This is a genomic window from Paludisphaera borealis (genome assembly GCF_001956985.1).
GTDB lineage: Bacteria > Planctomycetota > Planctomycetia > Isosphaerales > Isosphaeraceae > Paludisphaera > Paludisphaera borealis.
This window is the reverse complement of the sequence record NZ_CP019082.1, coordinates 2,133,458-2,364,143: the sequence shown is the minus strand read 5'-3', so window position 1 is coordinate 2,364,143 and position 230,686 is coordinate 2,133,458. Positions and strand designations below refer to the sequence as shown.

The 230,686-nt window shown below is 66.1% G+C and carries 149 protein-coding genes (2 of these 149 cut by a window edge); 88 read left to right on the top strand and 61 right to left on the bottom strand.

Going from position 1 to position 230,686, the window contains the following annotated elements:
- Together BSF38_RS09155 and msrB are read left to right on the top strand one after the other, a co-directional pair.
- Positions 1 to 1,416, top strand: partial view of a hypothetical protein gene (locus BSF38_RS09155; protein ID WP_076344950.1) — the 3' portion only. It extends 93 nt beyond the left edge of the window; only the last 1,416 of its 1,509 coding nucleotides appear in the window; the start codon falls outside the window, past its left edge; the stop codon is at positions 1,414 to 1,416.
- Between the two features lie 56 nt (positions 1,417 to 1,472).
- The gene (gene msrB, locus BSF38_RS09150) at positions 1,473 to 2,222 is read left to right on the top strand and encodes a peptide-methionine (R)-S-oxide reductase MsrB (protein WP_237170814.1); all 750 of its coding nucleotides are present in this window, start codon (positions 1,473 to 1,475) and stop codon (positions 2,220 to 2,222) included.
- 4 nt (positions 2,223 to 2,226) lie between these two features.
- Here the strand turns inward: msrB and BSF38_RS09145 are convergent, their stop codons facing one another.
- Together BSF38_RS09145 and BSF38_RS09140 are read right to left on the bottom strand one after the other, a co-directional pair.
- Complete coding sequence (locus BSF38_RS09145; RefSeq protein ID WP_076344948.1) at positions 2,227 to 3,090, bottom strand: alpha/beta fold hydrolase; 864 nt, start codon at positions 3,088 to 3,090, stop codon at positions 2,227 to 2,229.
- Positions 3,083 to 4,324, bottom strand: a complete 1,242-nt coding sequence (locus tag BSF38_RS09140; protein ID WP_076350711.1) for an enolase C-terminal domain-like protein — start codon at positions 4,322 to 4,324, stop codon at positions 3,083 to 3,085. The genes BSF38_RS09145 and BSF38_RS09140 overlap by 8 nt, the downstream gene beginning before the upstream one ends.
- A gap of 249 nt (positions 4,325 to 4,573) precedes the next feature.
- Between BSF38_RS09140 and BSF38_RS09135 the strand changes: the two genes are divergently transcribed.
- The 10 genes from BSF38_RS09135 to BSF38_RS09090 all read left to right on the top strand — a co-directional run bounded on the left by BSF38_RS09135 (position 4,574) and on the right by BSF38_RS09090 (position 18,216).
- Positions 4,574 to 5,152: an NfeD family protein gene (locus BSF38_RS09135; protein ID WP_076344946.1), complete on the top strand. Its 579-nt coding sequence runs from the start codon at positions 4,574 to 4,576 to the stop codon at positions 5,150 to 5,152.
- On the top strand, positions 5,149 to 6,222 hold the full coding sequence (gene floA, locus BSF38_RS09130) for a flotillin-like protein FloA (protein WP_083712814.1): 1,074 nt from the start codon (positions 5,149 to 5,151) through the stop codon (positions 6,220 to 6,222). The genes BSF38_RS09135 and floA overlap by 4 nt, the downstream gene beginning before the upstream one ends.
- Before the next feature lie 60 nt (positions 6,223 to 6,282).
- Entirely contained in the window at positions 6,283 to 7,047 is a 765-nt protein-coding gene (locus BSF38_RS09125; RefSeq protein WP_076344944.1) for a hypothetical protein, read from the top strand.
- Between the two features lie 319 nt (positions 7,048 to 7,366).
- Positions 7,367 to 8,434: a thioredoxin family protein gene (locus BSF38_RS09120; protein WP_076344942.1), complete on the top strand. Its 1,068-nt coding sequence runs from the start codon at positions 7,367 to 7,369 to the stop codon at positions 8,432 to 8,434.
- Positions 8,435 to 8,548: 114 nt separating this feature from the next.
- Positions 8,549 to 9,592 carry a YihY/virulence factor BrkB family protein gene (locus BSF38_RS09115; protein ID WP_168189351.1) on the top strand — a complete coding sequence of 348 codons (1,044 nt, stop codon included), beginning with the start codon at positions 8,549 to 8,551 and terminating at the stop codon, positions 9,590 to 9,592.
- 130 nt (positions 9,593 to 9,722) lie between these two features.
- Positions 9,723 to 11,084 carry an NTP/NDP exchange transporter gene (locus BSF38_RS09110; protein WP_083712811.1) on the top strand — a complete coding sequence of 454 codons (1,362 nt, stop codon included), beginning with the start codon at positions 9,723 to 9,725 and terminating at the stop codon, positions 11,082 to 11,084.
- 306 nt (positions 11,085 to 11,390) lie between these two features.
- Positions 11,391 to 16,040, top strand: coding sequence for a tetratricopeptide repeat protein (locus BSF38_RS09105; protein WP_076344938.1), 4,650 nt, complete (start codon positions 11,391 to 11,393; stop codon positions 16,038 to 16,040).
- Positions 16,041 to 16,236: 196 nt separating this feature from the next.
- Positions 16,237 to 16,986, top strand: a complete 750-nt coding sequence (locus BSF38_RS09100) for a class I SAM-dependent methyltransferase (RefSeq protein ID WP_076344936.1) — start codon at positions 16,237 to 16,239, stop codon at positions 16,984 to 16,986.
- A gap of 181 nt (positions 16,987 to 17,167) precedes the next feature.
- A complete protein-coding gene (locus BSF38_RS09095) occupies positions 17,168 to 17,752 on the top strand; it encodes a peptidylprolyl isomerase (protein ID WP_076344934.1) in 585 nt (194 codons plus the stop codon).
- A 158-nt stretch (positions 17,753 to 17,910) separates the two neighbouring features.
- Positions 17,911 to 18,216, top strand: a complete 306-nt coding sequence (locus tag BSF38_RS09090; protein WP_076344932.1) for a ferredoxin family protein — start codon at positions 17,911 to 17,913, stop codon at positions 18,214 to 18,216.
- Between the two features lie 117 nt (positions 18,217 to 18,333).
- Here BSF38_RS09090 and BSF38_RS09085 read toward each other — a convergent pair whose 3' ends face one another.
- Positions 18,334 to 19,680: an MFS transporter gene (locus tag BSF38_RS09085; protein WP_076344930.1), complete on the bottom strand. Its 1,347-nt coding sequence runs from the start codon at positions 19,678 to 19,680 to the stop codon at positions 18,334 to 18,336.
- Complete coding sequence (locus BSF38_RS30630; protein ID WP_076344928.1) at positions 19,680 to 21,152, bottom strand: hypothetical protein; 1,473 nt, start codon at positions 21,150 to 21,152, stop codon at positions 19,680 to 19,682. The genes BSF38_RS09085 and BSF38_RS30630 overlap by 1 nt, the downstream gene beginning before the upstream one ends.
- Before the next feature lie 536 nt (positions 21,153 to 21,688).
- Here BSF38_RS30630 and BSF38_RS32595 point away from each other — a divergent pair.
- Both BSF38_RS32595 and BSF38_RS09070 read left to right on the top strand, forming a co-directional pair.
- On the top strand, positions 21,689 to 22,390 hold the full coding sequence (locus tag BSF38_RS32595; RefSeq protein WP_076350708.1) for a VIT1/CCC1 transporter family protein: 702 nt from the start codon (positions 21,689 to 21,691) through the stop codon (positions 22,388 to 22,390).
- Between the two features lie 138 nt (positions 22,391 to 22,528).
- A complete protein-coding gene (locus BSF38_RS09070; RefSeq protein WP_076344926.1) occupies positions 22,529 to 23,905 on the top strand; it encodes a purine-cytosine permease family protein in 1,377 nt (458 codons plus the stop codon).
- 65 nt (positions 23,906 to 23,970) lie between these two features.
- On the opposite strand, the gene BSF38_RS09065 is transcribed toward BSF38_RS09070, so the two are convergent.
- Entirely contained in the window at positions 23,971 to 24,717 is a 747-nt protein-coding gene (locus BSF38_RS09065) for a polysaccharide biosynthesis/export family protein (RefSeq protein ID WP_076344924.1), read from the bottom strand.
- Positions 24,718 to 24,994: 277 nt separating this feature from the next.
- Here BSF38_RS09065 and BSF38_RS09060 point away from each other — a divergent pair, with 277 nt between their 5' ends.
- A complete protein-coding gene (locus BSF38_RS09060; RefSeq protein ID WP_076344922.1) occupies positions 24,995 to 26,575 on the top strand; it encodes an alkaline phosphatase family protein in 1,581 nt (526 codons plus the stop codon).
- Between the two features lie 57 nt (positions 26,576 to 26,632).
- A complete protein-coding gene (locus BSF38_RS09055; protein ID WP_076344920.1) occupies positions 26,633 to 26,884 on the top strand; it encodes an ornithine lipid biosynthesis acyl carrier protein in 252 nt (83 codons plus the stop codon).
- 26 nt (positions 26,885 to 26,910) lie between these two features.
- On the opposite strand, the gene olsH is transcribed toward BSF38_RS09055, so the two are convergent.
- The 3 genes from olsH to olsI form a co-directional block, all read right to left on the bottom strand.
- The gene (olsH, locus tag BSF38_RS09050) at positions 26,911 to 28,539 is read right to left on the bottom strand and encodes a lyso-ornithine lipid synthetase OlsH (RefSeq protein ID WP_076344918.1); all 1,629 of its coding nucleotides are present in this window, start codon (positions 28,537 to 28,539) and stop codon (positions 26,911 to 26,913) included.
- 107 nt (positions 28,540 to 28,646) lie between these two features.
- Positions 28,647 to 29,222, bottom strand: a complete 576-nt coding sequence (olsG, locus tag BSF38_RS09045) for an ornithine lipid N-methyltransferase (RefSeq protein WP_076344916.1) — start codon at positions 29,220 to 29,222, stop codon at positions 28,647 to 28,649.
- Between the two features lie 43 nt (positions 29,223 to 29,265).
- Complete coding sequence (gene olsI / locus BSF38_RS09040; RefSeq protein WP_083712810.1) at positions 29,266 to 30,165, bottom strand: ornithine lipid biosynthesis O-acyltransferase OlsI; 900 nt, start codon at positions 30,163 to 30,165, stop codon at positions 29,266 to 29,268.
- Positions 30,166 to 30,432: 267 nt separating this feature from the next.
- Here olsI and BSF38_RS09035 point away from each other — a divergent pair, with 267 nt between their 5' ends.
- Positions 30,433 to 31,452 carry a TIGR01777 family oxidoreductase gene (locus BSF38_RS09035; RefSeq protein ID WP_076344914.1) on the top strand — a complete coding sequence of 340 codons (1,020 nt, stop codon included), beginning with the start codon at positions 30,433 to 30,435 and terminating at the stop codon, positions 31,450 to 31,452.
- Positions 31,453 to 31,561: 109 nt separating this feature from the next.
- Here the strand turns inward: BSF38_RS09035 and BSF38_RS09030 are convergent, their stop codons facing one another.
- On the bottom strand, positions 31,562 to 32,860 hold the full coding sequence (locus tag BSF38_RS09030; protein ID WP_076344912.1) for a serine/threonine-protein kinase: 1,299 nt from the start codon (positions 32,858 to 32,860) through the stop codon (positions 31,562 to 31,564).
- A 314-nt stretch (positions 32,861 to 33,174) separates the two neighbouring features.
- Here BSF38_RS09030 and BSF38_RS09025 point away from each other — a divergent pair, with 314 nt between their 5' ends.
- A complete protein-coding gene (locus BSF38_RS09025) occupies positions 33,175 to 34,080 on the top strand; it encodes an HAD family hydrolase (protein WP_076344910.1) in 906 nt (301 codons plus the stop codon).
- 67 nt (positions 34,081 to 34,147) lie between these two features.
- On the opposite strand, the gene BSF38_RS09020 is transcribed toward BSF38_RS09025, so the two are convergent.
- A complete protein-coding gene (locus BSF38_RS09020) occupies positions 34,148 to 36,508 on the bottom strand; it encodes a M56 family metallopeptidase (RefSeq protein ID WP_168189350.1) in 2,361 nt (786 codons plus the stop codon).
- A gap of 32 nt (positions 36,509 to 36,540) precedes the next feature.
- Complete coding sequence (locus tag BSF38_RS09015; RefSeq protein WP_076344906.1) at positions 36,541 to 36,924, bottom strand: BlaI/MecI/CopY family transcriptional regulator; 384 nt, start codon at positions 36,922 to 36,924, stop codon at positions 36,541 to 36,543.
- 280 nt (positions 36,925 to 37,204) lie between these two features.
- Between BSF38_RS09015 and BSF38_RS09010 the strand changes: the two genes are divergently transcribed.
- From BSF38_RS09010 to BSF38_RS08990, 3 genes are all read left to right on the top strand, one after another.
- Positions 37,205 to 38,503: a diphosphate--fructose-6-phosphate 1-phosphotransferase gene (locus BSF38_RS09010; RefSeq protein WP_076344904.1), complete on the top strand. Its 1,299-nt coding sequence runs from the start codon at positions 37,205 to 37,207 to the stop codon at positions 38,501 to 38,503.
- Positions 38,504 to 39,488: 985 nt separating this feature from the next.
- Positions 39,489 to 40,445, top strand: a complete 957-nt coding sequence (locus BSF38_RS08995) for a hypothetical protein (RefSeq protein ID WP_145952035.1) — start codon at positions 39,489 to 39,491, stop codon at positions 40,443 to 40,445.
- A gap of 184 nt (positions 40,446 to 40,629) precedes the next feature.
- Positions 40,630 to 41,541 carry a transposase gene (locus BSF38_RS08990; RefSeq protein ID WP_145952034.1) on the top strand — a complete coding sequence of 304 codons (912 nt, stop codon included), beginning with the start codon at positions 40,630 to 40,632 and terminating at the stop codon, positions 41,539 to 41,541.
- A 5-nt stretch (positions 41,542 to 41,546) separates the two neighbouring features.
- Here BSF38_RS08990 and BSF38_RS08985 read toward each other — a convergent pair whose 3' ends face one another.
- Positions 41,547 to 42,203 carry an REP-associated tyrosine transposase gene (locus tag BSF38_RS08985; protein WP_076344894.1) on the bottom strand — a complete coding sequence of 219 codons (657 nt, stop codon included), beginning with the start codon at positions 42,201 to 42,203 and terminating at the stop codon, positions 41,547 to 41,549.
- Between the two features lie 276 nt (positions 42,204 to 42,479).
- On the opposite strand from BSF38_RS08985, the gene BSF38_RS08980 reads away from it, so the two are divergent.
- Entirely contained in the window at positions 42,480 to 43,406 is a 927-nt protein-coding gene (locus tag BSF38_RS08980) for a DUF2806 domain-containing protein (RefSeq protein WP_076344892.1), read from the top strand.
- Here BSF38_RS08980 and BSF38_RS08975 read toward each other — a convergent pair.
- Positions 43,316 to 44,161: an IS5 family transposase gene (locus BSF38_RS08975; RefSeq protein WP_076344890.1), complete on the bottom strand. Its 846-nt coding sequence runs from the start codon at positions 44,159 to 44,161 to the stop codon at positions 43,316 to 43,318. The two genes, BSF38_RS08980 and BSF38_RS08975, sit on opposite strands and share 91 nt — an antisense overlap.
- A gap of 1,007 nt (positions 44,162 to 45,168) precedes the next feature.
- On the opposite strand from BSF38_RS08975, the gene gnd reads away from it, so the two are divergent.
- From gnd to BSF38_RS08960, 3 genes are all read left to right on the top strand, one after another.
- Positions 45,169 to 46,635 (top strand): decarboxylating NADP(+)-dependent phosphogluconate dehydrogenase, encoded by a 1,467-nt coding sequence (gene gnd, locus BSF38_RS08970; RefSeq protein ID WP_076344888.1) that lies wholly within the window; start codon positions 45,169 to 45,171, stop codon positions 46,633 to 46,635.
- Between the two features lie 293 nt (positions 46,636 to 46,928).
- A complete protein-coding gene (locus BSF38_RS08965) occupies positions 46,929 to 48,323 on the top strand; it encodes a serine/threonine-protein kinase (RefSeq protein ID WP_076344886.1) in 1,395 nt (464 codons plus the stop codon).
- A gap of 91 nt (positions 48,324 to 48,414) precedes the next feature.
- On the top strand, positions 48,415 to 48,882 hold the full coding sequence (locus tag BSF38_RS08960; RefSeq protein WP_076344884.1) for a hypothetical protein: 468 nt from the start codon (positions 48,415 to 48,417) through the stop codon (positions 48,880 to 48,882).
- Between the two features lie 21 nt (positions 48,883 to 48,903).
- On the opposite strand, the gene BSF38_RS08955 is transcribed toward BSF38_RS08960, so the two are convergent.
- A complete protein-coding gene (locus tag BSF38_RS08955) occupies positions 48,904 to 50,367 on the bottom strand; it encodes a DUF1501 domain-containing protein (protein WP_237170812.1) in 1,464 nt (487 codons plus the stop codon).
- A gap of 425 nt (positions 50,368 to 50,792) precedes the next feature.
- On the opposite strand from BSF38_RS08955, the gene BSF38_RS08950 reads away from it, so the two are divergent.
- The 5 genes from BSF38_RS08950 (at position 50,793) to BSF38_RS08930 (ending at position 68,818) form a co-directional block, all read left to right on the top strand.
- Positions 50,793 to 52,688, top strand: coding sequence for a SpoIVB peptidase S55 domain-containing protein (locus BSF38_RS08950; protein WP_076344882.1), 1,896 nt, complete (start codon positions 50,793 to 50,795; stop codon positions 52,686 to 52,688).
- A 50-nt stretch (positions 52,689 to 52,738) separates the two neighbouring features.
- A complete protein-coding gene (locus BSF38_RS31290; protein WP_076350706.1) occupies positions 52,739 to 54,940 on the top strand; it encodes an Ig-like domain-containing protein in 2,202 nt (733 codons plus the stop codon).
- A 33-nt stretch (positions 54,941 to 54,973) separates the two neighbouring features.
- Positions 54,974 to 55,954 (top strand): type II secretion system protein, encoded by a 981-nt coding sequence (locus BSF38_RS08940; protein WP_076344880.1) that lies wholly within the window; start codon positions 54,974 to 54,976, stop codon positions 55,952 to 55,954.
- A gap of 40 nt (positions 55,955 to 55,994) precedes the next feature.
- Entirely contained in the window at positions 55,995 to 56,633 is a 639-nt protein-coding gene (locus BSF38_RS08935) for an HAD family hydrolase (protein ID WP_076344878.1), read from the top strand.
- A gap of 830 nt (positions 56,634 to 57,463) precedes the next feature.
- Positions 57,464 to 68,818 carry a S8 family peptidase gene (locus tag BSF38_RS08930; RefSeq protein WP_145952033.1) on the top strand — a complete coding sequence of 3,785 codons (11,355 nt, stop codon included), beginning with the start codon at positions 57,464 to 57,466 and terminating at the stop codon, positions 68,816 to 68,818.
- Between the two features lie 101 nt (positions 68,819 to 68,919).
- Here the strand turns inward: BSF38_RS08930 and BSF38_RS08925 are convergent, their stop codons facing one another.
- From BSF38_RS08925 to BSF38_RS08890, 8 genes are all read right to left on the bottom strand, one after another.
- Complete coding sequence (locus tag BSF38_RS08925; protein WP_076344874.1) at positions 68,920 to 70,236, bottom strand: type II secretion system F family protein; 1,317 nt, start codon at positions 70,234 to 70,236, stop codon at positions 68,920 to 68,922.
- Between the two features lie 58 nt (positions 70,237 to 70,294).
- The gene (gene gcvPB, locus BSF38_RS08920) at positions 70,295 to 71,755 is read right to left on the bottom strand and encodes an aminomethyl-transferring glycine dehydrogenase subunit GcvPB (protein ID WP_076344872.1); all 1,461 of its coding nucleotides are present in this window, start codon (positions 71,753 to 71,755) and stop codon (positions 70,295 to 70,297) included.
- A 57-nt stretch (positions 71,756 to 71,812) separates the two neighbouring features.
- Positions 71,813 to 73,165 (bottom strand): aminomethyl-transferring glycine dehydrogenase subunit GcvPA, encoded by a 1,353-nt coding sequence (gene gcvPA / locus BSF38_RS08915; protein WP_076344870.1) that lies wholly within the window; start codon positions 73,163 to 73,165, stop codon positions 71,813 to 71,815.
- 162 nt (positions 73,166 to 73,327) lie between these two features.
- Entirely contained in the window at positions 73,328 to 73,714 is a 387-nt protein-coding gene (gene gcvH, locus BSF38_RS08910; RefSeq protein ID WP_076344868.1) for a glycine cleavage system protein GcvH, read from the bottom strand.
- Positions 73,715 to 73,766: 52 nt separating this feature from the next.
- The gene (gcvT, locus tag BSF38_RS08905; RefSeq protein ID WP_076344866.1) at positions 73,767 to 74,897 is read right to left on the bottom strand and encodes a glycine cleavage system aminomethyltransferase GcvT; all 1,131 of its coding nucleotides are present in this window, start codon (positions 74,895 to 74,897) and stop codon (positions 73,767 to 73,769) included.
- 120 nt (positions 74,898 to 75,017) lie between these two features.
- Positions 75,018 to 79,004 (bottom strand): FtsK/SpoIIIE domain-containing protein, encoded by a 3,987-nt coding sequence (locus tag BSF38_RS08900; RefSeq protein ID WP_076344864.1) that lies wholly within the window; start codon positions 79,002 to 79,004, stop codon positions 75,018 to 75,020.
- Positions 79,001 to 79,240, bottom strand: a complete 240-nt coding sequence (locus tag BSF38_RS08895; protein WP_076344862.1) for a hypothetical protein — start codon at positions 79,238 to 79,240, stop codon at positions 79,001 to 79,003. The genes BSF38_RS08900 and BSF38_RS08895 overlap by 4 nt, the downstream gene beginning before the upstream one ends.
- Before the next feature lies 1 nt (position 79,241).
- On the bottom strand, positions 79,242 to 79,865 hold the full coding sequence (locus BSF38_RS08890; protein ID WP_076344860.1) for a hypothetical protein: 624 nt from the start codon (positions 79,863 to 79,865) through the stop codon (positions 79,242 to 79,244).
- A gap of 277 nt (positions 79,866 to 80,142) precedes the next feature.
- Here BSF38_RS08890 and BSF38_RS08885 point away from each other — a divergent pair, with 277 nt between their 5' ends.
- Both BSF38_RS08885 and BSF38_RS08880 read left to right on the top strand, forming a co-directional pair.
- A complete protein-coding gene (locus BSF38_RS08885; protein ID WP_083712807.1) occupies positions 80,143 to 81,957 on the top strand; it encodes a MutS-related protein in 1,815 nt (604 codons plus the stop codon).
- A gap of 84 nt (positions 81,958 to 82,041) precedes the next feature.
- A complete protein-coding gene (locus tag BSF38_RS08880) occupies positions 82,042 to 83,070 on the top strand; it encodes a prenyltransferase/squalene oxidase repeat-containing protein (protein WP_083712806.1) in 1,029 nt (342 codons plus the stop codon).
- Between the two features lie 28 nt (positions 83,071 to 83,098).
- On the opposite strand, the gene BSF38_RS08875 is transcribed toward BSF38_RS08880, so the two are convergent.
- Together BSF38_RS08875 and BSF38_RS08870 are read right to left on the bottom strand one after the other, a co-directional pair.
- Positions 83,099 to 84,448: a DUF1552 domain-containing protein gene (locus BSF38_RS08875; RefSeq protein WP_076344856.1), complete on the bottom strand. Its 1,350-nt coding sequence runs from the start codon at positions 84,446 to 84,448 to the stop codon at positions 83,099 to 83,101.
- A 10-nt stretch (positions 84,449 to 84,458) separates the two neighbouring features.
- Positions 84,459 to 86,825: a DUF1592 domain-containing protein gene (locus tag BSF38_RS08870; protein WP_076344854.1), complete on the bottom strand. Its 2,367-nt coding sequence runs from the start codon at positions 86,823 to 86,825 to the stop codon at positions 84,459 to 84,461.
- Positions 86,826 to 87,074: 249 nt separating this feature from the next.
- Here BSF38_RS08870 and BSF38_RS08865 point away from each other — a divergent pair, with 249 nt between their 5' ends.
- The 4 genes from BSF38_RS08865 (at position 87,075) to BSF38_RS31645 (ending at position 91,051) form a co-directional block, all read left to right on the top strand.
- A complete protein-coding gene (locus BSF38_RS08865) occupies positions 87,075 to 88,400 on the top strand; it encodes a Gfo/Idh/MocA family protein (RefSeq protein WP_076344852.1) in 1,326 nt (441 codons plus the stop codon).
- A gap of 142 nt (positions 88,401 to 88,542) precedes the next feature.
- The gene (locus BSF38_RS08860; RefSeq protein WP_076344850.1) at positions 88,543 to 89,424 is read left to right on the top strand and encodes a leucine-rich repeat domain-containing protein; all 882 of its coding nucleotides are present in this window, start codon (positions 88,543 to 88,545) and stop codon (positions 89,422 to 89,424) included.
- Between the two features lie 165 nt (positions 89,425 to 89,589).
- Entirely contained in the window at positions 89,590 to 90,630 is a 1,041-nt protein-coding gene (locus tag BSF38_RS08855; RefSeq protein ID WP_237170811.1) for a hypothetical protein, read from the top strand.
- Between the two features lie 82 nt (positions 90,631 to 90,712).
- Positions 90,713 to 91,051, top strand: a complete 339-nt coding sequence (locus BSF38_RS31645; RefSeq protein WP_210405694.1) for a hypothetical protein — start codon at positions 90,713 to 90,715, stop codon at positions 91,049 to 91,051.
- 530 nt (positions 91,052 to 91,581) lie between these two features.
- On the opposite strand, the gene BSF38_RS08845 is transcribed toward BSF38_RS31645, so the two are convergent.
- Together BSF38_RS08845 and BSF38_RS08840 are read right to left on the bottom strand one after the other, a co-directional pair.
- Complete coding sequence (locus BSF38_RS08845) at positions 91,582 to 92,364, bottom strand: MBL fold metallo-hydrolase (protein WP_076344848.1); 783 nt, start codon at positions 92,362 to 92,364, stop codon at positions 91,582 to 91,584.
- Positions 92,365 to 92,741: 377 nt separating this feature from the next.
- The gene (locus BSF38_RS08840) at positions 92,742 to 94,169 is read right to left on the bottom strand and encodes a DUF1254 domain-containing protein (RefSeq protein ID WP_210405693.1); all 1,428 of its coding nucleotides are present in this window, start codon (positions 94,167 to 94,169) and stop codon (positions 92,742 to 92,744) included.
- A 1,200-nt stretch (positions 94,170 to 95,369) separates the two neighbouring features.
- Between BSF38_RS08840 and BSF38_RS08825 the strand changes: the two genes are divergently transcribed.
- The 5 genes from BSF38_RS08825 (at position 95,370) to recJ (ending at position 101,183) form a co-directional block, all read left to right on the top strand.
- Positions 95,370 to 96,977, top strand: coding sequence for a hypothetical protein (locus BSF38_RS08825; RefSeq protein ID WP_076344842.1), 1,608 nt, complete (start codon positions 95,370 to 95,372; stop codon positions 96,975 to 96,977).
- A complete protein-coding gene (locus BSF38_RS08820) occupies positions 96,974 to 97,546 on the top strand; it encodes a GltB/FmdC/FwdC-like GXGXG domain-containing protein (protein WP_076344840.1) in 573 nt (190 codons plus the stop codon). Before BSF38_RS08825 ends, BSF38_RS08820 begins: the two co-directional genes overlap by 4 nt.
- 11 nt (positions 97,547 to 97,557) lie before the next feature.
- Entirely contained in the window at positions 97,558 to 98,013 is a 456-nt protein-coding gene (locus tag BSF38_RS08815; protein ID WP_076344838.1) for a hypothetical protein, read from the top strand.
- Positions 98,010 to 99,065 carry a magnesium/cobalt transporter CorA gene (gene corA, locus BSF38_RS08810; protein ID WP_076344836.1) on the top strand — a complete coding sequence of 352 codons (1,056 nt, stop codon included), beginning with the start codon at positions 98,010 to 98,012 and terminating at the stop codon, positions 99,063 to 99,065. Before BSF38_RS08815 ends, corA begins: the two co-directional genes overlap by 4 nt.
- Before the next feature lie 282 nt (positions 99,066 to 99,347).
- The gene (gene recJ, locus BSF38_RS08805; RefSeq protein WP_237170810.1) at positions 99,348 to 101,183 is read left to right on the top strand and encodes a single-stranded-DNA-specific exonuclease RecJ; all 1,836 of its coding nucleotides are present in this window, start codon (positions 99,348 to 99,350) and stop codon (positions 101,181 to 101,183) included.
- A 12-nt stretch (positions 101,184 to 101,195) separates the two neighbouring features.
- Here the strand turns inward: recJ and BSF38_RS08800 are convergent, their stop codons facing one another.
- Entirely contained in the window at positions 101,196 to 102,179 is a 984-nt protein-coding gene (locus tag BSF38_RS08800; RefSeq protein WP_076344834.1) for an ROK family protein, read from the bottom strand.
- 119 nt (positions 102,180 to 102,298) lie between these two features.
- Positions 102,299 to 105,271 carry a sigma-70 family RNA polymerase sigma factor gene (locus BSF38_RS08795; protein ID WP_076344832.1) on the bottom strand — a complete coding sequence of 991 codons (2,973 nt, stop codon included), beginning with the start codon at positions 105,269 to 105,271 and terminating at the stop codon, positions 102,299 to 102,301.
- Positions 105,272 to 105,551: 280 nt separating this feature from the next.
- Here BSF38_RS08795 and BSF38_RS08790 point away from each other — a divergent pair, with 280 nt between their 5' ends.
- Positions 105,552 to 106,712 (top strand): alginate O-acetyltransferase AlgX-related protein, encoded by a 1,161-nt coding sequence (locus BSF38_RS08790; RefSeq protein WP_168189347.1) that lies wholly within the window; start codon positions 105,552 to 105,554, stop codon positions 106,710 to 106,712.
- 7 nt (positions 106,713 to 106,719) lie between these two features.
- Here the strand turns inward: BSF38_RS08790 and BSF38_RS08785 are convergent, their stop codons facing one another.
- A complete protein-coding gene (locus BSF38_RS08785) occupies positions 106,720 to 107,658 on the bottom strand; it encodes an NAD-dependent epimerase/dehydratase family protein (RefSeq protein ID WP_168189346.1) in 939 nt (312 codons plus the stop codon).
- A gap of 242 nt (positions 107,659 to 107,900) precedes the next feature.
- On the opposite strand from BSF38_RS08785, the gene BSF38_RS08780 reads away from it, so the two are divergent.
- The gene (locus tag BSF38_RS08780; RefSeq protein ID WP_076344826.1) at positions 107,901 to 108,890 is read left to right on the top strand and encodes a DUF1570 domain-containing protein; all 990 of its coding nucleotides are present in this window, start codon (positions 107,901 to 107,903) and stop codon (positions 108,888 to 108,890) included.
- Between the two features lie 92 nt (positions 108,891 to 108,982).
- Here BSF38_RS08780 and BSF38_RS08775 read toward each other — a convergent pair whose 3' ends face one another.
- The 4 genes from BSF38_RS08775 to BSF38_RS08760 form a co-directional block, all read right to left on the bottom strand.
- A complete protein-coding gene (locus tag BSF38_RS08775; RefSeq protein WP_076344824.1) occupies positions 108,983 to 110,932 on the bottom strand; it encodes a preprotein translocase subunit SecA in 1,950 nt (649 codons plus the stop codon).
- A 165-nt stretch (positions 110,933 to 111,097) separates the two neighbouring features.
- Positions 111,098 to 112,111: a hypothetical protein gene (locus BSF38_RS08770; protein ID WP_076344822.1), complete on the bottom strand. Its 1,014-nt coding sequence runs from the start codon at positions 112,109 to 112,111 to the stop codon at positions 111,098 to 111,100.
- Positions 112,112 to 112,259: 148 nt separating this feature from the next.
- Positions 112,260 to 113,144 carry a UDP-N-acetylmuramate dehydrogenase gene (murB, locus tag BSF38_RS08765; RefSeq protein ID WP_076344820.1) on the bottom strand — a complete coding sequence of 295 codons (885 nt, stop codon included), beginning with the start codon at positions 113,142 to 113,144 and terminating at the stop codon, positions 112,260 to 112,262.
- Positions 113,145 to 113,295: 151 nt separating this feature from the next.
- The gene (locus BSF38_RS08760) at positions 113,296 to 114,045 is read right to left on the bottom strand and encodes a zinc ribbon domain-containing protein (RefSeq protein WP_076344818.1); all 750 of its coding nucleotides are present in this window, start codon (positions 114,043 to 114,045) and stop codon (positions 113,296 to 113,298) included.
- 200 nt (positions 114,046 to 114,245) lie between these two features.
- On the opposite strand from BSF38_RS08760, the gene BSF38_RS30620 reads away from it, so the two are divergent.
- Both BSF38_RS30620 and BSF38_RS31285 read left to right on the top strand, forming a co-directional pair.
- Positions 114,246 to 116,516 carry a glycosyltransferase family protein gene (locus BSF38_RS30620; protein WP_168189345.1) on the top strand — a complete coding sequence of 757 codons (2,271 nt, stop codon included), beginning with the start codon at positions 114,246 to 114,248 and terminating at the stop codon, positions 116,514 to 116,516.
- Positions 116,516 to 119,077: a M14 family metallopeptidase gene (locus BSF38_RS31285; protein ID WP_076344814.1), complete on the top strand. Its 2,562-nt coding sequence runs from the start codon at positions 116,516 to 116,518 to the stop codon at positions 119,075 to 119,077. The genes BSF38_RS30620 and BSF38_RS31285 overlap by 1 nt, the downstream gene beginning before the upstream one ends.
- 56 nt (positions 119,078 to 119,133) lie before the next feature.
- Here BSF38_RS31285 and BSF38_RS08745 read toward each other — a convergent pair whose 3' ends face one another.
- Entirely contained in the window at positions 119,134 to 121,788 is a 2,655-nt protein-coding gene (locus BSF38_RS08745; protein WP_237170902.1) for a serine/threonine-protein kinase, read from the bottom strand.
- Positions 121,789 to 121,850: 62 nt separating this feature from the next.
- Positions 121,851 to 122,906 (bottom strand): Gfo/Idh/MocA family oxidoreductase, encoded by a 1,056-nt coding sequence (locus BSF38_RS08740; RefSeq protein ID WP_076344810.1) that lies wholly within the window; start codon positions 122,904 to 122,906, stop codon positions 121,851 to 121,853.
- A 247-nt stretch (positions 122,907 to 123,153) separates the two neighbouring features.
- Between BSF38_RS08740 and BSF38_RS08735 the strand changes: the two genes are divergently transcribed.
- The 7 genes from BSF38_RS08735 (at position 123,154) to BSF38_RS08705 (ending at position 132,822) form a co-directional block, all read left to right on the top strand.
- On the top strand, positions 123,154 to 123,702 hold the full coding sequence (locus BSF38_RS08735; protein WP_145952031.1) for a hypothetical protein: 549 nt from the start codon (positions 123,154 to 123,156) through the stop codon (positions 123,700 to 123,702).
- Between the two features lie 194 nt (positions 123,703 to 123,896).
- Positions 123,897 to 125,213 (top strand): acetyl ornithine aminotransferase family protein, encoded by a 1,317-nt coding sequence (locus BSF38_RS08730; RefSeq protein WP_076344806.1) that lies wholly within the window; start codon positions 123,897 to 123,899, stop codon positions 125,211 to 125,213.
- A 28-nt stretch (positions 125,214 to 125,241) separates the two neighbouring features.
- The gene (locus tag BSF38_RS08725) at positions 125,242 to 126,654 is read left to right on the top strand and encodes a hypothetical protein (RefSeq protein WP_076344804.1); all 1,413 of its coding nucleotides are present in this window, start codon (positions 125,242 to 125,244) and stop codon (positions 126,652 to 126,654) included.
- A 205-nt stretch (positions 126,655 to 126,859) separates the two neighbouring features.
- The gene (locus tag BSF38_RS08720) at positions 126,860 to 128,506 is read left to right on the top strand and encodes an acyl-CoA carboxylase subunit beta (protein WP_076344802.1); all 1,647 of its coding nucleotides are present in this window, start codon (positions 126,860 to 126,862) and stop codon (positions 128,504 to 128,506) included.
- 34 nt (positions 128,507 to 128,540) lie between these two features.
- Positions 128,541 to 129,953, top strand: coding sequence for an acyclic terpene utilization AtuA family protein (locus BSF38_RS08715; RefSeq protein ID WP_076344800.1), 1,413 nt, complete (start codon positions 128,541 to 128,543; stop codon positions 129,951 to 129,953).
- The gene (locus tag BSF38_RS08710; protein ID WP_237170808.1) at positions 129,943 to 131,097 is read left to right on the top strand and encodes an enoyl-CoA hydratase/isomerase family protein; all 1,155 of its coding nucleotides are present in this window, start codon (positions 129,943 to 129,945) and stop codon (positions 131,095 to 131,097) included. Before BSF38_RS08715 ends, BSF38_RS08710 begins: the two co-directional genes overlap by 11 nt.
- Positions 131,098 to 131,133: 36 nt before the next feature.
- Positions 131,134 to 132,822 carry an AMP-binding protein gene (locus BSF38_RS08705; protein ID WP_076344798.1) on the top strand — a complete coding sequence of 563 codons (1,689 nt, stop codon included), beginning with the start codon at positions 131,134 to 131,136 and terminating at the stop codon, positions 132,820 to 132,822.
- Positions 132,823 to 133,394: 572 nt separating this feature from the next.
- Here BSF38_RS08705 and BSF38_RS32440 read toward each other — a convergent pair.
- From BSF38_RS32440 to BSF38_RS08685, 4 genes are all read right to left on the bottom strand, one after another.
- Entirely contained in the window at positions 133,395 to 135,773 is a 2,379-nt protein-coding gene (locus BSF38_RS32440) for a c-type cytochrome domain-containing protein (RefSeq protein ID WP_076344796.1), read from the bottom strand.
- Between the two features lie 61 nt (positions 135,774 to 135,834).
- Complete coding sequence (locus BSF38_RS08695; protein WP_083713824.1) at positions 135,835 to 138,243, bottom strand: DUF1549 and DUF1553 domain-containing protein; 2,409 nt, start codon at positions 138,241 to 138,243, stop codon at positions 135,835 to 135,837.
- Between the two features lie 332 nt (positions 138,244 to 138,575).
- Positions 138,576 to 141,047 carry a peptidase gene (locus tag BSF38_RS08690; RefSeq protein WP_237170806.1) on the bottom strand — a complete coding sequence of 824 codons (2,472 nt, stop codon included), beginning with the start codon at positions 141,045 to 141,047 and terminating at the stop codon, positions 138,576 to 138,578.
- A gap of 131 nt (positions 141,048 to 141,178) precedes the next feature.
- Entirely contained in the window at positions 141,179 to 142,486 is a 1,308-nt protein-coding gene (locus tag BSF38_RS08685; RefSeq protein ID WP_076350699.1) for a DUF1501 domain-containing protein, read from the bottom strand.
- Between the two features lie 334 nt (positions 142,487 to 142,820).
- On the opposite strand from BSF38_RS08685, the gene BSF38_RS30610 reads away from it, so the two are divergent.
- Positions 142,821 to 143,012, top strand: coding sequence for a hypothetical protein (locus BSF38_RS30610; protein ID WP_210405692.1), 192 nt, complete (start codon positions 142,821 to 142,823; stop codon positions 143,010 to 143,012).
- Positions 143,013 to 143,028: 16 nt separating this feature from the next.
- Here the strand turns inward: BSF38_RS30610 and BSF38_RS08680 are convergent, their stop codons facing one another.
- Positions 143,029 to 144,585 carry a glucoamylase family protein gene (locus BSF38_RS08680; RefSeq protein WP_083712801.1) on the bottom strand — a complete coding sequence of 519 codons (1,557 nt, stop codon included), beginning with the start codon at positions 144,583 to 144,585 and terminating at the stop codon, positions 143,029 to 143,031.
- A 380-nt stretch (positions 144,586 to 144,965) separates the two neighbouring features.
- On the opposite strand from BSF38_RS08680, the gene BSF38_RS08675 reads away from it, so the two are divergent.
- From BSF38_RS08675 to BSF38_RS08660, 4 genes are all read left to right on the top strand, one after another.
- Positions 144,966 to 145,994, top strand: a complete 1,029-nt coding sequence (locus BSF38_RS08675) for a cobalamin-independent methionine synthase II family protein (RefSeq protein WP_076344792.1) — start codon at positions 144,966 to 144,968, stop codon at positions 145,992 to 145,994.
- Positions 145,995 to 146,175: 181 nt separating this feature from the next.
- Positions 146,176 to 147,021, top strand: a complete 846-nt coding sequence (locus BSF38_RS08670) for an MBL fold metallo-hydrolase (RefSeq protein ID WP_076344790.1) — start codon at positions 146,176 to 146,178, stop codon at positions 147,019 to 147,021.
- Positions 147,018 to 148,559 (top strand): xylulokinase, encoded by a 1,542-nt coding sequence (gene xylB / locus BSF38_RS08665; protein ID WP_076344788.1) that lies wholly within the window; start codon positions 147,018 to 147,020, stop codon positions 148,557 to 148,559. Before BSF38_RS08670 ends, xylB begins: the two co-directional genes overlap by 4 nt.
- Before the next feature lie 86 nt (positions 148,560 to 148,645).
- Positions 148,646 to 150,817 (top strand): ArnT family glycosyltransferase, encoded by a 2,172-nt coding sequence (locus BSF38_RS08660; RefSeq protein WP_076344786.1) that lies wholly within the window; start codon positions 148,646 to 148,648, stop codon positions 150,815 to 150,817.
- Positions 150,818 to 150,904: 87 nt separating this feature from the next.
- On the opposite strand, the gene BSF38_RS08655 is transcribed toward BSF38_RS08660, so the two are convergent.
- Entirely contained in the window at positions 150,905 to 151,786 is an 882-nt protein-coding gene (locus BSF38_RS08655; protein ID WP_237170805.1) for a class I SAM-dependent methyltransferase, read from the bottom strand.
- A 141-nt stretch (positions 151,787 to 151,927) separates the two neighbouring features.
- On the opposite strand from BSF38_RS08655, the gene ispG reads away from it, so the two are divergent.
- The gene (gene ispG / locus BSF38_RS08650) at positions 151,928 to 153,097 is read left to right on the top strand and encodes a flavodoxin-dependent (E)-4-hydroxy-3-methylbut-2-enyl-diphosphate synthase (RefSeq protein ID WP_076344784.1); all 1,170 of its coding nucleotides are present in this window, start codon (positions 151,928 to 151,930) and stop codon (positions 153,095 to 153,097) included.
- A 926-nt stretch (positions 153,098 to 154,023) separates the two neighbouring features.
- Here the strand turns inward: ispG and BSF38_RS08640 are convergent.
- Positions 154,024 to 155,502 carry an NAD-dependent succinate-semialdehyde dehydrogenase gene (locus tag BSF38_RS08640; protein ID WP_076344780.1) on the bottom strand — a complete coding sequence of 493 codons (1,479 nt, stop codon included), beginning with the start codon at positions 155,500 to 155,502 and terminating at the stop codon, positions 154,024 to 154,026.
- A gap of 324 nt (positions 155,503 to 155,826) precedes the next feature.
- Here BSF38_RS08640 and BSF38_RS08635 point away from each other — a divergent pair, with 324 nt between their 5' ends.
- The 3 genes from BSF38_RS08635 (at position 155,827) to BSF38_RS08625 (ending at position 159,868) form a co-directional block, all read left to right on the top strand.
- The gene (locus BSF38_RS08635) at positions 155,827 to 156,417 is read left to right on the top strand and encodes a PEP-CTERM sorting domain-containing protein (protein WP_076344778.1); all 591 of its coding nucleotides are present in this window, start codon (positions 155,827 to 155,829) and stop codon (positions 156,415 to 156,417) included.
- Positions 156,418 to 156,566: 149 nt separating this feature from the next.
- Positions 156,567 to 158,153: a methionine--tRNA ligase gene (gene metG, locus BSF38_RS08630; protein ID WP_076344776.1), complete on the top strand. Its 1,587-nt coding sequence runs from the start codon at positions 156,567 to 156,569 to the stop codon at positions 158,151 to 158,153.
- Positions 158,154 to 158,305: 152 nt separating this feature from the next.
- Positions 158,306 to 159,868: a hypothetical protein gene (locus BSF38_RS08625; RefSeq protein WP_145952029.1), complete on the top strand. Its 1,563-nt coding sequence runs from the start codon at positions 158,306 to 158,308 to the stop codon at positions 159,866 to 159,868.
- Between the two features lie 60 nt (positions 159,869 to 159,928).
- Here BSF38_RS08625 and wecB read toward each other — a convergent pair whose 3' ends face one another.
- Positions 159,929 to 161,068 carry a non-hydrolyzing UDP-N-acetylglucosamine 2-epimerase gene (wecB, locus tag BSF38_RS08620; RefSeq protein WP_076344772.1) on the bottom strand — a complete coding sequence of 380 codons (1,140 nt, stop codon included), beginning with the start codon at positions 161,066 to 161,068 and terminating at the stop codon, positions 159,929 to 159,931.
- Positions 161,069 to 161,118: 50 nt separating this feature from the next.
- The gene (locus BSF38_RS08615; RefSeq protein WP_076344770.1) at positions 161,119 to 162,303 is read right to left on the bottom strand and encodes a glycosyltransferase family protein; all 1,185 of its coding nucleotides are present in this window, start codon (positions 162,301 to 162,303) and stop codon (positions 161,119 to 161,121) included.
- 872 nt (positions 162,304 to 163,175) lie between these two features.
- Between BSF38_RS08615 and BSF38_RS08610 the strand changes: the two genes are divergently transcribed.
- Complete coding sequence (locus BSF38_RS08610; protein ID WP_076344768.1) at positions 163,176 to 167,915, top strand: glycosyltransferase; 4,740 nt, start codon at positions 163,176 to 163,178, stop codon at positions 167,913 to 167,915.
- A gap of 317 nt (positions 167,916 to 168,232) precedes the next feature.
- Here the strand turns inward: BSF38_RS08610 and BSF38_RS29890 are convergent, their stop codons facing one another.
- The 3 genes from BSF38_RS29890 to BSF38_RS08590 form a co-directional block, all read right to left on the bottom strand.
- Positions 168,233 to 170,038 carry a methyltransferase domain-containing protein gene (locus tag BSF38_RS29890; RefSeq protein WP_083712800.1) on the bottom strand — a complete coding sequence of 602 codons (1,806 nt, stop codon included), beginning with the start codon at positions 170,036 to 170,038 and terminating at the stop codon, positions 168,233 to 168,235.
- Between the two features lie 230 nt (positions 170,039 to 170,268).
- Complete coding sequence (locus BSF38_RS08595) at positions 170,269 to 171,519, bottom strand: alginate O-acetyltransferase AlgX-related protein (RefSeq protein WP_076344766.1); 1,251 nt, start codon at positions 171,517 to 171,519, stop codon at positions 170,269 to 170,271.
- A 3-nt stretch (positions 171,520 to 171,522) separates the two neighbouring features.
- Positions 171,523 to 172,974 carry an MBOAT family O-acyltransferase gene (locus BSF38_RS08590; protein WP_076344764.1) on the bottom strand — a complete coding sequence of 484 codons (1,452 nt, stop codon included), beginning with the start codon at positions 172,972 to 172,974 and terminating at the stop codon, positions 171,523 to 171,525.
- Positions 172,975 to 173,286: 312 nt separating this feature from the next.
- On the opposite strand from BSF38_RS08590, the gene BSF38_RS08585 reads away from it, so the two are divergent.
- Positions 173,287 to 175,347 carry a glycosyltransferase gene (locus tag BSF38_RS08585; protein ID WP_076344762.1) on the top strand — a complete coding sequence of 687 codons (2,061 nt, stop codon included), beginning with the start codon at positions 173,287 to 173,289 and terminating at the stop codon, positions 175,345 to 175,347.
- A gap of 126 nt (positions 175,348 to 175,473) precedes the next feature.
- Here BSF38_RS08585 and BSF38_RS08580 read toward each other — a convergent pair whose 3' ends face one another.
- Together BSF38_RS08580 and BSF38_RS08575 are read right to left on the bottom strand one after the other, a co-directional pair.
- Complete coding sequence (locus tag BSF38_RS08580) at positions 175,474 to 176,409, bottom strand: methyltransferase domain-containing protein (RefSeq protein ID WP_076344760.1); 936 nt, start codon at positions 176,407 to 176,409, stop codon at positions 175,474 to 175,476.
- Between the two features lie 38 nt (positions 176,410 to 176,447).
- Complete coding sequence (locus tag BSF38_RS08575) at positions 176,448 to 177,428, bottom strand: DNA polymerase Y subunit UmuC family protein (protein WP_076344758.1); 981 nt, start codon at positions 177,426 to 177,428, stop codon at positions 176,448 to 176,450.
- Positions 177,429 to 177,781: 353 nt separating this feature from the next.
- Between BSF38_RS08575 and BSF38_RS08570 the strand changes: the two genes are divergently transcribed.
- The 4 genes from BSF38_RS08570 (at position 177,782) to BSF38_RS08555 (ending at position 184,844) form a co-directional block, all read left to right on the top strand.
- A complete protein-coding gene (locus BSF38_RS08570) occupies positions 177,782 to 178,558 on the top strand; it encodes a glycosyltransferase family 2 protein (protein WP_076344756.1) in 777 nt (258 codons plus the stop codon).
- Positions 178,559 to 178,583: 25 nt separating this feature from the next.
- The gene (locus tag BSF38_RS08565) at positions 178,584 to 179,705 is read left to right on the top strand and encodes a hypothetical protein (RefSeq protein ID WP_076344754.1); all 1,122 of its coding nucleotides are present in this window, start codon (positions 178,584 to 178,586) and stop codon (positions 179,703 to 179,705) included.
- A 360-nt stretch (positions 179,706 to 180,065) separates the two neighbouring features.
- Complete coding sequence (locus BSF38_RS08560; protein WP_145952028.1) at positions 180,066 to 181,547, top strand: NosD domain-containing protein; 1,482 nt, start codon at positions 180,066 to 180,068, stop codon at positions 181,545 to 181,547.
- 117 nt (positions 181,548 to 181,664) lie between these two features.
- The gene (locus tag BSF38_RS08555) at positions 181,665 to 184,844 is read left to right on the top strand and encodes a glycosyltransferase (RefSeq protein ID WP_145952027.1); all 3,180 of its coding nucleotides are present in this window, start codon (positions 181,665 to 181,667) and stop codon (positions 184,842 to 184,844) included.
- On the opposite strand, the gene BSF38_RS08550 is transcribed toward BSF38_RS08555, so the two are convergent.
- Both BSF38_RS08550 and BSF38_RS08545 read right to left on the bottom strand, forming a co-directional pair.
- A complete protein-coding gene (locus tag BSF38_RS08550) occupies positions 184,825 to 185,604 on the bottom strand; it encodes a class I SAM-dependent methyltransferase (protein ID WP_076344748.1) in 780 nt (259 codons plus the stop codon). The genes BSF38_RS08555 and BSF38_RS08550 overlap by 20 nt on opposite strands.
- 16 nt (positions 185,605 to 185,620) lie before the next feature.
- Complete coding sequence (locus BSF38_RS08545) at positions 185,621 to 188,017, bottom strand: CehA/McbA family metallohydrolase (RefSeq protein ID WP_168189344.1); 2,397 nt, start codon at positions 188,015 to 188,017, stop codon at positions 185,621 to 185,623.
- 148 nt (positions 188,018 to 188,165) lie between these two features.
- Between BSF38_RS08545 and BSF38_RS08540 the strand changes: the two genes are divergently transcribed.
- The 4 genes from BSF38_RS08540 (at position 188,166) to BSF38_RS08525 (ending at position 194,008) form a co-directional block, all read left to right on the top strand.
- The gene (locus BSF38_RS08540) at positions 188,166 to 188,864 is read left to right on the top strand and encodes a cysteine dioxygenase (RefSeq protein ID WP_168189343.1); all 699 of its coding nucleotides are present in this window, start codon (positions 188,166 to 188,168) and stop codon (positions 188,862 to 188,864) included.
- Positions 188,865 to 189,125: 261 nt separating this feature from the next.
- Entirely contained in the window at positions 189,126 to 190,412 is a 1,287-nt protein-coding gene (locus BSF38_RS08535; protein WP_168189342.1) for an AsmA family protein, read from the top strand.
- Positions 190,413 to 190,685: 273 nt separating this feature from the next.
- Positions 190,686 to 191,210: a tetratricopeptide repeat protein gene (locus BSF38_RS08530; protein ID WP_076350695.1), complete on the top strand. Its 525-nt coding sequence runs from the start codon at positions 190,686 to 190,688 to the stop codon at positions 191,208 to 191,210.
- A 296-nt stretch (positions 191,211 to 191,506) separates the two neighbouring features.
- Positions 191,507 to 194,008, top strand: a complete 2,502-nt coding sequence (locus BSF38_RS08525) for an ATP-dependent Clp protease ATP-binding subunit (protein WP_076344742.1) — start codon at positions 191,507 to 191,509, stop codon at positions 194,006 to 194,008.
- A gap of 458 nt (positions 194,009 to 194,466) precedes the next feature.
- Here BSF38_RS08525 and BSF38_RS08520 read toward each other — a convergent pair whose 3' ends face one another.
- Complete coding sequence (locus tag BSF38_RS08520) at positions 194,467 to 196,923, bottom strand: MMPL family transporter (protein ID WP_076344740.1); 2,457 nt, start codon at positions 196,921 to 196,923, stop codon at positions 194,467 to 194,469.
- 339 nt (positions 196,924 to 197,262) lie between these two features.
- Here BSF38_RS08520 and BSF38_RS08515 point away from each other — a divergent pair, with 339 nt between their 5' ends.
- A complete protein-coding gene (locus BSF38_RS08515; RefSeq protein ID WP_237170804.1) occupies positions 197,263 to 197,652 on the top strand; it encodes a hypothetical protein in 390 nt (129 codons plus the stop codon).
- Positions 197,653 to 197,826: 174 nt separating this feature from the next.
- Positions 197,827 to 198,528 (top strand): 3-keto-disaccharide hydrolase, encoded by a 702-nt coding sequence (locus BSF38_RS08510; RefSeq protein WP_076344738.1) that lies wholly within the window; start codon positions 197,827 to 197,829, stop codon positions 198,526 to 198,528.
- Here BSF38_RS08510 and rlmN read toward each other — a convergent pair.
- Complete coding sequence (gene rlmN / locus BSF38_RS08505) at positions 198,521 to 199,558, bottom strand: 23S rRNA (adenine(2503)-C(2))-methyltransferase RlmN (RefSeq protein WP_076344736.1); 1,038 nt, start codon at positions 199,556 to 199,558, stop codon at positions 198,521 to 198,523. The genes BSF38_RS08510 and rlmN overlap by 8 nt on opposite strands.
- A gap of 53 nt (positions 199,559 to 199,611) precedes the next feature.
- Entirely contained in the window at positions 199,612 to 200,892 is a 1,281-nt protein-coding gene (locus BSF38_RS08500; protein WP_076344734.1) for a hypothetical protein, read from the bottom strand.
- A 687-nt stretch (positions 200,893 to 201,579) separates the two neighbouring features.
- On the opposite strand from BSF38_RS08500, the gene BSF38_RS08495 reads away from it, so the two are divergent.
- From BSF38_RS08495 to BSF38_RS08485, 3 genes are all read left to right on the top strand, one after another.
- Positions 201,580 to 203,175, top strand: a complete 1,596-nt coding sequence (locus BSF38_RS08495) for a trypsin-like peptidase domain-containing protein (RefSeq protein ID WP_076344732.1) — start codon at positions 201,580 to 201,582, stop codon at positions 203,173 to 203,175.
- Positions 203,176 to 203,705: 530 nt separating this feature from the next.
- Entirely contained in the window at positions 203,706 to 204,956 is a 1,251-nt protein-coding gene (locus BSF38_RS08490; protein WP_076344730.1) for an aminotransferase class I/II-fold pyridoxal phosphate-dependent enzyme, read from the top strand.
- A gap of 171 nt (positions 204,957 to 205,127) precedes the next feature.
- Entirely contained in the window at positions 205,128 to 206,537 is a 1,410-nt protein-coding gene (locus BSF38_RS08485) for an RNA polymerase sigma factor (RefSeq protein ID WP_076344728.1), read from the top strand.
- Positions 206,538 to 206,693: 156 nt separating this feature from the next.
- On the opposite strand, the gene BSF38_RS08480 is transcribed toward BSF38_RS08485, so the two are convergent.
- The 3 genes from BSF38_RS08480 to BSF38_RS08470 form a co-directional block, all read right to left on the bottom strand.
- Positions 206,694 to 207,818 carry a PIN/TRAM domain-containing protein gene (locus tag BSF38_RS08480; protein WP_145952026.1) on the bottom strand — a complete coding sequence of 375 codons (1,125 nt, stop codon included), beginning with the start codon at positions 207,816 to 207,818 and terminating at the stop codon, positions 206,694 to 206,696.
- Between the two features lie 56 nt (positions 207,819 to 207,874).
- The gene (locus BSF38_RS08475) at positions 207,875 to 208,435 is read right to left on the bottom strand and encodes an HIT family protein (protein ID WP_076344726.1); all 561 of its coding nucleotides are present in this window, start codon (positions 208,433 to 208,435) and stop codon (positions 207,875 to 207,877) included.
- 235 nt (positions 208,436 to 208,670) lie between these two features.
- Positions 208,671 to 209,450, bottom strand: a complete 780-nt coding sequence (locus tag BSF38_RS08470; RefSeq protein WP_076344724.1) for a hypothetical protein — start codon at positions 209,448 to 209,450, stop codon at positions 208,671 to 208,673.
- Between the two features lie 656 nt (positions 209,451 to 210,106).
- On the opposite strand from BSF38_RS08470, the gene fusA reads away from it, so the two are divergent.
- The gene (gene fusA / locus BSF38_RS08465) at positions 210,107 to 212,191 is read left to right on the top strand and encodes an elongation factor G (protein ID WP_076344723.1); all 2,085 of its coding nucleotides are present in this window, start codon (positions 210,107 to 210,109) and stop codon (positions 212,189 to 212,191) included.
- Positions 212,192 to 212,307: 116 nt separating this feature from the next.
- On the opposite strand, the gene BSF38_RS08460 is transcribed toward fusA, so the two are convergent.
- The gene (locus tag BSF38_RS08460; RefSeq protein WP_076344722.1) at positions 212,308 to 213,021 is read right to left on the bottom strand and encodes a class I SAM-dependent methyltransferase; all 714 of its coding nucleotides are present in this window, start codon (positions 213,019 to 213,021) and stop codon (positions 212,308 to 212,310) included.
- 263 nt (positions 213,022 to 213,284) lie between these two features.
- Between BSF38_RS08460 and BSF38_RS08455 the strand changes: the two genes are divergently transcribed.
- Both BSF38_RS08455 and ppdK read left to right on the top strand, forming a co-directional pair.
- Complete coding sequence (locus BSF38_RS08455) at positions 213,285 to 214,178, top strand: DUF3179 domain-containing (seleno)protein (protein ID WP_076344721.1); 894 nt, start codon at positions 213,285 to 213,287, stop codon at positions 214,176 to 214,178.
- 385 nt (positions 214,179 to 214,563) lie between these two features.
- Positions 214,564 to 217,233: a pyruvate, phosphate dikinase gene (gene ppdK / locus BSF38_RS08450; protein ID WP_076344719.1), complete on the top strand. Its 2,670-nt coding sequence runs from the start codon at positions 214,564 to 214,566 to the stop codon at positions 217,231 to 217,233.
- A gap of 166 nt (positions 217,234 to 217,399) precedes the next feature.
- On the opposite strand, the gene BSF38_RS08445 is transcribed toward ppdK, so the two are convergent.
- Positions 217,400 to 219,367 carry a hypothetical protein gene (locus BSF38_RS08445; RefSeq protein WP_145952025.1) on the bottom strand — a complete coding sequence of 656 codons (1,968 nt, stop codon included), beginning with the start codon at positions 219,365 to 219,367 and terminating at the stop codon, positions 217,400 to 217,402.
- 584 nt (positions 219,368 to 219,951) lie between these two features.
- On the opposite strand from BSF38_RS08445, the gene BSF38_RS08440 reads away from it, so the two are divergent.
- The 4 genes from BSF38_RS08440 to BSF38_RS08425 all read left to right on the top strand — a co-directional run bounded on the left by BSF38_RS08440 (position 219,952) and on the right by BSF38_RS08425 (position 224,466).
- A complete protein-coding gene (locus BSF38_RS08440) occupies positions 219,952 to 221,289 on the top strand; it encodes a PQQ-dependent sugar dehydrogenase (RefSeq protein WP_076344715.1) in 1,338 nt (445 codons plus the stop codon).
- Complete coding sequence (locus BSF38_RS08435) at positions 221,273 to 222,310, top strand: DUF1559 domain-containing protein (RefSeq protein WP_076344713.1); 1,038 nt, start codon at positions 221,273 to 221,275, stop codon at positions 222,308 to 222,310. The genes BSF38_RS08440 and BSF38_RS08435 overlap by 17 nt, the downstream gene beginning before the upstream one ends.
- A 9-nt stretch (positions 222,311 to 222,319) precedes the next feature.
- Complete coding sequence (locus BSF38_RS08430; RefSeq protein ID WP_083712796.1) at positions 222,320 to 223,093, top strand: heparin lyase I family protein; 774 nt, start codon at positions 222,320 to 222,322, stop codon at positions 223,091 to 223,093.
- A 74-nt stretch (positions 223,094 to 223,167) separates the two neighbouring features.
- Entirely contained in the window at positions 223,168 to 224,466 is a 1,299-nt protein-coding gene (locus BSF38_RS08425) for an MFS transporter (RefSeq protein WP_168189341.1), read from the top strand.
- A 189-nt stretch (positions 224,467 to 224,655) separates the two neighbouring features.
- Here the strand turns inward: BSF38_RS08425 and glpK are convergent, their stop codons facing one another.
- Positions 224,656 to 226,161, bottom strand: a complete 1,506-nt coding sequence (gene glpK / locus BSF38_RS08420) for a glycerol kinase GlpK (protein WP_076344707.1) — start codon at positions 226,159 to 226,161, stop codon at positions 224,656 to 224,658.
- 113 nt (positions 226,162 to 226,274) lie between these two features.
- Between glpK and BSF38_RS08415 the strand changes: the two genes are divergently transcribed.
- Complete coding sequence (locus BSF38_RS08415; protein ID WP_076344705.1) at positions 226,275 to 226,748, top strand: hypothetical protein; 474 nt, start codon at positions 226,275 to 226,277, stop codon at positions 226,746 to 226,748.
- Here the strand turns inward: BSF38_RS08415 and BSF38_RS08410 are convergent.
- Positions 226,692 to 228,074, bottom strand: coding sequence for a glycosyltransferase family 39 protein (locus BSF38_RS08410; protein ID WP_145952024.1), 1,383 nt, complete (start codon positions 228,072 to 228,074; stop codon positions 226,692 to 226,694). The genes BSF38_RS08415 and BSF38_RS08410 overlap by 57 nt on opposite strands.
- Before the next feature lie 289 nt (positions 228,075 to 228,363).
- Here BSF38_RS08410 and BSF38_RS08405 point away from each other — a divergent pair, with 289 nt between their 5' ends.
- From BSF38_RS08405 to BSF38_RS08390, 4 genes are all read left to right on the top strand, one after another.
- Entirely contained in the window at positions 228,364 to 229,050 is a 687-nt protein-coding gene (locus tag BSF38_RS08405) for an MBL fold metallo-hydrolase (RefSeq protein WP_076344701.1), read from the top strand.
- Between the two features lie 108 nt (positions 229,051 to 229,158).
- Complete coding sequence (locus tag BSF38_RS31960) at positions 229,159 to 229,947, top strand: protein-tyrosine phosphatase family protein (RefSeq protein ID WP_237170802.1); 789 nt, start codon at positions 229,159 to 229,161, stop codon at positions 229,945 to 229,947.
- Entirely contained in the window at positions 229,913 to 230,500 is a 588-nt protein-coding gene (locus BSF38_RS08395; RefSeq protein ID WP_237170801.1) for a phosphatase domain-containing putative toxin, read from the top strand. The genes BSF38_RS31960 and BSF38_RS08395 overlap by 35 nt, the downstream gene beginning before the upstream one ends.
- 37 nt (positions 230,501 to 230,537) lie before the next feature.
- A protein-coding gene (locus tag BSF38_RS08390; RefSeq protein ID WP_076344695.1) for an acyl-CoA thioesterase crosses the window boundary here: on the top strand, positions 230,538 to 230,686 show its beginning. 238 nt of this gene lie beyond the right edge of the window; the window shows 149 of its 387 coding nt (coding positions 1–149); the start codon lies at positions 230,538 to 230,540; its stop codon lies off the right edge, out of view.

The window sequence follows — 230,686 nt, the reverse complement described above, 5'->3', positions numbered from 1 at the left end:
AAGGCGGGGACCGAACTGTTGAAAACGGGCGACCGTCTGGCCGACGAGGGCAAGGCCGGCGATGCGCAGATTCAGTACAAGACCGCCTTCGAGAAGATCCTTCCCGGACTCCGGCGAATCCCGTTCAAGCATGAAGTCAAGCGCGACGTCACCAAGCGCGAGAACCTGAAGGCGATGCTTCTCAAGGACTTCGATGAGGACATGACTCCCGCCGAGTTCGAGGCGAATGAGAAAGCGCTCAAGGCGTTCGGGATGGTCGCCCCCGCTGTCGACTTGAAGGCGCTTTTGGTTCAGGTCTATTCCGAGGAGATCGCCGCGTACTACGATCCTCGGACCAAGACGATGTACATGATCGAGGAGCCGGAAGCCAAGAAGAAGGAGCCGCCGACGTTCTTCGACCGGCTGTTCGGCAAGACCCAGGGGTTCGATAAGGACGAGAACAAGACCGTCATCGCCCACGAGATGACGCACGCCCTGGCCGACCAGCATTTCGACCTCGAAGGGCTCCATCACGACTCCAAGAACAACGACGACCGGTCGCTGGCCGTCTCGGCCTTGATCGAGGGGGAGGCGACGCTCGCCATGATGGGCGTGGGCATGGACGACTGGGACGGCACCGAGATCGTGAAAATGCCGGCCGACGGCCTCGATCGCGGGATCAGCATGATGACCCCGTTCCTCCCCATGCTGGGAGGCGGCAAATCGCTCCGCGACGCTCCTCCGGTCATCGTCGAATCGATGATGTTCCCGTACCTCCGCGGCATGGTCTTCTGCGCCCACCTGGCGAACAGCGGCGGCTGGGAGGCGATCGACGACGCGTACAAGAACCCGCCGCTGTCGACCGAGCAGATCCTCCACCCTTCGAAGTTCCGCAAGCACCCCGACCTGCCGACCGAGATCGACCTGGGCGCGCTCAAGCCTGGCGACGGCTGGAAGGAGCTGGGCCGCAACGTGCTTGGCGAGCTGCAAACAGCGATCCTGCTTCGCAAACAGAAGGGCTCGGCGGCGGCCGCCGGCTGGGACGGCGACCGCTACGCGGTGTTCGAGGGGCCGGGCAAGAAGCTCGGCCTCGTCTGGTTCACCACCTGGGACGCCGACGACGAGGCCCGCGAGTTCGCCCAATCGTACGTTCGCTACCAGACGGCCCGGATGGGTAAGGATTCGTTCCAGCCGAGCCGCATCCCCGACTCGCTCTGGCGGTGCGTGGACGACGTTTGCCGCGTGGTCGAGCGCCGGGGACCCGACGTCGTCGTAGTTGAAGGTTTCCCCGGCGGCGCCACGGCCGCGCTGGTCGAGGCGGCCTTCGCAGCCAAGAAAACCGAAATCCAGCCTTCGCCTCGCAAGATCAAGCCGAGCGACGCCCCCAAGACGTCGGCTCGTGAATCGACCCTCGAAGACGCTTCCCGGCCTGGCTAAGCCTTGGCCGCGAGGCGTTCCAGCCTCTCCCTCCTCCAGCCACGGGTGCCATGACCATGAATCTGAACATGACCATGTCCCGATCCATGAGGTTCGCCCTCGTCGCCCTCGCCTGCGGGCTCGCGACGTGGTTCCATCCCGCCCTCGCCGTCGCCCAGGACGCTGAACCGACCGACAAGCCGAAAGCCTCCGCGAACGACGACAAAGGCCGTTCCGACTCCAAGAAAGCGGACTCCAAGTCGTCGGACGCCAAGGAGTCGGCCGAGGCGGAGCCTGAGCACGTTTACAAGACCGACGAGGAATGGCGCAAGCTTCTGACGTATGAGCAATACATGGTGACCCGGATGAAGGCGACCGAGCCGGCCTTCTCGGGCAAGTACGCGCACGGCCACCCCAAGGGGACGTTCCTTTGCGTCTGCTGCGGGGCCAAGCTGTTCGACTCCCGCCACAAGTTCGAGTCCGGGACCGGCTGGCCCAGCTTCTGGCGGCCGATCACGGCCAAGGCGCTCGACGAGACCCTGGACCAGAGCGAGATCGAGCCCCGGGTCGAAGTGACATGTGCTCGCTGTGGGGCGCATATCGGGCACGTGTTTCAAGACGGCCCGCCGCCGACCGGTCTCCGATACTGCACCAACTCGCTCTCGCTCAAGCTCGACTCGGAGCCCGTGAAACCCACGACCTCGAACAAGACCTCGTCGCGAGGCGTTCGCAAGCGCACGACCCCGTCCACGAAGTCGGCTTCCAAGAACTCCAAACCGTCCGCCGAGCACGGGCCGGGCTCCACGTCCGGCGGCGGCGCTTCCTGACGAGTCAGGTGTTACGCTTCGGCTTCATTCGCTCATCGAGCCAGGTGATCAGGTCGCGGGCGTAGCGGGTCGGGTCGGGGTCGAATTCCAGGGTGTGGCAGCCGTCGGGGTAGTCGATGACCCGGCGGTCGGTCGACGCCAGTCTCTTGAAGTAGGTGAGCGTCCGGGCGTTGTCGACGATCCGGTCCCGACCGGCCAGCATCAAAAGCGCCGGTTGATGAAGCCGGCGCGGGGCTCGCTTGATCATCCGATCGATAAAGAAGCTCGCCGCCATCAGCCCTGCCGTCCCCTCGCGCAGGCTCAGCGGGTCGTTGCGGATGAACTCCTGCTTCTCGACGTTGTCAGTGAAGAGGGCCGGATCGGCGAGTGGGATCGGGAAGGTCTTGCGACGGTTGAAGATCGCGGCCCCGGCGATCCGCAGCTTGACGGCCAAGGACACGCCGACCTGGGGTTCGAGCCCCGGGCAGACCAGCGCGAGCGCATCGACCAGTTCCGGCCGGCGAACCGACGTCAGCACGGCGACCTTGCCCCCCCAACTGATCCCCGCGAGCGCGACGGGCAGGTCAGGGCTCTCGGTCTTGAGGCGGTCGATCCATTCGGCGATGTCGTTCACGAGTCGGCCGCCCGATGGGGCGTGGCCGCGATCCTGCTGGTTCGGGCCCGAGCCCCGGCGGTTGGGGAACGAGGCGGTGTATCCGGCCCTGGCGAGCGTCTGGCCGAGTTGGTGATACCAGCCTGAATGGCTCTGGACGCCGTGCAACACGACGACCTGCCCCTTGACTTCGCCGACGGCCCGCCAGACGGCGACGTGCAGCTCGTAACCGTCGGACACTCGGAAGCGAACGTCGTCGTGTGGAAGCTCAGTCATACGTGATCACTCGCCTCTCGCGCGTCATGGCGGCCAGCAGCTCGGGGTCGACTTCGACGCCCAGGCCAGGGCCCTTGAGCGGCCCCGCGCGGCCGCCGTAGCCGAACGTGATATCGTCGCGCGTGAGGTTCGCCCGGAGGATGTGGCGGTCGTACGAACCTTCGAGATAGCAAATGCCGTCGACCCGGCTCGCGACGTGCCGGCCCGCCGCCGACAAGATCGCGGTCTCGCCGGGATGGCAGCCGAGCTGGACCCCCAGCCCGCTGCGATGGGCCAACGCCATGATCCGGAGCGACGGCAGAATCCCGCCGCACTTGGAGAGCCGGACGTTGAGCACGTCGGCCGTCTTCCGTTCGACGGCGGCGACTGCGTCGGGCCAGCCGCAGAGCGACTCGTCGAGCATCACCGGCACCCCCAACCGGGGCCGGAGATCGGTCAGCGCGTCGACCTCGGCGTGAGCCACGGGCTGTTCGAGCACGGACGGACGGAACCGGAGCAGGGGGGCGACCTTGGCGAGCAAGTCGGCCGCCGGCCAGGCCTCGTTGGCGTCGAGCCTGACGTCCATCCGCCGTCCCAGGATGCGCCGGAGCGTTTCGAGTCGCTTCGGGTCGTCCTGGCCGACGACGCCCACCTTCGTTTTCACGTCACGGAAGCCGTATACGCGAAACTTGATTGCCGAGACGATCTCCTTGCGACGCGATTCGGCCGTGATCGCCGCGCTGTAGCGAGCCCCGCGCGGGGCGTCGAAACGCCTCAGGCCGTCGACGTCCGCCAGCTCGACCGCCCGGCCGATCGATTCGCCGAAAGTCCGGCCGTAGGCGTCCAGAACGGCCAACTCCAGGGCGCATCGGGCCGCGTTGCCGGCCATCCCGCGCGGGTCGGCGTCGATCTCGGGCAGGCTGAGCCGTTCGAGCCGGCCGACGACCTCGGCGAAGCTCGACGGTTTGCCGATCGTCCGCGCCCAGTCCGAGCCGCTGAGCGCCTTGAACGTCGAGTCGATCGTTTCGCCGGTGACGTACGACCGCGGAACGCCTTCGCCGTAGCCCGCCTGGCCGGTCGTCAGCTCGACCCGAACCACGAGGTTCTCGCTCGACGTCCGCTCATACGAGGCGTGCTTGATCGGCTTCTTCAATGGCACGTCGATCCGGAACAATTCCAGCTTCCGGATCGCGACGCCTCCCCGCCCCGGGGCCGCCGCCTCGGGTTCTCTCGCCGCGGTCGACCGATCAGCCAAGACCCTCTCCTTCACCGCTTTCAAGGACCGCCCGTCGCTCGCGATCGGAACATACCGTCCTGCCGAGCCGGCCGCCATGAATAAGGAGAAGCCTAACACATCGCGGCCGTTCGGTGCTCGATCGCCTCGATTTCAAGAGCATTGGCCACTGGCGGCTCGGATCGAGTAGACTAGCGATCTGGTGCATCGAGGCAAGCTTTGACGGTTGAGTCGACGGCGGATTCAAGCCGATCGCGGGGAGGGGGCGTCATGACCATGTTGTTCTGGCCGATCGCCTTCCTCGTCATCGGGCTGTTGCTCTTGATCGTCGAAGTTTTCGTGCCGTCGGGCGGTTTCATCGGCTTCAGCGCGCTGTTCTGCGTGGGCCTCAGCCTGTGGCACGCATTCCAGTACTCGACGCGTCTCGGCGCCGTCTTCCTGGTCGTCGATTGCGCGGCGGTCCCGATGACGGCGATGCTGGCGTTCTGGCTCTGGACGCACTCGCCGATGTCGCGCAAGTTCTTTCTCAAGCCCCCCGCGCCTGACGAGATCGGCGTCTCCCATCCTGAATTGAACCTTCCGCTCGTCGTCGGCTGCGAGGGCCGGGCGCTGTCGCCCTTGCGCCCGAGCGGACACGTCGAGATCGAAGGCCGGCGCTACGACGGGTTGGCCGAAGAAGGCTTCATCCCGGAAGGCGCGCTGGTGCGGGTCGTGCGATCACGCTCCGGGCAACTGGTCGTCCGGGCTTTACGACGACCGGCCGACGTCGACTCGTCCCAGCTCGGGACGCGTGCGTCGGCCGCTGCTCCCACCGAACACATCGCTTCTCTCATTGAGGATTCTCCATGATTTTCACGCTTATAGCGCAGGCGCCTCCCCCCCAGATTCCGATGTCGACGCTGTTCTGGCTGGGGATCATCACGGTCGGCGTGATCGCGCTGCTGGGCGGAATTTTCATAACCAAATATTTCAACCTCTGGATTCAGGCGTTCCTGACCCACGCCAACGTCAGCATCATGGATCTGGTGGGGATGTCGTTCAGGAAGGTAAATCCGAATATCATCGTCCGGTCGAAGATCATGGCGTACCAGGCGGGTCTCTCGGAGAAGGACGGTCTTACGACGCGGTCGCTCGAAGCGCACTATCTGGCCGGCGGCAACGTGCCCAACGTGGTCCGGGCGTTGATCGCGGCCAACCGGGCCGACATCCCGCTCTCGTACAAGCGCGCCGCCGCGATCGACCTGGCCGGTCGTAACGTGCTCGAAGCTGTGCAGACGAGCGTCAATCCCAAGGTCATTCCCTGTCCCGACCCGGCCCAGGGGCGGCCGACGATCGACGGCGTCGCCCGCAACGGCATTCAGTTGAAGGTGAAGGCGAAGGTCACGGTGCGGACCAACCTCGACCGGTTGGTCGGCGGCGCCACCGACGAGACCATCATCGCCCGCGTCGGCGAGGGCATCGTCAACGCCATCGGCTCGGCGGAGACTCACCTGCAGGTGCTCGGCAAGCCCGACTCGATCTCCAAGCGCGTACTGGAAAAGGGTCTCGACGCCGGAACCGCGTACGAGATCCTCTCGATCGACATCGCCGACATCGACGTGGGCGACAACATCGGCGCCAACCTTCAGGCCCTCCAGGCCGAGGCCGACACCCGCGTCGCCCGGGCGAAGGCCGAGGAGCGGCGGGCGTTCGCGGTGGCCCAGGAGCAAGAGCAGATGGCCGCAGTGCAAGAGAACCGGGCCAAGGTCGTCGCGGCCGAGGCCGAGATTCCGCTGGCCATCGCCGAGGCCTTCCGGAAGGGCAACCTCGGGATCAACGAGTATTACAATCTGCGCAACATCCAGGCGGACACGGAGATGCGGAACTCGATCGCCGACGCCGGCAACGTCCGCCGCGAGGCCTCCGGCGCCCAGCAGTAACCGTCGACGGCCCGCCGACCGCCTCGCCTCGCCCCGGCTTGCATCCAGGGATCAACGCTCATGAGACTTGAAATCCTGTTCCAGTTCATCGTGCCGCTGACGTTCCTGGCGATCTGGGCGCTCACGTCGCTGCTGAATCGCGAAACCCAGCCCTTGCCCCCACGACCGGTGCGCCCGGGTGCCCGGCCCGGCCCAGGACAGGGGCCGGGGGGCGAACGAGGGCTGGCGGAAGGGACGCTTCAGGGGGCGGCCTCGCGCGATCTGGCCTTCCGGACGCCGGGCGCTCCTCCGGAAAGCGAGCCGCGACTCGCGGCGAACCTCAACGACGCCAACGTCTACGTCATGGACGACGAGGTCGTCTTCGTCGATCCGGTCACCAATCGCCGGATCATGTCGGCGCCGATTCGCAACGCGGCGGCCGCGGCCGTCGCCGCCCGTGGCGGGCCGAAGCCCCAGCGCGGTACGCAATCGCGGAAGGCCGGTCGCGGGCGTCGCACCGCGGCGCCGGCTCGCCCGACTCAGGCCGAGCCCGAAACGCGTCGCGCGCTTTCCGACCAGGTGGGCCGGTCGATGTCGCTGAGCCGCGGCCGACCGCTCGACACCGCGCCGCTGACGTCGAATTTGACGCCCCTGTCCGCGTCCATGATCAGCAGCAGCGCGCCCGCTCGCGACCTGGGGCTTGAGCGCTCGTCGGCAGGGCCGCTGCTCCAGGCGCGCGATATCAAGGAGATGCTCGGCACTCCGACTAAACTGCGCGAAACCATCGTGCTCGCCGAGATCCTCCAGCCGCCGGTCAGCGTGCGGCGGCGGCTGCGCAGCCGTTGAGCCGCGACCGCCGCGACGACTCGGCGTCGGCCGATTCTCGTCGTTCTCGCGGTCGTCGGGATTCGCGCGCCTTCAACGAGTCTGAGCGATTCACGGCCCCTCTCGTCTCCGACCGAGGATCTTCGGCCGAATCGCCTGAAGTCGGCTCACGGGGACGTCGATACCCTGCGTGGACGGGAAATCGTCCAAGCTCAACGCCAATGGCATGGCACCGCTCGATACGCCAGGGTGGCATCTCCACGGATGGAGTGTGTCCGATTCTCGGACGAACACTCGATCACGACATCAAGCGAACCCCCGATTGATGAGGAGATGCACGATGACGCTCCATCGTCGCCGGATGCGCCGGGTGGTCCCCGGCGTATTCGCAGCGCTCGCCGCGTTGAGCTTGCTGGCGAGCGCGCCGGCCGCTTCTGAACCGACCGACGACGCCATCGCCTGGCGCGACGACTACGGCTCGGCCCTGGCGGAAGCCAAGGAACGCGATCAACTGCTCTGGATTCAGTTCACCGGCCCCTGGTGTCCGAACTGCGCCCGCATGGAGCAAGACTCGTTCACGCAGCCGACGATTCGCGAACAGGCTCGAACCGGCTTCGTGTCGGTCAAGCTCCAGTCCGACGTCAACGCGGAGCTGGCGGTCGGCTTCGGGCTCTCGGGACTCCCCGCCAGCGTGATCGTCGACCCGTCGCGCCAGGTTCTCGAAGTCCACCAGGGGTATCTCGGCCCCGAGGAACTCAACGGGTTCCTTCGCCACGCGATCTCGCTCCGCGAGCCCAAGCCCGCGAACAATCCGACGCTCCTGGCTTCTCGCCCCAAGATCCCGGACCGCGACTCGTCGAAACCCGCCGACGCGGCGGCCGATTACGGGCCGCCCAGGCCGATCAAGAAGGAGACCAAAGCGGCGCTCTCGGGTTACTGCCCGGTCAGCCTCGTCGCCGACAAGCGGTTGATCCACGGCCAGGCCGAGTATACCGTGACGCATCAAGGCCGGTTGTACCAGTTCGCCAATCTGGTCACGTTCAATCGGTTCCGCCGCGACCCCGAGCGTTACGTCCCCGTCAACGACGGCCTCTGTCCCGTGAAGCAGCTTGACGAGAACAAGTCGGCGGCGGGCGATCCTCGCTTCGGCGTTCTCTTTCAGGGACGGCTCTACCTGTGCGCGTCGAAGGCCGAGCGCCAGCGGTTCCTTCAAGAACCCGCTCGCTACGCCGCGGTGGGGGTGGCCGAGAAGGGCTTCTGCCCGCACTGCCTCGTCGAGAGCGGCGAGTTCGTCCGCGGCGACCCCCGATACAGTCTGACTCAAGAGGGCCGCCGCTACTGGTTCCCCGACACGAGCCACCGCGACGCCTACCTGGCCTTGGCCCCGTCGAATTCCACCCGCCGTTGAGGCTCGTCGGCCGGCTGGAGCATGGTTCGCGTCCGCTCCGGCATCCGATTTGCACCGTCGACTCGCTTCGGCGGCGAGGTCGGGCACGATCCACGAGAGGCGGTCAGCCACGTTATGGATGCATCGAGACGACGGCTGTTCTCGGCGATGAACCTCGGCGGGCTGACGCTCAGAGAAGCGTTGCGGCGAACGTGGGTCAAGATCAATGAACACGAGATCATGACCCGCGCCGCGGCGATCACGTTTTACGCGATCGCCGCCCTCGTGCCGTTTCTGGCTCTGGTTTTCCTGCTCGCCGCGTACCTCTTGCCCTGGCTCACTCACGGACAGGCGATCGACCCGGTTCAGCCGCTCGGCATGCTCTTGCCGGCCGAGGCGGCCGAGATGCTGGCGACCGAGCTTCAGAACATCCGCCAGCGGCCGTCGACCGGTCTGCTCTCGTTCGGCACGATCGCCTTGCTCTGGTTGAATTCCAGCCTGTTCGTCGCGGTGATGGATTCAATGAACCGGATCATGGGGGTCGAGGAGACCCGACCCTACTGGAAGCAGCGGCTGATCGCGGTCGTCATGACGCTCGCCGAGGCCGTGATCCTGATCGCGGTGCTCGCCAGCACGCTGCTCTGGCCGCAGATTCTGGGCTGGTTGAAGCTCGACGTCATGACGGCGTTTCTCGTCACCGCGATCCACGCGTTCACCGTGTTCGTCATGGTGCTGATCAGCTTCGCCGCCGCGATGTACTTCGCTCCTGACGCCGACCAGCGGTGGGAGTGGATCACGCCCGGCAGCCTCCTCGGCGCACTCGTTCTGGTGTGCGTGAGCTTCCTATTCCGGTTTTACGTCCAGCGCTGGGGCAACTACGGCGCGACGTACGGCTCGCTGGCCGGCGTCGTCGTGCTGACGAGCTGGATGTGGCTGTGCAGCGTCGAGCTGCTGGCGGTCGCCGAGTTCAACAAGGTCATCGAAGACGCATCGCCGTTCGGCAAAGACTACGGCCAACGCCGCGAGAGCGCCGGGACGCGCGCCCGGGCCGTCCGGGGAACGTCCGACGCACCGCGTTCGAGCCGGCCTCGGTCGACATTCTGGCTGCCCGCCTTCTTCCAGGCCCGCGCCGACCGCCGTCGCGACCAGAAGACCGACGACAAGACGGCCGGCGACTGACGACCGTTGCTCGCCATCCGCCCGCCTTTGAGACGCAACGCGTCGGGACGCTCGTTCGCCACCGGTCCTTTGCGGTAAGATGACGACGTCTGGACTGCGAGATCGAGGGAAAGGAGCGCGCGGCGAAGTCGTGAATTTAGACCCGGAAGCCGACCGCGCATGGGATGAGGCGACCCGAGAATCGAACCGCGACGACTGGACTCGACCCAACTCGCGGCGGCCTCTCGGGGGGTTGCGGGCGATCGCCAACGTGCGCGACGACGAGCTTGAGACTCTCGGGCGGGCGGGGCTGTTCGTCTTCAGCCTGCTGGCGGCCAATTACCTGATCCGGCCGATCCGCGACGAGATGGGGGTCGCCGGCGGGCCGAAGCATCTTCCCGCGTTGTTCGCGGGCACGCTGGCCGCGATGCTGCTGGTCTGGCCCTTGCTCTCGGCATGGCTCGGCCGGCGCGCCGGGAGGAGCAGTTTGGGACCGATCCTGCGGGCGCAGCAGGTCATGTTGCTGGCGTTCTTCGGGGCCTTTCAGCTCGTCCCCGCCGAGGGTTTCGCCTGGACGGCCCGACTGTTCTTCGTCTGGGCGAGCGTCACGAACTTGCTGATCGTCTCCCTGGCCTGGGGCTCGCTCGCGGGGCGATTCACCAGCGACCAGGCGCACCGGCTCTTCGGCCTGATCGCGGCGGGGGGCACGCTCGGCGCGATCGCCGGTTCAGCCTTGGCGGGCGTGCTCGGCCGGTATGCGGGGCCGTCCCCCTTGATGCTGCCGGCCGTCGTGTTCCTGGATATCGGCCTCCGCGCGGGGCGTCGCACGACGGCGACGACGCGTCTCTCCCGACCGGACGTCGATCCCGAGACGGAAGCGTCGTCTTCGCGGCCGCAGGTTCGCGGAGGGCTTTACCTCGCCTGCCTCGGGCTCTGGACGCTCCTGTTCACCACGACGTCGGCATTCGTTTATCTGGAGCAGGCGCGGATCGTGGAAGCATCGATCCACGATCCGGCCGTCCGCACGGCGCTCTTCGCCCGGATCGATCTGCTGGTCAACGTCCTCGGCCTCGTCATGCAGGTCGTGCTCACGGCCTGGATCTTGAAGAAGCTCGGCGTCGGCGGCGCGGCGGCGATGCTGCCGGCTGTGACCCTGGTGGGAATGATCGCGCTGAGCCAGCGGCCGACGGTCGCGACGGTTCAGTGGTTCCAGGTGGCGAGGCGGGCGATGGACTACGCCGTGGCGCGCCCCAGTCGCGAGGTCTTTTACACGGTCGTCCCGTCCAGGGAGTTGATGCGGGCCAAGGGGCTGATCGACACGGCGGTCTACCGCGCCGGCGACGCCGCGGGCGCGTGGGCGTACGGTTTGCTGGCCGCCGCGCCGGGGATGTCGCGGGCCGCGCCGACGGCGGTCGTCGCGCTCTCGATCGTCTGGATCGCGCTGAGCCTCGGTCTGGGGAGGGCCATGAAGCGTCGCGTCGCATGCAATCGCGAGCGGAATTATTCGGCTTGATCTCGGAGCGAATAAGCCCTATTTTGTGCGGTGCCGAGATGCACGGATTCAGCAGCAAGGGATTGCGACCTCGAAGAGGTATCAGGCGGACGGCATCGCCTTCCCCACTCCAACAGCCTCGCACCTTGCTTGCCACCTTGTCCTTTTGGCTGTTCCCGCGTCGTCGAACGCACAGTGACTTCGATCTCCTCTGACAATCATCATCGCCGTTCAGCGCGAGGCCATGTCGCGAACCGGGAAGGTTCGCCGTCGTGGACGACTCCTCGGTGTTCGGCCCGGTATTTCGAGCTGAAGGAGAATAGCCCGATGACCGTTCGTTGGAAGCCCCTGTTGATTCTTTCGGGACTCTTCCTCGTGGTCGCCCTCGTCGGGGTGGTCGCGATCACGTTCACGCTGTCGCCTCGGTCGTCCCAGAGCGTGCTCAAGCAAGCTCGGACCGCCCGCGACGCGGGTCGGCTCGCCGACGCCGAGATCTATTTCCAGCAGGCCCTTCAGCTCGAACCCAAGAGCGCCCCGATCCACGAGGAGTTCGCCGAGCTGTACGAGGCGATGGCCGAAACGGCCACGGCCGACCGGCGCGATTTCTGCCGGACGCAGCGGCTCGACCATCTGGTCAAGGCGGTCAATCACGACAAGACCGCCAAGTCGCCGCGGATGCGGCTCCTCGGACTCGCCATGGCCGAGGACGGCTCGCAAGACGCGGTCTACTGGGCTCGCGAGGTCGTCAAGCTCGACCCGACCAACCTCGACTCGAACTTCGTGCTGGCCTTCGAGGCCCTCGAATCGCGGTCGCCGAACATCCCCGAGGTCAAGCGGCAGCTCAAGACGCTTGAAGAGGGCAAGGCTCCGGAAGTGCGCCGGCTCTTGGTTCAGGCCCGTCTCGCCGAAGCGACCGGCGATGAAGCGGGGCGCAACGCCGCGCTGGCCGCCGGCCGCAAGCTCGAACTGCCGGCCGACGCCGAACCGACCGACCTGATGGCCAAGCTCCGCCTCACGGCCCTCGACGTCCAGACCCGGACCGTCCCCGCAGAACGCGCTGAGCAGGTCAAGAGCATGCTCGCGATCTCCGACCGCATCCTCGCCGCGGCCGAGGTCGGCTCGCAGCGGGTCACGCGGCTGAGCTTCCTGCTTGAACAGGCCCAGCGCGACCTGATCCGCCAGGCTCGCGCCGCCGGCAAGGGCGAAGCGGTCGACCCGCTGGTCGAGACCATCGAGACGCAGCTCGCGTCGATCTTCCAGAAGAGCCGACAGGCGGGCGACCACGTGGACTTCCAGATGTTCTTGACCTACGCCGACCACCTGCGGTTCCGGCAGCAGCGCGACCGCTGCCTCCAGGTCGTCGACGAGGCCTTGGCCCTGCCGATGGCCTCGCGCCCCAGCTCAACGCAGATCGCCATGGGCTTGCACGTCGTCGCGTCCGAAATGGCGCTGGTCAAGGCCGACGACCCGTCGCGGTTCGATAAGGCCGCCCCGCATCTTCAGGCCCTGATCGCCTCGACCGAGCCGCGTTATCAGGGGCTCGGCCACCTGTTCCAGGGAGCCGTCGACCTCGATCGCTCGGGCCTGGTCCGCACGATCACGAAGACCGGCGAGAAGAACGAAGCCGAAGCCACGGTCCAGCACAAGCTGCGAGCCAGCGCGCTCGGCCACCTGAAAGCGGCCGCGAGCCAGCTTCCAGACCTCGCCGAAGCCCAGGCGCGATACGGCGTCGCCCTGGTCCTCAACCAGGAGCAAGCGCTCGGCCGACAGTACCTCCAGAGCGCGTTGCGGATGGCGAACCTCGACCCCCAGTACCAGTTCTGGGCCGCCTGGACGATCCTTCAGGCCGGCTACCCCGAGGAAGCCGCTCCGATCATTGAATCCCTCTTCAGCCAGCTCGCCCAGGGCACGATCCCGGCCGACATGAAGGTGGTGCTGCACCAGCTCAGCGGCGAGCTGTACCAGGCTCGTCGCGGCCCCGGCGACCTCGAACGGGCGGCCAAGGAATTCGAGAAGGTCACGGCGATGGGCAAGAACGCCGACTCCGGCGCGGCGCTCCGCCTGGCCCAGATCGACGTCCAGCTCGGCAAGTTCGACGACGCCATGGCGAAGATCGAACAGGTCCGCAAGCAGGGCAAGGGCGACCCCGCCGCCGAGAACCTCGCCGTGCTCGTCCTCGAACAGCAGGGCAAGAAGGACGAGGCTCGCAAGCTGGTCGTCGACGCGCGGGCCAAGTTCCCCGAGTCGGCCGAGCTGGTCGGCCTCGACGCCGCGCTCAAGGCGAAGGACGGCAAGGCGGACGACGCCGAGAAGACCCTGGCTGACTACCTGACCAAGCACCCCGACAACATCAACCTCGGCATGATGCGGGCCCAGTTGCTCGCCGCCGAGCCGTTGAAGCGTCCCGAAGATGCCCGCAAGCTCCTCACCGAACTCGCCGAGCGGACTGACAGCTCGTCGCCGATGGTGCAGCTCGCTCTTCTTGAAATGGACCGCGACCTCGACGCCGCGGCCGCCGTGGTCGCCAAAGTCAAGGCGCGGTGGAAGGAAGGGGCGACGGGCGACGTCCTGGAAGGGCAGCTCTCGCTGAAGCGGGGCGACGTCACTGGAGCGATCGGGCATTTCAACGAGGCCCTCAAGAAGGACCCCGAAAACAAGATCGTCCAGTTCTGGAAGGCCCAGCTCGACGGCAGCACCGGATCGGTGGCCGAAGCCTCCAAGGCGCTTGAGAACATCGTCCGCGACCGCCCGAGCAAGGAGGTCGATTCCGGCGTCACCCTGCTGACCGCCGCGCAGTCGGCCCTGGCGAGCCTGTCGCTCAAAAACGGCAACGTCGACGACGCGATCCGCCGCTACGAGGAACTGAAGAAGAGCAGCGAGACCGGCACCCTGACCCGGGGCGACCGCTGGCAGTTGATCACCGCCTACGTCGCCAAGGGGCAATGGCCGATCGCCAAGCGCGAGCTGGCCCTGATTCTCAACGACACGAAGCAGCTCGCCTCGGACGAGGAGCGGGTTCGCGGCGCCAACCTCTACCGCCAGCACAAGGAAGACGAAGCCGCGCTCGCCCAGCTCGACTACGTGCTCAAGGTCAACCCGGCCCACCCGGCGGCGGTCGTCACCCGGGCGTTCATCCACCTCAAAGCGAAGCAGTACGACCTGTCGTCGACCGTGCTCCGGAGGGCGATCGACCTCTCGAACACGCCCGAGCAAAAGGCGCCGGAAGTCCTCTACCTGATGCTGTCGGCCGTCGTCAACGAGACGCCTCCTGAAGGGACCGCCTCGGAGCGCGCCCTCAAGATCATCGACGAAGGGCTCGCCACGCAGCCCAATTCGTTGCAGCTCGTGCAGGCCAAGTACCTGGTGCTCTCGAAGGCCGGCGACTCCAAGCAAGCCCTCGCGTTCGTCGAGTCGAAGGCCAAGGACGAGCCCAAGGGGCCGTATCGGCGCATGCTGATCGACGTCTACCGCGACCAGAAGAACTTCGAGGGCGCCGAGAAGCTGCTCCGCGAACTGGCCACGGAATTCCCCGACGACGTCAACGTGTCGGCGGCCCTGGTCGAGGTCGCGTCGCTGTCCGCGGCACACGCCGCGGCCTCGGGCGACGCCGACCGGACCCGCGCGGCCGAGGAGAAGTCGGCGAACCTGATCCGCGAGTTCCGAGCCAAGTACCCGTTGAACCTCACGTTTCTCCAGGCCGAGTGCGACCAGGCCGCGCGGGGCGGCGACTACACCCGGGCCCTCGGAGTCACCGAGGAGATCGACAAGGCGGCCAAGAACTCGTCGATGGGGCCGCTCTTGCGAGGCCGGTTGTTCTCCATGATGAATCGTCCTCGCGACGTCGCCAAGGCGTACGCCGAAGCGGTCGAGCGGGAGCCCCGACGGCTCGACGTCCGGGTCTGGCTGGGCAAGACCTCGCTCAAGCTCGGCGACGTCGACCAGGCTCTCCAGCAGGCGGAATACGTCATCAACGCCAAGAAGGACCAGCTCGACGCCGACGCGCTTCAGGCTCGGCTGCTCCAGGCCCGGGCGCTCGACGCCTCCGGCTCCAGCGACGCCCAGCGGGAGGCCGCGCGGGCCAAGGCCGTGACCCAGCTCGAAGCCGTCATCGCCATCGAGCCTCGGTTCCTCGAAGCGTACCAGACGATCGCCGAGATCGAGATGAAGCGGAATCGACGCCCCGCCGCGATCGCCATCCTCAAGCGGGACCTGACCGCGAACCCGAACGACGGCGCCGCCCTGGCCCAGTACGTCCAGCTCCTGTCCGAGCCCGACCCGGCGAGCCCCGGGGCCCGGTCGGTGGGACTCGACGAGGCCAAAAAGTTGGCCGCCGAGATCGGCGAGCGCGACAAGAAGGGGTCGCTGATCCTGGCCGTCGGAGTCGGCTATCACAAGGCCCGCCGCCTCGAACTGGCGCTGCCGTGGTCGGAGAAGGCCGCGACCATGCTCGATTCGCCCGTCGCGCACCTGAACCTCGGCGACTTGCTCCTCTCGCTCGCCGAGAGCCAGCCCGAGCCGGCCAAGGCACGTCCCTACTTCGAGCGCGCCGTGCAGCAGTACGACCTGGTGCTCAAGGCGCAGCCGAACTCGATCGAGGCCGTCAACAACAAGGCGTGGGTCATGCACAGCTCGCTCGGCCAGAGCCAGCAGGCCCTTGAACTGGCCCAGGCGCTCTTGAAGCGGGTCAATCCCACCGCGTTGCCCGGCGAGTTCTACGACACGATGGGTGCCATCCAGGAAGCCGTCGGCCGGACCACCGACGCCGAGCAGTCGTACCAGGAAGGGCTGAAGCGGTCGCCCGACCTCGCCGTGCTCCACTACCACTACGGCAAGCTGATCGCCGCCGACAAAACCCGCACCGGCCGCGCCAAGGACCACCTGGCCAAGGCCATCGCCGGCCGCGAACAGCTCAGCCCGGTCATGGCCGACGACGCCGTTCGCTTGGTGCAGCAGATCAGCGACGCCGGTTCGCGGTAACAAGGCGAGCCGGACGGCCGGCTCTGGATACGATCAAACGGGGCGGCGCTGCGATCTTCGCGGCGCCGCCCCGCTCTCATTCCGGGCTGGACGCAAAGGCGCGTTTCGCTATCGTGGCTCCCGATCTCGTGGATTCGACTCGCGCCGCGGCGTCCGTTCGCGGCGTTCCTCTGAACCAGGATCAGGAGCGCTCAGGATGAGTCTCGTCGCCGAAAACAAGCTGATCGAAACCCTCTCTCCGCACGAGCGGATGGATTTCGCCGGCCTTCAGCATTACTTCCGCGTCGGCCAATCGGCGCTTGACTGCGTTCACGAAGGGCTTCGCGCCGCGGGCAAGACGACCATCGCTGCGGCGCCGTTCGACGTGAAGACGATTCTCGACCTCCCTTGCGGTCAGGGGCGGGTGATCCGCTACCTTCGGCAGGGCTTCCCCGACGCCGAGATCACCGCGTGCGACACCAGCCGCGAGGGAGTCGACTTCTGCGCCGAGACGTTCGACGCCGTGCCGGTCTACTCGCGCGACGAGCCCGAGGAGATCCCGGTCCGGCGCGACTACTACGACCTCGTCTGGGTCGGCTCATTGTTTACGCATCTCGACGCCGACATGTGGAACCGGTTCTTGACCGCATTCCGGTCGGCCCTCAAGCCGGGCGGCGTGCTGATCTTCACGACCCACGGCCGCCTCGCCTACGAGTACATGTCGACCAAGGCGTTCCACTACGGGCACGACGAGCGCGGGCTCGAAGAGTTGGCCCGCCTCTACGAGCAGGCGGGGTTCGGCCACGTCCACTACACGGGCCACAACAGCTACTACGGCACGTCGATCTCCCGGGCCGACTGGGTCGTCGACCGGATTCGAGCGGTCGACGGCCTCCGTCTCGTCCAGCACGCCGAGCACGCCTGGGACAATCACCAGGACGCCTTCACCTGCCAGCGCGACCACTGATAGCGGGCGGCCGGCGGGTTGGTGACGCGAGCGCTCGACCTTTCTCGACAGCGACGATCGGTCGTGCTACGTTGTCTGAATGGATTTCAATGACGCCGGGCGAAGAACCGATGCGTTCCCGCCTCGGCGTCGTCATCAGAATGTCTCTGGAGCTTGAGACGCCATGTCATCAGGACGCGCCATGATTTCGACCAGGAAGTTTTGCGGGCTGATTCTGGGATTCGGAGCCTGCCTGGCCTTCGGCACGCCGACCTTCGCCGAGGCCGCCGACAAGCCGCAAGTGGTCCTCGAGACCACACTCGGCAAGATCACTCTGGAGCTCGATCCGGAGAAGGCGCCGATCACGGTCGAGAACTTCCTCAAGTATGTTGACGACGGGTTCTACGACAACCTGGTCTTCCACCGCGTAATCCCCGGTTTCATGATCCAGACCGGCGGCATGTCCGACAAGATCGTGGAGAAGCACGAGGGCCAGCGAGCGCCGATCAAGAACGAGTCCGGCAACGGCCTCTCCAACAAGCGCGGGACCATCGCCATGGCGCGCACCAACAATCCCAATTCGGCCACCAGCCAGTTCTTCATCAATCACGCCGACAACGCGAACCTCGACAGAGCGGGCGGCGGCTACGCGGTCTTCGGCAAGGTGATCGACGGCTTGGACGTGGTCGACGCCATCGCCAAGGTCGAGACGACGACCAAAGGCCCTCACGGTGACGTGCCGGTCAAGCCGATCTACATCAAGAGTGCGACCCGCGTGAAGAAGTGACATTCGCCGCGGCAGGCTGGGCAAAGGGCGTGCCGGCGTCTTGACCCCGGCTGAAATCGCATCTAAGATTGCGATTTGCCGGGTTACGCCCTTCAGGCCGGTTCCTCCCTGATTTGCGCAAGCCTTTCCCAGCCTTGTTCCGTCTTTAGGAGTCACGTATGGCTCACGTCGTCGCCGAGCCTTGCTTCGACTGCAAGTACACGGATTGCGTGGTCGTCTGCCCCGTCGACTGCTTCTACGAAGGCGCGCAGATGCTCTACATCAGTCCTGATGAGTGCATCGACTGCGAAGCATGCGTTCCCGAATGCCCCGTCGAGGCGATCTTCCACGAAGACAACTTGCCCGACGAATGGAAGGATTTCACGGCTCTCAACGCCGAGATGACCCCGACCTGCCCGGTCATCAACGAGAAGAAAGACGCCCTCGAGACCGAGTCGTGCGACCAGAGCCGCAAGAAGGGCTGAGCGCAGCGCGAGCGTCTTGATCGAATTGGGCCGGCACCAGGCCGACCGTCATCAACCCCGGAGCTCTTTCCGGGGTTTTTTTGTTGGCGTTCGGCTCCCGCCGGGGGCGGCCGGGGCTCAATCGCTGGCAGTCGGCGTGCTCGACGGCTCGGTCTCCGCGCGTGCCGCCTGCTTCGGCGCTTCGGCCAGGACGCCCGACCATCGGAGAAAAAGGCCGACCGCGATGCAGACGACGGCCGAGACGCTCATCACGCGCGTGACTCCCCAGATGCTCGCCGCACGCCCCGTCCAGAGCGCCCCGATCGGCACCGTGCCCGAGAAGATCACCATCCAGACCCCCATGATCCGGCCGCGCAGATGGTCGGGGATCGTGAGCTGGATCAGCGTCTGGGTCGACGCGTAGAACATTGCCGCGCCGAAGCCCGCGCCCAGCAGGCAGCAGGCGGCGGCCGCGATCCGGCCGTAGTGCGGCCAGGTCGGCGGCACCCAGTACGGGTAAAGCGATGCGGCCAGCAGAAACGTCGAGAAGATCAAGAGCCCGACGACGACCAGGCGGTCCTTGTGCCGCCGATGTCCAAGTCGGGCGACGGTGAGCGCGCCGACGGTGGCACCGGCGCCGCCGCAGGCGAGAATCAGGCTGTAGCCGCCGACCTCGGCGCCGACGACCCGCCGGGCGTAGGCGGGCGTCATCGACTCGTACCCCATGCCCATCAGCCCGAAGAAGCCCATGAGTGCCAGGTGTCGGACCAATCGCGGTTCGCCGCGAAGGTAGGCCAGTCCCGCCAGCACGTCGTGGAAAGCCGCCCCCTTGCCGCCTCGGGCCCGGTCCGGCCGAACCGTCGGCTGGATCGCGAAGACCGCGGCGATCGCCGCGAGGTAGCTCACCGCGTTGACCGTGAAACAGCCCGCCGCGCCCAGGACCGATATCCCCAGCCCAGCCAGCGCCGGGCCGATCACCCGCGTCGCGTTGAACAGCCCCGCGTTGAGCGCGATCGCGTTGCTCAGGTTTTCGGTTCCAACCAGGTCGTAAAGGAACACCTGCCGGCTGGGCAGCTCGAATGAGACGCAGATCCGCGCGAGCGCCAGAATCACCACCATCTGCCAGAACTGCACGATCCCCAGACCGACCAACGCCGCCAGCAGGAAGGCGCAGGCCATCTGGCCGAACTCCATCGTCACGATCATCGCCCGGGGCGCGACGCGGTCGGAGACGGCGCCGGAGAACAGCCCGATCAGCAGCCCGGGCATCAGGTTGGCCACCTCGACGACGCCCAGCAAAAACTCCGATCGAGTCTGCTCGTAGACCAACCAGCGCACGGCCGCGGCCTGGAGCCAGGTGCCGATCAGGCTCACGCCCTGTCCCATGAAGTAGAGGCGATAATCCCGTTGTGCAAGCGAGGCGAACATGCTGGGGCGACGCGGTCGCGACGGAACCACCCGGGGCGAAGATTCGGCGGCGGTCATCAAGCGTCCCCGGACCTCTCGGCGCGAGCGATCGCGACGGCAGGGGCGTTCGGCCCGAGAAGGCTCGCCGCTCCGTAAACGATCGCGGCCGCCAGATAGGCGTACAGCGCGGCGGGTTGAATCGATCCCAGCCGCGTCGAACCAGTCAGACCTTCCATCACGGGTGCGAGTCCGATCAAGACCCCCAGCGACCACGCCGAAACCCCCGGCAGTCGCCAGCCGGCCCGAACTCCGGTCCATCGTCCGCGACTCAAGAGCGACTCGGCCGTCATCACACCGGCCACGGGTGCGAAGAGGGCGCCGCTGATCGTGAAGATCGTTTCCAGCCGAGCCGCCAGAGCGGTCGCGGCCAGCACAAAGATCAATCCGCAGCCCAGACAGACGCCGGCCCGTTTCTGCAACACCGGCCAATGAGCCCGGAACCGCGACGTGTAGATCGCCGATCCGTAGCAGGCGGGCGCCAGGGCGGCGACGCCGAACAGGAGCAGCAGCAAGCCCGCCGCCTTGCCCCCGGCCGTTGCGCCGATGCCTCGAAACAGGGCTCCTTGAAACGAGCCCCGCGCCGGGATCCAATCCAGGCCTCCAGCCATTTTCGAGACGCCCGGATCGCTCGCGCCGAGAACCAGGGCCGAAAGCACCGTCACCGCCCCGGCCGCCAGGATTCCCAGCCAGCCGCCGATCCGGACGTCGCGGCGCTCGCGAACCGCCGCCCCCCATTCCACGCCTATCAGGCCGGCGAACGCGAAGTATCCGAACACGAGCTGGAAGATCCTCGGCTCGATCAGCGCGGCGGTGGCCGGCCGGCTCGTCAGCGTCCCGTCGGGGACTACGTGCGCCCAGGCCCAGGCGGCGGCGAGAATCAGCAGCAAGGCCGCGACGGGGGCGTAGACTTTCAACAGGGCCGCGATCACGCTCACCAGTCGCAGCCCGTTGGCCGCCGTGATGATGAACGTCCAGAAGGCCACGCAGACGAGGAACAACGGACTTTCGAGGGGCAAGCCGCCGAAGTTCCCGCGCAGGACGCCGGCGGCGTCGATCAGGTTCCACGAGATCAGGCCGAGCAGGATCAGCTTGACCGAGAAGTAGATCGACACGGCGCACCAGACGAGGCCGAACAGACCGAAGAGCACTCCGGCGATCCACTCCGCTCCCTCGGTTCCCAGCGACGCCGAAGCGACCACCGGCAGCCGCTCGCCGCTCGACCAGCCGAGCCGCGCGGGCCTGTCGTACAGCAAGAGATAGCCCGCGATCAGGGCGAGCAGCGCGCTAAGGAACGGGCTCAGCAGGCCGGCCGAGCCCTGGTCGACGGTCCCCAGCGGGTCGAGGAACGGAACCCAGACGAAGACGCCGAGGTACGCGGGAGCGATCGTCGTCAGCCATGACCGTCTATGGACGATCGGTCGATCGATCTGCGACTGGACGACCGGTGGAAACGCGGCGGAAAGCGGCTCGATGATTGGGGAGGAAGTCACGATGATCAGGAATCCAACGATGGCATGGTCTTGGACGACGCACGTAAGGGCGTTAGTTTACCATGATTGGCGGTGGGGCCGGAGATCACAGAATGAAAAGGCCGGATAGCATGGCGTCGCGAATCGCACGATACGCATGGGCCGCGCCGACGACGCTGGTCGGGCTCGCGGCTGGCTTGCTGACGCTCGTCACGGGCGGGCGCGGGCAGGTCCGCAGCGGCGCGCTGGAGTTCTACGGCGGTTTCGCCACCTGGCTCGCCCGCGCGGTCGGGTTCGGGGCGATGACCCTCGGCCACGTGATCCTCGGCCGCGACGCCCTTTGCCTCGACCTGTTTCGCGACCACGAGCAGGCTCACGTCCGGCAGGTGGAACGGTGGGGGATCGCCTTCATCCCGGCGTACCTCGCGGCGAGCTACATCGCCTGGAAGAAGGGCCTCCACTACTACCACGACAATTGGTTCGAGCGCGACGCCCGGATCGCCAGCGGTGAAGTCGAGGGACCGGGACTCGACGTATCGGAGGCGGACGTGTCCAGCCTGTTCGAACCGCCGCCGGTTCACAAGGAGCGGCATTTCACGGCGAGCGCCCTGGTGCATGACATCGTGATCGGCGTGTCCGACGGCTTGACCGTCCCATTCGCCCTGGCGGCCGGTCTGTCGGGAACCTCGCTCGCCAACAACCTGATCGTCACCGCGGGGCTGGCCGAGGTCGCCGCCGGCTCGATCGCCATGGGCCTTGGCGGCTACCTCGCGGCGCGGAGCGACGCCGAGCACTTCGCTAGCGAGAAGATCCGCGAGCAGCGCGAGATCGAGAACGTCCCCGACATGGAGGAACGCGAGGTCGCCGAGATCTTCGAGGCGTACGGTCTGAACACGTACCAGATCGAGCCGATCCTCGACGCCTTTCGCGAGCACCCGGCGGCCTGGGTCGATTTCATGATGCGGTTCGAGCTGGGCCTGGAAGAACCCGATCCCCGCCGCGCGTTTTCGAGCGCCTTCACGATCGCGACGGCCTACATCGTCGGCGGCCTGATCCCGCTCTCGCCTTACATGCTGCTGCACGTCACGAGGCAGGCGCTTCTGGCCTCGATCACGGTGACGTTGCTGGCGCTCTTCGTCTTCGGATTCGTCAAGGGGCGGTACACCGGGACTCGGCCGTTGCGGAGCGCCTTGCAGACGACCCTGATCGGCGGCCTCGCGGCCGGCGCGGCGTTTTTGATCGCGCGGGTCTTTTCCTGATTCGCCGCCTCGAAACCGCGCCCTCGGGGCCGACGTCCGGACGCGGGTAGCCCCTTGACACTGCCCGGCTTACGTTGTCTATTTCACGATCGTTCCTTCCGCAAACGCCTCTCCACGATCCACGACCAGAAGAACGCCATGAGCACACAAACGACTGCGGCCCCGAGCCAACTCCCGGACTATCTCGCGAGCGCCACGCCCAACCCGTCGGCCAACCGCGCCCCCTGGTATACGAACACGGCACCCACGTTCGCCGGAGTGTTCCTCTGGTTCATCTTCTGGAACTCGGTCTCGTCGAGCGGTCTAAGCACCGGCGGTCTCTGGCCGAGCATCATCGGAATCGTCGTGGCGGCGTTGATCTGCCACTTCCTGTTCTACCTCGCGCCGGGCCTGCTCGGCATGAAGACCGGTCTCCCGTTGTACGTCGTGGGGACGTCCACCTTCGGCTCGCTCGGCGGCCTCATCATGCCCGGCTTCTTGATGGGGGCCTTGCAGTTCGGCTGGCTCGGCGTCAACTCGTGGGGATCGGCCACGTTCTTGAAGGAGAGTTTCGGCGGCGGAGACGGGATGTTTTATGCCCTCTGCGTCATATGGGCCGTGGGCGCGGCGTTCGTTGGGCTGAAGGGCATCCAGTACGTCGCCAAGGTCGCGACGTTCTTGCCGATCATCCCGCTCGCCGTCCTGATCATCGGGCTTGTGTTGTTCGGGGGCTCGGCGTTCAGCTACAAGCCCACAGCCGAGCCTGCTGCGTCCGGTGGCGCGATGACGACCATCCTGCTGATCGTCACTTACATCGTCGGCTTCTTCGCCACGGCCGGTGCGGCGGGGGTCGACTTCGGCACCAACAGCCGCGACGGGGACGATGTGAAGAAGGGTGGATACGTCGGCATCCTTGCGGCCATCGTCCTGACGGCCGTGATCTCGGTGCTCGTCGTCGCGGGGGCGCGGGCGTCGGGAGCGATCGACGGTACGGTCGTCAACATGACGGACGCGCTGGCCACGAAGCTTTCGCCCGGGTTCTTCAAGGCCGTCATGATCGGCCTGACGCTGGCCTCATTCCCCGGTGCCTGCTTCTCGTCGTTCATCGCCGCGAACAGCTTTAAGACGGTCATGCCGAAGGTCAACCCTTTGGTCTCAGTGGGCATCGGGACGATCGTCAGCATCGCGCTTGCCGTGACGGGTTACGCGGGCGACCTGCCGAGCGTCTTCGGCATCATCGGCGCGTCGTTCGGCCCGATCTGCGGGGCGATGACGGCCGACTACCTGCTCAACGGCCGCCGTTGGAGCGGGCCCCGCGCGGGCTTCAACCCGGCCGGCTGGGTCGCCTGGGCGCTCGGTTTCTTCGTCGGCGTCATGCCGAACCTGCACAAGGTCGAGAGCCTGGCCAACGCCATCCCCGACGTGCCCGCCGCCCCGGTCGTCGCCTACGTGGTGGGCTTCGTGGTCTACGCCGTCTGCTTCAAGATCGGCGTCAAGACCCCGGTGCTCGACATGCCCAAGCGGATCGACGCCTGATCGACCAGAGCGAGATTAGAGCCAAAACGACGGGCCGGGCGAATCAATCGTCCGGCCCGTTCGCGTTAACGGCCCAGCAGGGTCGCGATCAGGCTGGGGGGCTTGGTGCCGGGGACGACGACGCGGTCGCCGGGGAAGAGCTGGTAGTTCGTGACGGTGTCGCCGCGTTCCTTGATGGCGCAGTAGTCGATCCGCAAGACCTGGTCGGGACCGCCGACCGCATGGGGGCGGACGAGATACGCCTTCTCGGGCAGGCTGTTCGACTTGAGGCCCGCCAGGAGGATCGCGTCGAGCGCCGTCTCGTTCCCCTTGATCGGGAACCGGCCCTGGGTGGTGACGGTCCCCAGCACGTAGTAGAACTTGCTCTGCGAGGTGCTCAGCTTGGCCGAGACGCGGAACGGCTCGGTGACCTTTTGACCCCGTTGGGCGGCCTCGACGGCGAGCTGCTGGGCGATCCGCTGCTCGACCTGTTCGAGGGTCAAGCCCACGACGTAGACGTCGCCGTAAAGGCCGAGGTCGAGGATGCCGTCTTGCTGCACGACGAAAGTCTGCATGCCCCAGTCGGCCGGCGACGGCTTGACCGTCACGTCCAGCTCGTCGGGGGGCTCGACCACGTAGCGCGGCATCGTCGTCTTGTCGAGCTCGCGGGCCTGCTCGATGTCGACCACCCCACGCGTCGGCACGCGTTCCACCTCGCGCCGCTGCCGGCCCGAGGCGCACCCCGGTCCCGTGAGCGTCATGGCGAGCGACAGCCCGGCGAGCAGCGCGTTGCGGCACCGGCGAGCCTCGACTGTCGGCATCCGTGCAGTCATGAGCCAGAGACCTCAGAGGATCGAGAACGGGAACCAGCCGCGCCGCACCGGGGCGCACGAGGGATCTCGGTTGCGAGAGACGAGCGGCGTTACTTCCCGGAATCGGCAGAAAACGACCGGGGCTGAATGAAAAGTCGAGATTGACCAAAGATTGGACAAAAGCTAGTGTCCGCCCGGCTCGAAGATCGGTTTCGTCCCTCGAATCGACACGGACGACCGCCGCGGAGGAATCCACCGAATCGAAACCGAGCCGGAGAGGGCCGCAAGGCGGTTGCCCATGTCATCGCTCGCATCGCGGGTTCTCTTTATCGGGCTGGACGGCGGCACGCAGACCGTGCTCCGACCCATCTTCGAGCGCGGATGGATGCCGAATCTCGCGGGCTTCTGGCGACGCGCGGCCTCGGGCGCGCTGCGGTCGACCGAGCCGATGGTCACACCGGTCGCCTGGACCTCGTTCTCGACCGGCTGCACGCCGCTGGTTCACGGCATCCACGACTTCAACTACCTGGAGGCCTTGGACGGAACGATCCGCGACCACCACGCCGGCACCGTCCGCGTGCCGACGCTCTGGGAGATAGTCAGCGAGCTTGGCGGATCGGTCGTCAGCCTGGGTCTGCCGCTGACCTACCCCGCGCCGCGGTTCCGCGGCCTCTGCGTCGCGGGGGCCGACGCCCCCGACCGGGCTCACGCCTTCGCGCAGTGCCCCGAGTTCGAGGCGATGCTTCGGGCCGAAGTTCCCGACTACACGCACAAGCTCGTCTGGAAGCGGCGGGCGGCGACCGCCGACGAGGCCCGGCGCGAGGCCGATCGCTGCTGCGCGATCTTCCGCGCCCAGGCCGAGGCCGCCGAACGGGCCGACCGGCTGGTCGACTGGACCACCTTGATGGTCCACTTCCACAACCTCGACAGCCTTCAGCATCGTATGTGGCCGTACTTCGACGTGGATGAGACGGGCCTTCGCGAGCCCGGCCTGAACGAGGCCGTCGAGCGCTGCATGCGGGCCCTCGACGACGGCATCGGCCGCCTGCTGGAGCTGGCGTCGGCGCGAGACGCCGCGATCGTCGTGGCTTCGGATCACGGCTTCGGGCCGTGCCGATCGCTGGTCAACATGAACGGCATGCTCCGCGCCGCCGGTTTGCAGCGGAGCCATGTCTACGGCACTCGGCTCCGTTACCGGGCGATCCGCCTGGCCGAGCGGTTCCGTCGCTGGCGCGCGCTCAGGCAGCCGGGCGGGACCACGCCGGCGAAGGCCCGGCCGGTCGATGGGCAGATCTCCTGCGACTGGAAGCGGACGGTCGCGTTCGCCCCGTACGGCCAGCTCTGCGGCAACATCTTCCTGAACCCCGACGCCGTCCAGGGGGCCGAGGCCGAGCGGGCCGCGACCGAACTGGTTGAGCTGCTGGCCGACGCCCGCGACCCGGAGACCGGCGACCGGCTGTTCGCCGACGTCTTCGCGGCGGCCGAACGGTTCGGAGTCGACCCGGCCGAGCACGCCATGCCAGACATCTTCGCGCTCTCGGCCGACGGCTACCAGGCTCAGGCGAAATGGTCCGAACGCCATCGCAACACCCTCCTCCGCCCCGACCACGAGCTGCCTGCCACCCACTGGGCCGAAGGGGTCGTCGCCATCGACGGCCCCGGCGTCGTCCCCGGCGCGCGGATCGCCGCCGAGCTGCACGACCTGGCCCCGACCACCCTGGCCCTGCTCGGATGCGACGCGCCCCGTCACATGGAAGGGCGCGTCCTCCACGAAGCCTTCGCCGTCTCCTCGCCCGTCGATGGCGGGCTGGCGCCGTCGGCCCCGATGGACGGCGACCCGTGCCTTGACGTCGTGGGCTCGAGCGCCGACTTCGTCTGAATCATGTACGCGGACTGTTTGGTTATTCTGATTCGTATAAACTGATTCGAGGTTGATATGGAAGCGATCGAGAAAGACGTCCACAGCTTCATCCTGAACGAATTCCTCCCCGGCGAAGATCCGGCCGAGCTGACCGCGAGCACCCCGCTCATCACCGGCGGAATCCTCGATTCGATCACGACCCTGAAGCTGGTCGTGTTCCTTGAGGAGCACTTCGGGATCACCGTCGAGGCCCACGAAGCGGGCGTCGAACACCTCGACTCGATCCGCCAGATCGCCGAACTCGTCGCCGAGAAGAAGGCCGCGTAGACTTTTTGTGATCTCAACCAGCGGTACTATGAGTCGGACGTCTCGCCCGGGCTCGCCTCGGCTTCGACCAGGTCCGCCTCGCGGATGAAGGCGACGAGGTCGCGGGTCAGGGCTCCCGATCCGTCCATCCTCGGGACCTTGTTCTGGCCGCCGAGCTTGCCGCGCCGGCGCATCCAGGCTTCGAACGCCCCCGGGCGCGTGAGGATCAGTCCCGGGGCCGGCATGCCGACCCCCGCGACCCGGTGGGCCGCATAGTCGGCGTTTCGCCGAAGCAGATCCTGGTCGAGCAGGTCTCGAAACCGGGCGGGTTCCTCGGCGCGGCTGTTGAATTCCATTACGTATTGATGATGCCCGAGCGAGCCCGTGAACACAGGGCCGACGTGCCAGTCGCGCACCGAGGTTCGGGTCTCGGACGCGGCGGCGGCGATCGCGGCCTCGATCTCCTCGTTGATCAGGTGTTCGCCGAAGGCCGACAGCGTGTACTTGGTCCGGCCGGTGAACCGGATCAGCGGCGGGTCCAGCGACTCGAACCGGATCGTATCGCCGATCACATGCGCCCACATCCCCGCGCATGTCGAAACGACGATGACATAGTCGACGCCCGTCTCCACGTCGCCCAGCCAGCGTCGGGCCTTCGGCGCGGCGGTTGGGTTGTACTCGGATACGGGGACGAACTCGTAGAAGATCCCGTGATCGACGAGCAAACGGAGGAGCCCGGTCTGGGGGTCGCCATAGGCGATGAAGCCCTCGGAGCAGGGGTACGTCTCCTGAAGCCGGACGTCCGAACGGCCCACGACGTCGCGGAACGCCTGCACGTAGGGGTCGAACTTAACGCCGCCGTGGACGACCATTTCGAGCATCGGCCAGACCTCGCCGATCGTCGACTTGCCGCTGAGTTCGAGCACCCGCTGGAACAGCATAAGCAGCCAGCTCGGCACGCCGCTGACCAGTGTGATCGGCTCGCTCAGGCTCCGTTCGGCCAGCAGGGCGAGCTTGCGGTCCCAGTCCGATTCGAGCGCCAGGTCAAGGGGAGGGAAGGTGTAGGGGCGGAGCAGCGATGACAGCTCGATCGCCGCGATCCCGCTGAGGTCCCCCTGCCGCACGCCCGGGGCGGGGTCTTCGAGCTGGGTAGTTCCGCCGAGGAAGAACATTCGCCCCTCGAACAGCCGCGAGTCGGGCCTGGCCGTCAGGTGGGCCGCCACCATCGTCTGCGCCGCCTTGCGGTTCGACCGGACCATCTCGCGCGAGACCGGGATGTACTTGGTGGCGCCCTGGGTCGTGCCGCTGGTCAGAGCCAGGTAGGGGATGCGCCCCGGCCAGGTCAGGTCGTCGAAGACCGGGTAGCTCGATCGAAGGTAGTCGTCCCAGAGCGTCTCGTAGGTTCGCACAGGCACGCGCCGCTGAAAGTCGTCGACTGTCGCGATCTCGGCGAAACCATGATCCCGTCCAAACCGGGTCTGGCACGCCCGGGCTACAAGGTTGCGCAGCGTCCGTTCTTGCACCTCGACGGCGTCCATCGCCGCGAGCCGATTCATGCGGTGCCTCGCATGCACATGAAACCCCGCGTTCACCAGCCGCCGCGTCGCGCGCGCGCCGGCGACGCGCGTGGTCCAGGCGACGGGCTCCGGATCGGTGGTGGCGGCGGCGAGGTTCATGTGCTCTCGGCATCTGTTTGGAATATATGTTCGAAGCGCCAGCGAGTGAATTTCCGATCGGCCGTCCGGATCATTCACTCGCTGGCGCTTCGAGCTTGTAATCGGACTCAAGCATCTTTCACGCCTCGGCAGAAGTACGCGCCGGCGGGGGGGAAGTTGCGGGGCTCGAAGACGAATCGCACGTCGTCGAAGAACCGGCGATAGAAGTTCCAGTAGACCAGCGGCATCTCGGTGATCTGGTTGTACGTCCCATCGGGCTTGAGGACGTCGCGGACGTTGCGAAACAGACTCTGCTGAAGGTCCTTGGTGAACGACGGCACGGGCAATCCCGACACGATATGGTCGACCTGGGCGATCTTCCGGTCGGCGAGCATGCCGGCCAGGTCGCGGACGTCTCCCTCGATCACCTCCAGGTTCGGTCGGCCGCTGTACCGTTGGCGGAGGATCTTCACGAAATCGGGGTCGCGCTCGACGACCAGCAGTTGGGTCTGCTCGCCTGCGCGGGCCGCCAGCTCGCGGGTGATCGGTCCGGTCCCGGCGCCCAGCTCGACGACGACGCCGGGACGGCTCCAGTCGATGTTGCCGACCGTGGCGCGCGACAGCCATCGGCTGCTCGGCGCCAGGCTGGCGATGGCCGTGCCGTGCTTGAGGAACTTGCTCAGAAACAGGGTGAAATCGCTCATGGTCGATCCAGGTGGAATCCGTCGTCGGCGATGGGTTCGAAGCTCAGGAAAACGCGCGGAGCAGGGGGGAAGGCAGGGCGAACTTGGTCCGAAGTCGGGGCGGGTTGCGGTTTTCGAGGAACCATTCGGGGTCGAGGTCCGGGGGGATGTTCTTGAGCTTGTCGCGGAGGTAGCGGCTGACCAGTTGGTTGACCAATCGGGCTTTCTCGATCTGAGGGGCGTGGCCGCATCGCGGGATCACGACTTGGCGGACGTCGGCCATCTGCCTCGCCGCACGGATCGAGCCGGCGACGTCGGAAAGCACCTGGTCGTCCGCGCCCCAGATCACGAGCGACGGCGGGGTGACGCGGGGCAGGAGGTGGTTCACCGAGTGGCCCACAGTTCCGCGCAGAGTTCGCAGCACCCCCTTCTTCCACTTGCGGTTCTGGAACTTCCGCTCGAACGCCTTGACCAGGCCGTCGCTGGCGAACCGGCCCTGATGGAAGACCGACTTGACCAGAGTGTCGTACTGGCTTCGCTTCACGCCTTCCATCGTCGGCAGGCTCTCGTCGCCGTAGAAGCCGGACGGGCAGATCAGCGCGAGCTTGGCGACCTTCTCGGGATTCCGCACCGCGTACGTCAAGACGACCTGGCAGCCGAGGCTCGACGCGACGAGATGGTAGGGCGCCCGCTGGACGAACTGGTCGAGAAACACCGCCAGCCGGTCGGCCAGATAGTCGACCGTCACGTCCTCGCCCGACTCGATCCGCTCGTGGAGTGCATCGCCGTCGTAGACCAGGATCTCGGGGACCTTGACGTCGAAATGGCGCGCCAGCGGCGCTCGGTTCGCAAACCAGCTTTCCGGCTGCTCCGCCAGGCCGTTGACCAGGATCAGCGGCTCGCGTCGCTTGTAGCTGGGAAGCAGGCGAGGCAAATCCATCCATCTGGGAACGCTGGGAGGCATGGTTCGCGGCGACTCCTCGAGCATCGTGCGCCGGGGCGAAAAAGCTGATCCGGCGTGGTGATCGCTTGAGCGATCTCTGACCCTTCGAAGCCTAACAAGATCTCCTTCCTCGGCCAACACGTGGTGACAAGCGTTCACGTCGAATTCACCGCTCCAACACGACTTCGAAACACGACGGCGGGCCGGCTGGCTCCTTGACGCGCCGGGACTCGCCTTAAAAGATGGTTGATACAAGACAACGGTCGACGCAACCAACGGGGGACGGTCATGCGGGTATTGATCACGGGCGGCTCCGGGCTCATCGGTCGTCACCTGGTCCAGCGCGTTCTGAAAGCGGGCGGTCGTCCGGTCGTGGTCTCTCGCCATTCCGACCTGCTGCGGCGGAAGCGCGAGTCGCGCGAGTACGAGGTCGTCCAGGGGGACGTCGGCGTTCCCGGGCGCTGGCAGGAGGCCGTCGACGGCTGCGACGCGGTGGTCAATCTGGCCGGCCACAACCTGTTCGCCGAGCGCTGGAGCGCGCAGGTGAAGCGGAAGATCCGCGACAGCCGGGTCTACGGCTCGGAGCACGTGGCGGCGGCCATCGCGTCGGCCCGCAGCCGACCCCAGGTGCTCGTCCAGGGATCGGCCATCGGCTTCTATGGGCCGCACGGCGACGAGGAGCTCGACGAGACGTCGCCCTCGGGGTCGGACTTCCTGGCCTCCGTCTGCCGCGAGTGGGAAGAAGCCTCGGCTTCCGTCGAGGCCCTCGGCGTGCGTCGGGCGATCATCCGGACGGGCGTCGTCCTCGCCCCCGGCGAGGGGGCCCTGAAGGTCATGACTCCGATCTTCAAGTTCGCTGGAGCACCGGTCGGCGGCGGCGGCGGGATGGGCCCGGCCACCGGCCAGCAGTGGATGAGCTGGATCCACATCGACGACATCGCCGGGATCTTTCAACTCGCCCTCGACAACCCCGCCGCCACCGGCCCGATCAACGGCACCGCCCCCGACCCCGCCCGCAACGCCGACTTCTCCCGGGCGCTCTCCAAGACGCTCCGCAAGCCCTACACCCCCTGGCGGTTCTTCGTCCCGATCGGCCCTCCCGACCCGCTCTTGCGCCTGATGCTCGGAGAGGTCGCCGACGTGATCGCCAAGGGCCAGAAGGTCCTCCCCACGAAGGCGCTCGCCCTGGGCTACCACTTCCAGCACCCCGACTTGGCCGAGGCGCTCCAGGACGTCTTCAAGCCCCGCCCGGTGCCGCAACCGATCCCCCCCGCGCCGACCGCGTCGCGCGCCGGTTCGCATCACTGAGAACCCGGTCCGCGAGTCCATTTTCATGAGGTCGGGTGTCTCCACCGCGTCATGACGGTTCGTATTCGGACCTATTTGACGGTGGGCAGGGGCGCCGGCCGCGGTTTGGTCACTTCAGAAGGTAGCCGACCCCGACGCCGGCCGCGAAGGCGAGGGCCAGAGCCGCCACGGCGCTCGCGAGGGCGACGGCGGGTCGCCGGGCGACCGGGGCGAGCCAGCGAGGGGGGATCGTCTCCGGGACCGACACGAGGGGCAGAGGGTGGGCCTTCGCCTGCTCAACGGCGACGCTCATCGCCGAGTCGGGCTCGTCGGCCGGGGGCGACGGTGGAGGGGAAGGGGCCGGCGGGGGCACCGGCTTTCGGGTCTTGGGACGGATGAGCGCCTGGAGGGCGTCGGCCGCTTCGAGGGCCGAATCATAGCGGTCCTGCGGTTTGTACGCCATCATCTTCTCGATGACGCGCACGGCGCTCGACGGGAAATCAGGGATGTGATCGGTGATCGGGACGGGGCTCTTGTTGATCCGTCGGCCCAGGCGGTCGATGGGGGTTTCGCCGGGGTAGGCGAGCTTGCCGGTGATCAGATGGAACATGGCGCAGCCGAGGCTGAAGATGTCGCTGCGGCCGTCGACGTCGCGGCCGAGGGCCTGCTCGGGCGACATGTAGTCGACGGTTCCCACCGCGACCCCGTCGGCCGTGGCGAACGTCGCCGCGTCGTCGGCCTGCATCAAGACCCCCAGGCCGAGGTCGAGGATCTTGATCTTCCGATCCTCGGTCAGCAGCATGTTCGAGGGCTTGACGTCGCGATGAACCATCCCCTGACCATGCGCGTGGGCCAGGCCGTGGGCCGCCTGCGCGGCGTAGTCGATCATCTCCGGTGCGGGGATCGGCCCGCGTTTCAGCCGCTCGCCCAGGCTCTCGCCGGGAACGTACTCCATCACGAGAAACAGGATCCGGTTCACCTGATCGGCGTCATAGGCGCGGACGACGTTGGGGTGGTCGAGCCGTCCCACCAGCTTCATCTCCCGCTGAAATCGCGCGACGACCCGTTCGTTGGCCGCGATCTCGGGCGCGATCACCTTGAGGGCGACGACCCGGTCCATCATCTGGTGGTGGGCCTTGTACACCCGTCCCATCGAACCCGAGCCGATTCGATCGAGGATGATGTAGCGGCCGACGACCAGCCCGTACGGCTTGTTGCCCAGGAGCCGCCTGGCCTGGTAGTGCGTGACCAACTGGTCGCGGATCAGCCGCTCGGCCAGGGCCGTCGGGTCGGAGGGGTATTCGCCGCGGATCATCCGGTTGCGGATCTCGTCGACCTGGCGGTCGCTGAGGATCTTCGAGCCGCGAAGCACCGGGAGCAGGTCGGTGAGCGGCTTGTCGCTCGATTTCGATCGTTCGAAGGTCGCCATCGCGGCATTCCACTCCTCGGCCCGACGCCTCTCCGACGCAGCCTAGCACCGGCTGTTCGTTCGGCCGTTCGACAACCCGCGACGGCGACGCCCCGTCAGTGCAACATAGGATAACAGAAGACCTAACGCCCCTCAATCATTCGCGCGTCCACTCCGCCCGCCCGGGTGCGACGGACGTCGGATCGTCGAGCTTCGTGGTTTCCGATCGGAATCGCTCACTGGACAGTCGTTCCCACACGGGCTACGATCCGAAGAACCGTTTTCCGTGAACCGATGCGAGTATCATCGCCCCCGAGGGCGGAAGGAATTGGGATATGGCGGCGCCGAGCGACCCCCAGCTTGCCTTGCGCCAGTTCGTCAAGCGGCACGATTTCTTCGTGGGGATCGACAGCGACGGCTGTGCGTTCGACACGATGGAGGTGAAGCACAAGGAGTGCTTCATCCCGAATATCGTCAAGTCGTACGATCTGGCGGCGATCTCGAAGTACGCTCGCGAGGCCGGCGAGTTCGTGAACCTGTACTCGCACTGGCGGGGGATCAACCGCTTCCCCGCGCTCGTGATGGCGTTCGACCTGCTGGCGAACCGTGCGGAAGTACAGTCTCGCCGACGCCGGTTGCCGCCGCTGCGAGGCCTGCGCGAATGGATCGAACGCGAGACGAAGCTCTCCAACCCCACGCTCAAGCTGGAGGTCGAACGCACCGGCGACCCCGACCTGGTCCAGGCCCTCGCCTGGAGCGAGGCTGTCAACCAGACGATCAGCGAGGTCGTCCACGACGTGCCGCCGTTCCCGTTCGTCCGCGAGTCGCTCGAATGCCTGAAGGGCAAGGCCGACGTGATGGTCATCTCGGCCACCCCCGGCGAAGCCCTGGAACGCGAGTGGGAAGAGAACGGGATCAAGCCTTACGTCAGCCTGATCGCCGGCCAGGAACTGGGCAGCAAGAAGGAGCACCTCGCGCTTGGCGCGGTCGGCAAGTACGACCTCGACAAGATCCTGATGATCGGCGACGCCCCCGGCGACCAGAAAGCCGCGCTCGACAACAACGTCCTCTTCTATCCGATCGACCCGGGTTTCGAAGACGAGTCGTGGCAGCGGTTCTTCGAGGAAGCCTTGCCCAAGTTCCTCAACGGTGAATACGCGGGCGCCTACATGGAGTCGCAGATCACCCGGTTCCAGGCCCTATTGCCCACCGAGCCCCCCTGGAAGACCGTCTGCGCGTGATTGGCGGCCCGCATCGGACGCCTCGCGGTTGGCCAGGCGTCTTGTGGCGTCGCATCGACGGCCCGCGTCACTTCGGTTTTCGCTGGAGGGTGAAGTCCAGGTGCTGGACGTCATCCTCCGCGGGCTTGATCTGTAGGCGTTTGACGATCTGAGGGGTTGGATAGGCGAACCCGTCGGGCAGACTGTTGAAATAGAGATAGGCGTCTCCGCCGGGCAGGCGGAGTTCGTAGCGTCCGTCGGCGTCCGTCTGATCGTCCGCGAGGCCAGGACCGCCGCTCTCGCTTGCAACCGCTGAGATGGCGGCTCCTCCCACAGGCTTGCCGTCCGTGGTCAGGACCCTACCGCCCACCCTCACACCCGACTCCAGCTTGAGCGTCAGCTTCGGATCCTGGTGCGGTTGGACGAGGATGTTCTCCAACGGTCGAAAGGTCCAATTCTTCTTCGGATCAAGGACCGTCAGGACGACCTCTGTTTGCGGTAGGCCGGGGAGAGAGAACGCTCCTTCTGCGTCGGAGACGGCGCGGAAAGAACTGAGGTAGAGATTCTGCCGGCAGCCGGATGATGAGAGACGGGCTGTTACTTTCATGCCGACGGCTGGCTTTCCGTCCGGCGATAGGACGCGGCCTGACAAGAAACCCTCCTCTTCCATCGCTATGTGAATCGGTTGATCGAAGTTGTTTTCCCTATTCCGGATATTCGACCATTGGGCCTCCCCGAGCCCGACGGCGGACGTGACCAGGTACAACCACCCGCGAACCGGGACGTCGCTCAATTGAATCCGCCCCTTCGGGTCTGGTCGACAATCGAAAATCTTCGGCAACGACGTATCGAGACCCGGAAAGCTGTCCTCTCGCGGGAAAGACTCGTAATCCATCGCGCCAGGACCGGTAGCGATATGAAGGGTTCGTACCCGAACCGTCACCTTGGTGGGGTCGAAGCCGGCAGGCAATGTGACATGCCCGTCCACCGTTTTTGACGCCTGCATCACGACCCGATTTTCTGCGTTGAAGGCGGCCCGGTTCGTCCATTTCGCAGAGCGTCCGGCACCTACGAGTCGGCCGGGAACCCGGGCATAGAACCAGCGATCGAAATTACCGCCGTCGTAGAGGGTCGCATCCGAACAGACTGCCTTCCCGCGCCCATCCGTCGTGAAAGGGCCGGAATGGACGAATCGTCCTTCGTCGCTTCGACCGACAAATTGATAAAGATGCACCTCGGCACCGGCGACCGGCTTGCCGTCCGAGTCCACACACGTCACGGCCAGCTTCTCGGGGGTCGACTTCGGCGGCTGCGTTGCAGTCGAGGCGGAATTCGCGGGCGCGGCGGCGGCGGACTGCGAAGCCGACGGATTCGGGGCCTGGAGGGTGGCCAACGCGGCCGTCGAGCTGACGCCGAAGATCGCGACGATGAAGGCGGTACGCCGTGTAATCGGTCGACGATCCGTCTTCTCGTCCAGTATCGCCCGTAACCGGACCTCCAATTCGGACCGTCCGGTCATCGCCAACGCCGCGGAGGGAATAAACCCTGGGACGAGGAGGCCCAGTAGTTCTTCCGCGTAATCCGACGGCTTGACTCCGCTCTCCAACACCAGGTCGTCGCGAGCGTGTTCGCATTCCTCGTGAAGACGTCGCGCCGCCAGCCACACCAGGGGGGGGAACCAGTAGAAGGCGCAGACGAATTGAGTAAGCATATGTGGAATCGTGTCGTGGCGTCTGATGTGGGCGAATTCGTGGAGCAGAACCGCACGAAGCCGCCTCGGCCCCCAGTGGGAGGCATCGGCCGGCAGGAGGAGCTTCAGGTGAAGAAATCCCCAGGTCATGGGCGTTCCTCTTCGGACGCTCAGGCACGCGTCCGCCCGCCGGCCTGTTTCTAGCAATCGACGCACCTCGCTGATCGGTCCGACCGTCACGGGATCGGCGGATTGCGCCACGCGATGCACGATGATCCGACTGGTCGCGGCTCGGAGCAGGATTACGCCGAAGCCGAAAAGCCAGAGCCAGAGGAGGAAAGCAAGCCGAGGGATTGAGTAGGCAGTCGGTGAGGGGAGAGATCCATCGGCTTGCGCAGGAATGGCAACCATCGATGCGGACGGCGGCGAGGTCGTGTCGAGGCTCTCTCGGTGGTCGCGATGTCCTACATGGGCCTGGTTCACAGAGTCTGGCCGTGCCGCCCTTCGGGGCCCGAGTTCCTGAGGAGCGGAATCGCCAGGGGCGGTCCAGCTCGGAAGTATCCGCCATCGCGGTACGGAAGCGGACAGGATCGGCATGAGCAGGAAGGACAGCATCGTGACCGCCCAGACGAAATGCCGAAGAGCGGCGGACGATCGGTAAAGGATAAGGCTTGCCGCGGCCGCCATCACGAAAACGGCGCAGATCTTGATGGAAGAGTCGGCGAGGACGGAAAGAAAAGCATCATCCAGCGCTGCCAACGGCAAGCCTCGAGTGAACCCGAACATGTCCGCTACCTGCCTTTCTGACGTGCCTCGTTGATCAGGTCCATCATGCGATCAAGTTGCGCGTCCGTGATCCGGGCGTCCTTCGAGCCAAGGTGGACGGCGAAGGCTTTATCAAGCGCGCCTTCGAAGAACGTTTCCAGCAGACGTTTCAGAGCCCGTTCCCCGGCCCGCTTCCGCGATTGGATCGGGCGGTAGATGAATTCGCGGCCCGCTTTATGACGCTGGACGTGCCCCTTCTCTTCGAGAATCTGCAACAGGCGACGCACGGCGTTGTCGGTCGGCGCGTTCTCCAGTCCGGCTACTACCTGCATCACGGTGGCGCCGTCCAACGCGTAGAGGATTTCCATGATCTGCCGCTCGCGACGGCTCAACGTGCTGAAGTCCGACATTGCATCCTCCACTGAGTCCAATGCGATGCGCTAATTTTTTAGTGCCTTGCGGAGGGCGGGTCAAGGTTTAGACGCTAAATTTTTAGTGGCCCAGTCGTTGGGATGTCTATCAGCGGCAAGGTTTGTGGAAACGCGGTGTCGGTTCAGAAAGGGAAGCCACCTTTGGTCGGACTTGCCGGCGCGGGCCGGGCGTGATGCAATCGATGGGAATTCCGGCCCGATCGGGGGCTGGGTCAGTCAGTGACGCGGATCAGCCGCCATCGGGAAAGGATCGATCGTAATGCCCCCCCGCAACGTCGTCGTGGCCCAGTCCGGCGGGCCGACCTGCGTGATCAACAACTCACTTCGCGGCATCATCGAAGCTTGCCGCAGCCATCCGAGCGCCTTCGGCAAGGTTTACGGCGGCCGGTTCGGCATCGAAGGGGTCCTCAAGGAAGAGCTGATCGACCTCTCGGCGACGTCGGCCGAGGAGATCGCGCTCCTGCGCACCTCGCCGGCCGCGGGGAGCATCGGCACCTGCCGCTACAAGCTCAAGAAGGGGCAGGATCAGGACTTCGAGCGCGTCGTCGACGTCTTCAAGGCCCACGACGTCGGCACATTCTTCTATATCGGCGGCAACGACTCCCAAGATACGGCCCATAAGGTCAGCGTGCTGGCGCGCGACAGCGGCCTCGACCTGGTCGCCGTCGGCGTTCCCAAGACGATCGACAACGACCTCGGCGACGCCGAGTTCCGGCTCCTCGACCACTCGCCGGGGTATGGTTCGGTGGCCCGTTACTACGCCCATTACGTCCGCCAGGCGAACGAGGAGAACGCGGGCTCCTGTCCGGCCGACCCCGTGCTCGTCATCCAGGCGATGGGGCGGAAAATCGGCTTCATCCCCGCCGCCGCCCGGCTGGCCGACCCCGAGCGGAAGCTGCCGATCCAGATCTACCTGACGGAATCGGGACTGTCCCTCGAACAGCTTGGCGAGAACGTCGTCCGCCAACTCGAATCCGACGGCCGCTGCATCGTGGTCGTCAGCGAGGGATTCGACGTCGGCGACGTCGGCGCGATCCGCGACAACTTCGGCCACATCCAGTTCGGCGCGAGCCAGCAGAGCGTCGCGCAGATCGTCGTCAACTACCTCAACACTCTCAAGTTCCCCGTCCCCGGCAAGGCCCGTGGGCAGGTTCCGGGGACCGACCAGCGGAACGCGATCGCCTACGCCAGCGTGACCGACCTCGACGAAGCTTACGGAGTCGGCCGGCACGCGGTGGAGGTCGCCCGCAAGCACGGCAACGGCTGGATGGCGACGATCCTCCGCGACCGGACCGGCTCGGGCTATAACGTCCACTACGACAAGGCTCCGCTCGAACAGGTCGCCAATTCCGAGCGGTTCTTCCCCAAGAGCTGGATCGCCCCCAGCCGGATCGACGTGACCGACGACTTCGTCGAATACGCCCGGCCGCTGATCGGCGAGGACTGGGTTAGCGTCCCCACCGTCGCCGGCCTCCCCCGGTTCGCGAAAATCGCCCAGGTCTTCGCCCCCAAGAAGCTCCCTGCGTACGTCCCTCAGACTGCCCGCGCGAAGGGATGACGAAGTCCCGGGAAATATCCCCGGCTCAGTGGAGACGAGGTCCGCTGAGCCGGAGGAGGAACCCGAACTCGACCGCGCAGAGTGCGCCCCGCCCGCCCCTGACCACCGACCGAGCCGCCCGACCGCCCTGGCCGAATTTGGCTTCGTTTGCTCCGATTCCACTCCCGATCCGTCCGACGTCGAACCCCTCGCGCCGCCCTCCCGGTTCCGCTCCTTCCGACCGGCCCAGCCCCGGCGGCCCTTCCCGAATCAATGTCCGGATTGGCTTCGTTTGACGGCCGAAGATGCCGAGTTCGCTTCGCGTAAAGATCGATTCATAAAGAAGTTGCAGCCGACGCACCAATTGGCTTCGATCGCGCGAGAAAAGCCGGTCTTCGCCTCATTCTCGCCCTCTCGACCGATCTACTTCGCTTCGACCGTCGCCGCCCGATTGGCTCCGTTCGCGCGGTTTTCCACAGCTTCTGCCGACTCGCCCGACGAGGTCGATTGGCTTCCTTCGCGCGCTTTTTATCGAGGCCGTCGATGCCGATAACCGGATCGCTCGTCCATGTCACCCGCCTGCCGAATTGAAAACGAGCCGGAAGACTCGCAGAGTCCTCCATTTTGAACTTACGTCAGATCTGCAAGCTTGATCGTCGATTCCTTCTGGTAATCGGAAAGGACTTGTCCTGATTTCGGATCGCAGTGATTTGGTGGAATGAATGAATTGCGCGGGTAGGTAGAGGAGGATTCGCAGTTGGCAGGGCGTGAAAACGCTATGTTCCCCTCTATTCCGTCGTTTTTTCCGACTTGTCGTCACTCGATAACGACTCCATTGTACCAAAGGCTTGGAAATTGTTCGTGGACAGCCCCTTTACCTTGGACTCGGGCCAGTGTCCAATGAGAGCCCGGAGGAGCGGTAGGGGGCTCGGAGGACGAGCTCAATGCCCGATTGGGGAGAACTGAACACGTTCGAGTTTCCACGGGGACGATTCCGTCGACACACATGATGACGCAAGCTCTCGGCTATCCGCCGGAACAAGATCCTTCGTTGCACCCGTTCCGCAGCCGCACGTGTGGAGCGTTATGCTATACCCTGGCATTTGCTTGTTTCATGAATTTGATAATCAACGGAATACTCTATAACACAAAGATATTGGATCAGTATTTTAAGCAGTACGAATCCCTGTTGAACCTGTCGGGCTTCTTCGCACTGCTGGGCCTGTTTGGATTCTTGATCCTCGGGTCGAGATTGACGGCCCCGCTCGCGGCCGATGTCCTCCGGAAGGATCCGCGCCCCCCGATCATCTACCTCAGGCCGTTCCAATTCGACAATTTTTTTCGGTTGGCGTACGGGCCGGAGTTCAGGATCCTGAGACTATTCCGTCGCGTGGGCCCTCTCGTCGCGATCGGCAGGCCGAAGGAAAAGCTTCAGACGAGCGGAATCTCGCGGTACTACGTGCGGGATGACGAGTGGCAAGACCTCGTCTTGTGCCTCCTTCCCCGATCCCGGGCGATTATCCTCGTCCTGGGTGAATCAGCCGGGATCGAGTGGGAATTGGAAAAGCTATTGGGGAGCGATCACGTCGATCGACTCTTGATCGTCGCAATTGCACCCGGGGGGAGTTCCCCGGACTCCGTTCGTGAGCGATTGATTCGGTTTTTCCCGACATTGCCCGCCGATCTCTCCCCCAAATTTCGGACCGTCCGCGACGTCGACCACTCCTCGGGAGCCGACGGGATCGGCCAGGTTGCCTTGGCGATGATCGATGGCGAAAAGACCCTGCGATTTCTGGAGCCCGTCATCATCGAGGAAAATGGACAATCCAACGGCAGATATCCTCTCCTGAACTGGAGGGACACAATGCTGCCTTTCCTTGATCGCGTTCTGGATTCTCCGCTCAGACCCCAGGGGTGGTTCTCAAAGTTGATCTGGACTTTATCGGCCAGAGATCATGGCTGAAGGGTCGATCGGAGCCTGGTGATAAAAAAGAGGGACAGGATAAAAAAGAGGGACATAGCGCTATTATTCCTTCCGAGGCCGTCCCCGAGGTCGGAGGCAGGATTCCAGGATAAAAAAGAGGGACATAGCGCTGCTCTGTAGAAAACCCGTGAACCGTCGTCCACTGGCGGTCGTAGAATGACATGTGACTACGAGCAAATCACCACTGCGGGTGTTCCAGGTCGCCTACGAGGCGGCTTGTCGCGCCCTTCCGGCGCACCGCCACCAGTTCAGCCCCAAGAAGTTCACCCAGCCTCAACTTCTGGCCTGCCTGGTGCTCAAGGAGTTCCTCCGCCTCGACTACCGCGGGTTGGCGGCGCACCTGGCGGACCACGCCGACCTGCGGGACCGGATCGGGCTGACGGTCGTCCCGCACTTCACCACGTTTCAGAAGGCCGCGCAACGCCTGCTGGCGTCGGTCCCGGGCCGCCGGATGTTCGACGCCGTGCTCGATCGGGCGCGGCAGGACGGGACGCTGAAGCGCCGCGTCCCGTTGGCGGCCGTCGACGGCCCGGGGATGGAGTCGCGGCACGTCAGCCGCTACTACGCCAAGCGTCGCTCCGCCGGAGACTCCGACCCCGCCAGGACTTACGCGCATTATCCGAAGGTCGTCTTCGTGGTCGACTGCAAGAGCCATATGATCCTCTCGGCGGTCCCGGGGCGTGGCCCGGCGTCGGATCTGGTGCAGTTCGGCCGGGCCTGGACCCAGGCCGTGCGCCGCGCCCGGATCGACACGCTGCTGGCCGACGCCGAACGGGTCCACCGGGCCGTCCGGTCGCACGGCGTGCGGACGATCATCCCGCCGAAGCGGGGCCGGCCGACCGACAAGCCCCCCACGGGCTGGTGGCGGCGGGTGATGAAACAGCGTTTCGCCGGGCTCAAACGCAAGTACGGTCAACGGTGGCAGGTGGAGACGGTGAACTCGATGCTCAAGCGGCGCTTGGGCTCGGCCCTCCGCGCGCGGAAGCATCCGACCCAGTGCCGCGAGATCGTCCTTCGGGCCATTACCCATAACGTCATGATTGTGCGACTACGGGTTTTCTACAGAGCAACATAGCGCTATTATTCCTTCCGAGGCCGTCCCCGAGGTCGGAGGCAGGATTCCAGGCCGAGGCGCGTGGCGGTCTGGCGGGTCCAGGGCTCGTCGCCGAAGGGGCGGCCGCGCTCGACGGAGTGACGGATGCGGCGCAGGTCGGACGCCGAGAGCGGTTCGTTGACCCGGCTCAGCCAGACGGAGTCGCGGAGCGGGGGCTCGCCGCGCCAGAGAAGGGGGTCGCCCCGAATCCAGTCGGGCAGGCTCGACCAGCGCCAGTCCTCGGCCCTCTTGACCAACTCGGCCCGCAAGGGGTTGCGCTCGACGTAGCGCAGGACGGCGGCGAGGTGGTCGTCGTCCTGGATCGGGAACGCCTTGAAACGCCCTTGCCAGACGTGCCCGCTGGTGCCGTAATGGCGGTGGTAGCGCTGGGCGTGGGCAGTCAGCAGCCATTGCATCCAACGCCCGAGGTCGCCGTCGCCGTGGGGCCGCAGTACCAGGTGGAAATGGTTGGGCATGAGGCAGTAGCCCAGGACGTCGATCGGCAGCCGCTCGCGGGCGTCGAGGATCGCCCGCCGGAAGGCGTCGTAGTCTTCCGGCTTGTGGAAGACGGCCGCGCGGCCGTTCCCCCGATTCAGGGCGTGATAGATCATACCACCGACGGCGGCCCGAGCGGTTCTTGGGATACATCGAAGCTAATACGCGGGAGTCCGCGCGTCAAGAAAGCGCTATGTCCCCGTTTTCCTGCTATGTCCCCGTTTTCCTGTTCAAGCACTAAGCCGCTTCCGTCAGGACATCCACGAAGTCGATGAGAAGTCCAAGTGATGGGCCGGGGTGGCGGATCGAGGGACTGTGACCGCCCCTTTTTTGGTTGGCTGGCACTGGAGCCTGATAAGGCGACGTGCTACGATGAATTCATTCGTGCTGGGTTGTTCTGGGCTTCAGGCCAAGGAGATCGGGCCATGCCTTACGAAATCATCGCCGCCATCTGTTCCAACAAGATCGTCAACGCTGCGGCGACCAAACTGAATGAGACGATCTTCAAGCGAATCGGCTTCGGTATGAAGCTCAAGCACGAAGACGAGATGAACAAGGTGAAGGCACGGGCACCCGTCTACAAGGCGCAGGCCAAGTACGAAATCGAAGATATGGAGGCGGAGCAAGCGTTAAAGAGGTTGGATCATGAGGAGCGAATCCGCCTCAGAACCGAGGAGATCGAGTCAAGGCGTCAGCACAACCTCGAAAGCATCGTAGCACAATCGTATCAGGCAATCCCTGATGATGTGTCCGAGGATCCGGTCGATCCGGATTGGGTCTTTAAATTCATCGACGCATGCCAAGACGTTGGCGATGAAGAGATGCAATCGCTATGGGCTCAGATCCTTGCGGGCGAGATCACTAAGCCAGGCAGTTACTCCGCTCGGACATTGCAATTGGTTCGCACTCTCAGCAAGCATGAGGCCGAGGTCTTCGTACGATTTTGCTCTTGCCTCTGGAGCATAGATTCATCTGAAAAGCAATATCCAATTGTTCCAACACCGAACATTTATAGCGCCGTGCCTGGCATAAATATAGATTACGACGCCTTGCAAATGTTGGACGATATTGGACTCATCCGGTTCGATGCTCTTGCCGGAGTTTCCAAAATATTTGGTTTCAAGAATCCTTCGCCCAACATTCGAGTCGGCAGCCTTTCGCTCACTTTCCGCTACTTCAGGACACCTCATCTCTTTCGTTACAAGGAAGACCAATGCCCTCTTGAAAAGGATGTAAATATCGGACATGCGATACTTAGAGGCTATCCCGTAATGATGTCCTGGTTTTTATGGTACTTGAACGGGATCGCCGGCCTTGAGCGATCGGGCTTCAAGAACTTGAGCATGCGATGAATAGAGCTGATGCGGATCATCGACTCGCTGCTCTCGGCGTGGTGCTCGTAATTCCGACTGTGTCGCCGATGCCGCCCCAGCCAGGCGAACGTCCGCTCCACCACCCAGCGCCTCGGCAGCTTCACAAACCCTTGGCTTCCCGGCGGCCGCTCCACGACCTCGATCCTGTACCCGGCCGAGGCCTCCGCCAGCCATCCGTCGAGGTGGTGGTTGCGATACTTGCCGTCGCCCCAGACCAACGCCAACCGGCTTCGATGCTCGGCCGTCAGCCGCCCCAGCACCTGGGGGGCGTGCGTCCCGTCGTCGGCGGACGCCGCCGAGACCGCCACGACCAGCAGCAACCCCAGCGTATCCACGATGATATGTCGTTTCACGCCGGTCAGCTTCTTGCCGCCGTCGTAGCCCCGTTCGCCCCCTGTCTCGGTCCCCTTGACCGTCTGGCTGTCGATGCTCCCGGCGCTTGGGGACGGCTCCCGCCCGGCCGTCGTGCGGACCTGGCGGCGCAGGGCGTCCAGGATGAGTTGCCATGTGCCGTCGTCCCGCCACTGGGCGAAGTGGTTGTAGACGGTGCTCTTGGCCGGCAGGTCGTGCGGCAGCATATCCCACTGGCACCCCGAGCGGTTGAGGTAGAGGATGGCATTGAGCACCTCCCGCATGTCGTTGGTCCGGGGCCGTCCGACCTGGGGAATGGGGATCAAGGGCTCGACGATCGCCCACTGTTCGTCGGTCAGGTCGGACGGGTAGGGCTTACGCATCGAACGGTGCTCCTGCGGCGATGAATCCTGCGAACCTCCTGGGAGGACAAGAGTTTACGATCTTCTAGAATTACGGGATAGCCTCTTACAGAAATAGGGCAGCAATTGGCACCGATCTCTAAAGCACAGCCAAACGAAGAAGTGCGGCTTATCTGCAAGAAATTCTTCGAAGACCAGAAGTGGTTTCTTGTGGGCGATGATACCTTGCGTGACGATGCGGTGACGAAGGCTTACCCATTCATCGTCACCACTTAATCGCCTGTGAGGTCCGGGGCTTCCTCTCGGCTTGTCGGCTACTCATGACGAAGGATGGCGGATACGGCAGCTCGAGTCCTCATGGAGCACATCCGTTGCCTGACCTCTCTACGTTGCTCGGCTACATCTTCCCCGCCGGTTCCGTCGCCGGCTTGATTTCTCTGTGGATGGAGAAAAAGAGGGACATAGCGGAATGGCATTAAGCTAAGACGTAAGCCATTTATCGCAAACCCGTTACGGCGAATATCGGCCGCCGTTCCTCCCGCTGGACGATCGCGTGCCATTATGTGCATTTCACAATATAGATTGAATCCCGGCCGTTTGTCGATCCGTAGGTCGCGTCGATCGCAAATTGTTCTGGAATGCTAGGTGACGCAAGGCCAGTTCCGGTATAGATGTTGCGCCTTGGCTTAATGCCATTCGGGACATGGCGCTTTTTTAACGCTCGGCCTCTATGTCTTCGCCTTCCGCGACTACGACCCCTGCCGCCGGCGTCTGGTTGCAGGCAGCTCGGCCACGCACCTTAAAGAGTGCCTTGAATGGGGCCCATGGAAGGGGCATATCTCGTCGGGGTGGACGCACATGTTTCCGAAGGGCGTTTTGGGCTGAGCGCGAGACCGACGGATCGCGTTGCGGTCTCGTCCGGCGACCGAGGATGAAACCGGTCGCCGCGTTGTGCTAGAATCGTCTCCCAACTTGAACCCGCCGCTCGATCTTCGAGCCGACCGCCAAACTTCCTGGGAACCGACGATATGGCCGCGACCACTCCGACCGCAGACATTGGACTCATCGGCCTCGCCGTGATGGGCGAGAACCTCGTATTGAACATGGCCAGCCATAGGTTCACGGTCGCCGTCTTCAACCGGACCACCGCCAAGGTCGACGCGTTCCTCGACGGTCGGGCCAAGGGCCAGCCGATCGTTGGAGCGCACACCGTCCAGGAGCTGGTCGCGCAGCTCAAGCGCCCTCGCAAGATCATGATCATGGTCAAGGCCGGCGCGCCGGTCGACGCGGTGATCGACGAACTCGTCCCGCTCCTTGAGCCCGGCGACGTCCTCATCGACGGCGGCAACTCGCACTTTCCCGACTCGACCCGGCGCACCCGGGCGTTGAAGGAGAAGGGCATCCTGTACGTCGGCACCGGCGTCTCCGGCGGCGAGGAAGGCGCGCTCAAGGGGCCGTCGATCATGCCCGGCGGCAACCCCGACGCCTGGCCGCTGGTCAAGCCGATCTTCCAGGCGATCGCCGCCAAGGTTCCCGACGGAACCCCCTGCTGCGACTGGGTCGGACCCGAGGGTGCCGGGCACTTCGTCAAGATGGTCCACAACGGCATCGAGTACGGCGACATGCAGCTCATCTGCGAAGCCTACTTCGTGATGCGGAAGCTGCTGGGCATGGAGCCCGCCGCGCAGCACAGCGTGTTCGAGCGCTGGAACAAGGGGCCACTCGACAGCTACCTGATCGAGATCACCCGCGACATCCTCGGCTACAAGGACCCCGAAACCGGCAAGCCGATGGTCGACCTGATCCTCGACACGGCCGGACAGAAGGGGACCGGCAAGTGGACCGTGATCTCCGCCTGCGATCTCGGCGTGCCGTTGACGTTGATCTCCGAGGCGGTCTTCGCCCGCACGCTGTCGTCCCAGAAGGATGAGCGCGTCGCGGCGTCGAAGGTGCTCAAGAGCCATCCTTCGCCGTTCAACGGCAACCGCCAGTCGCTCGTCGACGACATCGAACAGGCGCTCTACGCCAGCAAGATCATCTCGTACGCCCAGGGCTTCTCGCTAATGAACGCGATGGCCAAGGAGTCGAACTGGGAGATCAACAACGGCGGCGTCGCGCTGATGTGGCGGGGCGGCTGCATCATCCGGAGCGCCTTCCTGGGCCGGATCAAGGAAGCGTTCGATCGTGATCCCAAGCTCTCGAACCTGCTGCTCGACCCGTTCTTCACCCAGGAGATCGCCCGGGCCGAGGAGAGCTGGCGGCGCGTCTGCGCGGCGGCGATCACCCACGGCATCGCGCTCCCGGCCATGACGTCGGCGCTGTCGTACTTCGACGGTTACCGGTCGGCGGAACTCCCCGCCAACCTGCTCCAGGCCCAGCGCGACTACTTCGGCGCTCACACCTACGAGCGGACCGACAAGCCGCGCGGCCAGTTCTTCCACACCAACTGGACCGGCCGCGGCGGCGACACCGCCTCGACGTCCTACAACGTCTGAGGCGGCCGATCCGGCCTGGCACCCAACTCAACCCAAACGGGGAGGCGCGTCCTCCCCGTTTGCTTTACCCAATGCGTTGAATCCGATCGACTTTGTTAATTTCCCGTAAGCTCGTCCAGACTTGAGAGCCGATTACGAATACAATGTAAAGTCAGCACGCCCATACGAAACGACCCTCCCCGACTCTCCTGATGTTTTCGCAGACTCCTTTCTTTCTGCGTAACCCTTTTTGGCTGAATAGTTTAGGTTGATTTATGAGTGAAGGTTCAAGGGTGGCGAAGGCTGCTCTGGTCATGGATGACCGCATTCAGGCTGCAATTCATGTCGCCGAGGCGGCGGTCGAGGCAATCGTCGATCCCGAGGCGACGATCATGCACACGCCGAACGGAGCCGCTCGGTCCACGACGCGGCGGCCCGCGCCGGCGGTTGGACAGCCGACGAGCAGCGACGCGCCCGACGAGTTGGTCGGTCGCACATTGGCCCAGTATCGGATCGATGAGCATCTGGGAAGCGGGTCGATGGCGCGGGTCTACAAGGCCTGGCATCTGGGTCTTGAGCGCACCTGCGCCCTCAAGATCATCGACCCTCGGCTGGTGGCCCGGACGCCGAAGGTTCGCGACCAGTTCTGGGCCGAGGCGCGGGCCGCGGCCAATCTGGTTCATCCCCACGTGGTGACGATCCACAACGTGGGCTCCGACGCCGGCTATCACTTCATCGAGATGGAGTACGTGCCCGGGAGCGTGAGCCTGCGCGACTCGTTCGTCAAGCAAGGTCCGTTCGAGCCCGCGCGGTCGGCCCGGCTGATCCGCCAGGTCCTCCAGGCGCTCGAAGCCGCCCACAAGGCGGGGATGGTCCACCGCGACGTCAAGCCGGCCAACGTGCTGCTCACGCCCGAGGGGAACGCCAAGCTCGCCGACTTCGGCCTGGTGCAGCGCCGGACGAAGGTCTCGCGCTCCGGCCAGACTCTGGCGGGAACGCCGACGTTCATGGCGCCCGAGCTGTTCTCGGGGACCTCGGCCAGCCCGCAGTCCGACATCTACGCCGTGGGCGTGATGTTCTACTACCTGCTGTCCGGCCGCATCCCGTTCAGCTCCGAGCGAATCGGCAAGCTGATCCGCCTCCACCAGACCGAGCCGGTCCCCGACATCCGCAAGATCGTGCCGGGGATGAACGACCACCTGGCGGAGATCATCAAGCGCTGCCTGGCCAAGTCGCCGGCCGACCGTTACGCTTCGGCCGACGAGCTGGGCGAGGAGCTTCAGCTCATCATCCACCATCTCCGCGATACCGAGAGCCTGGTTCGGCAGAGCGTCGAGGGGCTGGACTGCTTCGTCCAGGGCGGGCGCGACACGTTCCGGATCATGATCCCGCAGCCGGGCGACCGCTTGCAGGAGGTGATGGTCGAGGTCAACGAGGGCGAGCAGGGGAAGAACGAACGGTTCCTGTCGGTCTTCTCGGTCTGCGGACCGGCCGATCCGGCTTATTTCTCGTACGCCCTGGCCCTCAACACGCGGCTGACCTACGGCAGCCTCTCGATCCGCTACGTGCTGGGAGCGCCCATGTTCGTCATGTCGCGGACCTTCCTCCGCGACCGCGTCCGGACCCAGGATCTGCGCGACGCCATCCTCGAGATCGCCCGCAGCTCCGACCGGATCGAGATGCAGATGACCCGCCTCGATCTCTATTGAAGCCGGGCGTCGTTGGGTATGCTGGGGGATTGGGGCTCGTCCTCGACGGCGCGCCCCATTCGTGGGTTCTCGAATCCAAGGGGATCGCGTCATGCCGGGGGCGACCGACTTTCAGGAGGCGTGCCGAGCGCTCGCGCTGGGAGTCACCATGATCGCCGCGTTCCTGGGGCTGCGGCAGTGGTACGAGCGCAAGGGGCGTGGCGACCTCGCCTCCCCGGAGGAGGCTGGCTTTTTTCGCCGCCAGGACGTCCGCCGCTGGCTGGGCGTCGGCGTGATGCTGGCCCTCGCCGTGGAGGTCTACATCGGCTCGTGGGTCGAACCGCGCGTCGGCGGTCGGGGCAACCCGCGGTTCGTCGTCGTCTGGCTCGTGGTGCTCAGCCTGATCATCGTGATGCTCGGTCTGGCCCTCGCCGACTGGCTGGCGACGCGCGCATACGCCGCCCGCCAGCGCAAGGCCATCTTCCGCGAGCAACTCGACGAGCTGCGCCAGGAGATCCAGCGGAGGGTCGCCGAGCGCGGCGGTGACTCGCCCCCGGAACTTCCGTCCGAGGACGATTGACGGACGATCCGATTGATCGACTCAGACGCCGACGTTCGGGCCGCCGAGTTCGGTGATGACCTGGCCGTTCGAGCTGATCGAGACGGGGCGGCCGGTGCGGTCGTTGAACGTGGTTGAGAGGTCGAGACCCAGGCGGTGGTAGAGCGTGGACGCCAGGTCCTGCGGCGTGATCGGCCGGTCGGCCGGCACGGCGCCCCGGGCGTCCGATGCGCCGATGGCCTGGCCCCCCTGAAATCCGCCCCCCGCCGCCAGAACGCTCATCACGTTTCCCCAGTGATCGCGGCCTGGGACCGAGTCGTTGGGCAGGCCCTTGTTGAGGACCGGCGTCCGGCCGAACTCGCCCATCACCAGGACGATCGTCGTTTCGAGCATCCCGCGCTGGTCGAGATCCTCGATCAACGTGGCGACGGCGGCGTCGAGGATCGGGAGCACGTTGTGCATCCCTTTTTCGATGCTGGAATGCCAGTCCCAGCCGCCGAACGTCAGCGTGACGAACCGGACGCCCGCTTCGACCAGCCGGCGGCCGAGCAGGGCGCTCTGGCCCCAGGTGTGCCGGCCGTAGCGGTCTCGGAGCCTCGGGTCTTCCCGCTTCATGTCGAACGCGGCGCGCGCGGCGGGCCCGCTCATCATGTCGAACGCGGCGCTCTGGAACTGGTCGAGCTCGCGGTTGGCGAGCGACTTGTCGAGCCCCCGACGGGCCGAGTCGAACGACGTCAGCAGGTCGCGGCGGTCGCAGAGCCGGCCCGTATCGACCCCCGAGGGGAGGTCAAGGTTCGTCGCGCGGTAGGCGTCGGAGTTGGGGTCGCCGTCGGCGTTGAATGGGTCGTAGCCCCGCCCGAGATACGCCGCGCCGTGGTAACCGATCGGGATTCCGACCGAGTGCGTGTTCGGCAGGCCGACGTATGGGGGCAATCCCGGCTTGGTCGACCCCTTCATCCGCGAGATGATCGAGCCGAACGACGGGAACTGGGGCGTCTGGTTGACCGCGTTCGATCCCAGGTAACCCGTGAGCATCCAGTGCGCGGCGGCGAAATGGTCGCCGTTGTCGTGATGCATCGACCGCAGGAGGGCGATCTTGTCCATGTTCGCCGCGTGGCGCGGGAGAAGCTCGGAGAGCCTGATCCCGGGGACCTTGGTCCGGATCGAACCGATCGGGCCGCGAACCTGCTCGGGGGCGTCCGGCTTGGGGTCGTAGGTCTCGTGCTGGGGAGGCCCGCCGTCCAGCCAGATCAAGATCACCGAGGTCTCGTCGGACCCTTTTCGCTTCGTCCCGGCGGCGTCGGCCAGGGCCTTGGCCTTGAGCATGTCGGCGAGGCTCAGGCCCGTGAAGCCGAGCACACCGGCTCGCAGGAGGTTGCGACGCGTTACGCCGCTGCAATTTCCGAACGCCGCGCCCATGAGGTCGAACATGATGGTCCCTTCGTTCAAGTCGGGTTCGTCGGCGACCTTCTCTGGAGACGCCGCATCCTGCTTGCGTGCTTCCATCCTGGACAATTCCCTGAGAAGAGTTTAACATTCCTTTCACAAGTTGCAATCCGCTGGTTCCGGGGCGAATGTTCAAAGCATCGAGGTCGCCGGGCCGATCCCAACTCGATGATGCGTCGTCGCAACACGGCCCGAGATCGGACGACGATCGGAAATTCCGATGAAGTTGATTGTGAAGTATTCGTTGACCTGATGTTAAGGGATGCGTACTATTCCCGTAGAAGATTCCAGGATGGAGCAACACCTCAGGCCCGTGAGCTGGTAAGTGCGGATCGTCCCCTTATCTGGGGGCGTCCTTGAATGATCTTGTGACGTCCATACCGAAGAAAGCATGACGCTGCAGGTCTCGGGCCGCCTCTCGCTTGCTCAATCACATTCTGATCCAGACGTCTCGGCCAACCCCTGTTCCAGGGAGAACTCGTGCCATGCGATCCATGACGATCCGGCGAGGGGCAAGTCTGTTCGGGCTCGGTGGGTTCCTTGCGGTATTGCTGGGAGCGGCGGTCGTCGCGGGCGAGCCCGATTCCAAGACCTACTGGGATGTGAAGGATCTCCGTCCCGGGATGAAGGGCGTCGGCAAGACCGTGATGGTCGGCACGAAGCTCGAAGAGTTCGGCGCCGAGGTTCTGGGCGTGATGCGCGACGTCAGCCCGGGGCGCGACATGGTGCTCTGCCGGCTGACCGGCTGCAATCTTGAGCACGCGGGGATCATCCAGGGGATGAGCGGCAGCCCGATCTACATCGACGGCAAGCTCATCGGCGCGGTCGCGTTCGCCTGGGAATTCGGCAAAGATCCGATCGCGGGGGTCACGCCGTTCCAGCAGATGGTCCAGTACGTTCGGTCGAACGACCGCCGGCTGGCCGCCGAGGCGAAGGAGAAGGGAGCCGGCGCGCCGATTCAGGCGTCGCGGCTGTCGTTCTCGACCGAGCTGGACGGATTTGGTGATGAACCCGCCCCCAATCGGTCGTCGATGCCCCTGACAGTTTCGGGGGGCGGCGCGGGCATGATCCCGATCGCGACTCCGCTGGCCGCGACGGGCTTCAGCCCACGGGCGATGTCGATCCTGGAAACCCGGCTGCGCCCGCTCGGCATGGCTCCGATGTCCGGCGGTGGGGCCGGAGAGCAGATTCGCCGCGAGGAAGGCGACAAGCCGCTCGCGCCCGGATCGCCGCTCAGCATCGCGATGGTCATGGGCGACTTCGACCTTTCAGGGATCGGCACGGTTACACACGTCGAGGGGGACCGCGTCTACGGATTCGGCCACCCGATGTTCGGCCTCGGGGCCTGCGAGTTCCCGCTGATGACCGGTTACATCCACACGGTCTATCCTCGGACCAGCGTGAGCATGAAGATGGGCTCGCCGCTGAAGGTCGTCGGCGTGCTGGACACCGACGTCAGCACCTGCGTCGCCGGTCGGATCGGTCCCAAGCCCGACATGCTGCCGATGACCGTCCACGTCAAGACGGGCCGCTATTCCGACGCCCGGACCTATAACGTCGAGATGGTCCGCGAGCCGGCCTTGCTGTCGTCGCTGATCATGTCGGTCCTCACCAGCGCCATCGACACCGAGGGCAACCTCCCCGACGAGCTGACCGCCCGGCTGAAGGCCGACGTCAAGCTCAAGGACCTGGAGCCGATCACGCTCAGCGACACCTTCAGCGGTCCCCGGTATACCGGGCCGTCGGGCGCCTCGGCCCTGTTCGGACCGCTCGCGTCGGTCGTCAACATCCTGGTCCGCAATCCGATGGCCCCGGTGCGGATCGAGCGGATCGACTGCGACATCGAGATCGAGCAGGGCCGCAAGGTCGCCACGATCGAGTCGGTCCGGCTGCTGTCCAACACGGTCGAGCCCGGCAAGGAGCTGAAGGCGTCGGTCGTGCTGAAGCCGTTCAAGGGGGAGCGTCAGACGGTCGAGATCGCGCTGGCGATCCCCGCCGACTTCCCCGAGGGATCTCACGAGGCGGTTTTCTGCGACCTCCCCAACAGCGTCCGGCGGCGGTTCCGCAACGAGCCGGCCCTCACCGAGCCGCGCGACCTTGAAGCGATCCTCAAATCCCTGCACATCCAGACCGAGCCCAAGCGGACCGGAATCTACGCCCACGTTCAAGCTCCGGAACGCGGACTGGCGGTCGCCGGCCAGGACCTGCCGAACCTGCCGGGGAGCGCCCGGGCGGTCTTCGCCTCGAAGCGGGAGATCCCGGCGACCCCGATCCGGTCCGACCTGATCCAGGTCGCCGCCACGCCCTGGGTCGTCGAGGGCGCCCACACCTTGCGGTTCACCGTGGCCAAGGACGCCGGGCTCTCGTTATCGTTGAAGTGATCGCGACCGGGCGTGACGCCCGGTTGGCTTCACCGAACGACGAGGGCGGCATGATTGACAACGGTTTCAAGCGGCGACCACGCGGCATCTCCATCCTCGCCTTATTCGGGTCGATCGCGGGCGTCATCGCCGCGCTCGGCCCGTTTTCGGTTTTCGGCAAGCTCGAAACCTGGCGACAGGAAGGCGCCTCGGCCTTCGCCAAGCATCACCGCGAGCGCGTGGTGATCTCCGAGCAGGGCAAGGTCCGGCTCAGCCAGGCGCTCGTGCCGACCGGCTCGCTGGCCGCCGACCGGGTCTGGGACCTCGCTCGAGGGAACGACGGAGCCCTCTACGCGGCCACCGGCGATTCGGGCAAGGTCTTCCGCCGAGCCGCGCAGGAGCCGTCGTCGTGGGAACTCGCCCTCGACGCCGCCGACAGCCAGGCGCTCAGCCTCGTGGTCTTGTCCGACGGCAAGGTCTTCGTCGGCACCGGGCCGACCGGCCAGGTCGTCGACGTCTCCGACGCCAAGCACCCCGCCTCGCGGCCCGATCCCAATGTTCAATACATCTGGGACCTCGCGGCCGACGCCCAGGGGAACCTGTTCGCGGCGACCGGCCCCAACGGCCAGCTCTGGAAGCGGAACGCGCAGGGCCAGTGGTCGCTCCTTTACGACAGCAAGGCGACGCACCTGCTTTCCGTCGCCGTCGCCCCCGACGGCGCGGTGTACGCGGGCAGCGATGGCGAGGGCCTGATCTACCGGATCGGGCAGGACGCCAAGGTCTCGGTCGTGTACGACGCGCCGCAGTCCGAGGTCCGTACGCTACTGATCGGTCCGGACGGTTCGCTCTATGCGGGGACCGCGGCCGAGGCGGGGGGGGGATCAAACCGGCCGGCCGGCCTGTTCTCGCAGCGGGATTCGGGCTCCCGGTCCGACGACTCCGCCGACCACGCCGTGGCGGTTGCGAGCGGGCCCCGCGCGGCGAACGACGCGATCGAGCTGGCGCAGGCCAAGAAGCCCGACGCAGCGCCCCAGGCCAAGGGCGCCGGCAGGGCTTCCGGAGGCTCCGCCTCGCCCAAGCCGGCGACGCCCGGCGAGAACGCCGTCTACCGGATCGATCGCGAGGGCGTGGCCCGCGAGGTGTTCCGGGCCAAGGCGCTGATCTTCGCGCTGGCGAGGCTCGGCGACCGGCTGCTCGTCGGCACCGGCCCCGACGGCTTGCTCTACGAGGTTCGCGAGGACGACAACGAGAGCACGCCCGTCGCCAAGCTCGACACCGGACAGATCCTCTCGCTGCTGGCCGAACCGAACGGCGGACTGCTGATCGGCACCGGCGATCCCGGCTCGGTCGTCCGGCTGTCGCCGAGTTTCGCCGATCACGGCGAGCTGGTGTCGGACGTTTTCGACGCCAAGCTCCCCAGCCGGTTCGGCGCGTTGAGCTGGCGCGGCGACACGCCTGAGGGGTCTTCGATCGCCGTGCAGGTCCGCAGCGGCAACGTCGGCGAGCCCGACGAGACCTGGTCGGACTGGTCGGCCGAGCAAAAGAACCCTGAGCAGGCCAGCGCCCAGACGCGTTCGGGACGCTTCGTCCAGTACCGCGCCAAGCTGTCGACGACCGACCCACGCCACACGCCCGAGCTGCGTGGGGTGTCGCTGTCCTACCGCTCGACCAACCTCCCGCCCGAGATCAACAAGCTGGAGACGCCAGACGTCTCGACCTCAGACGGGACGGCACGGCAGACCAAACTCACCATCCGCTGGGACGTCTCCGACCCCAACGATGACGAGCTGAATTACACGGTGCAGGTCCGCAAGGAAGGGTGGCCGGCCTGGATCGACCTGACCGAGTCGCCGATCACCGAGAAGTCCTACGCCTGGGACACGACCGCGTTTCCATCCGGCCGTTACCAGGTGCGGCTGGTCGCGGGCGACCGACCGTCCAACAGCCCCGATGAGGCGCTCGTCCGTGAAAAAGAGAGCGCGACGTTCCTCGTCGACCACGACCCTCCCCAGGTGAGCATCACGCCGGGCGACCGCAAGGCCACGGCGACCCTGACCGACGCCTTCACCCGACTGGTCAAGGCCGAGTACGCCGTCGACGGCGGAGCCTGGACGTCGGTCTTCCCGGACGACGGACTGTTCGACACCCTGCGCGAGCAACTGACGATCGCCCTCCCCGACCTCAAGCCCGGCGCGCACTTGTTGATGGTTCGAGCCACCGACGCCGCCGGCAACGTCGGCTCGGGCGACGCCCTCATCACGGTGAAGGACTGAGCCGTGGTCGACTCACAACAGAACGCCGCTCGCATGCGATTTCGCCCTCGCCATCGCGACCGCGCCGGGTACACCCTGATCGACGCCCTCGTGGCGATCGCGGTGGTCGCCGTCGTGGGTCTGTTTTCGATCATGGCGCTGACCCGAGGCCGCGAGTCGGCGCGGTCGGTGACGTGCCAGCGCAACCTGGCGCAAATCGGCCTGGCGCTCGCGTTCTACGACCAGAGCCAGGGCGCTTTGCCTATGATCGGCGAGCCCTCGCCGATCGACCCGCCGCCGGCATCTGGCTCGACGGGTCCCGGCCCGCTCAGGACGCTTCTCGAAACGCTGGGCGTCTCCAGCTTGCTGGGGATGGAACCGGAGGGCCGCAACCTCGACCGCCTCAAGGGCCCCGTGCTTCAGGGAATCGCGGTGCCGGGCTTCTTCTGCGCGAGCGACCCCCGGGCCACCGGCCGCGTCTTCCCGTCGCCGGTGAGCTACCGAGCGACGACCGGCGACGACGCCGAGGGCCGCACGGGCGGCTTCGCGATCGGGAAGCGGACCACCCTCGCGGAGATCGAGGCCGCCGACGGACTGAGCTACACCGCGGCTTTCTCTGAGCGCCTGGTCGGCGACGGCCGCCCGCACCAGGCCCCCGAGAATTACGCACTCGTCGACGGTCCGCTGTCGGAGCAGGGGTGCTCACCCGACGCGTCGGGGTCGCTTCAGGCCGACTGGCGGGGCGACGCCGGCGCGTCGTGGAACGAGGCCGGCTGGCCCTCGACGCTTTACAATCACGCCATGCCTCCGGGCTCCAAGATTTCGTGCCTGACGCGCGACGGCCGATCGGCCCGCATCGGGGCGTCGAGCGGACACGTGGCCGGAGTCGGCCTGCTGATGTTCGACGGCAGCGTGAAGCGGATCGTCTGGTCCGTCAATCCCAGCGTCTGGCGCGAGTTCGCCACCGTGAGCAGCCCACACGCCCCGGTCGGTCCCCCAGCGCCCGTCGCCGGCGACCGTCCGAAGACGCCCTGACCGCCGACGTCCACGAACGACCACCAAGTGAGGTTCATCGATGCGACTGCCCGTCCTGATGTTTGATTTCGGCAATGTGATCGGGTTTTTCGACTATATGCTCATCTTTGGCCGCTTCGGCGCACGACTGGGGCTGTCGGCGGATGAGTTCCGGACGCTGGTGGAAGCCAAGGGGATGAGCCGGCTGCTCGCCGAGTTCGAGCGAGGGGCGCTCGCGCCGGAGGAGTTCTCGCGACGGATCCAGGCCGAGGTCGGCCTTAACATCCCCTTCGAGGAGTTCGCGGCCGACTGGGAAGACATCTTCGAGCTTAATACGTCGGTGGGCGAGTTGGTCGCCGACCTCAAGCGGCAGGGGTACACGCTGGTTCTGGGGTCGAATACGAACGGCATTCACGCCCCGTTCTTCCGTCGCCAGTTCCGCGAGACCCTCGACCACTTCGATCACCTCGTCTATTCGCACGAGGCGCGGTTCCTCAAGCCCGACCGGGGCTTCTTCGACGCCTGCGTCGAGGCGGCGGGGGTTTCGGCGGGCTCGTGCGTGTTCATCGACGACCTCGAAGCCAACGTCGAGGGCGCCCGCGCGGCGGGGCTGCAGGGGGTCGTCTATCGCGGCGACACCTCGAAGCTGATCGAAGATCTGCGCGCGATCGGCGTCGAACTCCTCGGGGACGTCCGCTGATTGAGTCGATCTTGGGATTCTCGAAACGGCCCCCCTGAAGACCGGCGCCCTCCTCGAATTCGCTTCCAAACGCGCGACCGAACGCTCCCGGGGGCCGTCCCTTCCACATGAATTTTCGATCATGTCACGGCTTTTCGCCGTCCCTTGGCTGCGTAATCGGCGTATCGAGAAGAATAGAAACGTAAAATCGCCGATGGGTACTTCCATTTCCGACAAATGGACGACCCCAGTTTGACTTCTCGATTCCAGGAGCCAGACTCGTATGACTCGCCATCCCACATGGCGCTAGCCCCCGGAATACGCACGCTGCACACCTCCGCGACCGCACCCTGCCGAATTTCCGAAACACGGGGCTTGACGAACGGATTCCCAATGACAATCATTGAATGCGTGCATGGAGCCAATCAAACAAGTAGGTTAGGCCGCACCTTCTTTTCGGTCCCGCGGGGCTGAGGAGTGGGTGGGAAGAGACGGAGCGAGGGTTCGGATTCGTCCGGCTCGCCGTCGTCGTCGCCCGCTGGAGGCGACGAGTGCACGTTGCGGGTTGCGGGCGATCGCGAGCCGGGTTGTGACAGTCGATCGATGGTCGTCGCGGCGGCGACGACGGAGCGAGCGAGAGCGACCTGCCTCGGGGCGAGGCGCGAAGACACGGCGTGGATTGCGTCCGGTCGTCGACACGAGCGAAGGTTCGTTTCGGCGGCGACTGGGGGCGCGATTTCTGGTGAGTCACCTTGATCGAAGGGGGTCTTGGTCCCGGGCATGGAACCGCGGTGGAACGCGTGATTTGCCTGGAGACGGAGACTTTCAAAGCAAACCGGGGGAGTCTGTCGATGGGGAGCTTCAAGGCTGGTGGTAATGACAAGGGGCCCGATCGGCGTCGCGGCAAGCACCAAGCGAAGCGGCAGGGCTTCCCCAGGCTCGAATGGCTGGAAGGGCGGCTGTTGCTGGCGTCGTCCGTGCTGGACGGCGGCAACCCGGTCTGGCATTCCACGAGTGACAACCCGGCCGACATCCAGAACGGCCCGATGGCCAACCTGGGCGGCCAGCTCGTGACGCTGTATCAGAAGTTTCAGTCTGGTCTGACCTCGAATCAACTGTCCCAGCAGTTCCCCCTGCTTCAGATCAAGAACGGGTCGGTGCAGATCGGCCTGACGACCGGGGGCGACATCTCGAAGCTCGGGACGACAGTCGTCAACATGGGGATGCAGATCACGGCGGCGAGTGGCCAGTACGGCCTCATCGAAGGCTGGATGCCGATCAGCCAGTTGCTGAACGTGGCGAAGCTGCCGAACCTCGTGAGCGGCCACCCGATCTACAAGCCTCAGACGTACTACCAGGGCATCGCGAACAACCAGGCGCAGCAGTCGCTGTTCGCCGACGCCGCCGCCCAGAAGTACAACGTCACGGGGGCGGGGGTGACCGTCGGCGTGCTCAGCGACAGCTTTAACGCGCTGGGGGGCTACGCGACCGACGTCTCGACGGGCGACCTGCCGGCGGGCATCACGCCGCTGAAGGACATGTCGACCGGCACTGACGAAGGCCGGGCGATGATGCAGAACATCTACGACATCGCGCCGGGCGCCACGCTCCAGTTCGCGACCGCGTACGGCGGCGAGCTCGCCTTCGCTCAGAACATCCAAGCCCTGGCGACTCAGGGCAAGTCGAACATCATCGTTGATGACGTCGGCTACCTCGGCGAGCCGTTCTTCCAGGACGGCGTCATCTCGCAGTCGATCAATACGGTGACGGCTCAAGGCGTCACGTACCTGAGTGCGGCCGGCAACTCCCAAGACTACGGCTACCTGTCCACCTTCCGCGGCGCGCAGGGGACCGTCGGCTCGATCGGTGCCGGCCGGTTCATGAACTTCAGCCCCTCGGGCGCCCCGGTGCTGCAGTTGCCGATCACGACCACCGCTGCCAATACCACGATCGTCTTCCAGTTCGACCAGCCGTTCAAGACTCAGCAGCCGGTCGGCTCGACCGCCGTAGTGACCTCGCAAGTCAATTTCTATATCCTCGACTCCACCGGTGCGATCGTGACGACCGGTCAGGGGACCAACGACAACACCGCCACCCAGGAGCCGTTGCAGGTCGTCACGATCCCTAACGCGGGCACGTTCACGGTCGTGATGCAAGTCGTGAAGGGACCGGACCCGGGACACGTCGAGTTCACGACTTGGGATAACCCCGTCATCGTGTCGAGGCAGTTCGGCTCGGCCGGTGGCACGTACTATCCCACGACCTACGGCCACAGCGCCGCGCAGAACACGATCGGGGTCGGTGCCACGCCTTGGTGGGCACCCGCGCCGTTCCTCAGTCAGAGCCCGCTCGCGAATGAGCCGTTCAGCTCGGCCGGACCGACGATCATCGTCCGCAACCCCGATGGTTCGCTCAAGAGCAGCCCAGTGACCGTCCTTAACCCGACGATCACCGCGCCCGACGGCGGCAACACGACGTTCTTCCCGCCCGGCGGCGTGATCCAGACCAACAATCCGCCGTTCCCGGGCCAGCCGGCGACGACAACCAACCTGTCGCAGAACCTGCCGAGCTTCTTCGGCACCTCGTCGGCGGCACCCAACGCGGCGGCCGTGGCCGCGCTCATGAAGCAGAAGGCCCCGCAGCTCACCCCGGCGGAAGTCCGCGCCGGCCTGATCGCGGGGGCCACGGCGATGAACAACACGTCGCCCGGCCAGTGGAACGCGACCTCCGGCTACGGCCTGGTCAACGCCGTCAACTCGCTCGCGGCGGTCGACGTGCTCACCGTCGCCGCGACCGATCCGGCCAACAACACCGTCGTGACGACGACGCCCACCGGGATTCTCGTCACGTTCAACAAGCCGGTTCAATTCTCGACCGTCGACAACCAGGACCTCCATTTCCTGAAGACGCCCACGGGAGTGAACGTCGCGTTCGGCGTGCCCGTGGCCGTCGACGACCCGAACTTCCCGACGCAAGTCCTCTACCCTTACACCTTCAGCTACAACAACCCTCCCACCACGACGGCGAACGGCGTCTACACGTTCGTCGTGTCGGGGCCGATCACCTCGAAGGACGGCAAGTCGCTCCAGCCCACGGGGCTGATCTCGTTCGATCTTGAGGACGTCACGGCGCCCAGGGTCAACACCACCAGCACGCTCGGGCGGCTGGTGACGATCCAGTTCACCAAGCCGATGAACCCGGCGACGATCACGACCTCCAACCTGTTCGTGGCGCGGCAGGGGAACACGGGCAACTGGTCGAACCCGATCAACCTGAACCTCGACCCCCGCGTCAAGCTGACCTATGACGCCCTCACCAATACGGCGACCCTCGACTACAGCGGCCTGCCGCAGACGGCGATGCCCTCCGACAACTACGCGATCGTCGTCAAGAGCGGCCCCGGCGGCGTGACCGACGCGGTCGGCAACCAGCTCGACGGCAATTTCAACGGCACGTTCCCCTCGGGCGACAACGTTCCCGGCGGCGACTTCGTCCAGATTCTCGGCTACCAGTTGCTCCAGCCGCCTGTCGTCACCGCGTTCCAGCTCACGCCGGGGACCGACACCGGCCTGCCGAGCGACCAGAACACCAATATCAGCCAGCCCTCGTTCATCGGCCAGATCTACAGCCCGTTCCCCGGCTCGGTCGCCAACCTCCAGGTGGTCGTCGAGTTCAACGCCCTGCACGGCGGCGGCTTCGACCTGGCCGTGGGCGCTGGGGGCCGCGGCTTCACCGGCAGCTACGACGTGCAGACCAGCACCGACGTCAACGGCAAGTTCACCTTCCAGGCGCCCTTCCTGCCTCAAGGCTTCCAGCGGGTGCGGATCGTGGTGGTCGGTCAGGCCGATTCGCCGCCGCTTCCCGGCTACGCCTCGTTCGCCGACCGGGCGTTCCGGATCGATCAGACTGCTCCTCAGATTACGGGCGCCTCGCAGTCCGACGGCTCGCCGTTCCCGTCCTTCCTGCCGACCCTCGATTCGCTTTCGCTGTACACGCAAGACCCGTCGTTGCAGGCGGCCGGCTACCTGGCGACCCCCTCCCAGGTCGTCTACCCGGCGCTCGACCCCTCGACGGCGACCAACGTCAGCAACTACTCGCTGTACCGCGCTCTGGGGAACGGGCAGAACCAGGACCTCTCGCAGTACATCATCAAGGCGACCTACGTCGCCCTGCCGCCGACCCTCGATCCGTCGGGCGCCTTCATCACGACCTATCAGGGCCGCATCGACTTGACGTTCGCCCCCGGCCTGCCCGCCGGCGTTTATCAGCTCGCCGCCCACACGAAAGAGACCTGGAACGGCAAGTCGTACCCCGGTCTGTTCGACGCCGCCGGCAACGCGCTCAACAATCTCACGATCCCCGGCAACACGACGGCGACCTACAATCTGTACTTCTCGCTTCAGCCGTCGCCGGTCTACATCACCAACATGGCGATGACCAACTCGCCCGACCAGTACAGCTACACCACCGTGGGGGGGCCGGGCTCGTACTACGACCTCAGCGGCGTGCGGGCCAACGCGCCGCCGGCGGCCTGGCAGTTCGACGTGTCCAACCCGCTGCCGTGGGCCGACGCCAACGGCAACCAGATCAACTACTCGAACTACATTGACCTGGTTCGCTCGGCCGACAACCCCAACGCGCCGGCCGACGGCAACTTCGGCACCCTGGGACAGAGCGGCCTCGCCGACTCGGGCACGGGATTCACCAAGGTCGGCGGCACCCTGGTCGGACTGTTCTGGTTCAACCCGACCTCCAACCAGTGGATTCTCTCCGACGCCAGCCATCCCAACGGCACCCGGCTGGTGATGATGCTCCCCGGCGGGATCACGACGCCCGACTACTACCGCGTCTACATCCCCAACCAGATCACGCCCAGCGGCGCCGACACCCGCATCTTCGACATCTACGGCAATCAGCTCGACGGCGAGTTCCTCGGTAATCCCACGAGCACCGTCAGCAGCCAGTTCCACGCGTTCTCGTCCGATCCCACTCAGCAGTTCCCGGGAGTCCGGAACCTCTTCAATTACGAAGACATGCTGTCGACCGGCTACGCCTCGCCGGCCCCGATCAGCCGGATGACCGGCGACGGCATCGCGGGCGGCGCGTTCATGACCGGCTTCGTAGTGGCCACGACCAGCCACATCCTCTACGCTCGCCCCGACTACCAGGAAGACCCGCTGAACCCGGCCACGGCCCCCGACGGCAGCCTGGCCAAGCCGTATTCGACCCTCGCTCCCGAGAGCGACCCGGCCGCGGCGCCCCCCAACCCGTTCCACGACCCCAACGGCGGACAGAACAGCACTCAGTTCTTCCTCTCGGGCTTCAACCCCAACTACGACCGCAACGGCAACGGCCAGTTCGACCGCTCGGTCCTGTACGCGGCCTCGCAGCTCGCCTACACCGGGCCCGTCGTGGCGATCGCCCTGCCCGGCACGCCCCAGCGCAACCCGATCACCGGGGTGATCACGCAGCAGCCGTTCGTGCTCCAGGCCCCCGCCGGCCAGAACTCCTACAACGACGGCAGCGCCTCGGTGCCGTTCGACACGACCCTGGTCTTCACCCCCGGGTCGACCCTCAAGGCGCAAAACGCCGCTCTCTTCGTGCAGAACCAGGGGAGCGCCTTGCAGGTCCAGGGGGGCACCACCGCCAGCCAGCAGGTGAACTTCACGTCGTACAACGACGCCTCGATCGGCGGCGCCACCAACAACAACCCCAATACCAACCCGAGGGCCGGCGACTGGGGCGGCATCGTCTTCCGCAGCTACAACGAGTCGATCGCCAGCCACCAGGTTCCGTTCCCGGTCGATGGCATTCTCCAGGGGATCAACGGCCCGGCCATCGCCGGCGCCGACGAACTGATGTCGAGGATGAACTTCTTCAACCTCCGGTACGGCGGCGGCGCCGTCCCCCAGAGTTCGTCGAACTTCTACAACGGCGTCACCCTCTACAACTCGCGGCCCTCGATCACCAACGCTCGGGTCACGGACAACGGGACTTCCGGCGGCACCCAGGCGGCCATCGGCGCCGACATGGACTCGTTCCTTGAGAACGACGTCGCCCGCGGACCGAACATCCGCCGCGTGACCGTCGTGAACAACAGCCTCAACGGCATCTGGCTGCTGGCCCAGAACAACGGCTTCATCCAGCCGACCGACGCCACGCCGATCGCCGACAACCCGTCGAGCCTGGGCGGCTCCCAGAACTACGCGTTCTTCGAGTCGCTGCCGATCATCGTCCTCGCCCAGTTGGTCGTCGGTCAGCAGTACAACGTCAACACCGGCGGCAACACGAGCTGGATCACCAACCGGCTGTACGTCGACTCCGGCACGATGATGAAGTTCAACCGGGGCTCGTCGATCGCCGTTCTGAACCCCGGTTCAAGCATCAACGTCGGCTCTCGCGACTACATCACCAAGTTCGACATCAACAACTCGTACGGGCCCGGAACCGCCAACTTCGCCGCCTTGAGCGCGAACGACCCCCAGGTCCTGTTCACGTCGATCTACGACGACCTGGCGACGACCACCCTGGTGCCCCAGCCGATCAACGTGACCGGGGAGACCTCCCCCACGACGCTCGGACCCAGCATGTGGGGGAGCATCGGCATCCAGAGCGGCGCCCTGGCCGTGATGAACGCCGCGACCTTCCGCTACGGCGGCGGTTCGGTCAACACCCAGCAGTTCACGCTGCCGTCGCAGTCGGTGTTGTCGTTCATCAACTACCAGTCGTTCTTCAACGTCCCGTTCAGCACCAACGCCCTGGGCACGCGGGTCTACATCACCAACAACAACTTCTACAACAACTTCGACGCGGCGATGCAGATCGAGCCCGACGGTCTCTTGGCCGGCGACCCGCTGCATCCGCTGGTCTCGGGTCATCCGTTCCTGCACGGCAACGTGTTGCAGGGCAACGGCATCGACGGCCTGGCGGTGTTGGCGGCCCGGTCGTACCTGCTGAATCCGCAGGGGGGGTACTCGTACATCGGCCCCCAAGAAGCCAACATGAACCCCTACTCGTCCAATCAGAGCGTCAACGCGCTCTGGGACCTGACCGACATCACCTACGTCGTCCGCGGCACCATCGTCCTCGCCGGCTCCTCCAACGGCGGCGGCGCCGCCCCGGTCCCCAACCCCACCACCTACACGGCGCCCCCGGCGCCGGTGACCTCGCTGACGATCCAGTCCGCCCTGCCCGGGACGGTGCTGGCCGACGGCTCGGTGATCCCCAGCCCCGGCGCCTCGGTGGTCGTGAAGCTGCTCAGCGAGAACACGACCCACGGCGCGGGCGACCTTAGCACCTACGGCTCGACCGGCCTGGGGGCCTCGCAGCAAGGAGGCGCCGGCTTCATCGCCGGCGTCGACGACGCGGTCGACCCCACCCCCAGCCCGCTGATCGACCCCGGCGCCTACTCGCAGATCCGCATCCTCGGCATCCCCGGAAACCAGACCACCGGGCAGCAGCGCGTGCCGGTGATCATGACCTCGCTTCGCGACACCACCGTGGGCACCACGGCTCGCGGGGTGAAGAACTACAACATTCTCAACAGCTACCCGGTCGGGCCGTTCACGCCGTACGCCGGCCAGAGCCTGACCACGCCGGCGCCCGGCGACGGCGGCTACATCTACATCGGCGGCCTCTCGCTGACGACCTACGACCTGACCGACCCGCGTCAGGGGAGCTTGATCGACAACGCCGACATCTCGTACATGACGAGCATCCAGATCCAGGGCGGTGGAATCGTCAACCCGAGTACGACCACGCCAAGCTGGCTAGCCCAGAAGAGCGGTTACAACACCAGCTTCTTCGGTCCGTCCCTCGCCGATCCGTCGATTCAGCTCAACGCCCGGATGGCCGTCCGGATCTCGGACTCGCACCTCAACGGCTTCTCCAGCGCGGCCGTCTTCCTGCACCCGACCAACGCCCAGGCCCTGGTCGGCACCGGCAATTTCGCGGCCCGCGGCACGCTCAAGGGGCAGGGCGCGACGTTGTACATGTACAACACCACGATCTCGAACTCGGCCGAAGGCGTCCACGCCAACTCCGAGACCGGCAACAACGACACCGGCCAGAGCCCCTACCAGTTGGTGCTGCTCAACAACACCTTCTACAACAATCCGTATGCGATCCACACGGTCGCGCCTCAGTACAACGGGCAGAACTCGCAGTCGCACGTGTACACGATGGCGATGAACAACATCATCTCCAACTCCACCAACACGGGCATCTTCATCGCCGGCCAGGCGGCTTTCAGCCAGCTCGAGTACAACCTGTACTTCACCAACGCGGTCAACGTCGTCGCCACGACCACCGACGGCGACTTCCCGGGCAACATCAACGCGGTCTACGGCGATCCCAAGTTCGTCAACGCCGCGGGGCTCAACTTCGCGCTTTCGCCCGGCTCGGCGGCGATCGACGCGGCTCGCAGCGAGATCGGCCCCAACCCGGCCGGCGACGCCGTCTATCCGGCGGTGACGCAGCCCGCCAACGGGTCGTACTACGGCACCCGCACCAATCCCGCGACGCTGACGCCGCCGCTCGCGCCTGGCGCCTCGAACGTCGCCGGCGGCTTTGGTCAGGTCAATGACCCGCGGCAGATCCTCACATTGCCGGGCTCGAACGGCTTCGGGTTCCAGGATCAGTGGATTCCGGTGCTCGCCACGGCGGCCAACGGGACCACCGGCCCATCGTCGGTCCCCGGCTCTTACTCCTTCGCCCCGCTCCAGGGCCAGCGGGACATGCTCGGCTTCATCCGGATCGACGATCCCGGGACGCCCAACACCGGCTTCGGCCGCAGTCCGTTCCAGGACATCGGCGCCATCGAGTACGTCAACCTGCACCCGCCGCAGGTCGCCGCCGTCACCGCCCTCTTCGCCGGAGCGGGGGGGATTCTGGTCTCGCAGAACTTCTACACGGTCGGCGGCAAGGCCGGCGCCAACGTCACGCCCCAATATCTCGCGGTCAAGTTCAGCAGCCCGATCGCCCCGAACTCGATCAGCTCCGACACGGTTCAGCTTCAGGCTCTCGGCGTCACCGCGAACAACGCGCCCGGCCAGCTCATCAGCCTCGCCGGCAAGCTGTCGTACGACGTTGGGTCGCAGATCCTCTACATCAGCCTCGGCGCCAGCGGCCTGACGCTGCCGACCGACGCCTACCGGCTGATCCTCGTCGGCAGCGGCTCGCAGGTCCTCTTCAACCCGCAGGGCGTCGCGCTCGACGGTGAGAACCTGACCAACGGCGACGATCCGGTCACCGGCGTCCAGCTCCCCTTGCCCTCGGGCAACGGCTACCCCGGCGGCAACTTCTACAACAACTTCATCATCAACACGGTCGCCTCGTCGATCACGCCGGGCACCTTCAAGCTCTCGCCCAGCAGCGACACCAACGTCGTGGGCGACCTGGTCACCTATGCAACGACGCCGACCTTCGAGGGGACGATCACCGAGCCCAACACCGCCCTGGTCCCGCTCGCCGGCCAGACGGCGGTCATCGACATCGGAGTGGTCTGGTTCGACGCCAACGGCAACCCCGTCGGCTACTTCGACCCCGCCAACACGCCGGCCGCCCTCAAGCAGTTCGTGCGGCCCAACGCCGGGACCGCGCTGACCGACGCCACCGGCAAGTTCCAGGTGACCGTCGGCCAGGACGCCGCCAACACCGGACTCGTCACCAACACCAACCCGTTGCTCAGCTCTCCCTACAACGTGGGGAGCAGCGGCAACCTGATCCCGATCCCCGGCACCACCGAGGGGTATTACGTCGCCCGGGTCCGGGTGATCGACCAGAGCGGCAACGTGTCGAACCCCGACGCTCCGGGCGCCTCGGCGGCCGTCGTCGTCGACACCGCTGATCCGGCCTCGGCCGGCACCCCGGTCCAGGCGGCCATCACCAATCCGCTGAACAACGCCGTCATCGCCAATCCCGGCTCGAACTTCTCGTTCCAGGTCACCGCCAACAAGAACCTGGATCTGACGCACTTCACCGCGTCGCAGATCCAGCTCGTTCAGGCGGGGCCGGACGGCACGTTCAACGCGGGGACGATCATCAACATCGACCCGGCGAGCATCACCGTCACTTACCTTGACGCGGCGGCCAACGGCGGCGGCGGCGGCAAGGGACGCGAGATCATCAGCTTCAAGGCCGCCAGCACGCTGACCAACGGCCTGTACCTGTTGAAGATCACCGGCACCGGGGCCAACGGCGTCCGCGACATCGCCGGCAACCTCCTCGGCTCCGACCTGACGACCCAGTTCGCGGTCTACAACCCGGCCGCCGTCCACGGCGTGTTCGTGGGGGCCGGCTTCGCCACCGACCCGACCGCGACCCTCGGCACCCGCGCCAACCCCTTCGCCACCATCAACGCCGCGATCGCGGCGGCGGCGGTCGGCGACCGCATCCAGGTCTTGCCGGGCGTGTACAGCGAGAACGTCGTCATGCGGCAGCTCGTGAGCCTCGCCTCGGCGAGCCCATTGAGCACCGACTCGACGTACGTCCGCGGCAACGCCTTGCAGACGATCATCCGGGCCCCGTACGCCTCGTCGACGATCACCGTCTCGGCCACCGGCCTGACCGCCTTCGTCGACGCCAAGACCGGCGCCTCGCTGCAAACCGAGATCAGCGGGTTCAGCATCGCCTCCGCCCTCGTCGGCAATCCGGCCCTGGGACCGATCAATCCCAACTCGGTCGGCTTGATGGCGACCAACTCTACGATGCTGATCGACCGCAACTACTTCGTCGACTCGGGCATCGGCGTCCTGGTCGTGACCGCCGGCTCGGGGGCTTTGACCTCGTCGGTCGTGAACAACGGGATCATCGGCAACCTCACCGGCATGTACCTCCTGGATCAGGGGGGGACGCCGGCCACCGCCACCGAGTACGTGGTCAACAACAGTTTCGCCTTCAACACGACCGGTTTCGGAGCCGTCAACTCCTCCACCACCGGCACGCGGCAGGCGTACCTGGCCAACAACATCTTCTGGCAGAACCACGACCAGACGACCAGTCGGAGCGGGTTGGCGGTTTACTCCGTCACTCCTGACCACCTGGTCTTGAACAACAACATGTTCCAGGGCAACGGGGGGAGTGACACCAACACCTCCGGAGTCTCGAACAACCTCGGCAACGGATTCAATCCGGGCGCCCTGGGCACGACCGCCGCGTCCGCTCTGGCCAACCAGGGCAACTTCGTCGGCTTCCCGGCGTTCGTCACGCCGATCGACCCCCGCCCGGGCTCGGACGGCCCCGCCACGTTCTTCCTGAGCGCCAACTACGGCCTCTCGGGATCGTCGGCGGCGATCAACAACGCCCTCGAAAGCGCCGCGACCCGGACCGACTTCCTGGGCAACGCCGAGAACCCCAACCCGACCAGCAAGGGGTTCAACATCACCGGCTACGGCCCTCGCGACGTGGGCGCCTTCGAGTACATCCCGGTCGGCTCGGCCTCGACCACGGCGGTCGGCGGCTCGTTCCGGGTGGTCACGACCTCGCTGGTCCCCGACGGCTCGACCCAGGCCAACGGCGGGACGCTCACCGTCTCCGCCTTGCCCAACACCGTCATCGTCAACTTCTCGAACGACGTCGACCCTTCGAGCCTGAAGGCCAACGCCCTCTCGCTCAGCGGAGCGGGGGTCAATTCCGCCTCGCCGATCGTCTCGACGTCCGCCGTGATGCTCGACTCGCACACCGTCGCGTTCACGCTCAGCGGGAAATTCAACACCAGCGGCAACGTGAACGTGTCGGTGGCGGCGGGCTCGCTCAAGAACAAGAGCGGCCAGACGGTCTCCGGGTACGCCGACAAGGTCTACCTGAACACCGCGGCCCCGGCGCCGAACACGCCGGTCGTTACGCCCCCGGTCGTCACGCCTCCGGTCGTCACCAACCCGGTCGTGGTTCCGCCGTCCTCCGTGCCGACGACGCCCGACCCGGCGGCGCCCCCGGCCGCGCCCGTCACGCCTCCTCCGGCCGCCGCGCCGGTGACCGTCGGCAAGGGCGGCAAGACGCCGACCCGGAAGCCGACGCCCGTGAAAACCAACGCCGGCGCCGCGGCCGCCAACCGGGCCGCCGCCGCCGCCAAGCAACAGGCCCAGAAAGCCGCCCTCGCCGCCAGGCAAGCGGCCCAGCGAGCCGCTCGCCCAACGCCCGTCGCGGTCAAGACCCCCAAGCTCGCGACCGTCCGTCGCACCCCGCCGAGCTTCGTGGCCGGCAGGTGAGCCGACAGCCCAAGGTCGTAGTCAACGCGAACGAGGCCGGACCATTTGGTCCGGCCTCGTTTCGTTTGCCCCCCGCTCATTCGATTCGTCCGCCGGTCGAATCAGCCCCCCGACAGCGACGTCAGAATCTGGATGTAAGGCATCATCACGGCCAGAATGATGAACAGGACGAGGCCGCCGAGCATCAGGATCAAGAGCGGCTGGATCAGCTCGCCCATGTTCTTGACCATGTGCGTGACCTGTTCCTCGTAGTCGTCGGCCAGGTGATTGAGACTCTCGGGGATCTTGCCGGTCTCCTCGCCCGATTCGAGGACGGCGTAGACGTCGTGATTGAACTGCCGCGACGGCCGAAGCGCCGCGCTCAGATCCTTGCCTTGCATCACCTGGTCCTTGGCCGCCAGGACGGCGTTACGGATCGGGGTCATGGAGACGACCTGCGCGGTCAGATCCATCGAGCTGCCGACGTCAACGCCGGCGTCGAGCAGGGTCGCCAGCGTGCGGGCGAATCGGCTGGTGTCGAGCTTGCGGCACAACGAGCCGAAGACCGGAAGCCTCAGGATCACGCGGTCGAGGATCGCCTTGCCGGCCGGGGCCTTGTAGACCTGGAAGAGAAACACCGGCACGCCGATCAGCACCAGCGGAAACAGCCACCAGCCGCCCGCCGAGATGAACCCGCTGAAGGCCAAGAGCGCCCGGCTCGCCCAGGGAAGCTGGGCCTTCCGGCTGATGTCCGAGAGCAGCGAGGCGAACATCGGCAGCAAGAAGATCGTGATCAGCGCGACCACGCCGCCGGCGAGCGTCAGGACGATGATTGGGTAGATCATGGCCGACCGGGCCTGGCGGATCAACCGCTGCCGCGATTCATAGTGCCGGCTCAGCAGCTTGAGCGTTTCGGGGACGCCCCCGCGCGCCTCGGCCACGCGGATCATGCTCAAGAACATCGTGCCGAAGACCCGCTTGTCGCGCGACATGGCTTCTTCGAGCGTCGAGCCGGCCTTGATGTTGGTTCGCATCCGGCCGATCACCGGGCCGAGGGCCGTCCGCTCGAACTGCTGTTCGAGGCTCGACAGCGCCCGGTTGAAATCGACCCCGGCCTGTAAATACGCGCCGAACTGGCGACAGAACTGCGCGAGTTGTCCCGAGCTGACCCGTCCGAACAGGATGCGCTCGTGCCACTTCGGGCCGGCCTCGACCACCTCGCGAACGCCGGCCGGCCGGGACGACGGCGCGTCGCCCGACGGCTTCGGCTTCGGTCTCGGTTTCGAGCCGGCCGATCCCGAGCGCCCGGGGGCCGGCTGGAAAGTGCTCTCACCGAACCCCGCGCGCGCGGGGTGCTGGGGTGGTTCGTCGTCGCCTTGCGGCGGGCGGCGCGGTCGTCGAGGTTCCAGGGGAGCGGCGTCTTCCGGGTCGTGGCTCATCGGTGCGGCTCCGCGATCCAGGACGAATCGCAATGAGAGGATGGATCGGATCGAGGCGTCAGGGAGTCCAGCGCAAGACCGGGGTCTTGGCCGCCTTGACCTCGTCGAGCCGGCTGACCGGCGTGGTGAACGGCGCGTCGTGCAGCATGTCGGGATCTTCGGCGGCGATCGTCTTGAGGGCCGCGGCGAAGGCGTCGAGCGTCTCGCGGCTCTCGGTCTCGGTCGGCTCGATCATCAGGGCTTCCGACACGATCAACGGGAAGTACACCGTCGGCGCATGGAAGTTGAAGTCGATCAACCGCTTGCCGACGTCCATCGCCCTGATCCCGCGGTCCTTGGCCAGCGTCCGGGCCGATGCGACGAACTCGTGCATGCAGCGGTCGCCGCCGGGGACCGGGAAGACGTCGCGGACCTGGCTCAACAGATAGTTGGCGTTGAGCACCGCGTGCTGCGCGATCCGCTTCAGCCCGTCGGGCCCCTGGCTGCGGATGTAGCAGTAGGCGCGGAACAGCACGCCCGTGTTGCCGAAGAACGCCCGAACGCGGCCGATCGACTCCGGCCGGTCGTAGTCGAGGAAGTAGGTTCCGTCGTTCTTGCGTCCGACCGTCGGGGCCGGCAGGTAGGGTGCCAGGTGCTTGCGGACGGCGATCGGTCCCGCGCCGGGGCCGCCGCCGCCGTGGGGGCCGGAGAAGGTCTTGTGCGGGTTGTAGTGCATGAGGTCGACCCCCATGTCGCCCGGGCGGACGACGCCGAGGATCGCGTTCATGTTGGCGCCGTCGAGATAGAGCAGGGCGCCCCGATCGTGCAGTAGCTTGGCGATCTCGCCGACCTGGGGGTCGAAGAGGCCCAGCGTGTTCGGGTTGGTGATCATGAACACGGCGGTCTGGTCGCTCAGCTTCGCCTTGAAGTCGTCGAGGTCGACGAGCCCCCTGGCGTCGCTCTTGACCGTGACGGTCTCGAAGCCAGCGAGGTGGGCCGACGCCGGGTTGGTGCCGTGGGCGCTGTCGGGGATCAAGACCTGCGACCGCGTCCGGCCCGGGTCCTTGTCGCGGAAGTAGGCCGCCGCGACCAGCAGGGCGGTCAGCTCGCCCTGCGCACCGGCCGCCGGCTGAAGGCTCACCGCGTCCAGGCCGGCGATCTCCGCGAGGTGCTCCTGAAGATCATAAAGGATCGTCAGCAAGCCCTGGAGCGTCGAATCGTCCTGGTACGGGTGCTGGGCGCCCAGGCCGGGGAGGCTCGCCAGACGTTCATTCCGCTTCGGGTTGTACTTCATCGTACACGAGCCGAGCGGGTAGAAATTGCCGTCTATCGACATGTTGAGGGACGACAAGATCGTGTAGTGCCGTACCACGTCGAGCTCGCTCAGTTCGGGCAGCGGGGCGGGCGTCGCCTGGCGATACGCCTCGGGAATCAGCGCGTCGAGCGGCTTCTCGGGCACGTCGCTCGTCGGCAACACCGCCGTATAGCGCCCGGGCCGGCTCGATTCGAACAGCAGCGGAGGTTGTTCAAGCTTGTACATGGATGGAATGCTTTATGAAATGAACAGGTCGTTGCGACAGGTTCTCGGCCGCGTGGTTCAGATCGATTCGAGTGCGCGCTGGTAGGCCGCGGCCAGGCCGTCGATCTCGGCGCGCGACCGCTTCTCGGTGACGGCGACCAGGATGCCGTCGGCCATCTCGGGATACCAGCGGCCGAGCCAGACGCCGCCGTGATAGCCGAGCTTGCCGACCTCGGCGAGCAGGGCGCGCGGGTCTTTCGAGCAGCGGATCACGAACTCCTTGAAGAAGGGCCCCGGGAAGGCGAGCTTGAGCCCCTCGACCGCGCCCAGGACTTCGGCGGCGTAGTGGGCCTTGCGGGTGCTCAGCTCGGCGGCCTCGCGCAGCCCGCGCGGGCCCATCGCGGCCAGGTAGATGCTGGCGCGGAGGGCCAACAAACCCTGGTTGGTGCAGATGTTCGACGTCGCCTTCTCGCGGCGGATGTGCTGCTCGCGGGTCTGGAGGGTCAGCACCCAGCACCGCTTGCCGTTGCGGTCGGTGGTCTCGCCGACGATCCGGCCGGGCATCTTGCGGAGATACTCCTGGCGGCAGGCGAGGATGCCCAGGTACGGACCGCCGAACGACATCGGGTTGCCCAGCCCCTGGCCCTCGGCCACCACGACGTCGGCGCCGTACGTGTCGGGACGCCGCAGCAGGCCCAGCGAGATCGGGTCGACGCTCACGATCACCGTCGCGCCTTTTTCGTGGGCCGTCTTCGCGACTGCCTCGACGTCTTCCAGCTCGCCAAAGAAGTTCGGCTGCTGGATCACGACGGCCGCCGTGTCGGGCGTGATCGCCTCGGCGATCGCCTTGGGGTCGACCTTGCCGTCGACGGCCGGGACGGTGACGACCTCGGGGTCGAGGTGTTCGAGGTACGTTGCCAGGATCTGCCGGTACTCAGGGTGGACCGAGCCGGCGACGACGATCCGGCCGAACCGCCGCGTGACCGCGAGCGCCATCAGCGCGGCTTCGGTCACGGCCGAGCCGCCGTCGTACAGGCTGGCGTTCGAGACGTCCATCCCGGTGATCTGGGTGATGAGCGTCTGGTACTCGAACGTCGCCTGCAACGTCCCCTGGCTGGCCTCGGGCTGATAAGGGGTGTAAGCCGTGTAGAACTCGCCGCGCGAGGCCAGGGCGTCGACGACGGCGGGGATGAAGTGGTCGTAGCTCCCCGCGCCCAGGAAGCAGACGCGCTGGTCGGCCCCCTGGTTGAGCGCCAGCAGGCCGCCGATCCGGCTCGTCAACTCGAACTCGGTGAGCGCCGGGGCGACGTTCAGCGGGCGGTCGAGCCGGTACTCGCGGGGGATCATGTCGAAAAGCTGCTCGATCGAGTCGAGCCCGATCGCATCGAGCATGACGCGCACGTCGTCGGGAGTGTTCGCGATATAAGCCATCGTGTTTCCAGGAAGGAACCAAATAGAGAGTGCGGCGCGTTCAGAAGACCGTTACGGGTTCGGCTTCCGAACCCGTGGCACCCATCAGCCGGCTGTCAGAGAGCGGACTACCAACTCCAACTCGCCACATCAGGGGCGGGCGGCGGCTTCGTGAGCCCTCGATCAATGCTCGTCTTCGGCGATCTTCTTCTCGTAGGCGGCGTAATCGAGGAGCTTGTCGGCCTCGGCCGGGTCGGCGACCTTGATCTTCACCAGCCAGCCCTTGGCGTACGGGTCTTCGGAGAGGAGCTGGACGTTGGCGGCGAGCGGCTCGTTGACCGCGACGACCTCGCCGCTGATCGGGGCGTAGACGTCGTTGACCGACTTCACGCTCTCGACCTCGCCGAAGCTCTTGCCGGCGACCACGTGGGTTCCGACGGACGGAAGCTCGATCGTGAGCAGGTCGGTGAGCTGGTCGACGGCGAACCGCGAGATCCCCACGGTGGCCGTGTCGCCTTGGATGTCGACCCACTCGTGAGTCGGAGCGTACCGGAGCTGGGCGGGGTCCATGAATCGGATTCCTTTGCGTTACGTGGTCGTTGAGAAGGGATCGAGGGAAGAATCAGGACGGGACGGCGGCCGCGCTCGGCTCGGCCTTGGGACGCTTGTAGAACGGCAGCGCGACGACCGTGGCGGCCTCGGGTTTGCCCCGGACGTCGACGACGACCGAAGTTCCCGGGGCCGAGGCTTCGGGATCGACCAGCGCCATGGCCAGGCTGGCGTCGAGCGTGGGCGAGAACGTGCCGGACGTCACCGCGCCGACCATGCGGTCCTGGAACGACACGGTGCACCCCTGGCGGGCGATCCGCTTGCCTCCCAGACGAAGGCCGACGCGGGCGGCGCCGGGGCTCGCCTGATGCTGCTTGAGGGCCTCGGAGCCGACGAAATCGCCCTTGTCGAGCTTCACGGCCCAGCCGACGCCGGCGGCGAACGGGTTGATCGTCGCCGACAATTCGTGACCGTAAAGCGGCATCCCCGCCTCGAACCGGAGCGTGTCGCGCGCGCCCAGACCGCACGGCAGGATGCCGAAGCTCGCGCCCGAAGCCAGAAGCGCTTCCCAGACCCTCTCGGCCTCGGCCGCCGCGACGATCAGCTCGAAGCCGACTTCGCCGGTGTAGCCCGTCCGGCTGACCATCGCCTGGACGCTCCCCAACACCTTGCCCATGGCGACGTGATAATATTTCAACGTGTCGAGCGGCAGGTCGTAGAGCGGCTGCAACGTCGCCAGGGCCGACGGCCCCTGAACGGCGATCATCGCCGTTTCGAGAGTCCGGTCGGTGAGCTTGGCTTTGGCGTCTTCAAGATGCTCTTGGAACTGCGCGACCACGGCGGCGCGGTTCGAGGCGTTGCAGACGACGTAATACCCCTTGTCGAGCCGGTAGACGAGGATGTCGTCGATCAGGCCGCCGAGGTCGTTGGCCATCAGACTGTACTGGATCTGGTTCGGTTGCAGCTTCGACGCGTCGTTGGTCGTCACCCGGTCGATCCAACCGAGCGCCCCCGCGCCTTCGAAAGCGAGCCGGCCCATGTGGCTGATGTCGAACAGTCCGACCCCCCGGCGCACCGCCCGGTGCTCCTCGACGATGCTCGTGTACTGGACCGGCATCGACCAGCCGGCGAAATCCACCATCCGGCCGCCGTGCGCCTGGTGCCAGTCGAACAGTGGGGTCTTCAGCGGGGTGGCGTCGGCCATCAAGGGCGCTCCGAGCGTCTGCTCTATCTCAAAGATGACTTGCGGGGCGAAGAAAGTGGATTGTAGCCGCGCGGGCCGCCCTTCGACAACAAAGCTCGCCTCCAGGCGGTCTTGCGACGATTACGACCGTTGATGCAGGCGGTCATGGATGTGGCTGAGCCAGCTTTCCGAAGGGAGTCCGTACGGGCGGAACTTCTCCAGTCGGTTGTGCTCCTCGCTGAAGAATAGGGCGCGGTTGGTGCCGAGCTTCGACGCGGCCGGGTTGTCGAGCAGGTGGCCCGAGTCGGTCGGCCCCATCTGGAAGAGGACCCGCATGGCGAACTCGCGGAGGTGCTGGAGCGTGAAGCAGCGGTTGAGGTTGTTCACGGTGTCGCACCAGGCGATCAGGTGGATTCCGTACCCCGGGCCTTCGCGGAGGATCAGGTCGATCTGATCTGGCGGCGAGGAATCGTCGTCGCGGCGGCCGAAGCTGAAATCGTCCTCGCGACGGCGGAGGTCGCGGAACCGGGGCAGGTCGTGGATGAACAGGAACAGCTCGGGACCGTCGTCGGCCTCGGGCTGCTGGCGGCGCTCCAGCTCGCCGGCGACCTCGGACAGGAACGCGGCCGCCTCGCGCCAGCCGCCGACCTTGATGCCGTGCGGCAGCGCCTCGGCGACGTGTTTGAGTCGGTCGGCGAAATGGTGATCCTCGGGGGTGCCGTCGAGCACCCAGAACCTCGCTCCGGCGCGGACCGTGTCGGACTCGGCCGGGGCGAACTGGACGGCCAGGCTGATGAGCCCGGAAGCGATCACGCCGAGGGCCGCCTCCTCGTTCTGACCGACGATCAACAGATGATTTCCCCCCTGGCGGCGGAACAGGGCCGAGGTCGGCTCCTTGATCGCCACGGGGTCGCCGAGCCAGGCCATGGCCGATCGGGGCGAGGCGGGCCAGGCGTCGGCCTCGATCCGCTCGGCGAGCGCCGGGTTGCGCTCGACCTCGGCCGGGGCGTCGCCTTCGAAGACGATCGGCGTGCGCGCGAGCTTGGGCTTGCGCTCGTCGGCCAGGTCGCGGATCTTCCGCAGGTAGTCTTCGCGGGCGTTCTCCGACAGCCAGACGACCTGGAAGAAGTGGTTGCCCTCGGGCGCGCCGTTGGCGTCGTTGTAGATCGCCTCGCCGGGGCGCGAGAGCAGCTTCGCGGCCACGTTGTTTTCGGAGAGAATCAGGTGCGAGTCGGCGTCGCTGCACTGGAGCGCGATCCGCACGCCCATCTGCCCGAGCGTGCTCCGGGCCAGCGTGAACGCGCCTCCCAGGCTCTGCGAACCGAGCTCGATGTGGATGCCGAAAGCGCGACCCTGGCGGACCAGGCGGTCGAGCAGGAGCGCGGCTTCTTGCGCGACCTTGTCCTCCTCGACGAAGAACTCCTGGAACTCGTCGACGACCAGCAAGATCCGGGGCAGGGGGGGCGTGCCGGGGGCGTTGCGGTAGCCTTGAATGTCTTGCACGCCGGCGTCGCGAAACCGATCGGCGCGGATCTTCAACTCGGCGTCGAGCCGCTGCAAGACGCTGATGCCGAACTCGCGCTCGCTCTCGATCGCCACGACGCTGGCGTGGGGCAGGTTGTAGGTCGCGTAGACCTTGAACTCGACCCCTTTCTTGAAGTCGATCAGGTAGAGGTCGATCTCGTCGGGGCTGTACGAGAGCGCCAGGTTGGTGATCATCGCGTGCATCAGCGTTGACTTACCCGACCCCGTTCGGCCGGCGATCAGGACGTGCTGCGAGGTGCCGTGGCCGAGCGTCAGGTTCTGGCGCTTGGCGGCGCCGGCCTTGCCGAGCGAGACGTCGATGCCCGACCGGCTGTCGCCGGTCCACCACGAATCGGGAGTCGGCACGATGAACTCGAACGGGACCTCGACCCGCTTGGCGACCCGCGCGGCCTCGCCGATCTTCTGGATCAGCCGGGTGGCCGTGTCGACGGCCGGCGGCGCGTCGAGCTTCAGCGGGTAGCCGCCGAGCTGGTCGTCGTCCCAGACGAGCTTGCCGTCGTCCCAGCTCAGCCGCGTGCAGTAGGGGCGGAGGTCGGTCAGCCGGCAGCCGGTGGGAAGCTCGCGGGTGACGTCGACGGCCATCATCGTCAAGACGCCGCAGGGCGTGCCTCCCGCGATGATCGCCGACAGCCGGGCGGCGGCCTTCTCGTCGAACTTGGTCGGGAAGTCGGCGACCACCAACACGCGGTACGGCTCGGCCACCTCGCCGGCCACGGCGTTGTAGTCCTCGATCGCGGCGTACTCGTTGCGGAGGTACTTCTGGGTGACCAGCTCCATGTGGCTTTCGAGGTCGGCAAGCCGCTCCTCGATCTGCCGGGCGTCGGTCCAGACCTGGCCGTTGACGAGCGCCTCGTCGAAGTCGGCCAGGTGCATGAACGCCCCGAAGTTGCGGCCGATGCCGATCGGGTCGATGATCGTGAACCGGACCATCCCTGGCGGCACGCTGGCGAGAATCCGCGTCATCGCCGCTTGGAGCGCGACCAGGGCCGTTGTCCGCCCTTCGGCCGAGGTCTCCACCAGCAGGTTCGCCGACGACGGAAACGCGCGGAGGGCCGGCAGGCGGAAGCTCGACGGCAGCCCTTCCATCAGCGAGGCGTCGGCCGGCAGGCCGTGGGGGATGGCCGCGAGGTCGAAGGCGAAGGTTCCGAACGGCAGGGCCGAGGGGGCCGACCGCGGAAGCTCGCGCTGGGGCCATTCGGGATCTTCCCAGTCGACGCCCAGCAGTCGCGCCCGGCGGGTCACGTCGTCGAGCGCGTCCGCCGCCTGGCTCAAGCCCTCGCGCCAGCGAGCCGTGAGGATGCGGCGGTCGTTTTCGTAGGCCGCCCGGATCTGCTCCTTGACGGCTCGGTAGCCGTCTTCGAGCTTGGTGATTCCGGCCTCGTTCTTTGACTTCAGGTCGGCCATGCGGTTGTCGTGAGCCTGCACGGCTTCCATCATTTGCTTGGCCTGATGGGTTTGCAGGTCGGTGAGCTTCTGCGCGTAGACCTCGTTGATCTTACGGAGCTTCTCGTCGCGGTCGGTCTCGCCCTGCGCGACCGTCCGGGCGTGGTCGTCCTTGGCTCGCTGGAGGTCGACTTCCTGCTGAGTCGTCAGCCGTTTGAGGGCCTCTTGCAACTGGAGGTCGACCTGGGCGTTGCAGTACGAGCCCAGCCCCTGAGCGTCGGCGAGCGACTGCGTCAGGGGTTTGTAGAGGCGTTCGAGCTGGAATTTCGAGAGGTTGACCAGCCACATCCGGAGCGCGAGGGCCAGCACCAGGCCGACGCCGGCCAGGACCGCCGCGACGGTGAGGTCGGCACCGACGAGGACGGCGAGCGTCAGCGCGAGCGCGACCATCGTGACGTAGACCCACGCCTCGTTCGTCCCCTTCAACGATTTGGGGATCACCAGCTTTTCGAGCAGCTTGAGGGGCTCGTTCATCCGCGAGACCCGCGTGAACAGCTCATCGGCGCCGCTGGCGAACTTGGTGTACGACTCGCGGGTGGGGGGCGGGATCTCGGGGTCGAGGCCGAACTTGCGGTACGACTCCGCCAGGGCGACGAGGCGGTTGCGGTACGATTTGGCGATGTCGAGGGCGTCGGTCACCGGCTTCTTGGCGACGGCGTGGTCTCTGAGCGCGACCTTCTGTCCGGCTTCGTGCTGGGCTGTCGCTTCCGACCGGGCTCGGGCGTGGCTGGCTCTGGCGGTCTCGCGGAGGGTGTCGAACTCCGAGGCGATCCGCCGGCTGGCGAACGCGAACTCGGTCTTGGCCTGGGCTTCGCCGGCCGTCGCCGCCTCGACGATCGACCGCCTCCTCTGCTCGTCGCCGGACCGCGAATCGCGGTCGAGCTGCTCGACCTTCGCCTTGAGCCCTTGTTTCTTGCGGTTGTATTCCGAATCCGCCTCGGCGGTTCGCGATCGGCGGGTTTCCTCGATCTCCGTTTCGGTCGTCGCCCGGTCGGCGATCAGTTCGAGGATCGAGCGGACGGCCTCGCGTTCCTGGCGGATCAGGTCGGGAACCGGCGCATGGTCCGGTCCGGCCGGGTCGTGAGAGGACTCGGCGTCGGCCTCGCCGCCGGTGGTTCTCAGAGAGGTCGAGGGGCTCACAGGGATTCACTCCGGTCGGAACAGTCGCGGCGGACCTGATCGAGCACGTCGGCGAGCTTCTGGAGGCCGATCACCGCCGACTCGACGGCCGACGACAGCGGCGCGAGGTGGCGGTCCTCGAACCGCTTCCGCACCGAATCGGTCCAGGTCGCCTCGGTCAGCATCCAGTGATCGTTGAGGACCCGGATCGTCTGTTTGAGACGGGTGGCTCCCGCCACGACCTTCGCGTTCGCCATGCTACGCGTCCTCGTGTGTTTCGGGCCCCTCGTCGGCTGCGGCGACGGGCGCGGCTTGATCCAGTATGGTCTCGGCGATCGCGTCGAAGTGGGCCGGCGACCGCCCGACGCCCCCCACGGGTTCGGCGGCCGTTCCCCTGGGGACTTCGACCCGCAGGTAAGCTTCAAGGGCGTCGACGAGGCGGCCGAGCAGGGCGACGGCGCCCGGAACGTCGCTGGCGGCCAAGTCCTTGAGTCGCTGAACGCCGCCGTGATATTCGAGGATCGCCTGTTGCAGCGCCGGCTGCCATTTACGGACCAGGATGAGCCGCTTCTCGGCGTCTTGCAGGCTCGCCTCGGCCAGCCGCAGCCGTTCCTTGGGCTCGGCCATCGACGGGTGATGCTCGGGAGACTTCTGGAGCCTGAGCCGGAACAGGTCGGCCTTGGCCGACGCCACTCGCTCGCGACGCCGCTTGATCTGCTCTTGCCAGTAGTACGGTCGGTCCTGCTGGAGCCAGAGCACGGTGCGCCGGACCTCGGCCTCGGCCGCTCCCAGCGCGGAGAGCGTGTCCTCGCCGTACAGCGCCAGCGCCGTTCGGAAGTCCTTGAGCGCCTCGATGGACTGAGCCTCGACCTGGCTGCTCATTGCGTCTCTCGCACGTCGTGTGGAAGCCTGGGACTCGCCGGCTCGAACGAGCACGCGACGAGCACAGCGCGGCGGGACGTCGCCAGCGACGGCGAAACGACCTCGCGAACGCACCGAGGATGTCGGCGAAGCCCATTCTAATCGTTCCGGCGGCCGGAAGGGATGCCCCACTCGCCCGGAACCGCGGCGGAGCGTCGACGTGGACGGCTTGAGACCGGAGCGGGGATCGGCTACGGTTGGATCATTGATTCCCACACTTCGCGGTGACGACTCCAATATGCTCGAACGCCAAGCTCTTCCGCCCGCGTGCGACGATCTCCACTCCGAATACACTCGTCGTCAGGCGAACCACGAGCGGGCCCTCGCGCGCTGGGAGCGGGTCGACCGCCGCGTGGCCGACGCCCGGCTGATCGTGTTCGTCGCGGCCCTGGCCCTCGCCTTCTTCGTCTACCGGCTGGGTCGGCCGTCGGCGGTCTGGCTGGCGGCTCCGGGCGCGGCCTTCGTTGCGCTCTTGCTGGTGCACGAGCCGATCCGGCTGCGCGCCCGCCGCGCGAACCGGGCGATCGACTTCTACAAGCGGGGGCTGGCCCGGATGGAGGACCGCTGGGCCGGCGGCGGCGTCCAGGGCTTGAATTTCCTCGACCTCGAACACCCCTACGCGGCGGATCTCGACCTGTTCGGGCCGGGCTCGCTGTTCGAACGCCTCTGCACGGCGCGGACGCGGGCCGGCGAGGAGGCTCTGGCGTCCTGGCTGCTGGCTCCGGCGACGCCCGAGGTGATCGCCGCCCGGCACCAGGCGGTGGACGAGCTGCGCCCGCGCCTCGACCTTCGCGAAGACCTCGAATTGCTCGGCGCCGACGTCCGGGCGGGGCTCGATCCGGTGGTGCTCGCGGAATGGGGGAACGCCCCCCGGGTCTTTCCCGACCGGTCAATCCACGTTGCGACTCTGACGCTTTCCATCCTCGGCGTCTCTTCCGTGATCGGCTGGCTGTTCTTCGACACGGGCCTGTTGCCGATGTTCTTCATGCTGGCTGTCGAGGGGACCTTCGCGATGTGGCTGGCGAAGCGCGTGAAGCACGTCGTGGCGGCCGTCGATGAGCGCGGGCACGACCTGGTGTTACTTTCGGGCCTGCTCGAACGTCTGGAACGCGAGCCGTTAGAGACGCCGTTGCTCTTGTCGCTTCGCAAGGCGCTCGAAACCGAGGGGCGGCCGGCGTCGAAGCAGATTCAGCGGCTCGCGCGTTTGATCCACCTGCTCGACTGCCGGAACAACCAGTTCTTCGCGCCGTTCGCCGCCGTAATGCTCTGGGGAACACAGTTAGCGATGGCGATCGACGCCTGGCGGGCCGAGTCGGGCCCGGCCATCGGCCGTTGGCTCGCGGCCGTCGGCGACTTCGAGGCGCTCTCGGCCCTGGCGGCCTACGCGGCCGAGAATCCGGGCGACCCGTTCCCCGAGATCGTCGTCGATCAGGTCTGCTACGAGGCCGAGGGCCTGGGACATCCGTTGCTCCCCCGCCTTGATTGCGTCGTCAACGACGTGACGCTGGGCGGCGAGATTCACGCTTTGGTCGTCAGCGGATCGAACATGTCGGGCAAGAGCACGCTGCTGCGATCGATCGGGGTCTCGACGGTCATGGCCCTGGCCGGCTCGCCGGTTCGCGCGAAGCGGCTGCGGATCGCGCCACTGGCTGTGGGCGCGACGCTCCGCGTCCAGGATTCGCTCCAGGCCGGCAAGTCGCGGTTCTATGCGGAGATCACCCGGGTCCGGCAGATCGTCGACGTCTCACGCGGGCCAATCCCGCTCTTGTTCCTGCTCGACGAGCTGTTCAGCGGGACGAACTCGCACGACCGCCGCATCGGCGCGGAAGCGGTCCTTCGCGGCCTCCTCGAACGTGGGAGCATCGGCCTGATCACGACCCACGATTTGGCCCTCGCCGACGTCGTCGCCGGCCTCGGCCCCCGGACGCTCAACGTCCACTTCGAAGACCACTTCGAAGACGGCCGCATGCGGTTCGACTACCGGATGCACCCCGGCGTCGTCCAGCACTCCAACGCCCTCGCCCTGATGCGCGCCGTGGGGCTGGACGTCTGACCGTGTCGGTGGAGGGGAGACTTGGTTGCGTTTCGCCGATAGGATGATCCGCGGGTCGACCCTGAAATCCGGCGGAGGCTTCCGATGTCCCCACGAACGACGTTGCTGTTCGCCTTGAGCGTTCTCATTCCCGCCCTCGGCTTCGGCGCCGACGCGCCGGCCAAGCTCGGCCCGAATTCCGACACGGAGGCCATGGGCGAATTCTCGACCGAGCGCGGGGCGCGATTCCTCGGCGAGGTCTCCGTCAAATGGACGCGGGAGCGGAAGTGCGGCACCTGCCACACGAACTACGCGCACATGATGGCCGGGCCGCTGGTCAAGGAATCGCCCGAGCTGCTCGAAGTCCGAAACTTCTTCGAGGGCCGGGCCGGCGGTTGGGATAAGCCCGAGAAATCGGCCAAGCCGATCGCGGAGGGGGAGATCGTCGCCACCGCGGCGGCCCTCGCGTTCAACGACGCCGCCTCGACCGGCAAGCTCCACCCGATCACCCGCGCCGCGCTCGATCGGATGTGGACGATCCAGCGGCCCGACGGGGGCTGGAACTGGTTCGACTGCGACCTGCCCCCCTCCGAGGACGACGACTATTACGGGACGGTCCTCGCCGCGATCGCGGCCGGCCACGCTCCGGAAGCGTACAAGGAGACCGATGCGGCCCGGCGCGGGCTCGACAAGCTTCGCGGCTATCTTCGGGCCACGCCAGCTCCCCACCTTCACCATCGGGCGTTGCTGCTCTGGGCCTCGGCCGGCGTCGACGACCTGATGGACAAGGCCGACCGCGAGCGGACGATCGCCGACCTCCTTGCCAAGCAGCGCCCCGACGGCGGTTGGTGCCTCACCTCGCTGGGGAAATGGGAGCGGCGCGACGGGACGGCGAACCCCGAGGACGCCCCTTCCGACGGCTACGGCACGGGCTACGTCGTCTACGTGCTACGGAAAGCGGGCGTGGCCCCGGACGCCGAGCCGATCCGGCGGGGCGTCGCGTGGCTCAAGACCCACCAGCGCGCCTCCGGGCGGTGGTTCACTCGCTCGCCGAGCCTCGACCACGCCCACTACCTTACCCACGCCGGAACCGGCTTCGCCCTGATGGCTCTGTCGGCGTGCGGAGAGAAATGAACAGCGCTTGTGCTCAAGCCTCGCTCGGTCAGCCGTCGAGCTTGCCAAGCTTGCCCGTGCTGTCGCCGATGCGGTCGCAGGGGACGCCCATCTTGTCGAGCATCGAGAGGTAGAGGTTGTTGAGCGGTTCCGGCTTGTAGACGACGTGACGGCCGGTCTTGATCGAGCCGCCGCCTTTGCCGGCGAAGAGGACCGGGAGGTCGTCGTGGTTGTGGCGGTCGCCGTCGCCGATGCCGCTGCCGTAGACGATCATCGAGTTGTCGAGGACCGACTGATCTCCCTCGCGGATCGACTTGAGCCTGGTCAGCAGGCGTCCGAACTCCTCGATGTGGAACCGGTTGATCTTGCGGATCTTGGCGTGCTTCTTGGCGTCGCCGCCGTGGTGCGACAGGTCGTGGTGGCCTTCGGGAACGTCCAGGAACGGGTAGGGGCGGCTGCTCCCCTCGTTGGCGAACATGAAGGTGCAGATCCGGGTCGTGTCGGTCTGGAAGGCCAGGGCGATCAACTCGAACATCAGCCGGACGTGCTCGGCGTAGTCCTTCGGGACGCCCGACGGCCGCGCGACGCCGCCGTCGAGCTGCACCGGGGTCTCGGCCTTGGCGATCCGCTGTTCGATCTCGCGGACCGAGGTCAGGTACTCGTCCATCTTGCGACGGTCGTTGAGCCCGATCCGGCCGCGAAGCGACTGGGCGTCTTCGAGGACGTAATCGAGGATGCTCCGCTCGTACAACTCGCGCTTCTGCCGTTCGGCGGCCGTTCCGGTCTTGCCGCGCCCACTGAACAGGCGGTCGAAGACGAATCGGGGGTTGACCTCCTTGGCCATCGGCGTCGTCGCCGACCGCCACGAGATGTTCGACGAGTAAGCGCAACTGTACCCCGAATCGCAGTTGCCCGACTGGCCGCCGCGCTCGATGCCCAGCTCCAGCGACGGCAGCCGCGTGCGACCGCCGATGTGGACGGCCGCCATCTGGTCGACCGAGATCCCGACCTTGATGTTCGCGCCGTCGGTCTTGTAGGGATGGGCGCCGGTCAGGAACGAGGAGAGCGACCGCGCGTGGTCGCCGGGGCCGTCGCCGAGGGCCTGGCCGTTGTGCTGTTCGAGGCCGCTGAGGACCAGCAGGTCGTCCTTGACCGAGGCCAGCGGTTCGAGAATCCAGGGGAGGTTGTAGCCCGCCCCTTCGTCCTTCGGCTTCCAGTCCTGCATGTGGACGCCGTTGGGGACGTAGAAGAAGGCCATCCGCTTGGGGGCGACGGGCGCGGCGCCCGACGGACCGCCCAGGCCGGCGGCCGGCGCCATGGCTTCCATCCAGGGCAGGGCGATCGTGGCGCCCACTCCCCGCAAGATCGCGCGGCGGGAAATCCGTGAAGGTCGGCTCATGTTCAGCTCCTTATCCTCGGCGCTTCCGGAATGGGTCGCTCTTGACGATTTCCAGGACCATGCGGGAGAAACGGTACTGATCGGCGGATACGTCCTTCACGATCTTCTCGACCGTGCAGACGTCGAAGTCTTCGAGGCCGCGTCCGAGGGCGTAGGTGAGCATCTTCTCACTCAAACACGTGACGAACTCGGTCTTGCGGGTCTTGTAGAGGATCGCCTTCAACTCGGCGGCTCCGCTGAACGACTCGCCGGTGGGCAGCTTGGCCGAGGCGTCGATCGGGAACTCCCCCTCCTTCGCCCGCCACGCGCCGACGGCGTCGTAGTTCTCGAGACCGAAACCGGGAGGGTCGAGCCGCGCGTGGCACGACGCGCAGCTCGGGTCGGAACGGTGCTGCTCCATCCGCTGGCGGAGCGTCCCGGTCAAGACCCCCTTGGCGTCGTCGGCAAGCTGCGGGACGTTGGGCGGCGCGGGGGGCGGAGGGCTTCCCAGAATCTGTTCGAGCACCCACTTGCCGCGCTTCACCGGCGAGGTGCGCGAGGCGTTCGACGTCACGGTCAGCACGCTCGCCTGGGTGATCAGGCCGCCCCGTTCCTTGCCCTTGAGCTTCACGCGGCGGAATTGGGGCCCCGTGACGTCGGGAATTCCATAGTGCTGGGCGAGCCGCTCGTTCAGGAACGTGTAGTCGCTGTCGATGAAGTCCAGGACGCTCTTGTCCTCGCGCATGATCGACGCGAAGAACAGCTCGCTCTCTTGCTGCATGGCGTTGCGGAGCGGCTCGTCGAACGTCGCGAACTGGCCGCGGTCGGGGTTGACCGTTTTGAGGAGGCGAAGCTGGAGCCACTGGCCCGCGAAGTTCTCGACGAACGCCTGGGCCTTGGGGTCGCGGAGCATCCGCTTGGCCTGCTTTTCGAGCACCTCGTCCTTGGTGAGGCCGCCGTCGAGGGCGAGCTTGAACAGCTCGTCGTCGGGCATGCTGCTCCAGAGGAAGTACGACAGCCGCGACGCGATCTCGAACGGGTTCAGCGGGGCGCCCGACTCGGCGTTGATCGGCTTGCCCTTTTTGTCCCGCTTGGGGCGGTACAGCTCGACCCGGAAGAGGAACTGCGGCGAGGCCAGGACCGCTTGCACGGCGAGCTGAACGCCGCGCTCGAAGCTGTCGCCGTTCTCGCGAGCCATCTCGACGAGCCGGACCAGCTTGGAGACCTCGCCGCCGGTCACGGGTCGCCGGAACGCGCGCAACATGAATTTCTCGAGCACCGCCGAGGCGCACTCGGGGAATTCCTCGGGCTTCTTGGGCGTGCGGAAGATCAGCCGCTTGTGGCTCTCGGGCAGGGGGTCGTCCTTGGCGGTGATCGGGCCTTCGATCTCGATCGACTCAACCACCAGGTTGCGGTCGCGCTGCTGTTCGTCGGGGTTGTCCGGGTCGTAGAAGTCGTTGAGAAACGCCGCCCCCACGCGTCGCGAGCCGTGGCGGAGTTTCTCGCGCACCTCGTAGATTTCGGGCGCCCCCGACTTCGCCTTGACCTCGACTGTTTTAAGCGTCTTGCCGTCGACCAGGATCGCCATCTTCACCGGCTCTTTGCCGGCCTGCTGGCCGTAGGCCCGAACCCGGACGATGTAGGCGGCGTCGCGGGGGAACGCGTGCGCAACGGCGATTTCGCCGTCGCTCGTCAAGATCCGGGCGTCGTCCTGCGGCTCGCCGTCGGCCGCCGACATGCTGTCGGCGTCGTACGATTTCACCAACGGCCGCGCGTTCGAGCCGGTCACGATGGCCTGCTCGGCGATGGTCTCGGCCGCCGCGAGGTACTTCTCCATCAGGATCGGCGGCAGCGAGAGGACGTCGCCGATGTTGTCGAAGCCGTAGCCGACGTCGTCCGACGGGAAGTCGTCGGCGGGATGGAAGTCGACCCCCAGCAGGTCGCGGATCGTGTTGTCGTACTCGACCCGGTTGAGCCTGCGGATCGTCACGCGACCGGGATCGACCGTCCGGCCGCAGTCGATCTTCTTCAGCTCGGCGTCGACCCAATCGCGGAGGGCGTTGATCTCCTCCTGCGACGGCTGGGGATGATCGTCCGGGGGCATCGTCCCCCCCTCGACGTTCTCCTTGAGCCGCGCCCAGGGCTTGCGGTGGCTCGCCGGCGGCCCCTGGCCGAGCAGCTTCTCCAGGTCGACGCCCCCCTTGGCCTTCTCGCCGACGTGGCAGGCGTTGCAGTACTTCGTGAACATCGCCCGCACCGGCGCGGACGCGGCGTTCGGATCGACAGCGGCCGGGGCCGGAGGGCCGACCGGGGGTTCGGCGAAGAGCGGGCTCGCCACGGCGGGGAGGGAGAGCATCGCGGCGGCCAGGATTCTTGCAATCCCAGTCATGGGCATCATCGCATCTCCAGCCAGGCGGGGTGGGCGGCAAGCTTGGGTGGGCGTGGGCGCTCACGGAAGATTATACGAAAGTTTAACCTGAAAGGCGAGACGGCTTGCCGATAATCAACGGACTCAAACGGCCGCCTCTCTCCGTGTCCCGAGGAGCCGCACGCCACCGCGGCGGCGCTCCCGGTTGTCCACTCACGCAGCGCCTCGTAAAATGTTTGAGTCGAGTTAAGCAAAGTTTAAAGAAAGGAATGACCGTTGATGGCTGATTCGCGCGTCTCCCGACGTTTCGCAATGAAGCAGATGGCGGCCGCCGCCGCTTTTTGCGCTCCTTCCGCGTTTCGCAGCCACGCCTTCGCCGCGCCGAGCGAGACGGTCCTTCACGCCAGCTTCGGCGCGTCGGGAATGGCGCTCGCCGACATCCAGAGCCTGTCGGCCAGCAAGCACTTCAAGCTCGTCGCCGTTGCGGACGTCGATCTCGCCCGGACGGAGCAGGTTCAAAAGCTGTTCCCCGGCGTGAAGATCTACCAGGATTGGCGCGAGCTGCTCGACAAGGAAAAGAGCCTCAACTCGGTCAACATCTCGACTCCCGACCACATGCACGCCCCGATCACGATGAGCGCCATGGAGCGCGGGCTGCACGTCTACACCCAGAAGCCGCTCACGCAGACGATCTACGAAGCCCGCCGCTTGACCGAAGCGGCCCGCGACAAGAAGCTCGTTACGCAGATGGGTATCCAGATCCACTCGCATGAAGTTCACCGAACGGTCGTCGCGACCATCCAGGCGGGCGCGATCGGCAAGGTGAAGGAAGTGCATAGCTGGAGCGGCAAGGACTGGGGCGACAGGAACCCTCGGCCCGCCCGTCAGGACTCCGTACCGGCCCAATTGAACTGGGACGCCTGGCTGGGCGTCGCGTCGCCGCGCTCGTTCATCGAGGGGTACTACCATCCGGGCGAATGGCGGAAGCGGCTCGACTTCGGCACCGGGACGTTCGGCGACATGGGTTGCCACATCCTCGACCCGGTCTATGCGTCGCTGGCCCTGACCGCCCCCAAGTCGGTCCGCTCCGACGGCGACGCGCCCAACTCCGACAGTTGGGGTCTCGATAATCGGGTGCGCTACGTCTTCCCGAAGACACCGCACACGACTGACGAGCTGACTCTCCACTGGTACAACGGCGCGCAGCGACCTTCGGAAGAAGTCAAATCGCTCATCGGCAAGCGCGCGATGTCGGACCAGGGATCGATCTACATCGGTTCCGAGGGGGTTCTCTACTCGCCGTACATCGACGCGCCCATCCTGCTGCCGGACGACAAGTTCAAGGAGTACAAGCTCCCCAATCCGGGCGGCAACGACCACTACGTTCAGTTCATCGAGGCCTGCCGGGGCAACGGCGAAACCTCGGCCCCGTTCGCTTACTCGGGCCCGCTCACGGAGACGGTCCTGCTCGGCTGCCTCTCCACCCGCTTCCGCAAGACGACCCTCGAATGGGACGCGGCCGGCCTCAAGGTGACGAACGTCCCCGAGGCCAACGCCTTCGTCCGCAAGTCGTATCGGAGCGGGTGGGAAGTTCCGGGGCTGTGAGTGATCGGTGAGGTGTCATGGTAGTCCGATGAGCCCGGCTGTTCTTGTCGAGCCGGCCGGGCATCGGTTGTGGGGGCGAACGATCATGACGACTGAGCAGCCGTCTCTCGCGACGTCGCAACCGAGGCGATCGAGCCGACGGTTGAGGGTATTGCTCAGTCTGAACGTCCTCGCCCTCCTGTTCTTCAGCTTTACGCACCTCGATCGGCCCACAGTCGAGTCGTTCGGATCTCTCGCCGAAGACGTGTACGACCTGTTCAACCTTCGCACCCGAACGAAGCTGAGGCGCAGCGCGGCGGCCCAGCGGTTTATCGAGGACGTCGAGGCCCTCGGCGGCGAAGCGCGCGTGGTACCGACCAAGCTGGGAGTCTCGGCGGGCTCGGAGTGGTTCGAAGCCAGATTTCGAGGAGGGACTTTCGACGACGATGCGTTCGCCCACCTCGTGGAGTTGCAAGGCGTTTGGATCGAAGGACTCTCGCTGCAAGACACGGGAGTCACGGCTGCGGGACTCGTGCATCTTCGGCATCTGGCCTTGCTCCAACGCCTCGAGATCAGCAATCGCGCCGGACGCGTCGACTCCGACGGGCCTGCTCCGATGATCACCGACGCCGGCTTGAGACACCTGAACGGGCTCGCGCGGCTAATGAGTCTCGACCTGAGCGGTCAGCCCGTCACTGATGCCGGCATCGCAACGATCGAGGACCTTCCGTCGCTCTCTACTCTCACTCTCAGGCGGACCAGGGTGAGCGGAGCCGGCTTGGCGCGATTCCGATTGCTCTCCTTGCTGTCGAGCTTGAACCTCGACGGCTGCGAGGTCGACGAGGACCAGATCACGGCGCTGTTGAGGGCGTCGACCCTCCACGGCCTCTCGCTCAGGGGAGTGCCCTTGACGAAGAGGGCCGTATCAGACTTCAAGTCGATCCCCAGCCTCGAACACTTGGACGTCTCCGGCTGCGGCCTGCTTGACGAGGACCTCGACGACCTGATCGAGTGCAAGCCGGATTTGACGGTGCTACGTCAGTGAGCCGACCGCCGATCGACCCCTGAATGTTCGATTCCAGAGCGATCTCTGCCCGATGTTCGACCGGCTCGACGAGAGTTCCCCAATCGAGTGGAGTGCTTCGTCGCAGGTGTTTGTCTCTCATACCTTGGAGCGGGGCGAGTCGAAAAACCCCGCGAGGAGCGCGCCGTGTCCGAAACGACGGTGTCGGAGGGAACGTCCACCAGCGCCGAGCGACCAGTCTCGATTGTCTGGTTCGCGCTCGGCGGGGCTGCGATCGGCGCACTTGTGGGCGTCTTGCAGTCGGCGCTCGAGTACTTCTTGCGTGCGCGAAACGTCCGCGACGTCTCCCTGACCACATTCCTGATCGTCTACCCGGTGGTCTTCGCGATCATCGGGTGGATTCAGTCCCGAAATCCAGCCGCGAGGCGGTGGAGGCGGCCGACTGCATTCTTCGCGACCGAGCCCCTCTCGGCGGAGGAAGATGAGGCGCGAGGGCGACGGGTCCGGAAGTCCGTATGGACCGGCTTCGGCACCGGGATCGTGGTCGGCGCAACGGCGTCGGCCCTCGATTTCGCCTGGCGGGGCTGGCCGTATGTTTCGGAGATGCTGTTGTTCAGTCTCTTCTTCTTTCCCTACTTCGGCGCGTTACTCGGTCTCAACCTGAGTCTGAAGCCGGGCGACCCGAAGCCATCAATCCGGAATCTCCGCTTCCGGATGCGGACGTTGATGATCCTGACGGCGTACCTTGCGATTTGCCTTGCCGTTGCGGTTCAGACCTCGCGGGTCAGCGGCGCCGCCAAGATCTATCACTTCAAAGCTCGGAACGCGGTGACGACGGGGGGAGTCTTCCAGGGAATCCTCGACCAGCAGATCGCGGACCTGGGACGAAAGCGGAACGCCGAGGAGCTTCGCGCGGGTCGCATCCCTGAAGGAATCCTCCAGTCTCAGAAGGATTTCTTGAGGTCGCTCGACCAGACCGCGACCGAGGAATACAAGAAGTATCGCTACGGTCTGATCGCCGACGGCGAGCAGCGGCTGGCTGATATCGCACTCAGCAACGTCGACGTCTACAGCCGGATCGTCGACTATTTCAAGGAGCTCGCCGAAAAGTACGAGAAGGCCCGGCTTGAGCCGTGGCTCCCCGTCGAGCCCGACCCGCCGATGCCGGGTGCCTCCGCTCCCGCGACCACCCCGCCCCCGGGCGCCGGGACGCCAGGCTCGCGGTAGATGGCGGGGATTGCATTCGAGTCGCGCGCGACAGTCAAAACAGGCTGTCGCGAGCATGCCTTCTCTTCCCAGGGAACGATTCATGGACGAGATCATCAAGGGGCATGTCGCCACGATCCAGTCCGGCGACCGGGTCGCGCAAGGCCAGGCGTTCGCCGCGCTCATGGAGGCGACGGAGACACCGGTCGATTGGACCTACGAGGCCTGGGACGAATTGTTGAAGACCCTGACCCATCGCGACAACCACCAGCGGGCGATCGGCGCCCAGCTTCTCTGCAACCTCGCCAAGAGCGATCCCGAGGGCAGGATTCTGAAGGACTTCGACGCCCTTCTCGAAGTCACCCGCGACGAGCGGTTCGTCACGGCGAGGCACTGCCTGCTCTCGCTCTGGAAGATCGGCCTCGCGGGTAAGCAGCAGTAGGCCCGTCTGATCGACGGACTCGCGGGCCGCTTTGCAGATTGCATCGCCGAGAAGAATTGCACCCTGATCCGCTTCGACATCGTCCAGGGTCTTCGGAAGCTGTACGACCAATCGAAGGATGAGACGATCCGCCAAAAGGCGCTGGAATGGATCGAGACGGAACCGGACCTCAAGTACCGCAAGAAGTACGCGAGCGTCTGGAAGAAGTGAGCCGCCGCGGGCGGCCTCCGAATGGAAGCCCGAAGCGCCAGCGAGTGAATTTCCGATCGACCGTTGGAATCGATTCACTCGCTGGCGCTTCGGGCCGCTCTGAAATTCCGATCCGTGGTTTGCCGTAGGGGCGCCCCTTGTGGGTGCCCGATCGCCGAGGGTGAGCGGTCGGCGTGAAACGAACCGGGCACCCACAAGGGGCGCCCCTACCGGACCCGGTCGTGACGCCATGCGAAAAGCCCCCCATTTTCATGAGGCCGGGTGTCCCCACGGCGTCATGATGGTTTGTATTTCGCTCCCCGATCGTCACGCGGGAGGTCTCAGAACTCGAATTTGTCGCGCGTCAGTTCTTCTTCCCACTGGTCCATCAGGGGCCAGTCGATGGCGCAGGTGCCGAAGTCGGCCATGTGGGTGTAGGATTCGAGGCGCGCGATGGTCTTGTCGAGCAAGGCGTCGTCTTTACGGAAGATCGGGCCGTGGGAGGGGAGGAGGAACTCGACGTCGCTGTCGCGGATGCGCTTGAGGCTGGCGATGTAGTCGGGGATGTTCGAGCCGTGGTGGGCGTCGATGACGCCGACGCAGCCGTCGCGGAAGATGTTGTCGCCGGAGAACAGCAGGTTGCCCATCCGGAAGGCGAGCTGGCCGGCGGTGTGGCCGGGGGTGCTCCAGACTTCCAGGGTCCGGTCGCCCACCTTGATCTTGTCGCCGTCATTGACGACCACGTCGACCTTGCAGCGGGGCATGGGGATGCTGATATTCTGGGCGTCGATCCGGGCGTAGGTGAAGACCTCGTCCCCTTCCTCGATCGCCTTTACGCTCTTGGGATGCGCCGCGACCTGGCATTTGAGGACTTCACGGGCCCGGGCGAGGCCCTGAGTGTGGTCGACGTCGGCGTGCGAGGCCAGGACCATCTTGCAGTCGGAGAAGTTGAACTTCAGCTCGCGGATCAACTGGAGGACGCCCACCAGATCGTCGAGGAACCCCACGTCGATGAGGACGTACTCGCTCCCCCCGTCGATCAGGTAGACGTTCACGCCCATTCGGCGACGGGCCTGATAATTCATCTCGATCACGCCGGGGAACAGATAAAGCCGCTCGGTCATATCAGAAATCCAGTCTCCAGAGCCGGAAGAGGGCTCGCGCATGGGTCGTCTCGTCCGCATGCGACCCACGGCCCGTCCGAGAACGACGGGAACGATCCGGGCCGTCGAGCACTCCACCTCACCGAACCGAAGTGAGCAAGGGACGCAAGGCTCGCGGGCGCTCGCAACTTCGACTGAATAGCGGCCCCGCCGTCTCTGATTTTAAGTCGCCGCGCCCGACTTGCTCAACACAAATACAGGCCGAGCCGTCCGGCCACGTAGCGATTGTTCGACCGACGACGTCGAAAGAGAAGCGCCCGAGGCAATTCAGGCGCCTATTTCAACAAACGTCGGCGATCGATTGCGTGCGTGGCTGATTGCAAAAGACGTTGTCAGGACTATTCACGCTCCTCGACGACCGGGGGGGCCCAGGTTCCGTCGAGGGCGGCGGCTATCGGCCAGTAGAGCCTGAGGTTCATGCTGAACGACCCCTGGTGCGGCGCGGGGAGCCAGTTGGCCTCCTTCTCGGCTCCGGGCGATGAGCGCTGGATGTAGAGAGTCAGCGAGCCGTCGGCGTCGAACTTCAGCGCGTCGCGGTCGCCGATCGCGAACCGATGGATCGGGTTCGCGGTGAAGAGCTGGCGTTCGTCGTACATGGTGAGCGACCAGAAGGCTCGGACCGGCGGGATCTGGTCCTTCGCGAACCGGACCATGTAGTTCTTCGCGGAGTCGAGCGGCCGTCCCTTGGAGTCGACCAGAGCGCTCGGATAGATGGCGTCCTCGACAGTATTGGCACCCAGGCCCATGAAGGCGATGAGGGCGCGCTTGAGGTAGGCGGTGCCGTAGGTGCCGATCGGATTGCCGATCATCCGCCAGCGGTTGACCTCCGGGTCGGCGTGCTCGATCGCGGCCACGATCCGCCGAGGTCCGGCTTGCATAGCGTTCGAGAGGGCCGAGCGGATCTCGGGGGGCGCGGCGTTCAGATCGAACGACTTGCCTGGCTTGAACCCGATCCGGGCCAGCCGGGCCAAAATCGGCTGATCGTTGGCGTGGGGCGGGTTGGTTTTGAGGACGTCGGCGAACAGGGCGAAGTACGTCGCGGCGTCCAGCTTCGCCACCCACTCCACGGGAGCAACCTTGGGCGCGTTCGGGTCGACCGTCCCTTTCGGCGCCGTGTACGGTTTCCCCCACGCACTGAGCGGCGTGGCGACGAGGCCGTTCTGGAACTGGTGGACGTTCGCGTAGTCGCCGACGCCGTTGGTCTGGGTCCTCCCGATGATCCACCCGTACGGCGTGGGGGCGCGGAGGAGTTCGACCCCGGGGGGCAACTCGCCTTGCCACGATGGGCCGACAATGGCGAAGGTCTGCTCGCCCGTGCCGGTGGTGCGCTTGCCCGGTGACGCGAAAACGTCGGTCCACATGTCGAGCATCGGCAACAGGTAGTACCGGCCCCCCGAATCGGGGACGTGGATGACCAGCGGCTCGTCGGTCACGTCGAACCAGAGCGAAGAATACAGCGTGTCGGCGTTGGGCCGAACCACGTCGGTGAACGTCGCGTCCGGAAACGTCCGCTTGTGAGCGAACTGATTCACAGGCGCGCCCATCCCCGTCGTCGGGTCCGGCGCGGCGTGGTTCGTTCCCACTCGCCGGCTCGCCTCCATGATCACGAGCGGATACGCGTAGACGTAGGCGTCCACCGCGAGTTCGCCTAGCTCCTCCTCCGAAAGCCGTGGCGCGGCGTTCGGCGCGTCCGCCGACACGGGTCGAGATGGGACGATTGTGACGACCAAGGCAAGGCTCAGAACCATCGAGAGATGTGTCTTCATGGTGCCTCGTGACCTCGCTTTCTAGGAGGAAATGGCCTCGCCTCGCGCGAGTTGCTTACAGATTAGACATGGTCCCACGCCGGCGTCGATCGGGCAGAGCCCGGATCGTCGTTATGATCCGTACGAATCGACCGAAGCGGAGCTTGCGGATCCAAAAACTCCAGGCCGATTCCGAGCGTCGCGCGACGAAGGACGCGTCGCTGTCGCATACTTGAGAGGTAGGGGGGCCGTCGAACCCCTCGACGGTCTTTGTCAATTCGAGAAGCAAGGAGAACACGCCGACGTGACGCGTCGTGGCGAGGCCCCGGCGGATTCGTCGAAAACGAGTCGAACGAACCCAACGCCCGACGCGGTTCTCGACTGGTCGCGAACCGCGGCCGACGGCGGCGAACCATCGTCGATTTCGGTCAAACGAACCCAACCGCGCGACGGATTCCAAGGCGGGTCGCGGCCCATCGGAGAGCGAGGCGGAAACGTGTCCGCCCAACGTTTTCAGCCGATCGAAGCCAATTCGATGACTCATCGATAAGATCTGAAATAGTAGAATGTTACGGTGAGCATTCCGCGGAATTCACCGGCCCGAACGAACCCAATCGCCGGAGCCGGTCGAAGGACGCCGCGTCCGGCGGTCGAGTCTCGGAAGCCCCCCTCCGCCCACGGAATCGCGTGCGAACCAACCCAATTCTCCGGCCCGGGCCGGAGGCGGTACGGAAGGCTCGGCGACGAGGTGGGAAAGGCAAATAACGCGCGAAGGAACCCAATCGCCGAGGCCGCCGCCGGCCCTCGTTTTCGGCGCGTTCGGCACATCCGGAACAACCCTTGCGACGGCCGGTCCGCGACGAGCGAAAACCACCACGAAACGGCCCAGACGGCGTCGTCCGGCGACTTGACAGAGGGCCGGCGGTGGGGTAGCTTGAATTCGTCCGTTTCGTTGGAAGTACAATGAATCACGCGAGATGAGTTGACGACGACGAAACAGCCGTGACGGCGACGAGCTTTCCCGATTCCAGATTCCACCGCACCGCCGATCCCTTTCTCCGTGGTCCGGATCGACTTCGAGCAATCGTCGCCCTTCATCCCGGGTGGTTTGTCGAATGATCGTGGATCGCGGCTCGAATCGCTCGCAGCTCGCGGGGTGAACTTCGGGGCTTGCTCCTTGATCGAAGAAGCATCCGAGGGCTTTTCACGAGGTTTGCCGCAATGATCAAGGTGTTCACCGCCGGGGGGCGGGATGCGTCCCGCTTCGGAGGATCTTGGGCCGGCTTGATCGCCCTCCTGGTCTTCTGTCTTCAACTTCAGGGGTATGTGCAGGCCCAGGCCCCCAAGCCGCAGCCGCCGGCCACGAAGCCAGATGCTCCGTCTCAGCCGACTCCTCCAGGTGGGGGAGGCGAGGAGCCCAAGGCCGACGAAGACGACGACGCGGCCAAGCAGCCCCCCGTTGATCCGTCCGAGACCCAGAAGGGCGCCTCGCTCGAGGTCTTCCTCGATCCCAACGCCGTGGCTCAGCTCGATCTCAAGAAGTTCAAGGAGCTCAAGAGCCCCCGGGGGACGACCCCCGCGGACGTCACGCAGGCCAAGCAGGATGCCGGACAGCTCAAGGTGATGGCCGGCGACCCCCTGGTTCCGGTCGACCCAAGGGTCATCACCGCGGTCATCGACGATGTGGTCGCCAAGCTCACGAATCACAAGAACATCGAAGCCAATCTCGACCCCGAGGGCGCCAAGCCGAAACCGGAAGATGCGAAGGCGATTCAGGATGCGACCCAGAGCCTCCTGGAGCCGATTTTCCTGGCTCGCAGCGCCAAGAACGTCCAGTTCCAGACGCAGTTCAATCGGATCCTCGCCCAACGCCTGGAGCCGGTCCTCAAGAACCACTTGATCCCCCGCATCCAGGCGATGATCATTCTCGCCCAGAGCGGGAACGTCGACGCCTACAAGATCTTCCTCGCCGAGATCAAGAACCCGACGCAGACCGTGTGGGTCAAGCTCTGGGCTTTCCGAGGCCTGACCAACATCAAGCAGTTGACCAACAAGCTGAGCACGTCGCAGGAGATGGACGCGGCCAAGGCCGTCTCCGATCAACTTGTGAAGAACCAGGAATGGCCCTGGCCGGTTCAGTTCCGAGGCCTGGAGGCGCTCGCCACTCTTCGGCAAGGCTTCCTGACCACCTCGCCGAAGACCGCGGACATGGCGGCGACGACCTTCCAGTATCTGATCAACGGAGAGCTGCGCAAGGAAGTCCGGGCCGAGGCCGCTCTGGCCCTGGGCTTGATGCAGATCACGACGGTCGTCCCCAAATACAACGTAGCGACCGCCGCCCACGCCGCCGCCCAGCTCGCCGCCGAGATCGGCGATCAAATCGCCAAGGGGTTCACCGAGAACAAGCTCTACGCCCAGAAGCTCACCACGATGCTGATGGGGCCCGTCCTCCAGGCGTTCGAGGGCCGCGCCGGACTTCGCGAGAGCGGGTTTCTCAATAGCCCGTTGCTCACTAATAAAGCGGATGTGCAGAAATATATTGATGCGATCCGTCCGGTGACCAAGGCGGCGATCGATCTGGTGGGCGGACCGGCCGGCCAGGCGAAGGCCCGCAACGACGAGCTGACCGCCCGCGTCGCGGCCCTCAAGGACTTCCTGGCGAAGAACCCGCCGGCGAGCGCCGAGCTGTTCCAGGGAGGCCCGCAACTTCCCGCGCCGGCCGCGGCCGTGGCCGGCGACGATCAGAACAAAGCCGAGCAGAAGGGCCAGCCGAAGGAGAAGGGCGACCCCGTGCAAGCCGATGCGAGCAAGGGTCGCGGCAAGCAATGACCGAGCCCGAGCCGCCCCCCCCGATCGCCGTTCCCGAGCTGCGCGACTACCACCAGATCAACGCCGAGATCGTCCGCCGCTTGAATCGGGGTGAGACGCACGTCCGGCTTGAGGGGGTGGAGCGGCAGCGGCTGCTCGTCGCCGGACTGACGGGCCCCTGGGAGGCGACCGTCGAGTTGGTCGGCGACGCCGGCCCCGAGCTGGCGGCCGGAATGGACGCGCCCGGGATCGTCGTCGTCTGCCGTGGCTCGTCCGCCGATGGGGCGGGAAGCGGTCTCAAGGCCGGCAGCTTGTTGCTGCACGGGCCGACCGGCACGGCCGTCGGCTACGCCCAGGCGGGGGGGCTGATCGTCGCCCTCGGTCCCGTCGGTCCCCGAGCGGGTCTAAGGATGAGCGGCGGCGAACTCGTGCTGTCGACCTCGGCAGGTCCGCTGGCGGGGGAGGGACAAACCGGCGGCCGGCTCTACCTGCCGACGACCGACGTCGGCCCTCACGCCGGTTGGAACGCCCGCGGCGGCGTGCGGTCGACGGTGGACGCCGCATTGCGGGCGAGGCTCCGTTTCTCCTGAGGAGAGGCCCCGTGCGACGTCGTCCCCAACCACTCTCGATGCTTCTGGCCGCGGTCGTCGTCGCGTCGGCCTCGGGCTGTCGCGAGGAGCTTGGCCCGGAGCGGTTTCCGACCGCGAGCGTCTCGGGGGTGATCCTGAAATCGGGCGAGCCGGTCACGGGCGGCTGGGTCGAATTCCAGCCGGCCTACGGCGCCATCGGCGACTTCCGATCCGCGCGGATCGAGTCCGACGGGACGTTCCGCACTGACCGGGTTCCGATCGGCGTGAACGTGGTCAGCCTGATCGACCTTCCTGGCATGCCGCCGGGCGTCGCGGGCGTTCTCGGCCACGGCTCGCCGATCCGCCGGACGATCCCCAGGGAGCCCGCCGGTCCGATCCGGATCGACGTGATCGACGAATTGGTGCGCCACCAGAACGCGCAGGCCCCCAAGCCTCAGACCGCTCGCGAGGGGGAACCCCGACCATGACCGCGCTCGCCGGGGCGACGCCGCAGGGCGGAACCCTTAATCCGTCCGGTCCGAAGGTCCGCATCCTCTACCGCGACGGCGCGGGGACGATGCACCTGGACTGGCCGAGGGAAGACCTCGAAACAGCCCTCCGGGACGCCGACGGGACCCTCTGGCTGGACATCGAAGATCCCGAGGACGGGCCGACGCGGCTCGCCGAGAGCATCCTCCAGGACGTCTTCCACTTCCACCCCCTGGCGATCGAGGACGCCCTCAAGGAAACCCACATCCCGAAGATCGACGACTGGGACGACTACGTCTACGTGGTCTTCCACACCAGCGCCATCGACCCCTGGACCGACGATCTCGTCCTCCAGGAGCTGGACGTTTTCCTCGGCTCGAACTACCTGGTGACCTACCACACCGGGGCGATGGCCTACCTCGACGAAGGCAGGCAGGCCATCGAACGCGACCCGCGCGACCGGATGAAAGACGGTGCCGACCACCTGCTGTTCCGGTTTTTGGAACGGTCGGTCGATCAGTCGCTGAAGGCCATCGAGGTCCTCGACGTGCGGATCGACGACATCCAGGATCAGATCATCGCCCGGCCCAGCCCCGAGAGCCTTCAGTCCATCTTCCGGATCAAGCGGTCCGCGATCCATCTCCAGAAGACGTTCGGCCCCCAGCGCGAGGTCCTCAACAAGCTGGCCCGCGACCCGTACAAGCCGGTCAGGCTGGAGCATCGGGTCTACTTCCGCGACGTCTACGACCACATCGTCCGCATCCACGACATCTCGGAGAGCCTTCGCGACCTGATCGCCGGCACGCTCGACACCTACCTCTCGGTCATGTCGAACCGCACCAACGAGATCATGAAGACCCTGACGCTCGTGACCGTCATGTTCATGCCCATGTCGTTCATCGTCGGCTTCTGGGGCATGAACTTCTTCGGCGAGACCCTGGCCTTCCAGGCGCCGTTGCCCAAGGCCCTACTGTTCATCGCCTCGCTGATCGTCATGTGCCTGTCGCCCATCCTGATGCTCAATTACGCCCGGCGGCACAAGTGGTTCTGATCCGCCGGCGCAACCGCGACGACCGGCGGCGACGGTCGGCGGCGTTCCGGAAAACCGACCGATCGTCCTCCGACTTCCGGTGATCACGAGTATATTGGAGATAGAGCGGTGTGCGTATGGGTTGCACACAGCCGGTGTGCGCACCGAGCCCGTATCTTGTAGGGGCGCCCCTTGTGGGTGCCCGAGTCGCCAAGGCCGTCGCGGTTGCCGTCGCCGATCGGGCGCCCACAAGGGACGCCCCTACGAGTGCAACCTCTACGTAAACCGCTTTAGGGACTTTCGATGGCGGCGTCGACGACCGACGTCGGCGACTTGCGGGAGAACACAGCCGCGATGACGACCCGCTGGCGGCTCAAGCCGTTTGATTCACACCAGACCGCCGCGCTCAGTCGGGCCGTCGGCGTTGCGCCTCTGGTCGCTCAAGCGCTGATCAACCGGGGGATCACCGAGCCCGACCGGGCGCGGGTGTTCCTGGAATCGCGGCTCAGCGGCCTGAACGACCCCGCGCTGCTGCCCGGCGCGGTCGAGGCCGCCGATCGGATCGTCCGGTCGATCCGCGAGGATCGGTCGATCGTGATCTACGGCGATTACGACGTCGACGGCGTGTGCGGCACCAGCGTGCTCTGGGCCGCGTTGAAGCTCGCCGGGGCGAAGCGGGTCTCGTACTACATCCCCCACCGGGTCGAGGAAGGGTACGGGGTCAACGGCGACGCCGTCCGAAAGATCGCCGCCGACCACCCCGGCGCGCTTCTGGTCACGGTCGACTGCGGCATCTCGGCCGTCGTCGAGGCCCGACTGGCGCGCGAGCTGGGCCTGGAAATGATCGTGACCGACCACCACACGATCGGCGAGGAACTGCCGGCGGCCGAGGTGCTGGTGCATCCGCGCCTGCCGGGGGGCTCGTATCCGTTCGGCGACCTCTGCGGCGCGGCGGTCGCCTTCAAGCTGGCCTGGCAGATCTGCAAGAGCTTCGGCGACGGCAAGAAGGCGTCGCCGCATCTGCGCGACTACCTCGTGGAATCGCTCGGCCTCGTCGCCCTGGCCACGATCGCCGACGTCGTCCCCCTCAACGATGAGAACCGGGTTCTCGTGCGGCACGGCCTGGCCGGCATCATGGGGGCGCCGACGACTGGGATGAAGGCGCTCATGCGGGTGGCGGGCTGCCTCGGTCGGTCGAAGCTGTCGGCCGGCACGGTCGGCTTCAACCTCGCGCCTCGGATCAACGCGGCGGGGCGGCTCGAACGCGCGATGCGGGCGGTCGAGATGCTCACGACCGGCGACGGACGACTCGCCGACGAGATCGCCGACGAGCTGAACGTGGTCAACGCCCGCCGCCAAGAGGTCGAGCGCGAGATCCTCCATCAGGCCCTTGAGCAGATCCGGGGCGAAGGGGGCCTCAAGGATCGCGGAGCCCTCGTGCTCGGTCGCAAGGGGTGGCATCCGGGGGTCATCGGCATCGTCGCCAGCCGGCTGGTCGACATCTACCACCGGCCGACGATCATCGTCGCGTTCGGCGACGAGTTCGCGCAGGGCTCGGCGCGGTCGGTCCCTGGGTTCAACGTCTACGACGCCATCAAGGACTGCTCGGACGGTCTGCTGTCGTTCGGGGGCCACTCGGCGGCGGCCGGCGTGCGGATGACCGAGGACCACTTCCCCCGATTCGCCGAGCTGTTCGACGAACGATGTCGGACCAGCCTCACGCCCGAGCTTCGCGAGAAGGTGCTGCATATCGACGCCGAGGTCCCGCTCGCCATGCTGAGCCTCCCCGTCGTCGAGGATCTGGAGAAGCTCGAACCGCACGGCATGGGCAATCCCCGGCCGCTGTTCCTCGCGAGTCAGGTGCGGGTGGTCGGCGAGCCCCGCGCGGTCGGCGACCAGAAGAAGCACCTCCAGCTCAAGCTCGGCCAGGGGGGCTCGGTCTTCAAGGCGATCGGCTGGAACCTGGCCGAGAAGGGGAAGGACCTCGCCCACGACGTCTCGTGCAGCGTCGTCTTCCACCCTTGCGTCGACGAGTGGAACGGCTACCGTCGGGTCCAACTTGAAATCAGGGATTTCGCCGTGACCGCGGACCTGGCGCGCGTCGCCGAGCCGGCCGCGGTCGTCGGGGCTGAAGCCTGACCCACGCGAGGCTCAGCGGCCGAACGCGGCGCGGGCGCAGCCGGCCGCGCCGATGAATCCGGCGTCGCCCCCCAGTTCGGCGTACTCGATCTTGCAGCCCTTGGCGACGGTCGGGAACGCCATCTTCTGGATGTGCTGGCGGATGTCTTCCAGGAACGTCGAGCCGGCGGCGATCATGCCGCCGCCGAACAGGACGATGTCGGGGTCGATCGTGTGCATCAGCGTGACCGCGCCCACGGCCAGGTAGTACGAGGTCTCGCGCATCAGCCGCCGGGCCAGGCCGTCGCCGGCGTCGGCCGCCTCGTTGATCGCCCGGCTGGTCAGCTCTTCGGCGGGGATCTCGCGCAGGCTGCTGCGGGTCGATTGCTCGGCCAGCAGCTCGTGGGCCCGCTTGACCAGCGCGGTCGCCGAGGCGTAAGCTTCGAGGTGGCCGTAGGCTCCGCAGGCGCACCGCCGGCCGTTCTCCATCTGGATGATGATGTGGCCGCATTCGCCGCCGTGGCTGTGGCGGCCTTCGATGATCCGCTCGTCGCTGATGATCCCGCAGCCGACGCCGGTGCCCAGCGTGAACAGCACCAGGCTGCGCGTGTTGCGGCCGGCCCCGGCCCAGTACTCGCCGAACGCCGCGGCGTTGGCGTCGTTCTGAAGGATCGTGGGCTTGTCGAGCTTGGCGGCGAGCAGGTCGCGAATCGGCAGTTGGTTCCAGCCGGGGAGGTTGGGCGGTTCGAGCAGCATCCCCCGCGACAGGTCCATTGTACCGGGCGAGCCCAGGCCGACGGCGGCGATCTGGTCCCACTTCAGGCCGCTCTGCTGCACCGCGAGTCGTCCGGCCTCAGCCAGGTTCTCGACCCCGACCACCGGCCCCAGGTCGGCCTGCGTCTCGATGCTGACCGACGAGAGCGGACGCCCCGAATCCTCCACCACGCCGCTCTTGATATTCGTTCCACCAAGGTCGATTCCCAGGTAGAACGGCGGACGCGGCTCGAACGCACTCATGGACTTCAACCTCTCGGCGCTGTCGGACGGGTGGCGGGAACGCTCAATCAAGACCCTAATTTACGGCCTTCCGATGCTGGGGTCAACGGCGCGTGAGCCCGACGCGAGCGGCTTCGGCCTTATTGAGGAGCGAGGAAAACCCTCGCCCGGCGCGACGGCCCGAAAACCTCCGTCGCCGCCCGGCGGACCGCCTCGGGCTTCATCGCCTGGAACGCGGCCCGCAGCTTGACCGGGTCGAGGCCGAGCTGCTCGCGACGCCCCAGAGTGAAGGCCACGGCGTACGGGTTCAAGGCCAGGGCTTGATCAGGAGGCTCGACCGTGCCGAGGAAGAGCCCGAACATCTGTTCGACCTCCGTAACCTCTCCCGGGCCCAGATCCGGTTTGACCGCCTCTTCGAGCAGGGCCGACAGCCGGCCTGCGATCTGTTCCGGGGTTTCGCCCGGCCTGGCGGGACTCGAAACGGCGACCAGGGAGGGGTCGTCGAGCAAGGGCATGTAAACGGGTGCCATGCCCGGCCCGCCGCCCAGCCCAGCGCCGGCCTTCATGAGCCGGGTGCCAAGGACGAGGTAAGGAGCGTAGAGGTCGCTTCCAGGTTGAGGCGGGGCCATGGCCAGGCAGGCCGTCGCCGGCGAGCCGGCCGCTGCGAGCTTCCGCTCTTCGCCCAGGACCGCCGCGCCGGGCTCGCCGGGTGACGGCGCGGGGTCGCCCCCGGGAATGGTCCCGAAGTGCTTCGTCACGGCCGCGCGGAAGGTGGCCGGATCGATCGCCCCGGCCGCCGCAAGGACGGCGTTTCGCGGCTTGTAATACCGTTTCCAGTGGGCTCGGACGTCGTCCAGGGGCAGGGCTTGAACCTGCGCGGGGAGACCGCCTCGGCGTCCTCCTCGGGGCGTCGGGCGGACCAGCTCGCGGGCGTTGTTCTGGGCGGCGAGGGAGGGGACGCGCTCGAACATGTTGGCGACTTCATCGAGCAGCCGAGGGCGTTCGCGGTCGAGGTCCGACGCCGTGATTGTGAGTTCGCTCATCCGGGCCGCGGCCTGGCGCAGCTCGTCGTCGAGCTGCTCACTGGGGAAAACGGTCGCGACGGCCGTGTAGCGGTCGCCCGTCTGGGCGTTGCAGCCGGCCTGATAGCTCCGGAAGAAGTCGACGGCCGACCGCGCCGGGGTCTCGCCGGCCTTGGCCGTCACATAGATGTGTTCCACGATATGAGCCAGGCCCGAGCGGCCTTCCGGGTCGTGGTCGCCGCCGACGTTGTAGAGCACGACCAGGGCCGTCTGCTTCGCCCCGGCGATCGGCCGCGCGAGGACCGTCAGGCCGTTGTCGAGTCCGAACCGGACCACGCGATCGGGGCTTTCCGCCTTCGTGTACGCGAAGTAGAAGAGGAGAAAGACCGGCACGAGGACGGCCGACGCCTTGAGCCCCGAACCACGGTTTCGACGGTACATGAGCAGCGAGGGCAACGCCCCGACCACGACCGCGAGCGCGATGAAGCCGAGCCTGACCTGATCGCGGTGATTCAGCGTCCAGCGCATCAGTCGTCCCGCCGGCTGATCAAAACCGGCCGGATCGCCCCCGGCCACGCCGTGAGCCACGGCGGCGCCTCCAGCAGCCGTGTTCCACGCGATCGCCCCACCTCCGATCGCCAGATCCCAGGCGACGGCCAACCCGCCGCAGGCTTGCCAGCCCACCGCCCCACCCCCGAACGCGAGCACGCCCACGGCGAGCCCGCCGAGCCCGACCAGGCCCAGGCCGAGGCCGCCGATCGCGACGACTCCGACGGCGACGCCCCCCATGCTCAACCCGCCGACGGCCCTGCCGCCTATCGCCACCAGCCCATAACCCTTCGAGCCGACGCCCAGCAGGATTCCCCGAGCGTCGTCGCCGATCGCCACCCAGCCGCGAGCGACCCGAGGCAGAGGGGATGACTCGTGCCCCGTCACGAAGACAGGGTCGGCGACCTGGATATCGAGCAGCGGCAGGCCGAGCAGCCGGATCGGGCTCTGGTAGACCCGGCCGCGAATCTTTCCCGCCAGCGACGCCGCACCCCGCCGCATGGCCGTCTGGTTGAGGTCGGTGGCGGCGGGGACTGTCTTGCGGATGGCCTTGATAATACGACTGAGCCGGATCGCTTCCGCGAAAATGTAGACCTGAAACAGGACGATCGCAAGTCCCAATCCGATCATGTACCGGGGCGTACCGGCCAAGGTCTTGGCCATCACGAGGATCGCGCCAGTGAAGATGAGGGACGCGAGCACCATCCGACGCCCGGCCCGAAGGTACAGCTCGCGCTCGCGCACGGTCGGAGCCATCTGGGCGGGGAGCCAGACGCCGAGCCAGCCTCCCGCGATCCCGATCAGCGAGCCCAGGAGGCCCCCCGACAGCCCCGATGCGAGAGCGCCCTTGGCGACGGTCCCGGCCGTGACCGAGGTCCCCGCCGCGACGGCCGACTTCGCGCCGGCGGCGCCCAGCGACAGCCCGGCCATGACGCCGGCCGTGAACGAGCGGCCGGGGCGGCTCCGGCGGAGGCCGGCCTCCACCTGGTCGGCGATCCGGTCGCGGAGCATCGACCGGCCGCGCGCGAGCCGTTGCTTGACGGCGTCCTCGGTCAGATCGAGGCACGAGGCGACCTCGGCCACCGACTGGTCCTGGCGGTAGAAGAGGATAAGGGGCTCGCGATACGTGGGAGGGATCTGCTCCAGCAACAACCAGAGCCGCGCCTCCTCTTCCCGGCTCATGGCGACGTCGTCCGGTCCGGGATCGTCGTCGGCGAGGTCGTTCACTCGCTCGACCGAGCCCGCTGGCTTGCCGGCCGACGACCGCCGCAAGGCGTTGGCGCCGAGGTTCCGGGCGATCCCGCAGAGCCACGATTTCAGCCGGCCCGGATCGATCAGGGAATCCCGCTGTCGCCAGGCGGCCCAGAACGTCTCCTGGGCGACGTCCTCGCTGAGAGCCAGGTTTCCGCAGGCGTTGTAGGCGACCCCGCTGACCAGCGCCTGGTGCCGGAGCACGACCTGCTCGAACGCCTCGGCGTCTCCCTCGCGGACGGATCGCCACAGTTTCTCATCGATAATGCGATCGGTCGCCACGGTGTTCATCGCCGTCCGCTCCTCGAAAGGATCGGGACGCCTCGTTAAGAGTACAAGTCGGTGCGGCGCCCCTCGGATTCGTGGCGCGGGACGGCTTCATGGTGACAGACTTTTTTCGAGGCGTCACGCGGTGGGCTGAATTTGCGGCGAGCGCCGGGCGGCATGTGGGATTGACAATTCCCGGGGGCGACGTACAAATCGCTCAGCCCGGGCGCTGGATCGCGGCTGGGCTCGCCGCCCGACCCGGACGCGCCAGAGGAATCAGACTTTGTTCCAACGATCGGGACGGTTGAGCACTAATGGTAGATGCGCCAGAGCCGCCGGGAAGTTGTTGCTCTGCGCGGCCTCGATCGTTCTCGCGATCGGCCTGTTTGAAGCCCCGGCGCTCTGGGGCCTGGTCGACTACCGGTCGCTGTTCCAGACCCGATCCGCCCCCTGGGAACGGTCGGATAACCGTCCCGACGCCAGGCTGCTCTACACCCGCGAGGGGAATCGGCGGTTGCGCCCGGTCTTGGCGGGCAACGACGTCGCCCGGCTCTCGGGCGGCCCGGTGCCGACGCTCTACCGTTGCGACGTCCGCCACGACCGCGACGGGTTCCGGAACCCGCGCGACCTCGACGCGGCCGACGTCGTGGTCCTCGGCGATTCGCTCGTCGAGGGCTTCCATATCAACGAACACGAGATCGTCACCGCCCGGCTCTCCGAGCGTTTGGGCCTGACCGTAGCCAATCTCGCGCGTGGCGGCGACGGCCCGCAACAGGAGCTTGAGATCCTCAAACGGTACGGCCTGCGACTGCGGCCGAAGGTCTGCGTCTGGACCTTCTACGAGGGCAACGACCTGGCCGACGCGGCCGAATACGAGGCGAATCAGGAGCGGGTCGAACTCTGGACCCGTCGGCCCTGGTGGCGGCGCGCGATCGAAGCCTCGTTCACGGCCAACAGCCTGGATTACGTGATCCGGACACTGATCCGTCCCGAGCCGCGCGTTCCCGCTCGGCTGTTCACCGGGCGACTCGCGGCCCATTCGGGCGAGTCGGTCGACCTGGCGTTCGGCAGCGGCGATTACCGGGTCGAGTCGCCGCGCGAGGCGTCTCCGGATTTCGGGAGGGTCGAGGCTTTGATCGCGGAGGCTCGGAAGATCTGCCGAGAGCAGGCGATCGCCTTCGTGGTCGTTTTCATCCCGACCAAGTTCCGGGTCTACCGCGACCTCTGCGCCTTCGACCCGGCCAGCCCGTGCCGAAAATGGCGGCTCGACGACTTGCCGGCTGCGATGAAGGAAGCCGTCGAACGCCTCGGCACGGACGTCGCGTTCGTCGATCTGACGCGACGGCTTCGGGACGAGGCGGCGGGAACGCTCGTTTACCTGCCGGACGACACCCACTGGTCGAGCGCCGGGCACCGGGTCGCGGCTGAGGAGCTGGCGACCCGATGGGCGGCGCTTCGGCCATGACGTCGGCTCACTGGCGGGCGTCAGCCTCGGCTTTGTTGGCCAGGTACCACTTGATGGTCTTGGCGAGGCCGGCTTCGAGGCTGGTGGGAGGCTTCCAGTTGAGGACGCTTTCCATCTTGGAGACGTCGAGCACCTTGCGGAGCACGCCGTCGGGCTTGGTCGTGTCCCAGACGATCTCGCCCTGGAAATGGGTGAGCCGGGCGACGATCTCGGAGAGTTCCTTGATGGTCGTGCCGATGCCGGTGCCGACGTTGAGGGGCTCGGTATAGCCGCTTTCGAGCAGCCGGGCGACGGCTTCGGCGGCGTCGGCCGAGTAGATGAACTCGCGGACCGGGGCGCCGGTGCCCCAGCAGACGACCTGCTTGGCGTTCGACTGGACGGCGTCGGCGAACTTCTTGATCAGGGCGGCGGCGACGTGCGACCGGTACTCGCCGAAGACGTCGTTCTCACCGTACAGGTTGGTGACGATCGGCATCTGGCCGATGATCCCCTGGCCCCGACTGTAAGCCCGGAGGGCGACTTCGAGCACCTTCTTGGTGAAGCCGTAAGCCTCGACCGACGGGTGCAGCGGGCCCGACCAGAAGTCGCTTTCCTTCATGTCGCCGGCCACTTGGCCGGGATACGCGCAGGCGGAGCCGACGGCGAGGATCTTCTTGACGCCGACCTTGGACGCGGCGTCGAACAGATTGACGCCCATAAGGACGTTGCGGTGGAAGATCGGGATCGGCTCGGCCACGCAGATGCCCAGCCCACCGTAGTGAGCGGCCGAGTGGACGACCGTTTCGGGCTTCACCTGTTCGAGCGTCCGGAGCGTCGATGCGGGGTCCATCATATCGAAATCGGGGCGGCCCGGCGTGACGACCGTATGGCCTCGGGCCTTCAGCGCCTCGGCGATTCGACGACCGAAGAAACCGGTTCCACCGGTAAGCAAGATGCGCTCTGGCATGTCCATCCTCGCAAGCGTTCCGGCATGTGGAGCTTCATCAAAGTGGTGGCGAGCTCGGCACGCGAGGGAACCTGGTGTAGCTTCAAGATCCAAAAACCATCCCTGTCGAGCCGGGAATCGGGACCCCTCGGCTCGTTCTGGTCGAGAGCGGAGTATAATCAAGCCGTCCCCACGCGCCGAGACGAGTTCGACGGCCGGCCGGTTGGGGACCTTCCCAGCTTGAAAAAGGGAGGAGATTCGGCATGATCTACTCTGACGATCCAGACGGCCTGACACGCCGCGAGCTGCTCGGCTGGGCGTCGGCGTCCGCCGGGCTGGCGATTCTATCGGGCGGGGCGCAGCGGCCGGGCGCGGGGCGCAAGCCCGAATCGGCCGGCGAGGCCGACCAGACGGCCCGGGTCGAGGCGCGGGCGAAAGAGGCCGGCCTGGCGGCGTTCCGGTCCTCGCGAACCGAGCATTTCCTATGTCTGGGGAACGCGCCCGACTCCTACCGCGAGGCGGCGCTCGAAATCTGCGAGGCGCTGGCGAAGGTCTTCACGCCCCATCTCCGCGATCGCGGATTCAAAGTGGCGACGCCGCCCAATCGGATGATGGTCGTCGCCCTGAAGGACGCGAAATCCTACGAGGCGTTCCTGGGCGAGGAGCCGGGGCAAGCCGTCGGCGGACATTACGACCTCGACGCCAACCGGCTGGTGATCTTCGATTTCCGACCGCGCGGGGGAGATCCGAAGAAGGCCGGCGCCGAGCGGCTGAACACGTTCACGTTGGTCCATGAGACGGCCCACTTGCTCTGCTTCAACACCGCCCTGCTGGCGACCGATCACGAGCCCCCCAAGTGCATCACCGAGGGGCTGGCGACGTACTTCGAGATGTGGCGGCCCAAAGCACGCGCCGGCGTCGGCGCGATCAACCGTCCCCGCCTGCTGGCGATCCGCCAGGCGCATGATGGCAACGTGCCGTGGATCGAGACCAGTCGGCTGCTTGTTGAAGACGACCTGTTCGACGACGAGCAGACCGAGCAACTCGCTTACGGGCAAAGCTGGCTGCTGGTGCATTACCTGCTTCAGAGCCCGACCTGGCAGCCCAAGCTGGTCGACTACCTGAAGGTGCTCGCGAGCATCCCGCCCCAGGCGGGCGCGGACCGGGTCAAGACGGCGGAGGAGCATCTCGGCTCGCTGGCCCGCATGGACGAGCGAATCAGGAAAGAAGTGCGCAGCTTGCTTCGCGGCTGAGAGTCTGTCTGGTAAGGGTAGGGCGAGGCGGTGAAAACCGGCTCGCCCTACCGTAATACGCGCTTGTGGCACGGACTCTGAGCTGGGCCGACTTAGCCGAGCACGGGGTTCAGGCCCATGTTCTTCCGCATCTCGGCCCGTTGCTTCTCGTAGTGCATCAGCATCTTGCGATCCTTGAAGTGCTGATGCTCTTTCTTCCGCTGGGCGGTGACGAAGAACCGACGCCAGCCGATGCTGGTGAGTTCGCCTTTGCCGGCGTTGCGCTTGCGGATGCGGGCGGCGGACTTTTCGCCGAAGGCCTCGACGATCTCGTCGTCGAGGCTGACGAAGAACTGACAGAGGCCGGGGTCGCCCTGTCGAGCCGACCGGCCGGCGAGCTGACGGTCGATCCGCCGCGACTCATGGCGCTCGGTGCCGATCACGTGCAGGCCGCCGAGCGCGGCGACGCCCTCGCCGAGCTTGATGTCGGTTCCGCGACCGGCCATGTTCGTGGCGACGGTCACTCGGCCTTTCTGACCCGCCTGGACGACGATCTGGGCTTCGATTTCGTGGTTCTTGGCGTTGAGCACCTGGTGCTCGATCCCCGACTCGGCGAGCAGGGCGCTGAGTTTCTCCGACTTCTCGATCGACCGCGTACCGATCAGGACCGGCGCGCCGTGCTGGTTCCAGTCGACGACCTGGGCCGCCACGGCACGGAACTTCTCTTCCTCGGTCGAGAACACGCGGTCGGGGAGCCAGACGCGGCCGCAGGTCCGGTTGGTCGGGATCTTCATTACGCCGACCTTGTAGATCCGCCGCAGCTCGGACGCGTCGGAGGTCGCGGTGCCGGTCATGCCGGCGAGCTTGCCGAACCGCTTGAAGAAGTCCTGGACCGTCACCCGCGCGGCGGTGATCGTTTCGAGCGTGATCTCGATCTCTTCCTTGGCCTGGATCGCCTGGTGGAGGCCGTCCTGCCACTGGCGACCGGGCATCATACGGCCGGTGAACTCGTCGACGATGATCACCTCGCCGTCATGGACCACATAGTCGCGGTCGCGCAGGTAGGCGATCTGGGCCCGCAGCGCCCGCTCGACGTACTCGTAGACGCTGTCGACCGTAAGGGCGACGAACGACGGATGCGCGGCGCGGCTTTGCACCTTGCGGCGCCCGGTCGCGGTCAGTTCGGCCTTGCGCTCGATCGGGTCGTATTTGTAATCCTTGATTCGAACCAACGTCTCGGCGAGCTGGTCGGCGCCGTAGTAGGCCGTGGCCTCTTCGTTGGTCGGCTGGTTGTTGGCGCCGATGATCAGCGGCGTCCGGGCCTCGTCGATCAGGATGCTGTCGGCCTCGTCGACCACGGCGAAGTAGTGCGTCCGCTGGACGGGCGTTTCCGATTCCTGGTGCTCGCCGCGACCGAGGAACGCCTGCTCGAACGACTTGCGGTGGGTGTCGCCGAGCTGGAGCCGCTTCAACTCGTCGCGGAGGAAGTCGAAGCCCATCTCCTTGCTGGTGCCGTAAGTGATGTCGGAGGTGTACGCGGCGCGTCGCGAGCCGTCGGGCTGGCCGGTCTGGATGCAGCCGACGGTCATGCCCAGGTGGCGGTAGACCTCGCCCATCCAGTCGGCGTCGCGTTTGGCGAGGTAGTCGTTGACGGTGACGACGTACACCCCCTTGCCCGGCAAGGCGTTAAGGAATGTGGGCATCGTCGCGACCAGCGTCTTGCCCTCGCCCGTCTCAAGCTCGGCGATGCACTTGTTGTGGATCGCGATCCCGCCCATGACTTGGACGTCGAACTGCCGCTGGCCGATCGTCCGCTTGGCCGACTCGCGGACCAGGGCGAAGGCTTCGGGCAAGAGCGAATTGAGCGAGTCCCCCTGTCGGGCGCGGAGGCGAAGCTTATGGGCGTGCTCGCGCAGCTCGACGTCGGTCATGGGCTCGAACTTGGGCTCGAGCGCGTTGACCCGCTGGACCTGGATCGCGAACGAGCCGAAACGGCCCGCGGGCGTCGGCTTCGCCAGCCGGGAAACCTGGTTGATCCAACCTACCCCGAGGGGGTTTGCCATGGTGCTCGTCTCCCCATTACGCTCAAACCGGTCCGCGATCTCTCGCCCGAACGGGCTCTTCGGCGCATGCGGACGGCCTCCCGGTCGGACCGTCCGAGTACAACAGGACGCCCAGACCGCCGGACTTCCCGAGGAGGTCGGCGGTTTCCCGATCGGCGGCGACTGTCAGGACCGCGGGCCGGTCGGCGCGAACTGCATGTCGTTGTGGCTGAAGGTCCAGTATCCGGGCTTCTTCTGGGGCTCGAGGGCGTTGCTTTTGGCTTTCGCGGCGAGGATTCGCCATTTCTCGTCCGCCGAGGGCTCGTCGGGCTTCTCCTCGCCGGGGGCCTCGCGCCAGAGGAGCATCGCATTCTCGGCGTTCTGGACGAACAGCCCGCGACGGTCGGTGGCGAAGATGACCAGCATCCGTAACGCCTGAGAGGATTCGGCTTCGCGCTTCCGCTTGGGCTCCATGAAGAAGCCGGCGAGCTTGGCGGCCTGGAGGATGCGACGGTCGACCTTGGCCAGCTCCGGCTGCTCGGGGGTCTCGGTTTTCCAGACGAGCCCGATCCGCGTCGAAGCCGGCGCGACGAGTCCCGTACCGGTGATCCGGATCGGCCGGCCGAGGCGAGCGGAGTCGATGTCTTCGATGGGGAGCAGGACGCCGTGGCGGTCGAGCACAACCTGCTCGACGGTCCCAACCTGGACGACGGCCGCCGGTTCGTTGTAGGCGAGCTGGACGACGATGGAACCGGGCGGAAACGCCACGCTCTCGACATTCTCCACCCACGGAAATCGCTTGAACGCATTGACGATCTGGTCGGGCTTGAGGTCGAGCACCGAGAGCGTCTCGGGCTCGTTGGCCGTCTTCCGCACTCGTTCCAGGAAGGCCGCCGCGCCCCCTCGGAAGCAGTCGGGCGGTGGCGTAGCGAGCTGGATCTGATCGAAGCGGATCTGGTAGCGCGGCTGCTTGTGCAGCCAGCTCACCAAGCCGTCGAGAGCCTGGCGGCCCACGTAAAGGACGACGACGACGGCGACACTGGCCAGCAGGAACGCACCGAGCAGGCGGCGACCATCGAGACGGCCCGTGCGCCGGACAAATTCGAACCGGCGCAGCCGCGACGGGGAGTCCGCGTCCTCGATCAGGCCGTCGGCGCGCCGCTCGGAGGCGACGATCCGGGACGGTTCGCGGTACTCCATTTCCTGGGTTCCTCCCAGAGCTTCGAAAAGACGAACATCGGCCCCGCATCCTTGCATTGGCGTCGGCGAACGACCATGGACCGACCCCGGGGACGATTAGAGACCGGCCCTTCGATTCACCGTGGGCCGGCCCTTTGCACGGCTCAGGCTACCAGATCTGGAGCTGAAGTTCCAACTCGTAGCCGAACTGCTGCCAGACGCGTTGCTGGATCTGATCGATCAGATGGAGCACGTCGGCCGCCTTGGCGCCGGGGTGGGCGATGATGAAATTGGCGTGCCGGTCGGACACCTCGGCCCCGCCGTGGCGGGTCCCCTTCAGGCCAGCCTGGTCGACGAGCGCTCCGGCCGAGACGTCGGGCGAGGGGTTCTTGAAGACGCAGCCCGACGACTGGTGGCCGTAGGGCTGATTCTCCTTCTTGACGATCCAGATCCGCCGCATCCGCCGGACGACCGATTCGGGGTCTTCGCGCGAAAGTTCGAGCACGGTCGAAAGGATCACCGGCTCGTCGAGGTTCGACTCGCGATCGACGAAGCTGAGGTCGTCGCGCTCGCGGACCTGAACCTCGAAGCCGGCGTCGAGGACCGTCACGCTGTTCACGAACGGGCCGATCGCCCCCTGGCGGCTGCCGGCGTTGCCCCGCAGCGCGCCCCCGACGGTCCCCGGGATGCCGGTCAGGATCTCCAGGCCGGCGAGCCCCGCCCGCGCGGTCTGGGAGATGAGCGCGGTCAAGGGGACGGCCGCGCCGGCGGTGATCCGGTTCTCGTCGACCGTCACATCCGAGAAGAATGGACTCTCCATATGGATTACCAGCGCTTCGACCCCCTCGTCGCGCACCAGGACGTTCGACCCGCCGCCCAGGAGCTTGAACGGGATCTCGGCGTCGCGCGCCCGTTTCAGCACGCCGCATAGATCTTCGATCGAGCGAGGCTTGGCGAAGTAGGCCGCAGGCCCACCCAACCGGAACCAGACGAGCGGAGACAGGGGATGACCCACCGTGACGAAGTCGCGGAATTCCTCGAAGGGATGCTGCAAGCGTCGAGCCCCATGTGGCGAGAATCGTTCCCGAATATGGACCGGCACATGGTAGCCGCAAGCCGAACCATCGTCAAGCCGCGCGACCGCCGCCGCTCTCGACTCGCATCCCGTCTTCACGACGGGAGTTCGAGCCGCGAAGCCCGCGCGTTTATGGGCGGCCGACGTTCGCCGCTTCCTTCTCGCCTTCCTTCCGGAACGCCTCGAACGTTCGCTTGCCGTCGAGCTGCCAGCCGCTCCATCCGCGGTCGGAGAGGACGAACGGAACCTCGATGCTCAGGCCGGCCAGCGATCCTATCGAGGTGCTCGGCATGGAGACGCCCATCCGGCCGACCGGTTCCGCCAGGCTGATCCGCGTCAGGATCTCGGCCGTCCCGTGCTCGGGGTCGCGCTTCGTGCTGAGGATCTCGGTTTTTGGAACGACCGACGCCGACATCCGGACCAGGTCCTTGAACTCGGGATGGACCGCGTCGAACCACTCGACCGCCTCGTCGCTGGTTCCCTTGAGGGCCATCTCGCGAATCGCCGTCAGGTCGTTGCGAGCGATGGCCGTCGCCGTCTTGACCGCCTGCTCCTCAAGGCTCGCGGGCTGTATCCAACGGTAAACGCCGTAGAGGAGGAGGAAGACGGCGAAGACCGCGGCAACCTTGGCAAGCTTGTGAAACGAGGTGTTGAGCTTCTCGAACCATTGGTCGACGTCCTGGCTGTGGTCGATGCTGTGCGGGTCGACCTCATGCCGCAACGAAGTCGCCCCCGTTATCGGCGCCTCGCCAATCGCCGCCCGGCCCGAGGGCTTGATGTGGAATGTCTTCAGGCATTTCTTGCACACCATCGTGGTGTTGATCTTGTCATTGGGAACGCGGCCCTCTGCACCGCACGCGGGGCAGTTCATGATGATCATGGAATTGGCCCTCCTGATACTTGCGACTAGGACCTCCTAGTGCATTTCGTGCACGGCCCAGAGACATTACGATGAACTGGCTGCCGTAGGACGCTCTTCTTTGAGAAAATACGCCGGATCATGGTGTCAGCACTTGAACTAGGTGTTTCGGACTCCGGCGAAGGGGTCGAAGCATCGCCCCGAAGGCGAGGATCGAGGGGTTGAGAACACTCGCGTCCGCCGTGTTTCGCTCACCCGCGTTTCCGCCCCTCTGTCTGGCCGGCGTCCTGCTCGCGGGGCTGCTGATCGGGATCGAGCCGGTCGGCGGCGATCCCGATCGGTTGTACCGGCCTATCAAGGCTGAGCTGGCCCGCGCGCTCGCCGAGGGCCGGCTGCCGTTCTGGACCATCCATCTGGGACTGGGCTTCCCGCTCGTGGCCGAGAGCCACGCCGCGGCCTTCTATCCGCCCAACTGGCTGCTCTATCGGTTCCTCTCGGTCCCGGCTGCGTATCGGCTGTCGATGTTCCTGCATTACTTGCTGCTCGTCGCCGCGACCTTCGCCTACGCGCGGCGGCTGGAGATCGGGCCGACGGGCGCGGCGGTTGCGGCGTTGAGCTTCGGCTTTTGTGGCTTTCAATCGATCCATTCGAGCCATGAGGTGTTCTATCACGCCTTGGCTTACCTGCCGCTCTGCCTTTACCTGGCGGAATGGTTTCTGGCCGAGGGCAGGGGGAGGGGCCTGGTCCTGCTTGCGATTGTTTATGCGTTGCAGCTTTCGGTCGGGCATTTCCAGATCCAATCGTGGACGGCGGGCCTTGTTTTGCTCACGGGCGTTTGGCGCCTAGCCGGGTCGCCTCGACTCGTCGGGAGAGTCTTCGGCCTGCTCGCGGCCTTGGTCTGGGGCGGTGCGATCGCCGCCGTGCAGCTCGGGGCGAGCTGGGAGCTGGCCCGGTTCGTGGGCTTCGACCGCCGCTCGTTCGCCGACCTGGCCTTCTTCGGGTTTCCCCCGGCGCACTGGGTCGAGCTGTTCGCCCCGACGCTGTTCCGAGGCATCCCGGGAGGGCCCGAGGCGTCGTACTGGTACTCCCAGGGGACCACGGGTTACGAGGCGTGTTTCTATGTAGGAACGATCCCGCTCATTCTGGCGGTCATCGGTCTTTGCTCGGGCCGGGGACGGGGCCGGGGCCGAAGCTTCTGGGTTGCGACTTCCCTCGCGAGCTTCATCGTGGCGATCCTCCCGGTGCTCTGGCTTCAGGGCTTTGCCTGGGTCGTCACGATCCCCGGGATGGGCCTGTTTCGCGCGCCGGGGCGGTTCCTGGCGATCGCCAGCCTCGGCCTTTGCCTGGCCGCCGGACGAGGTCTCGACTCCGCGTCCGGCGGCGGCAGGACCTGGCCGGGCCTGGTGCTGAGCTGGCTGTTCGCGGCGGTCGCCGCGTGGTGGGGACTGAGCTGGTGCTTGCGACCCGATCATGCGTCCATTCTGGGCGGCGATCGACTCCTGCTCAGCCTCGCGCTCACGGCGGCTTCGTGGGTCGTCGCCACGATCCTGATCGCCGCCACGGTTCGAAGGCGGATCGGCCCTGGCGTCTTGCTTGCGGCGACGGCCCTCGAACTCGGCGGCCTCTACTACACCTCGACGACCGATTGGGGATGGGCGATCGCCGTCCCGGAGCAAAGCCCGGTGCTCGCCCGGCTGGCCGAGGAACGCGACGTCGGCCGAGTCGCCGGCCTGTTGCACGACCTGCCGCTTCGGTTTGCGGCGACGCCCGCGTATCCCCACACCGGGTTCGCGCCGCCGCCTCCTCATCCGTTGCTCGAACAACTGGAACAGCGCGCGGCGGCCGGAACGCCCTGGGGCCGGGGCCTGTTGCGGCGGTTCGGCGTGACGCACGGCGTGTGGGACGGGCCCGTCGACGACGACGGGATCGAGACGATCCACACCGGGCCCGACGCCACGCTCGACCGCCTGGTGTACAAGCCCCCCGGCGCGCCTCCGCACGCGAACTGGCGACTGGTTCGGTACAAGGACGTCATGCCGCAGGTCCGCGCGGCGACCCGGGCGCGCTTCGCGCCGGACGAGCCCGCTCTGATCGCGGGGATCAGCTACGACCTCGATCCATCGGTCGTCTGGTATCTGGCCAAGGATCGCCGGAAAGATCCGGAACCTGGGGCGACAGCCGCGCGGGTGGTCGCCTGGAATGGCCGGGAGGCGACCGTCGAGCACGACGGACCGTGCGATCTCGTCGTCAACCGGACGTATTACCCCGGCTGGTCGGCCTCGATCGACGACGGCCCCCAACGGCCGGTCGGCCGGGCCGAGCTGGGCGTCCAGGTCGTTCATCTCCCGAACGCCGGGACGCATCGCGTGCGGTTCTCGTATCGACCGACGACCCTGTGGCCCGCGTCGTGGATCAGCGCGGGGGCGTTGGTGCTTGCGATGGGAGGCCTGGCCGTCGAAGCGCGGCGATTCGTGGCGAGAGGGGCGTCGTGATGCGTCAAGCGATCGCAATCTTCGTTTGCCTGCTGGTCACTCCGTCGGTCGATCGCTCGATCGCCTCGGCCCAGCCGGTTCCCTCCCCCTCGGAGCGGCTGGGGTTCGAGCCGGGGGCCGATGGAAAGCTCGCCGATTGGGCGACCGTCGTCGATTACTTCCGCGCGGTCGACGCAGCCTCCGACCGCGTGTCGGTCGTCGAGGCGGGCAAGACGACCGAGGGGCGGCCCTATCTGACCGCCGTGATTTCCGCGCCCGAGACGATCGGCCGGCTCGACGTCTATCGCGACCACCAGCGCCGGTTGCACGACCCTCGCCTGCTGAGCGGTCCCGAGCAAGAGCGGCTCGCCGTCGAGGAGAGCAAGCCCGTCGTGGTGATCACGTGCTCGATCCATTCGAACGAGCCGGCGTCGACCTTGGCGGCCGTCGAGCTGCTGCATCAACTGGCTTCGGGCGACGACCGCGACACACGCGAGATTCTCGACGGCGTGATCGTAATCCTGGTCCCTTCGGCCAATCCGGACGGCGTCGACAAGGTGAAAACCTGGTACGAACTCTCGCGCGGCAAGCCGTGGGAAGGGAGCGGAGAGCCTGAGCTATATCATCGTCACGCCGGCCATGACACGAACCGCGACTGGTTCATGCTCAACCTGCCGGAGACGCGGATTCTGACTCGGGTGCTCTACAAGGAATGGTTCCCGACGATCCTTTACGACGTTCACGAGATGGTGGCGAACGGCCCGCGCGTATTTGTGCCGCCGTACCGAGGGCCCTTCAACCCGAACGTCGACCATCGCATCCGCCAGTCGGTCGGCACCATCGGCGCCCACATGCGGGCCGATTTGACGGCGGCCGGCACGCGGGGGATCATCAGCTCGACGCTGTTCGACGACTGGTGGAACGGCGGCGCCCGGACGACCCCCGAGCGGCACAACATCGTTTCGGTGCTCACCGAAACCGCCTCGGTGCGGATCGCTTCTCCGATCTTCACCGACGCCGAGGAACGGCGAAGGCCCTCCCGGCGACGGCCCGGTTCCGACGACCTGTGGCCCGGCGGAGACTGGCGGCTGCGCGACGTCGTCGACTGCGAGCTGGTCTGCGCCCGGTCGCTCTTGAGGCTCGCCGCGCGGTATCGGCGCGAATTTCAGACGAACCTGCTGACGGTGGCGCGAACGGCGATCGCCAGGGGACGCGAGGAAGCGCCGGGCGCCTGGATCATCCCCGCCGAGCAGCACGACCCAGGCGCCGCTGCGACGATGGTCGGCATTCTTCACGACTCGGGGGTCGAGGTCCACAAGGCGGTCGCGCCGTTCCGGGCCGACGGCCGCGACTACGAGGCGGGCGACTGGATCGTATACGCTTCGCAGCCGTACCGCGGCCACGTCAAGGACCTGATGGAGCGTCAACACTACCCGGCGCGGCTCGACGCCCGAGGTCGGGCCGAGTCGCCCTACGACGTCGCCGGCTGGACCCTTCCGCTGATGATGGGCGTTTCGGCCGTCGAAGTCGCCGAGTTGTTGACGGTCGCCGCCGATCGCCTCGATTCCATCGTTCGTCCGTCAGGCTCGATCATCGGCGAAGCCGCCCCCGTGGGCGGCTTTCTGACGATGGACGGCCGGAGCAACGACGACTATCGGCTGCTCAACCGGCTGCTCAAATCGGGTGTCGCCGTCGAAATCGAGTCGTCGCCGGCCTCCCCGAGCCGATTCCGGATCGCCGATGATCCCGCGACGCGCGAGCGGATCGAGCCGATGCTCAAGGGATTGGCAGTGCGGCTTTCGGCGGCCCTGGCGCCGGACGCGGCCCGAGCGGAGCGCCTGGTCGCGCCCCGGATCGGCGTCTATCAGTCGTGGGTTCCGAGCACCGACGAGGGCTGGACGCGGTACGTGCTTGAACAGTACGAGTATGCTTACGAAACGATGCATGACGCCGACGTCCGGGGCGAAGACCTGGCCCGGCGGATCGACGTGTTGATCGTGCCTTCGAGCCCGGCGTCGATCCTGCGCCGGGGGTACGAGCCGGGGCAGTCCGACCCGAAGTACACGGGCGGGCTCGGGCCTGAAGGGGCGGAGGCGATCCGGCGGTTCGTCGCGTCGGGAGGGGTTCTGGTGTGCCTCGAAGACGCGTGCTCGTACGCGATCGAGGAACTGAAGCCGCCGATCAAGAACGCGCTCCAGGGCGTTTCGTCCAGCCTCTTCCTCTGTCCGGGATCGGTGCTCGGAGCGACGTTGGCCGGCGACGGCCGCCTGTCGATGGGCATGCCCGAGGCGTTCTTCGTCTACTTCGACCGATCGCTGGCCTTCGAGGTTCCGCCGAACGCCGAGGAGCAGGGCGTTCGGGTCGCCGCCCGTTACGCCTCGAAGCCGCTCGAAAGCGGCTGGATGATCGGCGCGGAGCGGATCGAGGGCAAGCCGGCGCTCGTCGAAGTCGCGCAAGGCGCCGGCCGCGTCGTCCTGTTCGGATTCCCGCCCCAGCACCGCGGCTGGACGCACGGGACGTATCGACTCTTGTTCAATGCCCTGGTCAAAATCCGAATCCAAGCCCGAAGCGCCGGCGAGTGAATTTCCGGTCGGCCGTTCGCATCGATTCACTCGCTGGCGCTTCGGGCTCGTGATTCTCACGCCGACCCGCTCCTCCTCGCGACGAATAGACCGGCGACCAGCACGACGGCGCCGACGAACATGGCTTGCGTCGGGGCGCTGAGGTGGGGCGAGAGCCAGGAACTCGTGAGCCCGAGCGCCGGGCCGAAGAGGATGATCGCGGCGGCGAGGAACGAGAAGGCGCCGACGATCCGCGATCGGAACAACGCCGCGATCACCAGCAGCAGTCCCGCCACGCCCAGGTTGGCGGCCAGGATCGCGCGCAGGGATTCGGGCAGCCACGGCTCGCCGAGCGGCTGGAAGAACTTCGCGCGCTCGACCTGAACGTCGACTTTTATGTCGGTCAGCAAGCCGGGGTCGGCGTTCTCGGCGGCCTTGCGGGCGAACTCGCCGACCTGCGAAGCGGCTTCTCCAACCTGTTCGGCGGTGACGATCTGGTGCGAGTGCGACCAGGCCGCCAGCCCCGCGAGAAGGACCGCGCCGAGGGCCAGCCGGGCCAGGCGGCCGAACGCGAGGCCCGTAAGAGCGTCGAACTGACGGCCGAGCGGCCCGGGGTGTGATTCGTGCTGCGTCAGGACGTTGTCGGGTTCCTCGACGGCGTTTCGCAGGCGTTGCGGCAGGTTCGGCCCCGCAGCCCGAGGCGCGCCGCCTCCGGCGAGCGCATGCTGCTCGTCGCGCCATTCGGCGGCGGCGAGGATCAGGGCCTTGGAGATCCGCCATGAGCGGCGGCGCGCGGTCATCAGGTTCAGCCCTTCCGCCTCCAACCGCGCCTCCTCGACAGTCTGGAACAGCCGTCGCAGGCGGTTGTCGCGCCGCCATTGGAGCAGGCTCGCCAGCCCGCGCTCGACGGCCCCCTTCCACGAGAGCCGGCCGGACACGAAGCCCGCTGAGGGGTCGTAAAGCCTGCGGAGTCGCTCGGCGGCGACCGCGCGGTCGCCGAACACGGCCGCGAACAGCGGCTCCCAGCCGCGCCCGGCCGTCGCGGCGAGCTTCTCGCGCAACAGCCGCTCGTCGTAGCCCGCCTGACGGAGCCGTCTCAGCACGGCGCTCACGGCGGCGACCGCCTGCGACGATTCGGCCGCGAACGGGCGATCGACGAAATAAGTGAACGCCCCCAACAGCGACCCGACGCACAGGCCGAGGAAGACCATTGAGCAGGCGAGCCCACTCTGGAACACCAGCCCGACGAGCACGAGCAGGCCGACGCTCGTGACGATCCACGACCGCAGTCCACCGCCGAGGAGGACTTCACGAACAAGATCTACGAGCCCCGACGGCCGCGCCGATTTCGATGTGAGGGCCAGGGCCGACGCGGTCAGCATTCCGAACCCGGCGATCACGACGGCGACCCGATACGCGCCCAGCCCGACGAGTAGCAGCAGGAACGCCAGCCAGACGCCCCCCGCTCCCAGCAAGATCAGGCGTCGGAGACGAGCGGCGGGTGAGTCGCTCAAGACCTGCGCCGCCTGCTGGATGGTTTCGTTAAAGGCGCGTTCGTCGGGCGTCTTCGGTCCGGCTCGCAGGCCGAGCCAATTCTCAAGGACGTCGATCACCACGTCCATGCTCGGGTAGCGTTCCTCGGGGGTCTTCCGGGTCATCGTCAGGATGACGTCCGAGAGGGCGTGCGGGAGGTTCGGCGCGAACTCGCGCGGGGGAATCAGCGGCTCGTTCTGATGGCCGGCGATCAGCTCGGAGGCGTTCGTCCGGGCGTACGGAGGGCGGCCGGTGACCAGTTCATAGAAGGTGCAGCCGAGCGAGTAGACGTCGGCACGGCCGTCGACCAGGATCGCGTCGCGGGCCTGCTCGGGGGCCATGTAGATCGGTGTGCCGACCGCCGCGCGGGCGATCTTGGGCGCGGCCGGCGCGGCGTCTTGCGAAGCGGACTGACCGCGCCCGCGCGGACCTTTCCGCCCCGCCTGGTCGAGCCCGCTCTCGGCCGCCGCCAGCGACGGCGTCGTCTCCAGACCGAGGTCGTCGACCACGACCAGTCCGTCGGGGCTGAGCCGCAGATTCTCGGGCTTCACGTCGCGATGCCAGATGCCTTGGGCGTGCGCGACCGCAAGCCCGCGCGCGGCCTGGAGAATCCACGCCGCCGCCTGACGGCCGTCGATCGGGCCCCGCCGAGCCAATTCTTCGGCCAGCGACGCCCCCGGCAAGTATTCCAGCGCGGTATAAGTCGACGGGCCGGCTCGACCGATCTCGACGATCGGCGCGAGGTACGGACTCGCAAGCTGGGCCGAGGCCAGCGCCTCGCGCAAGTGACGCTCGACGAAGATCGGATCGTTCGCGCGGTCGGCCTCGACAAGCTTGAGCACGACCGGCCCGGCGAGTGACAGCGGCCGGGCCAGCAGCGACTTGCCGCGCGGGCTGTGTCCCAGCAGTCTCAGCACGAGGTATCGCCCGACCAGCCGGGGCGTCCCACGCGGAAGCCGGCCGAGCTTGAACCCGGGGTCGGGCGCGTCGAGCGAGGCCGGCAGCGCCTCCAGCGACGGCGCGGGCTCAACCGGCTCGACCGATGATTTCGCAAACGGCGAGGCGACCGCGCCGCTCGCGCCGTCGGCAGGTATCGTCAGTTGAAACGTCTTCTCGCAGCCGGGACAGCGCGGGCTGAATCGGCCCGGCCGGATGTCGACGATGCGGATCGCGTGGTTGCACGACGGACAGTGGATCACCAAGGGGAGAAACCTCCGGCGGTCTGACGAGACGACTCAACTCGACTTCGAGTGGATGCGGGTCAACGTCCCCACGAACCGCTGACGGTGCGGCCGTCGCGCGACGACTCGATCGCGGCTTCGAGGATCGCCACCACGTCGCGGCCTTGCTCGGCGGTCACCGCGAGGGACTCGCCGTGCTTCAGGTGGGCGGCGATGTTGCCGTAGTAGCCGTCCCAGTGGGCGCGGACGGGGGGAACTCGGCGCTGGACGGTGGTGTGGGCCTCGGGGTTGCCCTCGGCCCCGGTGCTGAGTATTCCTTGAAGGCTCTCGGGCTCGTGCGCCTGGTCGATGTCGCCGGCGCGGAGGGCGTCTTCCTGGGGGTCGATTCCGAACTTCACGAAGCCCCCCTCGGTCCCCACGATCCACCACCGCGGGCGGTCGATCCGGCAGATCCGGCTGGTCTCCGCCTGGAAGACCGCGTTCTCGAACTCCATGACCAGTCGCCCGTGACCGCCGTTGTCGACGCCCGTCCAGGGGCTCTCGAACAGCCAGGCGGTCACCCGCCGGCAAGGGCCGAGCCCCAGCTGCAGCGCGTGGTCGACCATGTGCGCCCCCCAGTCGTGCAGGATCGTCCCCGAGGCGTCGACGCTGCCCCGCCAGCCTTGCGGCGCCTTGAAGCGGCACACCGCGCTCTCGAACAGCAACGGCCGGCCGATCAACCCTTGCGCGACGATCTCCTTGATGGTCGCGAAGTCCCAGTCCCAGCGCCGATTGTGAAAGACCGAGAGCATCTGCCCCGACCGTTCCCGGGCGGCGATCATCCGGTCGGCCTCTTCGGTCGAAAGGGCCATCACCTTGTCGACGACGCAGTGTCGGCCCGCGTCAAGGGTTAGAACCGCCTGCTCGGCGTGGATGTTGTGCGGCGTCGCGAGGACCACCAGGTCGACGTTGGGGTCGCCGAGAGCGTCGTCGAGGCTCGCGAACGTCTTGAGGCCCCGCTCGGCCTCGGCCTGCGCTCGCTTGGCGGCGTCGCGCGCGACCACGCCGTACAGCGTCAGCTCGGGCTGGCGGTCGATCAGGGGACAGTGGAACTCGCGACCGGCCAGGCCGTACCCGACGACGACTGTTCGAATCATGGAACGACCCCGAAATCCCGGAGAGAGCGACGTTTTTTCGATATCGGTCGGCCGTCGACCTTCGTTCCCTCCAGTATTCCCCAAGATGCGTCCATTATGCGAGATGAGTGTCTTGTTGGGGCGGGAACCGGGATGTCGCGACGCCGGTCGCCTGGGCTGTCCATACCTCGGCCGGCTTCGATTTCCTACAATGGTTGCGCCGCCCGGCGTTCGACCGAGCGACGGAGTTCTCGATTGGGAGAGGTTCATGCTTTCGAAGCCTGACGCTGCGGACGGACCTGACGAGGAACACCGCCCGACTTACCAGTTGATGCTCCGGCATCTCGCGAAGTTCCGCGACGGGGCGTTGGCCCTCCTACATATTCTCGACGGCGATCGTGCGGCCTCGGGCGACGAGAGCGCGGTCGCCGTCGCTCAGCCCGAAGCGGCGCCGACGCCGACGCCGACACCGACGCAATCGCCCCTCGATGCTCGGATCGAACGTCACATGGGGATGGTCGACCGGGTCCTCGAGCAGATCCGCGCCCTCAACCCCGACCAGGAGAATCGAGCGAAACTGCCGCCGGAACGCAGCGAGCAGATCCGGAAGAAGGAGTCGACCCTTCGCGACATCGTCAGCTCCGAACTCCACTACTGGTCGGCGACCATCGAGCACAACCCGCTCGAAAAGTTCGACCCGACCGAACAAGCGTGGATTCGTCGGATCATCCGCCTCAGCGACCTTCTCGGCGTCGACCAGAGCCACGGAGAGCACCTGAGGTTCCTTCACGACTGGGCGTCGAACGAGCACCACTGAGCCGCGCGAGGTGCGCTGGCCACGTCGATCGGCGTCGATTTGATTAATCGCCAGGCAGGGCCGATAATGGATAAGGAAAGCCATTTCTCGGTGAGATCGAGCGAACGAGGAGGTTCGTTCGTAGAACGGGTGCGGTTTCGGTAGTCGTGTCATCAACGGCCGCGTTTTCCTTTCGTCTGCGGAGGAGCGCCATGATGGTCGCATTGCATCGAGACGAACCCAGGATCGTCGGACCGCTTCCGGGGCCGAAGAGCGAGGCGTGGCTGGAGCGCGACGACCGCGTGATGTCGCCGTCGTACACGCGCGTCTACCCGCTAGTCGTCCGTCGGGCCAAGGGGGCGATGATCGAGGATATGGACGGCAACCGCTTCCTCGACTTCACAGCGGGGATCGCGGTGACGAACGTCGGCCATTCGCACCCCATGGTCGTGAAGGCGATCGAGCGTCAGAGCCGCCGGTTGATCCACATGTCGGGCACCGATTTCTACTACGAGCCGCAGATCCGGCTCGCCGAGCACCTGGCGCGGCTGGCGCCGGGAGCCGAGGCCAAGCGCGTCTTCTTCACCAACAGCGGGTCCGAGTCGATTGAGGCGGCGATGAAACTGGCGCGCCGGCACTCGGGGCGTCCGCGCGTGATGGCCTTCTTCAACGCGTTCCACGGCCGGACCTACGGCGCGCTATCGCTGTCGGCCTCGAAGCCGATCCATCGCAAGGGCTTCGCGCCGCTGGTCCCCGAGATCCACCACGCGCGCTACGGCGATCTCGACAGTGTCCGGGCCCTGCTCAAGACCGTCTGTCCGCCCGACGAGCTGGCGGCGATCTTCGTCGAGCCGATCCAGGGGGAGGGGGGCTACATCGTCCCCGAGGCCGGCTTCCTGCCGGGGCTGCGACGGCTATGCGACGAGCACGGCGTCTTGCTGGTTTTGGACGAGATCCAGAGCGGATTCGGCCGGACGGGCAAGATGTTCGCCGCCGAGCACTGGGGCGTCGCGGGCGACATCATCTGCCTCGCCAAGGGGATCGCCAACGGCCTTCCGCTGGGGGCGATCGTCGCCAGGGCGTCGGTGATGGACTGGCCGCGCGGCAGTCACGCGTCGACGTTCGGCGGCAACCCGGTCGCCTGCGCGGCGGCCCTGGCGTCGTTGAAGCTGATCGAGACGAAATACCTTCGCAACGCCCAGACGCGCGGGGCGCAGCTTCGCGAGGGCCTCGAAGCGCTCGGTCGTCGGCGCTCGATTATCCGCGAAGTTCGCGGCACGGGGCTGATGATCGGCATGGAGATTCAAGACGACGCCGGCCGTCCCGCCCCGGCGACGCGCGACGAGATCATCGACGCGGCGTTCCATCGCGGGCTGCTGTTGCTGCCGTGCGGACCGAGCACGGTTCGGTTCTGTCCCCCCTTGTGCCTGACCAGGCGCCAGGTTGAAATCGGGTTGGAGCTGCTCGACGCTGCCATTGGCGACGTCCGCGAGGCCGATCACGACGCCGCGACCGTGAGAGCGAGCCTCTGAACCCCACATACCGTCGGGAGAAATCACCATGTCGCTCGCCACGGCTCCGGAACCCCCCGCCGCATTCGAATGGCGGCGCTGGCCCGAAACTGAATCGGTCGTCAACGAGCTGGTCCAGCAGGCCCTCGCGGGCAACGCGTTCGCGCACCGGCTGGCCGAGCGGATGACCCCCGAGACCGGGACGATCATCCAGAACTGGCTCGACCACCTCGTCGTGAGCGCCCCCCCGTCGTTCGGCAGCCAGCTTATCGGCCTGGGCTATGAGCGCCAGGCCGCGACCTACGCCGTCGGGGTCGCGCTCTACGCGCACCCCGGCGCGATCTTCCCGAGGATCGCGCACGCGCCGGGTGCAAAGGGCGTGACGATCGTGAAAGACCTGGCGATCAAGGTCGAATCGGCCGCCGCGTTTTCGGGGGCGCACAATCTGGGGTTGAAGCTGCAAGGCTACCCGCTCGGTCCGTACCGTTTCGCCCGCGTTTTCGGCGACGCGACCGACCTGGTCGTGGTCGAGCGCCGCGGGTATCTCGGCTTCGAAGCCTACCCGAGCGAGCCGGCCCGGCTGGGGCTGATGAAGCCCCACGCGGCGCGCGACGCGCTCGCGGCCCGCGATTTGTGGCTGGCACGTCAGCGCCGGTTCGACGACGACGCCGAAGGTTTTAACATCACCGAGACCCTCGTGGGCGATGTGATCGATCTGGCCGGCTCGCGCGATCTGGCGTGTCATTTGATCTTCGAGGTCGAGCGAGACTACTGGCAATCGCGCAATCGCGCGGCGCAGGTTCAGAAGGCGCGGCAGGATCGGCTCGGACTCGGCTGGGCGAACCACGACCACCACACGTTCCGATGCTCACGGCGGTTCTTCCCGAGAGTCATGAAGATCTTCCAGCGGCTCGGTTTCGAGCTTCGCGAGCGGTTCCACGCTGGAGAGCACGCCGGCTGGGGGGCGCAGGTTCTCGAACATCCGACCACCGGCATCGTGATCTTCGCCGACCTCGACCTGGCGCCTGACGAAGCGACCCACGATTTCGCCCGCCAGGCCTTGCCCGAACTGCCCGAGCTGGGCACGGTGGGCCTCTGGGTCGCGCTCCACGGCGAGTCGATCCTCGAAGCCGGGATGCACCATCTCGAAGCCCAGTTCGAGTTCGACGCCCTCCGCGACGGCCTGAAAGCCGAGGCGGGCGTCGAGACCATGGCGCCGTTCTCGAACTTCCCGTTCCTGCGGCAAGCGTTCACCGCCGGCGAGCGCTGGCCGGTCGCGCCCCACCGGGCCGACCTCGCGCTCGCCAAGGGCTGGATCACCACCGACCAGCGCGACAAGTTCGTTCGCGACGGCGCGCTCGGCAGCCACCTCGAAAACCTCCAGCGCCGCGAGGGTTTCAAAGGCTTCAACCAGCAGGCTGTCAGCGCGATCATCGCGGCGACCGACCCTCGCCTGCATTGAGAAACCATCAAAGGAAGCTGTCGCGATCATGCCTTCTCCCCTTGCGGGAGAAGGTGGCCGAAGGCCGGATAAGGGGGAACCACGGGCTTCGTCCAGCGCCACGCCGATCGAATACCCCTCATCCGCCTCTGCGAGGCACCTTCTCCCGCAGGGGGAGAAGGGAATTCCGCTCCGATCGGTTATCACTCCCCGTCGAGGACGCCCTATGACCGGTGTGGATACGCGACCCAGCGAGCGACGCCCCGAGCCGCGCGACCTGCGCGGCTTGACCGAGGAGTTCGCGGCGATCGAGGACCGGATTCACCTCGGCGGCGGCTCCGAGGCGATCGAGCGGCAGCACGCCAAGGGGAGGAAGACGGCGCGTGAGCGAATTGAATGCCTGCTCGACACCGACACACCGAAGCTCGAAATCGGCCTCTGGGCCGCGCACGAGATGTACACCGAATGGGGCGGCGCGCCGTCGGCCGGGGTGATCGTCACGATCGGCGTCGTTCGGGGCCGCCGGGTGATCGTCGTCGCCAACGACGCGACCGTGAAGGCCGGCGCGTGTTTCCCTCTGACCATCAAGAAGATCCTCCGCGCCCAGGAGATCGCCCGGACGAATCGCCTGCCGCTCGTCTATCTCGTCGATTCATCAGGTGTGTTCCTGCCGATGCAGGACGAGGTCTTCCCCGACGAGGACGACTTCGGCCGGATCTTCCGCAACAACGCGGTGCTCTCGGCCGAGGGCGTCCCGCAGTACGCGGCGATCATGGGCAACTGCGTCGCCGGCGGCGCCTATCTGCCGGTCCTGTCAGACACCGTGCTGATGACCGAAGGCTCGGGCCTTTACCTCGCGGGTCCGGCGCTCGTGAAGGCGGCGATCGGTCAGGACGTCTCGCACGAGGACCTCGGCGGCGCGCACGTGCACGCGGCTTTCAGTGGCACGATCGACTATCGCGAGCCCGACGACGACGCCTGTATCGATCGCCTTCGCCGCCTCATCGCCGTCCTGCCCGACGATCCTAAGGAGCGATTGGACTCAGCCGTCGTCGAGCCTCCGGCGCGACCGGCCGGCGACTTCTATTCGGTGGTTCGGGCCGAAGCCTCGGCCCAGTACGACGTCCGCGACCTGCTCGCCTGCCTGCTCGACGGCGGTCTCTTCGACGAGTACCGCGCCGAGTACGGCAAGTCGCTGTTCTGCGGCTTCGGCCGGCTGAAGGGAATTCCGCTGGGGATCGTCGCCAACCAGAAGCTGCGGTTCCGGCCCGAGGGGGGAGGGCCGATGCAGTTCGGCGGCGTGATCTACGGCGACAGCGCCGACAAGGCCGCGCGGTTCGTGATGGAGTGCAATCAGACCGAAGCGCCGATCCTGTTCATTCAGGACGTGAACGGTTTCGACGTCGGCCGCGACGCCGAGCGCAGCGGGATCATCCGCCGCGGGGCGAAGCTCGTCAGCGCCGTGAGCAACTGCCGCGTCCCCAAGCTGACGTTGATCGTCGGCCATTCGTTCGGCGCAGGGCATTACGCGCTTTGTGGCCGGGCGTTCGACCCTCGGTTTTTGTTCGCCTGGCCGGGTGCCCGATACGCGGTGATGGGAGGCTCCCAGGCCGCCAAGACGATGCTCGATATCAACGTCGCGGCGCTGAAACGGCAAGGGAAGACGATCGACGACGAAGAGCAGAGCCGGATGGCCGCCGAGCTGCGCGCCCGGTACGATCGGGAGACCGACGTCCGGTACGCCGCCGCGCGGCTCTGGGTCGACGCGATCATCGACCCCGCGCGCACTCGCGAGGTGCTGTCGTTCGCCCTCGACCTGGCCGTGCGCACCCGAGCCCCTTCGCCGATCACGACGGGCGTTTACCAGGTATGACGGCGGTGCAAACCCGAAGCCCCGGAGGTCGATCATGGACCAGCAGACGAACCGCCGGCCGATCCGCATCGGCAACGGCGCGGGCTTCTGGGGCGACTCGCTCGACGCCCCGTTCCACCTCGCGCGCGACGGTCGGCTCGACGTCCTCACGCTCGAATACCTGGCCGAGCTGACCCTCGCGATTCTCAGCCACCTTCGATCGAAAGATCCGAACGCCGGTTACGTGACCGATTTTCCGCCTTTGCTCCAACGGCTCGCGCCGATCCTGGTCGAGCAGGCCGACTTGAAGATCGTCACGAACGCCGGCGGCCTGAACACGGCGTCGTGCGCGGCTGTCTGCGCAAGGATCGCGGCGGGCAACGGGCTGGACGACATGCCGATCGGCGTTGTGACCGGCGACGACGTCCTCGGTCGGATCGCGTCGTGGAGAGCCGAGGGCGTTGCGCTCGATCACATGGAGACCGGCGAGCCGATCGAGCGCGTCGCCGATCGCCTGGTTTGCGCCAACGTCTACCTCGGCGCGCGGCCGATCGCCGAGGCGCTGGAGCAGGGGGCGCGGATCGCGCTGACGGGCCGCGTCGCCGACGCCTCACTGACCGTGGGTCCGGTCGTCGACCGGTTCGGCTGGAAGTGGGACGATTGGAACCGTCTGGCCGGCGCGAGCGTCGCGGGCCACCTGATCGAGTGCGGCGCTCAGGTGACGGGCGGCTTGTGGGAAGGCTGGGACGGGATGCCCGACCCGGCCGGGATCGGCTACCCGATCGCCGAGGTCGCCGTTGACGGCTCGACGGTCGTCACGAAGGTCGAGAGGACTGGCGGCGTCGTCTCGCGGGCGACAGTGACCGAGCAGATCGTTTATGAGATCGGCGACCCCTCGTGTTATCGGACGCCCGACGTGGACGTGGATTTCACGACCGTCGCACTCGACGACCAGGGGCCGGACCGGGTGCTCGTGCGGGGGGCTTTGGGACGACGGCCGTCGGAGTTCCTCAAGCTGGCGGCGGTGTATCGAGACGGCTGGACGGCCAGCGGCATGCTCGCGGTGGTCGGCCGATCGGCCGAGGCCAAGGCCCGGTTCGCGGCGGGACTCGCCTTTGAGCGGGTGCGGCGGGCTGGGTTCACGCTTGAGCATTCGCTGGTCGAATGCTTTGGCGCGGGGGACGTTGCGCCAGGGGTCTTCCGTCCCGAGAAGCCGGCCGAGGAAGTACTGATGCGAGTCACGGTTCGCGACCCGTCGCGCGCGGCGGTCGAGCGGTTCTGTCGCGAGCTGGCGCCGTTGATCACGTCGGGGCCGCCGGGCCTGGCGGGCTATGCGACGGGGAGGCCCACGGTCCGTCCAGCGTTCGGCTACTGGCCCGCCCTGGTTCCTCGGGGTCTGGTCGATTCCCAAGTCGAAGTCCGACCGTCGTGCGACTGGGTGGGAAGGGAGGGCGATCATGTCGATTGAATCGCGATTCGTTCGCCTGGGGGAACTGGCCCACACGCGGAGCGGCGACAAGGGGGACGGCTCCAACATCGGCGTCGTCGCTCGCGATCCCGCCGCCTTCCAGTGGCTTCGCGACCGCCTCACGCCCGAGGCCGTCGCCGACCACCTGTGCGGGCTCGGCGTCGGTCGCGTCCAGCGATTCGAGCTTCCCAACCTGCTGGCCTTCAATTTCGTGATCGAACATGCGCTCGGAGGCGGCGCCAGCCGGTCGCTCCGGCTCGACTCGCAGGGCAAGGCCCTGGGGACGGCGCTTCTGGAGCTGAGATTGGAAGACCCCAAACCCGACGGAGCCCATCAAACCGCGTTCGAGGAGACATGCGCCATGACCCATGCACTGGTCAAAACCGACGTCGACGGCCCGGTGACGATCCTGACCCTCGCGCGGCCGGCCAAGCGTAATGCGCTCTCTCGCGACCTGATCTCGAAGCTCCGCGACGAATTGGACCGGATCGCCAAGACGCCGCGGATTCGGTCGGTCGTTCTGACGGGCGAGGGGAAGGTGTTCTGCTCGGGCATGGACCTGAAGGAGGCGGCGGCCGACGACGCGTCGACCGAGGCCCAGCAGGCCGGCGTGGACGCGATGCACGCCTTCGCCGACCTGATCCGACGGCTGCACACGTTGCCCCAACCGGTGATCGCCGCCGTCAACGGCGACGCCCTGGCCGGCGGCGCGGGGCTGATGACCGCCTGCGACGTGGCCGTAGCCGTCGCCAAGGCCCGGATCGGCTATCCCGAGGTGCTTCGCGGCCTCGCGCCGGTGGTCGTCATGCACGACCTGACGAGTCTTATCGGCGGCCGTCGAGCCCGCCAATTGCTGCTGAGTGGCGAGCCGATCACGGCGGAAGTGGCTCACGCCTGGGGGCTCGTGAACGAGATCACGCCCGACGACGGATGTCTCGCCGCCGCCGTCGAACTGGGCAAGCGCTACGCCCGAGGCGCGCCGGGGGCCCAGGCGATGGTGAAGAAGCTGCTCGTCGAGACCGACGGCAAGCCCGCCGACCTCCGCGGCGCGGCGGCCGTCAGCGCCGCGATGCGCGGCTCGGAAGAAGCGCGGGAGGGCATGCGCGCGTTCCTGGAAAAGCGCCCGCCGCGCTGGGTATCCTGACCACGACGTCGTCGGTTGGCTCTCGCGAGGTGCTCCATGACCGGAACGCGGCTCGACTCCCTCCCCTGGGTGTACGACCAGACGATGGGCGGCGTGCTGCGGCGAGCGGCCGAGACCTGGCCGGAGCGCGACGCCTTGGTCTTCCCGGCGCTCGGCGTCCGCTGGTCGTGGAGCGACCTCGACGCGCGCGCGGATCGCATGGCGTCGGCCTGGATCGCGCAGGGGATCGAGGCTGGCGAGCACGTCGGGATCTGGTCGATGAACGTCCCTGAATGGGTCGTGTCCCAGTTCGCCGCCGCCCGGGCCGCCGCCGTTCTGGTGAACATCAACCCGGCGTACCGCCTGCATGAGCTGGAGGAGGCGCTCCGGCTCGCCGACGTCTCGACCATGATCGTCGGCAGCCCGTTCAAAGGCTCCGACTTCGTCGGCATGGCCCAATCACTTTGCCCCGAGGCGGCGACGGCCGACGGACCCGAGTGGTCCTCGTCGCGGTTCCCCCGGCTCCGTCGCTTGATCTCGCTCGGCGCGCGGCCGTCTCCCGGATGGCTGAGCTGGAGCGAGCTTGAGAACGGCCCGCGCGCGACAGCCGCCGATCTCGCCGCCCGGCAGGCGCCGATGCGGGCCGACGACGTCTTCAACATCCAGTTCACCTCGGGGACGACCGGCCTGCCCAAGGGCGCGATGCTGACGCATCGTAACGTCTTGATGAATGCGTATTACGTCGGCCGGCGGCTTCTTTACACGGAGCGCGATCGGGTCTGCGTGCCGGTGCCGTTCTATCACTGCTTCGGCTGCGTGCTGGGGACCGCCGTGTGCACGGTCGCGGGCGCGGCGATGATCGTTCCCGCGCCGGCGTTCGAGGCCGGCGCGACGCTCGCGGCGATCAGCGGCGAGCGCTGCACGTCGATCTACGGCGTGCCGACGATGTTCGTCGCGCAGCTCGAACATCCCGATTTCGCCAAGCACGACCTGTCGAGCCTGCGCACCGGCATCATGGCGGGCGCTCCGTGCCCGTTGCCGCTGATGGAGAAGGTGACGACCGTGATGGGGGCGAGGGAAATCTGCATCGGATACGGGCAGACCGAAGCCTCGCCGATCATCACGTTTACGGCGGTCGACGACCCGATCGAGTCGCGCGTTGGGACCGTGGGCAAGCCGCTGCCGGGGATCGAGGTCAAGCTGGTCGACCCGGCCACGGGGAGCGATTCCCCCCCCGGCGAGCCCGGCGAGTTGTGCGCCCGGGGGCACGACGTGATGGCGGGTTACTACAAGAATCCGGCCGCGACCGCCAGGGCGATCGACGCCGAGGGATGGCTGCACACCGGCGACCTGGCCCGGCTACGCGACGACGGCAACTATCGGATCGTCGGGCGGTCGAAGGAGCTGATCATTCGAGGGGGCGAGAATATCTACCCGCCGGAGGTCGAGGAGTTTTTGAACACGGTCCCCGACGTCAGTGAAGTGGTCGTCGCCGGGCTCCCCGACCGCAAGTACGGCGAGATCGTCGCCGCCTGGATCGTCCCCAGCCCGGGCGCGACGATCACCGAAGCCGACGTCCGCCGCTTCTGCCACGGGCGGATCTCACACTTCAAGATCCCGGAGATCATTCGGATCGTCCCGCACCTACCGCGCACGGTGACCGGCAAGGTCCAGAAGTACCAGCTTCGCGATCAGGCCATCCGCGACCTCGGCCTGGAGGACGTCACCGCCGTTCCCACGGCCTGAGATCGTCGGACTTCGGCCGATCGACTGGGGAGATCAGGCTGCGTTGTGCGCTAACTGCCGACGGCGCGAGGCGGCCAACGACAGAAGCACCGGGACGAGTCCCATGACCAACGTCGAGGGCTCCGGAACCGCCGTTCCGTCATTGAACAGGAAGTTGGGGCCGAACACGCCAGGGGCGGCGACGCCTGCAAATGGTGATGGCGATCAAGTATTGCTCTCCGGCGACGAGAGCAAGACTGCTTCCCAAAGAATAGTAGCGGAAGCCGTCGAGGAGAACTCCTCCCGTCCCGGTGGGAAGTGTAATCGATCCGACTAACGACTGATCGCTCACGCGGAAGATGCCCACGTCGTGGGCGACGGCGAGGCCGTCGCCTGTAGTCGGAGTCGCATGCTTGAAAGTTGCTGGATTGCAGCGTGCCAAGACAATTTCGCTTCATTGTCGACGATTGAAGACGTGGGGGTCGGATCAGGAATCCATGCTCCGTCAACGAAACTGGCCGCGCGCGAGGCTGAGGGCTTCGCGCGCGGCCAGGGTTTGTTGAGGCTGTCGATCGGAGGGAGACGAGAGCGGGTTACTCGCGTTTGGCCTGGGCGTCGCCGGTGTTCGCAGCGGCGGCGAGGCCGGCCTTGGAGGCGTCGGCCCGCTGCTTCTCGACGGCGAGGAGGTCGAGTTCGGCCTTGAGGGCGACGGCCTTCGCCTGGACGGCGGCGGCGGGCCCGGCCTTGTCGGCGAGGGCCTTGTCGGCGGCGGCCTTGCCGGCGGTCGCGATTTCGAGGTTCTTCTTGACGCCGGCGACGGCGGCCGTGGCGGTCGCGGAGGCCGCGCGGGCGTCGGCGAGGGCCTTGTCTGCGGCGGCCTTCTCCAGTTCGACGGCCTTGGCCGCGGCCTTCGCCGCAACCAGGCCGATCTGGGCGGCCTTGTTGCGCGACTGAGCCGGGGCGACGGCCGCCGGTGCGGCGGCCTTGGCGGCCGTCGCGACGTTGAGGGCGGCCAGGGCGTCGGCCTGGCGACGACCGGCGGCGGCGACGGCCTGGATCAGCTCGGTCGCGCGCTGGGATTGCTTGACCAACTCGTCGGCGGCCTTGACGGTCGCGGCGGCGTCGGCGGCCGTCTTGAGCGCGGCGGCGGCCGCGGCGAGGGCGGGATCGTTGGCCGTCTTGTCGGCCAGCGCCTTCTCGACGGCCGTCTTGGAGGCGGCGAGGGCGTCGGCCGCGGCTTTTTCGGCGGCGGTCGTGTCGGCGACGGCCTTCTCGGCGGCGGCCTGCGCGGCTTGCGACTGGCCGGCGATCTGCTCGGCGGCCCCGGCGGTGGCCGAGGCGTCTTGGAGGACGGCGACCTTGGCGTTCACGACCTTCTCGCTCTCGACGACGACGGCCGCCTGCTGGGCGGCGGCCTGTTCAGCCGCCGTGGCGGCCTGCTGGGCCTTGGCCTGGACGTCGGTCGCGGCGGCGGCGGCGGTCTGGAGCGGCGGAAGCTCCTTGGAGAGCGCCGCGGCCTCCGCCGTGGCGGCCGTCATGGCCTGCTGGGTCTGGTCGATCCGGACGGCGATCGGGGCGGGGTTGGGCGCGAGGACGGTCAGCCGGTGGCCGTCCTTGGCGTTCCAGAGTCGGATGTCGCCCATCCAGCCGGCGCCGGCGACGGCGGCCTCGTCGTGGGTGAAGACGGCGCGGAGGGCCAGGTCGTTGAACGCCTCGAATTCGAGTTGCTTGCCGCCGTTCTGATCCCAGATCCGGACGACGCGGTCGCGACCCGAGGTGACGAGGCGGCCGTCCTTAGCGAACCGGACCGAAGAGGCGCCGGGGCCGTGGGCGGCGATGTTCTTGATCGCCGTGCCGTTCTCCATCTCCCAGAGTTTGACCGTGCCGTCCTCGCTCGACGAGGCGAGGACGTTGGAGTCCGCCCGCCAGGAGACGTCAGTGAGTGCGGTGTTATGGCCGCGAAGGTCGTGGAACTCGCGCCCGGTGGCGGTCTCCCAGACCATCAGGCCGTTGTTACGGTCGCCGCTGGCGAGGAGGACGCCGTCGGGGCTGAACTCGACGGCGGTGACCCACTCGGTGTGCTTCTTCATCTCGTACACGAGGCTGTTGTCGGCCGTGTTGTAGATCCGGAGAATCCGGCTGGGGCCGCCGAGGGCGACCTGGCCGTGGTCGGGGCTGATGTCGGCGGCGATCACGGCGTCGTATTCCTTGCCGACCTCGAAGACGCGCTGGCCGGTCTTGACGTTGAAGCCCACGGCCAGGCCCGACTGGCCGCCACGGCCGCCGGCGGCCAGGAGGATGTCGCCGTTGCGGCTGAACTTGAGGACGTGGATCGTCCCCTCGGGGAACGGCAGGACCCCCATCAGGTGATGGTCGGTCGTGCGGTAGAGGAGCACCTGCTTGTGACCGCCCACGGCCAGCAGCGGCGCCCAGGGGCTCGCGGCCAGCGCCACCACGGCGCTGGGGTGCGCCTGAGGGACGAACGGCTCGGTGAGCAGGTCGTGGGGCATGGCGGGTTCGCCGGCGGGCTTGCCGAGGGCCGACGGGTCGAGCTTCATCTCGAACTTGGGCTTGGCCTTGACCGTCGCCACGCTGCCCGAGGTCTCGAGCGCGCCGCCGGCGATCCACTTGCGGATCAGGTCGATCTCGGCGTCGGGGATCTTCTCCGACTTCGGGGGCATCTTGGGTTCGTCGGTCTGAAGGATCAGGCCGAGGATCGAGCTGCCGTCCGGGTCGCCGGGCTCGATCACCTTGCCCGAGCCGCCTCCCTGCATGGCCCCGCTGTAGGTTTCCAGGTTCAGGCCCCCCTTCGCCTTGTCGGGGTTGTGGCACGCCCCGCAACGGCTCCGGAAGACCTGCGAGACGTGGTCGGCGAAGGTGATCTTCTCCGCGGCCTTGTCATCGGCGAGCGCGACCGGAGCGACGCAGAGGAAGGCCACGGACGAGAGGACGGCCGAGATTCGAGATCGCATGACGGCTGGTCTCATATTAAGAGCGAAGGGAAACATCAATGAATTCCGTTTCCCGTTCGAATCAATGGTTGAAGAGGAACTCGCGGCTGTTCAGCAGGGCCCAGAAGATGTCGCCGAGCGCCTGCGCCTGGTCGGGCGCCTTGGCCAGCGACGGAACGATCTTGTCGAGCTCTTCCTTGGTCGGCTTGCGGGCCAGGGTGCGGATGTAGAGGTCGGTGATCCGCTCCTCGGGGAACTTCTTCGACTCCATCAGCTTCTTGATCACGCCCCCCTGCTGGATCTTGGCGTTGACCGTGTCGCCATTGAGCAGGTGGAGCGCCTGCGAGAGGGTCGGCTCCATCTTGACCTCGCACGAGCAGGGGGTCTCCCGCGTGGCCCGGCCGAAGGTCGTCAGGAAGTAGGTCGAGTTGCCGCCGTCGGCGATCTGCACGGCGCGGGCGCCGACCGGCAGGCCCGCGAACTTGTCCTTCGTCTCGGTCACCTGGCTGATCGTGTCGAGCAGGCTCTCGGCTTTGATCCGCCGGACCAGGGCGTGGGAGAAGTTGCGCTCGTCGCCGGTGTTGCTCTCGTTGCGGGTGGTCACGCGCTGGTAAGTGCGCGAGTTGCAGATGTCGCGGACGAGGGCCTTGAGGTCGTACTTCGTCTCGGTGAACCGCTTGCCGAGGGCTTCGAGCAATTCGGGGTTCGACGCGGGGTTGCTGACCCGGAAGTCGTCGACCGGCTCGACGATGCCGACGCCCGTGAAGTGGGCCCAGACGCGGTTGGCGAACGACGACGCGAACCACGGGTTCTGGGGCGAGGCGAGCCACTTGGCCAGGACCACGCGGCGGTCCTTGCCCTTGACGTCGGGGGCCTCTCCCCCCAGGAACTTGGGAGGCATGACCCGGCCGCCGACCGGGTGGTTCATCTCGCCGCCGCCGGAGTTGAAGACGATCAGCTCGCGGAAGTCCTCGGCCTGCTTGCGGCCGATCTGCGAGAAGAACGCGGCGAACCCGTAGTAGTCGTCCTGCGTCCAGCGGTCGAACGGGTGGTTGTGGCACTGGGCGCACTGGATTCGCATGCCCATGAAGACCTGGGCCACGCTCTCGGTGAGCGGCAGCGTCTCGGTCGTCGTCTGGTAGAAGTTCGTCGCCGGGTTCTTGAACGTGCCGCCGTTGGCGCCGAGAAGCTCTTGAACCATCTGGTCCATCGGCATGTTCTTCGAGAGTTGCTCGACGAGCCAGTTGTAATACAGGAACATCGACTTGTAGCTGACCGTGATCGTCGACCGGATCTGGAGCAGCTCCGCCCACTGGCTGACCCAGATCTCGGAGAACTCCTTGCGCTCGAGCAGCTCGTCGATCACCTTGGCCCGCTTGGCCGGATCGGTCGAGGTGATGAACTTGGTGTACTCGTCGGTGGTCGGCGTCAGGCCGACGACGTCGAGGTACACCCGGCGCAGGAAGGCGTCGTCGTCGCAGACGCCCGACGGGGCGATGCGCAGCTTCTGGAGCTTCGCGGCGACGAGCTTGTCGATGTAGTTGGCCTCGGGCTCGCTCGGGTACGCGAACTTGAGCCCCTTGGGCAGGACGATGAACTGCGAGCCGACCGTGTGGGTCTCGAACCGAGCCATCACGAACGCCTCGCCGCGATCGCCGGCGGTCACCAGACCCTCGGGCGTGACGGCGGCGGATGACTCGTTGTTCGTCTGGAAGAGCGACAGCTTGGTGACGTCGCGGTCGGTGCCGTCGGAGTAGCGCGCCCGCACCGTCATCTGCTGCCGCGACCCCTTGCCGTCGAGCACGCCGTTCTTGGGATAGATGTCGACGCCGAGGACGGTGGGCAGCTTGCTCACGTCGTCGTTGTTGGCGCCCTTCTCAATCCACTCGTGAATGATCCGGTACATCTCGCTGCCGGCCTCGAACCGCTTGCCGCCGGTGTGCTGCACCGCGCCGATCGATTTTTCGAGGAGCGTGCTGTCGGCGGGGACGGCCAGGTTGATCCGCCGGCCGACCATCTCGCGGGTCAGGCGGAAGTGGTCGCCGTCGGGGTCGAAGCCGAAGATCGAGATCCGGAAGCCGTCCTTGCCGCGCGACGAGCCGTGGCAGCTTCCCGTATTGCAGCCGGCCCGCAGGAAGACCGGCATCACGTCGAGCCGGAAGCTGAGCGGCAACTGCGTCTTCGCCTGCGCCACCTTGACCGGGATGGTCTGCGACTTGTCGCCGAACGTCACGGCCATGGTCGTCTCGCCGTCGCTCAGCGGATAGAACGTATCCTCATCGCGGCGAAGGACCGCCGGGTTGGCGGGAGTCAGCTTCGCCTCGCGCGTCACGTCGCGGGTGATGCCGTCGGCGTACGACGCCTGGACCACGATCGACTGGCGATCGCGGGCCGTCGTCAGATGGATCACGTCGGGAAAGACCTGGATCTGCGTCAGACCGACCGTCGGCGCAGGCTCGGGAGCGATCGGCGTCGCCGGAATCTCAGGCATCGGAGCGGTAGCCGGGGCCGGAGCGGCGGGCTTCGCTTCCGGCTTTGGGGTTGCCGGGGCTGGGGCGGGCGCGGCGGCGGGCGCCGGAGCCGGGGCGGCGGGTTTGGCCGGCTCCTGGGCGAACGTGACGCCCAGGCAGAGGCCGCTGCTTCCGATCCCGACGAGCGCTCGTTGCATCGCTCGGGCGAGAGATCCGGTCGACCTGAACATGACGAGGAAGTCCTTATCTGCAAGAAAGCCGGCCGACCCGAAAGCCTGGGCGGTCCGACCGGAAATCTCTGTAAGTCACAAAGTCGCGTATCGAGGAGTCACCATGCGTGGCGGGACGGGGTTCACTTGCCGGCCGCCGCCGCCTGCTGCTTTTGCTTGCTGTCGAGCCGCAGCTTTTCGAGCCGGCTCAACGGCTTGGCCGGCGCGGCGGCTGGCGCGGCCGCGGCGACGGGCGCGGCGGCCGGGGCTGGAGCCGCGGCGGCGGCCGGCTTGGGGAGCGGGGCGTCGATTCGCAAGGTCCCCGAGCCGATGTTGTGGACGATCGGTTCGCCGTTCTGGGTGACGACCACCTGGCAGAACAGGTTCGTGTGGTTGCCGGCCGGCGACGTGGCGTCGGTCTTCAGGTGGTACACGATGTCCTTGCTGTCCTTGGTGATCTTCTTGACGTCGGTCGTCACCTTGTTCGGGAGTCCGACGAGGCTCACGTCGGCCTCGCCCGGGAAGTCGACGTTCTTGGTGACGGCGACCGCCATGTCGGCTTCCTTGCCTTGCTCGACCGTCGCGGCCTGGAACGTCAGGCCCACGAACGGGGCGGCGATCGTCAGGTCGGCGAGCTGGGACGAGACCATGATCGGACCGGTCGGTCCGCTCGACGTGCCGTTGACGACGATCTTCCAGGTCCGCAGCTCGGCGCCGCCGTCGGCGTTCATGGGGATCACGGCTTCGTTCTGCCCCTCGGGGATCGCCACGCCGCCGGACGAGCCGACGCCGGGAGGGTTCCAGGGGAGCGACACGGCGATGGCCGCCTTGAAGCCTTCCTTGCGGGTCGCCCGGACCTTCAAGCCCATCTGGCCGCTGCGGACCATGGGGACTTTCGGCTGAACGATCTCGATCGAGTACGGGCTCTCCTCGGTCACGCCGACGGCCAGGCGGTCGACGGTCCGCGACCAGACGATGATGCCGTTGTTGACCGGCGAGAGGACGAACGCGGCCTGCGAGCTGAACTCGGAGGCGACTTCAACCTTGGGATCGACCGACTTGCCCGAGATCTTGGCGAGCGTCGCGGCGAGCGGGGCGTCGGCCTTGGCCTTGAACAGGACCGGGACGATCGCCTGACTGGCGACCAGCACGGGGGCTTCCATCTCGATCCCCGGCGGCAGATTCTCGGCGAGGATGTTGACGTCGCCGCCGAAGTCGGCCCGGCTCCCCTGGATCAGGATCGCCTGGCGGTTGCCTCGGGGGACGCTCGGGGCCATGACGCCGGTCCCCAGCATGATCTGCTCGGCGGGGGTGGACACGGTGAGCCTGGGAGCGACGGGGCTGACCTCGATCCGATAGACGTAGGAGGGGCCTCCGTTGCCCAGTTGATCGACGACCGAGACGACGTACTCGGCGTCTTCAGGACAGGCGAACCGGAAGTAGCTGTCGGGCCCGACGGCGTCGTCGTTGCCGACCGCGGCGCCGGCCCCCTTCTTCGCCAGGTACATCACCGAGTCGATCGGCGAGCGGAGCTGGCGGCCGAACAGCCGGAAGTCGTACGTCTGGCCCTTCTTCCCCGCGAAGACGAAATGATCGACGTCGCCGGCCTTTTCCAGCACGCCGTTCAAGGCCATGGGAGCCGTGAACGGAGTCGCCGTGGCCTGGTCGTTGTTTGGCTCTTTTTCGAGGACGTTGCCCAGGGGGGTGAGCCGGAACAGGTTTGGGTGCGGCGACAGTCCCTTTTCGTCCTGCCGCGTGATGCCGAAGTTCGGGACGTAGGCGGCCGGCAGCGTGACGTTGACCGTCGCCTCGCCGGCCGGGTCGCCTATCCAGCGCACGGCGAGCGTCTCGCCGAACTTGCCCCCCGGCGGGAAGACGCCGGTCGAGCGCGGGTAGTTGCCCACCTGCACGCGGTACAGGCACGCGCCGTTGCCGGCGTACGCGCTCTCGCGCACCTGGATGATGTATTTGCCGTCTTCCGGAGCCACCACCGAGGCGAACGCGTCTTGCCAGAGGAGCGCCGCGTCGTCGCTCGACGCCAGCTCGAACCTCTTGGTGTTGAGGATCGCCACGTAGGGGTCGAACAACGTGATCCCCAGCCGCATGCCTTCGACTTCGACCGAGATCCGTTCGCCCTTCTTGGCGTCGACCACGAAGTAATCGACGTCCTCGTTATCGGCGACGCCGTTGATCGTGACGTTCATCGGGATCGCCTGGGGGGCGGCGAAATCGTTGTTGGGCTCGACCTCGGCGACTTCCGGGAACGCACCGACGCTGAAGCCGCGCAGCTCGCTGAGGCCGGTGGCGGTCCGGATGCGGAGGTCGTGCCAGCCGAGCGGGCTGTCGGCGGCGATCTTGACCTTCGCCTTGACGTTGTTGTCGTCGACCTTCGTGATCGCGGTGGCGGTCACGCCCGGCTGATAGAACAGGATCTCCTTGGCGTCGCCCAGTCGGGCGCCGGAGAACGTGACGTCGAGCTCAACGCCGCGCTGGCCGCCGACCGGTCGAACGGCCGTCAGGCTGGGGGTCGAGGCGAGAGCGGGCAGGGCGGTCGCGAGCGCCAGGGGCAGGGCCAGGAGCGACGACCTGAGCAGGGGGGGGCGGGAGGAAGGCATTTTGGAATTTCTCAAGTGATGGGCCGGCGGGTTCGGGCGATCGGTCTCGAAGTACCGCGAAGCGATGCAAGGCGGGGCGAAGGGCCGGCGACCGTCAAGGATCGCGGCCCTTCGCGAGGTTCGACGAGGGGTCAGGCCATCAGCTCTTTGACCACCTTGCCGCCGTCGACGATCTCGATCGGCCGGTTGCCCGGCGACATGAGTTCCTTGTCGGCGACGATGCCCATGAGGTGGTAGACGGTCGTGGCCAGGTCTTCGGGGCCGACCGGGTCGCGATCGGGCTCGGTGGCCGTGGCGTTCGACGCGCCGTGGATGTACCCCCCCTTGATGCCGCCGCCGGCCAGGGCGACGCTGAAGACCTTCGGCCAGTGGTCGCGGCCGGCGTCCTTGTTGATCTTGGGCGTGCGGCCGAACTCGCTCGACACCATGACGAGCGTCCGCTTGAGGAGGCCCTGGCGGTCGAGGTCGCGGATCAGGGTGGCGTACGCCTGGTCGAAGGCCGGCATCTGGCTCTTCATGCCGGGGACGATCTGCGAGTGCAGGTCCCAGCCGCCGTACTGGATCGTGACCATCCGGACGCCGGCGGCGACCAGTCGCCGGGCCAGCAGCATCCGCTGACCGGCCGGGTTGCGGCCGTACTCGTCGCGGATCTTGGCGGGTTCGGCGGCGATGTTGAACGCCTCGCGGGCCTTCTCCGAGCTGATCAGGCTGTAGGCCCGCTCGTAGAAGGTGTCCATCGCTCCGATGTTGTCGCTCTTCTCGGCCTTGGCGAAGTGGTCGTTGACCGCGTCAAGCACCGTGCGGCGGGTGGTGAACCGGCCCGTGTCGATCCCGCTGGGCAGGTTCAGGTCCTGCACGCGGAAGCCCTCGGCGGCCGGGTCGCTCCCCAGGCTGAACGGCGAGAACGCCGAGCTGAGGTAGCCGGTCCCCGCGTACACGTTGGGGATGCTCGGAATGCAGACGTACGGCGGCAGGTTGTTCTTGGGGCCGTACTCGTGCGAGACCACGCTGCCGAAGCTCGGGTAGACGAGCGCGGGGCTGGGCCGGTAGCCCGTGAACATGTTGTGCGTGCCGCGCTCGTGGGCGGCCTCGCCGTGGGTCATCGACCGGATGACCGTCATCTTGTCGGCGACCTGGGCCGTCTGGGCCAGCGTCTCGCTGAACCGCTCGCCGTCGATCTTGGTCGGGACAGAGTTCATCTCGCCCCGGTACTCGATCGGCGCGAACGGCTTGGGATCGAACGTCTCCTGGTGGGCGATGCCGCCCGGCAGGAAGATGTGAATCACCGAGTCGGCCTTGGCCTCGATGGGGGCGTAATTCTTCTGGTCGGCCCGAGCCTGGACGCGCAGCAGGTCGGCCAGGGTCAATCCCCCGAGGCCGATCGATCCCACGGTCAGAAACCCTCGACGACTCATCGGGGTCGGAAATCCGGTCGCCATGATCACATCTCCTGCGTTTGTTTCAATCCTCGTCGCGCCGGACGCGACGAAGGCTCTATGCGTGAGGGCGGGCGTCTTGTCTTGAATCCGATCGCTCATGGCGGGAGGGACTAGCGTCCCACTCCCGGGCGACCGTCGCAATGCTGCAAACTCTTGTGCGGTAACACGATCAGTGGAGATCCTGATAGCGTCTGGGGCTGGGGAAAAGAGCGGTCTTGGGGGACAGGGGCGTCGAGCGGGGGTGGCGGACGTCCCGTGGAGTCGGTCTGGGTGCAATTATTGTCAAACAATCGAGTTTCACTTGCAAGGTATTACGAGGCCATCGACGACGGCGTTGGCGCGTTTTTTGGAACTCGCCATCGAGTTCGCAATCAACATGTCGGATATTCTGCGCAATCGGCAAAACGGCGACAAGGCAAACGGCGCAGCTCCGTGGTACGGGCATCGCCCATCGTCGCTAACCTTCGATTTTGCAATGAGTTCGGACGGTGAGGTGTGTTCAGTCCGCGAAGACCGGATGAAGTGATGCGTGGTGTAAAAAATCACTCGCTTGCGCGGACGTGGATGCGGTGGGCTTCGGTGAACCGGGCTTCGGGACGTCCGGCGCGGTTGAACTGGCCCGGCGCGCCGGCGGTGAACTCTTCCTGGGCGATCAGGGGACGGACGATCCGCTCGACCGCGCCGGTGGTGAAGGCGCGTTGCATGTAGTCGTCGCTCAGTTCGTTGGTGATCGCGGCGAGGATCATCCCCTGATCGAGCGCCAGGACGAAGCCCGAGACGAGTCCGGCGGTGACGTCGACGGAATCCTGGAAGCCGAGGGCGCCGTAGGACGGGAACCGGTTCTTGAGGTTCTGGAGGTTCGTCATCGCTTCCTGGCGGGCGAAGCGGAGGGCGAGGAACGAGGCGTGGGGGGTGACGATTCCGTGCGGGGTCCGCGTGATGACGACGTTGGAGATCATCGGCACGCCCCAGCCGATCTCGTACGAGTAGTAGCCGTCCGGGTTCGTTCCCAGTCCATTGACGCCGTAAACTTCATAGCCGCCGGCCGGCCGGAACGCGGGCGAGAAGCCCCAGAAGCCGTACTGCATCTCCTGGAGGCCGTGGACGATCTGCGCCCGGACGTAGAGCGGGTGGTTGACGCCCCAGCTTCGGGGGGCCCACGACGCCTCAGGGACGAAGAGGGTGACCATCAGGGCCTCGAACATGCTGCCCCCCCAGCTCGGGACGATCCGCGTCCCCTGGTAATTGTAGGCCCCCTCGAACACCGGCACGCCGAGGTATTCCCGGCGCTCTCCGGTCGGCGTCTGGAACTGCGGCCCCACGTCGGTCGGCAGCGTTCGGTACATCCGATAGTACTGCTCGGCCGGAAGCTGGCCGCGGGCGATGGCCAGATAGCTGGCGATCCGGGCCTCGGAGTTGAGCATGCCGTAATGACCGAAGAAGGCGTTCTCGTCGGTCCAGTAGCCGACGTGCAACAAGCCGGGATGCTGCACCGGCCGAGCCGGGTCGTACGAATCGTAGAAGAACCCGAAGTCCATGGCCTCCAGGAGCTTGGCGGCGGCGGGCGCGAGTTCGGGCTGGGTATTGACGACCATCGTCAGGGCGACCGCCAGCCACGCATTGTCGACGCTCGATAGCAGCGGTCGGCGGGGCTGAGAGTTGACGGGCGAGACCAGCAGACGCGCGCCGTCCCTCGGATCGATGTCGTTGATGAAGAAACCGTGCGGGCGATTCATCCGTTCGAGCGTCACGATCGTCTGCGTCAGCCGGTCGCGCGCCTGGTCGTGGGGGATGATCTCAAGCTGCTCGGCGGCCATGACGCTCCAGATGTACGACGCGATGTTCGTCGGCGAGGTCTCCATCACGGCGGCGTCCCAGCCTTCTCCCTTGCGATGGATGCGGTCGGCGGGCAGGCCGCTGGGCTGGGTCAGGCGGTCCATCGACCGCCAGGCGTCCTCGGCGTAGCGCTTGAGGACCGCCCGATCGGCTGGAGCGAGCGACGACGCGGTCGGCTGGCCGTGGGCGTTCGACGACCCGAACAGGCCGACGATCATCCCGAACAAACCGACGACGTACGGCGAAACAGGCGATCGAGCCATCGCACCACCTCTGAAGAGAAGATGTGGGCAGGCGCGGGCAATCCGCGGCGATCCCCCGCGAACTCGTTCCCTCAACACCGGAACAGCGTTGCCTTCACTTACTCATTCTATTCCGGAGGCCGGATTGTGACAAAGGCTAGCATGGGCTCACGCAATGAGGCGTGTGGTTCGCCGTCGGGGCGGCGGCTGGGTTCACGGGAGCCTGGTGCCTCCCCGTTCATGGAGGTAGATTCAATGGGAGGTCGTGAACGTGCGGCGAGAACGGGCGCGCGGGTCGAAGGCGATCTCGATCGTGGCCGTTCCGAGACGGCGGGCTCGCACACCCGCCATCTGGTCTCATCGTCCCGGTCGATCGGGATCTTGAAGAAAGGGAGAAGTCGATGGCGGAACCTCTGATTCCCGCCACGGTGATCGGCAGTTGGTCGTTCCCGGGCTGGTACGAGAAATTCGTCGGCGACGTCAAGGACCGACCCGAGTTGTACGGGCCCGTCGACCGCGAGGAAGCGGTCCGCGACGCGATCCGGCTGGCGATCGACGACCAGGTCCGCTCGGGCCTCGACCGGATCACCGACGGCGAGATGCAACGGGTGGACTTCAACCTGGGGTTTTACGAGTATCTCGGCGGTCTGGAGCCGTTGCGGAAAGCCCGGCACTGGGGCGCCCCCGCCCACGACCAGCGCGATCGCTACCGCTGCATCGCCCCGCTCACCGCTCCCGAGGGGTTGGGGACGACGACCGAGTACCACCGCCTTCGCGAGTACACCACCGGCCCGGTCAAGATTCCGATCCCGGGGCCGTTCACCCTGGCGGGTTGCATCGACGGCGGCGACGTGTATCCGAATCGCGCGGCGACGGCCGAAGCGTTGATTCCGATCGTCGCGGCCGAGCTGAAAGCCCTCGACGCCGCCGGGGTCGACTTCATCCAGCTCGACGAGCCGAGCTTCGCCTGCCACCCGGACGCTCCCGACTACTTCCTCGACGTGATCGCTCGCACGGTCGCGGGCGTCAAGGCGTACGTCAGCATGCACATGTGCTTCGGCAATTACCGGGCGCGGGCGGTGGGGCATCGCACCTATCGGCCGTTGTTCCCGCACATCGGCCGCGCCCGGGTGTCGCAGCTCGCGCTCGAGTTCGCCAGCCGCGAGATGGCGGAGATCGAGCTGCTGGCCGAACTCCCCGAGACGATGGACGTGGCGGTCGGCCTGGTCGACGTCAAGAACACCTGGATCGAGCCGCCGGGGCTGGTGGCCGAGCGGCTGCGCGCGGTCCTCAAGCACGTCGCGCCCGAGCGGGTGTCGATCACGCCCGACTGCGGGTTCTCGCAGACGGCCCGGCATCTGGCGGTGGCCAAGGCTCGATCGCTGGCCGAGGGCGCGGCGATCGTCCGCCGCGAGCTGGGACGCTCTTGACCACAAACCATCAAGACGCTGTGACGCCCGACTTCATGAAAATGGGAGAGGTAAGCCTTGGGTGGCTGTGGCAGAATGCCACAGATGCGCGGGCCGTGGCGTCCGATCTGTGGCATTCCGCCACAGCCACCCGGAAGGAGCCCCGCCCCGTTTTTTCAGAGCCATCGAAAGGGGGGCCGACATGATTGAACCATACCGCAGCGGCCCCGACCTGGCGCGCGAGATCGCCGAGACGACCGTTCCGCCCGGCGGCCTGGCCGTCTGGTGGCTGGGGCAGAGCGGCTACCTGCTCAAGTCGCGGTCCGGACTGCTGGCGGTCGACCTTTATCTCTCGGAGCACCTGACGCGCAAGTACGAGGCGACCGAACGGCGGCACGTCCGGATGACGCGGTCGCCGATCCTGGGCGAAGACCTGCGCGGGATCGATCTGATCCTCGCCAGCCACAAGCACTCCGACCACCTCGACCCGGGCTCGGCCTCGGCGCTGCTGAACGCCTCGCCGGCGGCGGTCCTCGCCTTGCCCGAGGCGATCCGCGAGCACGCGCACGGCCTGGGGCTGCCGGACGATCGGCTGGTCGGACTCGACGTCGGGGCGACCTTCGAGTGCGCCGGGTTTCGCGTCCGGGCGATTGCGTCGGCTCACGAGGGGTTCGACCGTGACGCGGCCGGCCGGCATCCGTATCTTGGGTTCGTCATCGAGTCGGACGGCCTGCGGCTTTATCACAGCGGCGACACGCTCTTGTACGAAGGTCTGGCCGAGGCGCTCGGGGCGGATCGGTTCGACGTGCTATTCTTGCCGATCAACGGCCGCGACCCCGCGCGGGGCGTGGCGGGCAATATGTCGGCGGCCGAGGCCGTCGATCTGGCCGTTCGGATCGGACCTCGGTTCGTCGTTCCTCAGCATTACGACATGTTCACATTCAACACGGTTCCGGTCGGACTCTTCGAGGCCGAGGCGGGTCGGCTGCCGGCCGGGACCAGTCCGCGCGTCTTGCGATGCGGCGAGCGTTGGGAGCTACGGCCTTGAGTATCACGATCGGCATCGACGTCGGCACGTCCGGGACCAAGACGCTGGCCATCGACGAGCACGGCAAGATCCTCGCGTCGGCGTCTTCGGAGTACCCGTGCTCGCACCCGCGGCCGGGGTGGTCGGAGCAAGACCCCGAGCTGTGGTGGCGCGCGACCCAGGAGACCCTCCGCGCCGTGCTCTCCTCGGGCAAGTTCGCGCCGGCCGACGTGGCCGGCGTGGGCCTCAGCGGCCAGATGCACGGCTCGGTCTTCCTCGATGCGTCGGGCGAAGTCGTCCGTCCCGCGCTCCTTTGGAACGACCAGCGGACGGCCGCCCAGTGCGCGGAGATCGAGGATCGCGCGGGGGGGCGCGAGGCGCTCATCAAGATGGTTGGCAACCGCGCGATGACCGGGTTCACCGCGCCCAAGCTGCTCTGGGTCCGCAAGGAGGAGCCGGCGAACTGGGAACGGGTTCGCCAGGTGCTCTTACCGAAGGATTACGTCCGCTATCGCCTGACCGGCGCCTACGCGACGGAGGTCAGCGACGCCTCGGGCACGCTGCTGCTCGACGTCGCCAATCGCCGATGGAGCCGCGAGCTGCTCGCCAAGCTCGACATCGACCCCGCGCTCCTGCCGCCCTGCCACGAAAGCTTCGAGGTTTCGGCCCAGGTCAGCGCGATCGGCTCGGAGGCGACCGGCTTGCCCGTTGGAACTCCGGTGGTCGGCGGCGGCGGCGACCAGCCGGCCGGCGCGGTCGGCAACGGGATCGTCCGGCCGGGCGTCGCCTCGGCGACGATGGGGACCTCGGGCGTCGTCTTCGCCCACACCGACAAGCCCGGCTTCGACCCCCTCGGCCGGCTCCAGCGTGGCTGTCACGCCGTCCCGGGCGCGTGGCACGTCATGGGCGTCGTGCTCTCGGCGGGGGGCAGCTTGCAGTGGTTCCGCAACGAGCTGGGCAAGGCCGAGGTCGAGCTTTCCCGGACGCAGGGCATCGACCCGTACCTCCTGCTCACCGCCGAGGCGGCGATCGCCGGCCCGGGGGCGGAAGGGTTGTTCTTCCTGCCGTACCTGACCGGCGAACGTTCGCCGCACTTCGACCCCGACGCCAAGGGGGGCTGGATCGGCCTGACGGTCCGTCACGGCCGTCCTCACCTGATCCGGGCGGTCCTCGAAGGGGCGACGTACGCGATGCGCGACAGTCTCGAATTGATCCGCGAGATGGGCTCCGAGATCGACCACATCCGCGTCTCCGGCGGCGGCGCCCGCAACGCGCTTTGGAAGCAGATCCAGGCCGACATCTACGGCTGCGACGTCCATACGCTGAACTCGACCGAGGGCCCGGCGTTCGGCGTCGCGCTGCTGGCTCAGGTGGGAACCGGCGGCTTCGCGACCGTCCCTGAAGCCTGCGACGCGACGATCATGACGCTGGAAAGCACGAACGTCGATCACCGCGCCAAGGCTTACTACGACAAGGCCTACAAGGTTTACCAAAGCCTGTACCAGAACCTGCGCGGGACGTTTCGCGAGATCAGCCAGCTCGTAGAAGGCGGCTTCTAGTCGATTTCCCTTTCTTCCCGCAAGGGGAGAAGGCATGCTTGCGACAGCTTGTTTTAATGGCTACGTAACTTGTCAGGAGTCTTCGCTTGGCTCGCAAGCCGCGACATGAAATCCGCCCGGCCGTCCCGGAGATTCCGCCGAGTCCACCGGCTCTCCCCGAGCCGGCCCGGGCGCGTCGCCAGGTCGTCTGGATCGGGCTGGCCGTCGCCGGCTTGCTGGCGGTTCACCTGGCGCTGGCGGAACGGAGCCTGATCACCGAGAACCCGACGGTCGACGAGGTCGTTCACATGCCGGCGGGACTCACCTACTGGCAGAAGCATACGTTCCGCCTCTATCGCCACAATCCTCCGCTCATCAAGTTGATCGCCGCCTTGCCCGTCGTGCTGTCGAATCCGGTGATGGACCCGCTCTACCAGATGAAAAGCTGGACGGACCGCGAGCCTTCCCAGACGACGTTCTCGCAGACGTTCGCCTTCGTGAACGCCGCCCGCTACTTCGAGCTGTTTCAGCTCGCGCGAATGGTCATGCCGCTGTTCTCGGTGCTCGGCGGTCTCGTCGTCTTCGCCTGGTCGAGCCGGCTGTACGGGCCTTACGGCGGGTTGCTCAGCCTTTGCCTCTGGGTCTTCTGCCCGAACATCCTGGCGCACACGCGACTGGTCACGACGGACGTCGGCTCGACGGTCCTGGGCGCCGGGGCGACGTACCTGTTCTGGCGCTACCTCCGAAGCCCGAGCCTGCCGTGGGCGATCGTCGCGGGCGTGGCCCTGGGGTTGGCCCAGCTCTCCAAGTTCAGCATGCTCCTCCTGTACTTCGTCTGGCCGTTCCTCTGGGTCGTCCGGACGATCCTCGTCGCGTCGCCCGACGGCTGGCCGAGGCGCGTCGGCAGGGGCGTCATACATGGTTTGATCATCGTCGCGCTCAGCATCTTGACGATCGACGTCGGCTATCTGTTCGAAGGGGTCGGCAAGCCGCTGGGGAGCTTCGAGTTCGCGAGCCAGAGCTTGACGAGCCCGGTCCCGGGGGGCGTGCGCAGGTCGCCCGCGACCACGAACCCGCTGTACGACATCATCTGGCCGTTCGCGCAGAACCGCTTCCGAGGGACGATCCTCGAACACGTTCCCGCCCCCTTGCCTGAGCATTACTTGCTCGGTTTCGACGAGCAGAAGATCGAGTCGGAAGGTATCCCGATTCGGTTCTCGAAGGCGAAGCGCGCCCTCTCCGGCGGCGACCTCGCGACGGCCCGCGCGGAGGCTGCTTCGACCGACCGTTCCGTGACCGGCTATTCGGTCTACCTCAACGGCGAGCTTCGGCGATCGGGGTGGTGGTACTACTATCTGGCGACCCTCGCCTACAAGATGCCCGAAGGGACGTGGCTGCTCGCACTGGCCTCGCTTGCGGCTCTGGCCGTCGGCAGGCGGTCGCGCGAGGGATGGGCCGACGAGGTTGCGCTCGGGACTATTCCGATCGTCATCCTCTTCGCGATGAGCTTTCTCACGGACATCAACCTCGGGCTGCGCTACGTCCTCGCGGTCTTCCCTTATATTTACATCCAGGCGGGCAAGGTCGTACCCTGGGTCGAAGGGCTCTCCGGCCGGGCTCGGGCCGGCGGTCGGGCGGCGGTGCTCGGCGCGTTGGCCCTGACTGTAGGCTCGACGCTGGCGAGCCACCCGCACTACCTCGCCTATTTCAACTGGGCCTCGGGAGGACCGGACCGCGTTCCCGCCCGGCTGATCGACAGCAATCTCGACTGGGGCCAGGACCTCGTCGGGCTTCGCGAGTGGTGCCGGACCCACATCCCCGATGAGCGAATCGGCCTGGCCCTCTTCGGCCAGATCAACCCCAGCATCTTCACGGTCCGGGGCGATCACTTCGACTGGTTTCTGCCGCCGGTCAAACCGGCCGACGTCTCGCCCATGTTCAACACCCCGGGCTTGCACGTGATCGGTCCGTCCCCGAAGCTGACGCCCGGCTATTACGCCGTGAGCGCGACGATGCTCTACGGAATCTCCTGGCGACTCTACGACAACACCGCCTACTGGCAAGAAGCCTGGCAGCCTTCGTGGAATGTCGAGGAAAACGCCTTCGCCTACTTCCGCCAGTTCGAGCCGATCGACCGCATCGGCCACTCGATCTACATCTACAAGCTGAGCGCCGAAGACGTCCAGCGCGCCGCTCTTACGACCGTGATACCCAATCGCCTGAACCGTCGCCTCTCGCAGGCGGGGAGCGGAATACCAGCCCGAAGCGCAAGCGAGTAAATTTCCGATCGGCCGTTGGAATCGATTCACTCGCTGGCACATCGGGCTCGTACGGCTTCGCGATCCGAGCGATTCCGTGTGAGCGTCCTACGGTTTGCGGCAGACGTAAACCTGCGCCAGGTCGTCGTCGCTGATGGGGCCGAATCGGATCTCGGTCTCGAACCCGGCCTGACGGAGGATGTCGGGAAAGTCGGTCCCCAGCTCGGTGAAGACCGGGTAGCCCCAGTCGCCTCCGGGATGGGAGATCGAGGGTGCCAGGTGTTCGACCGAGCCGTCCGGGCCGAGCCGGGCGCGCGGGAAGGTCTTGGAGACGTTCGGCGACACCGGCGCGGTGAAGACGTGCCGGCCGCCAGGAGCGAGCACGCGACGGCACTCCGCGAGGGCTGTTGCGAGGTCGGGAACGTGTTCGAGCGTCTCGGAAGTGAGGACGAGGTCGAAGTAGGCGTCGGGGTAGGTCAGCCGGGTGAAGTTCTCGCACCGCACGCCGTCGACGACCGAGCCGGGACTAGCTCCGGGCGTGAAGTCTGACGGCTGAAAGCCGGGGAGCCCCTTCAGCGCCTCGTGGAGGCCGTCGATGCGGTTGATCTCGGCGATGCGGAGGTCGCGGGCGACCGCTGATCGGGTCCAATCCCGGAGCGATCGTGCGCCGGTCGGATAGAGGTTGAGCAAAACCTCGGCGAGTCGCCGGGCGCGGAGCTTCGCGCCGCAGGCCGAGCAATCGGACGACTCCTTGCGGGCCAGGGCGACCGCCTGACCCGGCGAGAGGCCCCAGAGTTCGACCAGGCGGTTGGGGATCACGCGGCGGCGGTAGAGCATCGGCCGCGTCTTCCCGCAGACCGAACAGGGCTCGATCCGACCGTGCGCGATCGCCGAGGCGTAGTCGCGGGCCAGCCAGCCGAGCCGGTGGGAGGCGTTCCAGACGGCGACCAGGGGCCGTTTCACGACGCGCGGCAGGGGGATCTTGCTCATCTCGGCTCGGTTCAAGGCGAGGTTCGGGGCCGCCACTCGCCTTGACCGGGCGGTCGCATTCGATTACGATGAATGCATGTGTCGGCTACGTTGGAAGAACGCGTTAAAGTCTGATTTGACAACAAAGTAGGGCGACGATCAATGGCCTACGCAACGACCACCCCGCGGCACAAGACGAAGGAAGTCGGCATTGGCGACCACTTGATCGGGGGCGAAAACCCGATCTCGGTGCAATCGATGACGACCACCAACACCTTCGACGCCCAGGCCACGCTTGAGCAAATCCAGCGCCTGGAGGAAGCCGGTTGCGAGGTCGTCCGCGTCACCGTCCCCAAGAAGGAAGACGTGGCGGGCTGCGAGGCGATCCGGGACCACATGAAGATCCCGCTGATCGCCGATATCCACTACGACTACCGCATGGCTCTCGCCTGCCTCGAAGCCCGGACCCCCTCGGGCCGTCGCGCCGTCGACAAGATCCGGATCAATCCCGGCAACCTCGGCGGCGAGGAGCGGTTCAAGGAAGTCGTCCGCAAGGCCCGCGACGCCGGCGTGCCGATGCGGATCGGCGTCAATTCGGGCAGCCTCGAAAAAGATCTGATCGACAAGTACGGCTTCCCATGCCCCGAGGCGATGGTCGAGAGCGCGCTGCGGTACATCGAGACCGCCGAGAGCCTCGGCTACAAGCTGATGATCGTCAGCCTTAAGGCCAGCCACGTGCCAACGGCCGTCGAGTGCTACACCCAGTACGCCCGCCAGTGCGACTACCCGACCCACGTCGGGATCACCGAAGCCGGTTCGAAGGACTATGGCACGCTGAAAAGCTCCGCCGGCATCGGCGCGATCGTCCTTCGGGGGATCGGCGACACGATCAGGGTCTCGCTCCTGGGCGACCCGGTCCCGGAGATCGCGGCCGGCTTCGACATCCTCCGCGCCTGTGACCGCCGCGTGACCAAGCCCGAAGTCGTCGCCTGTCCGACCTGCGGCCGGCTCGACATCGACCTTGAGCGGATCGTCGCCGAGGTCGAGGAGCGGATGAAGAACCTTTCCAACCCGATCCGCGTCAGCATCCTCGGCTGCCTGGTCAACGGCTTCGGCGAGGCCAAGGAGGCCGACCTCGGCATCGCCGCCGGCGCCGGCAAGGGCATCATCTTCAAGCGCGGAATCCCCATCCGCCACGTCAAGGAAGCCGAGATGGTCGACGCCCTCCTCGAAGAAGTCCACCGCTTCGACGAAGAGGTCAAGCCGCTCGCCTCCTACCTCGAAAAAGAGAAGCAGAAGCAGAACAAGGCGAGCCTGACCGTCTTGAACTGACCGCCCTGAAGCGGTCTTTGTCCAGCCGGCGCACCCGCGGTGTGCGCCGGTAGCCCGAGTATCGCTGTGAGGGGGGCCCCTTGTGGGTGCCCGATCGGCGTTGGCAATAGCGGCGGCCTGGGCGACGAAGTGGTTGTGGACACAAGGACGGTCCATTGCACTCTTGCGCTCACCCCGTCGCGGGCCGGCGCGCGAAGGATGAATGATCCCCGCCGCCTCCTTCGCCTCGCTCGATTTTTCGTATCGTGACCCTCGCGACGATCCCCACGGGGCCGCCATCGTCAACCCCCGCGCTCCTTGGTCCGAACGTCGGATCGTTCCGGCCCGATCTGCCGACGACCTGGGGATTTCGCGACTGCCGTTCTTCGACGAGGCGTCGAATGCAGTATGTTTAGATTGGTGAGTTGTCGGTTGTTCGGTCTTTGAAAATTCGATTGATCGGATCATCACGGTTCGTTGGATTCATCGGAATGTGCGGAACGCATGAGGTAGGCCAATGGGACGCGAGGGAGGCCAAGCGGCGACGATGGGAAAAGTGAGCGGACGAACCCAATCCGCCAAGCCCACGGCCGCTCTGTTCCGGTTCGAAAAGTGAGCGGACGAACCCAATGCGGCGCGGGAAGTTCGCGGTCCGCGCATCGAATCGCTACGACCCTCATCCGGCCGTTCCAGACACCTTCTCCCGGGGGGAAGAAGGGAAACCGGGGAGGAAAAAGAGCAAACGAAGCCAATTTTGGCGTTACGCCTAAAGGCTTTTGAAAGCAGATGTTAAATCGCTTGTCCGGCCCTCTGGAGCCGGCGCGAACGAAGCCAATCGCCGACGGCCGGATGGCGATGCCAGGGCGGGTCGTCGGCCGAGGGGGAAGGGCGGTTTTCGGCGCGAACGAAGCCAAAATCGCGTCGAGCCCGCCCGCCCCATAGATCGGTCAGGACTGCCGCAGGCCGACGGCGACGTACTTGGTTTCGAGGTAGGCGTCGAGCCCTTCGGACCCGAGTTCGCGGCCCAGGCCGGATTCCTTCATGCCGCCGAACGGGCATTGGGGGGTTGCGGGGATTGGGTCGTTAATGCCGATGATGCCGGCTTCAAGGCCCTCGGCCATCCGGGTGGCGACGGTCAGGTCGTTGGTGAAGACGTAGGCGGCCAGGCCGTAGGGGGTGTTGTTGGCGGCGGCGATCACGTCGTCGAGCTTGTCGAAGTCGAGGATCGGCATCACGGGGGCGAACGGCTCGTCGGTCATCAGCTTCATGTTGCCGTCGACGTTGGTAAGGACGGTCGGCTCGAACCAGTAGCCCTTGTCGAATCGCGACGACTTGCCGCCGCCGGTCAGGATCGACGCTCCCTTGCTCTTGGCGTCGTCGATCAGCTTCGCGGCCTTGTCGAGGGCTTTGGCCTCGAACATCGGCCCGACCTGGACGCCATCCTCCAAACCGTTGCCCAGTTTGAGCTTGCGTGCCAGCTCGACGGCGGCCTCGGTGAAATCCTTGACGATCTTCTCGTGGACGTAGAACCGGGAGGGGGCGATGCAGACCTGGCCGTTGTTGCGGAACTTGCCGATGACGGCCGCCTGGGCCACCTGCTGGACGTCGGCGTCGGGGAACACGATCAGGGGGGCGTGGCCGCCGAGTTCCAGGCTCATCCGCTTCACCTGATCGGCCGACCGCCGGAGGAGTTCCTTGCCGACCTCGGTCGAGCCCGTGAAGCTGATCTTGCGGATCGCCGGGTGGTCGAACAGGGCGTCGGCGAACGGCCGGGGCGGACCCATGACGAGGTTGGCGACGCCCGGCGGCAGGCCGGCGTCGGCCAGGCACTGGAACATCAAGAGGAGGGTCAAGGGGGTCTGATCGGCGGGCCGGCTGACGACGGTGCATCCCACGGCCAGCGCGGGGGCGATCTTCCGGCTGGGGAGCGCCGCGGGGAAGTTCCAGGGGGTGATGGTGCCGACGACGCCGACCGGGTGGCTGATCGTGTAATACCGCTTGGTGATGTTGGTGGGAGGGATGATCCGGCCGTAGGCGCGCTTGCCCTCCTCGGCGAACCACTCGAACGTGTCGGCGGCGTGGAGGACCTCGGCCTTGGCCTCGGGCAGCGGCTTGCCCTGCTCCTGAGTCAGTGCGCGGGTGATGGTGTCGGCGCGATCGCGCATCAGGTCGGCGGTCTTCTTGAGGATCTTGGCGCGGTCGTAGACGGAGAGTGCCCTCCAGCCCGGCATGGCGCGGGCGGCGGCGTCGATGGCGGCCTTGGTCTCGGAGGCGTCGCCGTAAGCGACCTCGGCCACGACCGACTCGTCAGCCGGGTTGATCACCGCGAGCGTCTTGCCGCTGGCGGCGTCTCTCCACTGGCCGTCGATGTACATCTGCGTCGGGTATTCCGAAGACTTCGCCGCGTTCTCCACCGTCCGGACCATGTTCCGCTCTCCTTTGGATGTCGCTTCGGGCGATCTCCTCGGCTGATCGAGGGCCGCACCTTCTCTGTCACCATAACGAGAGCCGCCGGGGTAGACAACGATTGGTGGTCGCGCGTTGCGTCGATAGAGGCGTCCGGGCCGACCGACCCGCACAAGCAGAAGATACATCCGTTACAACCCGCACCACCTTCGTTGCAATCGGAGAATTCGATTCAATGCCCCGGACCGATTCGACCGATCTCAATCAATGCATGGAACAAGCTCCCCGTTCGTCGACCGTGGCCAGGACAGCCGCCGTTGATGGACAAACGACCCAGGTGACGCATGGATGCGACCCAGCAGACGCTTCAGCCTCGACCCACGCGATGGACGCCCGTCGTCTTCGTCGCCGTCGGCCTCGCCTTGTCGGCGGCCGACGCCCAGGCGACCCCGCTCCGTACGTTCGGAGCGATGAGGGGGAGCCAGGAACTCTTGCAGGCCAGCGCGGTTGTGACGCCGACGCTTCCGAACGCCTGGAACCTGTTCCTCTCGACGGGGCCGGAGGTCTGGGCGACGTCGCAGTCGCCAGCCTTCACGATCCCAGTCCGGCGTTCGATCTTCCAGATCCTCAACGGAGACCCCGCCTCGATCGCCGCAAATCCGATGATCGACTACCTGATCTGGCGGCGTGATCTGAACCCGCTGCGGTTCGATCGCTACCACCCCTATCTCGGTCGACTCCTGGCACCGCTCACCCTCGATCCGCCCACGAGCGTCCCGGTCGCGCCGGAGGTCGAGCCGCCGATCACGCCTCTGGCACCCCTGGAGACTCTGCCGCCGTCGGTGCCGGAGCCGAGCAGCCTGTTGCTGATCGGGTTGGTGTCGGCCTGGGGGCTCCTGCGGCGACGCTCCCGAACCACCCCCGCGCCGAAGTAGCCGGGTTCATGATCTGGTACACTCGATCCCGCACTTTCGGATCGACGGCGAACTTCCCCCTTGATGGCGTTCTCTAAGATATTGAGGTCTCGGGGTTTCCTTTGAACGGGTTTTCGGAAGCCAAGATTCTCAGCGCAAGGATCGGGTACATGGCAGAGCAGAATCGGTTCTACATCACGACGGCGATCGACTACCCCAACAGTCGGCCCCACATCGGGACCGCGTTCGAGAAGATCGGGGCCGACGTCCAGGCTCGGTTCCGCCGCATGGAAGGCGCCTCGGTCCACTTCTTGATGGGCAACGACGAGAACACGAACAAGGTCACCCTCCGCGCCCGGGAACTCGGGCTGGAGCCGAAAGCGTACGTCGACGACATGGCCCGGCAGTTCCAGGAGGTCTGGACCGCGCTCGAGATCTCGAACAACGACTTCATCCAGACCAGCGAGGCGCGGCACCACGAGGGCTGCAAGAAGTTCATCCAGGCGGTCTACGACGCGGGCGACATCTATCAGGGCGTCTACGCGGGCCACTACTGCACCGGATGCGAGTCATTCAAGACCGAGAAAGAGGTCGCCGAAGCGGGGGGGAAGTGCCCGAACCATCCCAACACGCCGCTGTCGTGGGTCGAGGAGGAGAACTACTACTTCCGCCTCTCCGCGTACCGCGATCGGCTACTGGCCTTCTACGCCGAGAACCCCGACTTCATCCAGCCGGAGAGCCGTCGCAACGAGATCGTCAGCCTCGTGGAAGGGGAACTGAAGGACGTCGCGATCTCGCGCAAGGGGTTTACCTGGGGGATTCCCGTTCCGTTTGATCCGGATCAGACGATTTACGTCTGGTTTGATGCCTTGTTGAACTATGTCACGGCGGTCGGCTACGGCAGCGACGACGAGCGGTTCGCCCGGCTCTGGCCGGCGGACGTCCACGTCATCGGCAAGGACATCACGAGGTTCCACTGCGCCCTCTGGCCGGCGATGCTGATGTCGGCGGGAGTCGCCTTGCCCCGGAAGGTCTTCGGCCACGGTTTCGTCTATCGCAAGAACGAGGAGACCGGCGAGGTCCAGAAGCTCAGCAAGAGTCTCGGCAACGTGGTCGAGCCGATGGACCTGATCGGCCAGTTCTCGGCCGAGGCGTTCCGGTACTACTTCATGAGTCAGTGCCCGTTCGGCGGCGACGGCGAGTTCTCGTTCGAGCGCTTCGCCGACGCCTACAACAGCGGGCTCGCCAACAACCTGGGCAATCTGTACAGCCGCATTCTGACGATGTGTCTGAAGTACTTCGAGGGGGATCTCGGCTCGACCGAGGGGATCGACCTGACGATCTGGAGGAAGGGCCTGGACGTCGGCGCGCTGACCGAGCAGCTTCGCGGCCAGGTGGGGGCGTTCGACTACAGCACGGCCCTTCAGCGGATCTGGCTCGAAGTCGTCGACGCCGCCAATCGCTACATCCAGGAGACCGAGCCGTTCAAGCTCGCGAAGACCGATCTGGAAGCCACCCGGGTGGTGCTGGCGAACGTCGCCGATTGGATGCGGTTGACCGCGATTCTGATCAAGCCGTTCCTGCCCCGGACGGCCGAGACGTTCTACCGGGCGTTCGACTTCGAGTCCGATCGACCCTGGGACGACGTCTCGTACGGCATGGCCGCGACTCCATTCTCCGGGGCTTCGCTCCGGGTCACGGCGCCGATCGTCAATGGGAAGCCGACGCCTCTGTTTCCCAAGGTCGAGACCCGCTGAGTCGCGCCTGGCGCCAACGGCGGCGGCCGAGTTTTCTGTCTTTGACGTTCCCTGTTTTCGCCGATAGAGATAAAGAATGGGAAAGGATCGGCCGCCGTCGATGTACAGGATCGCGTCCCTCGCGCCGATGCGAGGGGCAGGGGAATTACGTCATGGATGAATCAAAGCGTAAGCTGGTCGTTCTGTTATGCATGCACCGTAGCGGTTCCAGCCTGACGGCGAACGTCCTGCAGAAGCTTGGAATGTCGCTCGGCCCGTTCGAGCTGCTCGGCGCGGCGCCGAGCAATCCGTACGGGCACTTCGAACCGGTTCCGTTCCTCGAATTGAACCGGAAGATCCAGACGTGGGCGTTCGGCTTTCAGGAAGAGGGGACCGAAGATCCCGAGCTGCTTGCGCGGTTTGTCGATTCCCAGGGCGAATGGCCTTCGGACAGGTCGATTCCCGATGAGTGGTTCGCCGAGGCCGAATCGCTGGTCAGCACCCTGGTCGCGAGCGGCTCGATCTCGGGCTTCAAAGATCCGCGAACGGTCCTGCTATGGCCGTTCTGGCGACGCGTCTTTGAATCGACGGCCGGCGTCGAAGTCGTGCCGGTCCTGCTGGTTCGCTCGCCCCACGAGATCGCCATGAGCCTCTGCACGAGGAGCGGGGGGATCATGCCTTACTGGCGGGCCCTCGACCTGGTGGGGGTCCACCTCGCGCGGATGAAGGCGGTCGCTGAGGAATTCGGCGGCGACGCGAGGATCATTCGGTTCAGCGACGCCCATTTCCAGACCGATCTCCGCCAGCTCGTCGAGGCGTGCGGCCTGGCCTGGGACGACGCGACGGTCGACGCCGCTTTCGATCGGTCGTGCGTCCATCACCAGCCGGCGATCGTCTCGCACGCCGCGCAAGAATCGCTCGAACAAATCAGCGGTGACGCATGGGATGGTCTCGACCCGACGATCAACGCCGCACGCCTCGCGAAGGACGCCCGCCAATACGAAGCGACGATGCATCGATTGCTCGGCGAGACCCAGAAACAGCTTGGCGTGACGCTTTTCGATCTCCAACGACACAAGGACGTGGTCGCGGAAGCCGGAGCCATCGCGCACGCACTCGAAGCCCGAGCCGTGCGGGCCGAGACCGACCTGGTCGATGCGGAGAAGGCGTTCAACCTGGCGAAGCACTGCGTCGAACAGTCGGAGATGAACCTGGCCCGGACCATGGAGAGCCTCGTCTCGACGCAAGAGCGGCGGGTCTCGGCCGAACAGCTCCTCGCCCATACGCAGGGCGTCCTCGCCCACACCGAGAACCACGTCGTCCAGATTCAGCAGTCGTATGAGCATGCGGTCGCGCAGCTCGCGGCGGTCCAGAACCGCAACCTCGAACTCGAGCGAAGCCTGGCGCGGATGGATCAGCACCAGGAGGCGCTCAGCCTGACTCAGGAGGCCTGGACGGCCGATCGCGCCCGGCTTGCCGAGACCCAGGATCGCATCGCTCGGATCCAGGAAATGACGATCGAGCGGGACGACCAGTTCCGACTGGCCCTCGATCGCGAGCAGAAACTCTGGCTCGAAACGGTCGAGCTTCGCAAACGACTGGATCGCATCGAATCGCACGCGGTCCTCGGCGCGGCGCTCCGAGGACGAAGGCAGATCAAGCAGATCTGGCTCAAGTTCCGCCACCTGGGGCCGTCGGGCGTTGAGCGGACCACCCGGATCGATCGCCCGGTGTAGCAGGCGGAAGGCGGTCGGGGGCTTCGGCCCCCGGCGTCACCTTGGTTTTATCAGTGAAATTCAGGCGCGAACGGCCTTTGATCGAACAGGGTTGAGGCTTTTCTTGACGATCGAGACGATCCGCGAGGCCGCGCGACCGTCGCCGAACGGCGACTCGGCCTGGGCCAGCGGCCGGCCGTCGACGGCGTCGCCCAGCAGCCGCGACGTCTCCGCCACGATGGTCGCGGGGTCGTGGCCGACGAGCCGGGCCACGCCGCAGCGAACAGCCTCGTCGCGCTCGCTCACCTGGCGCAGGACGAGCACCGGCTTGCGCAGCGCGGTGGCCTCTTCCTGGATGCCGCCGCTGTCGCTGAGGATCAGGGCGGAGCGTTTCATCGCGGTCACGAACGAGCCGTAGGAGAGGGGCTCGACCAGCCGCACCCGGGGCAGGCCGCCGACGATCTCGGCGACGACCGGGCCGATGGCCGGATTGGGATGGACCGGCCAGAGGATCTCGACGTCCTCGAAACTCTCGTGGATGGCGCGGACGCTCTCGCAGATCCGCCTCAGGGGCTCGCCCTGGTTTTCGCGGCGATGGACGGTCACGAGGATCAGCCGCTTGTCGGGGTCGAGTTTCGCTCCCAGGGGCGAATCGCGCCGCGCGGCGAGGTGCAAGGCGTCGATGCCGGTGTTGCCGGTTATGTGGATCGACGCCCGCTCGATCCCCTCATGCAGCAGGTTCTCGCGTGCCGCGGTCGTCGGCGCGAAGTGGAGGGTCGACAGGTGGCTGACGGCCACGCGGTTCGCTTCCTCGGGGAAGGGCGAGTCCAGCCGATGGGTGCGCAAGCCGGCCTCGATGTGACCGAACGGCGCGCTCAGCATGTAGCTCGCCAGGGCCGCGGCCAGGACGGTCGTGGTGTCGCCCTGGGCCAGCACGAAATCCGGGTCTTCCCGTCGCAGCGAATCGTGAAGGCTGGCCAGCAGCCGATTGCTGAGGTCGGCCAGCGACTGCCCCGGTCGCATGACGTCGAGATCGACGTCCGGCTGGACGCCGAAGAACTCGAAGACGGGGGCGACCAGGTCGCGATGCTGGGCGGTGAAGATCACCCGACAGCGCGCCCACGACGACGCCCGAAGCGCCCGGATCACCGGCGCCATCTTGATCGCCTCGGGGCGGGTGCCGACGACGCAGACCACGGTCTGGCGAGTCTGTGAACTCATGCGTATTTCTCCCAGGTCAACTCCGACCCGAGGGCGGATTCAAGGTGGTGTCAAGCAGGTCCAGACAGTCGACGGAGGGCGGATTTCGCCGATCGAGCCACGCGCAGCACCGGCTCGGGGGCGTGCTCCCGGAACAACTTTCTGAGCCCGTCGCCGTTCTGAGCGGCGGACTCGACGGCGGCAGGAACCGACTCCGCGACCGGGGGCGCGCCTTCCACATGGGTCTGATACCAGTGGCGGTACGACTGGACCGGCTCGACGTCGTCGAACGGGTTGGTGAAGTACCGCATCAGGTCGTCGCGCCGGCGATAGGCCTTGCGGTGCGCGTCGCTGATCTTCAGGCCGCTGGCGTATCGGCCGTAGATGCAGGGGATCTTGCCGATCGTCGACTGGCCGAAGTGTTCGCACTGGGCGATGTACCAGTCGCGGAACTCATACAGCACCGGGCTGTGCGATCCGTAGCGGTCGAGCATCGTGAGCTGGGCGCCGCTGTCGAAGCCCGAGAAATGGTAGAAGCACAAGGGGCGGCCGTTGATCTCGATCCCGTACGGAACCTCGCCCGTCGCGCGGCGGTGGGTCAGGTTCCAGGTGGAGACGTTGTACTGGGGCTCGCGGAGGATCGTGATGTCGTCGAACAAGGCCGGCGCGAGATCCACCCAGCGCTGGTCGGTGAACAGCCCGTTCTCGACCTCGTCGTAGCAGTAGTTCCGCAACCGGTCGGCCCACCAATCGACGAACTTGCGCCCGTTCGCGCTCATCCGGACGGCCAGGAAGCCCAGGTTGTAGACGCCGTGACGCAGGCAGCAGTGTTCGTTGTCGAGGACCGCGATCGGATCGGTTTCCGGCTCGATCGAGTGCGGCGTGAGCAGCACGCTGCCCGAATCTAGCGCCCGTTCGAGCCCGTCCAGCCGGCCGGCGACGATGATGTCGGGATCGAAGTAGTAGATCCGGTCGGCGCCGAAGCGGTCGGCGATGTACTGGAACGCCGTTCCCTTGACCGCCGTGCACAGCTCGACGAGGCGGTGTCGGAAGATGAATCGGGGGAGTTCGTCGATCGGCAGGTCGCGGATGTTGATGATCGAGTCGAACGCTTCGGTAATGTGCGGCGAGCAGGCCGGCATGTCGTCCGAGAGCACGACGTGGAAGACCGCCTCGGGTTGAACCCGCTTGACCGAATGGGCCAGTGCGGCGGCCTTGGGGAGGTAGTTGGCCGTGATGCTCGTGAAGACGTGCATGGGCATTCCTTTGCGCCAGACAAGATTTCGACGTCACGCGGCCGGTAGTCGGCGATTCGAGGCCGACGACTCGTTGAGACGTCGACCGATCGCTCGTTTCCAACAGACGCGGCGCGAGGCGATCCTTCTCCCTCCATGGCTCGGGAAATCGCATGCGCCGGGTCGTCCGCCCGCTCTGAATCGTGGCGAGAATGTAAACCCACCGTCCGAATCTGTCAATCGACGCAAGCCGAATCCAGTTTCGACCGATCTCGCCGAGCGGTCGCGGTTGCCAGCCCGAGCGACTTCAACCCCGTTGTGGACTGCATGAATTTTTATTCATTGGGCGCGTCTCCGGATCGGGCAAGCCGATTGATGAAAATGGATGTGTGGACGGGGTTTCGGCGGTCGGTCGGCTCGTGTGGAACCTCGATCCTTGGGCGGTCGCATCAATAAGGTTGGAGACGTGGTCCGCACCGGCCGAAAATCATTAGGGCGATCGTGAGCAAGGATATAGGTGATTCGCGACGGGCGCGGGAGGCGGTCGGCGAGGGGATGGAACCCTCGCCGAGAAGTTGCGTCGATTGCAGTGAAGCACGGCGGCCCGAGGAGGCCGGTCGGGCGGTCTTCGCCGATCGATCGAGAGCCGATCGAGCTTGGCGAGTCATCGCATCGCCGGCCTTTGGATTGACAAGGGGTGGTCGTACTGTCATTAGTCTGCTGGTCAGCAGCGGGAGTCCCCTGGGTTCGCGCGAAGTTAGCACCCGGCAATCGGAGGCCGTCTCACACGCCGACCCGACCGGACGCAAGGGCGTCGGTGTCGGCCAACGTGCTTCAGATGGTTTGCGGGCATGGACTTGGCGCGAGGCAGGGGATCAAGGAGCGCGTAGGACATGGATGTCTCACAGTATCTGTCGGAAGCCTCGTTCTGGATGCCCGACCAATCCTGCGAACCGCTCAGCCAGGCTCTATTCAGTCCCGTAGCGTTCTGGACCGTCCAGGCTGCGCAGCCGAAAGAGATCATTCAGCTCGGGATTCGACCCCTCGGCGTGTATTTCAGCCTCGGTGAAGCGGTCAAGCGACTAGGTCTCGGAACGCGCTGTACGGCTGTCGACGCTATGCCGTCGCGAAAGTCGGGCGCGGCGTTCGTCGATGCGGCTCATCAGCGTGCGCGAGTGAGCCACGACCGCGCCTTCGGCGTATTTTCGAAGCTCGTGCTCGTCGCCGCCGAGGAGGTCGTCGAGACCTTCGCCGATCACTCGATCGACCTCATGGTTCTCGCCGACGCCGAGAAGGTCGAAACGTTCCAACGCGATCTGGACGCCTGGGCGTCCAAGCTCTCCGACCGGGCGGTCCTCCTGCTGCCGAGGACTGGCGTTCAGCGCCGGGGCTTGGGGTCGTACCACCTCTTCCACGAACTCGCGAGCAGGCATAAGACCTTCGAGTTCACGCACGGCGACGGTTTCGGCCTTGTGGCGATGGGCGCGAAGGTTCCCGAGCGGCTCAGGCCGTTGTTCGAGGCTCATGAGGTTCCCCCTTTGCGTAACGAGATCCGCCTCGTCTATGCACGGTTGGGGCAGAGCCTGATTGATCGAATGAAAGCCGAACAGCGCCAGCAAGTGGACTACCCCGAGGACGACGCGGCGATCCTTGGCATGGGTGCCCGGGGCGAAGCTGATTATTACTACGACGCGAGCCCGACCGTGAACGAAAGCGGCCTTAAGCGAAGTCCCTCCGTCGGCTTGGCCGATTTCAGCGCCCGTGAGGAGAACCAGGCCCTCCGCGAGGAGAACGTCTTGCTTCGCGAGGAGAACTCGCTCCTCGATGAGAAGCACCAGTCGATGAGCCACGAGAACTCGGCCCTCCGCCAGGAGAACCCCTGGCTGCGCCACCATCTCGCCCATCACCAGCATCACCACGCCGTGACCCTCGACCAGCTCAACCGTCTTCAGCACAGCCTCGGCTGGCGGTTGCTCGAAAAAGCGAGACGGTTCCGCGGCAGTTACTTTCCCGAGACCCGGCTGCACGGGCGCTGCCTGGTCCTCGCCACGCGATTTGCGCGCATCGCCGTGACCGTCGGGCCTCGTGCGGCGGTTGGGAAGGCCTCGCGGCGCGTGGTCAGAAAGATCAAGACCACGCTCAAGATCCGAGACTCGGTGTCGGCGCAGACGGCTCTCGAATCGTCGCCGGTTTATCGCTCGATCGTCCCCGCTCGAAGTACCGCACGGTTCGAGGATCTGCCGTGGACCTACACGGGGGCTCGCCCGCTCGACGGCGCCCGCACCAGGCCGACGTTCAAGATCCTTCTGGTCGGCCACGCCGCCTGCCGGACCGGGGCGCCGCTGTGTCTGCTCCGACTGTCCGAGGAACTGTCCAAGCTGCCCGACGTCGAATGCTGGACCGTGCTTCGATCCGGCGGCGAACTCTCCGAACAGTTCGCCCAGCACGCCCCAACGTTCGATCTGCAAGCGCTCTGCGCGCAGGGAGTTTCCTGGTCAGACGCGCCCCATACGATCGCCGCGCGATTTCGGGAATTCTCTCGAACCGGCGTTGCGATCTGCAACACGATGGCGGTGAGCGAGTTTCATGAGGCCTTTGCCGACCAGAACGTCCCGGTGCTGTCGTGGATTCACGAGCTGCCGACGTTCATCGACATCCTCGGCGGCAAGTCCGCCATCGACCGGATCAAGTCGGCGAGCCGGCATATGATCGTCCCCGCCGACGTCGTCCGCAGCGCGTTGATCCAGCGGTTCTCGATTGAGCCGTCGTCGATCCGGACGCTTTATTACGGACTCGACGCCAAGACGCGCGACTTGAATCACGAGCCGATGCGAGCGCGCATCCGCGCCGAGCTTGGTCTGCCCGACGACGCGCGGATCGTCGTCGGTTGCGGCACGATCGATCTGCGGAAGGGCGCCGACCTGTTCGTCCAGATGGCGCGGCAATTTCTGAACGATCCGGCGATGGCCGCTCTGGCCGCCCGAACCTGGTTCATCTGGGTCGGACATCCCAGCGATCCAGGGCTCCGCAAATGGTTGGCCCACGACATCGAGGCCGCCGGCTTCGCCGATCGAATCCGGTTCCTGGGCACGCGCGAAGATATGTCGCCGTATTTCCTGGGCGCCGACGTCTTCGCCCTGACCTCGCGTGAAGACCCTTGCCCGTTCGCCAACCTGGAAGCCATGGAAAGCTCGCTGGCGGTCGTGGCGTTTCAGGGCTCCGGCGGCGCGCCCGAGGTGCTGGGCGACGCGGGAATCGCCGTGCCGTACCTCGACGCCAACGCGATGGCCAAGGCTGTGCGCCGGCTCCTCACCGACCACCCGCTGCGGTCGGCGATGGGCCGCAAGGGCCGCGCGACCATCCGTCGCGATTTCACGTGGCCCCGATTCATGGACGACATGCTCGGCATTCTCAGGTCCGAGTATGATTATCGACCCGCTCAGAGCCTCAAGGTGTCGGTGATCGTCCCCAACTATCGCCACGCCGCCTACCTGGAAGACCGCCTTCGAAGCATCTTCGAGCAGACGGTGCGTCCGCATGAAATCATCGTTCTCGACGATGCCTCGCCCGACGACAGCGTCGAGGTCGTCAAGCGGCTGGCCTCCTTGTCGCCGGTTCCGATCCGTGTGGTCGTCAACCAGAAGAACAGCGGGAGCACGTTCAAGCAGTGGATGAAGGGCTTCGAGATGGCGACCGGCGACCTGGTCTGGATCGCCGAATCCGACGACTGTAGCCACCCCGAGTTCCTCGAACGGCTGCTGCCGGAATTCCACGATCGCGGCGTCGCGCTCGCCTACTGTCAGTCGGCGCTGATCGGCCCGGAAGGCCAGGTCTGGGTGGCCGACTTCCTGGCGCACACCAACGACCTTTCGCCGGATCGCTGGCGTTCGCGGTATTCGGCCGAGGGGACTGAGGAGGCTGAGTTCGCGCTCAGCCAGAAGAACACGATTCCCAACGCCAGCGCTGTGGTATTCCGGCGCAGCGAGCGGCTGAGCTTCGCCGAGGAACTGGCCGGCATGCGGTTCGCCGGCGACTGGCTGTTCTACGCCATGCAGATCCGCGACCGAAAAATCGCCTTCGTCCCCGACGTCTTGAACTTCTATCGACGCCACGAGCAGACGGTCTCCCACCAGTCGGTCAAGGCCGACACACACGCGGAAGAGACTCTGCATGTGAAGGCCCGCATCTTCGAGACCTTTTCGGTCTCGGCCAACGCGATAGCCCGCAGTCTCGGGCAGACGCTCCTCGAATACAACTCGCTGACCGAGCGATTCGGACTGAAGCGGCCTCCGCTCATGGCCAACGCCCGGGCCGTGGCCCCTTTGAATCGGATTCGCGAGATTCTCGCCGACCGCGTCGGCGGACGTCCCGACCTCAAGGTCCTGCTGGTGATCGACGGGGCCGAGAAGGGCGTTGCAGCCGCCTCGATGCTTCATCTGGCCGACGCCCTGGCCCGCGATCATCAGGTTTTTCTCTGCTGCGTGGCGCCGGTGGCGGCTCATGACGACCTGGCGAGCCGGCTCGACGGCCGCGTAATTCTTCTGGAAGGGACCCTCGGCGACACGCCGTGGTCGGGCTCCGATTCGCCCGCCGGCGCGCTCAACCGCCAGCGGATCGAGATCCTCCGCGAGCTGATCCGGTTTCATCGCATCGACGTAATTCATTCGCGATTCGTCCGGGCCGATCAGCTCGTCCTCGAACTCAATTCCGAGTTGAACATCCCCTGGTTCATTCACCTCGAAGAAGGTCGTGACGGCTGGCTCGACGACGAGAGCGACTCGACCGAAGACGATCGCCCTTCATCCGGCGCGTTGGCGTCGATCTCGGGAATCTTCCATGAGAGCCAGGCGAGCCTGAAGTTGGCCGAGAAGTGGCCGGTTCTCGCCGGCAAGCGGTGGATCAAGATGTTCAGCGGGTTCCAACCCGACGCGCTGCTTCAGCGCGATCCGATTCCGATCAGCAAGCGGGACGGCGATTTCCTGGTTTACCTGATCGACGACGGGACCGGCTCGAAGCTTTTCTGGAAGGAAGCGATGGACGCGGTTCAGATCGTGAACCGCATGCCGTCGGCCGAACGCGCCGATCGTCGCGTCCGACTGGTCTTGCCGGACGCAGCCGTCGCCGCGCTCAAGCGCGATCATCGTCATCACCATCTGAATCGGATGACGATCCCGGCGCCTCGGGCCATCGATCCGTTGGCCTTGCTCGCCCAGTGCGACGCCGCCCTGGCGCCGCACGCCGAAGCCGCCAACGAGGCCCTCTCGCTCGTCGCCGCCGCACTAGCTTGCAATGTCCCGGTGATCGCTCCCGATCGCGGTGTCGTCCACGATATGCTCGCCCACGACCGCAGGCGAGCCGGCATTTTCCTGCCTCCCAACGATCGATCGGTCCTCGACGTCGATCGAATGGTCTCCGCCTTGCTCCGGTATCTCAAGCAGCCGGAGCTTCACGGCGAACACAGCGACGACGCGCGACGGATTTTCGACGAACGATTCCACATCGACCGGACGTCGGCCGTCTGCACCGAGTCGTATTTCCACGCCCGCGACTTCCTCATCTTCCCTCGCGAGCCCCGCGTGATTCTCTCGATTCAGGATCGTTCCCAGGGATTCGTGTCTCGCGAAAGCGCCTGACGGGGGGGGGCTTTAGACCTTCATAACGCCGCAGCAACGCCCGGCCTCATAAGAACTGGTGGCTCCGAGATATAAGCCCGAAGCGCCAACGAGTGAATGGTTCCAACGGCCGACCGGAATTTCACTCGCTGGCGCGTCGCGCTTGTACTCGGACCCGGCCGACCGCAAGACGCCATTTTCATGAGGCCGGGCTTCGCCACGGCGTCATGATCGTTTGTATCTGGATTTGAGCAATCGCAGCCGATGACGAGGCGCAATAAGAAACCCCGGCCGATCGACCGGGGTTCTTGCTTGTTCGGAGTCAGTCAGGGCTCGTCTCAGCGTTCGCGCTTGACGATCCAGAGGTCCTGGTGGAACCACCACTCGGCTTGCTTGTAGTTGGCGATCGGCGAGCCGACGACGCGATGGACTTCGGGGATCACGAAGTTCGGGAGGCTGAGAGTAAGGCCGTATTCTTCGGCGTCGAGGTCGTGCTGCTCGCTCCGGGCCTGGAACCAGAAGCCGTCGGCCGGGATGTCCTCGGCAGTGATTTGCAGGCCGCCGATGCTCTTGATTCCGTGCGTCGTGAACAGCAGGTAGCCGGGGGCGTTGAGGGAGTTGTACAACGCCTTGATCCAGCGTCCGAAGGTCGCCTTCGGCATGTGCGAGAAGAACGAGAGCGCGAAGATGGCGTCGTACTTCTCGGGCGTCGAGAACTTCTCGGGCGTGTGCGCCGATTGGAGCGCCTTGACGCCGATCTTGTTCGTCAAGAAGTCGATCGCTTCGGGGTGGATGTCGCAGCTCGTCAGGTCGAACCGGGGGTTCTTCTTGAGGTGTCGTGAGACGCAGCCGTAGCCCGAGGCGAACTCGAGCAGCTTGATCGGCTTCTTTTCCTCGCCGAACAGGCTGGTCAGCTCCTTGTCGAGCTTGTCGGCCGAGCGGGCGCCGTCCTCAAAATAGTAGGTCGTCGCGCTGTCCAGTGACAGCTCGGGGTGGGTCGCGACGAACCAGAAGATGAAGTCCTTGGGATGGACGTCAGGCGTCACGCCCTCCTTCTCGGCGGCGAGGCCGTTGAGCCGGAGCATCTCCCCGGTGAGCGCGCCCTCATTGGGAGGGACGGGGACTCCGCCGGTCTTCGGCTTCGAGGCTTCGGCGACCTCGGCCTCGGACTTCGTGCCGTTGACGTTGACGATCTTCGGCGCTTCGGCGCCCGGGGCGACCTTGAACAGCAGCGCGTACTGGCCGCAGACCTCGCCGAGCTTGACCGCGAGGGAGAGACCGGCCTCGGCCGCGAGTTCGGCGAAGTAGTCGATGTCGATGTCGACCCGAACCTCATTTCCCGAGTACCGCGTGCCGGGCGCGGGATTGATGTGGATCGTCGGCAGGAACATCCCGCTCGGCGACAGCACGCGGCGGACTTCACGCAGGTAGTGCTTGGCGTCGGGTTCAAGCAGGTGCGTGAACAGCGAGCAGCCCCAGGCCAGGTCGATCGAACCGTCCGTGGCCGGGAAGACCAGCTCGGACGCCTTGATCGTCCCTTGCGGGTTGTAGCATTCCGAGTAGACGTTGTAGCAGTGGAACTCGAACTTCGAGCCGATCCGCGGAACCAGGGTCTGGTTGCAGTAGTCGATGCTGTCCTGGATTACATCGAAGCCGATGAACTTCTTGATATGCGGATGGTACGCTAGGTTGCGCGCCATCTTGCCGCAGCCGCAGCCGATGTCGAGGACCTGCGAATTCGGCTTGAGGAACTTGCTGATCAGGATCTGCCAGGCGTCGCCGCTGACGAGGTAGCCGGCCATCGACGGCGAGCCGACCGTGGCTCGGACCCCGGCGCCGGCGATCGGCGGCACGATCCCCGAGACGTGCTCGGTTCCCAGGACGAACGGCTCAAGCCCCTCGAACTGCCCCTGTTCCTTGCGGTACTGGGCGAGCTGCATCTTGAGCCACGACATCTCCAGTTCCAGCGCCTGGACGTTGGGCGCCTTGCCCGAGCCCTCGCCGGTGAGGCCGACCGGGGAGGCGCTCGGAAAGAGAACGCCTCGCAGTCCTTGGCGGACGCGAGCGAGCTTGCTTCTCTCCGGCTCGATGGGATGCGTCGCAGAGTCTGGCGACGTCGGCTCTGACGTGATCGAGTTCGACATTCGAGCTCTCTTTCTTTTCTCAAGTCGACGAAAAGGGCGACGAAGTGATTGACGCCCTGGCCCCACTTGAGTCGGAGGAGGGCGGATTGTCGCGCGGGACTATAAAAGGGAACGTCCGATCAGACAAGACCAGAAAACAGGCGAGAACGGGGACCGACGAACACCTCGGTCGTCGCGGCGTCGGCCCCGAACAGGCCGCCCAACCTTCCCGACGATCGATGCGAGATTCGTTATTTTTTCACGTGCGAACTGGATTGAATCGGGTTCTCCGCGATCATGGCGGGCTCGATCGTGGGGAGCAGGTCGTCGGTGATGTAGGCCAGGTAGTACAGAGTCCGCTCGACGCATTCGAAGATTACGACGTCAGGCTTATAGCCCTTGACGGTGCTTGTGACCACGCGTTGATCGCGAATGAAGATCGACGAATCGAAGTTCTCCGCGAGATAAGGCATCAAGAGCAGCATAAATGAATCGTGATAAACGAGAGCTTTCGGGAGGCGAGCGTCATGGCTCTTGTAGGTGATGGGGGGGGCCGCCCAGCTCGACACCGGCGTCGAGTCGTACTCGAACGGGACGATCGCACTGCGTGGCGACTTGAGCAAGACTTGGTGCGACCGCTCCGAGAGTCGCGTCCCCAGGTGGAGCATCTGGGTCATGTCACCCTGATGTCGTTCGCCTTTGCGCACGAGGTCGTCAGGACCGAACGGTGTGATCGCCGGGAATTTCTCCTTCAACCAGCGGGTGGTCTCGTGATACCCCACCAAAGCGCCTTCGTAGTTCCAGTGGGTGTCGCGAAGGTAAAAAAGCGGCTTTCCCGGCTGTTTCGCCTTTTCGAGCGCGGGTCGAAGGTCGACGATCTCGATGTTGGTCGTCGCCTTCAGGTGGTCGATCAATTGATCGGTGAACGTCGGTCCGTCAAGCGGGTTCAACCACTCCGGGAGCAACTCCGAGTACGTTGTGCTCTTGTCGGGCGCGACGACGAAGACGAACTTGGCGCCCATGCTCTCGGCCCATTTCCGCCGGCTTTCGAGTAGATCCTGAAGCCGTTTAAGCCTCCGGTCCGTCACAGGCAAGACCCGGCGATACCTCGCCGTCTCATGCCCGAAGTCGTGGCGCGGCACGACGGCTTCTCCCGCGAAGAACATCGCGCCGTGTTTTCCCGGCAGGACCGACGCATTCGTCGAGACGTCGAAGACGTTGTAGCGGAGCAGCGAATTGAACGTGACGAGCTGGCCGCGTCCCTCGAACTGGTCCTCGAAGAACGATTTGAAGTCGGCCACGAACTTCGACGGCGCCGCCGCGAATTGCCAGATCGGCGGCCGCGGCGTCAGCGCCCGCTTCTCGGTCACGCCCCGCGCCTTGAGCTCCTCCGGGTTCTCGACGAGCGAGAGCGCGGGGTAGACGAGGATCGAGAAGAAGCCGACGATCAGCAGAAGATCGGCGCGCCGGCCCGACGCCTTTGGTCGATGTTCATATGGCATAGATCAGAACCGGAAGTAAATGAAGGGGTTGTAGCTCTTCTGCGCCACGAAGCTCAAGCACAGGACGAGAATCGAGCAGTAGGCCGCGACCCGCGCCAGGCGGATCGGCGCCGGCGCGAACGAGCCCCAGCGGTCGGCGAGCGTGGTCTCGAATTCCTCGATCTTTCGCCCCAGCCGGCCCAGCAGGGGCGTCGATAGCAGGGCGGCGATCGCCAGGAGCGCGGCCACCTCGTTGGTCAGGTAGAGGCTGACGTGGTACTTGATCCCGGCCCCCGAGCCGAAGCCGAACATGGCCCTTAGGATTTCACCGGCCCCGCTCAGCGTATCCATCCGGAACACGACCCAGCCGACCACGACGGCCAGCACGAGGTAGGCGTGCCGCAACGGCCGCCACAGGCGATCGAGGACGCGTCCCAACCCTACGCGTTCGATGACGAGGAAGGCTCCCTGGTACAACCCCCAGACGATGAACGTCCAGTTGGCGCCGTGCCAGAGGCCGCAGAGCAGGAAGATCGTCATCAAATTCGAATACGTCCGGGCCGAGCCGCGCCGATTGCCCCCCAGGGGGATGTAGACGTAATCGCGGAACCAGCTCGACAGCGAGATGTGCCACCGCCGCCAGAAGTCGGTGACCGAGGTCGCCCAGTAGGGATGATCGAAGTTCTCATGGAACCGAATTCCGAACATGTGGGCGAGGCCGATCGCCATATCGGAGTAGCCCGAGAAATCGAAATAGATCTGGAACGTGTAACAGGCCATCGCCAGCCACGACAGGCCGGCGTTCAGCTCGCTCGAAGGGATTCCCAGGATCAGGTCGGCGGTGGCCGCGAGCTGGTTGGCGATCAGCAGCTTCTTCGCCAAGCCGCCAAGGAACCTGCGTATCCCATAGGCGAACTCGTCGACCGCGAGCGTTCGCGCCTTCATGGCCGCGACGATGTCGGCGTACCGGACGATCGGCCCGGCGATCAGGTGGGGAAAGAGCATGACGTAAAGCGCCAAGTCGATCGGATTGCTCTCGCGTTTGATCGTGCCGCGATACACGTCGCTCAGATATGAGATTGTATGAAACGTGAGGAAGGAGATCCCGAGCGGCAGCGGAATCAATCCGACCTCGATCGGCGGAAGCTGGAGCGAGGCCAGGGCCGCATCAAGGTTCGCGACCAGAAACGTGCAGTACTTGAAGTAGATCAGGACAAGGAGATTCGACGCGACGCCCGCTCCGAGCAAGAGCTTTCTCAGAGTCGGCCGTTGTATGTATCCAAGAAGCAGTCCGAAAACATAGTTGACCGTGATCGATCCGACCATCAAGAGGACGAACCGCCCTTCCCCCCAGCAATAGAAGAGGAAGCTCGCCGCCAGCAGCCACAGGTTCCTGAGGCGGGGGCGGAGGACGCAATGGATCAAGACCACCGTCGGTAGGAACAAGAAGAGAAACGTAGGCTCGGTGAATAACATGGAATCACCCGTTCTGCGTGTCGCGAATCCCGGCGCGATTCCGTCGGATACGCCTCTTCGCGCGTGTCAAATTATGGAGGCCTACCCCGAGACTTGCGTCGGACTTCTATCAGAGAGTCGCGGAGACGACAAGATCGATTCGCATGGCGCCGACGCTGAATTCAACAACGCGCGCCGTCTCCGGCTCGACGTCCCGCGTACAAAAGTCGGGACGCGCCTTGACCGGTTTTACAGAAGGATGGTACACCTCCGGCCTCCTGTATCGTCCGAGCTTCCTTTACGTCGAGAATCAACATCGTCCGGAGCATTGGCATGGCTCAGAAACGGAACGCCGACGTCATCGTGCCGGTCGTGCGCGGCGATCTTGCGATCCTCGGCCGCCTCCAGAAGATCCTCGATGTGAGCGGGCCCACGCTCGGGCGGCTGTTGCTGATCGACGACGGCTGCTCCGATCTCGACCTGGCGGAAGGTCTGGCCGAACTCGTCGCGACTGAGCCGCGGCTTCACCACCTGCGATGCGCGCGCAACCTCGGGTGGGTCGAGCGCTGCAATCGCGGCCTGGCCGCACGGCGCGGCGACGCGGTCGTCGTCTATGCCGAGACCGTCGTGACCGAGAGGTGGCTGGCTGGGCTCGCCGATGCGGCCCACTCCGAGGAGCGGACCGCGCTCGCCGCGGCGGTGGGCGTCGACGCCGATGATTTGGACATAGACGAGGCCGGCGTCCGCCGAGCGGTCGAGGGACTGGCGCCCTGGACCTCAACGCCCCGCGCCGGGATCGGCTGCAATTACCTGCGTGGCGACGTGCTCGACGCCGTGGGGCTGCTCGATCCAAGGTTCAAGACCGCCTCGGCCGCACTCGACGACTGGCTAATGCGGGCGCGTTCCCTGGGATTCTTCGCCAAGCGAGCGAATCATGTGTTCGTTTTTTGCGGTGAAGACCGCGAGGCCGGATCGAAGTCTGGCGACGGCGCGACCTTGCACGCGAAGCACGAGCATCTGGCGCGCCAGGTCGACCGCTTCGAGAGGTCCCTCGACGCCTCGCTCGTGCGCCACGCGATCGAGTATCAGGCCTCGGGCAGGCTCCGGGTCGCCTACGACGTCCGCCACCTGCCGTTGGAGCAGAACGGCACGAAGATGTACGCGATCAGCCTGGGAAAGGCTCTCGCGGCCATCCCCGAGATCGATCTGACCCTCCTCGCCGCTCACCCGATCCAGGCTGAAGGCGTCCCCGGCCGCATCGTCTCTCCCGACGAGTGGGCCGACGACGTCTCCGTGATTCACAAGCCGGCGCAGATTTTCGACCGACGCCACGCCAAGCTGCTCTTCGAGTCCAAGGCGCACGTGGTCGTCACGTATCAAGATCTGATCGCCTATCGTCTACCCGGCGTCTTCGCGACCGAAGACGACTACAATACGTATCAAAATACGAGTCGTTTGACGCTCCAGGCCGTGCAAGGAATTCTGGCGTACTCCCGTTGCACGGCCCGCGAGATCGCCGACGAGTTCGGCATTCCGATCGACGAGATTTCGCCGATCTTCCTGGGGGTGGACGTAGATGCGTTCGCGGCTCCGGTCGCCGAGGCGGAGGAGATTCGCGCGCGGCTCGACCTGCCGCCACGATACTTCCTCAGCCTCGCAAGCGACTATCCCCACAAGAACCTGGCGGGCCTGCTCGAGGCGTACGCACTGTTTCGACAGTGGTGGCGCGAGGACGAACCACCCGCGCTGGCGCTCGCCGGCAACGCTCCCCGGACTGCCGCCGGCGTCCATGACCAGCCCGGCGTCTCGTTCCTCGGCTCGGTCTCCGACCACGAGTTGAAGGTGCTGTACCAGAACGCCGAGGCCCTCGTCTTCCCCTCGGTCTATGAGGGGTTCGGGCTTCCGCCGCTCGAAGCGATGGCGACCGGATCGCCCGTCGTCGCGATGCCGTTTTCCTCCGTTCCCGAAGTCTGCGGCGACGCCGCGCTTTACTCGGATGGACTCTCACCCATCGACCTGGCGCGGGCGATGCAGCGTCTGGCGATCGACGAAGATCTGCGGACGGAGCTGACCGAGAGAGGCCGTCAACGTATCGAGGCGCTTCACTGGCAAGCGACGGCCCGCGCGACATTCGAGGTCTACCGGAAGGCCGTCACGAATCCGTCGATCCGTTCGCTTCAGATGCGGCGCAGCCTTCAGGAAGCCATTGCCCTGTGGGCCGAGCCTGCTCCGGTCGTCGTCGCGCCCGCGCCTCCTCCCGAGGTCCAGGTCGTCCACGTGGTCCAGGAACCCGAGCCGCTCGGCATCTTCAACGCCTGCAACGATCTGAATATCGCGGTACGAAGACGGCTGAAGCGCGAGCTGAAGCGGCTGGCGGGCCGTCGTTCGGCCTGACGAACGCGACGCATCAACCCAATTACATGACCGAGGCGCCAGCGAGTACATCGTCCTGGCGGCGGACTGAAATGCACTCGCTGGCGTTTCGGACTTGTATTCCGGCTGCTCGGCGGAGCTGGCGCATTAGAACCAGCCGGTCTTCTTCTTCAAGCGGCTTGCGAGCGAGCGGAGGTGGTGGCCCTGCGAGCGCGCGGCGTGGTGGATCTCGGCCCACGCGCCTTCCTTGGGACGAGTGGCCACGAGCTGAAAGCCGGCGGCGAATCGCTTCTGGGTGTCTTGCGGAAGAGTCCTGAGCGTCTCCCAGGCGGGGCCGGACTGGCGGGCGGGGTCGGACCAGGCGGCTGCCCATTCGTCGAGGGTCGTGGCGCCGAATCTTTTCCCGGCGTCTTCGCCCTGGTTCGTCGCGACGGCGTTCCGGATCTCGCAGGCGAGCCACGCGAGCACGTAGCCGGGCTGGAAGTTCGCGGAGACGGTGACGTCCTCGACGTGGAAGTTGCGGAACCAGTTGCGGAGGCCGTACTCGGTCGTGTTGTAGAAGTGGTACGGAGGCTCGTGAACCGGCTGAAGGAAGGCCGTGTGCAGGATCAGCCGGCCGCCGGGCTTGAGCACGCGATGGATCTCATTCGCGGCGACGTTCGGGTTGATCAGATGTTCGAACGTATTGAACGTGACCACGGCGTCGAAGCTCTCCGAGGCGAACGGGAGCTTGTGGGCGTCGCCGACCACGTCGGTGTGACGGAAGATCGAATATTCCATCTCGATGCAGTTCGGGAGCTTGCGCGCGGTTCCACCGGCCCCCACGTTGAGCGCCCAACCATCGAGCTTGCTCACCCAATCGACGAACTCGAACGGCGGCTGATTGCTCAGGTGGGCCTCCGACATGACGCGGGGCGGCCCGGCGGGGTCTTCGATCAACACGGGGCGATCCTGGTGGATCGGATACCGCGCGGCGCACGCCTTGCAAGTCAGGCCGCCTTCGGAGCGCCCGAGCGAGCCCAGGCATCGGGGGCAGGCGAGCTTGGGGAGAATCTGATCGAGACGTTCCGAGTCGATCGCCATCCTGCTTCCTCTCTTTCCCTGTTCGCGTTGGTCGATCGTCAGGCCGCTCGAACGTGGCGCGACGCGTCCGCCAGGCTCGGATCGCCGAGCAAGGTTCGCAGGCCTTGCTCCAGCGTCGGCAGGTTTCTCCAATCGTCCCGGAAGCGGTCGGCAAGCTCCGTGAAGCTTTGGTCCGAAAGCTCGTACAGCGCGTCGACCGAGAACAAGAGATAACTGAACGGAGACCCGGCCGGCGGAACCTGCTTGCGCGGGACGATCTTGATCGGGACGCCGCCGGTCAGCAGCGAGCTGCGAAACCGCTCCGGCTCCATGTAGAAATGGTCGTGATGCGAGCACCAGATTTGATAGCGCGTATGCTTGAGCACCTGATCAAATTGCTGCTCATTCAAGTGGGGAGAACCCTGCTCGGTATACGGCGCGAGGGCGGGCACGTAGACGAAGCCGCCGGGGTGCAGATCGTGGATCAGGCGATCGACGAGCGCGGCGCGGCTTTCGGTCACGTGGCCGACGAACGCCCAGGGGATGCTGCGCTCCGGTCCGTCGTCGGTCCATCGATCCATCGTTCGGCTCTCGCTCGGGGTCAGGCCCGAGAAGAGGAATTCATAACGGGGATCGCCCTTGGGACGTTCGGGGGGCGTTTGGGCGATGATCCCCAGATCGATGATCCGGTCGGCTTGGATCTGGCGGCTGAGTTCGCAGAGGCGCGCGTACCAAGGCGTCGAGACGCAGTCGATGGAGAGGCTGAGCAACTCGCGGCATCGCCCCCGCAAGGCCCTGAGTCGCTTCAGACCTTCCGCTTCGTCGCCGATGCTCGCCACGATCTCCGACACGTTGCAGAGAAAGGCGAGGTCGAAGCTCGACTCGTCGGTCTCGGCCAGCGTCCGGATCTCGACGCTTGAACCCATCGCGCGAAGCACTTCGGCGATTCGTCGCCCGGCCTGATTATAGAAGTAGTTGAGCCTGCCGGGAACCACGACCAGCGTCCGCCGGCCGCCGACATCCTTCTGCGTCTCGTTCATTTCCGTCGTTCCTCGGGGGCCGGATGCTCCGATCCTCGTTCAGCAAAGGAGAACGAGACTGGGCGGCGACAGGAGCCCAGGCGTCGTCACGCCTCGCTCGGGTCGGGACGATCGGCGGCGGAGTCTAGTCGCGACCGGGCTTTGCGTCAAGCTCGGTCGAGGTGCCTGACGGGCCGAGCCGAGCCTCCTGATTGCGGAACAGCCTCGGGAGATGGCAGGCTTGGGTTGACGTGATTGCTTGGAAGTGCTACTGAACCCGCTTGCCAACGAAGGCTGTACGACGTGAACGGATTTCGGCGAGGGGACGCTGGGGCGGCTTCGCGGGGTCGATCCGGCAACGAGGGGGACGGGGCGTGGACCAGCAAGGCGTGACCATCGCGATTCCCAACTGGAATCATGAGTTCTTCCTGTCGCGATCGATCCTCTCGGCCCTCGAAACCATACGCCTCCTCAAGCGAGAAGGAATCCCCGGCGAAGTGCTGGTCGTCGACGACGCATCGCGCGACGGCTCTGAGTCGTTGCTCCGCAGCCTCGAGGCGCTCTACGGCCGCGAGGGCCTCCGCGTCCTCCGGCACGAGACGAACCGTGGTCTGGCCGCGGCTCGCAACTCGGCGTTGCTCAACGCGTCGCATCGTTACATCGTCTTTCTAGACGCCGACAACTATCTGATCGAAGCGAATTTCCCCTCGTTTCTCAGGTCGATCAAGGAGACGGGCGCAGCGGTCGTGTACGGCAATCTGCTGATGCGTCGGCTCGGCGAGGATTCCGCGTTCTGGATGTGCAGCAATGAAAGTTTTCAGCCGAGAATCTACGATGAAAACTACATCGACGCCTTCGCGCTCCTCGATCGCATACAGATTCTCGATTGCGGAGGCTATACGAGCGGGGTCGACGCCTGGGCCGATTGGGAGCTCTGGCTCCATCTCGCGGCGTCCGGTCGACGCCTGGTGTTCGTCCCTCTGACGTTTGGCGTTTATCAGTATCTGCCGAACTCGATGATGCGGGCCGTCGACGATCCCGACGCGATCAAACCACGCTTCAAGCGCGTCTTCAATCAGTTGGAATTCCGCGATTGCAACCTCACGCGGACCCATCACGAGAGGTACTTCCCCGGCGTCGGATACCTCTGAGACGGCTTGCCAAGGAGTTCTCGGTATGAGCGATCGGTTCGCGAAGGCCCTGCCTCGGATCTCGACCATCGACATGATCTACGGTCCCGTCGCCGGGTACCTTGAGCAGGCGCCTTACTCCGACCACGTCGAGTGCGGGCTGTCGCCGCTCGACAACTACGTGATTCATCTGATCCTCGAATTCTGCCCACGGCCGATCATCGCGGCGGATCTGGCGAGCCGGTCGTCATGGGGCGCCACGACGATCGCCTGCCTGGCGAACCACCGCGTCGCGCGCGTCGCCGTCGAAGAGGAGACCTCCGCGCTCCCGCCTCGCGGCGAGCGGCTCCACGAGATCATCCAAAGCTACGCCGATTCGTCGGCTCTGGCCGCCCGCGGCGCGCTTGCGGTGGTTCCTCAAACGGACGATCGATGGGAGCGCCTCGGCTCGACCGCGCATCACGACGCGATTCCCGTTCTCTTGCTGCCGGCGTCGATCGCGGCCTCGTCGTCCGGCGAGATCGTCACGAGCTTCCTCGATCGATTCGCCGACGGCGTCGTTGTCGTGCTGGGGATGGGCAAGACCCGCGACGATCCCAATGCGCGCGGCGTTTTGGGCCTCGCTTCCTCGGAGACCGGCCCGGTCGTGCACCTGCTCCGCGAAGAGGCCCCCTCGCTTTATGATTGCTCGATCGCCCTCGTTTTCCATCAAACGAACCGCGTCGCCCCAGACGTCCTCAAAAGGATCGAGCAACTCTTCACGACCAACTACGACTTTCTGACCCTCGTCCGCGACGCGTGCCTTTACGCCGTGGAGCGAGGCGTTCGGAACCAGGGGAAGTCGCTCGACGCGCGGGCCCGGTCGTCCGGCCGGATGGGAGATCGAACCAGCCTGAGCGAGTCGTTGCTCAACCCCGACATCGAGGAAGAAGTTCTCCGTGAGCGGAACGTCCGCCTTCAGGAGCAGGTGGAAGATCTCGAAGCCAAGCTGCGGAAGGAACTGGAGCGGGGCCTCGGCAAGACGCTGGTCGTGCTCCCGGCTCGCCGGTTCCTTGCGTTCGGACGCCGCTACCGCAAGGTGATCGCCCCGAGAAACAGCCTTCGAGAGCGCTTCGCGCGCGGTCTCTTGCAAATGTACAAAGGCCGGAAAGATCTCGACGCCGCCTGATCGCTTGCCGACCCGCTTGATCTCCGGGACGGCCTCGACCGGTCCCGGTTCCCAACTCGCCCCACCCGCGATCCAGCCCTTTCCGCCGCGATGACGCCTGCGTGCTCGCGCGCATGGTTTAGGCTGGATCGATGCACGTCGATGATCGAAAACCAGACTCGGACGACCCCGTGACCTACAGTTCCTTGGGGCGAGTTCGGAGCGCGCGTCGAGCCCACTGGGTCACAGGTCGCCAGAGGGCCTCTTCCATTCGTCAAACTTGACACATGACTTTGGCTGTGGGAAAATTCTGCTGCTATCACGATTGCAGGCTCGCTTCTTCAGCCTGAGCTATCCTCTTCCCTGCCAAGGAGTTTGCGCATGTCAATTCGATCTTCGCTACGGCGGACCGAACGGCTCCTGTCGTCACGACCGGCGTCGAGGAAGCGGTTCTTGCCGGAGGTCTTCGGGCTGGAAGATCGGAGTCTGCTCTCAACCTTCACCGTGACGAATACGTCGGGCGACGCGTCCGCGCAAGGTTCGTTGCCCTGGGCGATTCAGCAGGCCAACAATTCGAGTCCTGGGCTCGACATCGTCAAATTCAATCTTCAGGGTTCCGCACCCTTCATCATCGACGTGACGAGCACGCTTTACCTGAATGATCAGGTCGTGATCGACGGCGAATCGCAGCCGGGATATGCGGGCAAGCCGCTAGTCGTCGTGCGGGGCAATGCGTCGGTCCCCTCGATCTTCCTCTTGCAAGGCGCTGGCGGTCAGACGTCGAGCGGCAGCACGATTCAGGGCCTGGCGATGTCCAACTACACGGCCAACGCCGTGACGATCTTCGCGTCGTCGCAGGGGAACTGGATCCAGGATAATTATTTGGGGTTCTATTACGACGGCTCGAACACGCTGCACACCAACAAGCAGTTCACCGCGCAGCCGGCCGCAGGCGTGGGGCTTCAGTCCAGTTTCAACACGATTCGATTCAATACGATGTCCGGGCTCTACAACGGGGTCAACATCGGCGAGGACATCGGCGGGAGCTGGTCGGGCGCGATCTACAAGACGAATTCCATCCAGTACAACAATATCGGCACCGATCCGACCGGATCGACGGCGTCGGGCTTCGGGAACGACTCCGACGGCGTCTTCCTCGCCGCCGGCGCGCAGGAGAACTTCATCGGTCCGGGGGACGTGCTCTCCGGCAACAAGTCGTCCGGCGTCGAGCTGCTTCACCCCTCGACCAAGCTCAACGTCGTCTTCGCCAACATGATCGGACTGGATAAATCGGGCATGACGGCGATTCCCAACGGCGAGCTCGGGGTGCTGATCGGCAACGGCTCGGGGAGCAACGCGGTCGGCGGACCGTTCGGAGGCAACGTGATCGCGGCGAACGCCCTGGGAGGCATCTCGCTGGGGACCGCCTCGTTCCCCGGCGCGCCCGGCAACTGGGTTCAGAACAACATCGTCGGGCTGAACGTCGCCCAGACCGCGGTCGTCGGCACCCAGGCCGTCGGCATCAACGTCGAATCGGGCGCGAAAGCGAATTCGATCACCGGCAACATCGTCGCCGGTAATTCGGTCAACGGGTTCCAGGTCTCGAACGCGACGGGCAACTACATGGCCTCCAACTTCATCGGCCAGGCGTCGAGCGGAGTCTGGTTCCCCAACAAGGGGTTCGGCGTCGCGCTGCTGCCGAAGGCCAATAGCAACTGGGTCGTCGGCAACACGTTCGGATCGAACGGCCAGGGCTCGATCTACGTCGACTCGGCCGCCGTCGGCAACGCCTTGCAGGACGTCCCCGGGATCGTGAGGCCGGGCGGCGGCGGAAAGCCCAAGCCCCCTCGCGGGCGTGGTTGAGACTCCGCGCAATCCATAAGTTCGGATTGACGCGATCGCGCGTTGGCCGTATGAGTCAGGGCCCTCGTCCCGGACGATCCGACGTCCGGGACTCCCCTGGACTTGTGGAACGCGATCGTGAACCCAACCGAGCGACCACCGGCGATCGCCGCCTCGCACATCGACGCTCGCCGCAGCGCGACGTCGAAGGTGCGTCGGGATCGGTTTTCACTCCAGAATGCAACCCACCTGCCGCGACGCTTCCTGCGCGTCGTTCAGTCCGATGGTCTTGGCCCGGCGATGGGCCGAGCGCGGCGGAAGCTCCGCACCCTCTTGCGTCGATTCCGATCGAAGATTTCGGCCGGAAGATTCGGCGGCGTCCCCGGCGGCTTTCGCATCCCTGAACCCGTCGATCCCTACGACGCCTGGCGGCTCCGCAATCGCAAGACCTCGCGGCGCGGCCGGCGACTCTCCGAGTCGCTCGCGACCTTGAGCCGGCCGATCCGGTTCTCGATCGTACTGCCGGTCTACAACACGTCGGAGCACGTCCTTGACGCGGCGCTCGCGAGCGTCGTCGGGCAGAGCTACGGAATCTGGGAGCTGATCGTCGTCGACGACGCCAGCGCCCATGAATACATCAGGCCTTTACTCCGTCGCTGGGCCTTGCTCGACGACCGGATTTCGGTACTCGAACGAGCCGAAAACGGCAATATCTCGATCGCGACCAACTCCGGCGCGACGCTCGCTTCGGGCGAGTTTCTCGTGCTCTTCGATCACGACGACGTCCTCGACCCCGATTGCCTGGCGCATCTTGCGCTCTATCTCGAAGCCAATCCGGACGTTGATCTCGCGTATTCGGATCATGATAAAATCGACGAGAACGGCCGGCGCTTCGCCCCCGAGTTCAAGCCCGACTGGTCGCCCGAGCTGCTGCTTTCGTACTGCTACGCCGGCCATGTGAAGGCGATCCGCACGACGCTTTACCACGAACTCGGCGGCCTTCGCGTCGGCTTCGAGGGCTCGCAAGACCACGACCTGCTGCTGCGAGCGAGCGAGCGCGCGCGGCGGGTCAGCCACGTGCCGCAATTGCTCTACCACTGGCGGGTTCTTCCGGGCTCGACGGCCGCCAGCGGTCACGAGAAGCCCGCGAGTTTCGAAGCGGGTCGGCGCGCCGTGGAGGAAGCTTTCCACCGTCGCGGGATCGACTGTAGCGTTGTGATTCCCTCCTGGGCCGCGCGGGCGGGCTCGGCGGTTTTCCAGCCCGTCATGCCCGACGACGGGCCCCGGGTCGCGATCTTGATCGCCGAGGAAGATCCGTCCTCGACGTCGCGGCTGATCGCCTGGCTGCAAACTTCGATCTACCGTAATTTTCATGTGTACGTCATTGGATCGGACGGTCGAATGCCGAAGCTCGGCCGGTTTTCGTTGGGCTTCGAGATCACGGTTCTCGAAGGGGCCGACCGCGGTCGAGCCGCTCTCTGGAATCGCGCGGTGGAGGCCGTCGACGAGGAGTTGATCCTGTTCGTGGACGGTCGCACGGAGATCAGGGGTTCCTGGTTCCTGATGCAGATGGTCGGCTGGTCGCGGCTCGAAGGGGTCGGAGCCGTGGGGCCGAGGGGGCTCAACCGGCAGGGGACCCTTGATCATGCGGGCCTCTCGATCGACCCCGAGCGGTCCGTCGCTCGCAAGGTGTTCGAGGGCCTGCCGGTCTGGGATCAGGGTTATTTGAATCTCGCCCGCGTCAGTCGCAACATCTCGGCCGTCTCGGCCTGTTGTTTCATGACGCGCCGGGATCGGTTCCTCAGCTTGGGCGGGTTCGATGCGGATGCCTTCCCGGACGACCTGTTCGACGTCGACTATTGCCTGCGGCTCCGAACGCGAGAGCTGCGGTGCGTGATCTCGGCCGATTGTGAAGTCGTCGTTCCTTCGGCTTCGAAGTCGCGGGGAGCCGAGCCGCGAGCGATCGCGACGTTCCGCGAGCGCTACCCGGACGTGGTCGAGCCGTATCTCAGCCCGCACGTCGACCCATCCGCGCCCGATCTTCGAGTTCGACCGACGGTCGTACCGGTCGGTCCGTCGGAACAAAGGCTCCGCGTTCTGGCGGCGACCCACAACCTGAACTGGGAAGGCGCGCCGCTGATCCAGTACGAGTTGCTGTCGGCGCTGGAGCGGTCGTCGAAGATCTCGGCCGTCGTCGTCAGCCCCCGCGACGGGCCGCTCCGGGCGCGGTACGAGGAGGCGGGGATCGACGTCGAGATTCGACCGAGCTTGATCGACGCGACGGACTCCGACGATCGCCTGGCGGTCGAGGTCCGCGCGCTGGCCGACCGGCTTGCCGCCGGCGGCTTCGACTGTCTGCACGCGAACACGCTCCAGACGTTCTGGGCGATCCTGGCCGCGCGCCGTGCGGGCGTTCCCTCGGTCTGGAGCGTGCACGAAAGCGAGCCGTGGAAGACGTACTTCAGCGACTTCCCCGCGCCGGTCGCCCACGCGGCCCTCGGATCGCTGGCGACGCCGTACCGCGTTGTGTTCGCGTCGCGGGGATCGCTGGATTTGTGGAAAGACCTTGACTCGCACGCGAATTTCGAGCGGGTTCCCACCCCACTGGATCTGGACCGGTTTCGAGCCAGGTTCGATGGAATCGATCGCGCCGAGGCGCGTCGCGCGCTGGGGCTCGCCGATGGCGAAGTCTGCATCCTGTCGCTGGGGACGGTCTGCGAGCGGAAGGGCCAGCACGATTTGCTCGAAGCGTTCCGGAGGCTGCCGGTCGACGCGGCCGGTCGAGCGCGCTGCGTCGTCGTGGGGGCCCGCGACGGTCTGGCCTACAGCCGCGACCTCGGGCGGAGGGCGGCTGAACTCCCCGCCGACCGCCGGGACCGGTTCACGATCTTTCCCGAGTCGGGCGACACCGCGCGATTCTGGCTGGCGGCCGACGTGTTTTGCTGCACCTCGCGGATCGAGAGTTACCCTCGCGTGGTGCTCGAAGCGATGGCGTGCGGCCTGCCGCTGGTCACGACGCCGGTGTTCGGGATCGCCGAGCAAGTTCGTGATCAGATCAACGCACTCTACTACGAGCCCGGCGACCATGACGGCCTCGCGAACCGGCTCTCGGACCTGATCCGGGACGACGAGCGCCGCGGCGAACTCGCCGCGCAGTCGTCGTGGGTGCTCCAAGGACTTCCGGCGCATCCATGGTTCGTCGACCAGTACGAAGCCTTGTTCCGGGCGGCGGCGGAGAGCTTCGTCGAGCCCGACCTCGCCGACGCCGAGCGGCTCGCCTCCGCACCCGCTCGGCGCGTCACGTCGGCCCGGGTTTGACGCCTCGCACGATCGCCCGGATACAGAGAATTTGAATCGACTGATCGTCAAGCCGCTTCGTCGTGAAGCCCCGGACGTTGACGCCTGCGACCAGGCTCGCGCGGAAGTCGGCTTTGGTTTCGGTCGGAGTGCCTCGGTCGAACCACTCGTCGAAATCGAGCGTGAACGCTTCCTCGCGGAGGCTCACATCGACCAGTCCGGCCGCCGCGAACAGGTCGACGATCCGGCCGCTGCTCAGGTTATTGGTGTGGGTCCGATCTCGTCCGACTTCCAGTCGCCGATGGATCTCGGCGGCCTCGGGCGACGGCGACGTGACGTGATCGCAGGCGACGAGCACGCCCCCGGGCTTGAGCAACTCGACCTGGCGTTCGAGGAACCTCTCGGGATCGAGCATGTGGTGGATCACGTAGCGGGAGACGGCGCCGTCGAAGGGGGCGAGGGCCTCGATGCCGGGCTCGAAGATCGACGCTTGACGGAACCGCGCCCGATCGCCGGCGAACGCGCAACGCTTCCGCGCCCGCTCGATCATCTCGTTCGAAAGGTCGACCCCCTCGACCCGATATCCCGCTTCAAGAAACGCCGCGCTGACGAGCCCCGGCCCGCAGCCGGCGTCGAGGATGCGCGCCCCGTCGGGAAACGCGGCCTCCTGCACAAGCCGCTTCAGCGCCGCCGGATCGCTCTGCACCGGCGCGCGTTCGAAGTCCGCCGCCTGGCCGTCGAAAGCGTCCGCCAGATTCCGATCGTGTCCTGTCCCGCCCATCAAGCTTCTTCCTTATTCATTCCTTTGGCGATTCGTCGATGATCTTCCGGTAAGCCGCGCGGGCGACGTCGTACGCTTTGCGGGCGTCGTCCTTCTCCGACGCGCGGATGGCCGGCTCTTTCTGCGACCAGCACTGGTCGACCGATTTCAGGCACCACTCGGCCGATTTCCGCGACGCGCGGATCGGCTTGTCGCCGACGACCACGAAGACCGGGTTGGTGTGCGACGACAGGAGGATGCGGAAGGCGACCCAGCTCGACGCCTTGATCGGCACGTCGAATTCGAGCGGCTGGATCGTGCCGTCGGCCTCGATCTCGCGGCGGGCGACGGGGAGGCCGTTGACGATCATCTCGACGGCGACCTTGCGCGAGTCGCCGATCCGGGCGCGTTCGAGGTCCCAGTACGGCTTCTCGTCGAGCCCACGCTTGCGGACGATCTTCGCCGCTTCGGAAGGCTTGGGATCGAGGAAGGCCGCCGCCTTGACGCGCGCCTTGACGGTCCCGGGCGCCGGCAGCTTCAGCTCGCTGCCTTCTTCGCCCATGGCGCGGTCGTCGACCGTGAAATCGATCAGGTGGCTACGGCCGTCGCCGACGTACGATCGACCGTCCTTCAGGCCCTGGCACCAGCGGTCGAAGTCGAGCTTGCCGTCGGGAAGTTTGACGTACACCCGGCCCAGTCCCACGCGCTCGCCGTAGATGCACGGGAAGTCGGTTTCGCCGCTGATTTTCGTCCGGAACCCGCAGTTGAGCGTGTGATACCAGATGTTGAGTTCCCAGGGGGCGGGGGTGTCGACCGTCGACAGGAAATCGACCGCGTCGTGGACGACGTCGACGATGTACTCGTTGCCGCCGATGCCGTCGAACGGCGGGATCTCATATGTAGGGATCTCGTCCGTCGACGTCTTCAAGCCCCAGCCGGTGTGCGAGAACCCGACGACGGCACCCTGCGATTTGCCCCACTTCAGGACCGGCAAATCCCAGCTCGGCCACTCCTCGATCCGCGTCGTGCCGGGGTAGTCGTCCTCCTTCAGCCGCAGCAGGCAGAGGTGGCCGGCGTGCGACGACGGAAAGCCCGAAACCTCGACGTCGTAGCGCATCAGGTTGTTCGGCGTCGAGAGCGGGTGGAGCTTGCCGTCGAAGAACTGCTTCTGGGCGTACCAGCACGGCCCCCAACTCAGCACGCAGCCGACGTCAAGGTCTTCGCCGAGGATCTGCCGCCACATATCCTCGGGCTTCACTCCCTCGGTCGGGCTCTCATAGTGGGCGCAGCCGGCCGCGTGGACGTGGTGGTCGCCCGAGAACCAGTTCATCGCCGCCATGTGAATCCAGCGCTCGAGCTTGAACGACTCCTTGTGAGCCTTCGCGCGCGGCACGGTGATCGTCCGGGTTTGAACCAGATACTCGGGCCCTCTAGTGAATTCGACCCGGAATTCGCCCGCCGACAGCGGCACGGTTTCACCGGTCTGCCGGTAGATCTGGGGATGGAAGAAGAAGTCAGGCGCCAGGCGACGGCTCTGTGACGGATAGACCCGGCCCAGCCGGTCGCGAATGATGAACGAGGCCGTCGTGGGATTGCCCTCCTCGTCGCGGACGTCGAGCGTGACGTCGACGGCCGGCTCGGACGTGAACAGGATGTCGACGTCGCTCCGGAACCCGAGATCCTGCGTCCCCTGGCCGACGTCGAAGGTGATCTTGGCCTCGCGCTTGCCGGCGTCCCGACTGTAGATCTGGACGACCCGGTATTCGAGGGCCAGGCCGGAGAGGGTTCGGGTAAGCGGACGGTCGCGAAACATCGAGACGTCGCACCATCGCTGCACGACGTCGGCCGCGCTGACCGTGGCCTTGGGCTCGGCGCCGTTGGTCGATTGCTTGTAAACCGGCCGGGCGTTCGGGCTGTCGGCGACCAGCTCGGCCGTCACGCCGGCTTCGTTGTGCACCTTGACGAGGAACACGCACCAGCCGTTCTGCAAGAGCCTCGGCGCGGCCGGGCCGAGCGCGGCCTTGACCCGGCTCTCGGCGTTGATCTCGACCCCGATCAGGCAGTGGGGGTCGAGGACTTCCTGGAACACCTTGACGGCGGCGGCCGCGTCGGCCGAGTCGACGGCGTTGTTGAGCCTCTCCTTGGATTGGGGCGTGAGCGGCTGGCCGAGCTGGTCGAGCGTCTGGACGACGCGGCGGACCTGGGCGCTCAGCGGTTGGAACTCGACGTCGGTCACGACCGGCAAGACGTCGGCCCGAGCCGAAGCCAGCCCGAACACCAGCCCGGCCGCCAGGACGCCGCCGAGTATTCGATCAACGCGCGCTGATTCAAGCACGAGATATTCCTCCCACGGGCCGCCGTCGGCCAGGTGTGCATGATCGCCCGGGCCGGCCGGACCGCAACGAAGCGCCGCGGTCGTTCGCCTGGGTTCCATTTCAAAGCGTCGGGCCGGGCTTTTCAAGGAGCCGGAGCCCAACCGCACCGATTCCGAGGATCTGGGCGAGCCCCGCCTTTCGGCTTGACCGAGCGACTTGACGGACATAAGGTGTGCCGACCATGCGGGACCACGGAGGGTTGACGGCGTGAGCACGCGGCATAATTTTCAAACCGGGCATGCGCCGAGCTGGTTCCGTCCTCGGATTGTGCGGACTTTCGACGCCCCGCCCGATTCGCCGGAACACGAGGAACGCGAACGCGAGCCCGAACGCGTCGGTCGACCCGCGACGGTCCTGGCCGAGGGGCGGACGGGCCTGCACGCGCTTTTGAAGACCTGGGATCGGCTCGCCGGCCCGATCCCGGAAGATTGGATTCGCGACGGCCTCCGAAGCCTTCGGATCGACCGCGACGCGCTCTGGGACTGCGTTCATTTTCATGAGCGAACCTACCAGCGGACGCGGATTCACGCCGGCGACCAATACGAGGTCCTGGTCCTCTGCTGGCGGCCGGGGCAGGGGAGTCCGATCCACGATCACGGCGGCTCGACGAGCGGTGTTCTGGTCGTCGAGGGGGTCGCGACCGAGATCGCCTTCATGGCGACCGCCTGCGATCGGCTGGCTCCGTCGCGGTCGCAGCGGGTCCACGCGGGCGCCGTGGTCGTCTCGCGGGCCCGCGACGTCCGCCAGATCACCAACCTGGAGCCCCCAGGGACCAACCTCGTCAGCCTCCACGTCTACTCCCCGCCGCTGACGGGCCATCGCTGCTATCGACTCTCCGAGACGATCTTCGCCGATCACGACGCCCTTCTCGACGACCCGCCCGTCACGCGGTCGGCGCCGCTGTAGGAAGAATCATCGAGCCGTGAGCGGCCTCCCAATACGAACCCGGCTGACGCGATGCCTCGTGCTCGCCGTCGAGCCCATTGTCCGCGCCCCTAGCGAGAGGGCCTCGACCGCGGCGATTTCCAAAGTGTTCTTGCAGTACATCTGTTATTCGCTTATGTTTCGCAGCCGATCGGCGAGGACTTCGTCCATCCGATCATGTCGCCGCGCCGGCCGGGATGGCCGGAACAAGGCCGGGCGCCCCGCCGCTCGGGAGGGATTCCGATGAAATGCCGCCGCTTCCGCCGGCTCATGCTGATTGCCCTGGGGATCGCGCTGCTTCCGGCTCTCGTCTGGGGCCTGATCGTCGTGGTGGCGCCCACCGACTGGGCCCGCGTCCACCTGGTGTCGGTCATCGAACGCGCCAGCGGCCGATCGGTAGGGCTTGAGTCGCTGTCGATCTGCCTGGGCGGCGGCGTCGATCTCGTGAACCTCAAGATCGGCGCGCCCGGCGGCCTCGCCGACCCCTGGCTGGAAGCCGGCAACGTCCACCTCGACCTGAGCTTGCCGAGCCTCTTGTTCGGCAAGCTCGACGCGACCGACCTCGAGATCGAGAACGCCAGGCTCCGCGTGTTGAGGCGCGCCGATGGCTCGCTCGAACTGGCCGACCTCGTCCGCTCGTCGAGCCCCGCGCCCCAATCGACGGCCTCTGAGCCTTGCGGGCCGAGCAGCCTCAAGTTCCGACTGCAAGGCGCTGAGGTTCAGGTCGTCGACGAGCCCACGCACAGCCACGTGACGCTGGAGCGGGTCAACGGCGAGGGCCTGTGGGAAGACGGAAAGAACATCAACGCCAACCTGAACGGCTACGTGAACGAAGGGCCGTTCCAGCTTACCGGCTCGCTCGACCGCACGCCGGGCCGACCGAGTTTCGAGGGTCAGTTCCGGGCCGACTCCGTCCAGCTCGACGACGGCATGTCGATCCTCCGGTATCTCGTCCCGGTGCTCGCCGGGACCTCCACGAAGGTCGGCGGCGTTCTCAGCATGGAGATGTACCTCCGCGGTGAGGGGGACACCTGCGAGCGGCTTCGAGAGACTCTGCTCGGCCATGGTCAGATCACCATCGATCCGATCGAGCTCGAAGGGACGGAGCTGCTGGCGGAAGTCGAGCGGAACATCGCCATCCCGCGGCGGAGCCGGGTCGCCTCGCTGAACTCGGACTTCGCGGTCAAGAACGGGCGGGTGACCTCGAAACGGCTCGCTCTGAACATGGCCAAAACCCCGCTCGTGATCACAGGCTGGACCGATTTCGACGGCCGGCTCGACTATCGGATGAGTCTCGAAGGACTCGCCGACCGCGTCCCCGACCGAGCGCGGCGACTGCTCGCCGACCTTGACGTCGACCTCGACGGCCTCAGCACCCTCCGGCTCAGCGGGACCGTCGACGACCTCACCGTCAGCCTCACCACCCCCAAACCCGGCCCCAGCTCGGCCGTCAACCACCTGCTCGAACGCCAGGATAAACAACGCCTGAAGATGATCGGCCAGGAACTCCGAGACAAGCTGTTCCGCTGACCCCCGCCGCACGCCCCGCCCATCCTCGACGCAAACCACGATCCCGATCCGTATTTGGATGATCCCCGGCTTCAAACCGGTCGATCACAAGAGAGCGCTCGCCCGGCCATGCGGTGGTCGAGATCGACGCCGCACCCAGCTCATCCCTGGGCTGCGGCCACCGAGCGCGTGCGTGCTTGGTGTCGCGATTCTTGATTCCCTGGATCGGGGAACCTAGAATCGTGATGGCTCGCGTTCGTGGAACTTATAGTAGGCGTCGGGGAGGAGTCGACCGTGCCCAGGCGATCATGGATCGGCATTCTGTGCTTCTGGCCTGGCCTGGCCCAGATCTGGACGGGCCAGGAGGTTCTGGGGTTGCTGCTGGCTTCGCTGTTCGGCGTGACGCTCAACATGGCGATCGTGGCGCGGTGGGTATGGACCGAGGCGTTTGGGGTGGGGTGGGCCGATTTTCTGTTCGCGTTCGCGGCGCTGACGTGGTCGGCGAGTTTCGCGTACACGGTGTGGTGGGTGTGGCTCTGCCATCCCGACCGGCATCGTCGCGAGATCGACCGCCTGTTCCACGAAGCCATGGAGGAGTACCTTCAGGGCCGCTGGAACGAGTCGCGGAAACGGATCGAGCGGATTCTGGCGATGGACGACTCCGACGCCGACGCACTCATGCAACTGGGGACGATCCTCGTCCGGACGCAGCAATTCGGCCCGGCGAGGCGGGCCTTCCGCCAGTGCCTTGAGCAGGACGGGGGCTCGAAGTGGCGGTGGGAGGTCGAGACCGCGCTGGCCAGACTCGATCGGCCTTGAAGGGGTCGATCGGGGTGCTTTGTGCGTCGCACTCGGGCTCGCGCCGGCTTCCCGTAGTATACTGGGAATATCGGCGACGAGCCTGCGTCGTTCTCGGCCCCGTCAAGAGCGGGGCGAGGGGGGCGTCGACCGTCGCGAAGTCGGGGTTTTCCCCGTCGCAATCGTAAAAATCGCTCCGCTCGGGAGAGCTGCACTGAACCAACAGCGGCCAACGCGTGTACAATAAGAGTCGTTTCGTGAGAACGCTCCCGGGGACGGCTCGGCGCCGCTAGGAATGTCGGATCGGAGTAGACCGCATGTATGAACGCTTCACCGACCGCGCTCGTAAAGTGATGCAACTGGCCAATCAAGAGGCCCAGCGCTTCAATCACGAGTACGTCGGCACGGAACACGTATTGCTCGGCCTGATCAAGGAAGGCAGCGGCGTCGCCGCCAACGTCCTGCGGAATCTGGACGTCGATCTGCGTAAGATTCGCAACGAGGTCGAGAAGATCGTCCAGGCCGGTCCCGAAATGGTCACGATGGGGAAGCTGCCCCAGACTCCTCGAGCCAAGAAGGTCATCGAGTACGCCATCGAGGAAGCCCGCAATCTGAACCACAACTATGTGGGAACCGAACATCTCTTGCTCGGCCTGTTGCGCGAGCAAGAAGGAGTGGCGGCCCAGGTTCTGATGAACCTGAACCTGAAGCTGGAAGAAGTGCGCGAGGAGGTGCTGAACTTGCTCGGTCACGGGATGGACGCTGGCGGCGAAAGTGAACGCGGTGCCACGTCAAAAGGCAATAAATCCAAGACTCCGGCCTTGGATTCCTTCGGTCGCGACCTGACCGACCTGGCGCGGCAAACCAAGCTCGACCCGGTCATCGGCCGCCAAAACGAAATCGAACGGGTGATCCAGGTTCTCTCCCGGCGCACCAAGAACAACCCGGTCCTCCTCGGCGAGGCGGGCGTGGGCAAGACGGCGATCGTCGAGGGCCTGGCGCAGTTGATCGTGGACGGCAACGTCCCCGAGTTGCTCCGCGACCGGCGGATCGTCGTGCTCGACCTCGCCATGATGGTCGCCGGCACCAAGTACCGCGGCCAGTTCGAGGAGCGGATCAAGGCCGTCATGAACGAGGTTCGTCGTGCCAAGAACACGATCCTGTTCATCGACGAGCTGCACACCCTGGTCGGCGCCGGCGGGGCCGAAGGGGCGATCGACGCCTCGAACGTCCTCAAGCCGGCCCTCGCCCGCGGCGAGGTCCAGTGCATCGGCGCGACCACGCTCGACGAGTACCGCAAGTACATCGAGAAGGACGGCGCGCTTGAGCGGCGGTTCCAGACGATCGTCGTCGAACCCCCGAGCAAGAGCGAGGCCCTTGAGATCCTTCGCGGACTCCGCGACCGCTACGAGGCCCACCACCGGGTCCAGATCACCGACGACGCCCTCGAAGCCGCCGTCGAGCTCTCGGACCGCTACATCACCGGCCGCTGCTTGCCGGACAAGGCCATCGACGTCGTCGACGAGTCGGGTGCCCGCGTCCGCCTCAAGGCGATGACCCGGCCCCCCGACCTCAAGGAGCTGGACGAGCAGATCGAGCGCCTCAACCAGGACAAGGAAGAGGCCGTCGCCAACCAGGACTTCGAGCGCGCCGCCGCGCTCCGAGACCAGGCCGACAAGCTCAAGAAGAAGAAAGAAACGATCACCCGCGAGTGGCGCGAGCGCTCCAAGGAGATCGACGGCACCGTCGACGAGGAAGTGATCGCCGAGGTCGTCAGCAAGATGACCGGGATTCCGCTCACTCGGCTCGAAACCGAGGAGACGGCCCGCTTGCTCGCGATGGAGGGGGAGATCCAGAAGAAGGTCATCTCCCAGACCGAGGCCATCAAGCGGATCAGCGAAGCCGTCCGCCGCAGCCGCGCCGGGCTCAAGGACCCCAAGCGGCCGATCGGCAGCTTCATCTTCGCCGGCCCCACGGGCGTCGGCAAGACGCACCTGGCCAAGGCGCTCGCCGAGTTCATGTTCGGCGACGCCGACGCCTTGATCCAGATCGACATGTCGGAATACATGGAAAAGCACAACGTCTCGCGGCTGATCGGCGCCCCTCCGGGCTACGTCGGCTACGAGGAGGGGGGCCAGCTCACCGAGAAGATCCGCCGCCGCCCTTACGCGGTGGTCCTCCTCGACGAGATCGAGAAAGCCCACCCCGACGTTTACAACATGCTCCTCCAGATCATGGAGGAAGGCCGGCTGACCGACAGCTTCGGCCGCAACGTCGACTTCAAGAACACCATCATCATCATGACCACCAACGCCGGCGCCGAGGTGACCTCGAGCACGAACATCTTCGGGTTCGACCGCGGTCGCGACGAAGTCGGCGGCTATGAGCAGATGAAAGAACGGCTCAAGGTGGCCATCGAGAAGTACTTCCGGCCCGAGTTCTTGAACCGGCTGGACGACGTGATCGTGTTCCACTCGCTCAACCAGGGCGACCTCAAGCGGATCGTCGACATCGAACTCGCCAAGATCCGCGGCCGCATGGCCGACCGCGGCCTGGAGCTGGTGCTGACTGACGCCGCCAAGGACTTCGTCATCGCCAAGGGCTACAACCCCGACTACGGCGCCCGGCCGCTCCGTCGCGCCATCGAAAACCTGATCGAGAACCCCATGTCCGAGGAAATCCTCCGGGGCACTTTCTCGGGCAAGAACTTGATCTCCGTCGACGTCGAAGGTGAGTACGAGAACAAGAAACTCAAATTCGACGCCACCAAGAAAGACGAAGCCAAAGGTCCCGAGCTGGCGGCCGTCGCCGACGCCTGACGCCAGGCGCACTCGACAACAGAACTAGGGAAAGGAGAGCTTCGGCTCTCCTTTCTTTTTTGGCTCAAGATGGGTTTCGGAGTGAAGACTGAAGCTTGATCATCCGCCGTGGGACCAGCCCTTCTTGTAGCCGGGGTCTGTGACTCCAGGCTTGAGCGCTGGCCGAGGAACCGGCCTCCCCCTGAGGCCGGCTGCAGATCCGGATGGGGACGGTTCCTACGCACCGTCACACAGAACCCCCATCCTCGTGAGGCAGGGGCCCGGCGGAGTGATGATGGTTTGTATTGCGCAACCCGCTCGAACCGCGTTTTCAGTGTAATTCGCGCACTCGACCGAAACCGACCTGGCTTCTCCGGAATGCCCGTTGGAACGACGCTCAAGATGCGCATCGCGTGGCAAATTCGACGTTAGTGGGGATCTGTTTGGGATCGGCGGTCTTTGCTGATCCGGCGGTCGGCTCAGTCCTCGTAGAACTGGCCGAGGCAGGAATCGACGGCGTCGGCGGTGAGGTTCTTGGAGGCCGGGGCCTCGACGAGAGCTTCCTCGATCGGCTCGGCGATCCGCTGACTCGCGGCCGGCTTCAGGCGGCCGGGGGCGTCGCCGTTCCAGATCCGGTCCATCAGGACGACGAAGGCGGGCACGAGGATCGGCCGCACCAGGAACGTGTCGAGGAGGATGCCGAGCCCGAGCGAGAAGCCCAACTCGCGGAGCGAGGTCAGGGTGCCGGTGAGCATCGACCCGAACGTGCCGGCCATGATCAGGCCGCACGAGCTGATGATGCCCCCGGTGTGGGCGACCGCCCGCCGGGTTCCCTCGATCACGCCGTACTTCTTCTCCTCCTCAATCACGCGGGCCATCAGGAGGATGTTGTAGTCCTCGCCGACCGCCACCAGGATCACGAACAGGAAGAAGCCCACCGTCCAGTCGAGTCCTCCCCAGGGCTCGGTGCTGTGGTGCATGCCGCGGAAGACCAGCTCGGTAACGCCCAGCGAGGCGAGATACCCGAGCACGACCGTGAGGATCAGGTAGAGGCAGACTCCCGGCCTGCGCAGCAGACCGACCAGGATCACGTAGACCCCGAACGTGACCAGCAAGTACATCCGTCGCTGGTCGCTGGTGGTCACTCGCATCAGGTCGTTCAGGGCCGAGGTCGACCCCGCCGTGCCGATCCCCACCGCGCCGTACAGCGGCTCTCCCGGCCGGCTCGCGGCGGTCAGAGTCTGATCGAGGAGGTCGAGCGACTGGAGGCTCGGCTTCGAGAACGGGTCGGACTTGAAGACGACGTCGAACCGGGTGATGTGGTTCAGGTCCTTCTCGTCGGGCGCCTTGGTGCTGACGTACCGGCCGTCGACCGCCCCCCGCATGGCGCGCTCGGCCATGAGCTGGATGATCGACTTCTTGTCGTCGGGGATCGGGGGCGTCCCCAGCGGCTGGGTCAGCGAGCGGACCTCGGCCACGCCAGGAACCGCCAGTAGTCGGCGGGTGACCTCGGCGACCTTCTCACGACCTTCGGGCGTCCGGAAGTCGACCTTGGGGTTCTCGACGAGGGCGACGGTTGGGCTCAGCTCGCCGACGGCGAAGTAACGGCGAATCACGCTCGCCCCCACGACGCTCGGCCGGTCGGGGTCGAGGTCGGCGAGCTGGCTGTAGTTCGAGGTCGTTCGGGCCCCCACGTAGGCCAGCGGGGCGAGCACCGCGATGCTTACTACAAGGATCGGCGCGGGATGGCGGACGACCAGGTTCGCGACCCAGATCCAGAAGCCCGTCATCGGCACCTGCTCAAGGCTTTCGACCTCGCGGTCGGCGCCGGGAGTGTGGTGTGGCGGGCGGAACGGCCAGAAGATCGCACCTCCCAGCCAAGAAAGCAGCACCGGAGCCAGCGTCAGGGCCGCGAGTAGGGCGATCGACAGACTCAAGGCGATCGCCGGCCCGGTGTAGCGGATCTTGGCGAAGCTCGAAAAGTAGAGCATCCCCAGTCCCACGATGACCGTCCCGGCGCTCGCCGCCAGGGCGCCGCCGACCTGGACGATCGCCTCATTCAGAGCATCCTTGCGCGAACGGCCGCGAGCCAGCTCTTCACGGTAACGGGCGATCAGGAACAGGCAGTAGTCGGTGCCGGCACCGAACAGCACGACCACGACGAAAACCTGGGTGATGTTGATCACTTGAAATGACAGCCAGGGGATCTTCGTCAGTCCGGCGATCGCCTTCATCGAGACGACGACCGAGAAGGCGATCGTCACGAGAGGCACCATCGCCAGCAACGGCGATCGGTAGACGACCAGCAGGATCACCACAACCAGGATGATCGTCGTCAGCGTCGTGTTGTGGATGCTCTCATTGGCCGCTGTGTTCATGTCGTGGCCGACCACCGCCGAGCCGGTGACCGACCGATGGAGGCCGTCGGGCAGCGCGGCGTGCTCGGCCAGGTAGCCGAGGATCTGGTCGACGGCGATCCGGGTCTTTCGCGAAAGGTAGGTGCCGTTGAGCGAGGCGATCGTGAGCACGGCCTGACCGGGGCCGTCGTGCGCCGAGCCGATCAGCCGAGGGCCGATGACCGGCGTCCGGTGGGTGTCGAGCTTCTTGACCCCGAGGCTTGGGTTCGACTCGCTGAACTTGTAGAATTCCGCCGCGTGCTGCTCGACGGCCGCGAGGTCGGCCGGGGTGAGCGGACCCGACAGACGCTCGAAGACGAAGACGAGCTGCGAGCTCGCCGCGTCGCGAGGGAAGCCGCGTTCGAGCAGTTCCTGGCCGACCACGCTGGGATAATCGCGCGGAAAGAACCGCACGTCGTCGTCCTTGGTCACTTCTTCCCATCGCGGCGCGTAGAGAAACAGCAAGGATGTCGCGACGAGCCAGAAGATCAGGACGACCCAGGAACGGCGCTGAACGAGGCGGGCGAGAAAAGGAAACATGTGCGGCCGGGTTTCCAGAATGCGTCGGTCGGAAAAAGATCGACCCTGGTGGCGTCGCTAGGACGGCGTGGGCCGGTCACAAGTCATCCTGTGATAAGTGCTTTGGTGGACTGCGACCGAGCATAGTCGATCACCTCGGTGGTGTCAAAGAGAAATGGATCATCGGTGCTTCCGCGTCACCGGCGTCGATTGGAAGGCGGATTCGCTAAATTCGAAAATGTCGACGCGAATCGCCGCCGCCCATTGGCCCGGAACTTGCCGTAGGGAGTAATATGATCTAGTAGAAGCTTGGGTACAGCCGATTGAACGGCTCTTTATTGGTTATCGAGGAAATCAGCCTTGTCCTCTTCATTCATCCGAGAATTTTCCCACCTTTGGACGGGCTGCCTGGCCCACTACCATGCTCACCGCAACGACGAGCACCTGAACGCGCTCTACGAGGATTCGCTCCGATACGTCGGACTGCACCTGGAAAACGATCTCTGTCGTTCCGAATACTGGTCGCGCGTCTCGCTTCGCCGCCGTCTGGCCGTCTTGCTGTTCCTGGTCGACCGAGGGATCGTCGAGCGTTCCGTACGCAACGGCCGCCACGTCTACGCCCCCTTGCCGCACGCCGAAGACTGGGTGTCGCGACAGCCCGCGATGCGGCCGTTCCTCAAGCCGACGCTCGAACTGGTCGCCGCCCTCCGCCATGAACTGGCGCGCCGGGCCCGCTCTCGCAAGGCCTGACGTAAGTCCCCTCGACCGACTCCCCGTCGGTCCTTGCACTCGCTTCCGGCGACAGTTACGATTCACGCGGGCGTCGGACACACCGTCCGACGCCCTGCCGGAATTCACCGATCCACAAGCGATTCCGGCACTTACCATCGACCCATTCCTCCCCGGGCTTGGAGCGTGACGTCTATGCGCATCGCCATTCGTTCCGTGGTTCTCGTTCTCTCGTTCGGCCTGGCCGTCGCCCTCGCCGACGCCTCGGCGGCCCCCCCGGCCCGATCCGCCGCCGACGCCGCGCCGGTCTCCCTGTTCAATGGCAAGGACCTGAGCGGGTGGACAATCCACCTCAACCACAGCGACAAGTCCGACCCGAAGGCCGATCCCAAAGGGGTCTTCCAGGTCAAGGACGGCGTCATCCACGTCTCGGGCGAAGAGTTCGGCTGCCTGACGACCGACAAGGAGTTCGACAACTACAAGGTCTCCCTGGAGTTCAAGTGGGGCGAGAAGCGCTGGCCGCCCCGGGAGAACGCCGTCCGCGATTCGGGGATTCTGGTGCACGTCGTCGGGCCCGACAAGGTCTGGCCGCGGAGCGTCGAGTGCCAAATTCAAGAGCACGACTGCGGAGATTTCTATCTCGTCGACGGCGCGACGATCGTGATCGACGGAAAACTTGAGAAACAGTACAAGAAAAAATCGGCCGACCATGAGAAGCCGAACGGCGAGTGGAACACGGTCGAGGTCGTCTGCGACGGCGGAACCGTCACAAACATCATCAACGGCAAAATCGTCAACACCGGCACCGACGCCAGCGAGAAGCGCGGCAAGATCGTCCTTCAGTCGGAAGGGGCTGAGCTGTTCTTCCGCAACGTCGTTCTGACCCCGCTCAAATAACCCCGGCGAGCGTGCCGCAGGCCGCCTGGATGTCCTTGCCTCCCGAATAACGGCGCACGATGGGCTGGCCGACGTGCCGCGAGAGGGCGTCTCGAAACGCCCTCAGCTCGTCGGCCGTCGGCGGCGCGAATCGGCCGGTGGGGTCGGTCACCTCGATCAGATCGACCCGCACCGGCGTATCTCCGATCAACTCCCCCAAGGCCCGGGCGTCGTCCTCGTCGACGTTCACCCCCGAGATGCAGACGTAGGCCAGCGTCACCCGGTCGCGGCGGGCGAGCGCGTACCGCCGGGCGGCGGCCATGACGTCGGCGACCGGCCAACGCGAGGCGACCGGAACGAGTTCCTTCCGCTTGGCGTCGGTCGCCGCCCCCAGGCTGACGGCCAGCCGGTAGCGGTGCCCCTCGCGAGTGAACCGGTCGATCTCGGGCACCAGGCCCACCGTGCTGATCGTGATCGCCTTGGCCGCGACCGAACCGGCCGACGAGCACCGCAGCAGCTCGGCCGCCGCGACGACGTTGTCGTAGTTCAGGAACGGCTCGCCCATGCCCATGAACACAGCCCCCGTCACGCGCCGGCCCTGGCTCCGCACCAGCTCGCGGGCTTGAAGGAACTGGTCGATGATCTCCCAGGCCGCCAGGTTGCGTCGGGTGGTCATCCGGGCCGTCGCGCAGAAGACGCAGCCCATCGCGCAGCCGACCTGCGACGACAGGCACAGGCTGACCGCCCCCTCTTTATGCAACGGGATCAGGACCGTCTCCAGCGGCAGGCCCTCGCTCGTCCGGAATCGGAGCTTCTGGAAGCCGTCGACGGGCGAGACCACCGAGCCGTCGAGCGTCAGCCGAGGCAGGGGGAGGGGGGAGACGGCCTCGACCAACCGTTTGGGAATCTGCGACTCCCCCATCCAGGCCGAGGGCTCGTACACCCCGCGCTGGAAGATCGTCGACAGCAGCCGGCGGACGACCCTCGGGTCGCAGCCGTGCGCAGCCGCCCATTGCTCCAGGATCTCGGGAGTCGTATTGCGTGGGTCCATCGTCGTGCGAAACCTCGAAACTCGATGCCGTCGCCGCTTTTCGTCGCTCCCTCTCAGGATACCGGATTCGCGGGAATCGGAGAATTCTCGATGTTGATCGAGACCGAAGGGGGCCGGGCGGGAGCGGTCCCTCCCGGTCGCCCTTGAATGGCTTCGTTCGCGCCGATTTTAGGCGTTCTCGAAGGCCGTTCCCCCGCCTCCAGCAGCTTCGCGAGGTAATCGGTCATCCCCTCGGCGACGAGGGTTTCGATCGAGTCGGACCGGTACGAGGACGGGCGCGCGGCCGGCTTCCGGGGGGCCGGGGGATTGGGTTCCTTCGGCGGTTTTTTCTCCGCTTTCGACGCCTGCGCCTCGGCCTTGCGGATCTTCGCCAGCAGATCGATGGTCCGGAGCAGCTCGCGGGTCCGGGCGGTCTGGTATCGCCGGAGCCGCTCAGAGGCGTCGCTGGCGGAGAACGACGCTTGCTCGGCCAGCTCCAGCGCGTCGTCGCCCTCGATTTCTTCCAGGTCGGCGAGCAAGTCTTGAAGCCGTTCGATTTCGCGTTCGGCGATCGATCGAAGGAACGCGACGCCTGCCTCGGGACTTTCGGGACGCGGCACGATCTCGCGCCAGACCCGCCAGGCGCTGAACGCCGGATCTTCGTACGGCGTCAACTCTTGCATCTGGAGCCAGAACCGCGTCCCCCACTTCTCCTCGATCGTCTCCCAGGCGAGGAAGATCTCGTTCAGCTCGGGGTCGTCGATCGCGGCGAGGGGCTGTTTGCCGAGCAGGCGGACGAACTTGAACTGGTCGAGGAAGGTCCAGTCTTCGTTCGAGATGATGAGGCACCTCATTTCGACCCAGCGGTCCAGCAGCCAACGGACGCCTTCGGGCGATTCTTCGAGCCGGGCGACGAAGGCCGACGGGTCGTCCGACCAGGCCGGCCCGGAGATCGGCAGCAGCCGTTTCCCCGCCATGTAGAAGAGTTTACGGCCGAGGTCGCAGACCTTCTCCGTGCGCCTGGCCTTGGATTTGAGCATCGCCTTGCGGACTCGGCGGGCGAGCAAGGCGGTCTCGTGACGCTCGGCCCGGTCGAGGGCCCAGGAGATCCGCGCGGCGCGGCTGACCAGCTCGCGTTCGATGGCGTTGGTCGGCTGGTAGTCGTCGATCCAGTCCTGGATCTTGGCTTCCAGCTCGGCCGGGTCTTCGTGCGGCAAAACCGGGTTGACGGTTTTGGCGCACAGGCCGTGTTTGAGGGCGTTGAGCCGCGATCGAGCCTTGCCGTCGTCGGATTTCGGTCCGCAGCTTTTCTTGGCGTTGGCGCGGTTGGCCAGGATCTGGGCGTCGGTAGCCATGGCGGGGCGATCTCCTCGGAGGTGGCGTCGTCGATGAGGCCTCTATGCTTAAGATGTCTCAAGACAACGCTTTTTAGAAAAGATTCCGGATTATCCCGAAGATTCCGATCGCGCAGCCGTGGCGAGATGGGAGCGGTTGCCCGAAGCGCCAGCGAGTGAATGGATTTTGCGTTGGTTCATTCAGCGTGATGGTCGGATGGGAATTCACTCGCTGGCGCATCGGGCTGCCCCATTACAAGCTCGAAGCGCCAGCGAGTGAATCGATTCCAATGACCGATCGGAAACTCACTCGCTGGCGCTTCGGGCTTGTATTCGGACCCTGCCGACCGCGATCCCCATCTTCATGAGGCCGGTGTCCCAGCGGCGTCATGACGGTTTCCATTCGGGGTCTGAGAAGCACGGCGGCCCGATCCGATTTTTTTCGAGTCAACCTTTAGGCGACATGCTGCGTAGGAAGGGGGAACCGCGTACGATCGATCTGGTCGGGACGATGATGCGATCAGTTTCCAGTCCCTCCCGGTTGAAAATTTGCCAGGGTTTCGCGAGCTGGGCCGAGGCGGAGTTCCGCCGCCGGCCGTCGGGTCGCCGATATCCTTCGTGTTCGCTCTTGCGGGACCGGGTGGTTTCGCGGGATCACGATTCGTTGCAGTCGAATCATGGGCATCGAGTGAAGGAGTAGATTGAACGATGAGACGAAACCCAGTCGCCTGGGCGGCCCTTGTGGTCTCGACGGCCGCCCTGCTCAGCTCGTCCGGCATGCTTCGGCCGATGCCGGCCGCGCCCAAGACGACGCCGGAAAGTCAGCGCACCGCCAAGGCGCTCTCCGAGGCCTACGAGTCGGTCGCCGAGTTCGTGCGGCCGTCGGCCGTCCAGATCAGCGTCCAGAAGAAAGCGCCCAAGATGACGGGGATGCGGAACTTCCCGTTCCAGTTCCCGAATCCGGGGGGCGGGAACAATCCGCACGCCAATCCCAGCCCGCGCGACATGAAGGATCTTGAGGAAATGCTCAAGAAGTTCTTCGGCCCCGACGGCAAGCCCGAGAAGCAGCAGTTCGGCGGTCGCGGCGGCGGTGGCGGCGTCGGCTCGGGATTCGTGTACGACGATAAGGGCCACATCCTGACCAACAACCACGTGGTCGAGAACGCCGACAAGATCACGGTCGTGTTCCACGACGGCATCGAGCTGCCGGCCACGGTCGTCGGCCGCGACGCCAAGTCGGACGTGGCGGTCGTCAAGGTCGACAACACGAGCTATCCGCCGCTGCCGATCGGCGACAGCGCGAAGTTGAAGGTCGGCGATCTGGTCATGGCGGTCGGCTCTCCGTTCGAGCTGAGCCAGAGCTTCACCACCGGGATCATCTCGGCGACCGAGCGGAACACGGTGGGCATCAATGAGTACGAGTCGTTCCTCCAGACCGACGCGGCGATCAACCCGGGCAACTCGGGTGGTCCGCTGGTCAACATGGACGGCCAGGTCGTCGGCGTGAATTCGGCGATCGTGACCGGCAGCCGGGGCATGGGCACCGGCGGCAACGACGGCATCGGCTTCGCGATCCCGATCGACATGGCGTCGAACGTGGCCAACCAGCTCATCAAGGACGGCAAGGTCCATCGCGCCCGGATCGGCATCAAGCTCGATCCGCTGACGCCGGTCCTCGCCCGCCAGCTCGGCTTGGAAGCCGGCGTCAAGGGAATCCTGGTCGGTGAAGTCGTCCCCGGCGGTCCCGCCGATAAGGCCGGACTCAAGCAGGGCGACGTGATCGTCGGTTACGCCGGCGAGAAGATCCTCAGCATCCCGACGTTCCGGCTCAAGGTCGCTTCGAGCTCGGCCGGCAAGTCGTCGGAAGTCGAGTACTTCCGCGACGGCAAGCGGCAGACCGCCGCGATCGTTCCGGCCCCGGCCGAGAACGTCGTCTTCGACGTCGAGCGCGAGCAGGCCGGCGACAAGGAGGAGGGGGCCGACGCCGAGCCGGTGAAGACCGCCATCAGCGATTTCGGCTTGGAAGTCCAGGCGCTCACGCCCGAACTGGTCAAGGGCCTCGGGCTCGATGAGAAGGTCAAGGGCGTGCTGGTCGCCGAAGTCAAGGAGAACAGCGCCGCCGAAGCCGAGGGCGTCAAGGCGGGCGACGTGATCACCAAGGTCGTCCGCGACCGCGGCGTTCAAGACCTCGCCGGCGTCAAGGAGTTCCAGGATCTCGCCGCCAAGAGCGACGAGATCTCGGTCTACGTGCATTCCAACAAGGGGCCCGGTCGGTTCGTCACCCTGTCGAAGCCGAAGAAGTGAACCGAACCGGTTGATCGTCGAACCGTCGCGAGGTCGATTCGTCGGCCTCGCGACGCGGGGTCGATCGAAATCCGACGAACGTGTGAATGAGAAAAGGGGCGGCCCGATGCGAAGTCGGAACCGCCCCTTTTCTCTATGATAATCCAGAGAGACCTGGGTCCGCGGGGTCAATCAGTGGAGTGCTCTACGTAGTCGGCGGGTCGTGCTGGTGGTGAAATGAGTATCGACCCGAGGGCGGTTCGAGTTGCGAAAAAGTTCTCCCACGCATGCGATTCGCCGTCAGGAAACCTCCGGTCGCGCGTAATATCGGGCCGTCGCCGCCGGCGGGTCTTGCTGTTTGAGGAAGTCGTGCGAAATCGCGTGCGAAATCCGGCGGCGCTGGAGTATGATGACGCTAGTGGCGGTCCGGGGTCGTCGCCGTAGTCGCGGCCTCGCGACTTTTTTTCTATTGAGACGCGAAGAGCCTGCCGGAAGGTCCGATGGACGGCAGGCTTTTGTCATTCCCCCGCGGGCCGAGGACGAGGATCGCGATGATCGATCCGAAAACGAATCCCGGATCTGAAGAACACGAGTCGACCGAGCGCTACGACATCGAGGTCGCGCCCCGGGTGCGCAACCTGCCGCCGTACCTTTTCGGCAAGATCAACGAGCTGAAGTACCGCAAGCGGCGCGACGGCGTCGACGTGATCGACTTGGGCATGGGCAACCCGACCGACCCGCCCGACCAGTCGGTCATCGACAAGCTCTGCGAGGCGGTCCAAGATTCTCGAAACCACCGCTACAGCGTGGCCAACGGCGTCTTCAACCTGAGGCGCGAGGTCGCGGCCAAGTACGAGAACCGGTTCGGCGTGAAGCTCGACCCCGACCAGGAAATCGTCGCGACGATCGGGTCGAAGGAAGGCTTCAGCCATATGTGCCTGGCCCTGCTGGGGCCCGGCGACACCGCGTTGGTCCCCGCGCCGAGCTTCCCGGTCCACGTTCACGCGATCGCGCTGGCGTCGGCCAACGTGATCACGCTTGACTGCCGTGATTCCCAGGTGTTCCTGGCCAACATCGCCCGGGTCTGCGAGAGCTTGTTCCCCCGGCCCAAGATTCTGGTCATCAACTATCCCCACAACCCATCCTCGACGGTCGTCGATCCCGGCTTCTTCGAGGAGATCGTCGGCCTGGCCAAGAAGTACCGCTTCTTCGTGATCCACGACTTCGCGTACGGCGACATCGGGTTCGACGGCTACCAGCCGCCGAGCTTCCTGTCGGTGAAGGGGGCCACGCAGGTCGGCTGCGAGTTCACGACGATGTCGAAGGGCTACAACATGGCCGGCTGGCGGGTGGGCTTCGCCGCGGGCAACCGCGACATGCTCGGCGCGCTCAAGGCGATCAAGGGCTACTACGACTACGGGATCTTCCAGGCCGTGCAGGTCGCCTCGATCGTCGCCCTCCGGCACGGCGAGGAGGGTCGGCTGGCCCAGGTCGCCGAGTATCAGGAGCGCCGCGACGTGATGGTCCGAGGGCTCCGGCGGCTGGGATGGGAAGTCGATCCCCCACGCGCCGGGATGTTCGTCTGGGCCGCCATGCCCGAGCCCTGGCGAAGCCAGATGGGCTCGATGGACTTCGCCATGAAGCTGCTCGAAGAGGCGAACGTCGTCGTCAGCCCCGGTCGCGGGTTCGGCGAGACCGGCGAGGGCTTCCTCCGTCTCGCCCTGGTCGAGAACGCCCACCGCCTCCGCCAGGCGATCCGTCAGATCGGCCGCTGCCTCCGCGTCGAGCAGGCGGTCAACTGACGCTCGACCTGATTCGTGGATTCGCCGCGGTCGGCCCGTCTAAGGCGAGACCGGCCGCGGTCCACGCACGCCCTCGTCCGTCGCGCTAGAGAATCCGGAGGAAATTGGAACAATCGGCCCCCCTCGCTGCTTTAAGATATTGAAAAGCAGGCTGTCAAGGGGGGCTGACACGTGGAGCGCGACCGGAACGGATCCATTCAGCAGCACTTACGTCTGCTGTTCAGCGGGGGCTCGATCACCGGCCTGACCGACGGACAACTTTTGGATCAGTTCACGACCCGTCGCGGCGAGGCGTCTGAACCCGCTTTCGCCGCGCTGGTCGAGCGCCACGGACCGATGGTCCTGCTCGCTTGCCGAAGCATCCTCCGGGACGAACACGACGCCCAGGACGCCTTTCAGGCGACGTTTCTGATTCTAGCGCGCAAGGCGGGCTCACTCTGGATTCGCGATTCGGTGGGGCCCTGGCTCCACCGGGTCGCGTGCCGGGTCGCGGTTCGCTCCAAGCTTGATTCGGACCGACGGAGAGGCGTCGAGCGGCGGGCGGCCGAAATGAAGGCTCAGTGTTCAGTCGCGGCCGAGCGAGACGAGCGTTCCGACGCGCTCCACGAAGCAATCGATCGGCTGCCGGAGCGCTACCGCATTCCGATCGTGCTCTGCGATCTGGAAAGCCGGACCTACGACGAGGCGGCGCAGCAACTTGGGTGTCCCGTCGGGACGGTCAAGAGCAGGCTGGCGCGAGGACGCGAACAGCTCCGACGCCGCCTGGCAGGCCGCGGCGCAGCCTTGGGCACGGACCAGCCCGGGGCCGGTCTCGCCGCGCCCGCAGGTCTTATGGAGGAGACGATCCGCGCCGCACTTCGGCTTGCGGCGGGGTCGTCGGGGGGACTTGTACCGACGTCGATCCTGACCCTTGTTGATGAGGGAGTCAAAGTGATGATGCTCACGAAGTTGAAGCTCGCCTCCGCGGCTCTGGCCTCCATCGCCGTCGTCACGGCCGGCGTAACCGTGCTGGCGCAGCAGGGACCGAATCACGCGCAGGAGGTCGTCCAGGAAAAGAGCCAGGCCCCGAAAAAGAGCCTGGACGGCGCCGGCTCGGTGGCGACGTCGCCGCCCGGCGGCGCCGCCGACCGAGGAGCGGCAGCCACCCCGGAGGATCAGGAACGCCGGATTCGAGACCTGGAGCAGAAACTGAGCCGCCTCCTCAACGATCGCGTCCGAGTCGGCGGGGCGCGCAATCCCGGGGAGCGAATGCTGGAGCCCGGGGAACTCGAAGAGGAAGACGGCAAGAAGGCGCACATCTGGGACGTACTGACGATCGGCGGTTATGTAGGCCAATTCGATCTTGCCGAAGTCACCCCCAAGGAGATGGTGCTGAGACTCTTTCGCGGCTATTACGGCATCATGCCTTCGGCTCAAGAGCTGTCGAAACTCCTGGAGATCGTCGGCTCGCGCCCCGATCAACTGATGGCGCCGGAGGAAATCGTCAGGAGGCTGATCAACAGCCCTTACTTCCGTTCCACCCTTCTCGTTGAGGCGATCCTCCGCAATCCCAGGACGCGAAACGAACCCGGGGTGCAATGAGGCACTCGCATGCCGGTAGGTGCAATGATCTCATTAGGCTCGGAAAACGCCAGAGACCGTCGACCAGCCTGATCGGCTTGGTTCGACGGTCTCTGGCGTTGTTGGTTCCTGGAGCGCGAGGTCGGGCGACCTGTTCGCGTTCTCCCAGGGATCATTTCAGGCGTTCTGCTGCGGACGTCCGGGGGTGTGGGACGCCGGGTTGTCGTGCGGGCCGGGTTGGCCGCTGGCGAAATTGGCGGTGGGGCTGGAGTTGGGCCTGGAGGGGGGCAGCAGCTCCATCCGGCCGAAGATCATCCGCCCCGCGCTGGTCTGGAGGACGCTGGTGACGGTCAGGCGGACCATCTCTCCGAGGTGGCTCGATCCTTGTTCGGCGACGACCATGGTGCCGTCGTCGAGGTAGCCGATCCCCTGTCCCGGCTCCTCGCCGCGCTTGATCAGCTTGACGTTGAGGTTCTCGCCCGGCAGGACGATCGGCTTCATGGCGTTGGCCAGGTCGTTGAGGTTGATGACCTCGACCCCCTGGAGCCGCGCGATCTTGTTGAGGTTGTAGTCGTTGGTGACGACCTTGCCGCCAAGGTGCTTGGCCAGGATCACCAGCCGCTGGTCGACCTCGCGGACCCCCGCCATTTCGGGGAGGTCGGCGTCATCGATCCGGACCTCGATGCCCGGCGACTTCTGGAGCCGATTGAGGATGTCGAGCCCGCGCCGGCCGCGATTCCGCCGCAGCTTGTCGGAACTGTCGGCGATGCTCTGAAGCTCCTGAAGCACGAACCGGGGAACGACCATCGGCTGATCGATCACACGGGTCTCGGCGACGTCGGCGATCCGGCCGTCGATCACAACCGAGGTGTCAAGGACCAGTGGCCGCGCCCCCTTGATCTCCTTCGAGAACTCGACGTACGGGATGATGAACCGGAAGTCGTCCTTGGTTTGGAGCAACGTCGAGATGCAGATGTAGCACATGAAGATCATCATGACGCTGGAGATCGCCATGTGGACCTTGGGATTGATGTAAAGCTGGAGCGCCGGCTGGACGGCGTCATTGATCAGATTGCTGAGGAAGATGCCGACGATAACGCCAAAGTAGACGGCGGAGATCGTCTGGATGCGTTTACGGGGGGTCATGGAGTCGACGGCCACGACGACAAGGGTGGCCAAGAGGACGCCGATGAAGACGACATACGGTTTGCCGAGGTCGTTCTCGCCCATGATTTTGGCCAGGCGGGCGCCAAGACCGGCGGCTACGACAACGAACGTGGCTCGGATCAGGACGAGCAGCATGAGAGATACACCTCGTTACGCTTGAGGGCCGGGCCGACCAAGCCGACGAATCAAGATTAAGATGGCTTCGATAAATTGCCAGAAGAATTTATGAATCCAGCGTGAAGGCCGACCTCGAGGTCGGCCGCGATCTCCTGGCGGAGGCGGTCGTGGAAGGCGTCGAGGCTTTCGGTGACGACCTTGGCCTGCGCCAGGATCGGCATGAAATTCGTGTCCCCGTCCCATCGTGGAACGAGGTGCCAGTGGAGGTGTCCGGGGAGGCCCGCGCCGGCGGCTCCACCCTGGTTGAGGCCGACGTTGTACCCCTGGGGGCGAAGCATCCGGTCGAGGATCGTCATCATCCAGCGGACCGTCTGGATCGGCTCGACGAGGTCGGGCCCGTCAAGTTCGTGCAGCGATCCGCGATGGACCCGCGGGGCGATCAATAAATGGCCGTTGTTGTAAGGATAGCGGTTGAGCACGACGACCGAGTTGGGCCCGCGCCAGACGATCAGATTCTCCCGATCGTCGTCCTTGGCCAGACCGTCGCAGAGAAAGCACGAGGACTCCGATGTCGGGTTCCGGACCGCGCCCGCGACGTAATGCGCCCGCCAGGGCGCCCAGATTCGATCGAGCACGACGGAAGACTCCGAACGACCGCCGGCACAACCGCATGCGACCCGCGGACGACACTATTCGAGACGACCCCAGGACCGAAATCTCGCCAACGCGCCGTCGCCGCAAGCCGCGATCGCGATTGATTGGAGAACCCATCATACCAAGGAAGCGCCCGAATTGTCTCGCTCGACTCGGCGGAATTAAGGCGAATTCAAGGCCGCCGCCCCGGCGACCGCCGAACGGCGACGTCCATGGTCAGAGCAACCGACGTTCCCAGAACGGGGTGTAACGGGCCCAGACGCGGCCGAGGATCTGGCCGTTCTCGACGAGATAGAGAGAGGCGGAGGTCTTGCCGGCGTTGAGGTCGATGTCGGGATCGATGGCGATATGATTGCCAGGCACGCGGAACTTCCAGCCCTCGGGATAGCCAGACAGCTTTCTCATCGACTCGACCTCGACGTTCGCACCGTCGACCATCCACCGCTTCCCCGTCCACTCGACTTCCTGGCCGCCGACGGCGACCACCCGCGCCAGATGGTGGTCGCGCGAGGCCGACCCGCGCAGCCAGATCCAGTGGCCGGGCGCGGGAAGGTTGTTTTGATAGGCGAGCCAGTTGACCAGGTAGCCTCCGCGGCTGGCGTCGTCCGGCTGCCCCGGCCAGGCCGTCAGGGTCAGCAAGATGAACAGCGGCGCGTGCAGCGCCAGGCTGACGCCGCCGCCGGTGGCGGCCAGGACGCTGGTGGGCGTGAATCCCGAGAACGGATCTTGCCGTTGAGCGTCGAGCCAGGCCGCCGTCTGGCAGGCGACCGCGACCCCCAGGAAGAACCAGCTCGACGGATGCCCCCAGATCAGCAGCGAGGTCGCGAGGGCCGAGGCGTAGGTCCCCCCCATCACCAGGCCGCGGTGGCGTTGCCCCCACGACCACTGGGTGTAGCCAGGGACCAGCAGCCTCAGCCAGACGGCGAACGCTCCGGCGGGCCAGTGGCGGGCCGGAGAGTAGAGAGGGAACGTCTGGGACGCGATTGCTGAGGTCATGCGAATCGCCGGTGAGGGCGCCCGGTCGAGGGTTGCTGGCGAGGCGGAAAGACGATTCGAGGGTCGAAGGCGATCAAACTGAGAAGGCAGGGGGAACGGCGACCGGAACGGTCTCGTCGATCCTGACGTGAATCGTACACCGTTTTCGCCGAATTCCCACTAGTAATTGTGATGGAGTCCGTAAGATTTGTTGAAATCGACGGGAACAGTCCGATCGCCGGCTCGCCGCGAGTCGCGTTTCTACGTCGCGTCGACAGGTTGGGTTCGAAAAGTCGGCGCCGAGGGAACGGCCCGGAGGCCGCCGGGGGGCTTTCGCGAGATCTTTCCAGGAACGGCTTGGCAATTCTATATGCCGATCGGCTATATTACTTGTGGCGATTCGCGTGCGCCTTGACGGGGAAAGGCCGCTTGATAAAATGATTCCACTTTGATCAGCTAGGCCTCCCTAGGCTCTTCCCGCGCCTCGCATCGGGAATCGAAATCCGGCGCTTCGGCCGCAATCGTCTCGATGCTCCCCCGGCGACTATCCTCGGCAAGCCGGCGCTCCGTTTTTGGAACAACGGATCGGCGGCTCCCGTCTCGACGAGTGTGTTGTGTGGTTTCTGGCCACGAGAGGGCGTTCCACCCTTCTGGTGCCGGTTGAGTGTGATTGGACCATGGAAAACCTGCGAAACCTGCGGAATATCGGGATCTCGGCCCACATCGATTCGGGCAAGACCACACTGACCGAGCGGGTGTTGTTCTACACCGGCCGCACCCACGTGATCAAGGAGGTCAAGGGTGAAGGCGCGGTCATGGATCACATGGAACTCGAGAAAGAGCGAGGGATCACGATCACCTCGGCGGCCACCACGGTCCGTTGGAACGACATCGAGATCAACATCATCGACACGCCCGGGCACGTCGATTTCACCGTCGAGGTCGAGCGGTCGCTGCGCGTGCTCGACGGCGCCGTCCTGGTCCTTTGCGCCGTCGCCGGCGTGCAGTCGCAGTCGATCACCGTCGATCGCCAGATGAAGCGGTACAACATCCCTCGGATCGCGTTCATCAACAAGATGGACCGGACCGGCGCCAACCCGGTCAACGTGATCCAGCAGCTTGAGTCCAAGCTCGGCCTCACGGTGCTTCCGCTCCAACTGCCGATCGGGTTGGAGTCGAACTTCCAGGGGATGGTCGACCTGATCGAGCGCCGCGCCATCTACTTCGACGGCGAGAAGGGCGAGGACGTCCGCTACGAGCCGATTCCCGACGACATGGTGGAGGCCGCCGATCGCGCCCGCCAGGGGATGCTCGAAGCGCTCTCGATGGTCTCCGACCAGATCATGGAATTGCTGCTTGAGGAAGCGGAAGTCCCCCTCGACCTGATCCACCAGACGATCCGGGAAGGGACGATCGCCCAGCAGCTTTGTCCGGTCATGGTCGGCACCGCGTATCGCAACAAGGGCGTCCAGGAGCTGCTCGACGCCGTCTGCCGCTATCTGCCCAGTCCGCTCGACCGCGAGATCCACGCCAAGGACATCGACGACGGCATGGCCGAGATCGCCCTGGCCCCCGACCCGTCCGCCCCGCTGGTCGCCATGGCGTTCAAGCTGGTCGAGGAGTCGTTCGGCCAGGTCACGTACATGCGGGTGTACCAGGGGACGCTCAGCAAGGGCACCTTCTACTACAACTCGCGGCAGAAGAAGCGGGCCCGGATCAGCCGGATTCTCCGCGTCCACGCCGACCAGAAGGAAGACATCAACGAAGCCACGGCCGGCGACATCATCGCCGTCATGGGCATCGAGTGCGCCACCGGCGACACCTACTGCGCCGAGGATACGAACGTATCGCTCGAAAGCATCTTCGCCGCCGAGCCGGTCATCGACCTGTCGATCAACCCCACCAAGCGGGCCGACTACGACAAACTGTCGAAGGCGCTCAATCGGTTCATGCGGGAAGACCCGACGTTCCGCGTCCACGTCGACCCGGAGACGAGCGAGACGATCATCTCCGGCATGGGCGAGTTGCACCTCGAAATCTACGTCGAGCGGATTCGGCGCGAGTACAAGGTCGACTGCACCGTGGGCGCTCCGAAGGTGAGCTACCGCGAGTCGCCGACCCGCGAGACGCCGTTCAACTACAAGCACAAGAAGCAGACCGGCGGCTCCGGCCAGTTCGCTCACGTCGTGGGCAAGCTGGTCCCGCTCGATCCTCAGGCGCCCGAGCCGTTCGTCTTCGAAAACAAGGTCACCGGCGGCCGCATCCCGTCCGAGTACATCCCCTCGGTCGAGAAGGGCTTCCGCGACTCGATGCACAAGGGGCCGATCGCCGGCTACGAGGTCATCGGGGTCCAGATGGTCCTCGAAGACGGCTCGTACCACGACGTCGACTCGTCGACCATGGCCTTCGAAATCGCCGCTCGCGACTGCTTCCGCGAGACCTTCCGCAAGTCCGAGCCCGTCCTGCTTGAGCCGATCATGCTCGTCGAGGTCGAGGTCCCGACCGAATTCCAGGGGCCCGTCACCGGCGCGATCTCCTCGAAGCGCGGCGTGATCCTCGGCACCGAGAGCCGTTCGGGTTACACCGTCATCTCGTCCGAGGTCCCCTTGAGCGCGATGTTCGGCTACTCCAACGACCTCCGCAGCATGACCCAGGGCAAGGGGGGCTTCAGCATGGAGTTCCTCAAGTACCAGAAGGTCCCCGCGTCGCTCCAGGAAGAGATCGTCAAGCGCGTTCAGGCCGAGGCCAAGGCCAAGGGCTGAGCCGTTCCGATTCCTTCCCCGCCGCTCGCATCCAACTCCAAGGCCGCTCCGTCACTCGACCGGGCGGCCTTTTTGCATTCCCGCCCCCCATGAGACGACGGTCGGGGCCGGGTCGGTCAGGCTTTCGGTTTCTCCCATTCCATCATCATGAACCAGGGGACGCGCCGGTAGCGTTCCGCCGTGGCGGCGTCAGCTCCGACGGGTTCGGGCTCGCTGAAGTGGCGCAGGTTCAGGTTCTGTTCCAGCAGCAGCGACATGTAGCGGCTGAGCGGCCGGTGCCAGTTCTGGATTCGAATACCCCGCCAGCTCACCCACTCGGGGCGCTCCGTGAGGTAATGATCGATGCAGAAGCGTTTTTCGCCATCTCCACCCGGCGTCCAACCCCCGTTCACGGCGGCCGTGTTGAAGCTGCCGAGGTTCGCGATCAACAAGGTCCCGCCGGGCCGCATGACGCGCGCCATTTCCGCGATCGCCCTCGCGACGTCCGGGATGTCGATCAACGTCAGATAACTGACGACGAGGTCGAAGGTCTGATCCGGGAAGTCGAGCGCCTCGGCCTGGCCGACCCGGTAATCGCCCTCCGGGTCCCGCCGCCGAGCGTGCTCGATCAACGCGGCCGTCGGATCGATGCCTACCGTTTGAATGCCGCAACCTCGCATCATCCGGCAGAAGCGGCCCTCGCCGCATCCCACGTCCAACGCGACCTCGAATTCCTTGGCGCGGACGCGGTCCATCATGGGCGCGTCTAGCACGAACTCGCGGCCGTAATCACCACGTTCGCCCATGTCCGCGATCCATGCCGACGCCGACTCGTCCCATCCGTTCGACATGCGTCCCTCCCATTACATCCCATGATTTACAAGACGGAGGCCATGCTGGAGTCGCCCCGCGGCCGCAGCGTGGGTGTTCATATTCCTTGACCTCGTCCCGCCAGGTAAAGCTCGGAAGTCGACTTGCGGGCTTTCGGTTTCGATTCGGAATGGAATTCCGGGTCGCCGATTGACCCGAGGGGACGACTGTGTCATAAGAGCGCAACACACGTCTTGATGCTTCTGGAAGGTTGCTCGCAACGACTCCGGAGGGATTCGCACTCATGGATCAACACATTGAGCAGTCCGCTGCCCCGTCCACCTCGTCTTTCCTCCCGTCGCCCGTGGAGTCGCAGACGTGGTTCTGGGCCCGTTGCTCGCTCGCGGCGGCGGTCGTCGTCCTGGTGGGGCTGCCGCTGGTCGTGACGGGGCGGATCGTCTGGGGTGAGTGGCAGGCGCTCCGGGAAGAGGAGCGACGCGCCGTGGATACGGCCGTGGTCGGCTACCCGAACATCTACCCCCGGGTCTCGAAAGCCTCGAAACCCGACCCGTGGTTCCGCGTCGAGGGGGACACGATCTTCGTGTGGTCGGGCTGGAAGCAGGGGGAGGGGCACTGCTGGTTCCGGGCCCACCTCGGCGATTTCGAGCGTCGGGAGATGAGCGAACCGATCGGCCGCGACGTTTCGCAGGCGATCGACTACCCGATGATCGAGAACGGCGGCGGGCCGATCTGGGAACGGATACCAGGGGGAGCGGGGGTGGCCGGGTTGGCCCTCGGCGGCTGCTCGTGCGCCTACCCGATGACCGTGCTCGGCAAGGTCTTGATCGTCAACGACGTGATCGAGGACCGGCCTTACCTGATCCACCTTGATCCCTTCCACGAATCGGAGACGCCGGTGTCGATTTTCGACGCGCGACTGGAGGGGCATCGGATCACGCTCGGATCGAGCGGCCTCATGTTCGAAGGGAGGCACGTCCTCTACGATCGAGGCACCGAGAGCCTTTGGAGCGACGAGGGACGCGGGCTCGTGGCTTTCGCCGGCAAGTACAAGGGCAAGGAGCTGCCGCTCGTGACCCGCGTCAGCGCGGTGGCCTGGGACGACTGGCGCGACAGCCATCCGGGGGCGCGGCTGCTGATCGGTTCGGTCGACCGCAAGCGGGGCATGCCGCCGGAGTGAGTTCGAACGTCCGGCCGGACGAAACCCGGGAGGCCCGCGGCGAGGCGGCCCCGGGGCCAACTCCTTACCGGGCCGGGGGTTGGAGCGGCTCGACCCACTGTCGCCTTGACGGCCGCTGAACGAGCCGTTAACTTGTGATTTGACAAGGTATTACGAACAAGAACGTTACCGGCGGCCGATCGACGCGGGCGGATGGCTCGTCCCGGGCCGTCGCCCCCTTGTTCAGCGACCCTCCAGCGTCGGCGAATCGGCCGGATGGAGCCGGCTTCCGTCTTCGCCTTCCCTTGAGGGTGAGGGGCGAGCCGGTCCGAGATCCTTCCGCCCTGATCCTTCGCTGGGGCCGTTGACCTTTTTGACCGGCCCTGTCCAGGAGTTTTAGAGTCCGATGTCCACGACTCCCAAGTACGTCTATTCCTTCGGCGACGGCAAGGCCGAGGGGCGCTCCGACATGAAGGAACTGCTCGGCGGCAAGGGTGCGAACCTCGCGGAGATGAGCTCGATCGGGATTCCCGTCCCCCCCGGCTTCACGATCACGACGGAAGTCTGCCACGACTACTACGAAGGGGGCAAGAAGCTCCCCGAGGCGGTCAAGCCGCAGGTCGAGGCCGCCCTCAACCTGGTCGAGAGCCAGTCCGGCAAGAAGTTCGGCGACTCCCACGACCCGCTGCTGGTGAGCGTTCGCTCGGGCGCGGCTCTGTCGATGCCGGGCATGATGAACACGATCCTCAACCTGGGCCTCAACGACGCCTCGGTCGAGGGCCTGGCCAAGAAGACCGGCAACGCCCGGTTCGCCTACGACGGCTACCGCCGCCTGATCGACATGTTCGGATCGACGGCGATGGGGGTCGAGCACGAGGCCTTCGAGCACGAGCTGTCGAAGCTGAAGGAAGAGAAGAAGGTCAAGCTCGACACCGACCTCACGGCCGACGACCTCAAGGAGCTGGTGAAGCGGTACAAGGCCGTCTACTCCAAGCACGTCGGCGAAGGCTTCCCGCAGGACCCCAAGGACCAGCTCTGGAAGGCCATCATGGCCGTCTTCAATAGCTGGATGGGGAACAAGGCGGTCCAGTACCGCCGGATCGAGCGGATCAGCGAGCTGAAGGGGACGGCGGTCAACGTCCAGGCGATGGTCTTCGGCAACACGGGCACCAACTCCGGCACCGGGGTGGCGTTCACCCGCGACCCGAACACCGGCGCCGACGAGTTCTTCGGCGACTACCTCATCAACGCCCAGGGCGAAGACGTTGTGGCCGGCATCCGGACCCCCGAGCCGATCACCCAGCTCGATTCGGAGATGCCCAAGGTCTACAAGCAGTTGATGGACATCCGCCAGAAACTCGAACAGCATTACAAGGAAATGCAGGACGTCGAGTTCACGGTCGAGGAGGGCACGCTCTACATGCTCCAGACTCGGACCGGCAAGCGGACCGGCAGCGCTGCGGTGCGGATCGCCGTCGAGATGGTCAAGGAAGGGTTGATTGACGAGAAGACGGCCCTCAAGCGGGTCGCCGCCGACAGCCTGAACCACCTGCTGCTCCCCCAGCTCGACCCCAAGGCCAAGGTGACTTCGGTGGCTCGCGGCATCGCCGCCAGCCCGGGCGCGGCGTGCGGCAAGGTGATCCTGTCGGCCGATGCGGCCGTCGCCTTCCATGAAGAGCACCCCGAGCAGCCGATTATGCTCGTCCGCAAGGAGACGAGCCCCGAGGACGTGGCCGGCATGCACCTGGCCAAGGGCATCCTCACGCAGACCGGCGGCAAGGCCAGCCACGCGGCGGTCGTCGCTCGCGGTTGGGGCAAGCCATGCGTCGTCGGCTGCGAGGCCATCCAGATCGACGAGAAAAAGGGCCAGATCACGATCGGCGATAAGGTCGTCAAGGTCGGCGACTACCTGACGATCAACGGCACCACCGGCGACGTCATCATCGGCCAGGTGCCGACCGTCGACCCGACCATCTCGGGCCACTTCGCCGAGCTGATGTCGTGGGCCGACAAGACCCGCACCCTCAAGGTCCGCACCAACGCCGACACCCCGGCCGACGCCGCCAAGGCCCGCGAGTTCGGGGCCGAGGGCATCGGACTGTGCCGCACCGAGCACATGTTCTTCGAGGGCCAGCGGATCGTCGACATGCGGAAGATGATCCTCGCCGACGACACCGAAGGACGGGTCAAGGCGCTCCAAGCCCTCGAACCGTACCAGCGGAAGGACTTCGTCGGCATCTTCGAGGCGATGGACGGACTGCCGGTGACGATCCGGCTGCTCGACCCGCCGCTCCACGAGTTCCTGCCGCACGACGACGCCGGCCAGAACGAAGTCGCCAAGCAGCTCGGCATCCCGGTCGAGAAGGTCAAGCGCCGGGTCGAGCAGCTTCACGAAGCCAACCCGATGCTCGGCCTTCGCGGTTGCCGCCTGCCGATCAAGTTCCCCGAGATCGGCGACATGCAGGTCCGGGCGATCCTTGAAGCCGCCATCGAGGTCAAGAAGAAGGGCAAGTCGGTCCTTCCCGAGATCATGATCCCGCTGATCGGTACCGTCGAGGAGCTGAGCATCCTCAAGAAGCGGGCCCTGGCCGTCGCCGAAGAGGTCTTCAAGAAGGCCGGGACCAAGGTCGAGTTCCTGATCGGAACGATGATCGAGATCCCCCGCGCCGCCTTGACGGCCGACCAGATCGCTGAAGAGGCCGAGTTCTTCTCGTTCGGCACCAACGACCTGACGCAGCTCACCTTCGGGTTCAGCCGCGACGACATCGGCTCGTTCATGCCGGCCTACATCGAGAACAAGATCCTTCCGGTCGACCCGTTCCAGACCCTCGACCAGGCGGGCGTCGGCCAGCTCGTCGAGATGGGGACCGCCAAGGGCCGCAAGGCGCGCAAGGAAAAGCACGGCGAGCACCTCAAGGTCGGCATCTGCGGCGAGCACGGCGGCGATCCCGAGAGCGTCGTTTTCTGCCACAACGTCGGCATGGACTACGTCTCGTGTTCCCCGTTCCGCGTGCCCATCGCCCGCCTCGCCGCGGCCCAGGCCGTCCTCGGCTCCGCCGGCCAGCGCGACAAGTAACCCAAGACCTACGTCTTGATGGAAACCACCCAGCGAGACCGCCGGCGCAAGCCGGCGGTCTTTTTTGTTGGCCGCAGATGGTTACTGGGGAAATGGTAAGAGACGGTATCGGCGTGGCCGCCCTTGCGGGGCCGGCCCCCGGTCGCCCGACGCATCGCCTGGAAACTCAGCCGTTCACAACGGTCACAGGCATCCAGCCGTTCGCGCCGGTGAAGAGGGCGGCCTGGGCCTGAGCAGTCGTTCCGCCGATCACGCCGTAGATCATGGCCAGCGTGGATTTCGTCGGGAACGGGCCGGGGTCCGTGAAGAGGTCGTCCGAGGAATTCTTGTCGTGGATGACGTAGAGGGTGCCATACTTGACGCCGTTGCTAAACGTTCCCACGGGGACGAAGTACTGGTCGTAAGTCGGCACGTCGAGCTGGGAGAACCACGGGGTCTCGAACTCATCGAAGGCGACGATCGAATACTTCAGCGGCATCAGGGACTGGAACATGTAACTCTTGAAGCCGTTGACTGTCTGGTTGGCGAGGGTCGCGCTCGTTCCCGCGGGCCAGTTCCAGAGGCCCTTGACGACGTTGTCGCCGACCGCGAACGTCCTCCCCCAGTCGGCGAGGATGTTCTGTTCGTAGGTGCCGTTGGCCAGGTTGGCCGCCGTGATGACGTCGCCGATCTTGGCGTCCAACTGGTTGAACTTCAACTTGATCTGCTGGTCGGGGTCGCCCCCGGTCGCATCGGAGACGGCCTCTTCGAGGCCCGCCGCGATCGCCCCCGCCACGATCGCATAGCTGCCGGAGAAGGCGGCGGCGATCCCGGAGACGGCGGCGTTGAACATCGACCCGAGGAACATCCCGATCTCGGAATTGTCGTAGCCCTTCTGAACCTCGACCGCGTTCTTGACCGTCGTGAGTTGAAGCGAGGCCTGCGCCTCGATCTTCAGGTTCAGGGAGTTGATGTTCTGGAAGACCTGGTACACGCCCTGGACGCAACGGATCTCAAGCAAGATCTCGGTCTTGATGCCGTTCGGCCCGCTCCAGTACACCTGCGGGACGCCGGAGGGGCGGGACAGGCCGCTGATCGTCGTGAAGTCGTCTGAGAGTTGAGAGAGGTAGTCGCTGTTGGTGTACTCGTCGCGGATGGTCAGGCCTTGGGCGAGGCCAAGCTTGCTGTTGATGTAGGCGAAACCCGTCGTCTGGTACGCGTTCATCGAGGGGAAGCCCGTCGCCGGCTGGTCGGCGACGCCGTAGTTCAGCACCCAGGAGTCATCGTTGGCCCGGCTGACCACGGCGCTGCGGTACTTCGAGCTCGCCGCCAGCAGATCGACGGCCACGCCCGCCGGCTGGGAGGCGTCAGGGACGACGTTCCAGGTCCCGGGGTTGGACGGGCGGGTCTCGACGACGTTGTCCGCCGTGACGGCCCAGACCGTGCCGTCGGACGTCGCGCTGAGGAGGCGGACGCCCTGTGCGGGGTTGAGCGAGGCGTCGCGCTGGAAGCCGGTCCCGTTGAAGCGGTACGCCTGCGGGATCGTCGAGCCGCTGGACGTGCCGACCGCCCAGACGTTCGTCGCCGAGCCGACCGTCAGTTGGGTGATCGCCACTCCGCCGGTCGGCATGCGGGTCCAGGACTGGCTTGACTGATGATACACGAAGGGGACGCCCGAAGCGTTGAGGGCCCAGAGGGTGCCATAGCGGCCCGCGCCGGCGCCCGCGGCGACCTGCGCCACCGGGGCGTTGCCCGGAAGGCCCGGAACGGATAGCACCTTGACCTGGGCGCCGGACTGGAGCAGGAGGTTGATCTGGGTGGCCGCCCCCGGCCCCTTCGTGACGACCCAGCAGACGCGAAGCGTGCCCCCTGTTGGATTCTTGACGACGGGCCCCGCGGCGATCGAGACGACCGGCTGGGGGGCCGTCCAGACGGGGCTCCAGACCCCCTTCACCGCGTCATACCGGTCGACCTCCTGCTGGGACTGCTGACCCAGGCCCACCCAGACCGAGCTGTCCGTGCCCATCGCGATCGCGGTGACGTTGCTCAGAGTTGGCTCGCTCGTGGTGGACATCTCCTGCCAACTGGTGCCAAAGTTGTATTGGGGCCCGTTGGGCATGGCCGGGACGCCCGAGAGCATTTCCCTCGCTTCCATGACCTCGAACGTCGGCGTGAGACGTCGCAGAGACCGTCGGTTCTCCCTGGCGTCTCGGCGGCGCCGACTCAAGTTCGTTCCCGTCATCTTCGTTGAGCCTCAACCTGTTGCGGTTTCGGAACGGGAGGACCCGGTCCGGGAACGGCCCGCCAGGTTTCGTCGACGTTCTCGATTGCGGACTCTCCGGGCGTCCCCGCTCGGCGTGGCGCTCGGCCTCTCATGACTATGGAATGAGTAGAATCGTGAGTTTCTCTCGTGTCAAGCGAGTGGGATTTGATGAATCATAGCAGCAACGTGGTTCAGGATCGCCGGCCAGGATAGGGCGAATGGGTAGACGGGGCTGCGGAGCGTCCCATCCACTTCCGCCGTTTCGGCAGAGTCCATGTGACATTCGGGTTGCAGACTCCGGCTGCAATCTGGAGTCGGTCCCACGCTTGGCGAGCGCGTATCGTCAGTCGACTCGAAATCCATCCGGAGCCTTTCTGATTTCATCTCCGGCGGATCAAAGGTGCGGTCGACATCGCGGAAGTTCGGTAAACTCGACGCGTGGATTCTGGACATCGCACCTTCGATGGGAAGACGAGATGACGACACGACAGAGAGGCTCGTTGCTGATCGCCGCGGGTTGCCTGGCCTTCCTTCCGTACGACGGATCGACCCGCGCCGAGGCCGCCGATGAAGCGCCGCCGGCCCGATCGGTCCTCAAGGGCAAGGACGCGCTCGGCGACTGGACGACCGACGCTCCGGGCGTTCGCCGGCTGATCACACTCGACGACCTGGCCGCCCCATTCGACACGCCTTCCGCGCAGAACGGCGCCCGCATGATCAAGCGGCCCGAAGGCGCCTGGCCCAAGGTCCCCGAAGGCTTCGAGGTCACCGAGTTCGCGACTGGACTGAGAGAGCCCCGGGTGATCGTCCGCGCCCCCAACGGCGACGCGTTCCTGAGCGAGAGCAGCGCCGGGCGCATTCGCGTGCTTCGCGACAAGGACGGCGACGGCAAGCCCGCGGTCAACGAGGTTTTCGCCACGGGTCTCTCCCGTCCGTTCGGCATCGCCTTCTACCCGCCCGGCCCCGATCCGAAGTTCGTGTACGTCGGCAACACTGATTCGGTCGTCCGGTTCCCCTACGCGAACGGCGACGTCAAGGCGACCGGCCCGGCCGAGACGATCGTCAAGGACGTCCCCAGCGGCAACGAGCGCGTCGGCGGCGGCGGCCACTGGACGCGCGACCTCGAATTTTCGAGCGACGGCAAGATCCTCTTCGTGTCGGTCGGCTCGCGGTCGAACGTCGACGACGACAAGTCCGAGATTCGCCGGGCCGACATCCTCGCCTTCGACCCCGACGGCAAGAACGAACGGCCCTACGCCACCGGCATCCGCAATCCCGTGGGGTTGGCCAGGCATCCCCACACCGGCCAGCTCTGGACGTCGGTCAATGAGCGCGACGGCCTGGGCGATCACCTGGTCCCCGACTACATCACGCACGTCGAGGAGGGCGGCTTCTACGGCTGGCCCTGGTACTACATCGGCGACCACCAGGACCCCCGCCACAAGGGGAAGCATGCCGAGCTGAAGGGGAGGACCATCGTCCCCGACGTGCTGCTTCAGTCGCACTCGGCGTCGCTCGACCTGACGTTCTACGACGGCGACAAGTTCCCCGCCGAGTACCACGATCACATCTTCGCCGCCGAGCACGGCTCCTGGAACCGCGCCCGCCGCACCGGCTACAAGGTGATCCGCGTCCCGGTCGTCAACGGCAGGGCGACGGGCGAGTACGAGGATTTCATGGTGGGCTTCGTGACGCCCAAGGGGGACGTCTGGGGACGGCCGGTGGGCGTCGCCACGGCCGCCGACGGCTCGCTCCTCGTCACCGACGACGGGTCGGGGACCGTCTGGAGAGTCGCCCATGTCGGTAAGAAGTGACCCTCAACGCAGAGGTCACGCGACGGTCGCGACGAGCGGGTTCACATTGATCGAACTCCTCGTCGTGATCGCCATCATCGCGGTCTTGATCGCGCTCTTGCTGCCCGCCGTGCAGTCGGCGCGCGAGGCCGCCCGTCGCGCGCAGTGCGTGAACAACCTCAAGCAGATCGGGATCGCTTTGCATAACTACCACGACGCGCTCGGCGGCTTTCCGGTCGGGTTCTTGTATCCCACGGGCAAGATCCCGGCGACGACTTCGCCGCTGCAATATCGGTGGTCCGCGCTCGCGCAGCTCGCGCCGTTCCTGGAGCAGTCGGCGCTGTTCAACGCGTTCAACTTCGATTTCGCGATCGCCTACAAGCCGAGCGGGGCCTCGGCCTTCTGGCCGTTCCACCCGGTCAACACGACGGCGATGGCGATCCGAGTCGGGACGTTCGCCTGCCCGAGCGACGGCAACCCGCCGCCGGCCGACGATTCGGGGCCGACGAACTACGTCCTCTGCACTGGTGACGGCGCTCCGAGCGGCGACGCCACGAACGCGAATGGGATGTTCATCCTGGGGCCGTCGCTCTCGCTGCGCAACGCGACCGACGGGTCGAGCAACACCGTGGCGGCGTCGGAGCAGCTCCTCGGGATGACCGGGAACTACACCCAGACGACCCCCACGCCGCTCCCGGCGATCCCCGCCCGCGCCTTCGCCCGGGTCGCGGGGCCGCTGCTCGACGACGCCTCGTGCGCCGCCGCTCCGGCCGGCTGGTTGTTCAACAAGGGCGCCAACTGGTGGGACGGCAACTACCTCAACACGCTGTACAACCACCACGAGCCGCCCAACAGCAGCCGATACGACTGCATCGTCTATCACAACCCCGGCTGGAAGGCCGCCCGCAGCCTCCACCCCGGCGGCGTGAACGCCCTCTTCTGCGACGGCCACGTCCAGTTCGCCAAGGACTCCGTCGACCCCGCGGTATGGCGAGGATTGGCCACACGCTCGGGAGGAGAGATCGTCTCGGACTCTTTCTAGGGGACGCATATGAGACGGAAAGTTCGGCAAGTGGGTCTGGCGGTCGCCGTTCTGCTCTCGGGCGCGTTTCCCCGGCTCGGTCCCGCGGCGGCCGAGATCGTCTTCAAGGCCGACTTCGAAACCGGCGATTTCAGTCAATTCAGCGGCAAGAGCAAGAACATCAAGCCGGGGCATATCGAGGTCGACTCCGACGTCGTCCACTCGGGAAAGTACGCCGGCCGATTCACGATCCACGAGGACGACGTCTTCAACGCGCGGCAACTGCGCGTCCAGGCCAATGGACCCAAGGTCACGGTCAAGGAGGGGTCCGACACCTTCGTGTCGTTTTACATGTACATGAAAGAGCCTCCCAAGGATCGCGACAATTTCTATTACTGGGAAGGCAGCCCGCCTCCGCGCTACAACAACGTGATGACGTGGTGGGTGGAACCCAAGGCCGACGGGACGGGCACGTCCATCAAATACGGCACCGGCAACCTGGGCCGGAAGGGCGTCCATTGGGAGGGGGATTTCACCGTCGGTCGATGGCACCAGTTGGGCATGCACATTCATTGGTCGGAAGATCCGGCCAAGGGGAATGCCAAGCTCTGGTGGGACGGCGTGGTCGTCCTGGACAAAAAAGTGCAGACGAAGGGGCCGCAGAGCGTCTATTTCTCCCAGCCGGGAATTCATCGCGATCCGCATTCCAAGTCGGAAGACACCATTTATTTTGATGACATCCTCTGCGCCACGACGCTCGAGGAGATCGAGATTCAAAAGCCGAACACGGCGAAGTCGAAATGACGGCGAAGCCGGAATACCAGTAACGAATCATAGGCGAGATCGAATTGGTCAATCGCAGGTCAGGGAGGATGTCCGTGCTGATCGAGGACGTAGGATCGACCAAGTCGCAAAGGGTTCTGGATCAGCGGCGCGAGCGGCTGTTGCTGCTGATGCTGGCGTCGGTGCAGTTCACGAGCATCGTCGACTTCATGGTCGTGATGCCGTTGGGGCCGCAGTTGATGCGCTCTCTGGAGATCACGCCGGCGCAGTTCGGACTGATCGTTTCGTCGTACACGATCGCGGCAGGGATCGCCGGGCTGATGGGATCGTCGGTGCTCGATCGGTTCGGGCGGAAGACGGCGTTCCTGAGCCTGTTCGCGGGGTTCGTGCTGGGCACGTTGCTCTGCGGGCTCGCCTGGTCGTACGGGACGTTGCTGGCGGCTCGCGTGGTGACGGGGGCGTTCGGCGGAATTTTGGGTGGGATGTCGCTGGCGATCGTCGGCGACGTGTTCCCCGAGGAGCGCCGGGGGAGGGCGACGGGGATCTTGATGTCGGCGTTCGCCGTGGCGTCGGTCGTCGGCGTTCCGGTCGGGCTGTGGCTGGGGACGAAGTACGGCTGGCAGACGCCGTTCCTGGTCCTGGCGGCCCTGGCCGTGCCGATCTTCTTCGTGGCCCTCCGGACCTTGCCGCCGTTGCGCGAGCACCTTCACGGCGCGGCTCACGCGCATCCGTTGCGGAAGATCGCCGCGACGTTCGGCCACGTCGGCCACCTTCGCGCCTTCGCCCTGACGACCGCGCTGATGCTCGGCAGCTTCTCGATGATCCCCTACATCAGCGTCTACCTCGTCGCCAACGCGGGGGTGCTGGAGGAGCAGCTCCCCTGGGTTTTCGTGACCGGCGGGGCGCTGACGCTCGTGGGCGCGCCCTTGATCGGACGGCTGGCCGACCGCTTCGGCAAGCTGCCGGTCTACCGGATCGTGGCGACGGTCTCGGCGACGTTGATGCTCGTGGTGAGCAACCTCGGCGTCGTCCCGCTGGCCGTGTCGGTCGGCCTGGTGGGCGCGCTGATGCTGAGCAACGCCGGCCGCATGGTCGCGGCGCTGGCGATGATCACCGGCAGCGTTGAGCGGTCGCAGCGAGGCGGCTTCATGAGCGCCAATTCGGCCGTGCAACACCTGGCGTCGGGCCTCGGCGCCTACCTCGGCGGTCTGATCCTGGTCAAACAAGCCGACGGCGTTTTGCTGCACTTCGGCCGCGTCGGGATTCTGGCCGTAGCGTTCACCGCGCTCAGCATCTACCTCGCCGGCCGCGTCCGCCCGACGCGGGAGTCGGCGAGGGCGAACAAGGATTCAGTTCATTCAATGCTTGACGAGACCACCCCGGAAGCCGCGTGATCGGCCGCCACAGAGATACAAACCACCATGTGGAAATGGGGGGGCGGGTCCGGATACAAGCCCGAAGCGCCAGCGAGTGCATTCTCGGTAGATCGGGGAAATGCACTCGCTGGCGCTTCGGGCTTGTATTCCGAGGGTTCGCCGCAGTCGGACATGTGATTGTGATGTGTGTTGTTTGATCAGGTCCCGTCAGCGGCGCTCTTTGCGGTAATGTCCCATGGTCGTCTCGACGGCGCGGCGCCAGCGTTCGAGGGCGCGGGCGCGCCACTCGTAGCCGCGAGCGGGCTCGAAGGTGCGGCCGCCGGATTGGAGCAAGGCGACGGCCGCCTCGCGGTCGGGCCAGAGGCCGATTCCGACGCCGGCCAGGAGGGCGGCGCCGAGCGCGGTCGATTCGACCTGCGGGCTGCGGTCGATCGGCTGGCCGAGGACGTCCGCCTGGAACTGCAAGAAGGGGTCGGATCGGGACATGCCGCCGTCGACGCGGAGTCGCTTCAGGGAGTCGCCGAGGTCGTCCTCGATAGCCGTGATCAGGTCGCCGATCTGGAACGCGACCCCTTCGAGCACGGCGTGGGCGATGTCGGCCATGCTGGTGGCGCGGGTCAAGCCGAAGATCGTTCCTCGGGCCGAGGGCTCCCAGTGCGGGGCGCCCAACCCGGTGAGAGCCGGCACGAAGACGACCTCGCAGTCGGGATCTCCCCGAAGGGCCAGATCGCCGATCTCGGCCGCCGAGCCGATCGCCTTGAGGCCGTCGCGAAACCACTGGACGGCCGCGCCGGCGATGAACACGCTCCCTTCGAGCGCGTATTGCGGCGGCTCCTCGCCGACCGACGCGGCCCTCGTGGTGATCAGCCCGCGCTGCGAGCGGACGATCCGGCCTCCGGTGTGGGCCAGCAGGAAGGCGCCGGTGCCGTACGTGCATTTGGCCTGGCCGTCGTGCAAGCATCCCTGGCCCACGAGCGACGCCTGCTGGTCGCCGGCGACGCCCCGGATGGGGATGCCGTCGGGCAGGTAGTCGAGGCCCCTGGTCGCGCCGAAATCGCCGGTGCTGGGGCGGATTTCGGCCAATAATCCGATCGGAACGCCGAAGACGTTACAGAGTTCCTCGGACCATTCGTCGGTCGCCAGGTCCATGAGCAAGGTTCGCGAGGCGTTGGTCGAATCCGTCAGGTGTTCGCCGCTGGTGAGGTGGCGGATGACGAGGGTGTCGACGGTGCCCGCGGCCAGCTCGCCGGCCTCGGCCCGGCGTCGGGCGCCGGGGACGTTGTCGAGCAGCCAGGCGATCTTCGTGGCCGAGAAATAGGGGTCGATCACCAGGCCGGTGGCCTTTGAGATCCATTCCTTCTTGTCGCGCAGCCGGTTGCAGGCGTCGGCCGTGCGGCGGTCTTGCCAGACCAGGGCCGGGGCGATCGCGCGGCCGGTTTCGCGGTCCCAGACAATGGTCGTCTCGCGCTGGTTGGTGATCCCGATCGCCGCGATCTGCTCGGCCCGGACGCGGGCGTTCAGAAGGGCCGTCGTCACTTGCGACCCGACCGAGGCAATCAGAGCCTCGGGGTCGTGTTCGACCCAGCCGGAGCGTGGGTAGGTCGGCAAAACCTCGACCTGGGCTTGACCAACGGCTTGCAGCTTCGTGTCGTAGAGGATGACCCGCGTGCTCGTGGTTCCCTGGTCGATCACCAGCAGATGGTCGCGTGCCATGAGACGATTTCCTCTCGGGAACCTGGTCGGTTGGATCGTTGAACCGTCAACACGATAACACGAGGCGGGTGCGAAATCGCCCGCCGGCAAGCGATTTTCAAGAGGAAGACGAAGTGGAACACATCCTGATTCCGTTGGCGGGCATCTCGCTCCCCTTGTTCCTGGTGCCCACCATCATGCTGCTCAAGCAAGGCCACCAGAAGCGGCAGTGGCGGCACCTGGAGCGAATGCAGGCGATCGCCGCCGGCACGCCCGTTCCGCCCGCGATCTCGCCGCCGGGGACGGGCGCGGTGATCGCAATCGGCGCGGGGGTTCCGGTGTTCGCGTCCTTCTGCGCTCTGGTCGCGACTATGAACATGGGCCACTACATGCCGGACTCGCTGGCGCAGACCGCCATCACCTGGGGCTGCGCCCTCGTGGTCAGCATGGGAGCCATGACGACCAGCCTGGTCCTCTTCGTACTTCAGCATCGCGCCCACGCCAAGGCGATGTCCGCGGCTTTATCGTCGTACTCGGAAGCGCACTTCGATTCATCCAAGCCGGCTTACGACCCCGATTCGTTCGACGTGGTGAGCCGTCGCGGTTGATCGAATCGCCTTGATCCAATGCGGCGCGCGCAGGCCGGAGACGCCCGCGCCCGCCCACACCGCCATCAGCGGCTCGATCGGGATGTGGAACCGGGCCGAGACGATCGTCAGCGCGTGGAAGACGCTCAGGACGGCCGCCGTCGCGATCGTCGGCGCGAGCCGTCGCCGGGCGGTAGGCGCGGCGAGCATCAATCCCGCGAGGGCCAAGGCCGTCAGCCCGAGGTGGCTGACGCGATAGATCCACACGCGCGTCTTCGGGTTGGTCTCGTCGAACAGCCAGAAGTACTGGAGCCGGCGGAGGCAGAGCTGCAAGTACCGCAGCGGATTCGCCTTGATCTCCGCCGTCGCCATGCGGAGCAGCACCCCCGACCGCTCCGGCTCCGACAGCGTCCCGAGGTGCCGCTTGAACTCATTCGACATCGCGATGTCGTCGATGTAGCCCGCTTCGTGCCGCGCCCTCCACATCGTCGCGTTCAGCGATGACAGATCGGCCGTCGCGCCGGGAGCCTCGAAGATCCGGTCGACCGATGCGCGGACCACCTTGTCGGTCCCCTCGCTGATCGCGCAGTTGCCTTGCCAGAACGCATAACCAAACGTGCTCTTGATCGGCACGAACTCGCCGTGGACGATCGCGTTGCGGACCACCCAAGGGGCGATCCCGATCGCCGACGTCAGCGCGACGACCGCCGCCAGGCCGACGGCCCGCCGCCGTTCCATGCTTCCAGCGGCGATCGCGACCAGAACGCCCGCTCCGACGAGGCCGAGGATGGGGTCGGTCAGCGCGGCGAGGGCCAGGAGCGCCCCGACGATCGCGGCGTCGCGGATCGACCGCGACTCGGCGGTCCGGGCGGCCCAGACGAGAATCCAGACGACGAGCGTGGCCGCCAGCGCGGCCACCTGGACGTACGTCGTGGCATAAACGAGCGTCGGATGAAACGCGGCGATCGCGCCGGCCGTCCACGCCGCCGCGGGACAGTCAGGGACGACCCGGCTCGTCAGGCGAAGCACGCCCAGCACGAGCAAGCCGCCGAGCAGGGCCTGGCCGAGTTCGAGCATCAAGAGCGCGCGCGGCTGCTCGACGCCTCCCGCCGCGTAGGCCAGAGCGACGATCGCCGGATAGACAGGCGCCTGCTGCGAGGTCGGGCCTTCCGCGCCGAGGAACTGCATCGAGAACCCGCGCCCGGCGACGATCGACGCGGCGATTTCGCCGTGCTCGAAAGTCGACCTCGGCACATGATGGCTCTGAAGCACCAGCACCGCCGCGACACGGACCAGAACGGCCGCGACGACGAGGCCCAAGGCGATCCAGCGACTCCTTCCGACCATGGTCGACACCTTTCGCATCAAGGCGAGTCACTCGCTAACGGGAGGAATGCACTCGCTGGCGCTTCGGGCTTGTACTTGCTCCTTTGCGGCTGCCGAGTACAAGCCCGAAGCGCCAGCGAGTGCATGATCCAGACGACTTCGCATCTTCGAGGCGGGTTCGAACGAGCCGAACCCGTGGCACCCGCGCGATCATGATCGAGAACGCCTTGGTGGTCAATGTGGAGCGTGTCGGTTAGGCTCGTTGGGAGGTAAGCGGGGCAGTTTTCCGGCTTTTTCCACGAAGTCAACCATGATCCGACTGGCCGACGACCTCGAATTGTTGCGTGGCTTCCCGCCGTTCGGGTTCAACGTGTACGTGATGGGGGGCGTCGTGGTCGACGCGGCGACCCGGCTCGGCACGCGGCGGATTCTCAGGCAGTTGGCGGGACGGAAACTGACGGCCCACGCGCTGACGCACGCCCACCCCGACCATCAAGGGGCGACGCGCGCGATTTGCGAGCGGTTCGACCTGCCCCTCTGGTGCGGCGAGGCCGACGCCGATGCCGCCGAGACCGAGGGCCTGATCATGGCCCGGATGCCGCCGCACTGGCTGAGCCGGACCGTCGGCCCGCGCTGGACCGGCCCGACGCACCCGGTCGCGCGTCGGCTCCGCGAGGGGGACGAGGTCGGCGGCTTCGCGGTCGTCGAGACCCCCGGACACACGATCGGCCACATCTCGTTCTGGCGCGAGCACGACCGGGTTCTCGTGATCGGCGACGTCGTCGCGAATATGCACATCTACCTGGGATATCCGACGTTGCGCGAGCCGGAGCGGATCTTCTCGCTCGACCCCGAACAGAACCGGCGATCGGCCGAGCGTCTGGCCGCCTTGGAGCCCCGCTTGATCTGCTTCGGCCACGGGCCGCCGCTTCGCGACCCGCGCCGGTTCGCCAAGTTCGTCGCCCGGTTCGGCCGCCGGCGGTCTGAGGCGGGTTGACCTTGCCCGATCGGGCGGTCCCGCTACAATTCCGGCGAAACCGGTGCGGCGCCTTTCGTTTCAAGGCGTCGCGCGGACGTGGTCGTCACCGGCAAGGAAGGAATCTGCGTGGCGCGTCGCCGACTGATCTCCCTCGGGCTCGGCCTGGCCGGTCTTCTGGCCGTCGCCGCGATCGGGGTCGTGATCCAGTATCGTAACGAGTGGCTCGAGAAGCGCGTTCAGGTGATCCAGCCGGGCCGACTGGTCCGCGGCGCCTGGCAGCGGCCGACGCCCCTGCGCCGGATCATCGCCCGCGAGGGCATCAAGACGATCGTGACGCTGACCGCGATCAACTCGACCGACCACAAGTTCATCGATCAGACGCGCGTCGTCCGAGAGCAGGGGATCGACTGGGTCATAATCCCGATGCGCGGCTCGCGCGCCACGGTCGAGCAGATGGCGATCGCGGCCGACCTGCTGGCCGATCCCGACCGCCAGCCCGTGTTCTTCCACTGCGTCGCCGGGCACCACCGCACGAGCCTGGCCCATGCGGCGTACCTGATCCGCCACGAGGGGTACACGGCGGAGCAGGCCTGGAAGGCCGTGTCGACGTTGTCGTGGGCGCGGCCCGAGGCGCTCGTCGATCGCAACGATCAATTTCTGATCGAGGAATTCGCGCGGGTGCAGGCGACGCTCTCACCGGCTCGCGAGGAATCTGGTTTCTGGGAGGTCGGTAGTGGCAAGCACGCGCAGACGGCGAGCGCGACGAGTTCTGGCGGCGATCGGCCTGGTGGTGGTGCTCCCCGCGACCTGGATCATCTGGAATCAGGCGCACGACAACTTCGGAGTGGTCCAGCCGGGCCGAATCTTCCGATCGGCTCAGATGTCGACGTCGAGGCTAGCACAGACCCTTCGTGAACGCCGCATCCAGACCGTGCTCAACCTGCGCGGGCCGAACCCCGATCACGAGTGGTATCGAGCCGAACGCGACGCGACGATCGCCGCGGGGGCGACGCAAGTCGATGTCGCGCTGTCGTCGTGCGTCTGGATGTCGCGCGCCCAGCTCCACACGCTAATCCGGACCCTCGATTCGAGCCGGTACCCGATCCTGATCCACTGCGCCTGGGGCTCGGAACGAACCGGCCTCGTCTCGGCCTTCGCCGAACTGCTCCGCGACGGCTCGTCGCTCGACGACGCGCGCAACCAGCTCGCGCTCGAATACCTGTACGTCCCGTTCGGCGACGGCAAGATCATGTCCGAGGCGCTCGATCAGTACGAGTCGTGGCTGCATGAACAGCGGCTCGTGCATCGGCCCGAAACCTTCCGTCGATGGGCCGCCGAAGGCTACAAGCCCGGCAACCCCGACCGCGAACGCTGGGCCTGGGACCCGTACCCGTTGATCGTCACCACCCGGCCCGAGCCGGAACGCTCGGCGCTCCAGCTCAAGCACGACGGCGGCGATCGTCGCTGAGGCCCGACACATCCCGCAGCAGGAGTCGAGAACCACGATGAGCCAGACCGTCAGTTGCGACACGTCGATCCGCGTCCGCTACGCCGAAACCGACCGCATGGGGCTGCTGCACCACGCGACGTACTTCGTCTATTTCGAGATCGGGCGGACCGAGTTGCTTCGCGAGCGCGGGATCACCTATCGCGA

Bases quoted from the DNA above. Each gene is read 5' to 3' on its own strand.
- msrB (WP_237170814.1), top strand. From the start codon at position 1,473: ATGAATCTGAACATGACCATGTCCCGATCCATGAGGTTCGCCCTCGTC.
- BSF38_RS09145 (WP_076344948.1), bottom strand. From the start codon at position 3,090: ATGACTGAGCTTCCACACGACGACGTTCGCTTCCGAGTGTCCGACGGT.
- BSF38_RS09135 (WP_076344946.1), top strand. From the start codon at position 4,574: ATGACCATGTTGTTCTGGCCGATCGCCTTCCTCGTCATCGGGCTGTTG.
- floA (WP_083712814.1), top strand. From the start codon at position 5,149: ATGATTTTCACGCTTATAGCGCAGGCGCCTCCCCCCCAGATTCCGATG.
- BSF38_RS09125 (WP_076344944.1), top strand. From the start codon at position 6,283: ATGAGACTTGAAATCCTGTTCCAGTTCATCGTGCCGCTGACGTTCCTG.
- BSF38_RS09120 (WP_076344942.1), top strand. From the start codon at position 7,367: ATGACGCTCCATCGTCGCCGGATGCGCCGGGTGGTCCCCGGCGTATTC.
- BSF38_RS09115 (WP_168189351.1), top strand. From the start codon at position 8,549: ATGGATGCATCGAGACGACGGCTGTTCTCGGCGATGAACCTCGGCGGG.
- BSF38_RS09105 (WP_076344938.1), top strand. From the start codon at position 11,391: ATGACCGTTCGTTGGAAGCCCCTGTTGATTCTTTCGGGACTCTTCCTC.
- BSF38_RS09100 (WP_076344936.1), top strand. From the start codon at position 16,237: ATGAGTCTCGTCGCCGAAAACAAGCTGATCGAAACCCTCTCTCCGCAC.
- BSF38_RS09095 (WP_076344934.1), top strand. From the start codon at position 17,168: ATGATTTCGACCAGGAAGTTTTGCGGGCTGATTCTGGGATTCGGAGCC.
- BSF38_RS09090 (WP_076344932.1), top strand. From the start codon at position 17,911: ATGGCTCACGTCGTCGCCGAGCCTTGCTTCGACTGCAAGTACACGGAT.
- BSF38_RS09085 (WP_076344930.1), bottom strand. From the start codon at position 19,680: ATGACCGCCGCCGAATCTTCGCCCCGGGTGGTTCCGTCGCGACCGCGT.
- BSF38_RS09070 (WP_076344926.1), top strand. From the start codon at position 22,529: ATGAGCACACAAACGACTGCGGCCCCGAGCCAACTCCCGGACTATCTC.
- BSF38_RS09065 (WP_076344924.1), bottom strand. From the start codon at position 24,717: ATGACTGCACGGATGCCGACAGTCGAGGCTCGCCGGTGCCGCAACGCG.
- BSF38_RS09060 (WP_076344922.1), top strand. From the start codon at position 24,995: ATGTCATCGCTCGCATCGCGGGTTCTCTTTATCGGGCTGGACGGCGGC.
- BSF38_RS09055 (WP_076344920.1), top strand. From the start codon at position 26,633: ATGGAAGCGATCGAGAAAGACGTCCACAGCTTCATCCTGAACGAATTC.
- olsH (WP_076344918.1), bottom strand. From the start codon at position 28,539: ATGAACCTCGCCGCCGCCACCACCGATCCGGAGCCCGTCGCCTGGACC.
- olsG (WP_076344916.1), bottom strand. From the start codon at position 29,222: ATGAGCGATTTCACCCTGTTTCTGAGCAAGTTCCTCAAGCACGGCACG.
- olsI (WP_083712810.1), bottom strand. From the start codon at position 30,165: ATGCCTCCCAGCGTTCCCAGATGGATGGATTTGCCTCGCCTGCTTCCC.
- BSF38_RS09035 (WP_076344914.1), top strand. From the start codon at position 30,433: ATGCGGGTATTGATCACGGGCGGCTCCGGGCTCATCGGTCGTCACCTG.
- BSF38_RS09030 (WP_076344912.1), bottom strand. From the start codon at position 32,860: ATGGCGACCTTCGAACGATCGAAATCGAGCGACAAGCCGCTCACCGAC.
- BSF38_RS09025 (WP_076344910.1), top strand. From the start codon at position 33,175: ATGGCGGCGCCGAGCGACCCCCAGCTTGCCTTGCGCCAGTTCGTCAAG.
- BSF38_RS09015 (WP_076344906.1), bottom strand. From the start codon at position 36,924: ATGTCGGACTTCAGCACGTTGAGCCGTCGCGAGCGGCAGATCATGGAA.
- BSF38_RS09010 (WP_076344904.1), top strand. From the start codon at position 37,205: ATGCCCCCCCGCAACGTCGTCGTGGCCCAGTCCGGCGGGCCGACCTGC.
- BSF38_RS08995 (WP_145952035.1), top strand. From the start codon at position 39,489: ATGATGACGCAAGCTCTCGGCTATCCGCCGGAACAAGATCCTTCGTTG.
- BSF38_RS08980 (WP_076344892.1), top strand. From the start codon at position 42,480: ATGCCTTACGAAATCATCGCCGCCATCTGTTCCAACAAGATCGTCAAC.
- BSF38_RS08975 (WP_076344890.1), bottom strand. From the start codon at position 44,161: ATGCGTAAGCCCTACCCGTCCGACCTGACCGACGAACAGTGGGCGATC.
- gnd (WP_076344888.1), top strand. From the start codon at position 45,169: ATGGCCGCGACCACTCCGACCGCAGACATTGGACTCATCGGCCTCGCC.
- BSF38_RS08965 (WP_076344886.1), top strand. From the start codon at position 46,929: ATGGATGACCGCATTCAGGCTGCAATTCATGTCGCCGAGGCGGCGGTC.
- BSF38_RS08960 (WP_076344884.1), top strand. From the start codon at position 48,415: ATGCCGGGGGCGACCGACTTTCAGGAGGCGTGCCGAGCGCTCGCGCTG.
- BSF38_RS08955 (WP_237170812.1), bottom strand. From the start codon at position 50,367: ATGGAAGCACGCAAGCAGGATGCGGCGTCTCCAGAGAAGGTCGCCGAC.
- BSF38_RS08950 (WP_076344882.1), top strand. From the start codon at position 50,793: ATGCGATCCATGACGATCCGGCGAGGGGCAAGTCTGTTCGGGCTCGGT.
- BSF38_RS31290 (WP_076350706.1), top strand. From the start codon at position 52,739: ATGATTGACAACGGTTTCAAGCGGCGACCACGCGGCATCTCCATCCTC.
- BSF38_RS08940 (WP_076344880.1), top strand. From the start codon at position 54,974: ATGCGATTTCGCCCTCGCCATCGCGACCGCGCCGGGTACACCCTGATC.
- BSF38_RS08935 (WP_076344878.1), top strand. From the start codon at position 55,995: ATGCGACTGCCCGTCCTGATGTTTGATTTCGGCAATGTGATCGGGTTT.
- BSF38_RS08930 (WP_145952033.1), top strand. From the start codon at position 57,464: ATGGGGAGCTTCAAGGCTGGTGGTAATGACAAGGGGCCCGATCGGCGT.
- BSF38_RS08925 (WP_076344874.1), bottom strand. From the start codon at position 70,236: ATGAGCCACGACCCGGAAGACGCCGCTCCCCTGGAACCTCGACGACCG.
- gcvPB (WP_076344872.1), bottom strand. From the start codon at position 71,755: ATGTACAAGCTTGAACAACCTCCGCTGCTGTTCGAATCGAGCCGGCCC.
- gcvPA (WP_076344870.1), bottom strand. From the start codon at position 73,165: ATGGCTTATATCGCGAACACTCCCGACGACGTGCGCGTCATGCTCGAT.
- gcvH (WP_076344868.1), bottom strand. From the start codon at position 73,714: ATGGACCCCGCCCAGCTCCGGTACGCTCCGACTCACGAGTGGGTCGAC.
- gcvT (WP_076344866.1), bottom strand. From the start codon at position 74,897: ATGGCCGACGCCACCCCGCTGAAGACCCCACTGTTCGACTGGCACCAG.
- BSF38_RS08895 (WP_076344862.1), bottom strand. From the start codon at position 79,240: ATGGCGAACGCGAAGGTCGTGGCGGGAGCCACCCGTCTCAAACAGACG.
- BSF38_RS08890 (WP_076344860.1), bottom strand. From the start codon at position 79,865: ATGAGCAGCCAGGTCGAGGCTCAGTCCATCGAGGCGCTCAAGGACTTC.
- BSF38_RS08885 (WP_083712807.1), top strand. From the start codon at position 80,143: ATGCTCGAACGCCAAGCTCTTCCGCCCGCGTGCGACGATCTCCACTCC.
- BSF38_RS08880 (WP_083712806.1), top strand. From the start codon at position 82,042: ATGTCCCCACGAACGACGTTGCTGTTCGCCTTGAGCGTTCTCATTCCC.
- BSF38_RS08875 (WP_076344856.1), bottom strand. From the start codon at position 84,448: ATGAGCCGACCTTCACGGATTTCCCGCCGCGCGATCTTGCGGGGAGTG.
- BSF38_RS08870 (WP_076344854.1), bottom strand. From the start codon at position 86,825: ATGATGCCCATGACTGGGATTGCAAGAATCCTGGCCGCCGCGATGCTC.
- BSF38_RS08865 (WP_076344852.1), top strand. From the start codon at position 87,075: ATGGCTGATTCGCGCGTCTCCCGACGTTTCGCAATGAAGCAGATGGCG.
- BSF38_RS31645 (WP_210405694.1), top strand. From the start codon at position 90,713: ATGGACGAGATCATCAAGGGGCATGTCGCCACGATCCAGTCCGGCGAC.
- BSF38_RS08845 (WP_076344848.1), bottom strand. From the start codon at position 92,364: ATGACCGAGCGGCTTTATCTGTTCCCCGGCGTGATCGAGATGAATTAT.
- BSF38_RS08840 (WP_210405693.1), bottom strand. From the start codon at position 94,169: ATGAAGACACATCTCTCGATGGTTCTGAGCCTTGCCTTGGTCGTCACA.
- BSF38_RS08825 (WP_076344842.1), top strand. From the start codon at position 95,370: ATGATCAAGGTGTTCACCGCCGGGGGGCGGGATGCGTCCCGCTTCGGA.
- BSF38_RS08820 (WP_076344840.1), top strand. From the start codon at position 96,974: ATGACCGAGCCCGAGCCGCCCCCCCCGATCGCCGTTCCCGAGCTGCGC.
- corA (WP_076344836.1), top strand. From the start codon at position 98,010: ATGACCGCGCTCGCCGGGGCGACGCCGCAGGGCGGAACCCTTAATCCG.
- recJ (WP_237170810.1), top strand. From the start codon at position 99,348: ATGGCGGCGTCGACGACCGACGTCGGCGACTTGCGGGAGAACACAGCC.
- BSF38_RS08800 (WP_076344834.1), bottom strand. From the start codon at position 102,179: ATGAGTGCGTTCGAGCCGCGTCCGCCGTTCTACCTGGGAATCGACCTT.
- BSF38_RS08795 (WP_076344832.1), bottom strand. From the start codon at position 105,271: ATGAACACCGTGGCGACCGATCGCATTATCGATGAGAAACTGTGGCGA.
- BSF38_RS08785 (WP_168189346.1), bottom strand. From the start codon at position 107,658: ATGCCAGAGCGCATCTTGCTTACCGGTGGAACCGGTTTCTTCGGTCGT.
- BSF38_RS08780 (WP_076344826.1), top strand. From the start codon at position 107,901: ATGATCTACTCTGACGATCCAGACGGCCTGACACGCCGCGAGCTGCTC.
- BSF38_RS08775 (WP_076344824.1), bottom strand. From the start codon at position 110,932: ATGGCAAACCCCCTCGGGGTAGGTTGGATCAACCAGGTTTCCCGGCTG.
- BSF38_RS08770 (WP_076344822.1), bottom strand. From the start codon at position 112,111: ATGGAGTACCGCGAACCGTCCCGGATCGTCGCCTCCGAGCGGCGCGCC.
- BSF38_RS08760 (WP_076344818.1), bottom strand. From the start codon at position 114,045: ATGATCATCATGAACTGCCCCGCGTGCGGTGCAGAGGGCCGCGTTCCC.
- BSF38_RS31285 (WP_076344814.1), top strand. From the start codon at position 116,516: ATGCGTCAAGCGATCGCAATCTTCGTTTGCCTGCTGGTCACTCCGTCG.
- BSF38_RS08740 (WP_076344810.1), bottom strand. From the start codon at position 122,906: ATGATTCGAACAGTCGTCGTCGGGTACGGCCTGGCCGGTCGCGAGTTC.
- BSF38_RS08735 (WP_145952031.1), top strand. From the start codon at position 123,154: ATGCTTTCGAAGCCTGACGCTGCGGACGGACCTGACGAGGAACACCGC.
- BSF38_RS08730 (WP_076344806.1), top strand. From the start codon at position 123,897: ATGGTCGCATTGCATCGAGACGAACCCAGGATCGTCGGACCGCTTCCG.
- BSF38_RS08725 (WP_076344804.1), top strand. From the start codon at position 125,242: ATGTCGCTCGCCACGGCTCCGGAACCCCCCGCCGCATTCGAATGGCGG.
- BSF38_RS08720 (WP_076344802.1), top strand. From the start codon at position 126,860: ATGACCGGTGTGGATACGCGACCCAGCGAGCGACGCCCCGAGCCGCGC.
- BSF38_RS08715 (WP_076344800.1), top strand. From the start codon at position 128,541: ATGGACCAGCAGACGAACCGCCGGCCGATCCGCATCGGCAACGGCGCG.
- BSF38_RS08710 (WP_237170808.1), top strand. From the start codon at position 129,943: ATGTCGATTGAATCGCGATTCGTTCGCCTGGGGGAACTGGCCCACACG.
- BSF38_RS08705 (WP_076344798.1), top strand. From the start codon at position 131,134: ATGACCGGAACGCGGCTCGACTCCCTCCCCTGGGTGTACGACCAGACG.
- BSF38_RS32440 (WP_076344796.1), bottom strand. From the start codon at position 135,773: ATGCGATCTCGAATCTCGGCCGTCCTCTCGTCCGTGGCCTTCCTCTGC.
- BSF38_RS08695 (WP_083713824.1), bottom strand. From the start codon at position 138,243: ATGCCTGAGATTCCGGCGACGCCGATCGCTCCCGAGCCTGCGCCGACG.
- BSF38_RS08690 (WP_237170806.1), bottom strand. From the start codon at position 141,047: ATGCCTTCCTCCCGCCCCCCCCTGCTCAGGTCGTCGCTCCTGGCCCTG.
- BSF38_RS08685 (WP_076350699.1), bottom strand. From the start codon at position 142,486: ATGGCGACCGGATTTCCGACCCCGATGAGTCGTCGAGGGTTTCTGACC.
- BSF38_RS08680 (WP_083712801.1), bottom strand. From the start codon at position 144,585: ATGGCTCGATCGCCTGTTTCGCCGTACGTCGTCGGTTTGTTCGGGATG.
- BSF38_RS08675 (WP_076344792.1), top strand. From the start codon at position 144,966: ATGGCGGAACCTCTGATTCCCGCCACGGTGATCGGCAGTTGGTCGTTC.
- BSF38_RS08670 (WP_076344790.1), top strand. From the start codon at position 146,176: ATGATTGAACCATACCGCAGCGGCCCCGACCTGGCGCGCGAGATCGCC.
- BSF38_RS08655 (WP_237170805.1), bottom strand. From the start codon at position 151,786: ATGAGCAAGATCCCCCTGCCGCGCGTCGTGAAACGGCCCCTGGTCGCC.
- ispG (WP_076344784.1), top strand. From the start codon at position 151,928: ATGGCCTACGCAACGACCACCCCGCGGCACAAGACGAAGGAAGTCGGC.
- BSF38_RS08640 (WP_076344780.1), bottom strand. From the start codon at position 155,502: ATGGTCCGGACGGTGGAGAACGCGGCGAAGTCTTCGGAATACCCGACG.
- BSF38_RS08635 (WP_076344778.1), top strand. From the start codon at position 155,827: ATGGATGCGACCCAGCAGACGCTTCAGCCTCGACCCACGCGATGGACG.
- metG (WP_076344776.1), top strand. From the start codon at position 156,567: ATGGCAGAGCAGAATCGGTTCTACATCACGACGGCGATCGACTACCCC.
- BSF38_RS08625 (WP_145952029.1), top strand. From the start codon at position 158,306: ATGGATGAATCAAAGCGTAAGCTGGTCGTTCTGTTATGCATGCACCGT.
- wecB (WP_076344772.1), bottom strand. From the start codon at position 161,068: ATGAGTTCACAGACTCGCCAGACCGTGGTCTGCGTCGTCGGCACCCGC.
- BSF38_RS08615 (WP_076344770.1), bottom strand. From the start codon at position 162,303: ATGCACGTCTTCACGAGCATCACGGCCAACTACCTCCCCAAGGCCGCC.
- BSF38_RS08610 (WP_076344768.1), top strand. From the start codon at position 163,176: ATGGATGTCTCACAGTATCTGTCGGAAGCCTCGTTCTGGATGCCCGAC.
- BSF38_RS29890 (WP_083712800.1), bottom strand. From the start codon at position 170,038: ATGTCGAACTCGATCACGTCAGAGCCGACGTCGCCAGACTCTGCGACG.
- BSF38_RS08595 (WP_076344766.1), bottom strand. From the start codon at position 171,519: ATGCCATATGAACATCGACCAAAGGCGTCGGGCCGGCGCGCCGATCTT.
- BSF38_RS08590 (WP_076344764.1), bottom strand. From the start codon at position 172,974: ATGTTATTCACCGAGCCTACGTTTCTCTTCTTGTTCCTACCGACGGTG.
- BSF38_RS08585 (WP_076344762.1), top strand. From the start codon at position 173,287: ATGGCTCAGAAACGGAACGCCGACGTCATCGTGCCGGTCGTGCGCGGC.
- BSF38_RS08580 (WP_076344760.1), bottom strand. From the start codon at position 176,409: ATGGCGATCGACTCGGAACGTCTCGATCAGATTCTCCCCAAGCTCGCC.
- BSF38_RS08575 (WP_076344758.1), bottom strand. From the start codon at position 177,428: ATGAACGAGACGCAGAAGGATGTCGGCGGCCGGCGGACGCTGGTCGTG.
- BSF38_RS08565 (WP_076344754.1), top strand. From the start codon at position 178,584: ATGAGCGATCGGTTCGCGAAGGCCCTGCCTCGGATCTCGACCATCGAC.
- BSF38_RS08560 (WP_145952028.1), top strand. From the start codon at position 180,066: ATGTCAATTCGATCTTCGCTACGGCGGACCGAACGGCTCCTGTCGTCA.
- BSF38_RS08550 (WP_076344748.1), bottom strand. From the start codon at position 185,604: ATGGGCGGGACAGGACACGATCGGAATCTGGCGGACGCTTTCGACGGC.
- BSF38_RS08545 (WP_168189344.1), bottom strand. From the start codon at position 188,017: ATGGAACCCAGGCGAACGACCGCGGCGCTTCGTTGCGGTCCGGCCGGC.
- BSF38_RS08535 (WP_168189342.1), top strand. From the start codon at position 189,126: ATGAAATGCCGCCGCTTCCGCCGGCTCATGCTGATTGCCCTGGGGATC.
- BSF38_RS08525 (WP_076344742.1), top strand. From the start codon at position 191,507: ATGTATGAACGCTTCACCGACCGCGCTCGTAAAGTGATGCAACTGGCC.
- BSF38_RS08520 (WP_076344740.1), bottom strand. From the start codon at position 196,923: ATGTTTCCTTTTCTCGCCCGCCTCGTTCAGCGCCGTTCCTGGGTCGTC.
- BSF38_RS08510 (WP_076344738.1), top strand. From the start codon at position 197,827: ATGCGCATCGCCATTCGTTCCGTGGTTCTCGTTCTCTCGTTCGGCCTG.
- rlmN (WP_076344736.1), bottom strand. From the start codon at position 199,558: ATGGACCCACGCAATACGACTCCCGAGATCCTGGAGCAATGGGCGGCT.
- BSF38_RS08500 (WP_076344734.1), bottom strand. From the start codon at position 200,892: ATGGCTACCGACGCCCAGATCCTGGCCAACCGCGCCAACGCCAAGAAA.
- BSF38_RS08495 (WP_076344732.1), top strand. From the start codon at position 201,580: ATGAGACGAAACCCAGTCGCCTGGGCGGCCCTTGTGGTCTCGACGGCC.
- BSF38_RS08490 (WP_076344730.1), top strand. From the start codon at position 203,706: ATGATCGATCCGAAAACGAATCCCGGATCTGAAGAACACGAGTCGACC.
- BSF38_RS08480 (WP_145952026.1), bottom strand. From the start codon at position 207,818: ATGCTGCTCGTCCTGATCCGAGCCACGTTCGTTGTCGTAGCCGCCGGT.
- BSF38_RS08470 (WP_076344724.1), bottom strand. From the start codon at position 209,450: ATGACCTCAGCAATCGCGTCCCAGACGTTCCCTCTCTACTCTCCGGCC.
- fusA (WP_076344723.1), top strand. From the start codon at position 210,107: ATGGAAAACCTGCGAAACCTGCGGAATATCGGGATCTCGGCCCACATC.
- BSF38_RS08460 (WP_076344722.1), bottom strand. From the start codon at position 213,021: ATGTCGAACGGATGGGACGAGTCGGCGTCGGCATGGATCGCGGACATG.
- BSF38_RS08455 (WP_076344721.1), top strand. From the start codon at position 213,285: ATGGATCAACACATTGAGCAGTCCGCTGCCCCGTCCACCTCGTCTTTC.
- ppdK (WP_076344719.1), top strand. From the start codon at position 214,564: ATGTCCACGACTCCCAAGTACGTCTATTCCTTCGGCGACGGCAAGGCC.
- BSF38_RS08445 (WP_145952025.1), bottom strand. From the start codon at position 219,367: ATGGAAGCGAGGGAAATGCTCTCGGGCGTCCCGGCCATGCCCAACGGG.
- BSF38_RS08440 (WP_076344715.1), top strand. From the start codon at position 219,952: ATGACGACACGACAGAGAGGCTCGTTGCTGATCGCCGCGGGTTGCCTG.
- BSF38_RS08435 (WP_076344713.1), top strand. From the start codon at position 221,273: ATGTCGGTAAGAAGTGACCCTCAACGCAGAGGTCACGCGACGGTCGCG.
- BSF38_RS08430 (WP_083712796.1), top strand. From the start codon at position 222,320: ATGAGACGGAAAGTTCGGCAAGTGGGTCTGGCGGTCGCCGTTCTGCTC.
- glpK (WP_076344707.1), bottom strand. From the start codon at position 226,161: ATGGCACGCGACCATCTGCTGGTGATCGACCAGGGAACCACGAGCACG.
- BSF38_RS08410 (WP_145952024.1), bottom strand. From the start codon at position 228,074: ATGGTCGGAAGGAGTCGCTGGATCGCCTTGGGCCTCGTCGTCGCGGCC.
- BSF38_RS08405 (WP_076344701.1), top strand. From the start codon at position 228,364: ATGATCCGACTGGCCGACGACCTCGAATTGTTGCGTGGCTTCCCGCCG.
- BSF38_RS08395 (WP_237170801.1), top strand. From the start codon at position 229,913: ATGTCGACGTCGAGGCTAGCACAGACCCTTCGTGAACGCCGCATCCAG.